The organism is Lachnospiraceae bacterium, from assembly GCA_025758065.1.
In the GTDB taxonomy this organism is placed as follows: Bacteria; Bacillota; Clostridia; order Lachnospirales; family Lachnospiraceae; genus Enterocloster.
In genome coordinates this window covers 3,341,614-3,572,299 of the sequence record CP107199.1, presented here as the reverse complement: position 1 = coordinate 3,572,299, position 230,686 = coordinate 3,341,614, and the positions used below count along the sequence as shown (strand labels likewise).

Genomic DNA, 230,686 nt, shown 5'->3' with positions numbered 1-230,686 from the left:
AAATATTTCCAATGCACATGTTTCCTTAAATACTGTAGATATCGGACTTCCTCAGTTTGCAATGCATTCTCCTTATGAGACTGCAGGTGTGAAAGATACCTGCTATCTGATCAAGGCAGCAACTGAATTCTTTAACAGTTGCATCGTGGCTGAAGGAAATGGAAATTATACTCTGGGTGAGTAAAAAAATGATCACGAGGCTGTCACTTTAACGAATGAATTTTCGTGAAGCGGCAGCTTCCTTTTTGCTGTTTTAAGGATAAAATCCATCAGATCGAAGAATGTCATTTATGATTACAGAAACAGTAAGAAAGGGTGTATTCTGGCGACACCAATAAAAGGTGGAAAGAATTACTTTCCATCTTTTTGGGGGTATCAGTATAAGCAGTTTCAACCACTTATTTCGGATACCTGTATAAAACCACTTATTTATGAGAAACATTATCATAGTAGGATAATTGACGGATATACATAGTTAGTATAAACTAACCATGTAGGAAAAAATATGATTTCTCATTGAAAGGAGTGTTGATACTATGATGTATTTAGAGATTGAAAAGGTTATTGGAAGACAGATTATTGATTCCAGAGGTAATCCAACGGTTGAGGCTGAGGTTATATTAGTAGATGGAACAGTAGGAAGAGGCGCTGCACCATCAGGAGCGTCAACAGGAGTATTTGAAGCACTTGAGCTTAGAGATGGAGATAAAGAAAAATTCGGTGGCAAAGGAGTTACAAAGGCAGTTGCGAATATAAATGAACAGATTGCACCGGCACTAATCGGAATGGATGCTTCTGATCTATATGCTGTAGATCAGATAATGATTAAATTGGACGGAACAAAAGATAAATCAAATTTGGGAGCAAATGCGATTCTTGCAGTATCCCTTGCGACAGCAAATGCGGCTGCGAAAGCCTTGGGAATTCCACTATATAGATTCCTTGGTGGTGTAAACGCCACTACATTGCCCGTGCCAATGCTTAATTTGGAAAATGCGGGAGCTCATAGCAGTGCACCTGTGGATATACAGGAATTCCTCGTGATGCCTGTAGGAGCAGAAAACTTTTCAGAAGCACTTCGTTGGGGAACAGAAGTATTTCATTCATTGCAAAAATTGATTAAAGATGAGGGTATGTCTACAGCTGTAGGCGATGAAGGTGGATTTGCACCTGAGTTTAAATCACAGGAGGATGCGCTAGACCATCTTGTAAAGGCAATTCAAAATGCAGGATTTGAGCCAGGTAAAGATTTTGTAATTGCCCTTGATGCTGCATCATCAGAATGGAAGAGTGAAAAAGGAGTAGGTTTTTATCATCAGCCAAAATCAGGAAAAGACTTTACATCAGATGAATTGATTGAATATTGGGAACAGCTTATTGCTAAGTATCCTATTTATTCCATCGAAGATGGTCTTGATGAGGAGGATTGGGAAGGTTGGAAGAAGATGACAGAGAGAATTGGTCATAAAGTACAGCTAGTGGGAGATGATTTATTCGTAACCAATACAGAACGACTGAAGAAGGGAATAGAGATGGGAGTTGCAAACTCTATCCTAATTAAGCTTAATCAGATTGGTTCAGTATCTGAAACGCTTGAGACTATTAAGATGGCACAGAAGGCAGGTTATACAGCCATCGTTTCGCATAGATCAGGAGAAACAGAAGATGTAACAATAGCAGATCTTGCGGTTGCCTTAAATGCAGGACAGATTAAAACTGGAGCACCTAGTAGGTCGGAAAGAGTCGCTAAGTATAATCAGCTTCTTAGAATTGACGAAAATTTGGGGGATAGTGCAAGTTATCTCGGAAAGAAAGCATTCAATTTTAATAGATAAACAATATCGTTATGAAAGAAACTGTGTAGTTTAATACATGGTTTCTTTTTTTGACACAATAATGTATCATTTACTGTTGAAACTATTCCGATAAAAGAATATACCGATATTGTTGACTAAGGTCCGAAAGCCACCGGCGCACATGACAGATGCGCATTGAATGAAAATCCTTTGCTCGTGGGCTTGCGCCGCCTATTGTCAGAACTGCGAACCAAACTCGCACGCGTTGCGTGCTCAAACAGTGGTTCTCCGTTCTGACGCTATGCGCGTCCACTCACGGATTTTCAACAAATGCTTATTCTGTCATGTGTACCGGCGGCTTTCTACGTTATTGGCAATAAAAAATGTAGGAGCAAACCAATAAGCAGTTTTCATGTAGGAGGGGGATTGTACTTAAGTATGGTATTTTTTATATGACATATCCAATACAGTAGAAAGGGCTCCTCCATGTATAATAAGCATTCGGCAGGCAATTTTGTCCATTTTGTGAGCATAGCTGGCAGGTTGGAGGCACTGTTTGAGCGAACGCAGTGAGCGAGTTTGCCGGAGACCTGCTTAATCGGCGGCGGAGCAAAATGGACAAAATTACCGTGAATGCGTTTATACATGGAGGAGCCCTTTCGGACCCTATTGAACTAAATCCTTACTTTGTAGTCAAGGAAGAGTACCTGGCGCAGAGAAAAAAGGAAAAACATGGTTGTTGCCAAAGGATGCACAAAAACCAGTTGATCCTCGCAAGAAGAAATAATGATGTATTGGAGGTGCCATACCTATGGGGAGACCAGAAGATTCCAGAGTTAAGATCCCAGCTCTTGTACATTTTACAAAACTTGGATATACTTGGAGTGAAGATAGGGTGATTTACTTGATTAATGACACAAGGCATACTGAGACATACTTTTGGAATAGTTTACAGAGTCTTGCTACAGAAAGTCAAATTCAGAGAGTTTTGGATGGCAAGCCGATTATCATCGGAGGAGTGAACTATCGAAATGAATTTGTGACAGAGGAGGCATAGAACCTATGAAAATAACATGGTTTGGACATTCATGCTTTAAAATTGAAAATGATGGATATGCGATAGTCGTTGATCCGTATACAAAAGGTAGTGTACCGGGACTGGCAGCTTTAGATACTGAAGCCAATAAGGTTTACTGTACACATGAGCATGGGGATCATAACGGACGAAATGAAGTGAGGATTATCAGTTCTGAAATAGATAATCCGTTTTCAGTTAGCGAAATAGATACCTATCATGATGAGGTGCAGGGCGCTAAAAGAGGAAAAAACAAAATCTATATTATAGATGATGGAACAAATAGTGTTGCTCATTTAGGGGATTTAGGCTGCGAACTGACAAAGGAACAGATTAATGAATTGGAAAATCTGGATTGCATTATGGTTCCAGTAGGTGGATATTACACGATTGATGGAAAACAAGCTGCAGATTTGATGCATCGACTAAATCCGAAAATGGTCATTCCAATGCATTATCGAGATGATCAGAAGGAATTTGGTTATTCTGAGATAGATACTGTAGGCACTTTTACTGAATACATGGATAATGTAATGACTATTCCTGCAAGTGAAATAGATACAGAGTATGAATTAGTATCACAGGTGGTTGTTATGCAGCCACTTCGCAGGGAGAGGTGATGGTATGTATGAATTAGACCGTTTCATCAAAGCACAGAACCGTGATTATGATACTGCATTGAACGAAATCAAAGAAGGTTATAAGCGGAGTCATTGGATGTGGTACATCTTCCCACAGATTATAGGCCTTGGGAGAAGTGAAATCGCAGTCTATTATTCCATCGCGGATAGGGAAGAGGCTGAGTGCTATATGCAAAATGACTTGTTAAGAGGGCATCTTCTAGAGATAAGTGAGGCACTGCTTCAAGTGGAATCGGATGATGCTACTCGTGTAATGGGATTCCCAGATGATATGAAGCTGCAATCATGCATGACATTGTTTGCGGCGGTCGCATCCGAATATGACGTATTCCAGAAGGTCCTGGACAAGTTCTTTCATGGAGAGATGGATAAGAGAACACTGGAGATATTGGGATAATGTAAAAAATTCGTTGGGTGCTTTTAATACAAAAAAATAGAAACAGAATAACCGAAACAGATACTTGTTTTAGATATACAGAGTGTGCTAGAATAAAAGCCGGACTGGTTTAAGACCAGCAATAAAAGAATAGAGGTTAGTTCTTATGAGTTTTTCCGGCTTATTTCAGACACAGGGAATGCTGTTTCTGACTATGCTTATCGGGTATATTTTTGGAAAGAAGGGGCTGGCAGATGATAATGGAAAAAGCCTGCTTACAGACCTGGTCCTGTTTGTCACCCTTCCGGCAAGCATATTGAAATCATTCCAGATTGAGTTTAATCATCAGATCCTTATTGCATGTATGACCATTGCTATAGCAGGAGTCGTGATCCAGATCGGAAGCTATGTTCTTGGCATGTTCCTTTACAATCATTATGGTGAGAGCAGAAAAAAAGTGCTGCAGTACGCAACAATCTGTTCCAATGCGGGAATCCTTGGAAATCCTATTGCAGAAGGGATTTTTGGGCAGATGGGAATGATGTATGCATCCATATATGTGATCCCGCAGCGCATTTTTATGTGGTCTGTAGGTCTTACATATTTTACAGAGGCACCAGATAAGAAGACGCTTTGCAAAAAAGTGGCTACCCATCCATGTATTTTATCTGTATTGATCGGATTTTTACTCATGGTAACGCAGATCCGGCTGCCGGAAGTATTGAACGTGACGATCAAAACAGTAGCTGGTGCAAATACATTCCTTGCAATGGCTTTAGTAGGTCTGATCCTTTCTAAAGTAAAGCTTACAGAGCTGGTAGAACGTGATACGATCTATTATGCATTTATACGTTTGGTATTTGTTCCTCTTTTGGTGTATATAGGCTGTAGGCTTGCATCAGTAGATGATCTGGTAACAGGAGTGTCTGTGGTTTTGGCGGCAATGCCGGCGGCCAGTGTTACGGCGGTTATGGCTTCCAAATATAAAAAAGATGAAGCCTTTGCAACGAAATGCGTGGTATTTACTACTTTGCTTTCATTGGTAACAGTGCCAGTATGGTGTCTGTTTTTAGTCTGATACGGGTATATTATTTCTTATACTCAGATTCCCGCACGGACGTGCTCTGCTGCCTGCTGCGCAGCCGTTTGTTTTTCCCTACGCTCATAAATAACTGGATTAGTTAAAGCAGTATGCTTTGGGTATCTTATTATAAGACCCGGACATACTCAATGTCATTAACTTTAGCAAAGAGCAGAAATCGTAAGCATTTATAAAACTATGATTCCTGCTTTTTGTTTGTATATGGGCATACTTATCCCCTTCTCTTTGTATTCGTATTTTTTAGCTCAGTACGCTCTTTTATGGGTATTCGAATATTTTCCTGCTAATTGCCCTTTCGTTCTGGTATAATGCCGATCAGGACGAATGGGAACAAGATTTTTACTGATATCTTCATATATTTGCTGAAATAACATATTTTTCTTTTGACCATCCGTTTCAAGAAGTATATAAATCAGATCATTTTTTAAGATTCCAATACTAACAGTCTGATTGATCATCATTTTATGTTTTCTGTTCGCTTCTTTCTGATCCAGTTCACGCTCTGCATCTAATATGATATCTTCAACTAAATTGCTCAGATATATAGTGCTGTATATATCTTGTAATAACAGAATAGGTTTTGTTCCTGTAAAATTCTCTAATTGCAACCGACTCTTTAGCGTTTCATACGCAGTCTCTATCCCCCACCTCATATGATATAATTCTTTTATTTCTTCTGTATGAAATTCAGTTTGTGAAAGATTTGTAGCCAAAACTTCTAAACTTCCGTTTTCTAATAGGATTTTTACCATACGCAATGAAATTTCACCTAATTCTTTCATACGTTCTCCATCTGGCGTTCCCTCGTAATGTCTGATTCTTGACTTATCAAGTTTTATTTTAACTAGCTGATCCTTTTCTGTTAAACTGTTTTGCTCTTTTTTGTAATCACTGCTTTTTAAACGTACGATAAATTTAATATCCTTATCCATCATATGTATAAACGCTGGCGTAGAAGGATAGCCTCTGTCCATGATAATAATATAGGGAATGCTGCCTATTGTTTCCGGTATTCGCTCCATCTGTTTTTCGGCCAGGCGCATTTCATTAAATTTCACCTTATTACAGTCACTTTCCAGTATCATACGATTCATTACATCATAAATACAGCCTAATCCTATTTGAGCTTGGGGCTTTGCGTTTTTCCGGCTTGCAGAACCATATAGTTTCAGTGTTTCAGCAGTGGTAGGAATATTAATATCTGAGCCGTCAGCGGCTAATATTAAATGATCTTTATAAGTTGAAAAGGTGGAATCTGCATAAAAGTTACGGTTATGATATTTATATAATTCTAAAAAAGCATCTGGATTAAGTTTCATACGCTGTTTCAGATATCCTGGTTTTGAAATAGACACACCAGGATGAGCAAGTTTCATATAATTTCTCAGTTCCAATGCCAACGTCAACCCCTTTCTGTTTATCATCGTGAAAAGAAGATCCTGAAGAGGCATTTTTCGAATTCTGGTAAAATAATTTTTATTACCTGATCGGCAAAATGCCTTAAATTCATCAGAAGTCATTTTTTCTATATCCATGAATATACGTTTCTGAGAATGCTTCATGCATAATCACATCCTTTTTTGAGCAGGTTCATGGCTTCTTTTTACAATATAAGCATATCAAAAAAAGCAGAAGATATCTAATCCATTTCGGAATAAATATCTTCTGCTTTTAAGTTAATGACATTGCGGACATACTGCTTTTTTTTGGTATTTTATTTGCCTGCTTTTTCGATCAGATCTTTAAATAAACCACGCATCCGGGGTTCGCTGTTTTGCAGTTCCTCAGGATGCCATTGTACCAGGATAAACTGTCCATTTGCTGTTTCCATGGCTTCAGGGATGCCATCTGCGGTATGGGCAGTGATCTTTAAGCCCTTTCCCGGTTCTTTTACACACTGGTGATGCAAGGTGTTGGTATATACTGGCTCCTTACCTAAAATAGAAGCTAAATGGCTGTCTGCGTCTATTGTGACCTGATGGATGAGATAATCCCGATTCTGCTTCTGGGAGTGGAGCATGTGGTCTGGATTCATATAGGAGAGATCCTGGTAAAGGCTTCCGCCAAAGGCCACATTTACAAGCTGCAGTCCCCGGCAGATTCCAAGGACAGGCATGTTATGCTCTAATGCATAGTTTGCAGCATAGATCCAGAAACGGTCCATGGCAGAGTCTAAGGAGCCCAGCAGAGGAGATGGATCTTCGCCATAGAAACGTGGGTCAACATCTACGCCTCCTGGGATAAGAAGTCCGTCACACATGGCCAGCACCGGATCCATATCTGTGGGATCTTTTAAAACCGGAAGGAGAATGGGGATGCCACCAGCATTTTCCACGCCGGAACAATAAGCATGATTAACGTAGTCAGCAGGTACCGGAGCCGGACCGCCGTTATTTGACATGTGGGCACCAAGGATGCCGATCACAGGTTTTTTCATTTGAATAAGACCTCCTGGATATTGTATGTACTCTCGGAGTCTTTCATGCACTTGCCTTTGCGGCCGATTTTCCGCCAGTCGCACCCGAATTTTATCAACGTACGCACCGCGTACGCCTCAAAAATTTGGGCACAACTGACAAAAAATCTTCTCGCAAAATCAAGTACAAAAAGATTCCGAGAGTACATTTGTATGTAGTATAAGTATAACTCATTTTACAAAAAATAAAAGCAATAATAAAAGCAATTTATAATTGACTAACCCAATGATACAGGAATACAATATTGATAAAACAAACGAAATTAACTGACAATATTAGTTGTATATAACTTAAGTTAGTCAATATTAATTGGATTTGGGGGTATTTTTATGCAGGCATTAACAGAAATGAAGCCTGGTGAAATCTGTACTGTTAAGTGGATGATGGCAGGTGCAAAAATCGGGGAATGGATGGAAAAACATAGTATTACAGAAGGCAGCAGCATTAAGGTGATCCAGAATTGCATGGGTGATCTAATCATTGGTACCAGAGAGGGAAAAGTAGCTGTAGGCAAGGAGATTGCCTGCAGGATAAAGGTATAAGATATGCTTAAAGGGGGAGTAATATGCAGGTACAAGCACACATCTTATTGAGAAATGTTCTGATTGACTAACTACAAGTTGATTTGCTAAAGTATCAAATGTAAAAATTAAGTATAAAACATGTGTGCTTTCAGAATCTTTCTGTGCTTGGTTTTGTGAAAAGACTTTGGGAGTACATTCTGGACAAGGAGGATAAAAACATGATGTTAGATATTGGAAAAGTAAAAAAGATTGGTTTATTTGCAAGCGGTGTGCTGTTTGGTACAGCTGGTGTTAAAGTTTTAGGAAGCAAGGATGCTAAAAAGTTCTACATCAATTGTCTGGCAGCCGGACTTCGCGCTAAGGATTGTGTTATGACTACTGCAACTAACATTCAGGAAAATGCAGAAGATATCCTTGCAGAAGCTAAGGAGATCAACGAGCAGAGAAACAAAGAAGAAGTTTTTGAGGATGAGAGCCAGGCAGAGGCAGAAAAGTCCTTTAATGAGGAAGAAGCAGCAAACGCTGAGGCTTAATTAAAAAATAAACGGGGCCTGGGGAGAAAAACTTCCCGGGCTTTCTTTTACAGGGAGCGATAAACCTATGAAATTTTCCATTAAACATGAGATAAACGGAAGATTCCGTATCCATGTATTCCAGAAAGGTGTTATGAGCCTGCGCCAGGCAGATCTGCTTCAGTATTACCTGGGGACTCTTCCGGGAGTACAGAACGCAAAAGTTTATGAACGGACTGCAGACGCAGTTATTATTTATAAAGGTGACAGGAATGAGATCCTGGAAGGGATCAGGACTTTTTCTTATGAAAATAAAGAATTAGAAGAAATCGTACCGGCAAACAGCGGACGTGAGTTAAACAGAGAGTATCAGGAAAAACTGTTTAAGCATGTAGCTGTACGCATGGTTACAAAGACATGCTTTCCATTTTGGTTAAGAGCTGTTTATACTACGGCAAAGGCAGTACACTATGTATTTAAGGGAATCTGTTGTCTGTTAAAGGGCAAACTGGAAGTAGAAGTTCTGGATGCAACTGCTATTACGGTTTCTATTATAAGAAGTGACTTTAATACGGCAGGTTCTGTTATGTTCTTGTTGGGCATTGGTGAACTGTTAGAGGAATGGACACACAAGAAGTCTGTTGGGGATCTGGCAAGAAGCATGTCCTTAAACATTGAAAAAGTGTGGCAGAATGTAGATGGTACAGAAATATTAGTTCCTGTATCCAACATTAAAGAGGGCGACCTGGTAACGGTCCATGTTGGAAATGTGATCCCCTTAGACGGTGAAGTTATAAACGGTGAAGCAATGGTAAACCAGGCTTCTATGACCGGTGAATCTGTTCCTGTAAAGAAAGAAGCAGGCTCCTATGTATATGCAGGAACTGCAGTGGAAGAGGGGGAGATCACCCTTAAAGTAAAACATGCAGCCGGTTCTACACGTTTTGAGCGTATTGTAAAGATGATCGAGGATTCTGAAAAATTAAAATCCTCTGTAGAAGGAAAAGCTGCAAACCTGGCAGATGCCCTGGTTCCATGGAGTCTTGGCGGTACCGCCCTTACATGGCTTTTGACACGCAATTCCACAAAGGCACTGTCGATTCTTATGGTGGATTTTTCCTGTGCATTAAAGCTGGCAATGCCGTTATCCGTTCTTTCTGCTATGCGTGAGGCAAATAGCCACCGTATTACTGTAAAGGGCGGCCGGTTCTTAGAGGCGGTATCTGAGGCACATACCATTGTATTTGATAAAACCGGTACCCTTACAAAAGCAGAGCCGGTACTGGCAGATATAGTTGTGTTTAATGATATGTCCCAAAATGAGATCCTGAAGATCGCAGCATGCCTGGAAGAGCATTTCCCACATTCTATGGCAAATGCAGTTGTAAAAGAAGCAATAAATAGAAAACTTGTCCATGAAGAAATGCACTCCAAGGTTGACTATATCGTAGCACACGGCATTGCAACCTATGTAAATGATGAGCGTGTTGTGATCGGAAGCCATCACTTTGTATTTGATGATGAAAAGTGTATTATCCCGGAAGAGCATAAGAAGGCATTTGATGAACTGCCTCCGTATTATTCTCATCTGTATATGGCTATTGGCGGAAAGCTGGCAGCTGTTCTCCTGATCGAGGATCCACTTCGCCCAGAAGCGAAGGATACAGTTGAAGCTTTAAGAAGTCTTGGTATTAAGAATATCGTTATGATGACTGGTGACAGTGAGAGGACAGCAAGAGCCATCGCTGAAAAAGTAGGTGTTGACAGGTACTTTTCCGAGGTACTTCCAGAGGACAAAGCCGGATTTGTAGAGCGTGAAAAGGCTCTGGGTCATAAGGTCATCATGATCGGAGATGGAATCAACGATTCACCTGCACTTTCTGCAGCTGATGTAGGCATTGCTATCAGTGAAGGTGCTGAAATTGCAAGAGAAATCGCAGATATTACGATTTCTGAGGAAAATCTGTATCAGCTGGTAACATTAAAAGCGATCAGCAATGGTTTAATGAAGCGTATCCATGGAAATTACCGTTTTGTTATTGGGTTCAACTTAGGACTGATCCTTTTAGGCGTTGCCGGTGTGATCGCACCTGCCACGTCTGCGCTGCTGCACAATACATCTACTTTAGGCATCAGCTTAAAGAGCATGACAAACCTGTTAAATGATCAGGAAAAGAAAAAAGAATATGAAGAAGCAGAAGCCTGATTTTTAAGTCAGATTCTGCAGTGGGAAAGTTTTAGAAAGCTAAAAAACCGTTGTAAGGAAAAATTCTTTACAGCGGTTTTTTGCGTTATGTAGAATATTTTTACTGTAAAAAAGCCATTTTAAGGGTAACTACATGAATAAAAAAGAAAGGCTGGAAAATAGTATGGAGCAGAAAAGAGGAAGAGCCAGTATTCTATTTGAACATCCCCCTGTGATCAGAAGTATTGCTTCTGTAGCAGGCACAAAAGAAGGAAAAGGACCTTTGGGTTCGCTCTTTGATGCAGTGGAGCAGGATGACAAAATGGGAAAGGAAAACTGGGAAGAAGCGGAAAGTGCCATGCAGGAAAAGGCGGCCAGGATGGCTATGGCAAAGGCTTATCTTACAGAAGGAAAAATAGATTACTGCTTTGCAGGAGATCTGTTAGGACAATTGATCGCTACCTCCTTTGGCACGGGAAGCCTGAAGATCCCGCTTTTAGGACTGTACGGTGCCTGCGCTACCATGGGAGAGGCATTAGGGCTTGGTGCAATGACGGTAAATGCAGGTTACGGGGAAAATGTACTTGTCATGGCTTCCAGTCATTTTGCTACAGCAGAAAAAGAGTTCCGTTTTCCTCTTGCCTATGGAAACCAGAGACCAAAATCCGCCACCTGGACGGTAACAGGCTGTGGGGCAGCAGTGGTTGGAAAATATGGAGAAAAAGGAATCGCCCGGATCGCAGGCATCACCACAGGCCAGGTAGTAGATGCAGGAATCAGAGATTCCATGAATATGGGTGCAGCCATGGCCCCGGCAGCCTTTCATACAGTGATGCAGAATTTAAAAGATCTTGAGATAACAAAAAAGCAGCTGGAAAGTGGCTGGTATGACAAGATCATCACCGGAGATCTGGGAAAAATTGGGAAACAGGCTTTAGCAGAGTTTATACGAAATGAAGGGCTGGAAGCAGAAGAGTTTTTAATGGATTGTGGTATGGAGATTTATGACAGCAGCGATCAGGATACCCACGCAGGAGGAAGCGGCTGCGGCTGCAGTGCCCTGGTACTTGGTGCGTTGATATTGCCAAATATCCAGGCGGGCATCTGGAGAAGGGTTCTTTTTATTCCTACAGGAGCCCTGCTTTCTACAGTCAGTTTCAATGAAGGCCAGACCATACCGGGAATCGCCCATGGGATAATTTTGGAAGGTATGGGAAAATAAGAAAGGTGTGATAAATAAATGGATTATATAAGAGCATTTCTTACAGGGGGAGTGATCTGCGCCCTGGTGCAGATTTTAATGGAAAAGACAAAAATGATGCCAGGCCGTATTATGGTCCTTTTGGTAGTATCTGGTGCTGTTTTAGGTGCAGCAGGTATTTATGAGCCCTTTAAAGAATGGGCCGGAGCTGGAGCAGGTGTCCCACTCTTGGGCTTCGGAAATACCCTGTGGCAGGGAGTGAAAAAAGCAATAGGGGATGAGGGCATTTTAGGCGCCTTTAAAGGAGGACTTTCAGCATCCGCTGGCGGGATTACCGCAGCTCTTATATTTGGATATCTGGCATCGTTGATCTTTAAACCAAAAATGAAATGATCTGTTTTCAGGCAAAAAATGTGAATGTCCGAGATAAAACAAGCCAAATGTGCGGTATAAAATGGACAAAAAGAAGCAGAGAGAAGACTGTAGGATAAAGTTCCTATGGTCTTTTTGTTTTTGAAAATCCAAAGCAAAGGAAATGAATATGAAACAGGAATTGAAAATAGGAAATTGGATAGGAATAGGGATGAGTGAGGTATGGTTTTCTGTTTTTGATAGTGAAAAATGCTGTTTCCATTCAAAAACAGAAATTGTTCACGATATTGGAGATGCTCTTTCGGACTGCAGAAAAACACCAAAGATTAAAAAAATAGAAAAGGGTGTATATCTATATACTCCTAAATCTTGCGATACAGGACATTTTGATAGGAGTTTCTTTATTATCAAAGTAACTGAGGAAAATTATGAAAAATATAAAAAGATGATTGAAGAAGAAACGGAAGAAGATATAAACGACTAGGTTAACATAGTTGGAAAGTAAGGAGGATAAAGATGAATCGAATCATCGAAATCCTAATGAAACGTGATGGGAATACAGAAAAAGAAGCAGAGGCACGTCTGGATGAAGTAAAAAACATGCTGGAAGAGTGTAATTATGATGTTGATGAAGCTGAAAACATTGTATTGGAACAGCTAGGCCTAGAAATGGATTATCTTGAAGATATTTTATTCTAAAGCCTTTGCTTTATAGATGACAGACTTAAAATAGGAGACAAAACAATGGCAAGATTTAGTGGAAACATATTTGGCGCAGAAAATATGGAGAATGAAAATGAAATAAAAAAATGTAGTGTTTATCTACAGGAATGTTTGACACCAGAAGAATTACAACAATTACGGGATGACTATAATAGCCAAAAACAACCTGAAATATGGTGGAAATATGTCTTTGAACATGTCAATGTTTCCTATAATAAATAATCTTGGAATACATAAGAACGAATAAAGGAGAAATTATGATTAGATGGAAATATAAGCTTGAAGACGAAGGACAGAAGCTAAGAAGCCTGATTAATAAGGAAAATACGATTGAAACAATTGTGTCTGTATACAACCAAATGGAAGTCTGTTTAAAATTACTGTTAAATAAAATGGTCCAACAGGATATAGATAAATGGAAATATGATATTGATGCATTAATAGAAGATATCCAGATGTCATGCCCGGATATAGAAGATCCTGGTCTGATTTACAATGATGAGGAAGCTATCTTAAATAGTCATTTAAAAGAATTCTATGATTTATGTGATGCTATCCGCGTATGGATTGGACTGGATGTAGCAACAACGTAATCTTATCATAACAACATGGTCACAGACGCACCAGAATGGCTGTATTCAGCTTGGAAGATTAAGAGGGTAGAGATTATAAAAAAGAAACTAAAACTGGCTACAGAGTCAAATGAAGAAGATTATAAGAGGAAAAAACATGGAAACATATAAAGTAAAGAATCGTAACGGAGAGTATTTTGTCAGTTGGGACGATAAAAATCCAATATTTAGTCATGAACCTATATTGGGCAAGAAATTTTCAAAAACAGGAGCAATGAACCTGATACAGCTTTTAACAGATGAAAATATATGTGAATGTAAAGCGATTGAGACACAATCATAAAGAGTTACTACTGGTAGATGAAGATAAGACAGAACAGTGAGGCGGATATAGAAATGAGGATTACAAATCGTATTCTTGGATATGAAGCTGAATACAACAATGGAAACTACATAATCAAGCGCAATACTATCTTAGCACAATTTACTGATATAGAGCCAATTCCCAAAACGGCGAAAGTTTATAAGAAGGGAAAAGAAGAAAAGCCCAAAAACGAATTCTGGGCTTCTAAACCACATGATGGAATTTGCTTATTGACAGATTGGCCGTATTAACTAAGCCTTTTCTGTTACTAAATATGGAAGAAAGACTGAATACTATTGTTCTTCATGATAAGATTCGTGTTCACAAGACCCTATTTAAATAGGATTGTTTTTGTTCGGATAAACATACCATTTTGTCTCGGACATTCACACAAAAAATTGTAATAGTAAATATAGTAAATATGGAAAGAAAAAAGCATCTGGAAAAGATCTTGTATGATCTGCATACGTCTTTTCCAGATGCTTTTAGATCAGTGCCTTGCACCAGGTCCGGTATATTCCCATTCTGGTACAGTAGAAGGCTGATATCCAGGTCCAACAGGCACTACAGTTGCCTTTGTAGGAGCAGCAGCTTCATTGCCGTCTAAAATGCCTGTGCCATCCTCTATGGTAGGAGAGATAATGGTTGAGTTGTGGCTGTGGATATTGCAATAGCCAGGAATGGAGAAAACAGAATCATCTGTAGCCTGGTTTTCTTCGCCTTCTGGAAGCACCATACATACCCGGGAGGTTTTATTAGGGCAGTATTCTGTAGAACGCTTTCCGGAATCGGCACAGATGCTTACTTCCACATGTTTGTCGCAGACTTCCGCAGGGGCTGTTCCCTTTGCGAAATATTCGGTGTAAACAGCATTTCCTCTTGGATCGTGGTCGCATATGCCGGATACAGCCCGTTTTCCGGATTTGCGGCAGATCTCAGCTGTTTCAATACTGTCTGGAACGGTAAAACCGGGATCCTCCAGACCTTCATGTACCCGGTTCATAATATTGCGCCATATATCCTTGTGGAAGGAAGTTCCGCCATTGTCCACACCACCATGCTTTAATTTCTGGTTGTTATCACAGCCACCCCATATACCGGCTGTATAATAAGGGGTAAAGCCTACGAACCATACATCATTATTGCTGGTGGTAGTACCACTTTTTCCTGCTGCAGACATACCTGTAAGAGCTGCACGGGTACTGGTGGAATTAATAGACACGCCGGAGCGGGCAAATTTCCGGTTTGCTTTCATGGATTCAGCCATAGCATCGGTTAACAGGAAAGCTGTGGAGTCTTTTAATACCTGCTTGGTTTCAGGCTCATTGTCGATCAGTACTTTTCCGTCATGATCCAGGATCTTTGTAAAGAATCTTGGAGTGGTATAAACACCGCTATTTGCAATGGCTGCATAAGCAGCGGTCAGCTCCATGTTAGAAACACCTTTTGTAATACCGCCCAGTGCAAGGGCTGCGCCCAGGTCATCCTTGGTAAGAGAGGTGATGCCCATATTTTGGGCATATTCTACACCAAGCTGAGGGGTGACGGTTTCCATAAGAACCCGTACTGCCACAATGTTCATGGAATAGATAATGCCTTCACGGATGCTGGAATAACCGGTAAAACCGCGGCTTTCTCCCCACCAGTTACGGAAGGATTTGGTGCCAATGGTGTAAGGCGCATCATAGTAAACAGTTCCTAGAGTAGCCCCGCAGGTATCAATGGCAGGAGCAAAGGAAGTGATCACCTTAAAAGAAGAACCTGGCTGGCGGTAAACATTGGTAGCACGGTTTAAGGTACGGCTGGCTGTTTTTTCCCCGCGGCCGCCGGAAAGAGCTTTTACCTCGCCGGTATGCTGGTCCATAATAAAGAAAGATGCCTGTGGCTGCAAGATCAGGTTCTGCCGTTCTGCGATCACATCATCACCGTCTTTTAAAAGCCATTCTTTGTATCGGTCAATATCTGCCTGTACTTCTTCTTTGCTGTTATAAAGTCCCTCGAAAGAAGCATCTCCCAGGGTGTTTTTCCGGTATGAACGTAAATTTTCTTCAGAATAATGCTGGGTGGTACCATCTGCATGATTGACAGAAAGGCGATATTCTACAGAATACTTAGCTACCGTATAATTGCCGGGATCATTGACTTCTTCATCTACGATCGACTGGATGGCCGGGTCCTGGGTGGTGTAGATCTTAAGACCGCCGGAATATACCAGGTTGCTTGCCTGGCTTTCAGTATAGCCTAATTTCTTCATTAAGGCTTCCGTCACCTGTTCGATCAGTTCATCGGTAAAATAACTGTAATGGGAGTTAGTCTCCTTAGCAGCTGTATTTACATTCTGGATCCGGTCATATACATCATCAGAAAGTGCGTCTTCCATATCCATTTTGGAGATATAATTCTGGTCTACCATGTTCTGAAGAACGATCTGCCGTCTGGTATTGTTGTTTTCAGGATTGGTAATGGGATTATATCGGGAAGGATTGGAAGTAATAGATGCAAGGACGGTACATTCTGCAAGAGTGAGGTCAGAAACTTCTTTATTAAAATACCGGCGTGCGGCAACCTTAACTCCCAGGGTATTACTGCCCAGGTTAATAGTATTCAGATAGTTGGTGATAATGGTCTTTTTTGTTTCTTCTTTGCTTAAACCGGAATTCTTTTCCAGTTGTACAGCCAGGTACTGTTCCTGAAGCTTTCGCTCAATGCGGGCGCCCCAGCTTGTCTCCATACCACCAGAAAAAATATTATTTTTAATAAGCTGCTGGGTAATGGTACTTCCGCCGCCGGAATAATCGTCACTGACCACACCCTTTACAGCTCTGGCAATGGAACGCAGATCAATGCCGTCATGGGTCCAGAAACGTGAATCCTCAATAGCAACGAAGGCATTTACCAGATTTTCAGGAAGCTCTTCGTAAGTTGCAGATTCACGGTTAGAACCGCTGGTAACAAGTGTCTCTGTAAGGTTTCCATCTGCATCATAGACTGTGGTGGCAAAACGGTCCGGCTGGATATTCATGATATCCACAGAAGGGGCATTATCAATAATACCCTTGATCATTCCAAAGCCGACTGCTGCGCCTGCAACTGCCAGGAAAAGAAACAGGATAAAAAATGCCTTGAAAATATTAAAAGCAAGTCTGGATGTGTACTTTCCGGTTTTAGATGAAAGGGACTTAAGCCTTCGCTCAGTCTCATATTGTCCGTAGTTCATATGATCTCCTTTATATAGTGTGTCGGCATTTTGAACAGAAAAAAGCCGGTCAGGCTTCTACGATTATACAACAGTTTTCAGAAAATGAAAAGGGGGATGCGAAATGGACGCTTGCAAGAGCAGGATAACTATATTATTATAATAATAAATGTTTTTATAAGGAGCGTATAAAGTGGCAGAAAACTATAAGATCATATATAAGGAAGGAACAGGAGAACTGGTGGAGAAAAAGTCCCGGTTTATTGCTCAGATCCGTCCGGTAAAGTCAGAGGAAGAAGCGCTGGCTTTCGTGGAAGAGACCAGAAAGAAATACTGGGATGCAAGACATAACTGCTATGCCTACATTATTAAAGGAGAAGGAGCGACTCCTACAGCAAGATGCAGTGATGATGGGGAGCCATCCCAGACAGCCGGAAAACCTATGCTGGATGTTCTGATGGGAGAAGAACTTATAGACGTGTGTGCAGTCGTTACAAGATATTTCGGTGGTACACTCCTTGGAACCGGTGGTCTGGTAAGAGCGTATTCCGGGGCAGTGAAAGAGGGACTTGCAAATGCCCAGATCCTGGAGAAAAAACAGGGTGTTCGTATGGAAGTGACCACAGATTACAACGGGGTAGGAAAGATACAGTATCTTGCAGCACAGGAAGGCATTGACACCCTGGATAGCCAGTATACAGATAAAGTGGTATTTATCTTTTTGGTACCGGAAGAACAGGAAGAAAGCTTTAGGTCAAAGCTGGTAGAAAGTACAAACGGCAGGGCAGTGATACGCACTGATGGGGAAGTATATTATGGAAAGTGCGGGGGAAAACTGATATTGTTATAAAATCACAGAGAAAAATACAATACATGACAAACGCATGAGTAAATAAATTGTGAACACGCCCCTTTTCTGATAAAATTAAAAGAAAAGGGGTGTTGATACATGCAGGAATTATTAGATTGGCTGGAATACATAGAAGATGATCGTCAGCAAAGGAAAGTTCGTCATACATTGAAGGACATTCTTGTTATTGTATTGTTTGCAACACTGGCAAATGCGGATGACTGGGTGGAAATGGCATTGTTTGCGGAAAGTTATCAGGATTATCTACGCAAATATATTGAGTTAAAAAACGGAATACCATCTCATGACACGATCAGACGTGTAATGGGGATGATATCACCGGAGATCATACAGCAGCTTTATGGAAAATGGCAGGATCGATTAAATCAGAATGAAGGGGAACTACTGAAGAAGATCATTTGTATAGATGGTAAAACCATGCGCTCCAATAAAAGAGGAGATGGGAAGGCATCCCACATTGTATCAGCATGGAGTAAAGAGTCAGGTTTCTGTCTTGGACAAAAAGCAGTTGAAGAAAAAAGCAATGAGATCGTAGCGATCCCGGAATTGCTGGACAAGATCCAGATAAAAGGCCAGCTCGTAACAATCGATGCAATGGGAACGCAGACTGCAATAGCGGAGAAAATAAAGAAAAAACGGGCAGACTATGTGCTGGCATTGAAGAGAAATCAAAACAGTCTGTATGAAGATGTACAAGAATACTTTTCAGACGAAGAGTTCCAAAAAGAGATCCGTGAAAGAGGTAATTACAAAAAAACCCAGGAAAAAGCACATGGTCAGATCGAGATAAGGGAGTATTATCAGACAGAGGATATAAAGTGGTTAAGCCAGAAAAAGAACTGGAAAGGACTGTCCAGTATAGTAATGGAGAAGAAAACGCTGAAGAAAGAAGGAAATACAAGAATAGAGAACCGTTATTTCATCAGCAGTTTAAAAGGAGACATTGAACAGGTCAGCCGTGCAGTGAGAGGACACTGGAGTATAGAAAGCATGCACTGGTATCTGGATGTAACATTCCGGGAAGATGCGAATACAACCATAGATAAGCTGGCGGCACAAAATTTGAATATCATAAGGAAATGGAGCCTAAGTATTTTGAAACCGGCACAAATAACAAGACATAAGTTGTCGATGCGAAAGAAAAGGTTTGTACTTAGCTTACGCCCAATTCAGTATCTAGAAGAACTTTTAGAAGCTTAAAAAATAACAGAAAGCAGAATTGATGCCAGATGATCGTTCGTGCGTTTGTCGTGAAATACAATAAAAAATCCCTTGCAATATGGAGTATGGAATGCTATACTACAAAATTGTGGCTGAGACATAAAGATTTGTATATATAAAAGGAAGATAATCACTATGAAGACAAAAAGAGAAGATGTAAGAAACATTGCCATTATCGCCCACGTAGACCATGGTAAAACAACTCTGGTAGACCAGCTGTTAAAACAGAGCGGTGTATTCCGTGCCAATCAGGAAGTTCAGGAACGTGTAATGGACTCCAATGATATTGAGCGTGAGAGAGGTATCACTATCCTTTCTAAGAATACTGCTGTATATTACAAGGATACAAAGATCAATATCATCGATACACCAGGACATGCAGACTTCGGCGGTGAAGTAGAGCGTGTACTTAAAATGGTAAACGGTGTTGTACTGGTAGTGGATGCTTACGAAGGTCCTATGCCTCAGACAAAGTTCGTGCTTCAGAAAGCGCTGGAATTAGATCTTTCCGTTATTGTCTGCATCAACAAAATCGACCGTCCGGAAGCAAGACCGGCAGAGGTTATTGATGAGACTCTGGAACTGATGATGGATCTGGACGCTTCTGATGAGCAGTTAGACTGTCCGTTCATTTATGCATCTGCAAGAGCAGGCTTTGCAAGATATGAACTGGAAGATACTAATAATGATATGGCTCCTCTGTTTGAGACCATTATTAAGCATATCCCGGCTCCGGAAGGTGATCCGGAGGCACCAACCCAGGTTCTGATCAGTACCATCGATTATAACGAGTTCGTAGGACGTATTGGCGTTGGTAAGATTGACAACGGCAGCTTAAGAATAAACCAGGAATGTGTTCTGGTAAACCATCATGATCCGGATAAGTTCAAAAAGATCAAGATTGGTAAGCTGTATGAGTTTGATGGCTTAAAGAGAGTAGAGGTACAGCAGGCAGAGATCGGTTCTATCGTAGCTATCTCCGGTATTGCTGATATCCACATTGGTGATACGATCTGTTCTCCGGAAAATCCAGAGGCGATTCCGTTCCAGAAGATCTCTGAGCCGACCATTGCTATGTATTTCATGGTAAATGACAGCCCGTTAGCTGGTCAGGAAGGAAAATATATCACTTCCCGTCACTTAAGAGACAGACTGTTCCGTGAGTTAAATACAGATGTAAGCCTTCGTGTAGAAGAAACTGATTCTGCAGACTGCTTCAAGGTATCCGGCCGTGGTGAGTTGCATCTGTCTGTCCTGATCGAGAATATGCGCCGTGAAGGATACGAGTTCGCAGTAAGTAAGGCAGAGGTACTTTACAAATATGACGAGCGCAACCGCAAGTTAGAGCCAATGGAATTAGCTTATATCGATGTTCCGGAAGAATACACCGGCGTTGTTATCCAGAAGCTGACTTCCAGAAAGGGTGCTCTTCAGGGTATGAGCCAGGCAGCTGGCGGTTATTCCAGACTGGAATTCTCCATTCCTTCCAGAGGTCTGATCGGATACAGAGGCGATTTTATGACCGATACAAAGGGTAATGGTATCTTAAATACAATTTTCGACGGCTATGCTGAGTACAAGGGTGATATCGCATACCGTCAGACTGGTTCCCTGATCGCATTTGAGGCTGGTGAGTCTATTACTTACGGTCTGTTCAATGCACAGGAGAGAGGTACTTTGTTCATTGGGCCTGGTGTTAAGGTATATTCCGGTATGGTCATCGGACAGAGCCCGAAGGCTGAAGATGTTGAGATTAATGTATGCAAGACCAAGAAGCTGACCAATACACGTTCTTCCAGTGCTGATGAGGCATTAAAGCTGACTCCGCCTAAGATCATGAGCTTAGAGCAGTGCCTGGACTTCATCGATACAGATGAGCTTCTGGAAGTAACCCCGGAGAGTCTGCGTATCCGCAAGAAGATCCTGGATCCAACTCTTCGTAAGAGAGCTTCTTTTAAAAACAAATGATAAAAATACACTCAAACGTGAGGGAGTAGTGGCACTGTCTGTACAGGCAGTGTGGCAAGTCAACATACTGGCGCATCCGCCTGGCTTGTCTTAAATAATGAGACTCATGTATAGTTGGATTATTCCGCTATACATGGAGTCTCTTTTTTTGTGATAATACCAGAACCATTTTGAATATTGTATGAGCGCGCAGCAGGGAGCGGTCTGGTATTTACGATGAAAGTCCCGGACGGCAGCCGCGAATGAGCCATGCTTGCATGAGCGAATTCACGGGTATCGGACGGGCAAGCAGGTATGAGCAAAGAGCGCGATAGCGCGGATTGCGAATGCTGGCGACGATTGCGGGAGCACCAAAGGTGCGGAGCAATCGGCTTTCATGAATGGTGATGCCTGCGTCAGCAGGCATGTCAGTTTAGATAAAAATCATTAAAAATGTACTCTCGAAGTCTTTCCTGCACTTGCCTTTGCGGCTGATTTTCCGCCAGTCGCACCCGAATTTCAGAGGCGGACGCAACGCCAACGCCTCAGAAATTTGGGCACAACTGACAAAAAATCTTCTCACAAAGTCAAGTACAAAAAGATTCCGAGAGTACATTAAAAATCACAGGGAGAAGAAAAAATGAAAGATGCATACACCAAGATGCCTGAACAGGTACTTTCCGAGCTACATTCAGACGGCAGCAGCGGCCTGACAAAAGAACAGGCAGAGCAGTCCCGTAAAAAGTATGGTTCCAATACCTTTATCCGTGAGAGCCATGAATCTCTGCTTAAAAAGATCTGGGATGCTTCCACAGAGCCTATGCTTCTGATGCTGATCTTTGCTGCAGTGATCACCTTAGGGGTAAATATTGCCCGCTATATGACAGGAGGAGAATATAACTTTCTGGAATGTGCCGGTATTTTCGCAGCTATTGCGCTGTCTGTAGTGATCACAATTGTTACAGAGGGGAAAAGTGCCAAAGCTTTTGAGGCATTAAACCGCATCAATGAAGATACACTGGTAAAAGCATTAAGAGATAACGCGCCTCAACTGATCCCCCAGAAGGACATTGTGGTAGGTGATATCCTTTTAGTAGAAACAGGAGATAAGCTGGTAGCAGATGCAAGATTATTAGAGAGCAATGACCTTAGCACAGATGAATCTTCTCTTACAGGAGAAAGCCTTCCGGCAGCAAAGGAGGCAGATTTTGTCTGTCCCAGGTCCACACCAGTGGCAGAACGCAGGAACATGCTGTATTCCGGCTGCTTTGTATCAAGCGGTACAGGAAAAGCAGTGGTAACTGCGGTAGGAAACAACACAGAGTTTGGACAGATCGCAAAAGAATTATCTTCTATTGAAAAAGATACTACACCTCTTCAGGAAAAACTGGACCGCCTGGGAAAAGTGATCACAGTTTTAGGTGCTGCAGCAGCCTTTGTAGTATTTGCTATTCAGATCGTTGGCTTTGCCATGTCCCATACTATGAACTGGGAGACTGTATCTGATGCTTTTATCACCAGCATTGTGCTGATCGTAGCAGCAGTTCCTGAAGGACTTCCTACGATCGTGGCGGTTTCGCTGGCATTAAATATTATTAAAATGTCTCGGGAGAACGCTCTGGTAAAGAAAATGATTGCCTGTGAGACCGTAGGCTGTATCAATATCATCTGTTCCGATAAAACAGGGACTCTTACAGAAAATAAGATGACAGTACAGCAGATCTATACCAAAGGAGAAATGTTAGAGCCGGAGAAGCTTACGGATGTCTGTCTTCTGGAAAACTTCTGTATCAACAGCAATGCAAATGTAACCACAGAAGAAGGAAAAGACAGTTTTATCGGAAATCCTACAGAATGCGCTCTTTTAGTGGCAGCCAGAAAAGCAGGCTGGGATTATACAAAGAAAAGAGAAGAGGCAGATATTGTCCATATTTTCCCATTTTCTTCCCAGAAAAAGGATATGAGCACTATCTTACGCACCCCGGAAGGCTATATGCTTTATGTAAAGGGAAATCCGGAAAAGATCCTGAAGCTTTCCAGCAGCCTGCCGGAGGAGGAAAAGAAGGTAATTGAAGAGAAGATAACTTCTTTCCAGAGCTGTGCAGGCCGTATCCTTGCGTTTGCACATAAAAAACTGGATCATTATACTGGTGAAGAGTTCCAGGAAGAATTAGAAACAGACCTGGTCTATGATGGCTTTGTGGTTATTTCTGATCCACTAAGCCCGGATGTTTACGGCGCTATCGGCCGCTGCCGCAAAGCTGGTATTGAGGTGAAAATGCTCACCGGCGATAATATTTTAACTGCAAGAGCTATTGCAGACCAGCTTCATATGCTGGATGCAGACCACATTGCAGTAGAAGCATCTGAAATCGAAGCTATGTCCGATGACGAACTGGCGCAGGCTCTTAAGAAGATCCAGGTTATTGCCAGAAGCACTCCTCTTGTAAAGATGCGTGTGGTAAAGGCTTTAAAAGCGCAGGGAAATGTAGTGGCGGTAACTGGTGATGGTATAAATGATGCCCCTGCCATCAAAAATGCAGACGTAGGCATTGCCATGGGTATTGCAGGTACGGAAGTTACGAAAGAAGCCAGTGATATTGTCCTTCTGGATGACTCTTTCTCTACGATCATGAAGGCTGTGCAATGGGGGCGTGGGATCTATGAAAACTTTAAGCGCTTTATCCAGTTCCAGCTGACTGTAAATGTATCATCTGTAGTAGTTGTCGTCTGTTCTATTTTAGCAGGTTTTGAGACGCCGTTTACAGCTCTTGAACTGTTATGGATCAACATTATCATGGATGGACCGCCAGCACTGACACTGGGACTGGAACCCATCCGTGACGATATTTTAAATCGTCCGCCTACAAGAAGAGATGAAAATATTATTTCAAAGTCTATGCTAAGTCGTATTTTTGTAAATGGTATTTTTATCTCTGCCATATTTATGCTTCAGCATTTTACCAATTTCTTAGGCGCTTCACCGGAGCAGGAGCCTACGGTATTGTTTGCCATGTTTGTGGTATTTCAGCTGTTTAATGCTTTTAACTGTCGTGAGCTGGATCATACACCTATGTATAAAAATCTGATGAACAATAAACTGATGCTTGGTGTATTCTTGTTGGTCCTGATCCTTCAGATCATCATCACACAGATCGGAGGTGCTGTATTTGAAACAGTTCCGCTGTCGATGGGGCTTTGGGGAAAGATCTTAGGCGTATCCTGCAGTGTCATTGTACTGGACGAGATCTGGAAATTATTTGAAAAGATACCAGGGTAAAAAGGTCATAAATCCGATGCAAGCTTGCCTGCAGGAGGATTTTTGAACTTGGGACCCGCCAAAAACATTATTAAATCCACCTTTGTTTTTCCTGTCGTTTTATGTCGGAAAACAGAGGTGGATTTTTGTGCATATCCGGTCTATTTCTTTTCATCTTTTCATAAATTATCTATGTAGAGCAAAGCCCTAATAAAAATGGAAAAGAAGAGGAGAAGTACTATGACAGAAAAAATGATCGAAAACAACAAGGTAAGCGTGATCGGAGAGATCGTATCAGACTTTACGTTCAGCCATGAGGTCTTTGGAGAAGGCTTCTACATGGTAGAGCTGTCTGTAAACCGTTTAAGCGAGCAGGCGGATATTATCCCCTTAATGGTTTCTGAACGGCTTGTGGATGTACATAAGGACTACAGGGGCCTTACCATGGAAGCCATTGGACAGTTCCGTTCCTATAACCGTCACGAAGGCACCAAAAACCGTCTGATGTTATCTGTATTTGTACGGGAGATCCATTTTATGGAAGAATTTACCGATTATACCAAGACAAACCAGATCTTTTTGGACGGTTATATCTGCAAGGCACCAATCTACCGGAAAACACCTCTTGGAAGAGAGATCGCAGATCTGCTGCTGGCTGTGAACCGTCCTTATGGAAAATCAGATTATATCCCATGCATCAGCTGGGGACGCAATGCCCGTTTCGCTTCCGGATTTGAGGTGGGAACAAGGGTGCGCATCTGGGGAAGAGTCCAAAGCCGTGAGTACACAAAGAAGATCACGGAAACGGAGTGCGAGAAGCGCATTGCTTATGAAGTGTCCATCAGCAAGCTGGAGTGTGATGAAATTTAAGTAAATTTTCATATTTATAAAGGAAAATCTACTGGAAATCGTAAGAAATATTTGCATTATTACATAAATTGTGCTAGAGTGGTTTTGGAAAATTGCTCACATGAGAGAACAGACATGAGGTGCAGGATGATGAAAGAAAATCTGATACAGGTGATCTGCGGACCGGGAAAAGGGAAGACGGCAAGTGCCTTGGGAAGAGGTGTTACCGCTCTTTTAAAAGGGAAAACAGTCATCATGGTACAGTTTTTAAAGGGCTCCATGGAAACAGAAGGAATGGAGATCGTAAAACGGCTGGAACCGGAGTTTAAATTATTCCGGTTTGAAAAATCACCTATCTTTTTTGACCAGCTTTCAGAGGAAGAAAAGGATGAAGCAAGGATCAATATCCGCAATGGCCTGAATTTTGCAAAAAAGGTACTGGTTACAGGAGAGTGTAATATCCTGATCCTGGATGAGATCCTGGGTATTCTGGATGAAGGTATCATTTCGCTGGAAGAGTTAAAGACCCTGATCTGTCAGGCAAGACAATCTGAGGCAGAGCTGATCATGACAGGAACTGTATATCCGCAGGAGCTGGATGAATACGTAGATGAGATCACTAAGATCCAGACCCGTTATGAGCATTTTGAATAGGGATCATAACTGAAAATCATCTTGTAAACCAGGATTTACAGTTGACATATTCAGTTGATGATGCTAGTATTAAAAACATGAAACAGAGTAGAGGTTGCGCTGATCAAGAGTAACTGGCCGGATGTGACAGGCACAGAAGAAGGTCTGGTGAAAGGGAAAAGCGCCGAAGAAAAGAGGAAACCTGAGAGAATCTTTTCTGGGCACAGGGTTAAGAGCTCTGTGACTGTCATCCAGGTGGATGGAGAGCTACCGAAAGAGCAGATTCGTGAAGATGCGAAACCGTTGGAAGAGCTGACATTTACCTCAGCCCTTCCTTTTTTTTTATGTGATCCGGAAATTTTTCAGGAATACATTGCGATAGGAACACTCTGTTGGATCCGGGGACGCGTACTACGTGTTTCCAACATTAATAGATTAGAGAATAAGAGAAGGAGAACAGAACATGGCAATTTTTGAAGGCGCTGGTGTAGCACTGATCACACCATTTAAGGCAAACGGAGAGATTAATTACGATAAGTTAGAGGAGATCGTAGAAGAGCAGATCGCTGGAGGTACGGATGCTATTATTGCCTGCGGTACTACTGGAGAAGCTTCTACGATGACCCATGAGGAACATCTGGAAGTTATTAAATTCGTATGTGATGTTACAAAGAAACGTATCCCGGTAATTGCAGGTACGGGTTCTAACTGTACAGAGACAGCAGTTTATCTGTCCCAGGAAGCAGAAAAGAACGGTGCTGACGGTCTGTTAGTAGTATCCCCATACTACAATAAGGCAACCCAGAAGGGGCTGATCGCTCATTTTAGCGCAGTTGCAGATTCTGTAAAGATCCCAATGCTTCTTTACAATATTACCGGAAGGACCGGTGTAAATATCCAGCCTGCTACCATTGCCCATCTCTGGAAAAATGTAGATAACATTGTTGGCGTAAAAGAAGCAAACGGTGATTTTTCTGCTATTACAACTTTAATGAACTTAACAGATGGCGGCATTGATCTGTATTCAGGTAATGATGACCAGATCGTTCCGTTATTATCCTTAGGCGGAAAAGGCGTTATCTCTGTATTATCTAACGTAGCTCCGGCACAGGCACACGAGATCTGCGCAGCATACTTTGCAGGTGATGTAAAGCACAGCGCAAAGCTCCAGTTAGAAGCGATCCCGCTGATCCATGCTTTGTTCAGCGAAGTAAACCCGATTCCGGTCAAGGCAGCTATGAATCTGTTAGGAAAAGAGACCGGACCTTTAAGAATGCCTCTTACAGAAATGGAACCTGAGCATCAGGAGGTTCTTAAGAAGGAATTACAGGCATACGGACTGCTGTAAGAAGATTTGGACAGAAATGCTTAAAGGGCAATAAAACTTCCAACAGGAGAAAGGAAAGAAAAATGGTCAGAGTTATTATGCATGGCTGCAACGGCGTTATGGGTCAGGTCATCACCAAAATGGCAAAGGATATGGACGGCCTTACCATTGTTGCAGGTATTGATCTTAAAAATGATAAAGAAAATGGATATCCAGTATATCCATCCTTAGAGGAGTGCAAAGAAGAAGCAGACGTAGTGGTGGATTTTGCTTCTCCAAAGGCTGCAGACCACCTTATGGATTTCTGCGCAGAAAAGAAGCTGGGCCTGGTACTTTGCACCACCGGGCTTTCTGAAGCACAGATCAAAAAAGTGAAAGAGACAGCAGAAAAAACAGCTGTACTGCGTTCTGCCAATATGTCTTTAGGCGTCAATCTTTTATTAAAGCTGGTCCAGGATGCGGCCAAGGTGCTGGCAGGCGCTGGTTTTGATATAGAGATCGTGGAAAAGCACCACAACCAGAAAAAAGATGCGCCAAGCGGAACAGCTCTTGCACTGGCTGATTCCATGAATGAAGCTTTAGGGGATCAGTATCACTATGTATATGACCGCAGCAGTGTCCATGAAAAGAGAGACCCAAAAGAGATCGGCATTGCTTCTGTCCGCGGTGGTTCTATCGTAGGAGACCATGACGTGATCTTTGCAGGAAAAGATGAGGTCATTACTTTTAATCATACAGCTTATTCCAAGGCTATTTTTGCAAAAGGCGCTTTGGAAGCAGCAAAATTTTTAGCTGGAAAAGAACCGGGGCTGTACGATATGAGTGACGTTGTGCAGCTATAGATCCTGCATGGAAAAATTTAACACTATAAAGCATTCTTTGATTTCACATACTAAGAGTACATGACAATGAAAGGAGAATGTTTTATGAAAAAGATCAGACCGTTATTATTTGCATGTATGCTGGTATTTTTATCTCTTTCCCTTACTGCCTGTGCAGGAAGGAAAAGCGGTAATATGAATGAGACTTCAAACAACAGGGCCACCTCCTCAGCGGCTGCTGAAACAGGAACCGGTGAAAATGGTATGACGGGAGATACTGCATCCGGCTGGAAAGAAGGAGAGAACGGCACATTGACTGGCGGTACCAATGGAGAAACGGAGACTACCGGTAAAGGTCTTATTGATGATCTTACAGATGATTTAAGCCGCGGTGCTTCCGATGCAGCAGGAGCTTTGGAGAACCGGTAAGTTATAGGATAATGAGATAGGCTTTAGATGTATTTCCCGTGTGTATTTCAGCAAGAACTGCCAGGAGAAGGACGCAAAATCTTTTTCCTGGCAGTTTTTTTGCCCTTTTTGCATCACCGTTTACTCTTGAAGGAAAGATAAAAATTTTTTATAATAAAACTGGAGTGCGTGGGAAAGGAACCCATGAAAAAAAGAAAAGCCTTAAGATGTTTAAAGAAGATGCGAAAGGCGGGAATAAGAGCCTGGAAGAAGAAAAAAAACTGCAAATGGCAGGTGGGCTGTGTGCTGTTTCTGGTGTCTGTGCTGTGTATGTCCTCTTATAGGGAGCAGGGCAGCTGGCAGGAGATCTGTATCAGCAAAAAAGTATTTATAAAAAAAGATCTTATTCAGGAATTGTATAAACTGGAAAAAGAAAGAAATGCAGATGATTCGAAGGACAGGGCAGATGCAGTATGGGGAAAACCAGTCCTGAAAGAAGGGGCAGTTCTTTTTCTGAAAGAAGGAAAGCTTTTATTTTACCGGATACGGGAAGAAGAAAAACAGCAAAAAATTACTGATTAGAACGGGGCGGATTCATTCATTAGCAATTTTAATGAGCACTTTGCTTGTATTCATTAAAATCGTGTATTATAATTTCTACTGAAAATGACTTCTTTTATCGGCTAGACTTATAAATGATCAAAACAAGAAAAAGCAGTCAATGCAAAATGTATTCCTGACAGTATCCGGATACATAAAAGGCGAAAGCGGAAAGGAAAGACCAATGAACCAGAATCAGATGGACTTTGATATCAGAGGAGATGAAGTGCGGGAGGAATGCGGCGTTTTCGGCATTTACGATTTTGACGGAAATGATGTTGCCTCCACAATTTATTATGGACTGTTTGCTCTCCAGCACAGGGGACAGGAAAGCTGCGGTATAGCAGTCAGTGATACAGAAGGCCCAAAAGGAAAAGTAAGCGCGTATAAGGGAATGGGTCTTTGCAACGAAGTATTTACACCGGATGTGATCGAACCTCTCCATGGAAATATTGGTGTAGGCCATGTAAGATATTCAACAGCAGGAAGCAGTACCAGAGAGAATGCACAGCCTTTGGTATTAAACTATGTAAAAGGAACTTTGGCATTAGCCCATAATGGAAACCTGGTGAATGCGCCTGAGCTGCGCCATGAATTAGAGTATACCGGTGCTATCTTCCAGACTACCATTGACTCTGAGGTTATTGCTTATCATATTGCAAGAGCCCGTATCCATACACCTACAGTAGAGCTGGCTGTAGCAGAGGCAATGAAAAAGATCAAGGGAGCTTATTCACTGGTAGTAATGAGTCCAAGAAAGCTGATCGGAGCCAGAGATCCATTTGGTTTTAAGCCTCTTTGCATCGGAAAAAGAGATAACTCCTATATTCTGGCATCTGAAACCTGTGCTTTAGAGACCATCGGTGCACAATTTATCCGTGACGTAGAGCCAGGTGAGATCGTTACCATTACAAAGGACGGTATTGCTTCTAATAAGGAACTGTGCTTTACAGATCATGGAAAAGAAGCAAGATGCGTTTTTGAATATATTTATTTCGCTAGACCGGACAGTGTATTTGACGGAGTAAGCGTATATCATTCCCGTATCCAGGCCGGCCGTTTCCTGGCAATGGATTCACCAGTGGATGCAGACCTGGTAGTGGGTGTTCCGGAATCCGGAAATGCAGCAGCGCTTGGATATGCTATGGAGTCAGGCATTCCTTACGGAACTGCCTTTGTAAAGAATTCCTACGTAGGAAGAACCTTTATCAAGCCAAAACAGAGCAGCCGTGAATCAGCAGTCCGCATTAAGCTGAATGTATTAAAAGAAGCAGTGGCAGGAAAACGTGTGATCATGATCGATGACTCCATTGTCCGCGGAACCACCAGTGCCCTGATCGTAGGTATGTTAAGAGACGCAGGTGCAAAAGAAGTCCATGTGCGTATCAGTGCCCCGCCATTCCTTCATCCATGCTATTTTGGAACAGATATCCCGTCAGAAGACCAGCTGATCGCACATAACCGTACAGTAGAAGAAATCCGTGATCTTTTAGGCGCAGACAGCTTATCCTATCTGGAAATGGATCGTCTGTATGAAATGGCAGGAGAAAAGCCAATCTGTACAGCCTGCTTCAGTGGTGACTATCCGATCGAGCCGCCAAAAGAGGATATCCGCGGCAGCTATGATAAGTAGATGGTTGTTTAGATGACGCAGCTATGCTATACTATAGCGAGTGCAGGGAAAAACAAGGGGCTGCGAAGCAGACATTTGTTTTTCACAAACCGTTAACGAATGAATCGTCTGTGGAACAGACAGCAGAGCGCGTCAGCGCGGGGTTCATGAGTAAAAAACGCCTGGTAAGCAGGCACAGGAGGAAAAAACAATGAGTAATGATAAATACGTAAGTCCTCTTTCTGAGCGTTATGCAAGCAAAGAGATGCAGTATATTTTTTCACCGGATATGAAATTCAAAACATGGAGAAAGCTTTGGATCGCACTGGCTGAGACAGAGAAAGAACTGGGATTAAATATCACACAGGAGCAGATCGATGAACTGAAGGCCCATGCAGATGACATCAACTATGATGTGGCAAAGGCAAGAGAAAAAGAAGTCCGTCACGATGTTATGAGTCATGTGTATGCATACGGCGTACAGTGCCCGAAGGCAAAAGGCATTATCCATTTAGGTGCTACTTCCTGTTATGTAGGGGATAATACCGATCTGATCATTATGACTAAGGCGCTGCAGTTAGTCAGAAAGAAAGTATTAAACGTACTGGCTGAACTGGCTAAATTTGCAGACAAATACAAGAACCAGCCAACACTGGCATTTACCCATTTCCAGCCAGCACAGCCAACTACTGTTGGCAAGAGGGCAACTTTATGGATGATGGAATTAAAGCTGGATCTGGATGATCTGGAATACCTGATCGGTTCCATGCGCCTGTTAGGTTCCAAGGGAACCACAGGAACCCAGGCAAGTTTCCTGGAGCTTTTTGATGGAGACCATGAGAGATGCCGCCGTTTAGACCAGAGGATCGCAGAGAAAATGGGATTTTTCGGCTGCTATCCGGTATCTGGACAGACCTATTCCAGAAAGATCGACAGCCGGGTGATCAGCGTTCTGGCAGGAATCGCCCAGAGTGCCCACAAGTTTTCCAATGATATCCGTCTGCTGCAGCACTTAAAAGAAGTAGAGGAGCCATTTGAAAAACACCAGATCGGTTCTTCTGCTATGGCATATAAGAGAAATCCAATGCGCAGTGAGCGTATTGCGTCCCTGTCCAATTACGTAATGAGCGACATGATGAATCCAATGTTAGTTGCTTCTACCCAGTGGTTTGAGCGTACTCTGGATGATTCTGCAAACAAGAGACTGTCCGTGCCAGAGGGATTTTTAGCTATTGATGGTATCCTGGATCTGTATTTAAATGTAGTAGACGGACTGGTCGTATATCCAAAGGTAATTGAGAAGCACATGATGGCAGAACTTCCATTTATGGCAACGGAGAACATTATGATGGATGCTGTAAAGGCAGGCGGAGACCGCCAGGAGCTTCATGAACGTATCCGCCAGCTGTCCATGGAAGCAGGCAGAAACGTAAAAGAAAAAGGTGAGGACAACAACCTGTTAGAGCTGATCGCAGCAGATTCTGCATTTAACCTGTCCTTAGAGGATTTAAAGAAGGCTATGGAGCCATCCCGCTATGTTGGTCGTGCTCCAAAACAGGTAGAAGAGTTCTTAGAGGAAGTCATCAGTCCGATCTTAAAGGAAAATGAAGAAGTACTGGGAATGACTGCCCAGATCAATGTATAAAAATTTATTTTAAAATGTATATAGAACACCAGTTTACAACTTTATAAATGATAGACTTGTTGATGAATCAGCTGTTTTAAGGCCTTTGTCATAGCATTTGATTTTATATGTGTTTCGATATTTTTCACGAAAGTGGCAAAAAATATCTGACTGCGAATGCCCTGACTTAATTCAAAATGAAACTCCTGTACGCTTTTTGTACGGTACTCAGAAAAATGTTCGTTCTGATAGGGCAGAATTTTCATGGCACAGTAACTGATGTTAATCAGATCCAGATTCGGATATTCATCAACGATGGATACCAGGTTCTGTTTTGTATACCAGCTGTCACAAAGGATGATGACATGATCTTTGCTGTGAAACTCAGGCATAACCTGCCGGATCATGGAGGCTGCCAGTTCCAGTTTAGACTCTTTTTTCTGCCACATACGATAACCAAGAGGAACGGAAAGATAAAATACTTTATCCCCATTCCAGACAGGTACGCAGAGCATGACACTCACAAAGCAGTGTCCATTCAGATAGTTGGAACCGTTGTGTGCGGCATGGTCAAACAGTTTTGAAACATTTTCAAATTTTGTGCCAAATTTAGATACTATCGTATCATCCACACACAGAAATACAGGCTGCGTCTGCAATGAATCCGGTATCAGCTTCAAAGCAATCCTGATAGTAGTATTCATAAATCTGGAATAATCAACCTTTGCATAGGAACATGCATAATAAAATACATTCAGTGATTTCTCCGTTATTCCGGATAAAAAATACTGATACAGAAACCGGATGGAATGTGCGGATTCTGAGGTCAATATGGATAATATCAGCAGAAATAAGGTATCTGCTGTCGGAACAGAAAAAGTTTCAAAATAAATCAAAAAATATTGATGAAGTCTACCAATCAGTGTTTTTCCGTTGTATAATTTTTTTGTCGTACAGGGTCACTTTCCTTTGTAATGTTTTGTGCCAAATTCATTATACATCAGAAAGTCCTGTACGATATTTTTTTATGAAAAAGTGGTAAAGTGGTGTAAAACCAATATATGGGGGTGTGGCATGGAGAAGCTGATATTTTCACTGGTACTGGTCCTTACGGCAGGTATTATCTCCCTGATCACAGGCAGAAATAAGCGGCAGTTAAACAGGATTCCGGAAGGAATGGCTATTTTGTGCCAGCCACCGGGAAAGAGATATGTGCTGTATGCCATGGGGGTACTGGTATTTCTGTTTGTCATGTTTTTTACGGTTCTTTTTATCATGAACGGAGCGCCGGAAAATGCCAGGTTTATGTGGGGACTGTGCGTGGCAATGGCAGTATTGCTGCTGTTTGTTACCATATTGGCGGGTAATATCATGGCCAGAGACTGTGTGTATTTCGATGATGAAAAGATCCAGATAGAAAAAGCGTTCAAAAAGCCAAAGGTCTACAAATGGAGCGAGATCCGAAAAGTAGACGGCGATTTTGACAATTGGATCAATCTGTATCTGGGTGACGGGACAAAGGTTCTTACAGCGGGACTGGCCCAGGTGAATTACCGGCTGTTTCGCAATGCAGTCAAGGTACAATGCTCCGGAGCTGTTGCAGGATATTATCAGGAGAAAGCCTATGAACATCCACAGAAATGTATTTTGCGGTATGGTCCGGAAAATTTTCTTCTGGCAGGTCTTGGAATTGTGATCTTTCTGCTATATGTGGCAATCCTGGCAACGGGAGATGTCGTTGCTCTGCGGGATATATTCCTGGAAAGTGATCCTTCTAAATGGTTTTCCATCTGGTTTGCGCCAGTGTGCGGAGTGGCAAGCTTCGTTGCTCTGTTTATATTGGTGAATACCAGTGTGCGGTACTCCAGGGAAAGTATGGTCTTCAAATATCCTTTGCGAAGAAAGCATGAAATCTGCTGGAGAAATATAAAAAAGGCGGAACTGACCATGTTAAGGAAAGAAGGAAAAGCACACTGGAAAGAACTGCGGGTCTATACAGAGGAGAGAATGTATAAGATTAATCTGGGTGTATTAACCTATGGAAAAGATGATTTTATGACAGAGCTTTTTAAAATGATCAAAAGGTATGATATTCCCTGTACGGCGAAGTGAAATAAAGTTCTAAATTATAAACTATTTAATATTTTCCTGACATTAAAAGCTCTATGATAGGGGTATGAAACAACTTTTGCAAATGGTGATGATATTGTACGTTTACAAAAAAATTAGGCTGATAAAAATTTGTAATGTATGTTTTTACTTAATTTAAAAGATGTATGCGTATAAAAACATTGCAATATTTACAAAGGTTTAATATTGGATACATGATGTGAACATCACAATGATCTCTCGGAATCTTGAGTGATCCTGCCAGCAAAACTCTGGCATTGAACTTTGACAAGTAAATATTATTCTTGAACGTAAAAATGAGCGCAAGAAATAAACATAACTGTCGCTATGTTTCAAAAAATGAGATATAATAATCTACAGGATTATGCTACATCCAAAATCATTTTTTTCAGGGTTGATTCAGGTGGCAAATCCCATGCATCCAGATGCTGTAACATCAGGATGTGATAGAGACGGCAGTACCACATCTTAGTTGAGCGGTGTCTGCCGTCTTCTAATTTAAAGCCTAATTTCTCGCGTTTGTTAGAACGCTCAGCAGAAGTCCTTGCATTGTATTCCAGTTTCCATTCCTTACTGCTCCATGGAGGATTGTTGAATAATCTTGGATTATCTTTCATAACCAAATGAACCGTGCGTCCGTATTTTGCATCGGAGCAGGGAGTTTCGCAGGTACAGGAGATGCAGCCATTTTTATGACTGATTTTAGGGCATTTGAATTTCATTCTGCCTTTTGCAACTTCAACACCATCACGATGCATACGACATCCAGAGGGACAAACAGGGACGCCATCTTTATCAATCGTAAAGTCATTTTTATAAACAGGAGTATATAGAAGATACCTTACTTATTTTCAGGATTGAGACCTGAAGATGGGTAAGGTTTTTCTTTTTGGTCTTTTTCAAACAAGATAGGATTTTGATATAGCCTTTAAAGTATAATTGCGTTTAAGATAAATATGGTTTAAATAAAGATAATTTAGGCGAAATAGAAGATATGCTGAAATTTTTTACAATATTGGCGGGATAATCATGGCTATAAAATTTACTTCTGTTAAATGTCCGGAATGTGGAGCTGCATTACCAATTGAGGAAGGAAGAAAACAAATGTCTTGCTCTTATTGAGGGAGCAAAATTATTATGACAAATGAAAATGAGTATATTCATCGGTTTGCTGATGAAGCTGAAGTCAAACGTGCTGAAACGGAACGAATAATACAGTTGAAAAAAATGGAAGCTGTTGAAAAAGAGCATGATGAGCTTGCGCGGATTAAGAAAACGAAAGAGAAGATGACGATAGCTTTTGGAGCATTGGCGGTAATTTTTATAGGAGTTGGAGCGACTACGCCGGGGATAATATGTTGTCTTATTATATGATGTGAGTGTCAAAAGTAAATTTTGCCACTCACTGATGTAACTGGATTGCTCCATTGCTATGCAATTCCCGCAATCCTCGAACACCTCAAACTCCCATAAACTGGAGTGTTCACACCATTTTATTTCGTTTTCGGTGTTCGGGCGTGTCAATAAGTATAAATTGCTTATTTGTGCGAGCACAAACGCAATTTATACTTTTGACACTTACATCATTATATTATTCATCTGGAAGTTTAATGGCAATAAAACGAATGAATCGAATAGTAATGATAAGATAAGGGTACCATGGGGGATATCTGGATATGAAAATAAGGATTATGCATCAATTGAGTCGATGTTTAGAGGAAGTGGTTTTACAAATGTGAAATCAGTCTCGTTGTGTGATTTGACTGTTGGATTACTAAAAAAACCAGGTACGGTTGAGGCTATTACAATAAATGGAAAATCAGTAGTATCTGGAGGAAAGAAATACTCGCCAAATGTTGAGATTGTAATATCTTATCATAGTTATAGATAGAGGGGGGAGATGTAATGAAATGTCGGAAATGTGGAGCTGAATTAGATGATGGAGTGTTGTTTTGCAGGGAATGTGGAACAAAAGTGGTGTTTAATGAAAAACCAGAGAGCGTATTAGAAAATAATTCAGTTCCTGAGGATAATAAAAAAGGATAGGGAGTAAAGCTTCTAAAAATATTGGAAAAAAGGGTGACATAAAAAAACACAATAAAAACTGGAAAACGATTATATTGGTTGTGATTGTTTTAATGGCTTTGTCAAATGGAATGAGTCATTTTTCCGGAAATAAATCTGCATATGATAAGTCAAGCGATACAGTTTCAGAAGAGACTCAAATAATATCTGTTCAAGTACCAGTGGGAGAAGATGAATGTATTGGAAAGAATTATTCAGATATTGAGGAAATATTTTTAAATAAAGGTTTTACGAATATTTCTTTTGAGCAAACGGAAGATTTAAAGGCAATGGAGGCGGAAAAAGTAGGACAGGTTGAGAATGTATCTATTGATGGAAATACAGAATTTGAGAAAGATCAAATATTTCAAGTTGATGCAAAAGTAGTAATCAGTTATCATGTATATGCAAAATGCACAGTAAATGTACATATAAATTTCATCCCCAATTTGATGTTTAGGAAGGGGTTCTCACTCATGGAAAGAGTGAAGATTATCAACTGACAGTCGATCCGGGAGAGTATTTAATAGGATTTATCAGCAAGGATTCTTCTTCTGTAGGCGGGGAAACAATGTTAAAAGTTGAAGGTGATTGTAATGTATCCTATAAGATAGAGTGTCATAAGGATGAAATATCTATTGAAGTGGAATATAAAGAGAATCTTGACGATATTGGTGAAAATGAAGTTATGATACATTCTTCAATGGCAGATTATAAGCATAATAATTATAAAGATGTTGAAGAAGAATTAAAAAAACTTGGATTTACAAACATTAAAACAAAAATTTTATATGACATTGAACTAGGATGGACAAATGAAGGAGAAACAGAAAGCGTTTCAATTAATGGTAAAGATGATTTCAAGCGAGGAGATATATTTGTTGATAGTGATGAAGTGATCATAACATATCATATGAAAGCAGAGGATGATCCTTTAAAGGAAAAAGAAGATAAAACGACTGAAAATACAGATACTAAGGCTAAAAAGAATGAGGAGGAGATACCTGAAGAAAAATTAACTGTAGATAACTGCCCTGAATTAGCAGCTATTCTTTCTAATAAAGCAGAAATGGATCCATCGTATTCCGATTTTGCTTCAAAATACAAAGGAAGAACAATTGAGTTTAATGGAAGGATTGATTATTGTTCACATTATAAAAATTATGATACGAGATTTGATTATCTTGTAAGTGCAGGTGACTATGATCCAGATCATCAGGTGGGTCCTTCTTTTAAATTTGAAAATGTAAATTATTCTGATTTGCATACAAACATGGACACGGTTAGTGTGGGATTAAATGTACGTATTATTGCTGAAGTGAGATCATATGATTCTAACAGTGGGTTATTTTATCTTAAGCCGATATCTGTAAATAAGAGATAATAAAAAATTGACACCACATATGATACCATGTATAATATAAGTAAAAGGAACAAAAGAATGTCAAAATGGGATAAATTGATAGCGCGTATATGTAACTTGTCAAAAGACCTTCGGTTTGATGAGTTACGAAAAGTAATGGAAAGAATGCACCGAGAGGTGGAAGTAGTCATTATACATTTAGAAAGCCAGGCTGTATGCCAATTACAATACCAAAGCATGAGCCAATAAAAAAAGTATATGTAGAAATGGTAAGGCAGATTGTAGAAAGTGAGGCGAAGAATGATGAAGACGCTGAATGATTATATGGAAATGTCCTATCGTATGGAAATTATAGAGGATAAAGAGGAAGGTGGTTTTGTGGTTTCGTATCCAGACTTGCCTGGTTGCATTACTTGCGGAGAAACTGTAGAAAGTGCGATAATAAATGCACTGGATGCGAAGAAAGCATGGATTGAAGCTGCGTTAGAAGAAGGGGTAGAGATTCATGAGCCAGATAGTCTGGAAGGTTATTCAGGGCAGTTTAAATTGAGAATTCCACGAAGTTTGCATAGATCATTAGCAGAGCATTCTCAAAGAGAAGGAATCAGTATGAATCAGTATTGTGTGTACCTTCTTTCAAGAAATGATGCGATATTTTCAAAATAAAGAATGCTAACCCGTTTCATGTCATTTATAATGAGCTAATAATAGTAAATAAAGTTTTTAAGTGTGAATTAAATGAAATGGATAAGGGGCTGGAGCGAAAGCATTCAGTCCCTTTCGTGCATGAGGGATCATATGAATATCAATCTGGAATACTATAAAGTATTTTATTACGTATGTCAGGAAGGAAGCCTTACGGCTGCAGCCCAGAGACTTTGCATCTCCCAGCCTGCAGTGAGCCAGGCAGTGCGTCAGCTGGAAAAAGAAGCAGGGGCAAAATTGTTTTCCCGTACTTCTAAAGGGGTACTCCTTACAAGAGAAGGGGAACTGTTATATCACTATGTAAAAGGCGGGGTAGAGCAGCTGTTAGAAGGCGGCCGGATGCTTAAAAGAATGCTGGACATGGATATGGGAGAGGTGCGTATTGGTGCCAGTGACATGACATTGCAGTTTTTCCTGCTCCCGTATCTGGAGCAGTTTCACAAAGAATATCCAAGGATAAAGGTGACAGTGACCAATGCACCAACACCGGAGACCATCCGTTGCCTGGAAGAAGGCAAAATTGATTTTGGTGTGGTGACTACACCTTTTTCGGGTCATGGAGCGATTCACAGTACAGAAGTAAAATCTATTGATAACGTGTTTATTGCAGGAAGCAGCTTTAAAGAATTGCAGGGAAGGGAGTTAGACTATTCCATTCTCTGTGACCTGCCATGTATTTTTCTGGAAAAAAATACCAGCACCCGCCTGTTCATGGATCAGTTTTTATCCCAGAAAGGCATTGAATTAAAGCCGGAATTTGAACTGGCTACCAGCGATATGATCGTGCAGTTTGCCAGGCGGAACATGGGCGTTGGCTGTGTTATGGAAGGTTTTGCAAAAGAGGCCATAGAGCGGGGAGAAGTATTTGCCCTTTCTTTTAAAGAAAAAATGCCATCACGGTCTATCTGTCTAGTAACGGGAGAGACAGGTTTAATGTCCATGGCAGGAAAAAACCTGCTAGAGCTGCTTGCAGAAAAATAAGAAGAACAGATAGCAGATACAAACGACATAAGCTGTCATTATGGCATACATAATAAATAATCACTTTACTTATAGTTCATAATATAGTAAAGTAAAAGGAGATTAATTATTTATTAATGATACCGGGCTTATGCCCCAAGGAGGAATTTACGTATGGTTAGAGCAATTGTAGGTGCTAACTGGGGAGACGAAGGAAAAGGCAAGATCACAGATATGCTTGCAAAAGAGTCTGACATTATTATCCGTTTCCAGGGCGGAAGTAATGCAGGTCATACCATTATCAATGATTATGGTAAATTTGCACTTCATCTTCTTCCGTCTGGCGTATTCTATCAGCACACTACCAGCATCATTGGAAATGGTGTTGCATTAAACATCCCATATCTGATCAAGGAGATCCAGTCTATCGTAGACAGAGGCGTTCCGAAGCCACATATCCTGGTTTCTGACAGAGCACAGATCCTGATGCCTTACCATGTACTGTTTGATACTTATGAGGAGGCTCGTCTGGCTGGTAAGTCCTTTGGCTCCACCAAGTCCGGAATTGCTCCATTCTATTCTGATAAATATGCAAAGATCGGTTTCCAGGTAAGCGAACTCTTTGATGATGAGCTGTTAAAGGAAAAGACAGAGAGAGTATGTGAGATCAAGAACGTAATGCTTGAGCATCTGTACCACAAGCCTCTGTTAGATCCAAAGGAGCTTTACGATGAGTTAGTAAGCTATCGTGAAATGATCCGTCCATATGTATGTGATGTATCTGCATATCTGCACAATGCGATCAAAGAAGGCAAGCGGATCCTGTTAGAAGGACAGCTGGGCTCTTTAAAGGATCCAGATCACGGAATCTATCCGATGGTAACTTCTTCTTCTACACTGGCTGCTTACGGTGCTATTGGCGCAGGCATCCCGCCATATGAGATCAAGGATATTACCACTGTTGTTAAGGCATATTCCAGCGCAGTTGGTGCAGGTGCATTTGTCAGCGAGATCTTCGGTGATGAAGCGGAAGAGTTAAGAAACCGTGGTGGTGATGGCGGCGAATACGGCGCTACTACCGGACGTCCAAGAAGAGTAGGCTGGTTCGATGCAGTTGCTACAAGATACGGCTGCCGTATCCAGGGCGCTACTGAAGTGGCTTTCACAGTATTAGATGTACTTGGCTACTTAGATGAGATCCCGGTTTGCATTGGCTATGAGATCGACGGCGAAGTGACCAGAGACTTCCCAACTACTGCAAAGCTTGAAAAGGCTAAACCGGTATTTACCAAGCTCCCGGGCTGGAAGACAGATATCCGCGGAATCAAGAATTACGCAGATCTCCCAGAGAACTGCCGTAAGTATATTGAGTTTGTAGAAAAAGAGATTGAAGTACCGATCACAATGGTATCTAATGGCCCAGGCCGTGATGATATTATCCTTAAATAAATGAACGGAAAAAACAGGCGTATCCGAAAGGTCAGGATACGCCTGTTTTTTAATAACATTCTATAACTCTCCCAGCTTTGCCAGGCTGCGCCACTCCTTAGGTGTGACGCCGGTATACTTTTTAAAAATAGAGATGAAATAGCTTACATCGTTGTAGCCTGCTTTGGCAGCAATATCATTGATCCGCATATCCGTAAGCCGTAAAAGCTCCATGGATTTTTTTAAACGCAGGTATAAAAGCAGTTCGCTGAAGGACTGTCCTGTATTCTTTTTGATGAGGCGGGACAGATAAGCGGCGCTGTAATTCATAGACTGGGCCAGCATATCAAGAGAAACATTCTGCTCCAGATTCTGTTCCAGATAATCAGTGATGCGTTCTGCAATCCCGCCGCCAAAAGAACTGGATCCTGTCTGGATCAGAGACTCTAACAGGGAAAGAGATTCTTTGGACAGTGTTTCCATACTTTCACAGCGGAATAAATGTTCGATAGCATCATATTCATTTTCAGAACTGTTAATATAACTTTCGGCAAAACGATATGTAAGCACAACAAGATTGATCAGCGTTTTTTTAATATAAGAAAAGTCACCGTGGGCAGACTGGAGCAGTTCATCAAAAAACTGCCGGAAGGTCTGTTGTAATTCTTGTTTCTGATTCTGAACAATACATTTCTGTATTTTCTTTTCATACATGGTCAGATTGAAAATATCATGATCCTGTTTTTTCTGTATTTCCGAATACATGATCAGGGAATTTCCACCTAAAGCGCTCCGGCAGTTAAGGGCCTGGACAGATTGCTTTTTTAACTGATGAAGCATAAAAATATCAGAACTTGGAAGGCTGATGCCAAAAGAAATATGGAATCCCAGTTCTTGCAGCGTTGTCTTCTGGAGCATTTCGCACAGGTGTAAAGAGGCAACCTCACAAAATTCAGGGGAATGCTTTACATTAAAACAAAGGATACAGCTGATAATGTCAATGCCCTGGGCAAGATAAACTTCTGGTTCCATTCCATTTAACAGCTCTTTGATCTGAGCATAGAGGGCAATATCTAAGGAACTTCCGGGAAAGTCACTTTGAGTGGAAATGACCACATAAAGAGCATCCTTAATGTTGCAGGCAGCTATTTTTTCTGAATAATCCCCAATACGTCCCTCTAACAGATCCTGGTAGATCTGCTCTGTGAGAAGAGGAGAGATGAGCTGAAGCTTTTCCTGGATGTATGTCTGCTGTCTGCGCCTGCTTTCCAGGTTATCTAAGGAATGGATACAGGAAAGGAGGGCAGATTCAATATCTTCAAGTCGGAATGGCTTTAAAAGGTACTGGCGGATTCCAAGTGATAAAGCCTGTTTGGCGTATTCAAATTCTGCATAGCCGGTTAAAAGTATGATCTCTGTTTCCGGGAATCGTTCTTTTACAGCTTTGGAAAGCTCCAGGCCGTTCATCCCCGGCATACGTATATCGCTGATCAAAATATCCACTTTTTCTGATTCCAGAGTATGCAGTGCATTTAAGCCGTTTTCTGCAAAGCAGGTCACACAACACTGGTGATCAGACCATGGAAATGTTTTTAAACTGTCAAGTACGATAGGTTCATCGTCTGCGATCATTATCTTATACATACATATTTCCTCAAAATCAAATTCTATATTGCTTTTCTTTTTCTGTCTTTTCAACATGAAGAGGCATGCGGATGATAATAGTGGTTCCTTTTCCTGGATCAGACAGGATCTTTAAGCCAAAATCTGTTCCATACAGAAGCTGGAGCCGTTTGTGGACACTGGAAAGTCCAAAGCTGCCTTTCGTGCCTGGAGGCGGATCTAAGGCCTTTTCTATCTGGGCCCGTGTCATTCCCACACCATTATCATGGATCATAAAGAGGACGGTTTCTTCCTCATCATTTAAGATCCCGCTTATTTTTATAGTACCGTTTCCATTTTTTTCTTCCAGACCATGGATAAAGGCATTTTCCACAATAGGCTGAAGAATAAGTTTGGGGATCATAACAGGCATAAGTGCCGGTTCTACAGCAATATTTGCCTGTATCTTATCCCTGAAGCGGGCTTTCTGTATCTGTATATAATCACGGATATAAGACAATTCCTGGGAAACAGTTATATAAGAATCAGTGTTTCCCATAGATGCACGCAGGAGAGAGGCCAGAGAATAGGTAGTATCAAAAATAGCATCGTTGCCTGCAAGTTTTGCCTGCCAGCAGATGGTATCTAAGGTATTATAAAGAAAATGTGGATTCGTCTGTGCCTGCAGGGAAGCATATTCTGCTTCCTTGCGCAAAAGCTCTGCCTTGTATACAGTCTGGATCAGGGAATTGATCTTCTGGATCATGTGATTAAAACCGGTATTTAAGTCGTTAAATTCATTTTTTGAAATGCCTTCTGCCAGATTAACGGAGAAATCGCCTTCTGAGGCTTTTTTCATGGCAGCTGTTACTGTATGGATTTTTTCAGCAAAAGAGCGTGAAAGCCGGTAGGAAATAAATATGGCTACAGCAGATACTAAAAGTACGCCTGTAATAACAGAAAGAGCCAGTTTTCGTACCTGGGCATGCAGGTCAGAAACTGAAATGATTCCCAGGGATTTCCAGCCGGTCTTAGGAGAAGTAGTATAAAAATACTCATAATCCACAGAGCCAATCTTACGGTTAAACCTTCCATTTGTGTCGGCAAGAAAAGGATCAAGATTTGTAAGGAAAGAAGGATCCACTTCTTTGATATTAATAGGCTGGTTTTTGGAATCTAAGATAAGGGCAAATCCTTTCTCATCAAAATGGATATTCTTTACCAGATTGTCAATATAGCTGCTGTAGAGAGAAATATATAAGGTGCCCATATGATGAAAATTCCTGGTACTTTCAATGGGCCGTATCATCTGGATGATCTGTTGCCCCGTATCACTGCGCCAGGTAATTGCGGATATATCAGTCAGGTCAGAAGCTGGGTAAAACAGATCCTCTGTATCCGGATCCAGCCTGGCAGGTACACGAAAAAGGGTATTATTGTCTTTAAATGAAGCAGCGGGGCGTATGGTAATATCCCGCATGGATGCATAGTCATATGTAAGGATCATATTTTTTTCCAGCTGATAGCTGTCCACCCGGCTGATAGACTGGCCGTTTGACAGATTTTCCAGTGCATTCTGGATATAGTTATTATAAGAAATGGAAAGAGAGGTATTTTCAATCTGTACTAATAACTGATCCAGGTTGTCAGACAACTGCTGGATGGATTCTGCTGCATAGGAACTGGATTTCTGGTTGATGATCCGGGAAGCTAACAGATAACACCAGAAGGAGATCACAGAAAGCGGGATCACAGTAAAAATAAGAAACCAGATTAAAAGCTGTTCCTGGATCTTGCGGTTTTTCATTTTATGCCCTCCTGTCATAGTCATAGAAAATTTCCAGTTTAAGAATAGCACAAACAAGAAAAAAAGTATGCAGGTTTTTCATAACGTGTCATATTACCCATATTATATCAGATTCTTTATATTGTTTTTAAATCCATGGATATGATACCATAAAGTCATCAGAAATGAAGCAAATAAAAGAAAAAATGAAGTAAAAAAGCAAAAACGAAAGGAAAACAGGAAGGAGAAGAAGTTATGAAAAAAAGGAATTGGGTGATCATGATGTCAGCAGCGGCTCTTGCTATGGCAAGCGTGACCGGATGCTCTTCACAGAATGGGGGAGAAAAAACTGCCAAGGTGGAAAATGCAGGTGGAAGTAAAGATGGGGCTTCTGCTGATGGGGTAAAGGAGATCACTATGTGGTATCAGGAAAATAAGACCATGATACCTGCTTTTGACCAGAGAGTAGAAGATTTTAACAAGAAATATGAAGGGAAATATCATCTGACAATTGAGTATATTCCAAGAGGTTCTTCTTATGCTTATGAGGATAAGGTAAACTCAGCAGCTGCAGCAGGGATACTTCCGGATCTTCTTTCTTTAGACGGTCCAAATGTTTCTAACTATGCAGCAAACGGAATTATTGTTCCGATCACCAGCTATGTATCAGAGGAAAGCAAAAACGACATGCTTCCGTCTACAGTATTACAGAATACATACAAGAATGACATGTATGCAGTCAGCTTTAATGAAGCAGTCAGTCTGTTCTATTACAACAAAGATGTATTTGAGGAACATGGCTTCCGCATTCCAGAGGGAATTGACGATGCTTACACGCTGGATGAAGTGTATGAAATGGCAAAAGAAGTCTCCACGCCTGAAATGGTAGGTATTAAGATTATCATGGATAAGGGTGAAGGAATGATTTACGGTTTATCTCCATTATTTGATTCAGCAGGTGCACCGTTAGTCAGTGAAGATGGTTCAAAGGCAGATGGCTACATCAACAGTGAAAAGAGTGTAGAGACCGCTGCAAAGCTTCAGAAATTCTTTGATGAAAAACTTGCAAATATTGATCCTACTCCTACTGAGTTCCAGGATCAGAAGGCAGCTATGTGGATCGCAGGCAATACGAACCAAATGGTTCAGTTTGAGCAGTTCCCGGATCTGCATTGGGGAGCAACTTATCTGCCAAAAACAGGCGATCATGTAGTTTCCAACTGTGGAAGCTGGACACTGGGAATTTCTAAAGACTGCAAGGATCCGGATGCAGCTTATGTGGCACTGGAATTCATGACTAATTCTGAATCTACCAGACTTTACGGTGAGGTAGGAGGATATCCGCCTGCAAGAAAGTCTGCTTATGAAAATAATACCCAGTGGGATGAATATCCATACAGTCTTGCAAAAGAGCAGCTTTTTGAGGCGGCTGTTCCAAGACCAAAGACACCAGTTTACACTGTATTGACTTCCAAGTTTGCAGAGGCAATGTTAGACATTTTTACCGGTTCTGACGCAAAGGAATCTCTGGATACAGTGGCATCTTATGTAGATGATGAATATGCAAGAGTGCAGGATTCTATGAAATAGCAAGTATGAAATAGCAGTAAATGGGATGCCTTCTAACAAAGAAGACATCCCATTCTGGTAAAGGGCATTTGTAAAGGAGGAGTATTGTGAGATATAAGATCGATTCCGAAAACAGTACCAGGATTAACATTACAGGAAGAAGAACAGGGGAGCAGCCGGGCTGTGTTCGTATCTTCTGCAAGGGACAGCTGTCAGAGGAAGCATATTACAAATTTTCCGGTTTTGAAACTTTTTTATTTATCTGGGAAAAAGAGCAGGAATATGAGGTGGAGATCTGTGAACTGGAGGTTTCTTTAGCCTATTCTTACTGCCCGGACTGTGTGCTGGAGCAGGGAGTAAGATTTATAGAATTTAAAGATAAGGCGTATTTTTATACAAAAGATAATTTAAAAGATGCGCTGACGCAGGATTACAGAAATACTTTCCATTTTTCTCCTTATAAAAACTGGATGAATGATCCAAACGGTCTTTGCTGGTTTAAGGGATATTATCACCTGTTTTATCAGTACAACCCTAATGGTCAGGAATGGGGAAATATGCACTGGGGTCATGCAGTGAGTAAAGATCTTCTTCACTGGGTACATCAGCCGGTTGCAGCTTATCCGCAGATCGAGTTAAATGGCTGTGAAGGAGAATACAGGGGCGGAGCTTTTTCTGGAAGTGCAGTGATCGAAAAAGATGTGATACATTTATTTTACACCAGGCATTTCGGAAAAACAGACCGCAGCTGGCAAAGACAGTGGCAGGTAACAAAACAAAGCAAGGACGGCGTTCATTTTACTCATGAAGAATGTGCTGTGTGGGGAACACCAGAAGGTGTTACATGGCATTTCAGGGATCCTAAGGTTGTTCAGATAGAGGATAAGTGGAATATGATCATTGCAGGTAGCTGTTATGACCGTCCAGCAGTATTCCGTTATGAATCAGATGATCTTAAAAGCTGGAAATATGCCGGGATCTTATATGGGGAAACAGATCCCCAGTACGGTATTGCAGAGTGTCCGGATTTCTTCTATTTAGATGGAACATGGGTTTTGATCGTCAGTTATATTTATGCAGACGGGCGTAAGGATGGACGAGATGTAGTATGGTATACAGGAACTTATAAAGATGGAAAATTTGATCCGGAAAACAAGGGCCTATTAGATGAAGGAAAAGATTATTATGCTCCGCAAAGCTTTGAAGTGGAAGGAGAGCGTATAAGTGCCGGATGGAACTGTCACAGGCTGGGGCAGCATATAGCACAGCCGGGAAGTGCCAACGGTAGCTTAAGTCTTCCGAGAAAATTAGCAGTAAAAAATGGAAAACTATACTCACAGGTAATCCCACAGATCCAGGAACTTTTTACAGAAAAAGCAGAAAACGGGCCGTATTTCCTTTCAATGAGAAAGACAAAAGAAATAAAGGAAAGTACAGTTCTTTCTCTGGCTGGATCACTGGCAGGAAAGGTAAATCTGTATATTGGTGAAACTGCTTTAAAACTAACTCTTGAAAAAGAAGATGCAGATGCAAAAGAGCAGGCACTTCCATTTGTATGCCAGATACAGACAGATCATCCGGTAGAAGAAATAACTGCATATGTAGATAAAGCGATCATAGAGCTGTTTATCAATGGCGGCGAACAGGCATGTACAAGAAGATTTTATCTTCCAAAAGCAGTTTTAAGACCTGTAGCAGAAAAGACAGGTGCATGGAGTATTGATATAAAGGGAATGAGATCCATCTGGTGATTCCATCCGGTAAAAGAAGGGAGATATTATAATGAGGGGCAGAAGAAAAAGCTATGCTTACTTTTTCATCCTTCCAGGCTGTCTGATCCTGCTGATGTTTACCATCCTGGCAGCGGCTCTGGCATTTGGATTCAGCTTTATGGATTTTAACCTGCTGCGGCCAAAGGATGCAGCTTTTGTAGGATTTGAAAATTACATCCGCCTGTTTCAGGATGCCAGTTTTTTAAAGGCAATGAAAAATACACTGTATTTTGCAGTTATTGTAGTTCCTTATCAGGTTACACTGGCATTTGGTCTGGCACTTTTAGTACGTGAAAATATTAAAGGCATTGGGATTTTCCGGTCTGCCTATTTTTCACCGTTAGTAACATCTATGAGTGTTATCGCTATCCTGTGGACTTTTATTTACAATCCCAATCCAACACAGGGTCTTTTAAATGCTATTTTAACAAAATTCGGGCTTCCGGCCTGCGATTTCCTGCGAAGTGCTGATACAGCCATGAACTCCATTATCTTTATGTCAGGCTGGCATGCAGCAGGACATCAGATGATGATCCTTTTGGCAGGTCTTCAGGCAATCCCGGAAGATCTTTATGAAGCAGCTTCCATTGATGGGGCCGGTGCATTTAAAAAGTTTCTTTATATCACTATTCCGGGTATTAAAAATGTGCTGATCTTCGTAGTTATGATGACGACGATCGCTGCTATGAAGCTGTTTACACAGCCTTACATTATGACCAACGGCGGTCCAAAAGAGTCTACTATGACACTGACCTATTATCTGTATCGTCAGGGCTTCCAGTACCGCAATATGGGATATGCTTCTGCAGTTTCAGTTATTTTCTTTATTGTAGTAGTAGGTATTTCAGTTGTAGTAAAGAAGCTTATGAAAGCAAGATAGGAGGATAAACAGATGAATAAGAATAAAAAATATTTTCTGATCTATGTAGTCAATATCCTTCTGGGACTTTTGTATATTTCTCCCCTGATCTGGATGGTGGTATCTGCATTTAAACCGGAAAACCGTATTTTTGCAGATATGTCCAAAGGATTGGCAGCCTTCTGGCCTGCAGGAGCGACCTTAGGTAATTTTAAAGAAGTCTTTGTACGAAGCAATATGCCCCGCTATATCCTGAACAGTGTTACTTATGTTACGATCCTTGTGTTTTTAAGCATGGCAGTAAACTCTGCCTTTGGTTATGCACTTGCAAAATTTGAATTTAAGGGTAAAAATGTGATCCTTACAGTGGTATTATCTTTGTTGGTACTGCCGTTGGAAAGTATTTTGCTATCTTTGTTTTTCATTGTAAATAAGCTGGGATGGGTGGATTCCTATCTGGCACTGATCATTCCTTTTATTGTAAAATGTTTTGACGTATACCTGTTCAGGCAGTTTTTCCTGGATGTGCCGGATGATCTGATCGAAGCAGCAGAGATTGACGGAGCCGGACCATTTAAAACCTTTTTACAGGTCATCATACCGGTATCCAAGCCTGTTTTTGCTACTGTCTTTATTCTGGATTATGTGGCTTACTGGTCCGACTTTATGTGGCCGCTGCTTGTTATCACTGATGCAGGAAAAAGAACGGTACAGCTTGGTATCCAGACATTCTTTACAGAACCTCCGGTTTATTATGGTCCTATAATGGCTGCGCTGACTATTGCATCTGTGCCTATGATCATTATGTTCCTGTTTTTACAGAAATATTATGTGCAGGGAATTTCTACCAGTGGTATTAAAGGTTGATATTATCAAAAAAGTTAAAAAATATAAAAAAGGTCTGCTGATGATGTTCTATCAAAAGCAGACCTTTTGCATTAAAAATTATAAATAATTTCAGGATCTGGTATACTGTTTCATAAATAACTGGCCCGGCATTGCAGACGAGAGGCTGGCTATTTTTTTAATGAGGTATCAGATGTATCGTTACTGTCATCTTTTTTTAGCACCCGCGTCATCAGTCCCATAGCATAAAACAGCACGGAAATAAACACGATAGAGAAAATAACTGCCATCAGCTGATTGACCGGGGCACCGGTTATTGCAAGTACAATGGCTGCAATAAAAAGGCCTGCTAATAATATTACCATAAGGGCAGCTGATATCCGTTTTAATTTCTTCATGAATTTCTATAACTCCTTTTTATTCTGCCAGTTCTTCCCATTTCTCATAGAGAACTTCCAGTTCTTTCTGAATGGATTCTTTCTCTTTGTTCAGCTCCATAAGGCGGGAAACATCGGTATATACATCTTCCTGGGAGAGGAGCTCATCGATCTCGCCATCCCTTGTTTCAAGCTCATGGATCTTATCCTCAATTTTTTTAAGTTCATTCTGGCGTTTGCGAAGACGGGCCTGTTCTTCTTTCTGGGCTTTCCAGTCTATTTTTCCGTCAGCAGGAGAGCCGGCAGAGGAGGCGGTCATAGCTGTCTGGGAAGTACGGCTTGAAGATATGCCGGAGGCAGTACTGGTTGCCTGCGGGCTGTTTGTACCGGTTGGATGGTTAGCTGCAGTCTGGGCCATCTGTCTTGCGGCAAAGGCAGCTTCTACATCTTCTTTTTTCTCCAGATAATAGTCATAATTGCCGATATAGTTGATAAATGAACCATTTGTCAGATCCAGGATTCGGGTAGCAGTACGGTTGATAAAGTAACGGTCATGGGACACATACAATACTGTTCCTGTATAGCGGTTTAAAGCACTTTCAAGGATCTCCTTGGAGGTGATGTCCAGGTGGTTGGTAGGCTCGTCCAGAAGCAGGAAATTAGCATCAGAGAGCATTAATTTCGCAAGGGAAACACGGCCTCGTTCCCCACCGCTTAAATCCCGGATCAGCTTAAATACGTCATCTCCTGTAAAAAGGAAAGCTGCCAGTGTATTGCGGATCTGGGTATTGTTCATGTTTGGATACGTGTCCTGTATTTCCTGGAACAGGGTCTTGTCCATGTGAAGTACCTGGTGTTCCTGATCGTAGTAACCAATATGCACTTTGGAACCCAAACGGATCTGACCGGAATCTGCAGGGATGATGCCATTGATGATCTTTAAAAGAGTAGTCTTGCCAGTACCGTTATTTCCAATAACAGCAACCCGTTCTCCCCGTTTGATCTCAAAATCCACATTGGTAAACAGTGTCTGTGTGTCAAAGGATTTGCTTAGCCCAGTAACTGTCAGAACATCATTTCCACTGACTACATCCGGTTCCAGGCGGATATCCATGGAATCATTTGTCTGTACAGGTTTTTCCAGACGATCGATCTTATCCAGCATCTTTTCACGGCTTTCTGCCCGCTTAATGGACTTCTCACGGTTAAAGGACTTTAATTTGGCAATAACAGCTTCCTGGTGACGAATCTCCTGCTGCTGGTTTAAATAGGCACGGATGGCAGCATCGCGGAGCATGGCCTTTTTATTGCCGTAGGCAGAATAATTTCCTGAAAATACAGTACAATGCCCCATGTCCAGTTCAATGATCTTTGTTACCACACGGTCCAGGAAATACCGGTCATGGGCAACGATGATCACAGCACCGCTGTAGTTTCTCAGATAAGTTTCTAACCATGCGATGGACTCCATATCCAGGTGGTTGGTAGGCTCGTCCAGAAGCAGGATGTCTGGTTTGGTAAGCAGCAGCTTGCCTAAGGAAACGCGGGTCTTCTGGCCGCCTGAGAGAGCAGTGATGGGTTTGGAAAATTCATCCTCTGTAAATCCGAGACCCTTTAAAACACCGGTGATCTCGCTTTGGTAGGAATAACCGTCTGCCATTTCAAATTCATGGTTTAACCGGCTGTATTCAGAAAGCTTGGCCTCTAATTCATCACCGGAAGCGGATTTCATTTCCAGTTCCAGGCTGCGGATGCGGGCCTCCATCTGGATCACTGGTTTTTTCACCTCTAAAAGGGCATCGTAAATAGTTTCAGCCCCCTCCAGATCCTGATGCTGGGCCAGGTAACCAATGGAAGCACCCTTTGCCCAGGTAACAACGCCGTCATCTGCGGCCAGTTTCCCAATAAGTACCTTTAAAAGAGTGGATTTTCCGGCGCCATTGATGCCTACGATCGCCGCTTTTTCGTGATCTTCTATATGGAAAGAAACCTGCTTTAAAATGTCATTTTCCCCAAATGACTTGCAGATATTACTGCAGGATAATATCATGATAAACTCCTTAAAACGTGATAAAAATGTAGTTTTTTACGGCATAATAAGCCGGTTTGTACCAAACAGTATAATATAGGAAAAAACTTTTTTCAAGAACATACTGAAAAACAGATTTGACATTTATTTAACGTCTGATTATAATGGATACTAGAGTTATCATACCCCTATAATGCAGGGGGAGAGAATTATATACAAGAAGGAGAGGGTTAAAATGGAACGCAAAGAGATATCAAAAGCAGTAATTTCCAGACTGCCCAGATATTATCGCTACCTTGGTGAGCTGATCGAGGAAGGAGTAGAGCGTATTTCTTCTAATGAACTGAGCAGCAGAATGAAGGTAACGGCGTCTCAGATCCGTCAGGACCTTAATAATTTTGGTGGCTTTGGCCAGCAAGGGTACGGATATAACGTAAAATATCTTTATTCAGAGATCGCAAAGATCCTTGGCATTGACCGTCAGCACAATGTGATCATCATTGGTGCAGGTAATCTGGGACAGGCTATTGCCAATTATACGAATTTTGAACGGAGAGGATTTGTTATCAGAGGAATGTTTGATATCAATCCAAAGCTGATCGGACTGGTGATCCGCGGTATCGAGATCCGTTCTGTGGATGATCTGGAAACCTTTATCAGGGAAAATAATATCCAGATCGCAGCACTTACCATTCCAAAGACAAAGGCTCCGGAGATTGCTGACCGTCTGATCAAAGCCGGTATTAAGGCTATCTGGAATTTTGCACACACAGATCTGGTAGTGCCGGATGATGTAGTAGTAGAAAACGTACATTTATCAGAGAGCCTGATGCGTCTGTCTTACCGCGTATGCAACATGCAGGAGAAGACTGATGCAGAAGAGACTAAAAAGGAATAAAGAGAGTAAACGTGATGATACTGGGAGTAGGAACGGATCTGGTAGAAATTGACCGTATGAGAAAGGCCTGCGAAAAAGAATATTTTGTGTCACGCACATTTACAGAGGCGGAAAGCCGGCAAGCAGGAGGGTCTGCCTCTAAACTTGCCGGCTCTTTTGCTGTAAAAGAGGCAGTAGCCAAAGTGTTCGGGACAGGTTTTCGTACCTTTATGCCGGGAGATATTGAAGTTTTGCGGGATGAGCTGGGAAAGCCCTATGTGCGTCTTTATGGCGGGGCTTTAGAACAGTTTGAAAAAATGGGAATGGAGCAGATCCATGTTTCTATTTCCAATACAAATGGACTGGCAATGGCTTTTGCAGTAGGAGAAGGGAAAGGATCACAGGAAAAATGAGGACTCTTTTGTCAGGAAGAAAAATGAAGGCAGCAGATGCTAGAACCATACAGGAAATAGGGATTCCCTCTATGGTATTAATGGAACGGGCTGCTATGGCAGTGGTTGCACAGGCAGAGAAAAAAGCGAAAAAAGATAAATATATCTGGTCTGTATGTGGCAGTGGAAATAATGGCGCTGACGGTGTGGCAGCGGCCAGAATGCTTTATTTAAAGGGATATCTGGTATGTATTTATATGGCAGGAGATGAAAACAAAGGCACACAGGAATTAAAGACCCAGCTTTCTATTGCCAGAAAATTGGGGATTTCTGTAAGAACATGGCAGGAAGCAGAAACAGACAAAAAAGAAAAGCGCTGCGGTGTTATCATTGATGCTGTATTTGGCGTAGGTCTTGGACGTCCGGTAGAAGGCGTTTATAAAAAATGCTTAGATGAATTAAACCAGATAAGAGAGCAGGAGCATGCTTACTGCGTGGCAGTGGATATCCCCTCTGGCATTCATGCCGATACAGGTGAGGTTATGGGAACTGCTTTAAAAGCAGATGTAACAGTGACGTTTGGCTGGGAAAAAATGGGAACAGCTCTTTATCCGGGAAGAGGCTATGGGGGAAAGGTGCTGGTTGAAGACATCGGTTTTCCTGAAATGGCATTAGAAGGGGAAGAGGAAGAGAGTGGCAGACCGGAACGGGCCTTTGCCTATGAAAAAGAAGATCTCTGCCATATTCCTGGGAGAAAAGCAGATTCCAATAAAGGAACGTTTGGAAAAGTACTGATCGCAGCGGGAAGTGCAGGCATGTGCGGTGCTGCCTATTTAAGCGCCCTTACTGCTTATAAAGCAGGTGCCGGACTTGTAAAAATACTGACAGTAGAAGAAAACCGTCCCATCCTTCAGGGACTGCTTCCAGAAGCAATCATGGTAACTTATACACCGGACCAGCTCATCCAGGGCCGGGAAGAGTTTAAAGAAATGATCGAAGAGCAGATGAAATGGGCCAGCGTAGTTGTTTTAGGCCCAGGTTTAGGAAGTGAGCCTTATGTAGAATATCTGGTAGAAGATATCCTTACCAGTGCCTATGTTCCGGTGATCCTGGATGCTGACGGTTTAAATACAGTTGCTTCCCACCCTTACCTGACTTCTTATTATACGGAAAATATCATTATCACCCCCCATCTTGGTGAAATGGCAAGACTTACAGGCCAGACTATCAGTCAGTTAAAAGAAGACCTGGTAGGAGCTGCCAGTGCCTATGCATCAAGATATGGTGTGACTTGTGTGTTAAAAGATGCAGCTACCGTAGTGGCAGGTCAGGAAGGTGGTCTTTATATTAACACCAGTGGCTGCAGTGCTATGGCAAAAGCCGGTTCAGGGGATGTGCTTACCGGTACCATTGCCGGACTTTTAGCTATTGGTATGGAAGAGGAAGAAGCGGCCCGGATGGGGGTATATGTTCATGGGCTGGCAGGAGAAAAGGCAGCGGCCGCCGGAAGCCATAGTCTGCTGGCTACAGAATTGTCCAGGGCAGTAGGGGATGTTATGGATGAGGCAGTGAGGTGTGAGGAGTAAACAGGTTACTGCATAAAGGCAGGTATTTTTGAACTTGTAAGTGTCATGCGATATACAGCAGCTGCAAAAACAGGTGAAAAACCGACGGAAAACAGGTTTTATGTGCAGGAAACCTTCTTGAAAAATGCGGCTTATGGTGTATAATTAAAGCTTAGCGCACTTTAGTGTGTTTTTGTGAGCAAGTTTTTAGAAGGCATTAATACGCCGGGAGGAAATAAGACATATATGAGACCTTACAGCAGAGTGTATGCAACAGTAAACCTGGATGCTGTTGCTTCTAATATGAAATCCATGAGGGAAAATCTGCCTGCATCAACCCTGATCATGGGTTCAGTAAAAGCAGACGGTTATGGACACGGAAGTGTTCCTATAGCGAAAACGATCGAACCCTATGTGTTTGGATATGCAGTAGCTACAATTGATGAGGGCATTATACTTCGCAGACATGGGATCAATAAAACGATCCTTATCCTGGGTGTGACCCATGAGTCACAATATGAGGAGCTTCTGCGCTATGATATCCGCACTGCTATGTTCCAGTATGAAAAAGCAAAAAAACTGTCAGACCTGGCTGTAAAGCATGGTAAAAAGGCAGTAGTACATCTGGCACTTGATACAGGTATGAGCCGTATCGGCATGAAAGCAGACAGAGAACATGCAAAAGAAGCAGCATCTATTGCAGCTTTAGAAGGTATTGAAGTAGAAGGACTGTTTACCCATTTTGCAAGAGCAGATGAGACAGATAAATCAGCCTATGAAGAGCAGTATCGCCGTTATAAAGAATTTTTAGGCTATCTTGAGGAATTGGGTGTTCAGATCCCTATCCGCCACTGCTCCAACAGTGCCGGTATTGTGGAATCTCTGGAGTCCAACCACATGGATATGGTAAGGGCAGGTATTGCCATTTATGGCATGTATCCTTCAGATGAGGTGGATCATAACAGTGTGAAGCTGACACCTGCTATGGAGATAAAGAGCTGTATCACCTATATCAAGGAGATCGGGGCAGGTACGGCGGTCAGCTATGGCGGTACTTTTGTGGCAGACCATACTATGAAAGTAGCAACCATTCCAGTAGGTTACGGAGATGGTTATGTCCGGTCTCTTTCCGGAAAAGGAGATGTGCTGATTCGTGGAAAGAGGGCAGCTATTTTAGGCCGCATCTGTATGGATCAGTTTATGGTAGATGTAACGGATATCCCGGATGTACAGGAGGATGACGAGGTTACCCTTTTAGGAAAGGACGGTTCTGAATGCATTACTATGGAAGAACTGGCTGAAAAGTCCGGCGGCTTCCATTATGAAATGGTCTGTGATATTGGAAAACGTATACCAAGAGTCTATTTAAAAGACGGAAATATAGTGGGTACTAAAGATTATTTTGATGATGTATTTAAAGAATTTGCGTGATTTTAGACCTTTAGACCCTGATATAATCATGATGTTAGTAATACATGGATAAAACAGGCTCCAGAAAGCCTTTGCCTCCATATACTGATAGTAGTGTATACATTTTAGAAATGTGTCAATACTAAAGGTAAGAATATGATGGAGAGTGAAGACTGTGATCATCAGACGCGGAGATATTTATTATGCAGATTTAAGACCTGTTGTAGGGTCTGAACAAGGCGGTGTGCGGCCAGTCCTTATCATTCAGAATGATGTGGGAAACCGGCACAGTCCAACCGTGATCTGCGCAGCGATCACATCAAGGATGAATAAGGCGAAGCTGCCTACCCATGTAGAATTAAACAGGGGAAGCTGTGACATGATACGGGATTCCGTGATCCTTTTAGAGCAGGTCAGGACCATTGACAAGCAGAGACTAAAGGAGAAGATATGTCATATTGACGGGGAACTGTTACAAAAGGTAAATGAGGCATTAAAGATAAGCCTGGAACTGCATACATAGGCTGTAAGAGGTACAGCCCTGCTTTTCCAGGCTGTTCTTGTGTAAAAATAACAACATGTACTCTCGGAGTCTTTCCTGCACTTGCCTTTGCGGCCGATTTTCCACCAGTTGCACCCGAATTTCATCGACGTATGCACCGCGTACGCCTCAGAAATTTGGGCGCAACTGACAAAAAATCTTCTCGCAAAATCAAGTACAAAAAGATTCCGAGAGTACATCAACAGATAATGGAGATAAAAATGGGAGGAATATTAAATCGTACCTGGGAAATGCTTCATGACGGGCGTTTCTTAAAAAAGGCACTTATGATCGCATGCCCGGTGGCACTGCAGGGAATGTTAAATACCATTGTAAATATGGTAGATACTCTTATGATCGGAGGATTGGGATCCACTGCTATCGCAGCAGTTGGTCTTGCCAACAAAGTGTTTTTCGTGTTTTCTCTGCTGGTTTTCGGAATTGTCAGCGGCGGTGGTATTTTAGCGGCTCAGTTCTGGGGCAGTGGCGATGTGAAAAATATCAGGAAGGTTTTAGGGCTTTGTGTGATGCTTGCTATGGTGGGAGCATTATTTTTTGTGATACCGGCTATTGCCAGCCCTAAAATGGTCATGAGGATTTTCACTACCAGTGAGGGAAGCATTGAACTGGGGGCAAAATATCTCCGGATCGCAGCTTTGTGCTATCCGTTTATTGCCCTTACAAATGTATATGTGGCAATGCTGCGTGCTTCTAATAAAGTAGTATTTCCGGTGATCTGCAGCTGCATTGCCATTGCTATTAATATTTGCTTAAACTATGTGCTTATTTTTGGAAAATTTGGTGCACCGACCATGGGTGTAGCAGGTGCAGCCTGTGCCACACTTATTGCCAGATGCATTGAGGTAACTTTAGTGCTTTGTTATGTGTATGGGAAAAAGCTGCCTCTTGCCTGTGGATTTAAGGGGATGTTTGGATGGCATAAGACCTTTATTGCGCGGTTTGTGGAGACTTCTGCGCCTGTTATTGCAAATGAGTTTATGTGGGGACTGGGAACAACCATGTATTCACTGGCATATGGACGTATGGGTGACGATGCAGTGGCTGCCATTACCATTGCAACTACCATTCAGGATATTGCGGTGGTATTATTCCAGGGCTTAAGTGCTGCTACAGCAGTTATCCTGGGAAATGAACTTGGTGCAGGTAAGTTAAAACGTGCAGAAAAATATGCTACCCAGTTTTTCATTCTTCAGTTTATTGTGACGATAACAGCGGGTGTGTGTCTCATATTGGGACGCTGGAAGATCATCGGCATTTACAGTATCACCCCAGAAGTGGCTATGGATGTAAGCCGCTGTCTGCTGGTATTTGCTGCGTATATGCCTGCAAAAATGTTTAACTATGTAAATATTGTAGGTGTACTACGAAGCGGTGGTGATACCAGGATGTGCTTATTCCTGGATACCAGTGGAGTCTGGTTCATTGGTGTTCCGTTAGCGTTTTTAGGAGCGTTGGTATGGCATCTTCCCATTTATTGGGTATATGCCCTTGTTATGTCAGAAGAAGTTTATAAGACGATCCTGGGCTACATGCGCTATCGCCAGAAAAAGTGGCTTAAAAATCTGGCCATCCAGGTCTGATCCAGCTTGATTTTAGGTGGATTTATCGTATTTTTTCTTGCAAGATAAAAAAAATCGTGTTAGTATAGATAAGATGTATTAGTAAACGAAAGAAAGAAGAAATAAAGAAAGGGTGTTATACCAATGTCAGGACATTCAAAATTTGCCAATATCAAACATAAAAAGGAGCGCAACGATGCTGCTAAGGGTAAGATCTTTACTGTTATCGGAAGAGAGTTAGCGGTAGCTGTAAAAGAGGGCGGACCTGATCCGGCAAATAACAGCAAGCTTCGTGATGTTATTGCAAAGGCAAAAGCAAACAACATGCCAAACGATACCATTGACCGTGGTATCAAAAAGGCAGCAGGTGATGCAGCTTCCGTAAACTACGAAACACTTACATACGAAGGTTACGGTCCAAGCGGTGTTGCTATTATCGTAGATACTCTGACAGACAACAAGAACCGTACAGCTGCAAATGTAAGAAGTGCATTTACAAAGGGCGGCGGCAATGTAGGAACTCCAGGAAGCGTTTCCTATATGTTCGATAAAAAAGGCCAGATCATCATCGACAAAGAGGAGTGCGAGATGGATGCAGACGAACTGATGATGGCTGCATTAGATGCAGGTGCTGAGGATTTTTCCGAGGAAGAAGACAGCTACGAAGTTATTACTGCACCTGATGATTTCAGTGCAGTGCGTGAAGCATTAGAAGCATTAAAAATCCCGATGATGGAAGCAGATGTTACCATGATCCCACAGACATGGGTAGAGCTTTCAGACGAAGATGATATTAAGAAATTAAACCGTATTCTGGATCTGTTAGATGAGGACGATGACGTTCAGGCTGTATATCACAATTGGGATGAGTAATAAAAAGCGCCCTGTCTGACGGACAGACGTATATAAGTCCACAGGACATATAAAACTCTTTCCCGCCCCAGGCTTTTGGTGGCGGGAAAGGGTTTTTTGCGCCTGTGGCTGTACTTGACAATGACTGGATTTTCCTATATAATACACTGAATGCGTGGGGTATTTTAAGAGATACTGAAGACATTTTTTCATAAAACAAAACAGTGACATGAAAGGTGCAGATAACACATAGAATGCAGTGGGCGAATTTAAACATGTCCCTGAATGCAGGCTATAAGTATACGGACATGTCATCTGGCGGTGACATCACCATAAATGAAAGTCATAAGTAAATAGTAAAAGGAAGGAAGCAGAAAAATGGCAGATAAGAAACACATTTTGACATATGCCGGACTGAAGCAGTACGAGGATGAGCTGCAGAACTTGAAAGTAGTCAAAAGAAAAGAAGTAGCTCAGAAGATCAAAGAGGCAAGAGAACAGGGAGACCTTTCTGAGAACGCTGAGTACGATGCAGCAAAAGATGAACAGAGAGATATCGAGCTTCGTATTGAAGAACTGGAGAAGCTGTTAAAGAACGCTGAAGTTGTTGTAGAAGAAGAAATTGATGTAAATAAGATCAACATCGGCTGCAAAGTGAAACTGTTAGATGTAGAATATGACGAGGAGATGGAATTTTATATTGTAGGTTCCACTGAGGCAAACAGCCTTCAGAACAAGATCTCCAATGAAGCTCCTGTAGGACGTGCTCTAATCGGCAAGTCTGTAGGAGATGTTGTAGACGTAGAAACACAGGCTGGAATCATTCAGTACAAGGTACTGGAGATCCAGAGAGTATCATAAAACTAAAAATCTTTATCACAAAGGAGCAAAAAACGTGGGAGAGCAGCAGAAGTCAAATCAGACAGAGCAGGATTTAAACCATGTACTGAAGGCACGCCGTGACAAGCTGGCAGAACTTCAGGCAGCTGGAAAGGACCCTTTCCAGATCACAAAATATGATGTAACTGCCCACAGCATGGATATTAAGGAACATTACGAAGAGTGGGAAGGAAAAGAAGTAAGCATTGCCGGACGTTTAATGTTTAAGCGTGTTATGGGTAAGGCTTCTTTCTGCAACATTCAGGATCTTAAGGGAAATATCCAGGTTTATGTGGCAAGAGACAGCATCGGTGAAGATGCATATAAAGATTTTAAGAAGATGGATATCGGTGATATCGTAGGCGTAAAGGGAAAAGCATTCACCACAAAGACAGGTGAGATTTCCGTTCATGCAGACGAAGTGACCCTTCTTTCCAAGAGCCTTCAGGTCCTTCCGGAGAAGTTCCATGGTCTGACTGATACAGATATGCGTTACCGTCAGCGTTACGTAGATCTTATCATGAATACAGATGTAAAGGATACCTTTATAAAGCGTTCCAAGATTTTAGCTGCTATCCGTAAATATTTAGGCGGAGAAGGCTTTATGGAAGTAGAGACTCCTATGCTGGTTGCAAATGCAGGTGGTGCAGCAGCAAGACCATTTGAGACTCATTTCAATGCTTTAAATGAAGACCTGAAGCTGCGTATTTCACTGGAGCTTTATTTAAAACGTCTGATCGTAGGCGGTCTGGAGAGAGTATACGAGATCGGTCGTGTATTCCGTAATGAAGGTCTTGATACAAGACACAACCCGGAATTTACTTTGATGGAGTTATATCAGGCATATACTGATTACCACGGCATGATGGATTTAACAGAAAATCTGTACCGTTTCGTTGCGCAGGAAGTTCTTGGAACTACTAAGATCGTATACAATGGTATTGAAATGGATCTTGGAAAGCCATTTGAGCGCATTACTATGGTAGATGCTGTTAAGAAGTATTCAGGTGTAGATTTCAACGAGATCCACACACTGGAAGAAGCAAGAGCTGTTGCAAAAGAAAAGAATATTGCATTTGAAGAGCGCCATAAGAAGGGTGATATCATAAACCTGTTCTTCGAGGAATTCGTAGAAGAACACCTGTTACAGCCAACCTTTGTTATGGACCATCCAGTAGAGATCTCTCCATTAACAAAGAAAAAACCAGAAAACCCAGATTATGTAGAGCGTTTCGAGTTCTTCATGAATGGCTGGGAAATGGCAAATGCTTATTCCGAGTTAAACGATCCGATCGATCAGAGAGAACGTTTCAAAGCACAGGAAGAACTGTTTGCTGCCGGTGATGAAGAAGCAAACCATACAGACGAAGATTTCTTAAATGCACTGGAGATCGGTATGCCTCCTACAGGTGGTATCGGTTTCGGTATTGACAGAATGTGTATGCTGCTTACTGATTCTGCAGCGATCAGAGACGTACTTCTGTTCCCGACAATGAAGTCCTTAGATGGTGTAAATAAGAAAAATGATGTAAATAATACAGCTTCTGAAGCACCTGAAAAAAATGTAAAAACTGAGTCTGAAAAGATTGATTTTTCTAAGGTAAAGGTAGAGCCTTTATTTGAGGAATTTGTTGATTTTGATACATTCAGTAAGTCAGATTTCCGTGCAGTAAAGGTTAAAGAGTGTGTTGCAGTACCGAAGTCAAAGAAACTGTTACAGTTTACTCTTGATGACGGAACAGGCACAGACAGAACCATTTTAAGCGGTATTCACGCTTATTATGAGCCTGAAGAACTGGTTGGAAAGACTCTTATCGCTATCACAAATCTTCCACCGAGAGCGATGATGGGCATTGACTCTTGCGGTATGCTCCTCAGTGCTATTCATGAAGAAGAAGGCGAAGAAAAGCTTCATCTTCTGATGGTAGATGACCACATTCCGGCAGGTGCAAAGCTCTATTAAGATGATGTAAAGATGTACCGTTTTACCAAATAGACGGGACGTACTTCATTTGATAAAAAACTAAAAAAACAGCGATTTACATCAAACTTACATCAATTGATGCAAAATTAAGTGCAAGCAAGAAAAAATCGCATAATTAGTGCAATGAGTGGGCAATTCCAATCGGAGTTGCCCATTTTTAAAACAAACAGAAATACAAATCAGAGTTTGTGATGGTAGATAATATGGAATGGTTTAATGTTTTTGGGCTGATTTTTATTGCAGTCATTATGATACCCAATGTTGTATTTGCGATTAAGTGTAAAGATGGATTTGATAATAAGTGGAACAATAAATATGTTGAGGTCACAGAACAAGTAGGGAGATTGGGTTGTTTCGGATTCATGATAATCAATATTCCGGGAACTTGGTTCGGGTGGTGGTCTGACGAAGCATTTGCACTATATCTGATTGTAGATACCATATTGGTAATGCTTTATTGTGCTATTTGGATTATATGTTTTAAGAAAAACAGCGTTTTCAGAGCATTAGCACTTTCTACTATTCCTTCAATGTTGTTCTTATTTAGTGGGATTATGAGTAGGTCAGTGCTATTGATTATTGCATCAGTATTATTTGCACCAAGTCATATTGTGATTTCATATAAAAATGTAAAATGATATTTACAAATTCAAGTTTGTTAAATTGGAAAATTAGAATTTATATATAAAGGAGAATATTGATGAAACTGTTTTTATGTTCGCACTTTTCAAGTGTAGGAAGTCTGATAAAGGAAGAAATTGAAAATAAAAAAGTCGCATTTATTCCAACAGCTTCGCTGCGTGAAGGCTACACCGGTTATGTCGGCTCGGCTCGAAAATTATTCAAAAAGTTGGGAGCAATCGTAACTGAAATTGATATTTCAACGGAGGCTTATTCAACGATACAGTCTGTTTTTGAAGATGCGGATGTGATATATTTTACCGGCGGAAATTCTTTTTTCCTTATAGACCAGCTCCGTAAAACGGGAACGGATGAGCTGTTGAAAAAAGAATTGGCAAAGGGAAAACTGATGATTGGTGAATCGGCAGGTGCGATTATATGCGCTCCAAGCATCCAATATATCGAGCAAATGGATGAAAAGCCGGAGGACTACTCACAAGAAGATGATGCAGGGCTTGATTTGATTGATTTCTATGTTCTTCCGCATTATCTTACAGCACCATTTAAGAAAGTTACCGAGAAAATAATGACTGAATTTTCGGATTTGAATCTATGCCCTATTAACAACCATCAGGGAATTGTAATTGATGGTGAAGGTTCAAAGGTTATTTGCAAAGACTAATTTGAAAAATCCTTTTTTTGAAACTGGAAAATCGGAAGCTGAGGAGATAGACTATTGAGAACATATGAGAATAAAGACGAGCTTAAAAACGAGATAAATAAAAGCTTTGCAAAGTATATTTCAGAATTTAATGATATTCCGGAGCATTTAAAAGATAAGAGAATTGATGAGGTCGATCGAACTCCGGCAGAAAATCTTGCTTATCAGGTTGGCTGGACAACTCTTGTTATTAAATGGGAATCAGACGAAAGAAAGGGTATTCCTGTCAAAACTCCTTCGGATAATTTTAAGTGGAATCAGCTTGGCGAATTATATCAATGGTTCACAGATACATATGCTCAGCTGTCACTGCAAGAATTGAAAGACAGATTGAATGAGAATATCAACTCTATTTATGTAATGATTGATTCTCTGAGTGAGGAAGAATTATTTAAACCACATATGAGAAAATGGGCTGACGAAGCAACTAGAACAGCTGTCTGGGAAGTATACAAATTCATACATGTTAATACAGTTGCTCCGTTCGGAACCTTTAGAACCAAGATTAGAAAATGGAAAAAGATTGCACTATAACTTCCAGTTTGCCAACTTGCCCTTTGAGAGAGGAGAAATCCCTTTCCCAAAGGGCTTTTTCTATTTATACGGATATTCGCAAACTACAAGATAAAGCCAAAACTTCATATACTCTAAGCACAAGGAGGTTGAGGTTTGGCTATGAATAACAGTTTAGCAGAAGTACACCCGGAGCTTGTTTCGGAGTGGTCGGAAAAGAATTTACCGCTTACACCTGATGATATTAGCTTCGGCTCAAATAAAAAAGTATGGTGGAAAGGTGCTTGCGGTCACGAATGGGAAACAAGCGTAAAGGCTCGTTCTAATGGAGAAAAATGCCCGATATGCTCCGGTGCGAGAGTGATTGCAGGGATTAACGATTTGGCGACATTAAAGCCGCTACTGGAAAAGCAGTGGTCGGAAAAGAATAAGATAAAACCGACAGAAGTTTCTATTGGTTCTCATAAGAAAGTGATATGGAGATGTGAAAAAGGACACGAGTGGGAAGCTGCTGTTAAGAGCAGGACAATAAATAAAACTGGTTGCCCGTATTGCTCCCATAATAAAGTGTTGGCAGGATTTAATGACTTTGCAACACTTCTGCCGGATATAGCAGCCGAGTGGTCGGACAGAAATTATCCATTACTTCCAACTCAGGTTACGGTCTTTGCCAATCGTAAGGCTTGGTGGAAATGTAAGGATTGCGGCAGAGAGTGGAACACCCTTATTTCTACCCGTTCTGGTGGCAGTAAATGCCCGTATTGCAGTGGGTACATATTTCTGAAAGGGTTTAACGATTTGCAGACAACACACCCGGAAATTGCTTCGGAGTGGTCGGAGAAGAACTTGCCATTGAAGCCTGATGAAGTAAATGCAAAGTCGAGGAAAAATGTCTGGTGGAGATGCAGTAAATGCGGTAACGAGTGGAAATCTGTTATCAATGCCCATGTGAAAGGTACGGTATGCCCCGTTTGTGCAGAGAGAGAAGTCCTTGCCGGATATAATGATTTGGCGACAACAGACAGTCAGCTTCTTAGCGAATGGGATTATGAACAGAATAAACTGAAACCTACAGAGGTATCACGAACTTCGGCAAAGAGAGCGTGGTGGAAATGCAGGCACGGTCATTCGTGGAGTATGAAGATAAATGAAAGAACGATATTGAATAAAGGCTGTCGATTTTGTGAGCAGGGGTATTTGTCATTATTTCCTGCTTTGGCGGTCAGCTATTATTCTAATAGGAAAGGTTTGAAAGCAGAACTTGGTTCTGACCGATTGCTTGGAGTTCCGCTTGAAACATACATACCTTCAGAAAAGTTGGCTATTGAGTCAGGAAGTGCCGATGAGAATTTAGAAATAATGAAAGCATATATGTGCAAGCAAAGAGGAATAAGGCTGATTAAGCTGCCGATGAAAGGCACAGAACTGGATTATGCCAATAATTTAAAGAAAGTTTTTCAGAGCGTACATATATTTATTTCTTCCGATACCGAGGAAGATGTGGAGATAATCAAAAATACATTTGAAAGATGGAGGGACAGCCAATGAGAGGGAAAACCTATCATCTATACTTAAATGAAGAAGAACGAAGCCGAGTGATACAATCGCTCATTGAACTGAAGAACAATTTAGCAGCCCAGGGACGATACACCGACGCAGTAGATGATGTCCTCTGCAAAGTGCTTGAAGCAAAGAAAAAGAAATTGAAAATTGAATACATTTAGAACGTGTTTTGCCGTCTGTTTCCTAACCGGAGCAGGCGGCTTTTTTTATTTCAAAAAATTTTTCAAAAAAATTTTCGGAAAAGCGGCGATTTTGGGTGTGCATTTCATACCCCTTTGTCCAAATGAGTGAAGGGGTTCATTCCAGATAGCAAAAACGGAAGCCTTTTCGCTTGAAAATTGAATAAGTCATTCACTAAGACTTTATTTCTGATGATAGCCACTTTAGCAGGTACGCCGTGATTTCTGTATTTCAGAATAGCGAGAACTCCGGTTATGAGTATCAGGTTGCTCCTGATATGGCGATGACAGTCAGAATGATAATGATACTTCTCTACGGAGCTGGCGGAGTACCCGGCAGAGGTTAGAATCCTATGATACAGATAAGCAGTCTGTTCCTTAGTGACTTCCCATAAGCATTTTGCTTGGCAAGGGGTGTTGAGAACAAATATTGCTATGACCGATTAGGAAATGAGTCGGTCAGGTACATAGCCATAATGCGGTGGCTATGAATTTCAGAAAGGAGGGCAAAAAGAAGTGTCAAACTGCAAAACGATTTCCGTATGTAACCAGAAAGGCGGAGTCGGAAAGACTACCACAACAGTTAATCTCGGAGTCGGGCTTGCAATGCAGGGCAAGAAAGTATTGCTCATAGACGCAGACCCGCAGGGCGATTTAACGACTTGTCTTGGTTGGCAGGATACAGACGGTTTGGGTATCACGCTTGCAACAAAACTCACAGATGTAATCAATGAAACGATGACAGACCCTATGGTTGGTATCCTGCATCACGAAGAAGGTGTTGACCTTGTTCCGGCAAACCTTGAGCTTTCAGCAATGGAATTTAACCTTGTAAACGCAATGAGCAGAGAAACTACACTCAAGAATTATTTGTGTCAAGTGAAAAACAGATATGATTATGTAATTATAGACTGTATGCCTTCACTTGGTATGGTTACTCTCAATGCTTTATCGGCGGCAGACAGTGTTATCATTCCGGTTCAGGCTCAGTATTTGCCTGCAAAGGGTATGACACAGCTTGTGCAGACCATTTCAAAAGTAAAGAAGTATATCAATCCGGATATTAAGATAGACGGTATGCTTCTTACTTTGGTGGATAGCCGAACAAACCTTGCAAAGAGTACAGTGGAAGCACTCAGGGCGAATTTTGGTAATCAGATAAGAATGTATCGAACACAAATCCCGATTGCCGTAAAAGCCGCTGAAACTTCTTCCAAAGGCAAGAGCATTTATGCTTATGAGCCAAACAGTACAGTGTCTAAGGCATACACTGAATTTACAAAGGAGGTGTTAGCCGATGGCAGGAAGAAAGAGCGACTTCACTCTCACGAAGCTCGATGATTTATTTACCACGCAGGCACAAAGAGATGAAGAACAGCTTTCAAAAATCCGAGATATTCCGTTAGAGCTGATTGATGATTTTCCCGACCACCCGTTTAAGGTCAGGGACGATGAAGATATGATGCAGCTTGTGGAGAGTGTCAAGGAAAGAGGGGTTATTACTCCGGCAACGGTAAGGCAGAAAGAGGACGGCAGATATGAACTTGTTTCAGGGCACAGACGAAAGCGAGCGTGTGAACTGGCAGGATTTGAAACACTGCGAAGTGAGATTGTAGACCTGAACAGAGATGAAGCGACCATTTTAATGGTTGAGAGTAATTTTCAGAGGTCAGAGATATTGCCGAGTGAAAAAGCCTTTGCTTATAAAATGCGTTTGGAAGCAATGAAAAGGCAAGCAGGCAGACCGAGCAAAGAAAATGGAGTCCCAGTGGGACACAATTCTATTGTGGGTAAATCAAGAGAGATTTTAGCTTCTGAGAGTCAGGATAGTAACACACAAATACAGCGTTATGTTCGTCTGACAAACCTTGTTCCCGAACTGCTTGAATTTGTTGATGAGGGGCGTATTAAAATGCGTCCTGCCGTAGAACTTTCCTATCTTGATGAAGATTGCCAGCGTGATGTGGTTGATGAAATTGACCTGAATGACGCAACCCCGTCACACGACCAGACAATCCGTATGCGAAAGTTATTCAACGAGGGCAATCTTACAACAGAAGCAATCCACGCTGTTATGTCTGAGGAAAAGCCGAACCAAAGGGAAAAAATCGTGTTGAGGGGCGACAGAGTAAGACAGCTTATCCCGAAAAACATTCCCGTCAGTCAGACGGAGGATTTTGTCTGCAAGGCATTGGAGCATTATAACAAGTTTTTGCGTAACCGTGCAGAGCGTGACAGCAGATAGCTTGTTTTACAGTTCCCCTTTCTCACACTCTAACCCCTTAGTTATACTTTTACCTACCGAAAATGATATATACTATCTCACTTGAATATAGCTATCTCAAAGTATATGTCTATCTCTAAGGAGTAGTCGCACAATAGGAACGGACTGGAGGTGTATGGTAAAATGAAAAATTAACGAAAAAACCGCATTTGTTTTTCGGCAGGTAAATTCTGCCGTAAGAGAAAATCCACAAAGGCACATCGTAGCGATACGGTGTGTTTTTCAATTTTTACAGGAGGAAACGCAATGATAAAGTCAAAATTCAAAAGAGTCACGTCGCTTTTCTTGGCGACCCTTATGTGTGTGACCACTTTTGCAGGCATTGGCTCGACCACGGCATTTGCAGCTTCGGGAGAAAAAGCCGATGTTTATATGGTCGATTTCCCTCGTGATGGCGATGCTAATTACGATGGGGTATGGGGACATAGCAATTTGACCTTGAAAAATGGTTGGCATACCGGACGTTCCAATTTTACCAATCTAAAGGCTATCGGCTCATACTCAGGCAATGTTGCTTATTGTATTGAGCCGGGAGTTTCGCTCAAGGTCGGTCAGACAATGAATAAGTATGACGAAAATTATTTTAATAACCTTGCAGCCAACGGGGTTATTTCCGGAGATGAAATCCGTCTTTTCGTTGGTCGTATTTTACAGTATGGCTATCGTGGGACAATCTCGACATCTTGGAGGTCACAGAATGAAGCGGCAGCAAACAGCATTGCACAGGCTTATGCCACACAGCTTCTTATCTGGGAAACTGTTATCGGAGAGCGTGATGTGAACTTCAATCATGTAGCAGCCAGTGGTTGCAGCAATGTGAAAGATGTCATCAATGCAAAGCATCCGCTCCGCAATAAGATTTTCAGTTATTACAACAGTATGGTGCAGAGTGTACAGAACCATGCGACCATACCGAGCTTTTGTAATAAATCATCCGGTTCGGCAAAGACAATAGAGCTTGAGTGGAACGGAAGTAAGTACACAACTACTCTGACAGACTCCAATAATGTGCTGTCTAAATATAATTTCAAGGCAAGTATCAGTGGAGTAAGTTTTTCTGTGAATGGTAACAAACTTACTGTTTCTATGGATACTGCACCGAGCAAGGAATTTACCATTACCGCAACGAAGAAAAATGCAGTCCGCAGAGGTGTGGTTGTATGGTCAGAGGGTAAACACGGTCAGAACTCCAGTGTGCAGGATGTTGTCAGCTATTCCTGAGTATGTGGAACTTATCAAGGCGGTTATGATGCAGGAAAGCGGTGGCAGAGGACTTGACCCTATGCAGGCAGCAGAGGGAAGTTTCAATACAAGGTATCCGCACGAACCTAATGGAATTAAAGACCCTGAATATTCTATCCAGTGTGGAGTTCAGGAATTGAAAGCGGCTCTTACTTCGGCAGAAGTGGAAAGTCCGATAGATATGGAGCATATCAAACTTGCCTTGCAAGGCTACAACTTCGGTAATGGGTATATTTCTTGGGCAAAAACAAAGTATGGCGGTTATTCTTATGCCAATGCAGTGGAGTTTTCCACTCAGCAGGCACAAAGGCTTGGTTGGGACAGTTATGGAGATACCCAATATCCGGCTCACGTTCTGAGATACTATCCGTATGGGCGAGCCTTTACTGCCGGAGGTAATCAGGCGATTGTTGAGGTTGCCTTGACACAGCTAGGCAATCAGGGCGGACAACCTTATTGGAGCTGGTACGGCTTTAATAGTCGAGTGGAATGGTGTGCCTGCTTCGTATCTTGGTGTGCTGACCAATGCGGGTATATTGAAAGCGGACTTGTTCCGAAATTTGCAGGTTGCGTGGATGGTGCAAACTGGTTTAAGTCAAATGGAAAATGGCAAGACCGCACTTATGAACCAAAGGTAGGAGATATTATCTTCTTTGATTGGGAAGGCGACGGTACAACAGACCACGTTGGTATCGTAGAGAAGTGTGAGAATGGCACAGTTTATACCGTGGAGGGCAACTCAGGCGACGCCTGCAAGCAAAGACAGTACGCAGTCGGAAGCAGCAATATCTATGGATACGGTATTCCGGCATATTAAAAATTCCAGACGGTGTCTGGAAAATTGAAAAGATGGCTGCTCAGTTGAGTAGCCATCGGGTACATTATGAGAAATCAGTTGTTTCTCTGTTATTCAGGAAAATATGGTGTGTGTGATAAGTGAAGCTGAAAAGCATATCGGCATTTTCTTTACTGCCGTCTAAAAAGGAAATATCATCGGCAAGGATAAAAAGAATTGCTAACAGCTTCTTGATATATCCAGTGTAGCAGGCATAATCTACATAGATGTTGGCGATATATCCCTCGGCAAATTCTATCAGGTCAGCGTCAATTTCAAAGCTATTGGATAGTTCGTAAACGGTTTTGATAAATTTATCCTTGTCAGCAATTCGCTCTTTACTTGGAACACTTCTGCGGTTCTTCTGTATAAATTTTAAACAATCATCAGCTTCCGTAAAGTCGGGAGTGACTGAGCTGTCAGTTCCCAAATCTGTTTTGTAATCCTCAAATTTCTCTTTTTCAAACCGATTACTGAATATTATCTTTTGTTCGTCCATTCCTTTTACCCCTAAGTTTATTCTATGGAGATTGTTTAACTTGGCTCTTGGGTTGTGATTTGTCTTTCGCCATTAACAATCGTGAATTACTACTTTTATAGTATAACATAAAAATAGTTGGGAATCATCACTAATAGTTGGTTTGACTTCCTTTGGGTGCGTGTGATTTGAAATCGACTTAATCTATACTATTAGTTATGGAAACACACTAAGGGAGGTGATGTGATGAAGCTCGATACAATCGGCAAGAATATAAGAAAGTTCCGACTTGCGAGGAAATTACGCCAAGAAGATTTGGCTGAGAAAACAGATTTGACAACAAATTATATTGGTATGGTTGAGCGTGGAGAGAAAATTCCGTCACTCGAAACTTTCATAAAGATAGTAAATGCTTTAGGTGTATCATCGGATATGGTTCTTACAGATGTTCTGGAAACGGGATATACAGTCAAGAACTCAATGCTGAATGAGAAGCTTGAAAAACTTGCTCCTGAAGATAGAAACAGAATTTATGAAGTCATAGATACACTTGTGAAGCAGTCAAAGCAAATACTTCCATAAAACACAGAAGTTCGTCCTAATCGACGAGCTTTCTTTTTTCAGTATAAAAAATTTCTGCTATCGACAAATTTTTCGGGACTTCGACAGAGAAAATATGCTATAACAACAACTGTCAGTGATAGACACATACTAATAGACATAGGAGGAAGTAGAAGTGAACGACATTTTCAGACAAATAGCAAAAGAAAATGGAACAACCGAAAAAGCAGTAAAAGAGGAAATGCAGTTTGCCATTCGGGAAGCAATGAAAAGTGCTGAACCGGAAGCAATCGCTTTTTGGAAAGCAGTTGCACCGGACGGAAAAGAGCCGCCGATAGAAAAGGTCATAGCAATGATTGCATTGAATGTTAATAATAGAATGTATAATTGAGGTGCTTCGGCATCTCATTTTTATTATTCTTTAGAAGAGTTGCATTAGGTGTTTGCAAAAAGTGACACCTTGTCGGATAGGAGTTGCAAATAAACCCCTATATCTTGAAAAAATAGATTATTCATAGTATAATGTCAAATGAGTAACTGTAACCAAAAGGAACGGAGAATACGAAGGAGCGTTACAGATGAGAATAAGCTACAACAAACTTCAAAAACTTATGATTGATAATCAAATGAAAAGACAAGATTTAATGCGTGCTGCGGAGATTTCATCGTCTGTTGCAACAAAATTAAATAAGAATGAAACAGTATCCCTTGATGTGCTTATGAGAATTTGCAAAGTATTTCATTGTGATATTGGCGATGTATGTGAAGTCATATTAGACGAATGATATGAGGAGGTCTGAAGATGGCGGCAAGTGGTAAGAAAAATATGTTTAACGAAGCTACCCGTGTTCAAATGCCAGCAATGGTTCATTTGACACGCCTTGGTTATACCTATTTCGGGAAAATAACTGAAGATGTGGCAAGCACAGTATATGACCCTGATACCAATATTTTAATTAACGTTTTCAAGGAGCAGTTCGCACGGCTTAATCCTACCCACGCAGGAGAAGCGGAACAGACATTGAAAACTATTAGGCAGGAATTAGATAATGATGATATAGGACGTAGTTTTTACGAGCGTTTATCGTCTGTTTCGCCTGTTAGATTGGTGGATTTTGAGAATCCAAAGAATAATACATATCATTTTACCGCCGAGTTCACCTGTAAGCGTGACCAAGATGAATTTAGACCGGATATTACACTGTTTGTGAATGGACTTCCGCTTGTATTTATTGAAGTAAAGAAGCCGAATAATCACGGTGGTATGGTTGCAGAAAGCAAGAGAATGAACCAAAAGAGATTTCCTAATAAAAAATTTAGGAGATTTTTGAATATTACACAGTTGATGATTTTCTCTAATAATATGGAATATGACACTATGGGTGGTATTGTTCCGGTTCAGGGAGCATTCTATTGTACGACAGCAAAACAGTCTGCACCGTTCAACTGTTTTAGAGAAGAAAATCCTACTAATTTGGATATTGCACCTTATAATGCAGATTTCCCATATAAGGATATTGACCCGATTGTTGAAAAGAAGATATTGACTGACTTTAATTGTCAGGTTATTCATACTTCTCCGGAATATCAAACAAATTTAGATACTTATACACCGACCAACCGTGTACTGACATCTATGTGCAGTCCTGAAAGATTGCTATTTATATTGAAATATGGAATTGCCTATGTTCGTTTTCATAAAGAAATAAATGGCAAGATAGAGTTTATTGAGCAGAAACATATAATGCGTTATCAACAGATGTTTGCTGCCTTAACAGTAAGAAGTAAGATTGATGAAGGTGTCAATTCAGGTGTTATATGGCATACTCAAGGTAGTGGAAAGACAGCCCTTTCTTATTATCTTACTTATGTTCTTTCTGACTATTTCAGCAAGCAAAATAAAGTTGCAAAGTTTTATTTCATTGTTGACCGTCTTGATTTGTTGAAACAGGCTTCAGAAGAATTTGAAGCTCGTGGATTGGTTGTAAAAACGGCAAGTTCCCGTGCTGAACTTATGGAGCAGTTCCGTAACAATCAGGCACAAGAGGGAAATACGGGAAAACCTGAAATTACAGTTGTAAATATACAGCGTTTTGCTGAAGATAGGTCAAAAGTTGACCTTCCTGCGTATGCAACGAATTTGCAGAGAGTGTTTATTATTGATGAAGCACATAGAGGGTATAAACCAGAAGGCTCATTCTTGGCTAATCTTCTTGATGCGGATAAAAATGCTATAAAGATTGCTTTGACAGGAACCCCGCTTTTGAAAGAAGAAAGAGAATCTTGGAGAGTTTTTGGTAATTATATTCATACATACTATTACGACAAATCAATTTTAGATGGATATACTTTGAAAATTATCCGTGAGGATATAGAAACTCAGTATAAAGAGCGACTTTCTGAAATTTACGAAAAACTTGAAACCTTGGTAGAAAAGAAAGATGTAAAGAAAAGTCAGATTGTTGAACACGATAATTATGTCAAAGAGTTGCTTAGGTATATTATTTCTGACCTAAAGAGATTTAGACAAATTCAGGGAGATAATACGCTTGGCGGTATGGTCATTTGTGAAACAAGTGAGCAGGCAAGGAAGCTGTTTGCATATTTTGATGAAATTCAAGCGGAACTAAATAAAGACGCTTCTATGAAAAGTCATTTGCGAGCTGGACTTATACTTCACGATAGTGATGATAAGGATACGAGAGATAAGATTATTGACGACTTCAAAAATAATATGACAGTTGATATTCTTATCGTTTTCAATATGCTTCTTACCGGATTTGATGCACCAAGATTGAAACGTCTGTATTTTGGAAGAAAATTGAAAGACCATAATCTGTTGCAGGCAATTACAAGAGTCAACAGACCATATAAAGAAAACCATTATGGATATGTCATTGATTTTGCCAATATAAAAAGGAACTTTGAGGAAACAAATGAAGCGTACCTTAAAGAGCTGAACCGTTTTAATGACCCGAATGAAGTTGGTGCGGGAAATGAAACAGATACATTCAAACAGGTTATTGAAGACCCGGCAGAACTTATTAAACAAATGCAGGAAGTGCAGCAGGTTCTTTTTAACTATACCACAGATAATGCGGAAGAATTTAGCTCGGAAATATCCACGATTGAGGATAAGCAGGAATTGCTCAAACTTAAAAAAATTCTTATTGCTGCTCGTGACTGTTGTAATTTGGTAAGAACCTTTGGCGATGATGAGTTGAAGGAAACATTTGCAAAAATGGAATTAACAAAGTTGCCTTCATTGATTTCAGAGGTGCAACATCATATTGATAATATAAATCAGAAAGAACTTTTTGCAAGTGATGATACCACGAAATTGCTTGTCAATGAAGCAATGGAGGATATTACATTTAATTTCAGCAAAATCAGTGAAGAAGAATTGAAAATCGTCGGTGGTAAAGACGCAGTAACAGAAAAGTATAAAAAGACTGTTCGTGCTTTTACACAGAATATCGACCCTGATGACCCTGAGTTTATTACTTTGCAGGAAGCATTTTTGCTTCGCTTCAAGCAACACGGTTTTGAACCTAAGAGTGTATCTGAGATTGAGGAGCAAGGAAAAGAACTGGAAGATATTCTGAAAAAGCTTGATGAATTGCAGAAGAAAAACACGGTTCTGCTGAGAAAATACAATGGCGATGCGAAATTCGCAAGGGTTCATAAAAGAATCAGGGAAGAAAATCTTGCTCGAAAAGCAGCAAATAAACAGCCGATTGTTTCAGAGTATGATATGTCTATTATGAATGTTTTGCTTTCTATTAAGTCTGATATTGACCAGAAAGTGTATGACAGAAATGATATATTGAAGAAAGACGCATATTTTGAGAGAACAGTTATGACACAAATAAAAGCAGGCATTGATAAGTTGGGAGTAGCAAGTGCTCGTGAGGATAGAGTATTTATACAGAGCAGGATTACAAAACAGTATCTTGACCAGTACAACCAGACTTATTCAGTGGCATAAAGGAGAACACAATGGAAGAAACAAAGACGATAAAAGAAAAAACCATAGAGTTGATAGATGCCTTAAAAGCAACTTGTCAGACCTACGGTATGGGAAACGATGGTAACGAATATAAAATTATCACTCAGGTTTTCCTTTATAAGTTCCTTAATGACAAATTCGGATATGAAGTAAAAAAAGTAAGTACGGCTCTTAAAAATGCCGAAAAATGGGAACTTGCTTATGCAGAAATGTCAGAAGATGACCGCTTGGATATTTTTGATAGTTTACCGTCAGATATTCCATTACTTAATCCGGAACATCTTATTGCCAACTTATGGAATCAGCAGGCAAAAGGCGATTTTGATTTAATCTTTGACAGCACGATGACAGATATAGCAGATAAGAATATTGATATATTTTCAACACAAACTGCTCAGAACACGAAAATACCGCTTTTTGAAAAGCTGACACAGTATGTAACAGACGATACAGCAAGAGCACCTTTTGCCCGTGCGTTGGTTGACAAGTTAGTAAATTTCTCTTTTGAAGAAGCATTTGAGAAGCACTATGATTTCTTCGCAGATATATTTGAATATCTGATAAAGGACTACAATACCGCAGGCGGTGGTAAGTATGCAGAGTATTATACTCCTCACGCTATTGCAACGATTATGGCAAGATTGCTTGTTGGAAATGCAACTGATTTACATAGTATTGAGTGTTATGACCCATCAGCCGGAACAGGAACACTTTTGATGGCTCTTGCCCATAAAATTGGCGAAGATAAGTGTACTATTTTTGCTCAGGATATTTCACAGCGAAGCAATAAAATGTTAAAACTTAATCTTATCCTGAACAGTTTGGTATCTTCTCTTGACCACGCAATTCAGGGAGATACACTGATTGCTCCGTATCACAAGAGTGATAATGGACAGGAATTAAGAACTTTTGATTATGTAGTTTCAAATCCGCCTTTTAAGATGGATTTCTCAGATACAAGAGAACGTATAGCAGCAATGCCTGTTCGTTTTTGGGCGGGAGTTCCGAAAGTACCAGCCAAGAAGAAAGAGAGTATGGCAATTTATACGTTGTTCATTCAGCACGTTCTTAATTCATTGAAATCAACCGGAAAAGGTGCGATTGTAGTTCCTACCGGATTTGTAACCGCAAAGTCAGGTGTAGAAAAGAAGATACTACAACATATTGTAGATGAACATATCGTTTATGGCTGTATTAGTATGCCTTCCAATGTATTTGCTAATACCGGAACTAATGTATCAGTATTATTTTTTGATAATTCAAGAAAAACAGATAAGGTTGTATTGATAGATGCTTCAAAACTGGGAGAAGAATATAAAGACGGTAATAATCAGAAACGCAGACTTCGTGATTTTGAGATTGATAAAATTGTCGATACATTTCTTAATAAAGAAGCTGTTGATGATTTTTCAGTTGCTGTTACCTATGATGAAATCAAAGAAAAGAAGTATTCGCTTGCGGCTGGACAATATTTTGATGTAAAAATCGAATATGTTGAATTGTCACAGGACGAGTTTAATGCTCGTATGAATGCCTATGCAGAGAAGTTACAGGAATATTTTGCAGAGGGCGACAAACTGAAAACGGAAATTATGGAGCAGTTAAAGAAGGTAAAGTATGAGTAAACTTACAAAGTACAAATTTAGTGATTTATATGAAATGAGTTCAGGTATATCTTCATCAAAAGAACAAGCAGGACACGGTTCCCCGTTTATATCATTTAGCACCGTGTTTAATAATTATTTTTTGCCTGAAGAATTACCAGATTTGATGGATACATCTCTTAAAGAGCAAGAAATATTTTCTGTAAAAAAAGATGATGTGTTTATTACAAGAACAAGTGAAACCGTTGATGCTTTGGCAATGAGTTGTGTTGCTGTTAAAGACTATCCGAAAGCAACTTTTAGTGGCTTTGTAAAAAGACTAAGACCGAAAACAACGGGAATAGTGTACTCAAAGTATATTGCTTTCTTTTTGAGAAGTAAGTATTTTCGTAAAGTATTAGATTGCAATACGATAATGACTTTGAGAGCAAGTTTTAATGAGGATATGTTTTCATTTTTGTATTTATATTTGCCTGATTATGAAGAACAGGTAAGAATAGGCGATTTATTATATAAAATGGAAATGAAAATCCGAACAAATAATAAGATAAACGATAATTTAGAGCAGCAAATAAAAACAATTTTTACATTTCAGTTTTTGCAAAATGCAAATACTGAATGGAAACAGCAATCATTAGCAGAACTTTCCGAAATGTATCAGCCGAAAACAATTAGTGGAAAAGATTTAATTGCAGACGGGAACTATTTTGTGTATGGAGCAAACGGAATTATTGGAAAATACAATCAATATAATCATTCCGAGTCTGAAATAGCTGTCGCTTGTAGAGGAGCAAGCTGCGGCTCTATTCAGATGACATTACCGTTTTCTTGGATTACTGGGAACGCAATGGTGGTAAAACCGCATTCTGATTTCCCGTATAGAGAATATCTTTATTATTATTTGCTTGCAAAAAATCCAAACTATTTATGTTCAGGTTCGGCACAACCACAACTTACAAGAGAAAACTTAACACTATATTCCTTAAAAGTACCTTCAACAACAGAATTGAATGCTTTTGAAAGTTATGCTGAAAAAGTAAGAAAGATAATTATCAAAAATCAGCAGGAAAATATCGAGCTTTCAACTTTACGTGATTGGTTGCTACCTATGCTGATGAACGGTCAAGCCACCATCAGCAATTGATGTGGTAAATTATCGTTTAATATATCCCATAACTCTTGTGAGTGGCAGGAGTTAAAGCAGGGGACTACCGCTCCATAGTTGTTCTCTAAATTAAATAAAAGGAGAATTGACTATGAAACAGAATTTAATTATGGATATTGTTCAGGGTATGCTACCTTATTTGAACAATGCACAAACACAGCGATTGCAGGAGGTACTGCAACATACGCTTTTTGATTATGAAGTTGCAAAAACGGAAAGTGATAAAGGATTATCGGAGCAGAACTTGGTTGAACTGTTTCTATCGGCAAAGAGAATTGAGGGCTGTTCCGAGAAAACTTTGAAATATTACAAAGCAACTATACAGGCAATGATTGATAGTATAGGTAAAGGTATTAAATATATTGTAACCGATGATATACGCTGTTACCTTACTGAATATCAGTCAAATAAAAATTCAAGTAAAGTTACGATTGATAATATAAGACGAATACTTTCCAGCTTTTTTTCTTGGCTTGAGGACGAGGACTATATTTTGAAAAGTCCGGTCAGAAGAATACATAAGGTTAAAACTGGAACGAATATTAAGGAAACTTATTCAGATGAAGCACTTGAATTGATGAGAGATAATTGCACAGAACTCAGGGACTTGGCAATGATTGATATGTTGGCATCAACAGGTATGCGAGTAGGCGAAATGGTTCTGCTAAATCGAGAAGATATAGATTTTAATGAGCGTGAATGTGTTGTTTTTGGAAAGGGCGATAAGGAGAGAGTCGTTTATTTTGACGCCAGAACAAAAATACATTTGCAGAATTATTTACAGAGCAGAAGGGATAATAATCCGGCACTGTTTGTATCATTAAAAGCTCCTTATGAACGATTGAAAATTGGTGGTATTGAAGTGCGATTACGAAATTTTGGAAAACAATTAGGTCTTAGTAAGGTGCATCCACATAAATTTAGACGTACTCTTGCGACTATGGCAATAGATAAAGGAATGCCCATTGAACAGTTACAGCAGCTTTTGGGACATAGAAAAATAGATACGACTTTGCAGTATGCAATGGTTAAACAGAGCAATGTTAAATTGGCTCATAGAAAGTATATAGGTTAGGAGAAAAATATGATTTATAATGGAAGTTCATATAATGAGAATTGGAAAATTTCCAAATTGGCTGAATTAGGAACATTTGCAAGAGGAGTATCAAAACATAGACCGAGAAACGACCCAAAACTGTTTGAAAATGGGAAATATCCATTAGTTCAAACGGGAGATGTTAAAGAAGCAACTCTTTATTTGAGTAAACATGAACAAGAATATGGCGATTTCGGGCTCAAACAAAGTAAATTGTGGAATACAGGAACATTGTGTATTACTATTGCCGCCAATATTGCGGAAACAGCAATTTTGGCTTATCCAATGTGTTTTCCAGATAGTATTGTAGGTTTTTCAGCATATCCCGAAAAATCATCAGAAGAATTTATGTACTATATTTTTGAGTATATAAAAAAGTCTATACAAAATGCTGCGACAGGTAGTATTCAAGATAACATAAATCTTGAATATTTGATGTCTTTAGATTTTAAAATACCAGAGAAAAAGTATCAGGATATGATAGTATTGATACTTTCTTCAATAGATAGAAAGATACTTATCAATAATGCAATAAACGATAATTTACCGTATCAATCACTGATGGTGGCTTGACCGTTCATCAGTATAGGTAGCAACCAGTCACGTATATTTATAAGTTCCTGATTTTCAGCAAGATTTGAAACAATAGTATTCAGATATTCATTACATAAAGTCGAAAATTTTGTTGCAACTTCAGGATTATATGCAATAATGACTTTTTCGGCTTCAATTGGGCTCAGATTTTGTTGTGATGAGCCGTTTGCTATCATTTCATATTGCTTATGAATAATATCACTTTTAAGCAAAAAGTAAACGAAAACTCGTTGATTTATATTAACTGGTTCAGCCAAAGCTACTCGTTGATTTAATAAACAATTATCGGCATACATAATTCCAACACGTCCTACATTGCCAGTTAATGACATTAAAATGTCTTGTGCTTTTAGTAAGCAATAATCCGGTACATTGTCAGGCAGTACGTTTATATAATTATCGACATTAAGATTTATGCCGTTGTTTTGAACATTTTTTATTGTTAGTAGTTTGTATTTGCCAGATACTTCATACAAATCCGAGGAAAAGGAATAACCGGATTTGAATGTGAAAATATCTGACAATGGATTTGTTGTCCAACCGTCAGGAATAGTACGCTTTAGCTGCTCATTCCAAACCATTTTACCGCCTGATGAACGATATGGTTCTCCGTTTTCATCTGGAAAATCAAACTGAGTGAACCAATAATCGTAAAGTAGCTTGGCTTGTTGCTCTAAATTATCGTTTACAGTAGAAGGAGAAACTATATGATGAGTGTTTCAGATTGGATAAGTATTATTTGTGCGGGAGTTGCTTTAATAGTCACGGTTATTATTGCAGTCTTGCAAATAAGACAAAGCAACCGTATGGAGAGGTTTGAAAAAAGGCAGGACAAGCGTGATGAGCAACGTCATCAAGAAAGTGTAAAAGCACAAGCGGTATCATTTATTTCTAAATATTATAAGGACAGAGGACTTATTCCGTTATGTGCAATAGCCACGATGTATAATGATTTGTTTTATTACAACAGAGAGATGTATAGAGAGTTTTGCTGTTGTACTAAAGAGGTTCAAAATAGAATTTTGGAATATTGTGATTTGGATTTACGAGTCAGTGAGTACAATATTTATGAAAAGTGTTTGGCTGCAATAGAAAGTGTGCTAAATAAACATTTCCCTGATGATAAAAGTGTTTTTTACGATGGAGGGAAGTATTTTGCTCGTAGCTTAGAATATTATGCTGATAAACCAATTCCACATCAAGAGTTTGAGTATCAAAATCATATTACAGATGTTTTGGCTAATGCGTTTAACAGCAATGACAAAAAGAAAACACCAATTCAGCAGTTGTCGGTGGAATATAATTTTGGAAGTTGCAAAGAAATAGAGGCGTGCCAGTTGGTTACTGTTATAGCAGAGTTTGCAGCAATCTATGGGAATAAAAATAAAAACATTGACAAATCATACGGTTCTCCGGGCGGATACGATGGGGAAGTTATAGAAAAAATGGAAGATTTATTCCTTTTAGCCTTATTTGAAATATATACAAATTGTGTTTTATAAATTGAATTATAAGGTAAGTAAAAATGATTTTACAGAGAGGATAAACAAATGGCATTCGATTTTAAGAAAGAATATAAAGAGTTCTATATGCCGAAGAATAAGCCGCAGATTGTGACAATTCCAAAGGCAAATTATATAGCGGTACGAGGTAAAGGAAATCCTAATGAAGAAGGCGGAGAATATAAAACTGCTATTGGTGTTTTGTATGCTGTTGCATATACTCTCAAGATGAGCTATAAGACGGATTACAAAATAGAAGGATTTTTTGAATATGTTGTACCACCGCTTGAGGGCTTTTGGTGGCAGGACAATGTTGAAAGTATAGATTATACTGATAAATCAGCTTTCAACTGGATTTCTGTTATTCGTCTGCCTGATTTTATTACAAAGAAAGATTTTGATTGGGCGGTGGAAACTGCTTCAAAAAAGAAAAAGATGGATTGCTCTGGTGCAGAGTTCTTGAGTATTGACGAAGGTTTGTGCGTACAGATAATGCATATAGGAGCGTTTGATGATGAACCTGCAACCGTGGCGATGATGGATAAATATCTTGAAGAAAACGGTTATGTAAATGATTTTACTGATGAGCGACGCCATCACGAAATCTATTTATCAGACCCAAGAAAAGTTGCACCGGAGAAATGCAAAACGGTAATAAGACACCCAATAAAAAGGCGTAAATTGCTTGGAAATGAGATACAATAATGAATGTAAATTTTGGATTTTCATATATAGGTTTAATATTTTTATTGATGCTGATGCTACCAAATATTGTATGGAGTAAAAATAAGCCGAAAGATTATGATAAGTATGTGAAAAATGAAAACAGGGTACTGCTGTTATTTGAAAGAGTGGGAGAAATTTCTGTAACCTGCTTGTCATTGATATTCAGAGATTTTAATATCAATGAAATATCCGGTTGGACTGTAATACTTTTGATTGCATTTGTTTTGATGGTCTTATATGAGGTGTATTGGATTAGATATTTCAGAAGTGCTAAGACAATGAAGGATATGTACAGCAGCTTACTGGGTATTCCGGTGGCAGGTGCAACATTGCCAGTATGTGCATTTTGTCTATTGAGTATATATGGCAAAAACCCGTTTTTATTTGTTGCAGCAATCATATTGGGGATTGGACATATTGGAATACACTTGAATCATAAAAAAGAAATCGAGTAAAATGAAATTAGGTCGGAGGACAACTAATGGCATCAAGTAAAGAATATTTGAAATTTATATTAGAACAGTTGGCAGAATTGGACGAGATTACTTTCCGTGCGATGATGGGCGAATATATTATTTATTATCGTGGTAAAATTGTCGGCGGAATTTATGATGACAGATTACTTGTAAAACCGATAAAATCAGCAATTTCATATATGCCGACAGCTACCTATGAATTGCCGTATGATGGGGCAAAGGAAATGCTGCTTGTGGAAGATGTTGATAGTAAGGAGTTTTTAACAGGGTTGTTTAATGCGATGTATGACGAATTGCCAGCACCTAAGCCTAAAAAGAAAAAGTAGACAGATACTATTGATGGAGCGATTGGTATATAAAAATTATGGAAACAAAGCCAAGAATTTTATATTTACAAAAGATTTTACTGGAAAGAACCGATGAAGAAAATCCTCTTTCCACAACACAGTTAATCAATATATTGAATGATGAATATGGAATATCTGCACATAGAACGACGGTCACAAAAGATATTGCTGCACTTCAGGAGTTTGGAATGGACATTGTTACTATCCATTCTACTCAAAGCAAATACTTTGTAGCTAGTCGTAAGTTTGAATTGCCGGAACTGAAACTGCTGATAGATGCGGTAGAGTCATCGAAGTTCATTACAAAGAAGAAAAGCGAAACTTTGATTGAAAAGATACATACGATGACTAGTCCAGGGCAGGCATCGAAGCTGAAGCGTAATAACTATGTGGTCAATCGTATTAAGCCGGATAATGAACAGATATATTATATCATCGACGCTATAAATGACGCCATCAATGCAGGTAAACAGATTTCTTTCCAGTATTATGATTATACCGGATTAAAGAAAAAGGTTCTGAAGAATAAGGGCGAAGTGTATAAGTTCAGTCCGTATAAACTTCTCTGGTGTGGGGACTATTATTATGTTCTCGGATATTCAGAGAAGAAAAGCAAGGTTATCAATTTCAGGGTAGACCGTATTGCTTCCAAACCTGAGATACTGGATAAGGATATTATCCCAATGCCCGATGATTTTGATATTGAGAATTTTACAAAAGAAGTGTTCTTTATGTTCTCAGGAGAGAAAGTTCTTGTGGATTTACGGTGTGATAACAGTCTGATGAAAACAATGGTAGACCGTTTCGGAGAAGATGTGACAACCCTTGCGTATGATATGACTTCTTTCAGAGTACAGACCGAAGTATCAGCCAGTCCTACCTTTTTCGGTTGGGTATTTGGCTTTAATGGAAAAGTACAGATACTTGCACCGGAAAGTGTGAAAGAACAGTACAGACAGATGATTGCAAAAGCCGATGAGGATATGCAGGAGAGTGAGTAGTGATTCGTAAATGATTTAGAATTTGTGTGAAAAATCAATTATTATGAATATGAAAATGATATGTTTTTAAATTGTGCAGACGGTCTGCACAATTAGGAAGGAGCCAATATGCTTACACCGTCAAATCAATATTTGCAGGCAGTAGAGGAAATAAATGATTATGTCAATCAGGCTAAATGCAGAGCTTCTGTCAGTGTAAATAGTGAGATAATGAAAACAAATATATTTATTGGAAATGTTATTATCCGCAATTCTGAGTGGGGAAATAAATTTGTAGAAAATCTGTCTAAGGATATGAAGATGAGATTTCCAAGTGCAAAAGGTTATTCTGTCAGAAATTTAAAGTATATGAAGAAATTTGCACAGATTTTCACGGAAGATGATGTAGACGAGTACGGATTGGGAAGAATTACTTGGAGTCATCATCAGATATTGATGAGTAAAGTGTCAAATCGAGAAGAATATATATGGTATCTGGAAAAAACTTTAGAACATAAGTGGTCGGTTGATGATTTGGCTTCCCAAGTTAAGAGTCAATTATATGAGCGACAGGCAGTTGCTAATAAAATATCAAATTTTGAAAGACGATTACCGGCTGAACAAAAGGATATGGTATTAAGCACAATGAAAGACCCATATATGTTTGATTTCATTGATTATACGGAAGAAATGTTGGAAACAGATATAGAAAATGAACTTGTAAAAAATGTTACTTCTTTGTTGATGGAATTAGGCACTGGTTTTGCCTTTATGGGACAGCAGTATCATCTTGAGGTTGGGGGAAAAGATTTTTATATAGACCTTCTTTTCTATAACACAAAGATTAGATGTTATGTGGCAATAGACCTTAAAACTGGCGAGTTTAAGCCAGAACAGGCAGGAAAGATGAATTTTTATTTATCTGCTTTAGACGATTTAGTGAAAGCTCCAGAGGATAATCCATCAGTGGGACTTATTTTGTGCAGAGATGAAAATAGAACAATTGCAGAGTATGCATTGAGAGATATGTCAAAACCGATTGGTGTCAGTGAATATCACTTATGCACGGATTTACCGTTAGATTTGAAAAATGCATTACCTGCCGTAGAAGATATTAGAAGTAGAATTGATATGAAAAAGTAATTTGTGCAGACGGTCTGCACAAATTGCATTGAACAAAAAAGCCTTTATGTGCGGAAATTTTCAATGGAATAAAAATGACAGATATGTTGTATCAGTGTTATGGAGTGAAGGATAATACATAGTAAAAGAGTTCTTAAAGATTTTAGACTCAGTGAATCCAAAATAAATGCGACTATTACCAAAGATTTATACATTGCTTAGATTGTTGCCTCAGTGTGGCAACAATCTAATTGTGCAGACGGTCTGCACAAATTGCAGGATAAAAGTTCATTGAACAAAAAAGCCTTTATAGGCTGTAATTTTCAATGAAAACAAAAACTTTACTTTTAACATTGGTTGAGTTAAAAAGAAATAAATTGAGTTAAAAGGTGCAGAGGTGTTAGCAAATTGCGACACCTCTTTTCTTTTGCGAAAAACCTACTTGAAAAAATTTTCGTATCAGGTATAATAAAACTATCGAAAGCAGAGTGCTTCCGATAGAAAAGAAAGCGAGGTGCAGGTATGAGAAGCAAGAGTCCTGAACTTATGAGTGAGATAAAAAAGTATATTGAGGATTATTACCTGCAAAACAGACAATCCCCATCGACTACAAAGATTGCTGAAGCGGTTGGCATTGCCAGAGGTACAGCATACAAATACTTGGTAGAGATGGCTGAGAAGAATATGATTGAGTACGACGGGCAGGAAATTAGTACAAATGTGACCCGTAAGTACAGTGGCGAACAGACACAGACACCGATTGTGGGTTCTATTCCTTGTGGCAGTCCTCAGTATGAGGAAGAAAATATTGAAGAATATGTATCGCTTCCTACTGCTATTTTCGGCAAAGGAGATTTCTTTATATTAAGAGCAAGCGGTCAGTCTATGATTGAAGCAGGGATTGATGACGGCGACCTTGTGGTTGTCAAAAAGCAGGTAGAAGCCAAAGAGGGCGATATAGTAGTTGCCCTTGTGGATAATCAGAATACATTGAAACGTTACTTCCGAGATGATGAGAATCAGAAAATCATTCTCCACCCGGAAAATAAGAAGATGAAAGACATCATTGTAGATGAGTGCTGCATTCAGGGTGTGGCTTGTCACATCATCAAAGAATTATAACAGAGGACAGACGAATGAGAACACTTGAAGGAATTCGCTATCTAATCAATTTGGATAGTGCGGAAATACAACAGAACTTTGCCGGAGGAGTTGCACCACCGGACAAGGTGGAGTCGGAGGTGGACACAACTTGAGTATTTATATGTCAAGAGCCGAGTTGGAAGAAATCAGCGAAGGCTTGATAACAGCTTATGCTAATAAGTTTAGCAATCGAGTGATTCAATCCATCGACATAGAACATTTCATTACAGAATTTCTTATGTTACGAATTGAATACGCTTCTTTCGCAGAAGATGATGCAGGCAGGATTGGCTTTCTGGCAGATGGAGCAACACCACTGCTGGTACATCAGGACGGAAAAATTATTCCCTTTGTTTTCCCGAAAGATACCATCGTACTTGATAAATTTCTTCTTGCTGAAAAGGAGCAGGGACGTCGCAGATTTACAATGGCACACGAAGCGTCACATCATATCTTGAGTAAGATGTATGCAATGCCGAGTGAAGGACGCTTTCATGCAGAGTATGACAGTGAGCGTAGTTATTCCAAAGAGGAACTGGCTCAGATGTTTGCGTCTGTTGAGTGGCAGGCAGATACAATGGGAGCTTCGCTTCTTATGCCGAGAAGAATTATTGAAAATGCCTTGGCGAAATATAATCAGTCAAATCCGATAAAAGTTTATGGCGATAATACCATTACTTCAAAGGATAAAGCAGTTATCCGCAGAATGGCAGCTTATATCGGAGTATCTTATACAGCCTTGGTTATCAGATTGAGAGATATGGGGCTATTTGAGTATCACAATATCCTTGAGTACATTTCCAATGAGTTAAATCTGGGAGGTGTTTCACAATGAGGTTACAGACTCAGGTAGCACCTGAAATACAAAAGAGATTGCTTCTGTCAAGAGTAGAAGCAGAAAGTCTGAAAGAGCGTGATATTCTCTGCCCGACTTGTGGGTTCAGGATACAAAGAGTATTTTCAGACGCAACCGGACATTTGAGTGTGAAGTGTCAGAAATGCAAGAATGTCCATATCTTAAATCTCGCTTACTTCCGCAGAATCCGCAGGAACGGATATAGTAGGAATTGCAGGCGATGAATATTACAAGTAAATATCGAAACGATTTCTAATCGAGTAAGCGGAGATAAGCAATTTATTTGCTAAACTACCAAGCACCGTACGAAGCCGGATAAGTGAAGAATAGAAGTATTCTTTGCTGTCCAGATTCGACGGTGCTTTTTTTGTTGCTGTTTTATTCGATTATGCTTCGTGCAGTATTAGGTCTTTTCCCTTACTTGGGAAAGGACTTTTATGTTTTATAACGCATGGCAGTGCCAGATAGCTGAGTACCCGTAATCTCCGAAGTTTGAAACTTATCAATTTTTCAAAATTCAAAGGAGATTACGAAAATGACAAACATACTTACATTAGCAGAACAAGAAGAATTATTTGCAAAGGATTGTAAACTGATAAACCTTAAATACGAATATAACGGTTATACCGGAGATGAAAGATGGGCGATTATTACGGAATTATCGGTAAAAGAGCTTTGGGAGAAGTATCCCCTTGTTATAGAAAGATATTCTCCGTTTGTTCATCTTTCCATTGCACAGGGAGAAGTGATTGACGATGCAAACCGAAATGAGGACAAGTATGCAAAGAGAAGCAGTCGCACACTTGACTGCTATGGATACGACGATGAAATGTCCTCACAGTTCCATAAAGAACTTGCCATTATGTTTGACGACCCGTTTGAAAGAGCAGAGGAAGAAAGACTTGAACTGGAAAGAGAAGAATTGCGTCAGTGTGAAATCGGGAAAGCAAGAATAGCACTTTCAATGTTGCAGCCACTTCAAAGGGAACGCCTTATGAAGAATGTGTGCTGCGGTCTGAGTTCCAGAGCAATTGCAAAGCAGGAGGGCGTATATTACAGCTCCGTGGATAAGTCCATTGCAGCGGCAAAGAAAAACTTTATCAAATTTTATGAAAATCTCTGATTTTGGGTGTGCATTTCAGCACCCTTTGTCCAAATGAGTGAAGGGGTTATTTCATTCCGGATACGAATGACACTTTAAAAATTAGATTCTTGTGAGGTTATGTATATGAAAGAAAAAATGATTTGTCGTGGGGATTTATTCTACTATGACTTTGGAGATAACAGTGGTTCAGTACAAAGCGGAGAGCGTCCGGTGCTTGTCGTTCAGGCAGACGATTATAACCAGAATGCTCCGACGATTATTGTTGCAGCGGTTACAAGTGTAATCAAGAAAAGATATTTGCCATCGCACATTATTCTCGGCGAGGAGTTTGGACTGAAGAAACCGTCAATGGTTCTTCTGGAGCAGATACGGACAGTCAATAGAGAGGATTTGCGTGAATACATAGGTACGGTAGATGATGATAAACTTTTCAGGCAGATAAACGCAACTTTGAAAAAGACTTTTGGACTTTGGGTTTACAAGCCGGAGGGGAAAGAAAATATTCGTTGTCTATGCCCGAAGTGCCTGAATGATTACATCCACAATCCGGACTATATTGTAAGGCGACTTGACCCATTTGCAAAGCGAAAAGACAGATGTGATAAGTGTGATGGGGATGGTTGGGATTATGTTGTTACCGACAGATATTCATCCAAGAAAGAAAAGAGGTGCAAGAATGTCTAATAGCAGTGTAAAGAAGCTGAGTTATAATGTACCTCTTTGGCATAAGCCTAATTTGTCGATTGAAGAAGCATCTATATATTCCAATATTGGAACAGGAAAACTTTATGAAATGACGGAAAAGCAAGATTGCCCGTTTGTACTTTGGATAGGAAGCCGCCGAATGATAAAGCGAAAAATTTTTGAGGAATATATTGCAAATCAGTATTCTATTTAATGAAAAAGTCAAATCTGCGATGAGCAAATTCGCATCGTTGGCTCAGTGTAGATTTTTAAGTATGCTGTAACCACGCAAAGGAGGTTACAGCATATGAACAACGAAAAAGATGAAACAATCTATAATGTCCCACTTTGGGAGAAAGTAATGCTTACAATTGATGAAGCCGCAGCTTATACAGGTGTTGGAAGCAGAAAAATCAGACAGCTTACCGATAATGAAAGATGTCCGTTCGTTTTATGGAATGGCTCAAAGCGACTTATCAAGAGAGAAGAATTTGTTGAATTTATAAAAAAGCAGTATTCGATATGAGGAGGTATTATTGTGAGTAATCCAGTAAAAAAAGAAAGATTAGAAGTACCGATATGGCATAAGCCGTATCTGACCATTGATGAAGCTACTGCCTATACCGGCATTGGCAGAGAAAAACTTCGTGAAATGACAAGGTTTGCTGATTGTCCATTTGTGTTATGGGTGGGAAAACGCCGAATGATAAAAAGAGAATTGTTTGATGAGTACATTGAAAAAATGTATGAGATTTAGGAGGTGGAACGATGAATGTGGATTTTGCAGATGAAGAAATGATTGCTTATCGGGAAAGTCTTATAGAAAAGAAAAAAGAGCAGCCATTTTGGAAAAAGAAATGTTTGTCGGTAAATGAAACAGCCGCTTATACAGGTATCGGAAGGGGAAAAATACGAGAGTTGATGAAAAGGAAAGACTGCAATTTTATGACGACAGACGGTTATCAGGTGTATGTCATCATCGATAAATTTGTGGAATTTTTAAATAGCAGGAATGAAATATAGGAGGAACAGCCGTGGCAAGACCAAAACGAAAAGATAAAACAAGGACAGTTCTTCGCACGGGAGAACTTCAAAGAAGTGATGGAAGTTATCAGTACAGTTGGACTGATGAAAATCATAAAAGAAGATATGTTTATTCAAAAACGCTTGAAGCACTCAGGATTAAAGAGGAAGCGATTGAGAAAGACAAAAGTGATGGCATAAAAGCGGAAGCACGATATGTTACACTCGATGATTTATATGAGTTGTGGAAAGACCTGAAGAGAGGATTGAAAAACAACACTTTTGAGAATTACAAATATATTTATGAAACCTTTGTACGTCGGCAAATCGGTTCTAAGAGAGTTTCAACATTTTTGAAATCAGATATTAAGAGATTTTATAATTATCTGGTTGATGAGCGAGGATTGAAGCCAGCAACGGTTGATGGTGTCCACAACATTCTTCATCAGATATTTGATATGGCGGTTGATGATAACTATATCAGAAACAATCCGACAAATAATGTTTTAAGGGAATTGAAAAAAGCTCATTGCTTCAAGACAGAGAAACGCAGGGGACTTACTCGACCTGAGCAGGAATTGTTTATGGATTATCTGAAGAACTCTAATACAGCAGTGTATTGGTATCCGGTGTTTGCAGTAATGCTTGGAACGGGGTTGAGAGTTGGAGAAGTTACTGGACTCAGATGGTGTGATATTGATTTGGAAGATGGGATTATAGATGTTAATCACACGTTGGTTTATTATGACCACAGAACTTCTGAAGGAAAAAAGGGCTGCTATTTCAATGTGAATACTCCAAAGACAGAAGCAGGAAATAGACAAGTTCCGATGCTCGATTTTGTTAAAGAAGCATTTGTTATGGAAAAAGAAAGACAAGAACTGCTAGGGGTTCACTGCGAAGCGACCATAGATGGATATACAGATTTTATATTTCTCAATCGCTTCGGACAGCCACAACATCAATCGACTTTGAATAAGGCAATCCGACGCATAATCCGTGATTGCAACGATGAGCAGTTTTTGAAAACAGAAAACCCAGAAGTGCTTTTACCACATTTTAGTTGTCATTCGCTCAGACATACATTTACAACAAGAATGTGTGAAGCAGGTGTAAATATAAAAGTTATTCAGGATACACTCGGACATAAGGATATAACAACAACCTTAAATATCTATACTGATGTAACAAAGGAACTAAAAAGAACCGAGTTTGATGGACTGGATAAATACTTTAATAATTCAATAGCGTAGGAAAAAGTGGCGTACTTTAAAATGAAAATTGGTACGCTGCTTTTTTTGTCTGATTGACTTATTCAATAATAAAGATTATAATTTAGTAAGTAATCCGATTGAAGAACCCATTCTCTCAATCGGGATTTACATCAAATACATCCAATAATACAACTGCTTATGCGGAAAGTAATCAATTTTAAAGGTAAACAAGGCTTTTTATCTGGTTGAAAAAAGCAAAGTAGGGAGTTGCTCAGGAATATGAGTGGCTTCGGAATTGCGTCGGAGAAAGTCCCGACAATGAAGAGCTTGGATAAATAAACCTAGTGTTTATGCGGGATTGAGGCATTTGAGTACGTCAAAGGACGCATTAAAAGACGTATTTTGGCATAGTCATTTACATCAGTATGAAAGAGTACACAATCTGAAAAGAATAAGACTCAATCGAATATGAACTACTAAGAGGACATTTTCTAAAGAAATTTAGAAGATGTCCTCTTTTTTGCGTTATGGAGAAAATACGTCATTTGTTATGAAGTCAAAGTGAAAGGAGCACAGCAATGGATGAATCAAAGAAGAAAGATAGATATGAGGATGCAAAAAAGTTTGTAAGATATTCAGATGGTGCAAAGATGTACAGTATGGGAATGACAAAATTTCAAGAAGTGGCTAAGGATGCCAAGGCTTGTTATAAGATTGGTCAGCTTGTACTTGTTAATACAGAAATATTGGATAAGTATCCTATGACCGGGAGACAAAAGAAACGAAGATACAGACGCTTGCGGCAGAACTTGATCAGTTATCCTATGATATTGACACTTTTGAATATAGAGACTTGGTACCGGACAGGGAAGCACAGGTTCAGATGATTGCAAATGATATAAGAAGCGGCAATGTGAAGCCATTACAGATTTTTTTGCAGACATCTATTGATGGGGGAATTGACGAGGACAGTGAAAGACAGGCAAAAGAGCTGATTGCTAAGCTGGCAGAATATAAGCCGCTTGCCAAGATCGAGGAGCTGGAGGAGCAGAATTATAACATGATTGATGACAGGCTTAATAATGGTGTGGAGAAATTCAATCGTGAGGAAGAAAAGAAAGAACAGCAGGAAAAACCGCAGGCACGTTCTTCCTTAAAGGAGCGGCTTGTAGCCAAGCAGAAGGAAGTAGCACAAGGAAAGAATAAAGATGCTAAAGAGCAGGATAAGACTAAAAAAACGAACAGGGAGGAGATATAGGAATATGAATAATCTATTTACGGTAGAAGAAACGAATTTGATATGTATTTTCCAGAGTGACAGCAGGGCAAAGGTTATAGAGGGCATTCATAAGGCAATGAAACATATCGACGATGATGAACTTTTAGAATTGTCGGTGCGTGTGGCAGGAAAACTGGAAAGCATAGGTGATGAAGAATATGCCAGATTAGTGTTGGAAGCGGCAGAATAAAAATATGGTAGTCATTAGGTGCCCCTTTTGACTACCGTTTTTTTGTTAAAAATTAAAGAGGAGCCGGATCACTCCGACTCCTCCAAGTATGTGTCCGCAAACACATACCCCAATTGCTATCTATAATATACTATAGGCAGGTAAAATATGCAAGCATTATATGGAATTTTTTAAGATGCGTTAAACATTAACAAGCTACAAGATGGGATTATTCTTTTTCCTGGACTGCTCTGAGGTAAAATCGGGCTGTGTCTGACCGAGGTATTGATTCAGATTTTCCAGTTTTCGGTTTAATGATTGAACCTCTTTTTCACAGTTCTTGTAGGTGGAAGTCAGTTCATTTTTCTGTTTCATTAGTTCCTGATATTCCGCTTTTAGCTTATCAACATTCAATCCTTTTAAGTTTATCCCAGTCTGCTCAAGTACACGTCGTGCACCGCCATATAGAATGAGCTGGCTTTCGTATCGGCGGAAATATGCGTCTGGATTCTTTGACTTTTTGTAGGCGATGTGATAGGAGCGGTTGGTTTTGTACTGCTCGGCATATTTGATGATTTCTGCAAGGTCTTTCATGTGGTGTTCCAGTTTCACAACGCTCTGTTTGGCAGATTTTCCGGCTTCGGTTTTCACAGTAATCTGATGCTTCAGATCGGAGAGAGAACCAAGAGGTGGAAGCGGTTATGTTGTCAAAAAAGATAGTCAGGTTCTTGAAAAGTGGTTTTCTGGTAATTAGTATAGGTTTTTCGATGGGGATTTCGGGATGTAAAGGGAATACAGAAGAACCAGTATCTTCTGAACCTATTGAAATTGTCAGTGAGAAAGGAATGGATGACAATTTTATAAATATTCCGATAGATATTTATGCGGAAGCCACAACAAAAAATAAGCTGAAGGATATGGAAACAGTACGTAAAGTTGTAGAAAGATTTGGGGAATGTGGATATGCGGCAGTTGATTGTGAAAATCGAGTTGATATGACACAAATACAAAATGTGATAGATTTTTGTGATTCGGTGGAAAAACAAGAAAAAGCAGAAGTGACAATACTCCAAGTGAGCAGTCTGGGAGGATTTTCGGTCTACCATTTACAGACAGAAAAAGGAGTGGTTCATGTGAAAAGATGCTATTACGGATACAAAGATGGGATTATGAAAAGTGAGGATGAAGGTGAATATCAAACCGATTATTGGAGATATACCGATGATGGATATCTGATGTTTTCTGGAACTTATTTTTCAGAAGAATTGTATGTATTAACATTAAGTTCTGCAGAAGAGCATGTAGCATTTCGTATACTGCCATTGGATGCAAAGTGTCGGGAATTAAATGAAAAATATCTTTTGCCAATAGGATATGAGTTAAATAATATGTTTTTAGTGGATTGGAATGAGGATGATTTTGGAGAACTGAATTTCTATGATATGTTTGATTTGTTGTATCCAAAGTTGCATAATGAAAAATTTCCATATGTAGCAGATGATAACTTAGGCATAGGTGCAGTTTATCATATTCCTAAAACAGAGTTTGAAAATGTAATTATGGAATATTTTAATATCGACAGTGATAAATTGCAGAAAAAAACTATTTACGATTATCAAACTCAAACATACGAATATAAACCAAGAGGATTTTATGAGATAGAGTATCCAGAATATCCATATTCCGAGGTGGTTGGGTATACGGAACATTCGGATGGAACGATTACGCTCAATGTTCATGTAGTATATCCGTATGCAGGAGATTCTGATGTATATATGCATGATGTTACGGTCAGACCGTTATCTGATGGTAGAGTACAGTATGTATCAAATTACATTGTTTCAGAGGAAGAAAATAACAACATTACATGGCATACGCCACGCTTAACCGAAGATGAATGGAATAAAAGAAAAAGGATATCCGGTTACAACGATGAAAGCATATGCAGCAATGGAAAATTATAAAAGAGTTGAAGCGTTTCTTAAAAACTGTCAGGACGAGAAGGCAGGTTCGGTAGTGCTTTATGAGTTACATTCGGACGGAGGCATTGGCAGAGATAAATTTATTTTTGATGGAAAAGATATGTATTTAATAAGTGCATGTGCTACATGGAACAGCAATGATACCTACGGAATGTCCTATATATCTTATGCAAGGATAAAAGAGTGGAAGTATACAGAGAAAGGATGGTTTGGGTATGAGTTATGTGTTCCAGAACCACCGGAAGTTACCGAGATTGTTGATGGAAGTTGTTTGGTAAGAATAAAACCAATGACTAAGGAACAAAGGGAAATGTCAGAAAAATGTGTACAAGGTCTGGGGTATCAGGGAAATAATCTTTTATGCTCGAATTGGGATGCTGACCATATGGAAAAACTGGATTATAATGGAATGTATGAATATCTGTTTGCCATGAAATATCACAAGGCGTTTGATGCCGAGGATTATCCAAATGGAATACCAAAAGAGGAATTTGAAAATTTAATTATGGAGTATCTTCCGGTGACGGCAGAGCAGATACGGGAATATGCGGTGTTTGATGAGAAAAACCAAACGTATTATTGGGCGCGACTTGGATGCTTTAATTATGCACCGACTTTCTTTGGAACTTCTCTGCCGGAGGTTATCGACATCAAAGAAAATGAGGATGGGACAATCACATTAACAGTTGAGGCGGTTTGCGACATGGTCATTTGTGATGATGCAGTCATAACCCATGAACTTACGGTAAGGTTTGCAGAGGATGGCAGTTTTCAGTATTTGGGGAATGAAATCCTAAATGACGGAATTATGCACATACCAGACTACCAATATCGAATTAAAGAATGATTTGATAATAGTTGTGTTTTGTGGTAATCTTACAGGCGTAAGAAAAGGAAGGAGGACACATGAAAAAATTAAAAGTAGTTGGAATATTGGCAGCAGTTGTATTAATAGGAGGAGTTGTTTCAATTCCGCTTATAAATAACCATACAGCCTATAAGGTGGAAAAGACATTATGTGAAATTCCGCTGCCAGAGGAAACGGAATTGATAGAGTCACTGTCACAAGCAGGGAAGCTGACAGGAAACGGAAATGGAATGCAGTATTTCGGAGCAATTCTAATTCGAAGTGACTTATCTTTGGAAGAATTGGATGCTTACTATTCAAGGTACAGAAGTAATGAGTGGGAATGTTTGGTGAAAATTCAGGAAGGGCAGTCCATTGAGGGGATTGATCACGGGACACTACAATTTGCGGAAGAAATAAAGGACAGGGGTTATTACATTGTATATTCTTGGGGAAGTGGAAATTCTCTATTGGATGAATTGGATATACGTGGACACTAAAAAGGAGCAAGATGAATTATGAAATATATTTCCAAAATCAGTAAAATCAGTAGCTTCATATTTTACATATTTCTATTCTATTGGAGAGATTTCCAAGGAGGATTCCATCCAATAAGAGGAGAAATCGCCACTCATGTTTTCGTTACCATATCCGATTTCTTGAACATAGCTGTAAACGTCAGAGGCTCCAAGCTGTTCATCTACTGCTTGAAAATACCAATTCACAGAGGAGTTCATTGCAGACTGTAAGGTCTGATCTGCGTTCCATGCTTCAAATGGATAGGTTTCTCCATTCCATGCAATGAACGAATTTTCCGGTGTAATGACGCCTTCTTCCAATCCGAACAAAGCATCGTATATCTTGTAGGTGGAGTTTGGAGCAACCCGTAAGGTGGCATGCTCCATGTCATGTATACTCCATGCATCGTTTTCCAAATCGTATAAAACAAAGCTGCCTTTGTATTCTCCGAAGTATGTGGAGAGGTCTACATAGGAAATATTCTCAGAAGAGGAATCCCATTGGTAGTGGCTTCCATCTGCTGCGTATGTAGAAATAAAAGGTGTAAGTCCCATTATTAGAACTGTGGTCAGTATAAAAGCAGTCATGCCTTTTAACTTCTTGTAAAACGTTGGTTTCTCATAAGAAGCGATGTTGATAATGCGACGCTTTATTTGTTTCATGTTTCCGCTAAGGCTGGCAGCAAACGGAAAAGGAGAAATGGAGACCTTTTCTATAAAGTTAATCAGCGTATTTCCATAATTCTCATAATCGTCTTCTTCCAGCATTTTCAGAACAGAAGTGTCACAAGCAACTTCTCTGTCATTACGCATTTCTCTTAGTGCAAACCAGACAAAGGGGTTAAACCAATAAAGCACTCCGGCAAAGTTCATAAGATAATTGGCAATGGCATCCTTATGTCTGTAGTGTTGCAGTTCATGCAATAGCATATATCTCATATCAGATTCATGATAATCTGAGATTAAATGAATTGGCAGATAAATACATGGTTTCAAAAATCCTACGATAATAGGTGATTTCAAAAAAGCGGTACTGTACACAGGAATATTCCTTGTTATTTTCATCTCATTCAAGCATTTGTTATACAGTCTGCGAACCTCTGGGTTCTGAAGGGGGAGCGCAGATCTCTTTATTATGCGTAAACGAAGAGAAGATTTGATTACCAATATCATCATCGCAAGCATTCCCACAATCCATATACCTAATAAAATATATCCGGTAACGGATGGCGTGTCTTTATTTACAGAAAGGGCAAAGTCATTCATCCAATTTGTAGTACCAGATAAACCGGTATCCATAACATTATTTGCACCAACATCGGCATGAGAAGCGGAAGAGTTTCTTACGCTACTGAGCCATGAGAAAATTTGCGGAAAACTAATTAGACGGAAGGGGATAAAAGGCACTGCTAAAAGTCCGAGTAACAGCAACCATAGATTATACTGCATCCGGCTGGACAAGTTGTTTCTGAATACCCATTTGGCTATCAAAAGAATTCCAACGATACCGCTGATAAATACATTGCATAATAAAAAGCGTATCATGAAATTAGCCATGTTAATCGCCTCCTTTTTTGGAACTCTTGGAAAGAAGGGAGCGAAGTGTTTCAATTTCTGTTTCAGACAGTTTATCGTTTTCTATGTATGCAGATAGCATAGAGGTAATGTCACCATTATAGTAGCGATTCAAGAAAGAATTACTTTCTTGACTAATATATTCACACTCTTTTACTAACGGTGTGTAAACAAAAACACGACTTTGTTTTTCATAAGTGAGAACACCCTTGGTCACAAGACGCTTAATGAGCGTTTGGATAGTTTTGGGACTCCAGCTTGTTGTTTGTAGTAATTTTTCTGTTATTTCATTGGTGTTAATGGGGGCATATTTCCATACAATTTTCATAACTTCAAATTCTGCTTCCGAAATTTGTGGTAAATTCTTCATGTAAATCACTCCTTAAATCTTACGCCTGTAATAAAAATAGTATATTCTGTATTTGTTGAAATGTCAATTTTGGAAAAATAGTTGACTGTAAATCTTACTTATGTAATAATTGAATTATTACATAAGTAAGATTTGAGGAGGTGGAAAGTTATGGGGAAAATGTTGCTGTTGTCATTTGAAAATAGTGAAGATGATGTTATTAGCGAGATATTAAGCATATTAGAAAATAAGCAAATGAAAATATGTGAAAATAGGAACATAAAAAAATGCTTAGAATTTCAGGGATTAACAATAAATGCTGAAAAACGGTTGGCGGTAAAAGGAAACAAAGAAATAGAATTTACTTTTACAGAATTTGAGATTCTTTTACTGTTAGCGCAAAATGCTGGAATGGTATTTAGCAAGGAGAAAATATATAATCTTGTTTGGAAAGAGCCATATTTTGGCGATTATAATATTGTCATGAGCCATATCCGCAACCTGCGTGGAAAAATAGAAGATAATCCAAGTAAACCAATTTACATACAGACTGTATGGGGAGTAGGGTATCGCTTTAATAAAAATTTAAGCAGTGGTCTGTGAGTTATAATTCAGATCACTGCTTATTTTTCTTTTTTAACACCCAAGAGATATTCACAAGATACATGAAAAAATTCAGCAAGGGCAACCACTTCATAATCCGGTACAAAGCGTGTTCCTTGTTCAATGCGTAATACAGTCAAATCACTAAATTCATATCCGGCAAGTTGGAGTTGTTCAGCTAATGCTTTTTGTGATATATGCTTTTCGGCTCGTAATTCTTTTACACGTTGTCCAATAAGGTTTTTGGAATTGTTTTCTTTATTCCAGTAAATCTTCATTCAAATACCAACTTTCTAAAGATGAAGTGCTACATGATTGATTTTACGGAATAATGTTGATAATATACTTCTAAAGATGAAGTATAAGAAAATAAATTTATTTGATGTAATATTGGGATTGATAATACTGACTGCAAAATGCAATACTTATATGGAAAGGTGGATACAAAATGAACGAAGTATTTGAAACAGTAGCAGAGGTATTGGAGGAGCTTAGAAGCGAAGCAGAAGAACGAGAGTATTCTGTTCATACAAACGAATCGGAAAATGCAGATAAAGCATTGAAAAAGGCGAATCGGGAATATGAAACGGTGTTGGCTGAGCTTTCAGCAGAGCACAGAGAATTTTTTGAAAATTATATGGATATAGTGGATCACGCTCATTTTCAAGAAGAACAAAGAGCCTACTATCAGGGGATGGTAGATGTAATGCAGATATTTGACGGATTGGGGATTTTAAAGGAAAGAAATAAAGTGAAAGAAGTGCTTATGCATATCAAAAAATAGTTCAAACAGGGTGGATGGCTTACCGGGAAGCTGACCACCCTGTTTTTCTTCAGAATAATTCAGAAATAATCCAGAAAAAATCGAAATCTTTCTGCTATTCTGTCTCATGGGTTTTATATGTACGAAGATAGGCTTCCACAAGTGCAAGAATAGTGGTGATCTGATCGTCCGTACATTCTGAAAGATAAACCAGTAGCCTTTGGTAATCCAGATTATCGGTTGGAGCTGCCGGATAAAAAAACGGATCGGCAGAGATATGTAAAGCACGAATGAGTTGTCCGAGTTTTTCAAGACTTGGAACATTGCCATGATTTTCAATCTCTTTGATATATCTTGATGAGACACCGGATTTTTCGGATAACTCATCATAAGTCAGCTTTTGGTCTAATCTGGCTTTCTTCAGGCGAAAACCCATGTCTTTATCAATTTTCTTAGATTTAGCCATATCATGCACCTCCGTATATAGTGTATAGTTCACGATTTGAAAAAGAAATGAACTAATAACGCACTAAAACAGAGGGATATAGTACACTTTAATGAAATAAGAAACTTTGGATATTGCATATAAAAAAACGCAATGTTCAAAGGTTTTTTCACATGCTTTTTTATCCTTTGAATGTGTTTGGGAGAGTTATGTATTCTGAACCGTTGAAAGGATATTTTTGTATTTGGAAAATACTGTACCGTTTCGTGCGTGAAAGGGCAGGTAAATAGGTCGCATTTTAAGTAATGCGGCAGATGCTACAGTTGAAAGTGCATTATACGCACTCGTAGAGTGTGGAGAAAATTTAATATCAGATATGAACAGCGTCCTGTGGGTGTGTGCCTGCGAGGACGTTTTTTGTATACAGAAAAATTTCTATAAAAATTTTTCAATCCACCCGAACATCTCCCCGGTTTCATTTGGGAGATACACCGGAAGGGAAAAAGGCAAGTGCCTTGTCATTCGGAACGGGAGGAGGTGAACTCGTATGGGGCAACCTTCTTCTAAGGATGAAATGACCGTCAGGCATCAGTTTGACCGTTTGTGCCAGATGGCATTAAAAGGCGAAGCTGTCAATTATTACAAGCACATGGACTATCGCAGAAAACACGAAGTCACATTCTCTGAACTGTCAGAAAAGGAGCTGAGCAAATTATTTACTATGGATGAGTACGGAACAGAAAATCATCATTTTGAAGTGCATGGCTATGATATTGAAGTAAAAAATACTTTGATTGCGGAAGCATTAAAAGAACTTACGGAAAGAAAAAGGAATGTTATTTTACTTTCCTATTTCATGGAGATGAGCGATGCAGATATTGCAAGAGAAATGAATCTGGTTCGCAGTACCATTCATGAACACAGAACACGCTCACTGGAAATTTTGAGAAAGATCATGGAAGGAATAGCAGATGAAAAAGATGTCTAAAACCAGAAATAAAGAAAATTTGTTGCCTTTCCATATTATAAAGGCAGCATCAGAGGGCGATGTGAGTGCAATCAATGCCGTGTTAAAACATTATGAAGGGTACATAATCAAATTGTCCACAAGAAAGCTGTATGACGAAAGTGGACAGGTACACTACTGCATTGATGAAACTCTGCGTCGCAGATTAGAAACAAAGCTGATCACAAAGATATTGGCTTTTGAAGTTGCATAACAGGCGGTTAGCATTGTCCCTTTCCATTCGCTGATTGCTGCGTATGCACCCTGTACCTTGACAACTGAATATTTTTTGCATACAGGACGTGAGGATATGTGGAGCCACTAGGTAGATTCGCCAAGATGTACCTGCTCTTTGCTAGGAGTGAATGTGAGGAAATGTTGAAACATTACATTGAAGTAAAGGTATGGAGCGAGATGATCTGACAAAATGTGTGGCAGTAACACAGGGCGATGAAGCATATCCGTGATAATGATACTTCCGGATTGTAAGGAAATTTGCAGTCCGGTCAATTTGAATGACGGTGCAAGACCGATGTGGGCAGAGTAATGATCTGTCACCTGTATTGCATTTTTATCTGCCTATGAGAGCCGGCAAGTGAATTGTAGGTTGTCATTGGCAGATAAAATGCGTGTTAAATTTAAGGAGGATTTGAGTAATGCAGAGGATGCCAAAGGTAATAAATAAAAAAAGACTGGTCAGATATAAGGAAGGGGCAGAAATGTACAGCATGGGTATGAATAAATTTCAGACTCTTGCCAAAGATGCGGGAGCAATTCTGAAGATAGACAGAATGGTGTTAGTAGACCTTGATGTGTTTGACCAATATCTTGAGTCATTTCGGGTGAAATAAATTTTGCAGACAAGGAAAAAGATTTTGGTTTAACCAAAATTCACTTGACTTTTGGTTAAACAGAAAGTATAATGATTATGAAATGGATGGAGGTGTATATTGTGGCTAGAACAGGTAGACCGAAGTCTGATAATCCTAAAAAAACTCTTATCGGATTAAAACTGACGGAGGAAGAAGCTGCAAGACTGAAAGGATATGCGTCCAAACATGACATGACCATAACACAGGTGCTACAAAGAGGTATTGATATGCAGTATGCAATGGATAAACCGGCTGAGTAGCTAGTACAAAATCTCTTTCCTTGAGAGAGGAGACGAGATGGCGAAATCAAGAAAGGATAACAAAGGGAGAGTATTAAGAAAAGGCGAAACTCAACGCAGTTGCGATGGTAAGTATGTATATACTTATGTTGATCCGGAAGGAAAGCGCCGGAGCATCTATTCTAAGGACATCATGGAATTGCGGGAGAGAGAAGTTAAACTGATGAAAGATCAGCTTGATGGGTTGGATGCGTATGCAGCCGGAACATCTACAATCAATTTTGTTTTTGACAGATATATATCGACAAAGGCAGAGTTGAGGGAAACAACAATGCGGAACTATAAATATATGTATGATCGCTTTATACGAGGTGGATTTGGCAAGAAGAAAATTGCCGCTGTGAAGTATTCTGATGTATTGCAGTTCTATCAGCATTTGTTGAAAGAAAAGGAAATGCAGATAAATACGCTAGAAACAATTCATACTGTTTTACACCCGACATTTCAGCTTGCTGTGCGTGATAACATCATTCGTGTTAATCCAAGCGATGGAGTAATGGCACAGATTAAAAAGCAACCGGGGAAAAATCATGGTGTGAGACACGCTTTGACAGTGGAACAACAGAGAGCCTTTATACGCTATATTGATGAAAGTCCTACATTTTACCACTGGGCATCATTTTTTAAGTTCCTACTTGGAACAGGTTGTCGAATTGGAGAAGCAATCGGTATCCGATGGGAAGACATTGATTTTGAAAAAAGGACGATCAGTATCAATCATAGCGTGGTTTATTACAGTAGAGAGTTCAAAGAACATCCGATATGTTCATTTGCTGTATCTCTTCCAAAGACAGAAGCTGGTATACGCACGATTCCGATGATGGATACGGTTTATGATGCACTCCAGATGGAATTGGATGACCAGAAGGAACATGGATTTAATGAAACAGTGATTGATGGGATGAAAGGATTTATCTTTATGAATCGTTTTGGCAATATCCATAATCCGCAAGCTGTAAACAGAGCAATCAAGCGTATATATGAAGCACACAATGCAGAAGAAGTGGTAAAAGCTGCAAAACAGCACAGAGAGCCTGTGATAATACCACATTTTTCATGTCATCATTTGCGACATACCTTTTGTTCAAGGTTTTGCGAAAATGAAACAAACTTAAAGGTAATTCAGTCTATTATGGGACACGCAAATATCGAAACAACCATGGATATTTATGCGGAAGTTACCGATACTAAAAAGCAGGAAGCAATTCAAAATTTAGCACACAATTTAGATGTATTTTAGGAAAGAGTCCGGCATGGACTGACGAGAGTACGACAAAATGTGTGCCATACGACAAGAGTACGACAAATTCAAGTGGTGTAATCAGCATAAATATGTTATTATAATAATGTTGGAACACCGAAAAAGGCTTTATTAAAGGAAAAAGCGTCAATGTAAATTAAATTGATGTGAAATCCCGACAATGAAATCCATCGGCTCAGGAAAGCCAGAAAATAAGGAATCTAAGAGCAACACAGCTGATGATTGCGACCGGATTGCGACTAAACCTGAGAAGATTGATTTTTCTAATGTTAAGATTGAGCCACTGTTCGAAGAGGACGTTGATTTTGATACCTTCTCAAAGTCCGATTTCAGAGCAGTTAAGGTAAAGGATTGCGTAGCAGTTCCAAAGAGCAAGAAGCTTCTGCAGTTCACTCTGGATGATGGAACAGGCACAGACAGAACGATTTTAAGTGGAATTCATGAGTTCTACGAGCCAGAACAGCTGATTGGAAAGACTTGTATTGCAATCGTGAATCTGCCACCAAGAAAGATGATGGGAATTGATTCCTGCGGCATGCTGATTTCTGCAGTACATGAAGAGAACGGCTCCGAGGGACTGAATCTGCTGATGGTAGACCCACACATCCCAGCTGGTGCAAAATTATACTAAAATTAAAGAGAACATGCTCAAATAGTATATAAAAGATAATATAAGGAGGATGGAAGGAAACTTCTATCCTCTTTGTTGCGTGTATGGGAGGAAAATTGTCCAATGGCTAATATTACTAAACAAAAAAGAGATGCGATGATAGCTTTTCTAGAACATCTAAAAGCTGAGCATTCAGATGATGAATCAGTTAGAGCATTTAATGAGATAGAGAATCATCTTAATGAAAAGAAATTTGGATTAGTATTTGAAGAACATACGGAATCAGTAGATGATATGCTCTGTGAAAATATACCTGTCTTGTGCGCCGATGAAACTAAACGTGTGTGTAAAAATCCAGATAAACCGTGGGATTTTATTATAGAGGGGGATAATTTACAGGCACTTTATTTACTGGAAAAAACTCATAGAGGGAGGTTGATTGTATCTATATAGACCCTCCATATAATAACAGAAATAGAAGTTGGAAATACAATAATGACTATGTGGATGATAAGGATACTTATAAGCATAGTAAATGGCTTTCTTTTATGAAAACAAGATTATTATTGGCTCGAAAGCTCTTAAATCCTGATAATTCTATTCTTATAGTAACTATTGATGAAAAAGAATATCTTCATTTAGGGTGCTTACTTGAAGAACTGTTTCCAGAAGCGACAATTCAGATGATAACAAGTGTTATTAGTGCAAAGGGAGTCGTAAGAACAGGTCAGTTTTCAAGAGTTGAAGAGTATGTGTTTTACGTCAGTCTTGGAAAAGCATCGGTTGTACAAACTAGAATAAACATGTTAGATAATGAGGTGAAAAAAGAAGAGAATAGACCAATAGAATGGCTTGGATTAAGACGGAGAGAACCATCAAGCAAAAGAGGAGCACGACCTAATCAGTTTTATCCGATTTTTGTCGATGAGAACACAGGAAAAATAAAGATGGTAGGAGACGCGTTATCAGATGAGATTGACAGGAATAACGTTAGTATTCCGGATGGATGTGTTGTTATTTGGCCGTTAGACAGTCATGGTATTGAAACTTTATGGGGATTAACACCAGAGGTTTTACGAAATAACCTAAAAAGTGGATATGTTAGAGTGAAGAATTGGAATAAAGACAAAAAGACTGGAACAGTATATTACTTACCTACAGGTACAATAAACGATATTGAGAGCGGGAAAGCAAAAGTGTCTGGATATACAGATGATGGAGCTGTAGAAGCCTATTATGAAGAGGAAGGATTAGTTCCACCAAAACGAGTTTGGAATATGAAGAGCCATAATGCAGAGACTTATGGGACAAATATTTTGTCGAAATTATTACCTGATAGAAGTTTTCCTTATCCTAAATCACTTTATGCAGTTATGGATATGGTCTGTGATTGGACACCTAGACGTCCTGAGAATTATTTGTTGAGTAATGTATTGTGCTTACATATAAAGGAAATGATTGAATTGCAGAATAGTATAGAATTGGATGGTAAGAAGAATGTTTTGATTCTTAATAAGGATGACATAAAGTCGAAGATTCTTAGCAAAGATAGTTATAAAATGATTGAAAGAATCTGGTTGAATCAAAATATTATTTTAAATTCAGAAGAAATGGAACTACTGAGGGCAAAAGGATTCAAATATATTCCAAGAGAATACTTCGGTCAAGAGTTAAGAGAGGTGGCGGAATAAAATGTTTAATGGAAGATTGTGTGACTTTCAAACAGAGCACGAAGAAAATCTTTTAAATAAGTGTGCAGACCACGAAGAAATGGTTTTATATGCTCCAACTGGTTCAGGAAAAACTGTAATGGTCTGCAAGTTTATTGATGATTACTTAGATGAGAATCCCGATACTGTGTTTCTGTGGTTGTGTCCAGGAGCGGGAGGTCTTCATAAACAGTCTCAAGACAGTTTTGATGAGTTTACAACGGGCATTCCGTATGGAGATGTTTATTCATTTATTAGTGAACCAGACCCCAAAGGGCAGGTGTTTTTCATAAATTGGGATAAAATCAACAGTGCTTCTAATGTTGTATTAAAAGAAGGCGAGCATAAAGATTTTATGTCAAAGATTTATGAATGTCACAATTCGAATATTGATATATTTATGCTTATTGATGAGGAACATAAGTATAGAGATACTGCAAATAAATATGTTGCAAACATTCATCCAGTTCATGTCTTAAGAATTTCGGCAACTCCAGTAACTGTTCTGAAATTGCTTTCGAACAATGGTGCGAAGATGATAAGCACCCTGTAAAACATGTCTACAAGAACGGAGACAAGGGAGAAGAGTATTTTGGAATTGTGTATAAAAGAGGTTTCAGAAGAAATCATTTCTATCCAGACTATATTATTGAGACAGAAAGTGGTGATATATGGATAATCGAGGCAAAAGGCGGAATCACTACAGACGGAAGTTCCAATAATATCGACGGATATGCAGGAAAAAAATTTGATGCATTGAAAAAATATTCAGAGAGATATTCAGAGGTAAAGTGGGGATTTGTAAGAGCTGTTGGTTCACAAATATATATGTCAAATACTGAATGGGACGAAAATGTTATGAATAGTAATGTTTGGAAACCTATTGAAGAAATTATTAAAGAATAGCAAAGAAGGAAATGAAATTGAAATAAATCAGTTTCATTTCCTTTTTAGTTATGTTATTAACGATATTTGCAAGAACAGATATCGCAGAGTTCATCAACATCAGGTACATTCAAACGTAATAGTTCTATTATTTCGGCTGGAAAAGAATCGTTGTTTTTTTGTGGGTGATACCGCTTTCTTAGTACTAAAGAGACATACAAGTATTTAGCTGTCTGCATTTGCTTATTGGTGAGATGACATAATGTAAATAAAAGCCACCTTGGATGCCTAAAGGACATATAAGTTCTGTTCAAGTATTCAAGATGAAATTCCGTTAAACAAATATCGATATTAAGAGAAAAATCTGAAATTGATGGTATTTCCAAAATATGTTTTATATCTGTATAATATCCAGATGTAGCGGCAGAAAGAATGTTCAAGTTATGAGGAGGAACATAATTCAAATATTCATTCAATGTATCTTCTGAAACAAATGAGAGAAAAAACAACAATTGATGAAAATATAAATCTTGGGACTTATAATATCCACTAAAATACATGTTCAGCCAGATTAGCAATTCAACACTTAAATGTGGGAGTGCATCAGTGAGCTTATGCCCTTTTGATAGGATATGATTGAATCTCTCATAGTTGGACATTGTAATATGGGGCAATTCCCGCGGCATAGGTGCATAAAGTTCTGCAATAATCGATTGAGAATAATCATCTTCCATATCATAATCATTTACCGCATCATAATCGCGATGGATATAACTGGATATATAAGGTTTATGATTCTGTATAAAAATTATACGTGATAAGTCAGAAGTAATTAGTTTCATGAGTGTGTCATTGCCGTTTTTAATATCATATGCTTGTAATTCTTCATTTCTCAGAATGGAGACTGCTATACAAATTTCAATGTAACGATAAGCAGGTGAAAATAGGGTACAGTTTGAAAACTTCTCGAGCGGTTCTATATATGAATATAGAGAATCATCAAAGTAACCTTTAACAAGAATGTCAGCAAGTGCGTTGAGCAGATAAATATTTGCTTTACGTGAACCATTAAGCATTTTATTGAAATTTGAATCATCAAAATAATGCCCACTTTTATCAAAATAAAATATATATCTTGAGCGCAGAGAGGCGCGAAGATTGGAAGAGGGATTCTTATAAAAATCTATTAATTTCTTTGTGTTTGTTTTACTAAACATGCTAGAGTTGTACTGTTTAGAATCATCTAATGATTGGAGCAGTTTTTCAAGTAGAATATATTTTTTCCAATCTGCATTTATCTCACCTTTAAAATCTAAGTACTTTTCGACAAAATTAAATTGTTCTTCCTTATTCACAAAAACCTCCACAGGTCAAAATGATAATTATAAAAAAACGATAGTATATTGCGACCGTTTTTTTTAGTGTTTCAAAATGATAGTATATGAACATAGCAAGCGCTGCTAAATTTAAATTATATCAGATATCAGATATGGTGGAAAGGAGGAAAAATGAAAACACAGGAACTGATCGATGCATTGAGAAAGCACAGTCATAATTTCGTCACAACAAAAAAGTATTGTGTACAAGTTTATTCTGGTGGCAAGCGTGGAAATATAAAACGTCTTGACGAAACGGTCGTTTGCGTGTTTGATATTGAAGAAGGTCGAATTATGATTGCACCTGCAAAGGATAATTTTCCTTATTCATTTGGATATACAAGATATGAAATTAAAGCAAATGAAGATTTAGAGACAATTGCGCGGATAGACCATAAAGATTCAAAGGAAATCTTTGACGCATTTAGTGATTTTTTGAATAATGATTAAAAAATCTGGGGGATTTTATCCCCCAGTGGAAGGAAGTGCATATGAATATAACAGATATCGTTTTGACACAGGAACAGATTACAAACGCTGTAGATGGTATTATGCAGGCAGTAGATATTACAGATGGTTATGATTATGTAGGTGGTAAGAGAGCAGAATCACCATCTTTTAAGAAGGTAACTATGGTATTGCCAAAGAGAAAGTTTGAGAGAGTAGTAGTTAAGGTCTATGACATGAAAATTCCGCTTTCATCAGAAATGATTGAACAGAAGGGAGGAAGTATTAAGGTTAGAGCAAAAGCACTGGCAGGAAGATTTTATTTTGATAGAGAAAGCCGTGAGTATAAGCTCTCTTGTAAGGCAGAAGGTTTGGAGGTGCTTCCATAATGTGGTTTGTAGAGTGGTTGTTATCTATCCTGACTTACCCGATAGAGTGGTTTTGGGATAAAGCATCTGTCTACAAGGAAGAGGGAAAAAAGGGGAGAGTTATTCTCCTCTTTGCCCTTTCTTTAAGTGGAGTGGTGTTGTTCGGGTACGCTCTTATATATGGATGTATATGGATCTGGTACAATCATATAGAGATAGTGATTATCGGAGGATTAATTATATGGCTGTATTCCTATGTATACTCTAAATGTGTAAAAAAGCAGGAAGCACAAGTGGATTTAATTAAGCTGCAACAAGAAAACGAAATAGAGATTCAGGCTAGGAGAGATTACCCTTTGCTAAAAATGCTCTTATATCGGACATTGAAGGGGTCGGCTGATTCTATAGGAAGAAGCATGAGGGACACGCCAATCCAGACAATAAAATATCTTTTCAGCTTCATAAACTCGGTTTTTATAATTGTTACCATTTCACTCACTCCTTTTCTTATAAAGATAGACCGCCAGAAGAAGTGAAACAGCCCCAATTACCCCCAAAGTTATAATTAGTTGAGGAGTAGAAGGTATCAATCCCATTTGAATGAAGTTCTGCAAATCCTCTGTGTCGTTTATAGCAGTACGAGAAGACATTTGCTGGGTTCCCCACAACATAATGCTCGGTGTAGGCAGAGTAAGTACAAGCCATTTTGGAAGTGCTGTCATAGAAAATGTTGAGAGCAGGTTGAATACACTATAAAATACACAAAGCATAATGGAAAAAATATAGGATCTGCTGAAAAATACAATCAGCAATACCAGCGGTAATGCACTAATCGCAATCAATAATCCGTAAACAGCGGAAAACAATACCTTAAACAAAATATCGGTCACTCCGAAAAAGACAAAACCGCAAAGGATAGAGGCCACAGTCGAAGATATACAAAACGCAATACTAAGCAATAATAAAACAATGCACTTTGCGATAACCATCTGTGAACTTGTTATCGGAATTGTCCGTAGGTTTTTAAAGGTGTCGTTATCTCGCTCCATAAAAAAGAGGAGTGCTGCAACAATTCCTAAAATGCAGGGAAGAAGTAGCAACATACCAAAACCGATTACGGATTGCCACAGGGCGTCAAAAGCTGCTGCTTTTGTAGCGTATTTGTTCTGCGCCGTGTTCAGATAATAGATAATGGCAGTTAGCGGGATTGGAAACAGAAAAGATGCCGCCAATACCAACTGCACGAACATTTTTCTTTTCAGTTTCCAAAACTCGCACCGAATCAAGTTAAGCAATCCCCTCACCCCCTGTTATCTTTTTGAAGTAGTCCTCTAAAGTATCCTCACAAAGATGGACTTCTTGAATCTCAATTCCTGATTCGACAAAAGAACGGTTAATCCTTTCCACTGGCAGGGTCATATCGTAGAGATACAGATTATTGGCATCTGTAAGGCGAAAATCTTTGCTGTGAAATGTTGCAGCAATAATTTTCGCAGCTTTTTGTGCATCCGATACGCAGAAGTGGATGAACTTGGCGTTTTTCGCCTCCAATTCTTTCAGACTTTCTTCTTCTAGCAACTTGCCGTGGTCAATAATTCCCACATCGTCTGCAAGCAGAGAGATTTCCGAAAGAATATGACTGGAAATTAAAATGGTTTTACCGCTGGTATCACACAATTCTCGGATAAAATCTCGCACTTCCGCAATGCCGATGGGGTCGAGGCCGTTAATCGGTTCGTCCAAAATCAAAAGTTCCGGGTTGTGCATGACGGCCAGAGCAATCGCCAACCGCTGCTTCATACCAAGAGAATATTGGGAAAACAACTTCTTGTCCCGGTAAGGTAGATTGACAAGTTCCAATGCATTTTTGATATATTTGGGGCTCCTTAATCCTCGAAGTTCAGCAAAGATTTTTAGGTTTTCCGTTCCTGTCAAATTGGGGTAAAAGCCCGGCGACTCAATCAGACAGCCTATACGGGGCAGGATATTCTTTTCGTTGCCCTGAAAGGGCTTTCCAAATATCGTTAAAAGACAAATTTCTGCATTGCCTCTGGTCCAATACCCCAGACCGTAAAACCATGAGTAGGAGCGCCGGTTCCTCTTTATCCATACAAAAGCCACAGAACGATAAGAAAAGCCCCATGCTTTAATGACCTTTAAGGCTTCCGGCAGTTGTGGGAATGTTGCCCACAGAAACAAAACGCTGTCTTTTGCAGCCAAGTCGGCTACTGGAAGGGAACAGATTTCTTCAATACTCATAGTGGGATAATGAAGCTCTGCTGATCCCTGCCTGTTTTTCTGCTCATACCGCCACGGTGGATCTGCATAGATTATCGAAAATTTTTCTTTCGGCATGATCCTCCTTTCCGCTTCGGGTCAGCATGGCCCGAAGTCTCTTAATGGCAGCCGAAGATGGATTTTGCAAGACTGCCTGTTTTGAATAAGGTAAAACACAGCAGCACCGTATATCCCACGCAGCCCCAGATCGCCCCGATGGGGTCGCCGTCGGTGGCGATACTCTGGATCAGCACCGCATAGATGGCGACACAGACCAAGATCAATAGACCTTGAAAGCCCACCGCAAAGAGGGAGCGGAAATAGTTCTGCCCCATGTGTCCGGTTTCCCTGTTGGGGACGGTGGCAAACGGGATAGGCGCTAAACTTGTGAGTAAATAAATTTCAATCATACGGCCATATACGATAACGAAGATCACGATGTTTAAGGCAATCATGGTAAGCTGGATCAGGAAGGATTGGAGCCAGAGCCCGAACAGAGGTCCTAACTCCATCGCTTCAAGCTCTGTCCGCAGACTGTCCAGCATATCCGGCGTGATCTCTGTCCCGTTCTGGATAATGCCCGCTGACTGTTGGATCACATGCTGGCTCACATCAAAGACCGCCAGCACGATATTGAAGGTGTTCGTCAGGATCATCACAGCCACAAAGGTTTTGAACACCCACTTAAAAAACATCCATGTGTCAACTTCATGGAGGTTGTTGCGTTCTATGAGCATCTGTATCAGTTCATAGGTCATAACAAAAGTGAGGATGACCCCGGCGATTGGCAGAATGGCAGTTTCGGAGATCTGTCGTATCATGGAAAAGACCCCGGCGTTCCAGTCCGCCGGGGTCGTGCCTACCTGTGTGGCGATCTCGCCAACGCTCTGATTGACGTTATCGAAAAGGCCATCCAGATTTCCCATGATACCATCGACGAGCAGACCTTTCAGCCATTCAACGATTGCGTCGATGATAAAGTCCATACATCAGCTCCTTTTCTGGAAAAAGGGACAACGGGTGACACTTAGCTGAACAGCCCGGACAGCAGAGGGATAAGCTGAAGGCCGATCAGAACGACACCGCCGCCAGCCATGAGCTGCTTAATGCCCTGGCTTTTTGCCGCGGGGTTGTCCGACCCGTAACCTTCCAGAAGGTTGATGACGCCCCATACCGCCAGACCGGCGCCAAGAGCCATGACCAGAATCTTGAGAATGTCGATTGCCTGATTGAAAAATTCCATATAAGTTCCTCCATTTTGTTTGTTTGATGGTTTTGGGTACAAAAAAAGCCGCCCACATCGGCGGCGCTTCGGGTCATCATGGCCCGAAGTTACACAAACTCGTCGCTGTCCAGATCATCGAAATTCAACAGGTCAGCTTCTTCGTCCGTGTCGGAGCCGTCCACTTCGTACACCGTGTATTCGTCCTCCGGCTTTAGTCTCAATGGCCGGTGGCGGAACAGGCTTTCCAAGCGGAAGGCGTTTTTCTTTTTGTCAAATTCGGCTGTGCACTTGTAATTCGGGTGCTTTTTCAAGTCATACTTCGGGGACAGGAAGGGTGGGAGCCCTCTAAGCTGCAAGATACATTTATCTCCGGGCATGGTGGTGATCTCGCTGGTGGTCATCAGTTCCCGGCCAAGCCGCTGCATATTCTGGCTGTAACTTTCAGACTGTCCACGGCTTCGGCCCTCGGTCTGCATAGAGATGGTGGCCTTGCCCAGCCAGTTTTCCGAAATATCCTTTAGGGTGGAAGCCTCCCGGCCTCCGAGGAACACGATACTGTCCATGTTGCCCATGATGGTTTCGGAATGGTCTTTGTACAATGCCTTGCACTGGCTCATAGCCTGATAAAAGAGCGTCAGGCTGATTTCACGGGAGCGGATGACAGCCACGATCTTTTCCAGCCCCGGCACCTGTCCGGTATTGGCAGCTTCGTCCCACAGCACCCGCACATGGTAGGGCAGACGCCCTCCATAGGTGTTGTCAGCCCGTTCACACAGAAGGTTGAACATCTGCGAGAAAGCGAGGGCAACCAAAAAGTTGTAGGTGGTGTCCGTATCGCTGATAAGAAAGAACAGCGCCGATTTTTCGTCCCCCAGCTTATCCAGCTCCAGCTCGTCATAAGACATGATCTCCCTGAGCTGGGGAATATCAAAGGGAGCCAGCCTTGCACCGCAGCTAATCAGAATACTTTTTGCTGTCTTGCCGCTGGCGAGCTTGTATTTCTTATACTGCCTCACGGCGAAGTGCTGGGGGCTGCGGCGTTCCAGCCCGTCAAACATATAGTCCACCGCGTTTTTGAAGGTTTCGTCATCCTCCCGGACTTCCATGCTGTTTATCATTTCCACCAGTGTATTCATGTTGCGTTCTTCCTCCGGCCCCTCAAAGACGATGTAGGCCACAAGGGCACAGTACAAGAGGGTTTCGGCTTTGGTCCAGAACTCGTCGCCCTCCTTACCGTCGCCTTTGGTGTTGGCGATCAAGGCGGTAACGAATTTCAAAACATCGCTTTCCGTCTTGATATAGGCCAGCGGATTGTAGTGCATGGATTTTGAAAAGTCGATACTGTTGAATACCCGCACCCTGTATTTCTCCCGTTGCAAAAACCGCCCGCACTGGTCGAGGGTGCCGCCCTTCGGGTCTACCACCACATACGAGGAATGGGCTTGAAGGAGCTGCGGGGTCAGCCAGAACCTTGTCTTTCCCGAACCGGACGAGCCGATGACACAGGCGTTTAGGTTCCGAGCATTGGCGGGTATCTTCGGACGGGTGTTCATGGTAAGGAACTCCGTCCCGGTCAGAATGACATTGTTCTGAAATTTAGGGTCTACAAACGGCTTTATATCCTCCTTTGTTCCGAAGCGGGCGGTGCCGTACTCCGCATCCCGCCGGAATTTTTTCGCCTTCCTGATCTTTGACTGTATCAGCAGATACACCCCAGCCGCACCGGCAAGGCCCACCAGCAGGTCAATACCGCCCAGCCCCGGCCAGTAGGTTTCAAAGGCTTTTGGGAAGGTATCGAGCATCCCCATGAGCTTTGTCCCGAAGTCTGTGCCGGGCGCAATACGGTAGGCCGTCCCGATTTTGGAGAAGAACCAGAACACAAAGAGGTACGGCAGGTTTGGGAGCACATATTTTCTGATCTTGTCACTCAACGTCCGTCCTTCACCGCCTCTCTGGTCCGCTGCTTTTCCTTCGCCTGTGTCCTGATCTGCTCCGTGAATTTCCGAAGCTGGCCGAGGATGGAAGGCTTGTCCTGCTCTTTGTTCAGCACCTTTGCGCTGTACTTCTGGAAGGCCGCCGTGATGGCGTCCGCCTGATTGGCTTTGAAAAACAGCAGGTAATGGCCGGGGCTCACTTTATGGAAAGCGTAGTCCACATGGAACTCCTTCGCGATCCGGTCAAAATCCTTTGGGGCTCCCACATAGGGCATGGCACTTTTGCCGCCATAGTGGTTCATCAGCTTTTTCACGCTCTGGCGTCCCTGCGGGGTCAGCGCCTTCCGGTGGTGCTTTTGCACCGCCCGCGCCACCTTTCCAAGTGCGGCAGCCAGCACCTTTCCCGTGAGCTTTGTTGTCCTGATCGAAAGGGCAACTGTTTTTTGGTTTACTTCTTCCTGCATAAAACCTCCTTTCCGTCGGGGTCCCCGCTATCCGGGAGGCCCCCGTACAGTCTCGGGGAGTCATGACCCCCGGCTAAGCCGGGGGCTTGTGTAAGCCCTAGAAGGGCATCGTACCGGCAAGCCTCTCAAGAGGCACTGAAAAATCCGTCACTTGCATCACTTGCCCCACAGCCCGTAAACGGGCGTTGTTTATCCAAGATCAACTTCTTAACAGTAGTAAAGTGTTGATCTCTTCTCGCTTCGCTCGATGCTTGAAGCTAAAGCTTTTCTACTCTCCCCAGCAGAGCTGGGGGTTCTCATTTCGCTAAAGCACACAACAGAAAGCCTCGGGCCAATGTGGCCCGAGGCTTACCGCTCGGCATCCCTGCCGGACGGAGCTTTCTTTTCCGGCTCCGTCTGGACTTTTTCGCCCTGTTCCCGCATGGTCTGCAAGATAGAGGGCTTCTTTTGAAGCTGGGAAGGCTTTTCGCCGGACAGCGGTTTGATACATTCCAAGCGGTCAGCCGCCCGGATGGCGTTGTCCGTGAGCTGCCTCTGCCATGCGCCCACGCTGGGAGCCCAGCGGAAACCATTGCTTTTCAGCTCAGCCCGGGTGTCCGCGTCAGGCTTTCCGTCAAAGAATACCTGCAAGCGGTTGTCCTCCCGGTTCATTTCCACACGGCCCCCATCGAACTCCCAGCCGGAAAATTCCTGCTGTGCCTGTTTGGAAAGCTGTTCGATACGGGTCTTTACCCGGCGGATCTCCGCATTGTTGTTGGTAAGCTGGTAGCTTTCAAAGGGCCTCGGGTCGCTCCGCCAGCTTGACGCCATGCTTGCTTTCAGCTTTTCGATCTGGTCCGGCGACAGCAACGCACAGCCATCCAGCTTGCCATGCTTGCGGTAATAGGCGTTGACCTCCTTCATAATGAGCTGGGAGCGTTCCAACCCGTCCAGCTTCTTCTGGAGCTTTTCAATCGCTGCCGGGTCATCGGCACTGATCCCGCCCATGCCGGTACTGCGTATCTTATCCAGCAGCCCTTGAATATACCGCCATTCCTCCATGTTGCTGTCCCGGGCCCGGTTTTGCTTTTCCTTTTTTCCCACCGGGAAATTGGCAGGTCCGGCGATCATCACAGAGGGAACCCTTGCGTCAATGGCAAAGCCCTGGTTCATGTTTTCGGCCAGCTTGCGGGCGTAGGTATCTAACAGATGGTCGATCTTTTCATGGTACATGGGGTCTACCCGGGATTTCTGCTGTTCCGCTATGGCGGCGGCCTTATCCACCATTGCCCGGTATTCCGCCGTTGCGCTCCCTTCCTTATAGTCGGAAAAGCTGTTCATTTCCTTTGCCCGGCGGGCGGCCCCTTCATTGATAGGGTAATAGTTGATGGTATACACCTCCTTCATGCTTCGGGCCATGCTGGCCCGAAGTCTTACCGTTCTTCATGGGAAGGCCCCGCCTTGTTCTTCTTCGGAGCGGGCGGGGTCTCTTGAAACCGTTTGAGTGCGGCGAGAATGGAGTGGACAGGCTCGGCCTTTTCGGGATAGGCAAATATCCGGTGTTCCGGCGGAATGTCCTGCGGCCCGTGGTAATACTCCTTGAAGCCCTCCGGGACTGCCGACACATACCCACCGGGAGCGAATACGCCGCCCTCGTTGATACGCACATCCCGCCCGTATGCCTCATAATCGAAGTAGTTCTGAATGTGCTCCGGTATGTCGATAGTCCCAAGCTCGTCGGCGTACAGACGGCCCAGCCCTTCATCATCGGAAATATCCGGGTAAAAGCGGTAAAGGTCAAGGTTCTGCGTCAGGTTTATCAAATCCTTCACGCTCCTTGTGTGGTTTCCTAAGACAAGAGCGGCTTCAAAGGTTTCCAGTCCGCCCTTATCCCGTACTTCCACCAGAGCGTGGCCCAGCTCGTTCAGCTCGTCGATGTCCTCACATTCGTAGAGATGATCGTAGAGCCCCAGCACATCACTGTCAAAGCTGGTAAAGAACACTTCGCTGTACCGTTTCCCGTCTATCCCGATTTTGGCAAGGGCGGCCTGCAACTCCTGTGTCGTCATGGGGAAATGTACCGTTGTCCCTACCTCGATCCCCATTAAGGGGTACAGGGCTGTATTGGTTATATAGGCTTCAAACATGGGCTTATTCCTCCTTTCCGACCCGGTCAGCCAGCACCTCATAGATCCCGGCCATAATGTAATCGGCACAAGGGAGGGCAATCGCATTTCCCAGCGCCTTGTAGCGTTGCAGAGGCCGGATCTCCATGCCGTCCGCCCCGTACTTTGTCCAGCCCTCCGGCAGCCCCATCAGCCGCTCGCTTTCCGTTTCCGTCAAGAAGCGGATACAGCCGCCCGCCGGGTCGCCCTCATACCAGAAGGCAAAGGGCGTTACATCACTGGCTAAAAGAGTGGGAAAAGGGTCAGTTGGTAATCCGAAGCTGTTTCGGAAGGCCGTTTCTTCCTGCCTTTTTGCCGCTCCCCGCATACGGAAGCACTGAAAGGGGTGGATGACTGGTATCTGCCGCCCTGTTTCAAAAGAAGCTGTTCGATCTCCTTCGGCGGCGGCCCGCCCGCCCTCTCCGCAAGGCGGAGGAAGTGGGAGCATTGGACGGGGCTTAAATAGTATGTCTGCGGCACGTCTGCCTCCAAAATCCGCCACGACGAAAATCCGCTGCCTTCGTGCCAGCCTTCGGGAGCCTGCCCAATACTGGGCGTCCATGAGCCGCCAGCACACATCAGGCGTTCCCCCTCGCACCATTCCGGCGTTTCCCCATCTTCCCGAAGGAGGCATTGGAACTTCGGTGTCCGAGAAAGCGGATAGGACGGCTCTAAAGTCCATCCGGTCATTTGTAGAAAACGCTCCCATGACGTTTTCCCAAACAGCGATAGCTGGATATAGGTTATCAGTAGCATCCCTCATTTCCTGTATGATACGAAACGCCTGATAGAACAGGCTTGATTTTGCCCCGGCAAGGCCGGAGCGGTTGCCGATCAGAGAAAGGTTCTGACAGGGAGAGCCGAAGGTAATTATATGGACAGGCGGGATTTTCCTGCCGTCCACCTTCGTAATATCTCCCAAATGCGCCATATCGGGAAAGTGCCTTTTGGTTATGGAGATGGGCGCTTTCTCAATCTCGCTGGCCCATACCGGACGGATACCGCACCGGGAGGCGGCCAGAGGGAACACGCCGATCCCGTCAAAAAGGCTCCCCAGCTTAATGTCCGGCATGGCCCGGGGTGCCGTGTCCCTTCACGGCAAGCACCCCTTCCAGCGTTGTCGCCGCAATGCCCAGCCGTCCGGCAACCGCAATATCGTTTTTTACATCCTCGTCCACAACGCTACCGCAGACGATCAGGGTATGGGAGCGCCGCAGCATATCCCGGCGCATATCGATCCCGGCCTTATGTTCCTCGGGAACGCTGTCATTCAAAAACAGCGGCAGGTACAAGAGCGGGCAGATCGGGGAAAAGCCCGCCTCATAAGCAAGACGGCAGTAGTGGGCCGCCAGCTCCATATCAACATCCGGCTCGCCGCTCCATGCGGCGGTCAGGTACGCTAAAGGTCGTTTCATTGGTTGAGCCTCCATTTCTGTTTTGGTTTAGGGAAAAGCAAGGTATCGCCCAACCCCTCCGCCCCTTCCCCCGGGAAGGGGAACGGCTCTGGAGAATTTATATCCCCGTCGCTTGACCGGGAAAAAGCATAACCGGGAGAAATCCGTCAAGGGTGCCTCCGGCACCGCCTGCGGCGGCGCTGCCCTTGACTGATTTTCCCGGCTATGCTACGGAATAACTGGCGACGGGGAATCATTTATATCTCCAGAGCTTCGGGGCGCGGGGCAGAGCCCCGCAATCCTCGGGCCATGCTGACCCGAAGTTTTAGCTTACTTTTCCTGTTCGGTTTTCTTCTCCGGCTTTTCGTGTTCCTTCTGCTGACCCTTCCAGTCGTCCAGCAGCTTGATGATCTGATCCTTCATTTCCCTCGGCGTAGTTTCCTTGCCGAAATACTTGCTCAGTTCCGCACCTGTCAAAATCACTTTGTCTACCTCCTTTTTGTCCTCCATCATAATGCCGTCGATTACATCCCCGTTGAGCAGCTTCTTTTCGTCCAGCTCCCGCATACGCTTTGCCTGCGCCTGTGAAGGCGAGGACTGCTGGCTGTCAATGGCGACGGCGATATAGTTCTGGTTCTTCTTGCCGATATAGGAAAGTTCCACCGCCGTAGTAAAGCCCAGCTTTTTTTCATCCATCAGCTTCATCAGGTCGGGAACCAGCTCATTCAGCCGGATATACCGCTGCACCTGTTTGACTGCCATCTTGTTTCGCTCGGCCACGATCTCATTGGAGCGTTTGCCAGCGTCCTTCGGGTCAATCTGGCCCGAAGTGCGGGAGCCCTGGTGCTTGATAGCTTCAAGCTGCATTTTCAAGGCTTTGGCCCGCTCACTGGGGAGGATTTCTTCACGCTGGTTCAGATTGTCCTCTACCATCTGCGTGATGGCTTCATCATCCGTCAGGTTTCGGACGATACAGGGCATATCTGCATACCCGGCAAGCTCGCTGGCTTTTTGGCGGCGGTGGCCGGATACGATTTCATAGCCGCCATCCTCACGGGGACGGACAATAGCGGGCTGGGTAACTCCCTTGTCCTTGACGCTGGATACCATAGCCCGCATTTCTTCATCGTCCCGGACTTCAAAGGGATGGTTTTTGAAGGCGTGGAGTTCGTTCAGCTTGATATAGACGATCTGCTCCTTGCCCCGGCGTGGAGCATCCTTCGGCTTATCGGGTTCCTTTGGAGCGGGAGCGGCCTGTACCGGTGGAGCTGCTTTTTTCTCCGGTTCCTTTTTGACCGCATTTCCCGGTTTCTGTGCAGGAGCTTTGGGCTTCGGAGCGGCGGCCTTGTCCTTATCTGCTTTCGGGGGACGGCCCCGGCGCTTCGGCTGTTCCGGCTCTTTGGGTTTTTCCTCCGCTTTTTTCGGAACCTCCGGCTGCTTTTCCGGTTTCTCCGCTTTTGCCGGGTCAGGCTTTTCCCCGCCGGGAGCTGCCGCCCGTTCCTCGGCTTTCTTTTCCTTCATAATCTCAGCGAAGTTATAGACAGAAACCTGTGGGTTCTTTACCTCTGGCTCCGTCTTTTTTTCCGGTTCCGGGGAAACGGAAACCTTCTCCGGCTCTTTTGGGGGAGCGGGAGGCGTTTCCTTGTCCGGCCCGGTATCCGTTACCGGCTGTCCCGGCGTTTTTGTAGTTTTATCATCTGCCATAAGCATTTACCTCCTGTTTTTAGGCATGAAAAAAGGGGCTCAACTTTTCAGTCAAGCCCCCGTGGGAAGTTCCTCCTTTCTTCGCCATGATACAAAAATACCGCCCGTAGTCTCGTTTGGGCGGTACTTTGTGTAAGATTGGCAGTCCATTATTAAGTTTTTTATTATGTTCCCTTTGTACACCGTTGCAAACATTCTTTAAGACATACTTTTACAACAAGGATGTGTGAAGCAGGAGTAAATATCAAAGCTATGCAGGAGATTCTCGGACATGCTGATGCAGAAACCACTTTGGACATCTATGCTGAAGCTACAAAGGATTTAAAAAAATCTGAACTTATTAATTTTGAGGAATATTTTAATCGTCAAAAGATGGCTCACTCAGGTAATGCATAAAGCCGCGACCTTGCGACCAATGTGCGACCGAGTTGCGACCACTTATAATGATTTGGGTGTATTTGTATAATCAGAGGCAGAAACAGGATGTACAGCAGTGCAGATATAAACAGTTACAAAGAGTTATTTACAAATTCGGGAGAATTTCCCTACCATGAAGACACAGGGCGCTGCAAAGAACGAAGCAAACAATGCAGCACAGGCAGCTGAAGCAGCAGACAGCCAGACAGCAGGAGATAACAACGGATTCTTTACACCAAATGAGAAAATCGATTTCTCCAAGGTAAAAGTAGAGCCATTATTTGAAGAGCAGGTTGATTTTGATACCTTCTCCAAGTCCGATTTCCGTGCTGTGAAGGTAAAAGCCTGCGAAGCAGTTAAGAAATCCAAGAAGCTTCTTCAGTTCACTCTGGATGATGGAACCGGCACAGACCGCACCATCTTAAGCGGCATCCATGCTTACTATGAGCCAGAAGAACTGGTTGGCAAGACACTGATCGCCATCACAAACCTGCCTCCAAGAGCTATGATGGGTATTGAATCCTGCGGTATGCTCTTAAGCGCAGTATGCGAGGAAAATGGAGAAGAGAAGCTGAACCTTCTGATGGTTGATAACCATATTCCAGCGGGTGCGAAGCTGTACTAATTCCTAAATATTTTGTGTAAAGTGTATATAAAAGGCAAATGGCGTCGTAACCGGCGTCATTTGCTTTTGGCACACGGTAAATACACAAAGCTACTTCTGTTATGGTTGGAGTAGATGAATAAAGAGTGATCGTATAGTTTCTAAAAAACAGATCATAAAATGTAAGAGAGCAGGCAAACTGAGAGATTGGTTTGCCTGCTTTTTATTTAAATGCCGTGAATTGTCAAAGTGCTCCGGCTACTGAAAAGTAATTGGATAATTTTTACTATGGCTGAAATTTGAACGCTTACATTTAACGTGGAGGCTGTTTATAAAAATATAGGCAGTCGTTTAAGCTGAAAATGAGATTTAAAAAGATTACGAACTGCATGCAATTCGCAGTCGAATGAAATACAATGAAGAAAAAAGGAGGCTATATCTATGGCAAGAACAGCAAATGTATTTGCACGTGTTGAGCCTGAAGTGAAAGAACAGGCAGAACAGGTGCTTGATCGACTTGGTATTCCAATGTCCAATGCGGTAGGAATGTTTCTGAGACAGATTGTACTCCAGAGAGGAATTCCTTTTGAAATGAAACTTCCGGCTTATGAAGAACCCGTTGCGTATGGTTCTCTTAAAAAGAAACAGTTCGATGCAGAAATAGAAAAAGGTATGGAAGATATTAAAGCTGGCAGAGTGTATTCAGCAGATGAAGTTGAAGCAGAAATGAAACGGGAATTTGGTATATGAAATATAGAGTGATGTATACAGCAGGAGCCAAAAGGAGATGCCGTGCATGGGATGTGTACGTAAAGATGTAGAAAAAGAATTAGGAATAAGTAAATTTGGATTGACAGAAAATATCGAAAGGCATATTATAATAGCACAAGGTGGGATTTCCCACACAAATACTTGCGTAGGAGGTGTTGATAATGGAAGCAATGAAAGATTATGTTGCTCATCTGGACAATAAAAAAAGGATTACCCTTAGAGGAGCTGCTTATCAGTATTATAATGTAAAAGAATATGGAAATGGCTGCATTATTCTGGAACCTCGAAAGCTGGCAGTGCCAGAGAGTATTTCAGCCAGAACCCTGGCAGATATGGATCGTGCAGTAAGTAACTTTAAAAGAGGAGAAGTTTCTCCAATTATTGACCTATCAGATTTTTAAAAGGAACAAAGAATGAACTTTAATATACGAATGGGAATTCCTGAAATGCAGGAACTTTGGTTAGATCTGCAGGAGAAATATCGTTCTGGGAATATAAAAAAGAAGGAAGAACAGTTGTATAAAAAATGGGGAAAGGCTTTAAAGCTGTTATCGGCAGATCCGGGGTATCCAAGTCTTCAAACCCATGAGATAGAGCCATTATCCAAACGTTATGGAATGAAAGAGTGGCAGTCTTACCTGGAAAATAAAACCAGTGGCGCAATGAGAATGTACTGGGTTTATGGACCAGACCAGAAAGATATTACGATTATCGGACTGGAACCACACCCGGAAGATAAGAAAAATGGCGCATATGACCGAATTTTACTGTCGGATTTATAGAATAAAACTGAATATGGAACTTAATACGAGCAGTTAGTCTATGAAAAAATAGGTTAGCTGCTTTTTATTTAAATGCCATGTAAAGTGCAATATCCTTTGACGGTGTTTTTATGCCCCACCTATTGCAATACATTGTAGCCATCGAAGAAAAAATGTGTTTTTAAAGAAGATGATATTTCTGCAACAAAGACAGAGTTGGAATTGTCTGGATTGTTTGAGGAGCCAACGACAAAGGAGAAGAACTTGATGGATGATAATGTGCAAAAGAAAGAGATGCTTTCATACTTATTTATCAATATCAAATGGAACCAGGAACCTGGAACGGAAGATCTGGAGCATAGAGAACCGTTTCAGATTGGTGTTATTGCAGCAGACAGAAATATGCAGAAAATCAAGATTTTTTCAAGGGGAATCCGGTTAAGTAATATCAAAAGTGCAAATCCAGTAAATCTGCGGCTTTGTCATACAACGGAAACAAATGTAATGATGGGAAAGTCAAAGGAAGAGGTGTATCATATTTTTGATCAGACGTTCCCTGAATATAGGTACATTATTGTTTGGAACAGAGATACGTATAATTTGTGGAAGCGTGATATGATACAGTGCAAAATCCGGATCAGGAAGCACAAGGCTATTTTTTTACAGGAAGTACTTGGAAGTACGGCTGACAATGAAGTGAGAAAAATAGGATTTAAAAGCGCGTTAGAATATTCAAAAATAGAGTATGATTCTGCTTATTTAAACAATGCAAAGCATGATGTAAACTATTTGTATCAGCTGTATTGTACATGTTATAAACAATATCGTTTTTTGACAGCAGATGATTATTGTATTGCGAATACAATAACTTATAAATTGCACGCCTGCGGATGTCGATATGCGAAAGCTTTAAAGATAGAAAATACTGTGTTGGAGTCACAAAGTGCTGTGTTTTTGGGGTATACTGCATGCAGAGTATGTAAGCATATGCTGATTTGGAATCAGCTGAAATGGGACCAGAAAATAATTAAGACAGCAAGAAGCCAAAGAGAGGAAAGGTTACGAAATCTTCTTTTGTCAGAAGATGCAATAGAAGAGATCTGTAGATATTTTGGTTTTTCTTACAATATTAGCAATGAAATGGTGTTTATTAAAACAGCAATTTCGAGCTGGATCGTTTATTTTCGTGAGGGAAAAGTATACAAACTTTATCATGAAAGTTTTACTGTAAGCAGATCGCTATATATGAAAATGCAAAAAAAGAAATGTTTGGAAGGATACCATCAGCAGAAATTAATATCCAAGAATTTTTTTGATGTGGCGTCATACATAAAATATCATGATGCAGGTGCCACAAAAAGAATGGTGAAAAAGAACAGGATGGAACAGTTATTTGCAAAGATTCATTCGTATTGATTCTTAATAAAGAGTGCTGGGATGGTATTTTTATAGAACACCTTATCCTGCATTCTATCTATATCAAAATAAAGGAGGAAACAGGAAATGGACGTAGTTGTAAGCATGATGCCATCAAAAAGAAGAAAAGTGTATCACAGGCCGAATTGTGTTTATGTAGAGAAAATGAAGCCAGGAAACAGAATGATGATTTCTGAAAAACTGGCAATTAGCAAGCGGTTTTGCCGCTGTAAGTATTGTGGTGGTTTGCGTGGCGAAGTTCGAACGAAAGAAATGATTGAGACTTGGGAAAAAGAATACAAACTTTCAATCAATTACGTGAAGAAAACAGATACCTTATATGTGCGGACCACTATAGGCTGTTGGAAGATCTTTTTGAAGAAAGAGATTGACCAATACCTTCTTTATCATAAAAATACCTATAATAATCAAATGCCATTTGATCAGGCAATGCGGGGAGATTATCATCGCCAGAGAGATGTAAAACCTACATTGTCATTACATAAGCTGATCAATTATATAGCTGCACACGATAAAGCAAAAATTGCGATTATGGAGGATTATCGAAAGCTTCCCAAGTCTACTGCAAAACAAAGAAAATATTATAGACAGGCAGAAGGAAAATTCAAACGCTTAGAAAGAAAACAGTCCCAGATCCGACTGGAAAATTTATTTAAAAGTATTGAAGCACAAGATCCATCTATTTGTAAATTGGCGCTTGGTTAATAGCAAATATAGGAATGTGAAAAAGACCTGCTTCGGGAACAAAACATAAAAATATGAAAAGCGTATCAGATTAAAAATCGGGTATGCGGCGAACAGTTTTCATACAGTGATAGGAGAATCTATGAGCGCCGGGCGATTATACGATAAAATCGGAGACATTGCTTATGCAAAAATAGTATTAGTTACACCTGCAGGAATCATATGTAAGGTTTGTAAAAAGAGTCTCATAAGTGAACTGGAAGATACGAAAGCGTACCTAAATGGTATAAGAATAAAGGGAAAAGTATAGAGAAGTTAAAAGATGCCCCACATGTTTTCTGAGTATGGTATACTTAATTTATCATGCGAAGGGGGGATGGAAAGTATGCCAAAAGGAAGTAATCAGAAATTTAAACTTTACCGGTTGGCTCAGATCATGCTGGAACGGACTGATGAGGAGCATTATATCTCTATGCCGGAAATTATGGCAGCACTGTCAGAATACGATGTGACAGCAGACCGGAAAAGCATCTATAATGATTTGCGGGATTTAAGCGTCTTTGGTATTGAAGTAGAAGGAGAACCCATCGGAAATCGGTATCATTATCATGTTACCAATCGGTCTTTTGAATTGCCAGAGCTGAAGCTTTTGGTGGATGCGATCCAGTCTTCCAAATTTATTACGGAAAAGAAATCATATGCATTGATTAAAAAACTGGAAACACTGGCCAGCAAGTATGATGCGCAGAAGCTACAGCGGCAGGTTTATGTATCAGGAAGAATTAAGACGATGAATGAAAGCATCTACTATACGGTTGATGCGATCCATAATGCAATTTCAGAAAATAAGAAGATTAAATTTCAGTATTTTCAGTGGAATGCCAAAAAAGAAATGGAACTTAGGCATAATGGAGCATGGTATCACATCAGTCCCTGGGGATTATCCTGGGATGATGAAAATTATTACCTGGTAGGATATGATACAGATGCCGGAATGATTAAACATTACCGTGTAGACAAGATGTTACATATCAAGATATCAGATGAATCAAGAGAAGGAAAAGAACACTTTAAAAAGCTGGATATGGCGGATTATGCAAAGAAGAGTTTTGGAATGTTTGGAGGAAAAGAGCAGACCGTAAAACTATCAGTGCATAATAAGCTGGCAGGAGTGATCATTGATCGGTTTGGGAAAGATGTGATGATGATCCCGGCAGATGAAGAGCATTTTAATGTCAACGTGGATGTACGTGTCAGCAGACAGTTTCTGGGTTGGGTGTTCTCACTGGGATCGGATATTCAGATTGTAGGCCCGGATGATGTAGTAGAACAAATGCGGAAGGAAATTGCCAGATCAGTTGAGCAATACAGAACATAATCTTATCGACATTAGCGGATCTTCCTATAGAAGCAAATCATCTGGAAACTCCTATCGGGAGACATCCGGCAGTTTAAGCAGTGGCAGCTACAGTAGTAAACCAAAATCAGCGAATAAACCAACATATAATTCTTATGATTCCTATGATGATGGATATGACGATGTTTATATGGATGGGGATTATGATTATGATAGATATGATCGAGACAGTGACTACGCGGATGGTGTAGATGACGCAATGGATGAACTGGGGGAAGATTGATTTAAAAGAAGCACCATTTATTGCAAAGAGATATACTTGCAAAAGGAGGAAATGTATTATTGTTCAGAAAATATGTTGAAATATATAATACCTTAAATTTAGAAAAATTCTTTGCTGCAAAAGAAATTCTTGCTAGTAATAGCATCCAGTATAAAGACACCAGTGTGAACAATCAATTAAGGCTTGCCCTTAACAATATTCGTGGAGATAATTATTTATTATCTCGTGATGGAACTGTAAAAACAAACTATCGGCTATCTGTTGAAAAAAATGATGAGCAAAAGGCTAGACTGCTTCTCAATAATGTTTAATTAAATCAAGAAACTCGTGAAATATGATAGAAGTTTTGATTGGGGAATTAGCCTCTGCAGGTGGAACTGAAATTGTATTGGCAGCAGGAGAACAATTTTTTTAAATTGAAATATCCAAAAACTGTCGAAGTCTTCTATGGTATGGATAGGCGTTACATGACCGAAGTTGAAGAGAAAATGAGCAGAGCTGAGAATGGACATTTCTAATAAGGACATGCCTAAAGCAGGCGATAGAAATAGAAGGAAAGTATGGTATCTGCACATTAAAAGAAAAGTTGGGGAATGGTACTGTGTTTGCTGTTGAGGTAGACGGAGCAAATGATGAAAATTCTTTTTGTAAGGATGGATATGTTATTAAGATATTAACTGTTAATGAAATAAAAAGTGCAGAGGAACAAGAGAAACGCAGGTAGCGATTTCAACGAGATATAAAACCTACAAACCTACAAATTACATTCATCTGGCCGCATCTATTAGTAGACTGGGTAATCTGGCAATGAATATGCATATTGACAAGGAAAAAAGTATGGAGAATGCGAAGAGTGGAAACAGCTAAGGAAATACTGAAGGTAAGAGAAGATAAAATGAGGACGATGGGGCGTATTATTACGTCCGTTTTTGACGTGTAACAATATGTAAGGTGGTATAATAAAAAGGATGGGGGAGCTCTTGTGTTGACCACACCATTAGGAGATATTGAAATATATATAGATAATGAAAAGGTGGAGTATGCAGTAAAGAATATTGGAGCATCAGAGAGATTATGTCCTGATGTCAGAGGAAGATTTTGCATTGAAATATCATATGAGCCAGATGGCAAGCAGCACACAATTTCTTGCAAGATAAAGAAATACCATGCATCGAGTAGAGATGAAATTGAACCAGGAGAATGTTTAGAATTAAAATCATTCTATAGAGAAAATACAAAATTGTCGATAGGTATGGAAGGAGAAGCAGGATATTATTCTGACGGAACACGAGCAACCAATACTTATGATTATGATAATGACTATATGGAAGATGGCGTTTTATATCAAATTATGAGAGATACTAAGACAACAAAGTTCGTATTTGGAATTGCGTGGATTGATAATGTAACAGCAGAAAATGATGTGCAGACATGGTATGGTGCAGATCCAACATTATTTTAATAAAAGAGCGAAGGGGCTTCTCATGGGAAAACTATTTAAGGATAAACTAAAAAATCATATTACTAAATTCGCGAAATTTACATTTTGTGTAATGAATACTATTCGAGGAGGAATTTGATATGACAGATTCAATGAAAAACAATGATGTTAAAGAGAGCGAAATCAAAGAAAAAAAGAATATGGGTGAGTCTGTAAAAGGAATGGCAAAATCAATAGGCTCCAAAGCAAACCTGGTTGTAAAGAAATCGTCAGAATCTCTGGAAAAATCAAAGGAAGCAGTATTTAGCGCTGTTGATGTAAATGGTGACGGGCAAATTGATATCGAAGATGTTATACTGATGGCGTTTAAGGTTCCGAGTGTAAGTATCAAACGTGACAACTTTCTTAGAAAAGAACTGAAAAATAAATATCCAGAGGAAGTTATTGAAAAAGCAGTAGACCAGACGCCTATGATCGCTTGTATCAAGCAGAAGGATATTGATAAGATTGCCGATTCCATAATACAGAATGAACGGTTAAAAGTTTCAGGTATATCAGCAGCATTAGGTGCACCTGGTGGAGCAGCAATGGCTGCAACTATTCCGACAGATATAGCCCAATATTATGGATGTTTATTAAGAGTGGCACAAAAACTGTTGTATCTGTATGGATTTCCGCAGATAGAATATAAGGAAAATGAGCAAGCATTCGACACGGAAACAATGAACCAGATTATATTGTGTATGGGCGTCATGTTTGGAGTTGCAAATGCGAAGAATGCATTGCTGGCAATGGCAAGAGCATTAGGATCTGGTGTTGAAAAGCAGCTGGTAAAAAAAGCATTAACTAAAGGAACCATATATCCGATTGTAAAGAGCATAAGCAAGTGGTTTAGTGTTAGAATGACCAAAGAAATATTTGCAGGGTTCTTCAAAAAAGCGATTCCTGTGGTCGGAGGCATGATTGGAGGAGGTTTAACATATGCAACCTTTAAGCCATGCTGTACAAAACTTAAAAATGTCCTTGAAGATACATACTTAAGTAATCCGGATTATGATAAAAAAGAAGATATCATAATAGATGTTGAAGATGCAGATGTAGAAAAATATGGCAGGCTGCCGTTACATGTTGAGCAATAAATACCGGATGTTCCTTTGAAGGATGAATTCATTTTGTGCATCAGTGGTTTATTTGGAAAGGCAAATAAAAGCAAATCATTAAGAATATTCAATTAACCTAAGAAAAGTGGCAGGTGAAACTATGAGACTTAAAAATGTTTTGATTGCTGTTAATGATATGGACAAAGCAATCAGGTTTTATAAAGAAATATTTGGTCTGCAAGTAATCTTAAATCAAGATGGAAATGTAATTCTGTCAAAGGGACTGGTGCTGCAGGATGCAAAGATATGGAAGAAATTTTTGGAAAAAGAGCTGATTCCCAAGAATAATATGTCAGAATTATATTTCGAAGAGCCTGATGTAGAAGCTTTTGTGAGACGGCTGGAAAAATCAGATTTTGAGATTGAATTTGTTAACAAATTACTGATACATAGCTGGGGACAGAAGGTGGTCAGATTTTACGATCTAGATGGGAATCTTATTGAGGTTGGAACGCCAGTGAATTAGGAGATGTATTATATGATGAACATACAAATATTTGGCACGAAGAAGTGCAATGAGACAAAGAAAGCCGAGCGCTTTTTCAAAGAACGTGGAATTAAGTATCAGTTTGTAGATATGAAAGAAAAAGGCATGAGTAAAGGCGAATTCATGTCAGTTGCGCAAGTGAATGGTGGAATAGAAAATATGATCAACTGGGATGGAAAGGATCAGGATACACTTGCACTGATCAGATATATTGCAGATGAAGACAAGTTGAAGAAAATTTTGGAAAATCCTTTTGTGATTAAGACGCCGGTTGTCAGAAATGGAAAACAGTCAACTTTGGGATATCAGCCTGAGGTGTGGAAAAAATGGCAATAGGCTAAATGGGAGGGGAGCAAATTGGCTGGGCTTAATTTCGCAAATGAATTAGAAAATCTGGAATATTCGTATTCTACAGATGTTATGACTGGTGGTAGTGACAAAAAGATGTATTTATATTATCAACTGATCAGTAGTTTGAAAAGGGCTGACAGTGTGGATATTATAGTTTCGTTTTTGATGGAGTCAGGCGTAAAAATGCTTATAGCAGAGCTTGAAAATGCGTTAAAACGTGGGGCGAAAATTCGAATACTGACTGGTAACTATCTGGGAATTACTCAGCCATCAGCACTTTATCTTATTAAAAATAAATTAAAAGATAGAGTAGATCTTCGGTTTTACAATGAAAAAGGACGATCATTTCATCCTAAATCATATATTTTTCATTATAAATCTTATAGTGAGATATACATAGGATCTTCCAACATTTCAAGGAGTGCTTTAACATCAGGGGTTGAATGGAATTATAGATTTAGCAGTCAGACCGATAAAAATAATTATGATAAATTTTATCAGACATTTGAGGAGTTATTTCAAAATCATTCGATTATCGTAGATGATGAGGAATTAAAACGATACTCTAAGAATTGGCACAGCCCAGCTGTTGCAAAAGATATAGAACGATATGATAGTTTTGATGATGAAAATACAAATAGAGTTATAAATATTTTCGAGCCGAGAGGTGCGCAGATAGAAGCGTTATGCGCTTTGGAAAATACCAGAGCAGAAGGGGCGAATAAGGCACTTATTCTGGCGGCAACAGGAGTTGGGAAAACATATTTAGCGGCATTTGACTCAAAAGATTATAAAAGAGTGTTGTTTGTAGCGCATCGTGAAGAAATTCTAAAGCAGGCAGCAGTGTCTTTTTGCAATGTGCGGAACTCAAAAGATTATGGATTTTTTAATAGTAACGAAAAATCAACAGATAAGGCAGTAGTATTTGCCTCGGTTTATACTCTGGGCAAAAAGGAATATCTAGATAAATCATATTTTGCTCCGGATTACTTTGATTATTTAATAATTGATGAATTTCATCATGCTGTCAATGAGCAATATAGAAATATAGTGGAATATTTTAAACCAAAGTTCATGCTTGGACTGACGGCAACTCCGGAACGGATGGACGGCAGAAATATATATGAAATATGTGATTATAACGTACCATATGAAATTACATTAAAAGAAGCTATAAACAAAGGAATACTTGTTCCATTTCATTATTATGGGATTTTTGATTCTACAGATTATTCAAAACTTCATGTAGTGAAAGGAAGATATAATGAAAAAGAGCTTAATGAGACTTATATTGGAAATGTTACTAGATATGATTTAATCTACAAGTATTATTGTAAATACGGCTCTAAACAAGCATTAGGTTTTTGCTGTTCTAGAGCTCATGCAGAGGCGATGGCACATGAATTTAGTAAAAGAGGCATACCATCGGCTGCGGTTTATAGCAATTCAAATGGAGAATATTCGAAGAATAGAGAAGATGCCATAAATAAATTAAAAAATGGAGAAGTGCGGGTAATTTTTTCTGTTGACATGTTCAATGAAGGCGTGGATATTACATCTGTTGATATGGTTATGTTTCTTCGTCCCACTGATTCACCAGTTGTGTTTTTGCAACAGCTTGGAAGAGGACTTCGTAAGAACTGGGGGAAAGAATATTTAAATGTGCTTGATTTCATAGGGAATTATGAAAAAGCAGGAAAAATTCGATTTTTACTTACTGGAAATTATAACAATCACGATGGGCAATATGCCCTATCGGACCATTCAGACTTTCCGGATGATTGTATAATAGATTTTGATATGAAACTCATTGATCTTTTTACAGAAATGGATAAAAAGGGGATAAGGATTAAAGACCAGATATATAATGAATTTTTAAGAGTTAGGGAATTTCTTGGAAGGGTTCCGTCAAGAATGGATTTTTTTACATATGCGGATGATCAAATTTATGAATCTATGATTAAACATTCAAAGGAGAATCCATTTAAAAATTATCTGGGGTATTTGCATGATCTTAATTTATTATCACCAGGTGAAAATGTCTTATATTCTGGAGTAGGAAGAGAGTTTATTAACTATATTGAAACTACGAATATGTCAAAGGTTTATAAAATGCCGGTGCTTATAGCATTTTATAATCATGGAAAGATTCGAAAAAGTGTTACGGAGGAAGAATTGTTAGTAAGTTGGAAAGATTTTTTTTCAACAGGAACGAATTGGAAGGATTTGCAGGATGGTATAACATATGAAAAATATCGTTGCATTTCTGATAAAGAACATTTGAAGAAAATAATACAGATGCCGGTGAAATTTTTGTTGAAATCCGGAGTAGGATTTTTTGTTCAAAAGGAATACTCGGTATTATCACTTAGCGATGATTTGTGTGCTGCTATAGACAAGATTTCTATGAACAGTGATGTGTTTAAGTGCCATATGAAAGATGCAATAGAATACAGAATTATGGATTATTATCAGCGAAGATATAGAGATAATACCAATTAGATGTATGACCGTTATCAAATAAAAACATAACTAAAAGGCAGGAATAATGAATAGAACTCTTAATTATTATAATGAGAATAGCAAGGCTTTTATAGACTCTACACGAAATGTAGATTTTTCTATAATTCAAAATAAGTTTCTTAAGTGTCTTCCACAAGGAGCAAAGATACTTGATTTTGGATGTGGTTCAGGTCGTGATACAAAGTATTTCCTAGATAGGGGATATCTAGTAGATGCGATTGATGGTTCCGTAGAATTATGCAGACTAGCATCTGAATATACGGGTATTACAGTGAGAAACATGCTTTTTCAAGAACTCAATGAGAAGGAAAAATATGATGGGATATGGGCATGCGCCTCGATTCTTCACCTAAATAAGCAAGAAATACAGGCTGTTTTGAGAAAGATGTTGGCAGCACTGAAAGCTGACGGGATTATCTATACATCTTTTAAATATGGTGATTATGAAGGAATGAGAAATGAGCGGTTTTTTACCGATTTTACGGAAGAAACTTTTTGCAGATTTATAGAAAATGTAAAAGGGCTAAAGGTAAAATGCCAGTGGATAACAGGCGATGCAAGAAGTGACCGTTCGGATGAAAAATGGCTCAATCTGATATTAATAAGGGGATGAATTTGCCATAATAGAAATCTTGTGGTATTTTAAAACTATGAAAATCAAAAGAAAAGGAACATGTGTATATGAAAATATTAGTATTAAACGGAAGCCCAAGAAAAGGAAATTCAGTAGCAGCGATTAATGCATTTGTAGGTGGTGCTTCAAAAAAACATGAAGTGGAAGTTGTAGATGCCTATCAATTAAAAGTAAGTCCTTGTATGGGCTGCGGAGCCTGTCAATGCTATAAAGGCTGTGTTGCTAAGGATGATTCAAACATGATCGTTGATAAAATGGTGGCAGCAGATATGATCCTGTTTGTTTCTCCTGTATACTGGTGGGGAATTACTGCTCAGCTTAAGCTTGTTATTGATAAAGCATACTGCAAAGGTACACTTTTGAAAAACAAGAAAGTAGGCGTGATCATTGTAGGCGGATCTCCAGTAGGAAGCCAGCAATACGATCTGATCCGCGGACAGTTTAATTGTATTTCTAATTATCTGGGTTGGGATATTTTATTCCATAAAGATTATTATGCATCTGCAAAAGATGATCTTTTAAAAGACAAAGAAGCATTGGCTGAATTGGAAGCAGAAGGAAAAAATGTGTGATGATGGCTCAGATCGAAACACAGTGGGATAAAATATTAAAAATAAAAACAACTGGTCGGGATGACTCTCACTCAGATCAATATAATTATCCATATGAGCCAACACCATATTGTGTATTGGAAAGACTTGCCGGCAGCGGCTTAATCAGAAAGAAGAATACAGTATTGGATTATGGGACAGGGAAAGGCAGAGTATGCTTTTACCTGTCCTATCAAACTAGATGCCAATCCATAGGAATTGAATTTGATGAGAGAATTTACGCAGGAGCGAAAGAAAATCAGGAACATGCAGTATCAGCGGGGCGAACTTCTTTTATAAAAGCGAATGCCGAGAATTATACAGTTCCTACAGAGATTGACCGCTGTTATTTTTTTAATCCTTTTTCTGTAGAAATCCTTAAGGGAGTGCTGGCGAGGATATATGAATCTTATTACGAAAATCCAAGGGAAATAATTCTGTTTTTCTATTATCCGTCATCTGAATATATCAGTTATCTGATGACAGAAGACCATTTGTTGTTTTCAGATGAAATTAATTGTATGGATCTGTTTGAGGGTAATAACCAGAGAGAAAAGATTTTGATTTTTGAAGTAGTGTGATTATAGTGTTTATTAATCAGACGTTTTATTTAAATCTGGTTTGTAAATAGCAATTTATATATAATGACAATAAAAACGGTAAAAGTTTTTTCTTCGATTAAGATAAGTTGAAAAATTGCAATCAATTTGTTATATGTGTTGCATTTATCATTTGAGATCCGGAACACGGAGTGATCGATTATTTTATTGAGAATCTGACAGGTATCAAGAACAGTCAGGTTAAAAAGGCTCCTAAGCTGGATGAAGCACTGATACATATGATTGACTGGCTGGGAGAACGTGACTATAAAATCTACGCCTGGAGTGAATCGGATAGAAATCAGCTGCTACATGAAATCAAAGCAAAAAATATGACGGATGAAAGAATCTATGCATTCATGAAAGCTGAAAACTGGATCGACTATCAAGATGTATTTACGAAACGATTTGAATTGTCACGACAATTAAGTCTGGAAGAAGCACTGGGACGAGCCGAGATTGAACCAGAAGGTAAATTCCATGATGGTTTGGATGATGCAGTAAATACAGCATATCTGATCGAAAAATTGGAATTAAATCCAGAGTATCAACTGGTAAGTTATGAAATGCCGGATAAACCATCGGAACGTCTATGTAGTACATTAGGTGAATTTTTTACTGGTCTGGATCTGAATTTTGCATAAAAGGAGACATATAATGTAAAAAAAATTATGCAAAAAGATGCACAATATACTTCCTACCTGTGATATACTTAAAATATTGTTGGCAGAAGGGAGAAGTGTACTATGCCGAAAGGAACGAATCAGAAATTCAAGCTGTACCGACTGGCGCAGATTATGCTGGAAAAAACAGATGAAGAGCATTATATTACAATGTCGGAAATCATGGAGAGTCTGGCGGAATACGATATTACAGCTGACCGGAAAAGTATCTATGCGGACCTTCGTGATCTAAGTGTTCTTGGCATTGAAGTGGAGGGAGAACCTGTTGGAAACCGATACCATTATCATGTGGTTAACCGCATGTTTGAACTTCCAGAACTGAAACTTCTGGTAGATGCGATCCAGTCTTCCAAATTTATCACAGAAAAGAAAACCAATGCGCTGATTAAGAAGTTGGAAAAAATGGTCAGCGAATATGATGCACAGAAATTGCAGCGACAGGTATATGTGTCCGGAAGAATAAAGACAATGAATGAGAGCATCTACTACACAGTAGATACTATTCATAATGCAATTTCAGAAAATAAGAAAATAGAGTTCCAATATTATCAGTGGAATGTAAAAAAAGAAATGGAACTCAGACATAATGGAGCCTGGTATCATATTAGTCCATGGGGACTTTCGTGGGATGATGAAAACTACTATCTGGTAGGTTATGATTCGGAGGCGGAGAAGATCAAACATTACCGGGTAGACAAGATGCTTCATATCCGATTGTCTAGTGAGAACAGGGAAGGAAAAGAATTTTTTAATAAGCTGGATATGGCTGACTATGCGAAGAAAAGCTTTGGAATGTTCGGAGGAAAAGAACAAACTGTAAAACTACTGGTAAAAAACAATCTGGCAGGAGTTATCATTGACCGTTTTGGGAAAAATTTGATTTTGTTTCCAGCAGATGATGATCACTTTACTGTGAATGTAGATGTGCATGTCAGTAGGCAGTTCCTAGGATGGGCGTTTTCATTGGGGGACGGGATCAAAATTGTTGGGCCGGATGATGTGGTGGAGCAGATGCACACGGAAATTGAAAGGTTGACGGAACAATATTCGTAGTAAATAGATTTTTACTCTATTCCGTTGATAGGAGATAGAAATTCACTACACATGGAGGTTTTGTTATGGCTGACGTATGTCAGGGATTTGTTATATTAGGATATATGGACAGTGAACAGCCGAAAAGTAAACCAAGAAAACCAGGAAAAATTAAAATTATAGAATAGTGATTTTAATGGGAAGACTGACTAAGAATACATTCTTTCACGTACCTGTCAAATAAAAAGTATATCTGGTGATATACAGATTTCTGGAAACAAGAGCAGTATACCTTATTTTGTGTTATTTCTCAAAAAATGAGAATTATAAAGATTTAATTCTTTATTACAGATGTGTATTGTAAAAAATCATTTTGCTATACTGACAATATCAATAGGAAGGGTGAATATTAGCGAGGTGATCAGATGAATGCAGAACAGAGAATACGATTAATTGGGATAATAGAAAAGATTGAAAAAAATCCAGAATTCAGTAACAAGCTGGGATTGAAAAATACATTTTATCTTATATCAGAAAAATAACGAAAAAATAAATCACTCATAATCGAATGAGGTCAGAAGGAGAAGAAAGATGTTATCAGTATTATTTACTATTTGTATGATTTGGTTTGTTGGAAAATTTTTTATATTTGGTTTAAAAGCATCCTGGGGAATCATGAAATTACTTTGCACAGTTATTTTCTTTCCCATGATATTGATCGGGATGGTAGTATGCGGGTTAATATATATAGCCTTTCCGCTGTTGATCATTGGTGGGATTATCGGACTTTTAACTTCACATACATAAAGCGAGCGGCAATGAATCAGAAATGGTCCATTGCTGCTCGTGGGTTATGGATTATTTTAACTTTTCTTTTTCGGCATTTAGAAGTTCAAGATTGAGGCCTTGTTCACTGGTTGTTTTATCTACCCAAAGATTCAAAGAGTCTATGGCTAAGGAAATTTCATCTAATTTTTTACTGATAAAAGCAAAATCTTTCATTTCATCATCATTGATCTTACCATCGCGGGCGATTTGGATCAGACGACCGGTAAGAGGGTTGATCTCGTTTAGACCAGCAATGGTTTCCAGGATGATATTTGACAAATCTGTAACTTCTACTTCTGGAACGTATCGGTGTCCTATTTCGCATTTATGTGAGCAGTAATAATTGCAGAGATCTGGTCTTTTATAAGCATCTGCCATTTGAATGATATCGTAAGGAGTAGGTTCTTGCGTTTCGTATTCGAATTTTTCGATTTTAGAATCTGAGACAGCCTCCATTTTATCACTTGCTTCTGCTCTTGTAAGCCCTGCGGCTTCCCGGCAAAGCTGGTAAATTGTTTTGTTTTCCTTGGTAGATTGTTTACCCATGAGAATTTCCTCCCCGTATATCGCCGAACATGAGAATTATCAATATTTAAATCCACATGTAGGACATGTATTTCTTGTATAGAGTTTATTATACTTGAATCGTCAGTTAACAACAAGCTCATAAATGGATATGATCCAAAACAAGATGGGGTTTTTATAGACCACCTATTGTTCTATACTATAACCATCAAAGAAAATATATTTTTTTGATTGTTGGTCTGGATAATGTAGTGGAGCAGATGAAAGCAGAGGTTAAGAGGTTGATCAATCAATATAAGTAATATAGAAACAAATAACCATGATAATACTTGATTATATGAGGAGGTAATAGCAATGAGAGATTGGATGGATTTAAATGACGATGGCGAAATAGATAGCATAGAAATGATGTTCGCAGAAGAAATGCTTTGTACAAGCAGAGAAGAGCATGAAGCATTATTTGGAGATGCCGGGGATTTTGAGGATGACTCAGAAGATGATTTTGACTAAGATATTTGCAAAGGAGGCAGATTTGTATGAAACAGAATTTATTTGGATATAAACTGGCAGCGTTCTTTGTGATAGTGGGTGCCCTGCTTGTTATTGGTTTAATAGGCGAAGCAAGTGAGCCTAGGTGCATTAAGACTGGCTGTGATAATAAACAGACAAGAGGAAGCAGTTATTGCTATCTGCATGAACCATATACAGGAAGCAGTACATCACATAGCAGTTCGTCATACAGCAATAAATCATACGGCAGTACTTCTAAGAGCAGTACAAGCAGTAATTACAGCAATAAATCAAATTCTACAAACAAATCATCATATAGCAGTGGTATTAAAAAGAACACAACCACCAGCAGGAGTACATATGACTCTTATGATGATGGTTATGATGATATCTATATGGACGGCGATTATGACTGTGACAGATACGACAGGGATAGCGATTATGCGGATGGTGTAGATGATGCAATGGATGAGCTTGGAGAAGATTGGTAAAGCAAAAAATGGGGGATGATGTTTATAGCCGCAATCCTTTAATATCTTTGATACGTGATAAAATCATATTACAGCTGCAGCTGATAATACCAGGCAGTGTATCAATGACATTGTGCAGGAAGAGTTCCATTTCATCACTTGACGAGGCAACGGCATGTACATGAAGCTTGTTTCTTCCTGTGACACGGTAAATTTGTGTGACGATATCATTTTGATATAATATATTTGTCACCGGTGTCAGATTGTCTGGTTTTGTTTCAATTTCAAAATAGCATGATACTGCACCGCTGATTTTCTGGGGATTTATTATTGTTGTATATTCTTCAATTACACCTTTTTTCTCTAAAGCCTGAATCCGGGCCTTTACTGCAACTCTGGAAATACCGGTTTTTTCACCAATATCAGAGTAAGAGATGCGAGAATTTTCTATGAGTAATTGGATGATCTTCTGATCCAGTTCATCTAAACCATTTAGGTACATAAACTTACCTCCAGTAAAATGATAGCAGTAAAAAGTAAATTTCCTTAAATAGCATATCATTTACGTTGCTGAAAGTAAACAGTAGCTTGACTTAAGTGCTATAAATACGTATAATTCATTACACAACGAAAGCTAAAACTTACACTTTGGAGATGCGTAATGAATAGGGATTTATCAAAAGGACCTGTTGTAAAGTCAATGATCTTATTTGCTATTCCAATGATATTGGGGGATCTGCTTCAACAGTGTTATAACATTGCAGACACACTTATTGTCGGACGGTTTCTTGGAGAAAAGGCACTTGCAGCAGTAGGTTCATCATTTACACTTATGACGTTTATAACGTCAATTATTCTTGGATTGTGCATGGGAAGCAGTGCACTATTTTCTATCAGATTTGGGCAACGTGATGAAAATGGGCTGAAAGAGGATATTTGTGCATCTTTTTTCTTTATTGCTGTAGTGACAGTACTTCTGAATATTATTGCTTATGTGAGTCTTGATGGACTTCGTATTTTTCTAAGAGTTCCAGATGAAGTGTGGGGAGCTATGAGAGAATATCTGTCTGTAATCTTTAAGGGTATTCTGGCTGTTTTTTTATATAATTATTTTGCTTCATATCTCAGGGCAATTGGTAATTCTGTTATTCCTCTTGTGTTTCTGGCGGCGTCATCTGTACTAAATATTATTCTTGACCTTTGGTTTGTCATCGGCTTGGAGATGGGAGTAGCAGGAGCGGCGCAGGCAACAGTGATCGCACAGTATCTATCAGGCCTTGGTATAATGATCTATACATTTGTGTATTATAAACAAGTGAATGCAATTTTGAAGATCAGCTGCCTGAAAAAGGAACGAATCAGCAAAATAATTTCTTTTTCAATGTTGACATGTATCCAGCAGTCAGTCATGAATCTTGGAATACTTATGGTACAGGGGCTGGTAAACAGTTTTGGAACGGTTGTTATGGCGGCATTTGCGGCTGCAGTAAAGATAGATGCTTTCGCATATATGCCTGTGCAGGATTTTGGAAATGCGTTCTCTACATTTATTGCACAGAATTATGGAGCAAAAGAAAAGAAGAGAATACAGCAGGGACTGAAAGCGGCAGTGTGTATATCCGCAATCTTTTGTGTAGTGATATCTGTGTTTGTGTGCATATTCGCAAAGCAGCTTATGATGATATTTGTTGATGCTAAAGAAACTGCCATTATCATGAAAGGAGTCCGTTATTTGCGTATAGAAGGTGCGTTTTATATAGGGATCGGGTGGCTGTTTTTGTTATATGGTCTGTATCGGGCATTAGGCAGACCGGGAATGAGTGTGGTACTTACAATTTTTTCATTGGGAACCCGCGTAGCTCTGGCATATGTATTGTCGGCAATACCGGCAATAGGTGTGACTGGCATCTGGTGGTCGGTTCCAATCGGATGGGCATTGGCAGATATTGTGGGATTGATGTATTACAAAATAATAAAAAAGAACGAATGTGAAGGTAAGAGCGGGCGTTACTGATCTCTGCCACTGGAGCACATGTTATATTAATGACAGGACGAAAAGCCTTGATTTACAAGGGATTCGGACCTGTCTTTTCAATTTCATAAAGATATATGGGCGAAAATATGATGAGAGGTGAGAATATAGCGGATTGACAACAGAGCATATATCGGGTACCATTAAATAACGCAATGCGTTATTTTGATGGGAGAGTTTTATCATGAGTAGAGGAAAAGAAGTAAAAGAATTAAGAGAAAAAATGGGAATGAACAGACGTGAATTTAGTGATTATTATGGTATTCCGTATCGTACCGTTCAAGATTGGGAAGCAGAGAAAAGAGAACTTCCGGATTATTTGTTACGTTTATTAAAGTATAGAGCAGAGATAGAATGTCGAATCGAAAGAACAGGTAAATAGAACAATTTTACTAATGACTGTTTATTATTAACTGTGATGTAATGTTTTATTTTTTTGCTTCTAACATAACGCAATGCGTATATTCAAGTAAAACAGAAGGAGGTAGACGTGGAAAGAAAAGTAAATGTAATCGAGGATATAGATGGAAAGAAAACGGTATTTATTCATGACATCATATTCAAAGGGAAAAGATCTGTAAAATGGGAGGATGTTGAAAAATATCTAAAACAATATGTAGGTGATATCTACACAATTGATGATAGCAATGATGCAGTTTATATTGGAACAGATTTACCGGATGAGTATACCCACTCAAATTATACCCATATTTTAAAAGGAGCAAATGCGAAGGCAAAAGCTAATGCCGCACAGGGATTACCAGAATTGATTGAAATTGCAGCTGGAAAGAAATTTACTGAAAATTATAAAGAAAAACATACTATAGATGCAATGTATGGTTGGTATCGTTATGAGTCAAGATTTGCTTTGCCAGTGTTTAACGAAGTTGGAGAAATGTTACTATACACGGGCAGACTTGTGTACAACCACTCGGTCAATTAAAATAAGGGAGTCTGATGCACAAATCAGGCTCCATATCTTCTGTTAAAGATTTCCATGACAGCGGTATAAATGTTGGGGTTGTTTTTTCGTACTTCAAGCAGCACACCCTTGCTATGACATAATTCTTCGATACTTTCAAGGCTTCGAAATGTCATTGCAAAAGTCTGTTTTCGTTTATAATCTCTCAAACAGCGTTCTGCGGTATTGTTTGTGGTTGGCACCCTCATGTCATGCAGGAAAAGAAGATGCTCTGTTTTATATTCCTGCATCCGGCGATATAAGTTGTAGCCTTCGCGGTAATACGGGCTTGGCTCATTACGTTTGTATTCTTCTTTGGCTTTGTCCAGGATTTCCTGATACTCTGTCTCAAAGCCAGCTACTGTTTGAGCGTCTAACGATGCTTCACCGGTATGTTCTTTCCGGTAATGTATCATTCGTTGGAGCAGTTCTCTCATTCGCCGGTTCCAGGTAAGGGATGACTCATTTTCCATGCTGTCTTTCAGATACCGTTCTACATGCGCAAGGCATTCCTGATGAGCGCTTCCATAACGGTAAAAAGTAATTTCATGATCGTGTACCAGAATCCCCCGGAAATCTTCTGTTACAGTTCCCTTTACGCCTTCATGCCCCTTTTTCTCACGGGCAAAGTAAAGTACCTTTTCCTCATCTGAAGATGCGCAGACAAATACATAGGCGCTTTCTCCGTTTACGCGGGCATTTGTACAGTCTGTATGCAGAACCGGGCAGGACAGCAGGTCTGCAAAGATTTTTTTCCGTTCTGTTTCTGTTTTGGAAGAAAACTCACGGCAGAGTTTATTGATCATTCCTCTGGAAATTTTCAGCTTTCCACCTGTCAAATCAGAGAGAAAGCGCTGGCTTTTATCAATGGAAACTGCACAGTCTGTATTTAACAGAAATAAAAGTGACTTGATGCTGCCATCATAGTTCACATCATCAACCACTCCTGCGGGAAAAGCTGCATGGACTTTTTCTCCCGTCTTGGAGTTACGATATACATCTGCCTGATATTCCGTTACATGAAGAATCATTTCAATGGAAACAAGCTGTTTGGTTATGATCTTCTGTGTTTTTTTGAAATCCGGATCCTCTGCCACAATTTTGGGCGCAGGCAGATGTACAGTCTGAGTTGCTTCCTGCTTTTTCCTTCCATGATGGGCGTGCCCTGGCTGCGCTCCGGGTTTTCTTCCAGTGCGTTCACGATTGTTGGATATTTTTCGACGGTTTCTTGATTGTGATGACGGAATGGAGGAATTTTCATAATCACGGTTCAACTGTGCCAGAAGTTTCTTATTCTGTCCCTCTGTTTTTTCCAGCTGATCCTTTAGCTCACTGTTTTCACGGCGCAGTCCAGCGACCTCAGACAATGCCTGATCACGGCGTTGTTCTGCGGCAAAGCGCATTCTTTTAGCCGTTTTTAATGCATGCTCCAGATCTTTCATCTGTGCATTCAGTTCCTTAAGTGCATCTTCATATGCCTCTTCGCACCATTTCCAGGCTTTTCTTACATCTTTGCGAAGATTTTCAATCGTTTGTTTCAGACGTTTTATCTGTCGGCGGTACTCATCAAGTACTTTTTGATGTTCCATTTGAATCTGTTGGAATCGTTCTCCTGACTCATGATCGGCTACTTTTTTTCTCAATATTCGGTTTTCACACTGCAACGCTCCAATATATTCAAACGGCTTTCCCATTATGATTGCTCCAATGCTTTAATGATTTTATCCTGGTTTTCAATCAACTGTTTCAGAAGACGGATCTGTTCTTCCTGGGCTTTAATTGTTTTTAAAAGTTCTTTATTTTCTTTTTCGTACTGTTCGCAGACACCCTTTTGAAGTTTCAGTAACTGCTCGATTTTTACAGACATGTCATTCATGCTCATCCCTCTTTTCATGGAATGATTATAGCAGAAGATCTGAATTTATGCGAATTTGCAGGAGATGATCATTCGTCATTTTTTCATGTGAATAACTCTAAAAAAATGGTCAGATAAGAAGCTGGCGTGGAGAAACCATCCACAAAAATCGATGAATTCAACACGCCTCAAAAGAGAATTTATAGATACTGTTGATAACTTAAGCAATAAAACATGTAGCCGGAAGCGATATCCGCAGAATTTCTTCCGGCTAAAATAGTTTTGATGAAAAAGAAAAATGATTTTCGTCACTTTCCACAATGAAAATGAACTACCCGTGTATAGTAACGGAGAAATTGAAAGATATAATGTTTTTAATGTAATAATGGTTATTCGACATGCAAAAGATGGTAAAATGTATCTGTATGATATAATGAACATAAAAAAAGAAACGAGCACCCTTTTCCAGTCCGAAGACATTACTCAGTAAAAAACCCATTTCTTAACTATGATTGTACCCCCATAATAGCAAAAAGTCAATAAAAAGAAACGAACATATTTTGTATTTGAAAATTTCAAAAAAGGAGCATATTTGGTATTCTTTTTATAAATAAGTATGCTATACTAACAGGCAGATCCTGTATTCTATGGATCAGGATAAGTGAAAAGCCAATATAAATAAAGGAAACATAATACATGAACAACCAAAGAAATATAATCGTCATTGGAGGTGGTGCCGCTGGTATGATCGCGGCGATCGCGGCAGCGAAGGAAGGCTGCGCGGTCAGTCTCTATGAGAAAAATGAAAAACTGGGCAAAAAGATCTTTATTACAGGAAAGGGCCGTTGCAATGTAACTAATGCTGGTGACATGGATGAGCTGTTTGGGGCAGTGATCACTAATAAAAAATTTATGTTCAGCAGCTTTTATGGTTTTACCAATGAAGATATGATGCAGTTTTTGGAAGATGCAGGACTGCACCTGAAGATTGAGAGAGGAAAAAGAGTATTCCCTGTATCTAATCATTCCTCCGACGTGATCGCAGCGTTAGAACGCACATTAAAGAAAGAAAATGTAAAAGTACATTTTCGTAAAGAGGTAAAGGGCTTAAACCTTGTAACCGAAGATGATAAGACTATCTGCAAGGGTATTTTTCTGGAAGAAAATGGAAAAAAGACAGCCATTGCTGCTGACTGCGTTATTGTAGCCACCGGTGGTATGTCTTATCCTTCTACAGGCTCTACAGGAGACGGATATCAGTGGGCACAGGATGCAGGACTTAAGGTAACAGCCCTTTTGCCGGCTTTAGTACCCTTTGAAGCAGCAGAATTGGAAACTGTTAAATCCCTTCAGGGCCTTTCTCTCAAAAATGTGGAAGCAGCCATATCTAACGGCAAAAAAGAACTGTATCGTGATTTTGGGGAAATGCTGTTTACCCATTTTGGTGTCAGCGGCCCTCTTATGTTAAGCGCCAGCTCTTTCTGCGCAAAAGCTATTGGGAAGACCCCGTTAAAGCTGTCTATTGACTTAAAACCGGCGCTTACAGAAGAACAGTTAGATGAACGTATTTTAAGGGATTTTGCAGAAGCGAAGAATAAACAGTTTAAAAACAGCTTAAATCATTTATATCCTGCAAAACTGGTCCCGGTTATCATAGAACGCAGCGGTATTGATCCGGATAAGCAGGTAAATGAGATCACCAAAGAAGAGCGGCGCCATCTGGTACAGTCTACCAAGGCGCTTACATTTACCCTGACAGGTTTACGTCCCTTTAAAGAGGCTATCATTACCCAGGGGGGAGTAGATGTAAAGGGGATTAATCCTTCTACCATGGAAGCAAAAAAAACAGAAAATCTGTATTTTGCAGGAGAAGTTCTGGATGTGGATGCAGTGACCGGAGGATTTAACCTGCAGATCGCATGGTCTACAGGTTGGTTGGCTGGAAAAGCAGCGTCAGAAAAAACACAGGAAAACTAAGAAAAACATGCAATATCGTCTGATAGGTGACATTGCTATATGAAAGTTAAAGGAGAATACCTAGATGAACCATTTTAATATTGCAGTAGACGGACCAGCAGGAGCTGGAAAAAGTACCATTGCAAAGCTGGTGGCAAAGGAACTTGGCTTTGTATATGTTGACACAGGGGCAATGTATCGTGCTATGGCCCTTTATTTCTTAAGAAAGGGGGTAGATCCAAAGGAAGCAGAAGAAATCGGAAGATCATGCCCGGAAGTAGACGTGACGATCCGCTATCAGGAGGGCGTACAGCAGGTACTTTTAAACGGAGAAGATGTTTCAGGTTTGATCCGTACAGAAGAAGTAGGCAATATGGCATCTGCAGTATCTGGCTATATGCCTGTAAGAGAAAAGCTGGTAGAACTTCAGAAACAGTTGGCAGCTAAGGAAAATGTGATCATGGACGGAAGGGATATTGGAACCTGTGTACTTCCTGATGCACCTGCGAAGATTTATCTTACAGCTTCTGTAGAGGTAAGAGCGGTCCGCCGTTATAAGGAATTGCTGGAAAAGGGCATGGAAGCAGATTTAAAAGAGATCGAAAAGGACATTGAAGACAGAGATTACAGGGATATGCACAGGGAACATTCTCCGTTAAAACAGGCAGAGGATGCAGTCCTTCTTGATACTTCTTCTATGACACTGGACCAGGTGGTAGAGGAAATCTTAAAGATCGTCCGTGAAAAGGGATATAAGGCAGCTGGAGGATGTGCATAATGGAGCGTCAGGTCATTGTCGCAAAAAGTGCCGGATTCTGCTTTGGGGTAGAGCGTGCAGTGGAACGGGTCTATGAGCAGATCAAGGCTGTAAATGAGGGAAAAGCCCAGGGTCCCATTTATACTTATGGCCCGATCATCCACAATGAAGAAGTGGTCCGTGATCTGGAAGAAAAGGGAGTCAGGGTATTAGATACAGAGGAAGACCTTAAAAACCTTCCAGAAGGACAGGGAACTGTGGTCATCCGCTCTCACGGGGTAAGCCGTTACATTTATGATATTTTAAATTCACGGAAGGTAAATGTTGTAGATGCCACCTGTCCCTTTGTAAAAAAGATCCACAAGATCGTAGATGAACATTCAGGCGCCGGGGAAGCGGTCGTTATTATCGGCAGTCCAATACATCCGGAGGTAGAAGGCATCCGTGGATGGGGAAATGGTGACACTGTAGTTATAGAAAATGAGGCTGATGCAAAAGAATATAACCTTCCAGAGGGGAAAAAGCTTTGTATCGTATCCCAGACGACATTTAATTACAACAAATTTCAAGAATTAGTTGAAAAAATTTTGAAAAAGGGTTATGATAGTAGTGTTTTAAATACGATTTGCAATGCAACACAGGAAAGACAAGTGGAGGCAGCACGTATCGCATCTTCGGTGGAGGCTATGATCGTCATTGGTGGCAGACATTCTTCCAACACCCAGAAGCTTTACGAAATCTGTCTCAAGGAATGTGAAAACACATTTTACATTCAGACACTCGGCGATTTAGATCCTGACAGTGTATCTTCTGTGCGCAGCGTAGGTATTACAGCTGGGGCATCCACCCCAAAAAAGATTATTGAGGAGGTTCATACCAGAATGGCAGAGCAGAGTTTTGCAGAGTTATTAAAGGAAGAGGAAGAATCCACCAAACCAATACGTACAGGAGAGATAGTTACCGGTCAGGTCATCGAAGTTAATAAAGATGAGATTATTCTGAGCATTGCGGGCAACAAGTCTGAGGGCGTTATCACCCGTGACGAGTACAGCAATGACAATAGTGTAGATTTAACTACCAAGGTACAGGTTGGTGAAGAAATGGAAGCTAAGGTTATCAAGCTGAACGATGGTGTTGGCATGGTATCCTTATCTTACAAGCGTATGGCAGCTGACAGAGGCAATAAGCGTCTGGAAGAGGCATTTGAGAATCAGGAAGTTCTGACTGCGAAAGTAGCTCAGGTATTAGATGGCGGTTTAAGCGTTGAAGTAGAAGGCTCCAGAGTATTTATCCCGGCAAGCCTTGTATCTGATACTTATGAGAAGGATCTTTCCAAGTATGCAGGACAGGAGATCCAGTTTGTAATTACTGAGTTCAATCCTAAGAGAAGAAGAATCATTGGCGATAGAAAGCAGTTATTAGTTGCTGAAAAGACTAAACTGAAAGAAGAGCTGTTCTCCAAGATCCAGGTTGGTGATAAGGTAGAAGGAACTGTTAAGAATGTAACAGACTTCGGTGCATTCATTGACTTAGGCGGAGCTGATGGTCTGCTTCATATCTCAGAGATGAGCTGGGGCCGCGTTGAGAATCCTAAGAAGGTATTCAAGTCCGGTGATAAAGTAACTGTTCTGATCAAAGATATCCAGGGCGAGAAGATCGCATTAAGCTTAAAGTTCCCAGAGGCTAATCCTTGGGCACATGCAGCTGAGAAGTATGCAGCAGGCAGCGTAGTGACTGGACGTGTTGCTCGTATGACTGACTTTGGCGCTTTCGTAGAGTTAGAGCCAGGTGTTGACGCACTGCTTCATGTATCCCAGATTTCCAGAGAGCATATCGAGAAACCAGCTGATGTATTAAAGATCGGCCAGGAGATCGAGGCTAAGGTTGTAGATTTCAATGAAGATGATCACAAGATCAGCTTAAGTGTAAAGGCTCTTCAGGCAGCTCCACAGAATGAGGATGTTGCAGATGTAGACATTAATTCTTACGCAAAGTAATAACTGAATGCAGATCAGGGAACGCGTCAGTGGCGCGTTCCCCATGTGTATGACGTGATGAAAGAGTGGTTCCCTGTGGGACTGCTCTTTTTTGTTATACATTTGGAAAAAACTGCCAGTTGCATGCTTTGTATGTTATTGAATTATTTCTTTCCTAAAAGGACATACTTCTTATAACAGACCGATGAAAAATACATCATTATATAAGGAGCATAGATTTATGGGGAAATCAAAAAAGAAAAAAGAATTTGACGTTCACAATATGACACCAGACGAACAGTTGAAATTTGAGATTGCCCAGGAACTGGGATTGGATGAGAAAGTGTTGCAAAAGGGCTGGAAAAGCCTTACTTCCAAGGAAAGTGGCCGTATTGGCGGTATGATCACAGGACGGAAGAGACAATTAAAAGAGGAAGCATTGAAAGGAAGCTGAAAATCCAGTATACTGATGACACCAGGACCAAAAGATCTGAAATCCGACGAGGGCTTGCTTGCAGGAGGATTTTGAACTTGGGATCCGCCAAAAACATGAGTAAGAAGCCATTTTTTGAAGAAAAATGAGAGGATTACGAATGTTTTTAGAATACAAAAGATCAACTGACCGATTTTAGAAAGTACAGGTAGCAGGATGAAATATGCAGTGATCTGTTTTACAGAACGGGGCGCCTGGGTATGCAGACGCCTTTTTCATAAGTTAAGAGAAGCCGGAGGAGAATGCGAGGCAGTAGTTCCGGGACGTTTTTTAAGAGAAGAATGGAAAAAAGAAGGAATGAAAGAACCGGGAGGAGAGCCACTTTCCCAGTGGACAGGCCGGATGTTTGCAGAAAAACGGGGAATGATCTTTGTCAGCGCAGCAGGCATTGCAGTACGGGCCATCGCTCCTTGGGTAAGGGATAAAATGACGGATCCGCCGGTAGTCTCAGTGGATGAAGGAGCGCAGTTTGTGATCCCTTTGCTATCAGGACATGTAGGGGGAGCAAACGGACTGGCAAGGCGCATAGCAGAGTGGCTGAGATCAACACCAGTGATCACTACGGCAACGGATGTAAATGGAAAATTTGCAGTGGATCTGTTTGCGTCAGTTTATCATATGGTGATCACAGACCGCAAAGAAGCGAAAAACATATCGGCAGCAGTGTTGGAAGGAAAACACATTGGCGTTTTCAGTGACCTGCCTTTAAAAACACTGCCGGAAGGTTTTATATTAGGAAAACACCTGGAAAAAAATATCCAGATCACGGTAAACACTGAACTTATGTCAGATAGCCTGCGTCTTGTCCCAAAGGCGGTAATTCTTGGCGTAGGATGCCGCAGAGAAACAGATCCGGAATATATGAAAGAAAAAGTCTGTGCTTTCTTAAAGGTACATAAGATCGATCCTCTGGCAGTAAAAGCCATTGCTTCTGTAGATGTAAAACAGGATGAACCTGCAGTATTAGGATTAAAACAGGTATTTTGTATGGAACCGTATTGCGAGCAGCGTTTTTATACACCAGAGCAGTTAAACCAGGTTCCAGGTGATTTTAAAGAATCTGCCTTTGTAAAGAGACAGATTGGGGTAGGAAATGTATGTGAACGGGCAGCTTGCGCACAAGGGGGAAGATTACTGGTGGGCAAGCAGGCAGGAGATGGGATCACCATAGCTGCAGCATTGGAATGGCAGGGGGAACTTGATTTTTTAAAAGGTTTTGGAACGGTGCAAGATAAGACACAGGCATTTCTGCCATTGCAGAACTGAGCCGGAGATGAATAAACAATCGGCGTGTCAATAAGTATAAATTGCTTATTTGTGCGAGCACAAACGCAATTTATACTTTTGACACTTACATCATTTTATTAATTTGATAAGATCAGTGTCCGCAGTCCACCAGTATTGGAAGGATCGTTAAACATATAAAGGGTGTAAGATTTCCCTGCTTTAAGAGAGGCAGAAGCTGCAGCAATGGCATTGCTGTTATTAAACGCATTGGTGCGGAATACGTAGATTGAATACCAGCCTGCTGCAAAGCTGGAGAATGGGGTCACTTCCTGGAAACGGACATTAGTGAAGGTGCGGTAGGAATTGCCCCGGTTTTCTAAAGCTACGTCAAAAGGTCCAAGGTCCGGGGAAAGGTTGCAGGCTCTGATGCAGGTGGTGCCGGACGGTCCATTACAGGAAAGATCAGATATTTCTAACAGATCAAGTCCTGTACTGGTATTGATGATAGCTACTGTTGATGCAGAACCGGAACGGATGGTGATCATTTTCTGGATATAAATATAGCCGTTAGTACCGGATACAGTAACAGTCTGGAAACCGGAAGAAGCCTGTACGTAGCTTGTGAGATCACCGTTATCCAGTTGTTCTCCTATGCGCCAGTTTCCTAAAGATACATTAAATGGCGGATAACCGGAGGAAGCATTTAAAATGCGTACCCGCCCCAGGCTGGAGGAAGTGGTGCAGTTATAACATGGAAAGCCGATGCCTGGAAAAATGGTAATAGAGCCGTTAGACGGGAAAACAGGACGGTATACAGGAACATGAGAATGCCCCGGCTGCCACATACTACCAGATGGACGGTTGTGATCAGGTCCATTGTATACGGGCCCGCCTTCTCCAGGATTTGGCAGCGGAATGACGGGAATGGAACTAAGGTCATCACCAAAAGAACCGTTTCCACCGGAGTTGTTATCCATGGAATCGTCATATACAGGTCCGCCTTCTCCAGGATTTGGCAGTGGGGCTACCGGAATATCTTCTTCGTTTGTCTGAGCTGCTTTTACCATGGAAATGGTTTCAGAAGCAGGATTCAACTTGGAATTCATAAAAACCTCACAGAGAAATACTTTCCCTATAAGATATTCCTGGATCGAAAAATAGGTGCAGAAAGATTCCGGAAGAACATGTATTCTGTGGGCAGTACTGTCATATAATGATGAAAAGAAAGGGCTCTGGGAGAAGTGGTATGAGAGAGGATAGAAAAAGGGCTGTAGTGGAAGCTCTTGGTCTTCCAAGGGATGTGATGATGGGAGATATCCTGCTTCATTTTACAGGCCCTTATGAGACAGTAGTGGAAAATTTCAGGAGCCTTCTTATTTACACAGATCTGTATATAAAAATAAAAGCAGCAGATTGTGTGGTGGTGTTTAAGGGACTGCATCTGGAAATAGAGACTTATACACAGGATGTCCTGAAAATAACAGGACAAATACAGTCAGTGGAATTTTTATGTTGTTAAAAAAGGCGGTGTAAGGATGCTCTGGTGGCTGTTTCGCTTGTTTAAGGGCTATGTAAGAATACATATAAAAAGCATCAGTCCGGAATATTTTCTGGAAAGGTGCAGGATAAACGGGGTATTCATATGGGAACTGGTGTGCCTGGATAAAGGGCAATACCAGTGTTGTCTTTTTCTAAAAGATGTGTTCCGTCTGAAAGACTGTGTCAGGGGAGCTGGTGTCAGACTGCGCATCTGTGAGCGAAGGGGACTGCCTTTTTTTCTTCGCAGGAATCAAAAACGGTGGTATGCAGCTGCGGGATTTTTCAGTTTTTTTCTTCTTTTGTATATCATGTCTCTTTTTTTATGGGATATCCATTTTCAGGGAAATTATCATTATTCTGCAGATACACTGGTACGTTATCTGGATATGCAGAATATTAAATATGGCATGAAAAAGAAAAATGTGGATTGTGAAGCGTTAGAAGCTGGAATGAGGGAAGCTTTTCCGCAGATCACCTGGGTATCTGCCAGAGTATCAGGAACAAGACTGGTGATCCAGATCAAGGAAAATAAGATCATACAGGATAAAACAGCTGTGGAAGAAGAGGCTTGCGACCTGGTATCAAATGTGTCAGGAACCATTACTTATATTATGGTGCGCCAGGGAGTACCTAAGGTGAAGAAAGGAGAAAAAATAGAGCCGGGACAGATCCTTGTCAGCGGCCGGGTACCTGTGATCGGTGATGATGAGAAAGAGGTATCTGTTTTTTATGTACAGTCCCAGGGGGAGATTCTGGCAGAAACAGGGAAAACATATGTAAAAGAAATGCCATTGATACGGAAAGTACGTTATCCTGCAGGAAAGAAACGGTACGGTCTGCGCCTGATCATAGGTCCTTTTTCATTTTCATTTCTTATGCCCCGGTCAGGGAAAAGTGAAAATAAAGAAAACTGGGATTATACTGTAGATATGATCCAGTGCAGACTGTTTTCCAGCTTTTATCTGCCTCTTTTTGTGGGAAAGATAACAGGGGAATATATGACGGTTTATGAGAAAGGCTATACAGAGGCAGAACTGGAACAGACAGCTTCAGAAACAAATCGCCAATTTGTTGAAAAATTAAAGGAAAAAGGGGTACAAATTCTTGAAAATAATGATAAAATAGAAAAGAATATATCTGGTTACAGGATCAGCGGGAAGCTGACGGTTATAGAGCCGGCAGCGGTCAGGGCACCTGTTTCTGAAAGCAGCATATCTGCAGCACACTAGTACATTGTTTCGTAAATAACTGTACTGGTACAGGCGCTGCAGGAAAGACCCAAGGAGATTAAACAGACGGATGAGTGTGATTGAAACCATGATCGACATCCCGGCAGAACATGAAAGAAATGTCTGCGGGCAGTTTGATGCATATTTAAAGAAAATAGAACGGACTCTTCATGTGACTATGATCGCCAGAGACGGCGAGATCAAGCTGATCGGCCCGGAAAAAACCATTGGTCAGGCAAAAAGCGTATTTAATAATCTGATACAGCTTTCTATGCGGGGCAATACCATTACGGAACAAAATGTGGACTATGCATTGTCCCTTTCCTTTACGGAAAATGATGATCAGATCTTAGAAATAGACAAGGACATTATCTGCCGTACTATTATGGGAAAACCGGTGAAGCCAAAGACCTTAGGCCAGAAACATTACGTGGACTCGATCCGCAAGAAGATGATCGTATTTGGTATTGGCCCGGCTGGTACAGGTAAGACTTATCTTGCTATGGCTATGGCCATTCAGGCATTTAAAAACGGGGAAGTAGGGCGGATCATCCTTACAAGACCGGCTATAGAAGCAGGGGAGAAGTTAGGCTTCCTCCCTGGTGATCTACAAAGCAAGATCGACCCTTATCTGCGGCCATTATATGATGCTTTATATCAGATCATGGGGGCAGAAAGCTATCAGCATAATTCAGAAAAGGGTCTTATTGAAGTAGCACCCCTTGCATATATGCGAGGACGTACTCTGGATAATGCGTATATTATTCTGGACGAGGCACAGAATACCACACCAGCCCAGATGAAGATGTTCTTAACAAGGATCGGTTTTGGCTCCAAGGTGATCATCACCGGAGACCAGACCCAGAAGGACCTTCCTTCCGGTGCCACCTCAGGTCTTGATACAGCCTTAAAGGTTCTTAAAAACATTGATGATATTGGCTTCTGCTATCTGACCAGTTCTGACGTGGTCCGTCATCCTCTGGTGCAGAAGATCGTCAAGGCATACGATGATTATGAGAAAAAAGCAGCGTCAAAGACCGTCAGAGGGGAAAGAAAAGCTCCGGCAGTGAAAAATACACGAAAGGGGAATAATCGGTAATGACAGTTTCTATTGAGTATGAAGCAGAGAAAAAACTGGATCTTCCCTATGAGAAGATCATAAAGGAGATCGTAGAGGCATCCCTTGATTTTGAAAAATGCCCTTATGAGGCAGAGGTGAATGTGATCCTGACGGACAATGATGCTATTCAGGCCATCAATAAAGAACACCGCCAGATCGATGCACCTACGGATGTCCTGTCCTTCCCAATGGTAGATTATGAGAAACCTTCTGATTTCGACCATGTGGAAGATGCAGTGGAAGATTATTTTAACCCGGAAACAGGAGAACTGATGTTGGGGGACATTGTGATCTCTGTAGATAAGGTAGAGGAACAGGCTGAAAAGTACGGTCATTCCCAGACAAGGGAATTAGCATTTTTAGTAGCTCACAGTATGCTTCATTTATGTGGATATGACCATATGGTAGATGAAGAGCGGCTGGTTATGGAAGACCGTCAGAGACAGATACTGGACACAAGGGGGTACACCAGATGAGAAAAGGGAGCAGAAGTAAAAAAATAGTATGCAGGAAGATTATGTTGGGCAGTTTGTTGTGCATAGCAGCATTGTGCGCAGGATGCGGAAAAAAGGCGTCAGAAGAAGCTGTCCAGACCCAGGTTCCAACAATACAGGAAACAACCACCCAGGCAGCTGCTTCTGCTCCCAAGATCCTGATCCAGTCGGATGAGGAAAAAAAGGAAGATGCGAAAGAATTACCTGAATATATCCTTCCAGAAGAAAGAGAAGAAAAAGATGGAATGATCCGCAGTTTTCTCACAGGACAGATGGTGCCGGCAGAACAGGCGGACCGTCGTCCCATCGCCATTATGATGAGTAATGACAAAGAGGCAAGACCCCAGTATGGTATTAACCGGGCAGGTGTAGTTTATGAGGCACCGGTGGAAGCAAACATGAACCGGTACATGGCAGTGATCGAGGATTATGATGATCTGGACCGTATTGGCTCTGTGAGAAGCTGCCGTACGTATTATACTTATTTTGCAAGAGAATTTGATGCAATCTATGCCCATTATGGCCAAAGCACCTTTGCAAAGCCCTATCTTAAGAATGTAGACAATATCAATGGCCTGGATGCCATAGGAGGAACTGCTTATTACAGGAGCAAGGATAAACGTTCCCCGCATAATGCCTATACAAGTGGAGACCGTTTGAAAAAATCCATTAATACACTGGGCTATACCACGGAGTATGATGATTCATATAAGGGACATTATCTTTTTGCCAGAGATGGCGTAGAAATTTCTTTAGAGGGAAAGCCGGGAGTTATGGATGCTGTTCATGCAAAACCAGGTTACATTATGAACAAACCGGAATTTGTATATGAAAGCAGTGATGGTTTATATCACAGATACCAGTATGGAGACGTACATCAGGGAAGTGAAGGTCCTGTTGCGGTGAAAAATGTGATCTTCCAGTATTGCCAGAGCGGTTTTTATGCCACTACCCAGTATCTGAATATCAATGTACATACCGGTGAATACGGGTATTATCTCACTGATGGGAAAGCAATCCCCATCAGCTGGGAAAAAGACGGGGAGTTTGGTGTGACCCATTATTATGACCAGGAGCACAATGAAATTGTATTAAATCAGGGAAAAACATGGGTGTGCATCATTCCGACCAAAGACTTTGGGCAGACTGAAATTAATTAAAAACGTGGAGCACAGTAGAAGATAAATGAAAGCAGTACAGGGAAAAAAGAAAAATAAGGCAGCAAATTTTGTAATACAGGGCAGTATTCTGGCAATGGCCGGCATCCTGGTGCGTATTATCGGTATGCTTTACCGTATGCCTTTAAATGACATTATCGGGAAACAGGGGAATGGATATTATACATCTGCGTATAATGTATACAACATTTTGCTGATCCTTTCCTCCTACAGTATGCCAGTGGCTATTTCAAAGATGATATCTGCAAGACTTGCAAAAGGAGAATATGAGAATTGCCGCCGTATTTTAAAGACAGGTCTTCTCTATGCAACTGTTACCGGTGGACTGGCAGCGATTGTGCTGTGGTTTGGTTCTGATTTTTTTGCAGGATTGATCAAAACACCATATTCCAGTTATGCTTTAAAAACGCTGGCGCCTACTATTTGGATCATGGCATATCTGGGAGTTTTAAGGGGATATTTTCAGGGTACAGGAACCATGATACCTACAGCAATCTCTCAGATTTTAGAGCAGGTCATAAATGCCATTGTCAGTGTGGTGGCAGCAGGTATTTTGTTTGGCGTAGGTGAAGGGATGAATGCGGCACAGGGGGCAAAGAATTATTCCTATGCCTTAGGTGCGGCAGGTGGTACCATTGGTACAGGTGCCGGTGCACTGGCTGCGTTTATCTTTTTTATCTTCCTGACAGCTAAAAGCGGACGTTCTGTTTTAAAACAGCGCATTGCAGTTGAGGATCTGTCACCGGAAGCTGCAAAAATAGCAAGAAGAAAGCGGACGCGATATGGAAAACTGATCTATGCACTGACTATTACAGTCCTTCCGATCGTGGTCAGCAGCGGTATATATAACTGCTCTAATGTAGTGGATAACTTCTTGTTTGGACAGGGAATGGACAAGCTGGGGTATAGCGGCGAAGAGATTGCTGTATTCTGGGGCGCGTTGGGACAGTATCAGCTGTTATTTAACATTCCTGTAGCTGTTTCCAATGCACTTTCATCTTCTTTGATCCCGTCTCTTACAAGAGCGGTATCAGCAGGAGACAGAAAGCAGACTTTAAAAAGGATCGCGGCAGCTGTACGTTTCTCTATGCTGATCTCTATCCCGGCAGCAGTGGGGATCGCAGTCCTGGCTGATCCGGTGTGCAATCTGCTGTTTATCAGCGAAGACAACAGCCTTTTGATCAGACTGACTATGGCAGGTTCCCTTGCAGTTGTATTTTTCTCACTGTCTACAGTGACCAATGCAGTGCTTCAGGGGCTGAACCATATGGAAGTGCCGGTCCGCCATGCGGCTGTTTCTCTGGTGATCCATGTGGCGGTATTATGGGTATTTCTTATGATATTCCATATGGGTATTTATGGAGTTGTATTTGCCAATATTGTATTCGCCTTTGTAATGTGCATTTTAAATGCCAGAACGATCGCAAGATATGCAAGATACAGTCAGGAGTATAAAAAGACCTTTGTACTTCCTGCTATCAGTGCCTGTGTTATGGGAGCCGTAGCATGGGGAGTGTACAAAATCCTTGTCTTTATCCTTCCGGCAGCTCTTTTAAGAGGGCGTTCTGGAAGAGCTATTGTGGTATTTCCGACAGTGGCAGTGGCAGCGGCTGTGTATGCAGTGCTTTTAATAGGGCTAAAGGCAATTGATGAAGAAGAACTGCGGGATATGCCTATGGGAACCAGGCTGATCCGCATTTTAAAGAAAGTAAGACTGATGTGACGATACCAGAGTTGTAAAATATTCGTAATCCGTTTATTTAAGAAATGGTTTCGTACTCATTATATTTATATATATAAACAGTGCCAGGACAGGTTTAAAATAGGACATTCTGGCAGATACTACCTTTGAAAAGGCCAAAAGGAAATATAAGGCCTGATACAGGAGGCAGTATCTATGAAACATTTTTTATTTGCTCTGGGCTTATTTGGTATTTCAGCAGTGGTGTCTGTTCTCATTATCTATGGGGCGGCCAGATACCAGATGCGGGAGGAAGCACCAGTGCCAAATACAGTAATAGAAACGGAAAGTGTAAATGAAATGGAAGGAAGGGCAGCCGCAAACCAGGAAAGCATTATCACCGCAAGGTCACAGTATTTTCTGGTTTCCGAGGCCGGCTTTCTTCTTGTATTCTGCAGTGATAAAAGTACCGTCTGTCTGTACACCCATATTCCGGTCACAGATTTTCCGGAAAGTGAGAGAGTCCGCCTGATGGAGGGAATCTGGTTTTCTGATATGATGGACGTATACCATTATCTGGAGTCGTATACAAGCTAAAACAGGAGTTTAAGTAATATGAAGAAAAGAGTAGGAATTATCGGTGGAGGTGCTTCGGGGCTGGTGGCTGCCATTGGCGCAGCCAGGAACGGAGCGGAAGTAACTGTCATAGAACATATGGACCGGGTGGGAAAAAAAATCCTTTCTACAGGCAACGGCAGATGTAATCTTACCAATTATAAAATGGAGGAAGACTGCTACCGCTGCGGCAGGAAGGATTTTCCTATGCAGGTAATAAGGAAAGTTAATGTTAATGAGACCCTGGAATTTTTTATGGAACTGGGGATCGTTCCAAAAGACAGGAATGGTTATATTTATCCTAACTCCGATCAGGCTGCTTCTGTTTTAGATGTACTCAGAGAAGAGATAGAGCGGTTGAAGATCCGCATTCTCCTTTCCTGTCATATAGAAAAAATCGAGAAGAAAAATGGAGGATTTTTTATACATACAGATCAGGGGACGGTGGAGACAGATGCCCTGATCCTGGCAGCAGGTTCAAAGGCAGCACCTTCCACTGGTTCAGATGGCAGTGGCTATGAATATGCCCGCCAGCTGGGACATTCCATAATCAAACCTCTTCCGGCCCTGGTGCAGCTGCGCTGTCAGGGAAATATGTACAAACAGATGGCAGGTATCCGCACAGAGGCAGAAGTAAGCTTACAGGCAGATGGCATTACTTTGGCAAAGGATAAAGGAGAGCTTCAGATCACCGATTATGGTCTTTCCGGCATTCCGGTCTTTCAGGTGAGCCGGTATGCAGCAAGAGCGTTAGATGAAAAGAAAAAAGTAAGAGTTTATGTGGACTTTATGCCAGGCTGGGATAACAGTGAAAGCTTCCGCCTTTTAAAGAAGAGAGCGCTTTTGCTGGCTTATAAGCCGGCAGCGGAACTATTTACCGGAATGCTGAACCGTAAACTTGCCCAGGTTCTTTTGAAACTGGCGGGAATCGATGGGAATATTTCCTGTGGTTCATTAACTGGAAAACAACTGGAAAAAATCTGTAAAGAATTAAAAGAATATGAAGCAGTTGTCATGTCTGTTAATCCCTTTGCCAATGCCCAGGTGTGCTGCGGTGGTGTGGATGCCAATGAAATAGATGAGACTACAATGGAGTCCCGGCTTTGTCCTGGATTGTATATGGCTGGTGAGATCCTGGATGTAGATGGGATCTGCGGCGGTTATAATCTTCAATTTGCCTGGTCCAGTGGTTTGATCGCAGGAAGATGTGCAGCGGGCAGTGCCGGAAAGCAGGAAATGCAAACAGAACCGGAAAAGTGGGAAAAAAAACAGCTGGGGCAAAGAAATCCGGAAAAGAGGAACACTGGGAAAAAGAGTGTAGAGAAGAAAAACATAGAGAAGAAAAGCGTAGAAAAAAAGAACATAGAAAAAAAGAATATAGAAAAAAACAGGAACGTAAACACGAAACAGATGGAAAAGAAAACTGTTAAAAAGTACCCAGAAAAGAAATATACACAGAAAACCAGGAGGACTGCAAGAACATGATACGTATCAGTCAGCTGAAAATGCCTTTAGGACATGCCGAAAATGACCTGCTTTTAAAGGCTGCGAAAGAGCTTCATATCCAGCCGGAGCTGATAAAAGAAACTAAGCTGGTAAAACAGTCTGTAGATGCAAGAAAAAAGCCGGAGATCCATTACAGCTATATCGTGGATATTGCATTAAAAAATGGCGGAAAAAAAGAAGAGGAACGTCTTGTAAAGAAGAGAAAAGACAGGAATATCACAGTTCACGAAGAAAAACCATATGTCCTTCCTGAATGTGGAAATACGCCTTTAAAATATCCACCGGTGGTCATTGGAATGGGCCCTGCGGGATTGTTCTGTGGCCTTGCTCTTGCGAGAAAAGGATACCGTCCTATACTTTTAGAACGGGGAGAAGATGTAGATACCAGAACAGAGCGGGTAGCGAAATTCTGGAAAACAGGAGAATTAAATCCTTCATCCAATGTGCAGTTTGGAGAAGGTGGCGCAGGTACGTTTTCAGACGGAAAGCTGAATACCCTTGTAAAAGATACCTTTGGCAGGAACAGGGAAGTGCTGCGCATTCTTACAGAGTTTGGTGCAGATCCGTCTATCTGCTATGCAAACAAACCCCATATTGGGACAGATGTGTTAAGCCATATTGTAAAATCTATCCGCCAAGAGATTGAAAATCTGGGCGGTCAGGTTCGCTTCTTAAGCCAGGTGACAGATTTTGAAATAACAGAAGGAAAACTGGCAGCAGTTATTGTAAATGGTACAGAACGCATTCCGGTACAGGCGGCAGTTGCAGCTATCGGTCACAGTGCCAGAGATACTTTTGAAATTCTTTATGAAAAGCAGGTTTCCATGGAAGCAAAACCTTTTGCTGTAGGTTTCCGTATCCAGCATCCACAGACTATGATCAATGAAAGCCAGTATGGGATGACGGAATGTAAAGAGTTAGGCCCTGCAAGCTATAAACTGACAGCTCAGACTTCCTGTGGAAGAGGCGTGTATTCCTTCTGCATGTGTCCTGGCGGCTATGTGGTCAATGCTTCTTCTGAAAAGAACCGTCTGGCTGTAAATGGAATGAGTTATCATGACAGAGCAGGAGAAAATGCCAACAGTGCATTGATAGTTACTGTAAACCCTGAGGATTTTTCCTGTGAAACAAAAAGAGGAGAAGGAGTCCATCCGCTGTCAGGTATTCATTTCCAGAGAGAACTTGAGGAAAAAGCCTATGAGGCAGGAAAAGGGAAAATACCAGTCCAGCTCTATGGGGATTTTAAAAACGGAAAGATCACGGAAAAGCTTGGCGAAGTACAGCCGGCATTTTGTGGGGAATATCAGTTTGCAAACTTGAGAAAAATCCTCCCAGATGAGCTTTCGGAAGCTTTTGTAGAAGGAATGGAGGCTTTTGGGAGAAAAATCAAAGGGTTTGACCGTCCAGATGCTATTTTAGCAGGTGTGGAAAGCCGCACATCTTCCCCGGTACGTATCCCCAGAGGAGAAACTTTAGAAAGCTCTGTAAAGGGCTTATATCCTTGTGGTGAAGGCGCCGGATATGCAGGAGGCATCACCTCTGCAGCCATGGATGGTTTAAAAGTGGCAGAAGAGCTTATAAGAAGATACAAATTGACGGAGTAATGAATTTGGTGTAAGATAGTGGAAAAGTCCAGTCCTGCGCCAGATCAGACAGGCAGGACGTGAACTTCACTAAGAAGGGAGCTGGCAAAAGATACTCATGGAAGCTACAAAACGTAACAGTTTAAAAGATAAAAAGAGAATTATAATAAAGATCGGTTCTTCTTCCCTGACACATCCTGAAACAGGAGAGCTGAACCTGACGAAGATCGAGAAGCTGATCCGTGTGCTCAGCGATCTCAGGGGAGAAGGGAAAGAAGTAGTCCTTGTTTCTTCCGGTGCTATCGCAGCAGGCAGACAGGCTTTCGGACATCATAAAAGACCTGACAGTTTAGCTGAAAAACAGGCGTTTGCAGCAGTAGGACAGGCAAGACTGATGATGGTCTACCAGAAGCTTTGCAGCGAGTACAACCAGACAGCAGCCCAGGTCCTTCTGACCAAGGATACCATGGTCAATGACAGTTCCCGTTACAATGCACAGAACACCTTTGATGAATTGCTGCGTTTAGGTGCGATCCCTATTGTAAATGAAAATGATACAGTATCTACTTCTGAGATCCCGTATGTAGACAGCTTCGGTGATAATGATCGCCTTTCTGCTATTGTTGCAGCTCTTATCGGGGCAGATCTTCTGATCCTGCTTTCTGATATTGACGGCCTTTATACGGATGATCCAAGGAGCAACCCAGATGCCAGATTTATCAGTCTGGTGCCTGAGATCAGCCAGAAATATCTGAATATGGGAAAAGAAACTTCTGGAAGCAGTGTGGGGACCGGTGGAATGTCAGCAAAGCTGGCAGCTGCCCGTATTGCCACAGACAGTGGTGCTGATATGGTGATCGCCAACGGTGATCAGATAGATGTGATCATGGACATTATGAGCGGAAAAGAAAAGGGGACTTTGTTTTTAGCCCATCCCAATCTGGACTTTGATCTGATGCATTATCTGAATAATGAATATTAAGATATTATACGAGGAGTGATAGTATGGATTCATCAAAAATCGACAGGATCAACGAACTTTATCATAAATCCCAGTCTGTAGGTCTTACAGATGAGGAAAAAACCGAGCAGGCAGCTTTAAGAAAAGAATACCTGGCTGCTATCCGTTCTAATTTAAGAAGCAACTTAAATAATATTTCTATTAAAGAGAAGGACGGCTCTATTACAGACCTGGGAAAGAAATACGGTGGTATTAAAGAGGTATAGATATAGCCAGAAGGAGAGATGGTTATGACACTGGAAGAAATCGGAAGCCGAGCAAAAGCTGTTTCCAGAACATTAAATAACTTAGGTTCAAGAGAAAAAAATATAGGATTGGAAGAAGCTGCAAGAGCCCTTTTAGAGGGAGAGGAAGAAATCCTGGCTGCAAATCAGGCAGATTATGAAAAAGCAGAAAACTGCGGCATGAGCAAGGGCCTGTTAGACCGCCTTGCTTTAAATCCGGGCCGGATCCAGTCCATGGCAGATGGCCTTTTAAAAGTAGCTGCCTTAGATGATCCGGTAGGAGAGGTGATCTCCATGAAGCTGCGTCCAAATGGCTTAAAGATCGGCCAGAAAAGGGTTCCTTTAGGAGTCATTGCTATGATCTATGAGGCCCGCCCTAATGTAACAGCGGATGCTTTTGGCCTCTGCTTTAAATCAGGAAATGCAGTGATCTTAAAAGGAGGCAGCGATGCCATTGAATCCAATAAAGCAATCACAAAATGGCTTCGCACAGGTCTTACAAGAGCAGGACTTCCGGAAGATGCCCTGCAGCTGATCGAAGATACCAGCAGAGAGACCACAAAAGAGCTGATGCGTTTAAACCGATATGTGGATGTGCTTATTCCAAGAGGAGGTGCCGGTCTCATCCGTTCTGTAGTGGAAAACAGTACTGTTCCGGTGATCGAGACAGGAACAGGAAACTGCCATATCTTTGTAGATGAAACTGCTGATTTTAATATGGCATTAGATATTATCTATAATGCAAAGACCCAGCGGATCGGTGTGTGCAATGCCTGCGAGTCCCTAGTCGTCCACAGAAAGATAGCAGATCAGTTCCTGCCGCTTCTTAAAAAGCGCCTGTCAGAAAAAAATGTAGAAGTGAGGGCAGACGAGGCAGCCATGGCAGTGGTGCCGGAATTCACCCCTGCTGCAGAAGAAGACTGGGGTACGGAATATCTGGATTATATCGTATCCTTGAAGGTTGTAGACTCGGTAGAAGAAGCAATAGAACATATTAACAAGTACAATACAGGTCATTCTGAGTCCATTATCACATCTGATTATTTTAATGCCCAGAAGTTCTTAGATGAAGTAGATGCTGCTGCAGTATATGTAAATGCATCTACCCGTTTTACAGACGGAGAGGAATTTGGTTTTGGAGCGGAGATCGGCATCAGTACACAGAAGCTTCATGCCAGAGGTCCTATGGGCTTAAAAGAACTGACCACTACCAAGTATATTATCTATGGTGATGGACAGATCCGTTAGATTTAGGTATAGTAAATGTTCCCTCAGGGTCTTGCTTCAGGTATAAAAAGATCCTGGGAGTACATTAAAAGAAAGAAGAGGAAACTATCAGCATGTCAGAGGAAGAAAAGAAGGGCCGCAGCCTGAAACAACCGAAAGAAGAGCCACAGGAGACCAGTCTTGGGAAAGAGATCTTAAGCTGGCTTCAGATCATTGTTGCTGCGGTGGTGATCGCTTTTGTTTTAAATAATTTTGTTATTGCAAACAGCCGCATTCCAACCGGCTCCATGGAAAATACCATTATGTCCCACAGCCGTGTGATCGGTTCCAGGTTGTCTTATATAAAGGATGATCCGGAAAGAGGAGATATTGTGATTTTCCGTTATCCGGATAATGAGAAGCTATACTATGTAAAAAGAGTCATCGGTCTGCCGGGGGAAACTGTTGAGGTAATAGACGGAAAGGTATACATCAATGGCTCAGATACACCCTTAGATGAGCCTTATCTGCCGGAGCCAATGGAAGGTTCTTATGGACCATATGAAGTGCCGGAAGGCTGTTATTTTATGATGGGAGATAACAGGAATAATTCCCTGGATGCAAGGTTCTGGGATAATAAATTTGTTGCCAAAAATAAGATCGTGGCAAAAGTGCTGTTCTGTTATTATCCATTTAACAGGATAGGAAAAGTTGATTAAATTAAAAACAGTTCAATACAACTGGCTGGGTGATATTTCTGCCCGGCCTGCTTGCGTGTTTTAGATAAAGGAGAATTACATGGAAAACAAGACCCCATTTATGTCGGAAATACCGGAAAAGGAGCCTCAGCGTCAGCAGTACTTTATGGCTCACGCAAAAGAGCAGCTACATATTTTAGAAGAAAATCTTGGCAGACCACTTACCTGCTGTATCAACACCTTTGGATGTCAGATGAACGCCAGAGATTCTGAGAAGCTGTTAGGTATATTAGAGACCATTGGCTATCAGGCAGTAGAAACAGAGGATGCGGATTTTGTCCTTTACAATACCTGTACAGTCCGTGAAAATGCAAATCTGCGTGTTTATGGAAGACTGGGGCAGTTAGGTGCCAGAAAGAAAAAGCATCCCCATATGATGATCGCTTTGTGCGGCTGTATGATGCAGGAAAAAGAAGTAGTAGAAAAGATCAAAAAGACATACCGTTTTGTTGATCTTATTTTTGGGACCCATAATATTTTCAAGCTGGCAGAATTAGTAAGCCTTTGTCTGGAAGAACGTTTAGAGGAATTAGAAGCCCAGGGACGGGAAGACAAAAAGCCAAAGCATAAAATGGTAGTAGATGTATGGAAAGATACAGACCAGATTGTAGAAGACCTGCCGGTAGAACGCAAGTATTCCTTTAAATCAGGTGTAAATATCATGTTTGGCTGCAACAATTTCTGCAGCTACTGTATCGTACCCTATGTGCGTGGCCGTGAAAGAAGCCGCAGACCAGGCGAAATCATTGGTGAGATCAAAAATCTGGTAGAAGACGGCGTAGTAGAAGTAATGCTTTTAGGACAGAATGTAAACTCCTATGGAAAAGGACTGGATGAGCCATTAAATTTTGCCCAGCTTCTGGAAGAAGTGGAAAAGATCGAAGGACTGGAGCGCATCCGTTTTATGACTTCTCATCCAAAGGATCTTTCTGATGAACTGATCGGGGTAATGGCTAAGTCAAAAAAAATCTGCCGCCACCTCCATCTGCCGTTACAGTCCGGCAGCAGCCGTATCTTAAAAGCTATGAACCGCCGGTATACAAAGGAGCAGTATCTGGCACTGGCTGAAAAGATCAAAACAGCTATTCCGGATATCTCTCTGACAACCGATATTATTGTGGGCTTCCCGGGAGAAACAGAGGAAGATTTTGAAGAGACCTTAGATGTAGTAAGAAAGGTACGTTTTGACAGCGCATTTACCTTTATTTATTCCAAGCGTACCGGAACACCGGCAGCTGCTATGGAAAACCAGGTACCGGAAGACGTGGTAAAGAACCGTTTCGACCGCCTGTTAAAGGAAGTCCAGGATATATCTGCCCAGGTCTGCGGAAGAGACGTACATACAGTCCAGACTGTTCTGGTAGAGGAAGTAAATGACCATTCACCAGAACTGGTAACAGGACGAATGTCAAATAATACCATTGTACATTTTCCTGGAGATGCCTCTCTCATTGGCAGGCTGGTAGATGTATACTTAGAGGAAAGCAAGGGCTTTTATTACATGGGACGGTTGAACTAGTACGACAGATAAAACAGACAGAAACAGCAGATACACATAGAAGAGAGGAACACCATTGGAAATCGATTATTCACAGCTGTCTCCTATGATGCAGCATTACATGGAGACAAAAAAAGAGTACCCGGACTGTATATTATTTTACCGTCTGGGGGATTTTTACGAAATGTTCTTTGATGACGCACTGAAAGCATCTAAAGAACTGGAGATCACACTGACAGGTAAAGAATGCGGCTTAAAAGAGCGTGCGCCTATGTGCGGCGTACCTTTTCATGCAGTAGATTCTTATCTTTACCGTCTGGTACAAAAGGGCTATAAAGTTGCTATTGCAGAGCAGATGGAAGATCCTAAGCTGGCAAAGGGACTGGTAAAACGAGAGGTGATCCGTGTGGTAACACCGGGAACCATTACCAGCGCCCAGGCTTTGGATGAGACCAAAAATAACTATCTTATGGGTATCGTATACCTGGACAGCCGTTATGGTATTTCCACAGCCGATATCAGTACCGGTGAGTTTCTGGTAACAGAGGTGGAGTCAGACCGGGAATTATTTGACGAGATCAACAAATTTTCTCCATCTGAGATCATCTGCAACAATGCTTTTTATGTATCTGGTGTAGACCTTGAGGAGTTAAAGAACCGCTATCAGGTAGCGATCTCTGCTTTAGACAGTCATTTCTTTTCAGACGAATCCTGTAAAAAGGTCTTAAAAGAACATTTTAAAGTAGGTTCCTTAAGCGGCCTGGGCCTGGACGATTATCCTACAGGTGTTATTGCGGCAGGAGCTGTTATGGAGTATATGTATGAGACCCAGAAGAGTACTCTGGAGCATATTACAGGAATTACTCCTTATTCTACCGGTCAGTATATGGTTATCGATACATCCACCAGAAGAAACCTGGAACTGGTAGAAACTATGCGTGAAAAACAGAAAAGGGGAACCCTTTTATGGGTACTGGATAAGACCAAGACGGCTATGGGGGCCAGACTTCTCCGCAATTATATTGAGCAGCCGTTGATCCATAAACAGGAGATCCTGGGGCGTCAGGATGCGGTGGAAGAGCTGAATATGAATTATATTTCCAGAGAAGAGATCTGTGAATACTTAAATCCGGTGTATGATCTGGAACGTCTTATCGGCCGTATCAGCTATAAAACAGCCAATCCCAGAGATCTGCTGGCATTTAAGACATCCCTGGAAATGCTTCCTTATATTAAAAAACTGTTAGGAGAGTTTCGGGCAGATCTTTTAAAGGAATTAGAAACACAATTAGATCCTCTGGAAGATATTTATGAACTTATCGGCAAAGCCATTGTTGATGATCCGCCTATTACCATTCGTGAAGGCGGCATGATCCGTGAAGGCTATAACGAAGAGGCAGACCGCCTGCGCCATGCAAAAACAGAGGGAAAGACCTGGCTTGGTGAGCTGGAAAACAGGGAAAAAGAGAAAACGGGAATTAAAAATTTAAAGGTCAAGTTCAATAAAGTGTTTGGCTATTACTTTGAGGTCACAAATTCTTTTAAAGACATGGTTCCTGATTATTTTGTGAGAAAACAGACACTGACCAATGCAGAGCGTTTTACTACAGATGAGTTAAAGCAGTTAGAAGACGTGATCATGGGAGCAGAGGAAAAACTGGTATCTTTGGAATATGATCTGTTCTGTCAGGTCCGTGATTCTATTGCAGCCCAGGTAGTGCGCATCCAGAAAACTGCTAAAGCTATTGCAGGCATTGATGTGTTCTGCTCTTTATCTTCCGTTGCAACAAGGCGGAATTATGTAAAGCCTTCTATTAATGAAAAAGGTGTGATCCAGATCAAAAACGGCCGTCATCCGGTAGTAGAGCAGATGATGCGGGATGACCTGTTTGTGGCAAATGATACTTTCTTAGACAATGGAAAGAACCGCCTTTCTATTATTACCGGTCCTAACATGGCAGGTAAGTCTACCTACATGAGACAGACTGCCCTGATTGTGCTTATGGCACAGCTTGGCAGTTTTGTACCGGCCCAGGAAGCAAATATCGGTATCTGCGACCGCATTTTTACCAGAGTAGGTGCTTCCGATGACCTAGCAAGCGGGCAGAGTACCTTTATGGTTGAAATGACTGAGGTTGCTAATATCCTGCGAAATGCTACCAGAAACAGCCTTTTGGTTTTAGACGAGATCGGACGCGGGACCAGCACCTTTGATGGTCTTTCTATTGCGTGGGCTGTGGTAGAGCATATCAGCAATACAAAGCTGTTAGGTGCTAAAACCTTATTTGCAACCCATTACCATGAGCTGACAGAATTAGAGGGGACCATTGCCGGAGTAAAGAATTACTGTATCGCTGTAAAGGAACAGGGGGACGATATTGTGTTCCTGCGTAAGATCATCCGCGGCGGCGCTGATAAAAGCTATGGTATCCAGGTAGCTAAGCTGGCAGGTGTACCGGATTCTGTTATTGCCAGAGCGAAGGAGATCGCAGGTGAACTGACGGAAAATGATATTACAGCAAAGGCAAAAGAGATTGCGGCAGTCAGCGCCAATGTGGTACAGCACAAGGCAGTTCCAAAGCCGGATGAGGTGGATATGCAGCAGATGTCCTTCTTTGACACTGTAAAAGATGATGATATCATTAAGGAACTGGATGGCCTGGAGCTGTCTACCATGACACCTATTGATGCCATGAACACTTTATATCGCCTTCAGACCAGGCTTAAGAACCGTTGGAAGGAGAATCTATGAATTTCCATATATTAACATTATTTCCTGATATGGTAGAAAATGGTTTAAAAACCAGTATCACCGGCCGTGCTATTGAAAGCGGCGCCATTTCTGTAGAGGCAGTGGATATCCGGGATTATACAACTGACAAGCACAGACACGTAGACGATGCTCCTTATGGGGGCGGTGCAGGAATGGTGATCCAGCCGGCACCTGTGTGTGATGCTTACGAGGCACTTTGTAAAAAGCTGGGAAAACGCCCAAGGGTGATATACATGACTCCCCAGGGACGTGTGTTTAACCAGTCTATTGCCCAGGAACTGGCAAAAGAAGAAAATCTGGTGTTTTTATGCGGACATTATGAAGGTATTGATGAGAGAGCCTTAGAGCTGATCCATGCAGAATATCTGTCAGCAGGTGATTTTGTCCTTACAGGAGGCGAGCTTCCTTCTATGGTCATGATCGACTGTATTTCCCGCCTGGTACCGGGGGTACTGGGAAATGGGGATTCTGCAGAGGTAGAGTCCTTCTATGATAATCTGCTGGAATATCCACAGTATACCAGACCGGAGGTTTATGAGGGAAAAACAGTTCCACAAGTCCTTCTTTCCGGACACCACAAAAATATTGAAAGCTGGCGCAGAGAACAATCTATCCGCCGGACACTGGAAAGACGGCCAGATCTGTTGGAAGATGCAGCTCTTACATTAAAAGAGCAGAAGTTTTTAGACTGCCTGTTAAAGGAACAGGGAGAGAGCCGGTTAAAGGAATTAGAGCAGCTGGTAAAAGAAGCAGTGAAAAACGAAGAGACTCCGGGCAGTGACAGGGAATACTACCAGCAGATGAAGAAAGTAAAAAAGCTTCTTAATGAAAAACGTGTCACATTACAGGAACTGAAAGGTTATTATAAGGTTCTCGGAGTGTTAAAACAGGAAATATAAGCGATATAAGATTTTAAGGAGATAGAAAAAAATGGATCCAACAGGCAATACGGTTGCCCTGCGTATAATTATTATTGTTATTTTACTGGCGTTATCTGCCTATTTTTCTTCTGCAGAAACTGCCCTGACTATGGTAAATAAGATCCGTATGCGTACTCTTGCAGATGACGGGAATAAGGCGGCAGCCTGTGTGCTGAAGCTTCATGAAAATAAGGGTAAAATGCTAAGTGCCATACTTATTGGAAATAATGTGGTAAACCTTTCCACTTCTTCAATTATGACTATACTGGCAGCTGATATTTTTGGAAATGCTGCTGTTGGGATTGCTACTGGTGTCCTGACGATCCTGATCCTGATCTTTGGGGAGATCACACCGAAGACCATGGCTTCCCTTGAAGCGGATAAGATCGCCATGAAGAGTGCAAAAAATATTTATCTTTTAATGATGATCCTCACACCTGTGATCTGGACAGTAAATAAAATGTCCGGCGGTATTCTGCGCCTGCTTCATGTAGATCCTAATAAAAAGACTGACGTTATGACAGAAGATGAACTTCGTACTATTGTGGCAGTGGGGCATGAAAAAGGTGTCATCGAGACAGATGAAAAAAATATGATCAATAATGTGTTCGATCTGGATGATTCTGTTGCAGGGGATATTATGGTTCCCCGTGTGAACATGACTTTTATTGATATAGATGCCAATTACGAAGAGCTGATGGAAAAATTCCGTAAGACCCGGTATACACGTTTTCCGGTCTACCAGGACAGCAAGGATAATGTAGTAGGTATTGTAAATATTAAAGATCTTTTGCTTGAAGATGAGGCAGAAAACTTTTCTATTAAAGATCATTTAAGAAAGCCGCTGTATACCTTTGAAGCTAAAAAAGTTTCAGAGCTGATGCTGGAAATGCGGAAAACTTCCAATAATATTGCAGTAGTTTTAGATGAATACGGAACCACAGCAGGCCTGATCACATTAGAAGACATCCTGGAAGAGATCGTAGGTGACATCCGTGATGAATATGATGCTGACGAGGAAAAGGATTTTGTAAAATTAGGCCACGGGGTTTATCTTGTAGACGGTGCTATGAGCCTGGATGATGTAAATGACAGACTGGGACTTTCCCTGTATTCAGAAGATTATGATTCCATTGGCGGTCTTATGATAGAAAAGCTGGATCATATTCCGGTTCAGGGAGAATTGGTGACTGTTGGAAACATCCGTCTGTCTGCCCACAGAGTCAATGGAAACCGTATTAAGAAGGTCTGTATCCAGATTTTAAAGACAGATGGAAAAAGTACTTGCATTTAGCGGGAAATTATGCTAATATTAATTCGTTGTGACAAGAATAGATGGTCCTCTGCTACTAAAGTATTGTGAACGTGATTTATGATACAGAGTATTAAGAACATCCAATAGATGAAGGAGGTTCACACCATGAACGAAATTATTAAGAATATCGAAGCAGCACAGTTAAAAGAGAACGTACCTAGCTTTAATGTTGGTGATACTGTAAAGGTATACAACAAGATCAAAGAGGGTAACCGCGAAAGAATCCAGATCTTCGAAGGAACTGTTATTAAGAGACAGAACGGCGGAGCTAGAGAGACTTTCACAGTAAGAAAGAACTCCAATGGTATCGGCGTTGAGAAGACCTGGCCATTACATTCCCCAAGCGTTGACAACGTAGAAGTTGTTCGTAAGGGTAAAGTAAGAAGAGCAAAACTGAACTACTTAAGAGACAGAGTAGGTAAGGCTGCTAAGGTAAAAGAGTTAGTTAAATAATTTAAGTTTAAACGATTAAAAAGGGGCAATGAAAATTGCCCCTTTTTAGCTCATAAAAGACAGGTTGCAGACAGGTTTGTTTTTTCGGGGGTAACAGTGGATTTCTATATAAATGATGATACAGCCTGGCTGCGAAAGGCTGTAAGATGGGTAGTAAATATTGTAGTAGCCATTGCCTGCGGCTGGTTTTTAGTGTATGGATTTGGTGAGCAGGTTCTTATATCCGGCAATTCCATGCAGCCACAGTTAAGCGCCCAGGATGTGGTCCTTATGAACCGTATTATCTATGTAACAGGCACTCCGGACCGCTTCGATGTGGTGGTATTTGAGCGTGAAGACGGAAAGAAAAATGTAAAACGTATCATTGGGCTTCCGGGAGAGACTGTTCAGATCCGTGATAACCGCGTATATATTAACGGAGAACCTTTAAAAGAGGATAAAATGGGGGAAGTGTCTTTAGCAGGAAGAGCAGCTGATCCGGTGCGTCTGGGGGAAAAAGAATATTTTCTGTTAGGTGACAACAGGGGAAGCAGTGAAGACAGCCGTTTCCCAAATATTGGAAATGTAAAAAGAGAACAGATACTGGGCAAGGCGTGGTTCCGCATGCTTCCGCTGCTGAACCTTGGCTTTGTATCGTAAAAGGAGTTAGAATATATGAATATACAGTGGTATCCAGGTCATATGACCAAGGCAAGAAGGGCAATGCAGGAAGATATCAAGCTGATCGACTTAGTGATCGAGCTGGTAGACGCCAGAGTTCCTTTTTCCAGCCGTAACCCGGATATTGACAAGCTTGCTGCAGGAAAGGCAAGAATGGTCCTGTTAAACAAGGCGGATCTGGCAGATGAGACAGAAACCCGCAAGTGGGCCCAGATGTTTGAGGACATGGGCATCCATGTAGTAAAGATCGATGCCCGCAACAAAGGAACCTTAAAACAGGTACAGACTGCACAGCAGGAAGCATGTAAGGAGAAAATTGAAAGAGACCGCCGTAGAGGTATTTTAAACCGCCCCATCCGTACTATGGTAGTGGGCATTCCGAACGTAGGAAAATCTACCTTCATTAATTCCTTTGCAGGTAAGGCCTGTGCAAAAACAGGAAACAAGCCTGGTGTTACAAAGGGCAACCAGTGGATCCGTTTAAATAAGACCTTAGAGCTTTTAGATACACCTGGTATTTTATGGCCTCGTTTTGAGGACCAGCAGGTAGGTCTGCATCTGGCACTCATTGGTTCCATTAATGACCAGATCTTAAACAAAGACGAGCTGGCCTGTGAACTGATCAGTCTTTTAGAAAAAGATTACCCACAGGTGATAAAAGAACGCTTTGGTATTGAAAATGTAGAAGAAGACCGTGTAAAAGTATTAGAAGAGATCGCAAGAAGCCGTGCCTGCTTAATGAAAGGCGGAGAATTAGATTTTGCAAGAGCGTCAGCACTGCTTTTAGACGATTTCCGCGCTGGTAAGTTAGGCCATATCAGTCTGGAAAAAGCACAGGATTACAAAGACAGGATCAAGGTGAAATAAATGGCCAGAGAGTTAAAAGGTGAAAAACTGGAAAAAGAACTGCTCCGTTTAGAAGAGATGAAAGCCTACGAAAAAGAGAATGCCCGGTATGAACTGATATGCGGCATTGACGAGGCTGGAAGAGGACCTTTAGCAGGCCCGGTGGCAGCAGGTGCTGTTATCCTTCCAAAAGACTGCCGGATCTTATATTTGAATGATTCCAAAAAGCTTTCTGAAAAGCGCAGGGAAGAACTGTTTTTAGAAATTAAGGAAAAAGCACTTGCCTGGAGTGTAGGTATTGCTACACCACAGCGGATCGATGAGATCAATATCCTGCAGGCTACTTACGAGGCTATGAGAGAGGCAATAAAAGGTCTTGGAGTGGAGCCTGGACTTTTATTAAATGATGCAGTGACGATTCCAGGGGTTGAGATCCCCCAGATCCCTATTGTAAAAGGCGATGCTAAAAGTGTATCTATTGCAGCAGCCAGCATTCTGGCAAAAGTCACCAGGGATCATATGATGGCGGAATATGATGAGATCTATCCCGGATATGGCTTTGGGAAGCATAAAGGGTATGGCACAAAGGCGCATATTGAAGCGTTGAAGGAGCTTGGGCCATGTCCTATCCACAGAAGAAGCTTTATTGGTCATTTTGTTGAGGTATAGGGGAATATATAGGATTTGATGAATAAAAGAGAAATTGGCAGCCGTTACGAAGAAGCAGCGGCTGCTTTTTTGCAAAAGCAGGGCTTTCGCATTTTGGAGAAAAATTTCCGCTGCAGACAGGGAGAGATCGACCTGGTGTGCAGGGAAGGAAAAGAACTGGTATTTACAGAGGTGAAATACCGGTCAGATGTATCCTGCGGTTCGCCTTTTGAGGCAGTGGATTTTCGCAAGCAGGAGAAAATACGGCGTACAGCCCTGTTTTACCTGTGCCGGTACGGTTATCCGGAAAATACGCCCTGCCGTTTTGATGTGGTGGGCATAACCGGTGACAGCATACAGCTGATACGAAATGCTTTTTAGATCCCAGGAACACATTTACATAGAAAAGAGGCAGACAGATGATCCCATGGAACTATAAAAATGAAAATAAGATATTTATGAACAGAGAAAAAAATGGAGTTCCCTATCTTTCTTTTTCTGTACTGGAAGAGACTGGACTTGTGTTAAACGGTTTCTCTACCCGTTTAGGAGGTGCAAGCAGGGAAAAATACGCTACTATGAATTTTGCCTGGAACAAGGGAGATGATCCGGCTGATGTGCTGGAAAACTACACCCGTATGGCAGCGGCATTAGGAGTTGACAGAGACCGGATGGTGGCATCCCAGCAGACTCATACTACTAATGTGCGGCTTGTAACAGAGGAAGATGCCGGAAAGGGAGTAGTAAGGGGAAGGGATTACACAGATGTGGACGGACTGATCACCAATGTAGCGGGGCTTACTCTGGCAACCTTTTATGCTGATTGTGTACCTCTATATTTTCTGGATCTGAAACATAAAGCGATTGGTCTTTCTCACTCCGGTTGGCGCGGCACTGTAAACAGAATGGGACAATGTACCATAAATGCCATGAAAAAAGCCTTTGGAACAGATCCAAAAGATCTGATCACCTGTATTGGCCCAAGTATCTGTAAGGATTGTTTTGAAGTGGGAGAAGAAGTGGCAGAGGCGTTTATGGAAAGCTTCAAACCGGAGTGGCATAATGAGATCATTGCTCTGGGAAAACGTCCGGACAAGTACCAGCTAGACCTGTGGCGTGCCAATGAGATCATTTTCATGGAAGCCGGGGTAAAGCCGGAAAATATCCATACTACCAATATCTGTACCATGTGCAACCACGAATATCTTTTTTCTCACCGAAAAGTGGGAAATGAAAGAGGCAATATGGGGGCATTTCTGGGGCTGAGATAACGTAATGTCCTCCCAGGATCTTTTCATAAAACCAGGAACAGAAAAATTCTGGGAAAACATTGTATTTTTTCAGGAAATGTTACGGAATACTTGACCCTTATCATGGAAAATGGTATAAAACAATAAGATAAAGGACCATTATAGGACAAAGGAGTATGCTTTCATGGCTAATAATTTTGTATTCAACGACTCTCTTCCGGTAGCACCTTTAAAGCTGGCTGCACTGGAAAGCTGCAAGGATTTTGCGTCTAAGGTAGATTCTCACATCGTTCAGTTCCGCCGCAACGATATGGAGGAATTAAAGCGCCGCAAGGCAGACCTGCATTATCGTGGATATGATGTAGATTCTTACCTGCTTGATCTTGAGTGCCCAAGATTTGGTACCGGCGAGGCAAAGGCAGTGATCAATGAGTCTGTCAGAGGTACGGACATTTTTGTAATGGCAGATGTAATGAATTACAGCATTCCTTACACTGTTTGCGGCTACACCAATCACATGTCACCAGATGACCATTTTCAGGATATGAAGCGTGTTATCGGTTCCTGCGTGGCAACTGCACATCGTGTAAATGTAGTTATGCCTTTCTTATATGAAAGCCGTCAGCACAAAAGAAGCAAACGTGAATCCTTAGACTGCGCTATGGCATTAGAAGAATTGATCGCAATGGGCGTTGAGAACATTATTACCTTTGATGCCCATGATCCAAGAGTGCAGAATGCCATCCCTCTGTACGGATTTGATAATTTTATGCCAACCTATCAGTTTGTTAAGGCATTATTCACTCATGATAAGACAACCCAGATCGATAAAGATCACCTGATGGTCATCAGCCCGGATGAAGGTGCTATGAATCGTGCTGTATATCTGGCAAATAACTTAGGCGTTGATATGGGTATGTTCTATAAGCGCCGTGATTATTCTAAGGTAGTAAACGGACGCAATCCGATCGTTGCCCATGAATTCCTGGGATCTTCTGTAGAAGGAAAGACAGTTCTTATTATTGATGATATGATCTCTTCCGGCGAGAGCATGTTAGACACCTGTAAGGAATTAAAGGAAAGAAAAGCAGCAAAGGCAATTGTATGCTGTACTTTTGGCCTGTTTACCAATGGCCTTGAAAAGTTTGATGAATACTATGAAAAGGGATATCTGGACTATGTGATCACTACTAACTTAAATTATCGTCCAAAAGAGCTTTTCGACCGCAAGTGGTATCTGGAAGCAGATATGAGTAAGTACACTGCAGCTATCATTAACTCCTTAAACCATGACCGTTCCATCAGTGCATCCCTGTCTCCAACAGACAAGATACAGAAGCTGGTACAGAGACGCCACAATGGAGAAATTTAATCAACGGGCGACCCGCCTGCGATAGCAGGCAGTGGAGCGCCATAGCACGTGGGTCGTGAGTATATATAACTAGTACATCGTTTCGTAAATAACTGTACTAATCACGTAGGATGCGGATTTGAGGGTGCAGGTCTAAAAACGTAGGCGTAGCGGGCTACGCTGAGGCTTTTAGACCTGTGCAATCAGATTCGCAGACAAGTGAGTGGTATAGTTATTTCGAAAACGATGTACTAGCAAAGATCATGCCGCAAAATAGCATTGAAAACTATTTTGCGGCATTTAGTTTACAAAGTTCTTTAAAATTGGTACAATGAGCGCAGGGAAAAACAAGGGGATGCGATGCAGACATTTGTTTTTCCTGGGCCATTAATGAACAACACAGAGGTTATATGAATATGAATAAAAAACTGGAAGGACATCCTATTTCGAAAGTAGATCCAGGTTCCATTGGCGAGGAACTGGAGCTGGAACCGGGAGACAGAGTCCTTACCATCAATGGAAATCCTGTTGAAGATATTTTTGACTATGAATATTATGTAAACAGCCCGTCTATGACCATGGTGGTGCGAAAAGCCAATGGGGAAGAATGGGAACTGGATATAGAAAATGATTATGAGGATCTGGGACTGACTTTTGAAAACGGTCTGATGAGTGATTACCGTTCCTGCAGCAACAAATGTATTTTCTGCTTTATTGACCAGATGCCTCCGGGAATGAGAGAGACTCTTTATTTTAAAGATGATGATACCCGGTTATCTTTCCTTCAGGGAAATTATGTTACACTGACCAACTTAAAAGAAAAGGACATAGAGCGTATCATCCGCTTTAAACTGGCACCTATTAACATTTCTGTACAGACCACCAATCCACAGCTGCGTTGTATGATGCTGCACAACCGGTTTGCAGGAAAGGCACTGAAACTTATTGACCGTTTATATGAGGCGGAAACTCCCATGAACGGACAGATTGTTCTTTGCAAGGGAGTAAATGACGGAGCAGAATTAGAGCGTTCTATTGGTGATCTTTCCAAATATGCACCTGTTATGCAAAGTGTTTCGGTAGTACCTGTAGGACTTTCTAAATATAGAGATGGTTTATACCCACTGCAGCCTTTTACAAAAGAAGATGCCTGCGCTACCATTGATATGATCGAAGGCTGGCAGAAAAAAATCTTCGCAGAACATGGAATCCATTTTATCCACGCAAGTGACGAGTTTTATATTCTGGCAGAAAGAGAACTTCCGGAAGAAGAACGTTATGATGGCTATATACAGCTGGAAAATGGCGTAGGTATGCTGCGGCTTATGGCTAGTGAGGTGGCTGATGCATTAGAGCAGGTGGAAGAAAATGACGAGCCGGGACTGGTATCCATTGCAACTGGCCGCCTTCCGTATCCTTATATGGAAAAATATGCGGACTGGATCCGGAAAAAATTTCCAAACAGGACCATTAACATTTATCCCATCCGCAATGATTTCTTTGGTGAGAGTATTACTGTTTCCGGACTGATCACAGCAAAAGATCTGATCGCCCAGCTGAAGGATAAGGAACTGGGGGAATATCTCCTTCTTCCTATTAATATGTTCCGGAGCGGGGAGACAGTATTCTTAGATGACTTAACTGCAGAAGATGTAGAAAAGGCTTTACAAGTTAAGATACGTATAGTAAAATCAGACGGGCAAGATTTTGTCCATGCTATTCTCGAACCGTCCTCAGAGCCGGAACCGGAACCAATGGAAGAAGGACTTCCGGGAGAAGAATATGGTTATGAAGGCTATGAGCTGGATGAGATATGGGAAGATGAGGACGATGAAACAGAGCAAAAAAGATAAAAAAACCGTTGGCAGCTGTGAATGCTGCGGAAACTATGTATATGATGAAGAAAATGAATACTATGTCTGCGAAGTAGATTTAGATGAGGATGATATGGTGCGCTTTTTAAAGGGAGATGTGAGAGCTTGTCCTTATTATCAGTCAGATGACGAGTACAAGATCGTGCGCAAACAGATATAGTGGTGATATCTTCCCGCAAAATCATGGGAAACAGATTTCCATAGTACATGGTGAAAGTAAGGAGGAAAACAATTGAGTAAACCAGTCGTGGCCATTGTAGGAAGGCCAAACGTTGGAAAATCTACCCTGTTTAATGTAATTGCAGGGGACACTATTTCCATTGTAAAAGATACACCTGGTGTTACCAGAGACAGGATTTATGCAGACTGTACCTGGCTGAATATGAATTTTACACTGATCGATACAGGTGGTATTGAGCCGGACAGCAGCGACATCATTCTTTCACAGATGAGAGAACAGGCTGAGATCGCTATTGCTACCGCAGATGTGATTGTATTTATTGTAGACGTACGTCAGGGGTTGGTAGATGCTGACTCTAAGGTGGCAGATATGCTGCGTAAGTCCCATAAACCGGTTATTCTGGCAGTGAATAAGGTAGACAGCCTTGCAAAATTCGGAAATGATGTTTATGAGTTCTATAATCTGGGAATCGGGGATCCGATCCCTGTATCAGGTGCTTCACGTTTAGGGATCGGTGATCTGTTAGATGCGGTAGTAGCACATTTTGACGCATCCCAGATGGAAGAAGAGGAAGATGACCGCCCAAGGATCGCAGTAGTAGGAAAGCCTAATGTAGGAAAATCTTCTCTCATTAATAAGCTGTTAGGTGAAAACCGTGTGATCGTTTCCAATATTGCAGGAACCACTAGAGACGCAGTAGATACGGAGATCGTCCACAACGGTGTTCCTTATGTATTTATTGATACAGCAGGACTCCGCCGTAAGAATAAGATTAAAGAAGATCTGGAACGCTACAGCATCATCCGTACGGTAACGGCAGTAGAACGTGCTGATGTAGTCATTATTGTGATTGATGCAAAAGAAGGCATCACAGAGCAGGACGCAAAGATCGCAGGTATCGCCCACGAACGTGGAAAGGGCATCATCGTTGCTGTAAACAAGTGGGATGCCATTGAAAAGAATGATAAGACCATTTACCAGTATACAAACAAGTTAAAAGAAACCCTTTCTTTTATGCCTTATGCAGAGTATATTTTTATCTCAGCAGAAACAGGCCAGAGACTTCCGAAACTGTTTGAGTTGGTAGATGCAGTGCGCCAGAACCAGAATATGCGTGTGGCTACCGGCGTATTAAATGAGATCGTTTCCGAGGCAGTTGCCATGCAGCAGCCGCCGTCTGATAAAGGAAAGCGCTTAAAGATCTACTATGTAACGCAGGTAGCAGTAAAACCGCCTACATTCGTAGTTTTTGTAAACGATAAGGAGCTGATGCATTTCTCTTATACCAGATATTTGGAGAATCAGATCCGGAATGCATTTGGTTTCAGGGGAACATCTTTAAAATTCCTTATACGTGAGCGGAAAGATAAGGATAAATAGTTTTAAATAAACAATGTAGATCAGCAGGGCCTGCTGCACACAGCTTAATAAACAGCTGGCGCAACAGTCCCTGAATTGCGTTATATTGTGAAAAAAGCAAATGTACGCAGAACACGGACAAACGCCCATGCTGGAAAGCGTAAATGCTGTGTAAAAAGACAAAAAAAAGAAAGTGCTATAAAATTACATAAGGGGTATGAAAATGGAACGTCTTGTATGTTTAGCAGTGGGATACCTGTTTGGTATCTTCCAGACCGGTTATATTTATGGAAGGGTACATGGAATTGATATCCGCAAATACGGAAGCGGAAATTCCGGCAGTACCAATGCGCTGCGTGTAATGGGAAAGAAGGCAGGTCTTACAGTTTTTGCAGGGGATTTCTTAAAAACAGTGATCCCTTGTATGGCAGTTCGCTGTATCTTTAAAAATCAGCCGGACTATGCATATGTATATATGCTGTATATTGGTCTGGGAGCGATCTTGGGACATAATTATCCTTTCTATCTTCATTTTAAAGGCGGAAAGGGAATTGCGGCAACAGCCGGAATTATCTTTTCTATTGACTGGAGACTGACTGTTTTATGTCTGGCGGTATTTATACTGATCGTGGCTGTGACCCGCTATGTTTCCCTGGGCTCTCTGGTAGTTTCCGTGATCCTTCTTGCATGGAATGTCTACATGGGAAAATGCGGGGCATACAATTTAAGCGCTGTATCTTCTGTAGAGTATGGTGCAATGACAGCGGTGATCGCAGCTATGGCATTCTGGCGTCACAGAGCCAATATCATTCGCCTGATCCATGGAAATGAAAACAAGGTCGGCGCAAAAAAATCATAAAAAATCGTAAAGGATGGTGGGGTAATGGCATCAGTTGGAGTAATCGGATCAGGAACATGGGGAACAGCACTGGCAATCCTTTTAAATGGAAATGGACATAAGGTGCAGCTTTGGTCAGCGATTCCTGCGGAGGTAGAAAGTTTATCAGTAAACAGGAAGCATCCAAACTTAGGGGATACGCCAATACCGGAAGAAATTGAGATCACCGGTGATTTAGAGGCGGCTATGAAGGATAAGGATCTGTTAGTCATGTCAGTGCCATCTGTCTACGTGAGACAGACAGCAGTGAAAATGAAACCATGGTTAAAACCAGGTCAGATCGTTACAAATGTAGCAAAGGGAATTGAAGAAGCAACTTTGAAAACATTATCTGAAGTGATCGAGGAAGAACTTCCCCAGGCAGAGGTAACTGTGCTTTCCGGACCAAGCCATGCAGAAGAAGTAAGCAGAGGTCTTCCAACTACCTGTGTAACAGGTGCCCACAGCAAGGCAGCAGCAGAATATGTACAAAGCCTGTTTATGAGTCCTGTATTCCGTGTATACACAAGCCCGGACATGCTAGGGATTGAGCTGGGCGGAGCCTTGAAAAATGTTATCGCCCTGGCAGCTGGTACAGCAGATGGTCTGGGCTGCGGGGATAATACAAAGGCAGCGCTGATCACCAGGGGCATTGCAGAGATCACCCGCCTGGGAACTGTTATGGGCGGAAAGCCTGAGACCTTTTCAGGACTTACCGGCATTGGTGATCTGATCGTCACCTGTGCAAGTATGCACAGCCGCAACCGAAGGGCTGGTATCCTCATTGGAAAAGGCTATACCATGGATGAGGCCATGAAAGAAGTGAAAATGGTAGTGGAAGGTGTTTATTCTGCAAAGGCAGCTTTAAAACTGGCAGAAAAATATCATGTGACCATGCCTATTGTAGAACAGGTAAACGAGGTTTTATTTGACGGTAAGTCCGCAAAGGATGCTCTGGCAGAGCTGATGCTGCGGGATAAGCGTATGGAAAATACCAGTCTTATCTGGGATAAGGAATAACTATCATAACTACTGGTTATGAAACAGTCAATCTTTCTCACATTTTTTTTATAAAAGGTATTGACAAGGCAATTATCAGTTTTTATAATGTAAAAAGTTTAAGAACAAATGTATCTGTATGAAAGACATAACAGATACAGTCATGTGAGGAGGACACTATTATGAAAAAAAGATTTTTAAGCGCTGGTTTAGCAGTAGTTATGGCAGCATCTTTAACAGCATGCGGCGGCTCAGGTTCCGCATCTACCACAACAGCAGCTGCTGGTGAGGCTAAAGCAGAAGGTGAGAGCAAGGCAGCTGAAAGCAGTGCAGCAGCAGATGGCGCTTCCTTTAAGATCGGTGGTATCGGCCCTGTAACCGGCGGCGCAGCAGTTTACGGTCTGGCTGTACAGCATGGTGCAGAGATCGCTGTTAAAGAGATCAATGAAGCTGGTGGTATCAACGGCTATCCTGTTGAGTTCCAGTTCCAGGATGATGAGCATGATGCAGAAAAATCTGTAAATGCTTATAATACCTTAAAAGACTGGGGAATGCAGGCACTGATGGGAACAGTTACATCTGCTCCATGTATCGCAGTTGCTGACAAGACTGCAGCTGATAATATGTTCCAGATCACACCATCCGGCTCTGCTGTAGAATGTGCGGCTAATCCAAATGTATACCGTGTCTGCTATTCTGACCCGGCTCAGGGTACAGCATCTGCTAAGTACATCGGTGAGCACAAGCTGGCAAGCAAGGTAGCTGTTATCTATGACAGCTCTGATGTATACTCCAGTGGTATTTATGAGAAGTTTGCCCAGGAAGCTCCAAATCAGGGCATTGAAGTTGTTGACGCTGAAGCATTTACCGCAGACAGCAACAAGGATTTCTCTACTCAGTTACAGAAAGCAAAAGAATCCGGCGCAGAGCTGGTATTCTTACCAATCTACTATACAGAAGCTTCCCTGATCTTACAGCAGGCTAATACCATGGACTTTGCTCCACAGTTCTTTGGATGCGATGGTATGGATGGTATCTTACAGGTTCAGAACTTTGATGTTAAACTGGCTGAAGGTCTGATGCTGTTAACTCCATTTGCAGCAGATGCTACAGATGATCTGACTGTAAAGTTTGTTAAGAGCTTTGAAGATGCATATGGTGAGACCCCGATCCAGTTTGCAGCAGATGCTTATGATGCTATGTACGTCATCAAAGCTGCTATGGAAGAAGCAAATGTTACTCCGGATATGGCTGTAGGTGATATCTGCGATGCTATGGAAGGTGCTATGACAAAGATCAAAGTTGACGGTCTGACCGGTACTAACATGACTTGGACAGAAGATGGTGAGCCTGAGAAGGATCCTAAGGCTGTTCAGGTTGTAGATGGCGCTTATAAGGCTATGGAATAATTAATTTCAGAAAATCAAGAAAACCTGATCAATAACCCAAAAGAGGGTTGTCGTTATGACAACCCTCTTGGTTTTATAAAACGGGGTTTCAAAGTGAAGACTTTCAATATTCAATGAAGAGGTGTATGTATGAGCTTTATCAACTATTTGATCAATGGCGTCAGCCTGGGTAGTGTATATGCGATCATCGCACTGGGATATACCATGGTTTATGGTATTGCGAAGATGCTGAATTTCGCTCATGGTGATATTATTATGATAGGAAGCTATGTTGTATTTGTCACGGTCAGCTCCATGGGACTTCCTCCTGTGTTAGGCGTCCTGCTGGCAGTAGCAGCATGCACATTGTTAGGTGTTGTCATTGAACGTGTGGCATACAAGCCCTTACGTAATGCTTCGCCTCTTGCTGTACTGATCACAGCCATCGGTGTCAGCTATCTGCTCCAGAATGTAGCACTGCTGATCTTTGGCGCTGATACAAAATCGTTTACTTCTGTTGTAAAGATCCCGGCATTAAAGCTGGCAGGCGGCCAGTTAAATATTACCGGAGAGACCATTGCAACTATCCTTTCCTGTATTGTGATCATGGTATGCCTGATGGCATTTATTAACCGTACAAGAGCAGGACAGGCCATGTTAGCTGTTTCAGAAGATAAGGGCGCAGCAACCTTAATGGGTATTAATGTAAATGGTACGATTGCACTGACATTTGCTATTGGTTCTGCATTAGCAGCCATTGCAGGCGTACTGTTGTGTTCTGCTTATCCGTCCTTAACCCCATATACAGGTTCCATGCCAGGCATCAAGGCATTTGTGGCAGCTGTATTTGGCGGTATCGGATCGATCCCGGGCGCTTTTATTGGCGGCGTTCTTTTAGGTGTGATCGAGATCCTCTCCAAGGCGTATATTTCTTCACAGCTTTCAGATGCCATTGTGTTCTCGGTACTTATTATTGTACTGTTAGTAAAACCCACCGGTATTCTTGGCAAGAAGATCAGTGAGAAAGTGTAGGTGCGGGTATGAAAAGTAAAGCAAAGCAGAAGACATTTATCAATAATATGATCACATATGCTATTGTAGTAGTGGCATATATTGTTGTACAGATCTTAATGGGTACCGGACATATGTCCAGTCTGATGAAAGGACTTTTGGTCCCTTTCTGTATCTATGTGATCATGACAGTTTCATTAAACCTGACAGTAGGTATCCTGGGAGAGTTAAGCCTTGGACATGCCGGATTTATGTGTGTAGGTGCTTTTTCCGGGGCATTGTTTTCAAAGTGCATGAAGGGTGCTATTGACCCAACGGTCTCTCTGGTGATCGCAGTGATCATCGGAGCAGCAGTGGCAGCTGTTTTCGGCGTTCTTATCGGTATTCCGGTACTGCGCTTAAAGGGCGACTATCTGGCTATTGTAACTCTGGCTTTTGGTGAGATCATTAAAAATATCATCAATGCTGTATATTTGGGAAGAGATGGATCCGGTTTCCATATTTCATTAAAGGATTCCATGTCTTTAAAAATGGATGCTGATGGCGAGGTGCTGATCAAGGGAGCACAGGGTATTACCGGTACGCCTCAGGCAGCAACCTTTACTATTGGTGTGATCCTGGTACTTATTACTTTATTTATTGTAATGAATCTGGTTAATTCCCGTACCGGCCGTGCCATCATGGCTATCCGTGACAACCGTATTGCAGCAGAATCCATTGGTATCAATATTACAAAATACAAACTGATGGCATTTAGCATTTCCGCAGGTCTTGCAGGCGTGGCAGGCGTTCTCTATGCGCATAACCTGACAACACTTACTGCTCTGCCGAAGAACTTTGGTTATAATATGTCTATTATGATCCTTGTTTATGTAGTCCTTGGGGGTATTGGAAGCATCCGTGGTTCTGTGATCGCTACAGTTATCCTGTATCTCCTTCCTGAGATGCTTCGAGGACTGAGTAATTACCGTATGCTGATGTACGCTATCGTGCTGATTTTAGCAATGCTGTTTAACTCTGCACCTCAGTTTGTAGTGCTCCGTGAGAGGCTGTTTGCTGCATTAAAGGGAAATAAGAAACCGGCAAAGGAGGCAAAATAATATGGCATTACTGGAAGTAAAGAATTTAAGTATATCCTTTGGCGGCTTAAAGGCAGTTGATAATTTCCACGTTGAGATCGAAAAAGGACAGCTGTACGGTCTTATCGGTCCAAACGGTGCTGGAAAAACTACCATTTTCAACCTTCTTACAGGTGTATATAAGCCAAATGCAGGAAGCATTGTCTTAGATGATACCAATATTACAGGTAAGAGTACCATTGAGATCAATCAGGCCGGTATTGCAAGAACTTTCCAGAATATCCGTCTTTTCAAGGATATGTCCGTTCTTGACAATGTAAAAGCTGGTCTTCACAATCATCACAAATATTCTACAGTAGAAGGTATTTTCCGTCTTCCAAGATATTACAAGATCGAAAAAGAGATGGACGAAGAGGCCATGAGCCTGTTAAAGGTATTTGACCTGGATAAAGAATGTGACTTCAAGGCTTCTAACTTACCTTATGGTAAGCAGAGAAAGTTAGAGATCGCAAGAGCGCTGGCAACAGAACCAAAGCTTCTTCTGTTAGATGAGCCGGCAGCCGGCATGAACCCTAACGAGACAGCGGAACTGATGGAAACCATCCGTTTTGTACGTGACAATTTTGATATGACGGTACTTCTTATTGAGCATGATATGAAACTGGTAAGCGGTATCTGTGAGAAACTGACGGTTTTAAACTTCGGACAGGTCTTAAGAGAAGGGGCTACCAGTGACGTACTGCATGATCCGGAAGTGATCAAGGCATATCTGGGTGAATAAGGAGGAGAGATACGATGGCAATGCTTGAAGTAAAAGACCTGGAAGTATACTATGGTGTGATCCAGGCTTTAAAAGGAATCTCCTTTGATGTAGAGCAGGGAGACATTGTGGCACTGATCGGTGCCAATGGTGCAGGAAAGACTACCACTCTGCATACCATTACAGGTCTGTTAAATGCAAAAGCGGGAAAGATCATTTACGACGGAAAAGATATTACCCATATTCCAGGTTATAAGCTGGTAAGTATGGGGATTGCCCATGTTCCGGAAGGACGCCGTGTGTTTGCCACTCTTTCTGTATTGCAAAATCTGATGATGGGCGCATATACCCGCAGGGATAAAAATGAGATCGAAGAGACATTAAAAATGATCTACAAGCGTTTCCCACGTCTGGAGGAAAGAAAGAACCAGTTGGCGGGAACCTTATCCGGCGGCGAGCAGCAGATGCTTGCCATGGGCCGTGCTCTTATGAGCCATCCGAAGGTAATGGTACTGGATGAGCCGTCCATGGGACTTTCACCTATCTATGTAAATGAGATTTTTGATATTATCCAGCAGATCAATAAAGACGGCACCACCGTTCTTTTGGTAGAGCAGAATGCAAAGAAAGCTCTTTCTATTGCAAACAAGGCGTATGTTCTGGAAACAGGAACCATTGCCCTTTCCGGTGATGCAAAAGAACTGATGAACAATGACCGTGTAAAGAAAGCTTATTTAAGCGAATAATGTTTTGACAGGGCTGTAAATTTCAGGCAGTATCCTGGTAGAAAAAAGAATAAAAAGAATAAAAAGAATACCCCCGGCATATGTTGTAGAAAATAGCATAAAAGTGCAAGGGGGTATTTTTATGGACAATTTTAATGTATACAAAGATATTCAGGCCAGAACAAAAGGCGAGATATACATAGGCGTAGTGGGTCCGGTGCGTACGGGAAAGTCTACGTTTATCAAGCGTTTTATGGAGCTTGCAGTGCTTCCGGCTATGGAAGATGAAAGCTTAAAGGCGGTTAGTACCGATGAATTGCCTCAGAGTGCAGGGGGGAAGACGGTGATGACTACAGAGCCTAAATTCATCCCAAAAGAGGCAGTTCAGATCACGTTGGGAGACGGGATCCAGGCGAAAGTGCGCCTGATCGACTGCGTTGGTTATATGGTAGATGGAGCAGCAGGCCATGTGGAAAACGGGGAAGAGCGGATGGTAAAAACGCCCTGGTCAGAAAAAGAGATCCCTTTTACCCAGGCGGCCCAGATCGGGACCAGAAAGGTGATCGGAGACCATTCTACCATTGGTATCGTAGTAACTACGGATGGATCCATTGGAGAGTTAAAACGATCTGCCTACATAGATGCGGAAAAGCAGACGGTAGATGAACTTAAAAAACTGGGAAAACCATTTATCCTTCTTTTGAATTCCACAAAGCCCCATTCAGATGAGGTTTTAAAGCTGGCAGAGCAGCTGTCAGAGGAATATGAGGTGACGGTTCTTCCTGTGAGCTGTGAACAGCTGAAAAAAGAGGATATATTTCATATTCTGGAAAGTGTCCTGAAAGAATTTCCTGTGACAGAACTGGATTTTCATATTCCTAAGTGGCTGGAGGTTTTACCGGCGTCCCACTGGCTTAAGACCCAGGTGATAGATCTGGCAAAAGAACTGTTAAAGAAGGTCAGCCATATGAAAGATGCGGCAGTCCAGGTAAAGGCTTTTGAAAAGCAGTCAGGTCCTGTGGAAAAAATCCTTATAGAAAAAATGGAAATGGCAGATGGCACGGTTTCCTTACAGGTTCAGATGGATGACAGTTATTATTATCAGATATTAAGTGATTATGTAGGATTACCCATTGAAGGGGAGTATCAGCTGATGCAGACCCTAAGTACATTGGCAGGCATGCAGAAGGAGTATGACAAAATTAAAGAGGCTCTGGCCCAGGCGAGATTAAAAGGATATGGAGTAATGATGCCCCAGAGAGATGAAATTCTTTTAGATGAGCCGGAAGTGATCCGGCATGGGAATAAATATGGCGTGAAAATGAAAGCCCAGGCTCCGTCTGTAAATCTGATCCGGGCCCAGATCGAGACAGAGATCGCGCCTATTGTAGGCAGCGAACAGCAGGCAAAAGATCTTATTGCCTATATAAATTCCAGTTCCAAAGATAACGAAGAAGGCATCTGGGACGCCAATATTTTTGGCAAGTCGATTGAGCAGATCGTAGAAGATGGCATTCAGGCGAAAATCTCACAAATGACAGACGAATGTCAGCAAAAGCTTCAGGATACTTTGCAGAAGATCATTAATGACAGTAATGGGGGCTTGATCTGCATCATCATATAATGAGTCCAAAAGAAAAACAAGCGACACCGAAGGTGGCATTTGTTTTTCTTGGACCATTAACGAACGAATCGCCTGCGAAAGCAGGCAGTAGAGCGCGAATGCGCGGGATTCGTGAGTATAAGATGTAATGAGTCCAAAAGAAAAACAAGCGTCTGCGCAGGCAGCATATGGGGAGTAAACAACATTATCAGAAAATTTGTACAATTTACGCAAAATGACTGAAAAAGATTGCAAATAAACATGCGCATGTGCTATACTATGGTTAGCAAAAACGAGCCTCTTAATGATAACAATAAAAAGGGGCAGCAGAGGGGAGAATGCTTATGAGACTGACCTTTATCGGAGCAGACCATGAAGTAACAGGCAGCTGCCATTTTCTGGAAGTGGGAGATACTAAGGTCCTTATTGACTGCGGTATGGAGCAGGGAAATAATCCCTATCAGAATGCGGAACTTCCGGTCAGCTACAGTGATATTGACTATGTATTTTTGACTCATGCCCATATTGATCATGCAGGAATGCTTCCCTGGATTTATGCCAGAGGCTTTAAGGGGCAGATCATCACTACTTATGCAACTGCAGATCTGTGTGGGATCATGCTTCGTGACAGTGCCCACATTCAGGAGATGGAGGCAGAGTGGCGAAACCGTAAAGCCCGGAGAGCAGGAAAAGCAGAGGTAGAAGCTCTTTATACCATGCAGGATGCAGAAGGTGTTTTAGGCCATTTTGAAGGTGTTGCCTACGGGCAGAAGTTTAAACTGAATGAAAATATCACTTTACGTTTTACAGATGTAGGTCATCTTCTTGGTTCTGCCTCTATTGAAATCTGGGCAACAGAGGGAGAAGAACAGCGTAAGATAGTCTTTTCCGGTGATATTGGAAACAAAAACAAACCACTGATTCGGGATCCACAGTATATTTCTGACGGCGATTATGTAGTTATGGAGTCTACCTATGGAAACCGTTATCACAAAAAGGGTGAAGACCATGTAGTTGGTCTGGCGCGTATTATCCAGGAGACCTTAGACCGTAAAGGTAATGTAGTGATTCCGGCCTTTGCTGTAGGCAGGACCCAGGAACTGCTGTACATGATCCGCCATATTAAAGAAAAAAAGCTGGTTACTGGCCATGATGGTTTCCAGGTATATGTGGATAGCCCGCTGGCAGTAGAGGCAACCCATGTATTTAAGCAGAACATGGTGGAATGTTATGATGAGGAAACAAAGGCACTGGTAGAACGTGGTATTAACCCGATTGATTTTCCGGGGCTGAAGCTTTCTGTTACCAGTGAAGAATCTAAAAATATCAACTTTGATATGACTCCGAAGGTGATCATTTCAGCGGCAGGTATGTGTGATGCAGGCCGTATCCGCCACCATTTAAAGCACAATCTGTGGCGGGAAGAGTGCAGTGTAGTATTTGCCGGATATCAGGCGGAAGGAACCTTAGGCCGCCTGCTTCAGGATGGCACGCCTGCTGTTAAGATCTTTGGTGAAGAGATCGATGTTAAGGCCCATATTGAGACTTTGGACGGTATTAGCGGCCATGCAGACAGAGATGGGCTTTTAACCTGGGCAGCTGCTTTTGAACAGAAACCCAAATATGTATTTGTGGTACATGGAAATGATGAGTCCTGTGAATCCCTGACAGATGCTTTGACAACGCAGCTTGGTCTTACAGCAAAAGCACCATATTCAGGTTCGGAATTTGACCTGATAAGGGGACTGTGGATCAGGGAGACAGAGCCTGTTTTAGTGGAGGCAGAGACTCAGGCAACCAGAAAGGCAACAGGCATTTATACCAGACTGGTGGATGCAGGACAGATGCTTATGGATGTGATCGCACGCAACCAGGGCGGTGCAAACCAGGATCTGAAACGTTTTACAGAGCAGATATTAGCTTTGTGCGAAAAATGGAACCGATAAGTATAACGGAAAATAACATATCGCTATATATGATAACAGCAGGAGTACAGGACAATGACAGAAGTAAAAATCTACACAGATGGATCAGCAAGAGGAAATCCGGATGGACCAGGAGGTTATGGTGTGGTCATGCATTATGTGGATAAAAGCGGCCAGTTACATGAAAAGACCTTATCCGCAGGTTATAAAAAGACCACAAATAACCGTATGGAGTTAATGGCAGCCATAGCAGGCTTAGAGGCTTTAAACCGCCCATGCAGGATAGAGTTATATTCAGATTCCAAGTACCTTACAGATGCCTTTAACCAGAACTGGATCAGTGGATGGATCGCTAAAGGCTGGAACCGCGGTAAAAGCGGTCCTGTAAAAAATATTGATCTGTGGAAACGTCTTTTAAAAGCAAAAGAGCAGCATCAGGTTACATTCATCTGGGTAAAAGGCCATGCCGGACATCCCCAGAATGAACGGTGTGACCAGTTGGCTACCACAGCAGCAGACGGAACTGATCTGATGGTAGATGAAGGATTATCCCTTTAATATATTTGAGCAGAGATGATCATCTCTGCTCAATTTTTACGCAAATCTTACAATATATTACTCCTTTTGGAATAGTATTCACAAGCGTCCGATTTTATGGTACTGTATGACTGGAAAATAATTACTGCCGGTAAAAGCAGTCCATAGATAACAGACAGGGATGTGAATATATGAAAGATAGAAGGATGTGGGTCATTATCGGCTGTATCCTGGTAGTAGGGATCGCCATTACCAGTTATACAAGCTCCGTTGTGAAAAGAACTTCCCAGGAACAGCAGGTACAGGTGCTTTCGACAGATACTGCAAAGAAAGCCATTGGAAAAGAGAAAGAACTTCAGGCTGTTCCTGAAGAGGTGGGAGAAAAAAGCCGGGGATCTTTGCAGGAAAAAGAAGTAACCGGTGAGGAGACTGCTCTGGCAGAAGATGAAGGGGCAGAGGTGCAGTCTGTTGAGACAAAAGAGGAAAGTTATACAGAACGCCTGAAAAAATTAGACAGCCAGATACAAAAGACAAGGGAACAGGATACAGACTCAAATGTTTATTCCGCAAAAACATCTGCAGAAACAGAATTAAAAATGTGGGATGGGGAATTAAATGCTGTATATAATGCCTTATTAGAGGCTCTTTCCCAGGAAGAAGCTTTAAAGCTTGCAAATGAAGAAAAAGACTGGCTGAAAAAAAGAGAATCTGATGCAGCTGACAGCTCCGGCAAAACGGGAAATGGCTTATCCTATGCTTCCAGCATGGTAAACCAGACCAGAGAACGTGCCTATGAGCTGGCAAAGCGGTATGATGAACTGGCAGGAAAAGATTAAAAAATAAAAAAGAAGAAGAGAAAAAATGACTCCGGCTTTGGTTCCGGAGTCATTTTTTATGCAAAGCAACTGATATATCAGTGATAAAAACATAAGAGGAATGGAAAAGAGGATGTAAAGCAAAAATGTAAAATAAAGAGTGTGAAACAGCGTTAAGAAAGTGTTAATTGTACAATATGCACAATAAAAGTGGATAAAAATAGGATAAATACCCATAGACAAAACTAATATATCAATGCTAATATATCAGTACTGATATATTAGTAAATTGCCGGTAAACCATAAAAAATCTAGGAGGTTAAGTGTATGAACATTCTTGCAGGTATTTTATTACTTATCACTTTTATCGGTCTTATCGTGTATTGCTTCAAAGGGGGCAATCTTCTGGTGGGATTTATTGTAACAGCGATCCTCTGGTGCATCATTGGTATGGTGCCGATCCAGACAGTAGTAACAGATGTATTCCAGAAGTCAGTAGAAAATTATGGAGCTACCATTGCGATCATCGTATTTGGTGCATGGTTCGGAAGGGTGCTGGTAGATACAGGCATTGCAGGTTATATTATTAAAAAGACAGTAGAGCTGGCTGGTGATAAACCTTTGATGACAGCAATCCTTTTAAATGTAGTTTGTGCCCTGATTTTCTGCAGCGCTTTTGGTGTTGGTTCTGTAATGGCTATTGGTATGATCGTTCTGCCGATCATGTTCTCTCTTGGTATTGATAAGAAAACCGCTTTAGGAGCTTATATGCTGGCTGTTGCTTCCGGCATGTACTTAAATATTGCTTATGTAAGCCAGTTCTTTGCGGTATTCCCGGATATTAAATATGATGATACATACATTCATTTTGCATTAATAGCAACAGCGATCAGTGTAGTGATCATGATCGTATTTATTGTATTTAACTTTATGAAGCAGGGAAAGTCCAGAGCATTTGCAGCTGCTTCCGCACCGGAAGCAAGAGAACTTCCATTTTACTGCATGATCGTTCCTTTTGTTCCGATCATTATGGTTTCTTTCTTTAAATGGCAGCCTGTACCTGCATTCTTACTGGGTATCTTTTTAGGTTTGTTATTTACCAGAAACATGACCAGCTATACAAAAGCAGTAGAAAAAGTACAGAAGACACTGTATGATGGTGTTGCAGATTCTGGTCTGTTGATCGGTATGTTATATGGTGTTAATATTTTTCAGGCTGCTGCGAAACAGGTAGCACCTATTCTCCAGAATTTGTTAGGAGGAATTATCCCACAGTCCCCAGTGGTATTATTAGTGGTATTCTGCGTAGTTGCTCCGCTGGCTCTCTTTAGAGGACCATTAATGATATGGGGCTCCGGTATTGCTCTTGCTTCTATTTTACAGGCTATGGGCGTATTTACAGAACCTTATCTGTTCATGCTGTTTTTAGTTCCGCCAGTTGCTATTGTTGCATCTTCCTGTCCGACCCAGTCCTGGACTATGTGGGCATTGAGCTATGCAAAACTGGAGCCAAAGACTTACATTAAGACCAATCTTCCATGGGGCTGGCTGGCAATGGTTCTTATTGAAGTTCTTGGGTATGTGGTATACAGCAGTACTTTGTAAAATAGGAGGATAAGAAGATTATGGCAAAACGTGCGATCAGGATCGGGATCGATGTAGGAGGCACTCATACAAAGGCAGTGGCTATTGATAATGCCACTAATGAGATCGTGGGAAAAGGTTCTGTCATGACCACTCATTTTGCAAAAGAGGGAGTGGCAAAGGGCGTTGTGGATTCCTTCCAGAAATGTCTTGAGTCCAGTAACATCAGTCCTGACGAGGTGATTTTTATTGCCCACAGTACTACTCAGGCTACCAATGCTCTTCTAGAAGGTGATGTGGCAGATGTAGGCGTTGTAGGTATTGGCAAAGGTGGTATTGAAGGCTGGCTGGCAAAGCGTCAGACCAAAATCCCGGATATTGATCTGGGAACTGGAAAATTTATTAAAATACATTCAGCATTTATGAAGTCCAAAGATATGAATACGGAATCTGTTAAACAGGTGATCCAGAGCCTTTATGATCAGGGAGACCGTGTGATCGTGGCTTCCAAGGCTTTTGGTGTAGATAATATGACAGAAGAAAAAATGGTGGCAGAAATAGCAGAGTCTATGGGACTTCCGGCTTCTATGGCATCTGACATCACAAAACTTTATGGCCTGACAACAAGAACACGTACAGCGGCTTTAAATGCCAGTATTCTTCCGAAGATGATGGAAACCGCCAACAGTACAGAATCCTCTGTGCGTTCTACAGGAGTAAAAGTGCCTCTTATGATCATGCGAGGTGATGGAGGCGTAATGGAAGTTGGCGAAATGAAAAAACGTCCGGTTCTGACTATGCTTTCAGGTCCTGCAGCTTCTGTGATTGGAGCATTGATGTATCTTCGGGCCTCCAATGGTATTTATTTTGAAGTAGGAGGAACTTCTACAAATATCGGCGTTATTAAAAATGGACGTCCGGCAGTAGATTATGCTATTATTGGCGGTCACCGCACCTATGTAAATTCTCTGGATGTGCGTGTGCTTGGTGTAGCAGGAGGTTCTATGGTCAGAGCCGGAAAAGGTGGCATTGTAGATGTAGGTCCGCGTTCTGCCCACATAGCAAATGTGGGATATGCCTGCTTTACAGACCCTGAGCTTTTTGAAGGGGCGAGCCTTTACTATATGCAGCCAAGAGAAAATGACCCAAGTGATTATGTGGCTATCCGCCTGAACAACGGGGAATCTGTTACTATTACCAATACATGTGCAGCTAATGTGCTGGGAATACTGGCAGAGGGAGATTATGCCAGAGGCAATGTAGAATCTGCTACGAAGGCAATAAAGCTGCTGGCAGATGAAGTGGGAATGTCCGTTCAGGATACCGCAAGGACCATTCTTCAAAAATCTACAGATAAGATCAAGCCTGTGATCGAAGATCTGATCAGCAAGTATAAGATAGAACGGGATCAGATCGTGCTGGTAGGAGCTGGCGGCGGTGCAGGAACTCTTCTTACTTTTACTGCTAATGATATGGGATTTAAGTATCAGATACCAGAGAATGCAGAGGTCATCTCATCAATCGGTGTGGCACTTGCCATGGTCCGTGAAATGGTAGAAAGAACCATTCCGAACCCTACAGCCCAGGATATTGCCCAGCTGAAAAAAGAGGCAAAAGAACTGGCAATGAATTCCGGTGCAGTGGAAGACAGTATTGAAGTATACGTAGAGATCGATGAGCAGGCCCAGAAGGTAACTGCTATTGCCATGGGCTCAACTGAAGTAAAAACTACAGATCTGATGAAAAACTGTGATGAAAAAGAGGCAGTTGCCATAGCAGCAGAGTCAGTAGGTGTTTCACCTTCAGAAGTAGAACTGGAGGCGACTAATGGACAGATCTTTGTGGTCACCTGTAAACAGGGCAATAGAAAACAGTTGCGTGTGATCGACAAAAAGGGCTTTATTAAGATACAGCGTTCCAATGGTGGCTGCGTAGTGACTACTATGGAAAATGCGGCAGAAGACTTAAAGAAGATATGGGATGCATCTTCTAACTTCTCATCTGAAGTACGTATCAATCCGGATGTATATGTAGTTGCAGGTTCCCGTGTTATTGACTATTCCGGCATTCCGGAATATGCCCAGGTCTCTGGGCTGATCCAGGCAGAGCTGGCAGATAAGGGACCGAAAGAGGAGATCATTTTAGTTCTTGCAAAGAATTCCTTAGGTTAAAGGAGCGGTTCAGTGAAAAACTATTCCGATGAGTTCTGGTATATGCATATCCTGGACAAAGATTCTGTTGGGAAACAGTTGAATTTGGAAGAAAAATCAACTATAATAAAATATAGTATGCAAGAAGCAGAAAGGCAGTTAAAACTGCTGGGAGATCAGTATGGAAAGCGGACTGTAAAGGGATATCTGGATTTTTTGGGTTTTCATATAGAAACAGAAAAACCGGAACTTATGCCTTCTTTTCTTTATATGGGAATGATGGTTCCAGAAGAAAAGAAAGTCCTGTTAAATGAAACTGTGATCACTTTAGGGGAAAGCCGGATGGAAATCCGGCTTTCTTCGGATAGTGACATTTATCGTTGCTTTAGGGATATTATTCTGTGGCATGAATTATTTCATGTGCTGGAAGAACAAAGGCCGCAGATTTATACGCGTAGTGTACAGGCCAGATGCAGCTTTTTGGGGCTTTTTAAAAGGATGAGAAAAGTAGAAGCTGCAAGTGAGATCGGTGCTATCCATTTTTCAAAGCTGGCGTCAGGAGTTTCTTTTTGTCCTTATGTTTATACCCAGTATCTTCTTGCAGCAACAAAACAGGATACGGAAGTAGAAGATGAGTTCTGAAACAGTAAAAAAACAAGAAGGTCATGATATATATACAGTTTTAAGAGACGATATTATGGGTCTTCGTTTAAAACCAGGTATTATTTTCAGCATTAAAGATATTTGTGAATTGTATGAGTCTGGCCGTACCCCGGTAAGAGATGCCCTGATCCGTTTGGAGCAGGAAGGAATGATCACATTTCTGCCACAAAGAGGTACTATGATATCCAGACTGGATCTGAGACGGATCGATAATGAACGTTTTATCCGTCGGTCTATTGAAGAAAACGTGATGCGGGATTTTGTAGCTGCATTTTCCCCTACTGTCATCTTACGATTAGAGGATCAAATCCAGAAACAACAGGAATGCATACGAGCAGGGGATGTACGCGGCTTTTTTGCATCAGATGAAAACTTTCATTCTCTATTTTACAAAGAAATAAACAGAATGTATTGTTGGGATGTGATACAGAAGGAATGTTGTAATTATAAACGTATGCGTCTGCTTACACTGATGCTTACAGATACAGATAATGCTATGGTGTCTGTACTGGAAGATCATGAGGCGATCGTATCTGCAGTGTCTGTACGGGATCTGGATAAGGTATTATATTGGTCTGGCATGCATTTGGATAGGATAAGGGCTCAGGAGCATAAGCTTTTAAAACAATTCCCGGATCTGTTTGAAGAGGGAACAGTTCAGGAGCAGGATAAAAAAGGAGGCGGGGAACTGGCAGGAGATTTCCTTGTTTCTATTCGTTCCAGGGGAGTATAAGAGATTAAAAAATCGAAAGGCTTGTGTTGCGGAAAAGCTTAAGGGCATATTTTCTCTTGCTAATTCAGCTCTAATATGGTAAAATTCCGTTTATGAGTTTATATACATGGTTTGTTTTAGGAGGGCATTCACAGGCAAAATCTGTTCTGCCTGGATTTTTGCTGTCCTGAAATATTTACTGAAAAACCCTAATTTTATATAATGGAGGAAGAAAAAAGTGAAACAACCACAGTACCGCGGAGTGAATGAGCTGCGCCGTATGTTCCTTGAATTCTTCGAGAGCAAGGGACATCTGGTGATGAAGAGCTTCTCACTTGTGCCGCATAATGATAACAGCCTTCTGCTGATCAATTCCGGTATGGCACCGTTAAAGCCTTATTTTACCGGACAGGAGATCCCACCAAGAAGAAGAGTGACCACCTGCCAGAAATGTATCCGTACAGGTGATATTGAAAATATCGGAAAAACCGCACGTCACGGTACTTTCTTTGAGATGTTAGGAAACTTCTCATTCGGTGATTACTTTAAAACAGAAGCGATCCACTGGTCCTGGGAATTCTTAACAGAGGTAGTTGGCTTAGATCCTGATCGTCTGTATCCTTCTATCTATCAGGATGATGATGAAGCATTTGATATCTGGAACAAGGAGATCGGCATCGCTCCGGAGAGGATCTTCCGTTTTGGCAAGGAAGATAACTTCTGGGAGCATGGTTCAGGTCCTTGTGGTCCATGTTCTGAGATTTACTACGACAGAGGCGAAAAGTATGGCTGCGGTAAGCCGGGATGTACCGTAGGCTGCGAATGCGACCGTTACATCGAAGTATGGAACAATGTATTCAGCCAGTTTGACAATGATGGTCATGGCCATTATTCTGAACTGAAGCAGAAAAATATTGATACAGGTATGGGTCTGGAACGTCTGGCAGTTGTTGTTCAGGATGTAGACTCCCTTTTTACTGTAGATACCAACAAGGCTCTTTTAGACAGAGTATGTGCTCTTTCTGATAAAGAATACCAGAAAGACCATGAAACCGATGTTTCTCTTCGTATTGTTACAGACCATATTAAGTCCTGTACGTTCATGATCTCTGATGGTATCATGCCTTCTAATGAAGGAAGAGGCTATGTACTGCGCCGTCTTCTGCGCCGTGCAGCACGCCATGGAAGAAAGCTTGGCATTGAAGGTAAGTTCCTTGCAGAGCTTTCCAAGACTGTTATTGAACTTTCCAAGGACGGATATCCAGAACTGGAAGAGAAGCAGTCCATGATCTTTAAGGTGCTGACTGAGGAAGAAGATAAATTTAACAAGACCATCGATCAGGGTCTGGCTATCCTTGCTGAAATGGAAGATGCTATGGCAGCTGCCGGTGAGAAGACCCTTTCCGGTGAAAATGCATTTAAGCTGTATGATACTTACGGTTTCCCGGTAGATCTGACTAAGGAGATCCTGGAAGAAAAGGGCTGCACTGTTGATGAAGAAGGCTTTGCAGCAGCTATGAAGGAGCAGAAGGACAAGGCACGTAAGGCACGTAAGACAACCAACTATATGGGTGCAGACGTAACTGTATATCAGTCTATTGATGCTTCTATCACCTCTGAATTCGTAGGTTACGATAAATTAGATGTAGACTCCAGGATCTCTGTTCTGACTACAGAAGATGAGATCGTAGAAGCTTTAACAGATGGCCAGAGAGGAACCATTATTGCAGACCAGACCACATTCTACGGAACTATGGGTGGACAGCAGGGCGATAAGGGCACCATCCACAGTGCCAACGGTGAATTTAAGGTAGAAGAGACCATTCATTTACAGGGCGGAAAGATCGGCCATGTAGGTGTTATGACTAAGGGAATGTTAAGTGCCGGCGAGACAGTTACCTTGTCTGTATGCCCGAAGAACCGTGCACTGACCAGCAAGAACCATAGTGCTACCCACCTGCTGCAGAAAGCATTGCGTACTGTATTAGGAAGCCATGTAGAACAGGCTGGTTCCTATGTAGATGCAGGACGTCTTCGTTTCGACTTTACCCATTTTTCTGCTATGACTCCAGAGGAGATCAAGAAGGTAGAAGATATTGTAAATGAAGAGATCCAGGCTGCGCTTCCGGTTGTAACCGAGGTTATGACTTTAGATGAAGCAAAGAAAACAGGTGCTATGGCGCTGTTTGGAGAAAAGTATGGTGAAAAGGTACGTGTTGTAAAGATGGGAGATTTCTCCACAGAACTTTGCGGCGGTACTCATGTAGCTAATACCAGTACCATTGGATATTTTAAGATCCTTTCCGAGGCAGGTATCGCAGCTGGTGTAAGACGTATTGAAGCACTTACATCTGATGGTCTGATGAAACATTATACAGAAGTAGAGACAGAGCTTCAGGAAGCAGCGAAGACAGCTAAAACAACTCCGGCAGGTCTTAATGCAAAGATCCAGTCCCTGTTAGATGAGATCAAGGCATTGAACTCTGAAAATGAAAAGTTAAAGAGCAAAATGGCAAATGACTCCTTAGGAGATGTATTAAGCCAGGTTAAAGAAGTAAATGGCGTTAAGGTACTTGCTTCTAAGGTGGCTGATGTAGATATGAACGGTCTTAGAAATCTGGGTGACCAGCTAAAGGATAAGATCGGTGAAGGTGTAGTTGTGATCGCTTCCGTTATGGATGGAAAAGTAAGCTTAATGGCAACTGCAACAGATGAGGCACAGAAGAAGGGTGCTCATGCAGGCAACCTGATCAAGGCTATTGCCGGTCTTGTAGGTGGCGGCGGCGGTGGCCGTCCGAATATGGCTCAGGCCGGTGGTAAGAATCCTGCAGGCATTGAAGAAGCTTTAAAGAAAGCCGTTGAAGTAGTAGAAGAACAGACCAAATAAGCCTGTTTGAATAAAAAGTGCAAAAAACGCAGAAAAATATAAAATTTTTCTTGACGTATGGGAATTTTATGCTATAATCATAGCAGTGCTAAAAATACCCAAACAGTTGTATTATGCACAATTACACAACTGGAGGGAGGTTAGGTGTGAGCGATGTCAAACGTAATTGTTAAAGATAACGAGAGCTTAGACAGTGCTTTACGCAGATTCAAGAGAAACTGCGCAAAGGCTGGCATTCAGCAGGAAATTCGTAAAAGAGAGCATTACGAGAAGCCAAGCGTAAGACGTAAGAAAAAGTCTGAAGCTGCTCGTAAGCGTAAGTATAACTAATTCTTGCACGGAATTGGTTCGCTTGAAGTAAAATAAATCGGCCGGTCGTCAGCTATGTCTGATGGACCGGCTGTTTTATATTCAGAGTGCATGCATCTGGAAAATGCTGCCTGTAACAGGTTTTTTAAGTATAATAAAAACGCCCCGAAGGGCGTTTTTTGTATATAGAGTTTTAACTTTTCCCGCTCACGGGCGGGGGATGATATTACCTATTTTACTTCCTGCAGATCGCATTTTGGAGAAGCTACCAGAGAGTAATTGGTATGATATATTACAAATCCCGGGGCAGCTCCGGCAACCTTCCTGATATTTTTCTTCTGTATATAGTCGATCTCTACTTTATCATTTTCCCGGCCTTTAGAATAATAAGCAGCCAAAGCACCGGCTTCTTCAAATACCCGGTCTGGCAGATCAGTCTGTCCACTGCTCTTTACGATCACATGGGAACCGGGAATGCCTTTAGCATGGAACCACCAGTCATTGCCGCTTGCTACTTTAAAAGTAAGCTCTTCATTCTGATAGTTATTTTTTCCTACAAAAATGTCATAGCCGTCAGAAGATACATAGTGGAAAGGTTTACTTGTGATCTTTGGCCGTTTTTCGTTGGCACGGCGTTTTTTCACATAACCAAATTCCATCAGCTCTTCTTTGATCTGGACCAGATCATTTTCATCTAAAGCAATGTCAAGGGCAGAACTTACAGATTCCAGATGATCCACCTCAGCCTTTGTTTCTTTGGTCAGCTGGCTTAAAGCTTCGTAAGTACGTTTTAATTTATTATACTTATCAAAATGCTTCTGGGCATTTTCACGGGCGGTCAGCTGTGGATCCAGCGGGATCGTGATCTCTTTATTATCATAATAATTAATGCACTTAAAAGACTTTTCCCCACCCTTTAACTCATAACCATACGTGTTTAAAAGCTCTCCATAGATCCTGTATTTTTCCCGCTTCTCTGTATCCTTTAACTGTTTTAACTGCAGGTCGTATTTCTTGCAGCTGCGTTCTAAGGCAGTCTGTACAATACGCCGCAGGTCAGAAGATTTCTGACGGATACGGGTAATAGTGTCCCTGGAGGCATAATAATTTTCCAGAAGTGCACTGATGGAATCATAAGCTTTCCTGCAATATCCCTTGCTGTCGTAGCAGCTGAGAGGAACGCTGGCATATTCAATGGGAGTGTCGCCGTCATATATAACAGAGGGAGAAAAATGCCCGTCTTTTATATCCTCCATCATCAGACGGAAGGTATGATACAGGTGGATCAGCTCCGGTTCTGTCAGTTCAGTAGCTGAGCGGTCAGAATCAATGGAAGCCAGGTGGCACAGCTCTTCGGCGATAATAGGACTGATGCCGGTAAGGTGCCCGTATAAAGCCTTCTGCACAGAAGTAGGAGAGGTGGAAATACAGTTTTTGAAAACGTCTTCTGTCACTTCCAGAGGATTTTCCTTTGCGATGGTCTGGGGAATAAAATATTCCCGGCCAGGCAGAACCTCTCTTACAGAACTCATGCTGGCAGAAACGTGTTTGATGCTGTCGATGATAGTTCCGTCTTCTTTACAGAAGATAATGTTGCTGTGTTTTCCCATGATCTCTACGATCAGGCGCTTTCTGCACAGGTCTCCTAATTCATCTAAATGCTCCAGTTCAAATTCTAAAATACGCTCCAGCCCCGGCTGCTTTACAGAGATAATGCGGGCACTGCCGATATGTTTTCTTAAAAGCATACAGAAATTTGGTGCAGTGAGAGGACTGGTCTTATTGTTTGCTGTAAGATAAATAAGAGGCAGGCTTGCACTGGCAGAAATCTGCAGGCGATAGTTTTCTTTGTTATTTTTAATGGTAATAAGCAGTTCGTCCTTTTCTGGCTGGGCAATCTTTGCGATTTTTCCGCCTTCTAAGGTGTGCTTAAATTCCCAGACGAGATTTGCTATGGTAATACCGTCGAATGCCATTTATATTCACTCCTGTCAATTAAAAAATAAAGCAGTACTGCAGGCAGACTGCTTTTATAAGGATACCACATTTTCTGCAAATAGAAAAGTGTTACAGAAATCCGGCAGGGATTTCGCTTTTAAGATAAAAAGTTCCCCGTTTTGCAAGGGATCCATCTGGCAGAACGGGGAATTCTCATATTGAATAAAAAGTTACTGTTTTTTCTGCATAAGCAATCAAAAAGGACACCTTTTATTGTATAATTATGTTACCCACAAAACAACACGAAAGAAGGTGTCCTTAATGAAAAATTAGCATTAAAGAAGCTGCTAACTTATATGAAAAGTGTATATAAAATCCCGGAGAAAATCAAGGGGTTATCGGACAAAAGAAAAAGAAGAACGATCCCATTATTTAATATCGTCATGCCGGCACTGCTCTTTCTGATGCTGCAGTATGAGAGTTTTCATACAGTTTTTTCTGCGCCTGAAAGTATGGGAAAACGATTGAAAAACTGCATACATGGAAAAATACCTAAAATTGATGCGGTCCGTGACCTTCTTACCCAGATAGATCCAGATGAGATCCGTGAGATCCACGACCAGACGATCGATATCATAAAAAGCAACCGTGTATTTCGGGAAGGGACTATAGGTGGATATGTTGTAGCCGGTATCGATGGAGTGGAATTGTTCAACAGCACAAAAAAGTCCTGTTCGGACTGCCTTAGCCGGAAAAACCGTGCAGGTGAAACAGAATATTTCCACCGGAGCGTGGTCTGTATGACAGTAGGAAAAACGCCACATGTAATCCTGGGCCAGGAAATGTTAAAACCGAGGGACGGAGCGGAAAAAGATGAAGGAGAACTGACAGGAGGAAAAAAGCTGATCAGACGTCTGAAGGAAAGACACGGACATTTCGCAGATGTGATCGTAGCAGATGCGCTGTATCTGAATGCCCCATTTATCAATACGATAAAAGAGTGCGGACTGGATGCGGTGATCCGACTAAAAGATGAACGAAGGGAACTGTTTCAGGATGCGGAAAGCCTGTTTAAGCGGGATGAGGGGAAAAAAAGGTCGTTTACCTGTGGAAAAAAGAATATAGAAGTCTGGGATCTTTCAGGATTTGAGATAGATAATAGTCCCCATAAGCTTCGTGTGATCCGATATCATGAAAGCTGGAAAGAAAACGAACGCCGGATGTGGCTGGTAACGACTCTGGATCAAGGGGAACCTCGGGTTTTATGGGAGATGATGAACCGAAGATGGGATATAGAAGAGAATGGATTCCACCAGTTGAAAACGTATTATCACGCAAAACATTGCTATTGCCATGCAGCAACAGAAGTAATATTTGATCTGATGATCATCGGCTTCAACATGAGAGAATTATACCTGTATCGCCGTATTCAAAGATTTAAAGAAAGTGGAATCAGCCGAAAAAGTGTGAACCGGAAGTTTTGTGATGAGCTATTATTGGAAAAAGTAAAAAGTATCTTGTATGAAAAGGGCGGATAGTCTGTCAGTGGGAAAATAAAAACAGGCGCTTTGAAATGAGCTAAATTTAACTAAGGGGGGACGTTGTGCGCATTCAGCTATTCAGGAAGCAAAAGAGAAAATAAGCGTGAGAGGGGCACTATTTATAAATATACAGTGCTAAAAGCGAAATCCCTGGAAATCCGGAAATCCTTAAAGGGCTGTGTCTGGTTAATGATTTTCAGTTGACTTGCTTTTCCTGATGAATTATAATAATTAAGATTATATAGGAAAACGAAAGAGAGGCATTCATATGTTAAAGAGCATGACCGGTTTCGGAAGATGCGAGAATGCTACGGATGAATACAAGATTTCTGTAGAGATGAAAGCGGTAAATCACAGATACCTGGACTTAAGTATCAAGATGCCGAAGAAGTTCAATTATTTTGAGGCTGCGATCCGTACCCTTTTAAAGAAGTACATCCAGAGAGGTAAAGTGGATCTTTTTATCAATTACGAAGACTATACAGAAGGCAACCTCTGCTTGAAGTATAACAGGATCCTGGCTGGGGAATATATGGAATACTTCAGAAAAATGGAAGAAGAGTTTGGTATCCGTAATGATATCCAGGTATCTGCTCTTTCCAGATGTCCGGAAGTTCTGACGATGGAACAGGTCCCGGATGATGAGGAGCATCTTTGGGAGATCCTTTCTGCTGCATTGGAAGAGGCAGCAAAAAAGTTTGTTGCTTCCAGAGAGACAGAGGGAAATCATTTAAAAGAAGATCTTTTAGGTAAGCTGGATTATATGACAGAACTGGTGGACTTTATCGAAGAACGTTCCCCTGCTATTTTAAAAGAATACAGACAGAAGTTAGAAGATAAGGTGAAAGAGCTGTTAAATGGTACTCCTATGGATGAAGGGCGTATTGCAGCGGAGGTTGTGATCTATGCAGATAAGATCTGTGTAGATGAGGAAACTGTCCGTCTGAGAAGCCATATTGAAAATACAAAAAGAGAGCTTTTATCCGGGGAAAGTGTAGGACGTAAACTGGATTTCATTGCCCAGGAGATGAATCGGGAGGCAAATACCATTCTTTCTAAATCCAGTGATCTTGCTATTTCAGACAAAGCTATTGCTTTAAAGACAGAGATTGAAAAAGTAAGAGAGCAGATCCAGAATATTGAATAACATTTTTGACTGAATAAAAATGGCAGGAGGCATTTTATGGACCATCAGGGAATTTTAGTCGTTGTATCCGGATTCTCCGGCGCAGGCAAAGGAACTTTGATGAAAGAACTGTTAAAGCGGTATGACAATTATGCATTGTCTATATCTGCTACTACCAGGGCACCCAGAGAAGGGGAAACAGACGGAAAAGAGTATTTTTTCGTTTCAAAGGAACAGTTTGAAAAGATGCGTGATGAGCAGAAACTGATCGAGTATGCCCAGTATGTAAATCATTATTATGGCACGCCAAAGGAATACGTAGAACAGAAAATGGCAGAGGGAAAAGATGTGATCTTAGAGATCGAGATCCAGGGTGCGTTAAAAGTGAAAAAGCGCTTCCCGGATGCCCTGTTGTTATTTGTAACCCCGCCAAGTGCTGAGGAACTGCGCAAACGTCTGGTAGGAAGGGGTACAGAGACCTTAGAAGTGATCAATGCCAGACTGGCCCGGGCAGCAGAAGAAGCTTCCGGTATGGAAGCCTACGATTATCTGCTGGTCAATGATGATCTGGACCGCTGTGTGGAAGAGATGCACAACCTGATCCAGTTACAGCACAGAAAGACCTGCTATCATCTGGACTTCTTAAGCAGGATGCGGGAAGAACTGTACCATTTAGATGATCTGAAATAAAAGCGCAATACAGAAAAATTTGGTAATTCCAAAAACCAATCATATAAAACAAAAACACTATAAAATCCACATTGAAAGGGGAATGTAATATGTTACATCCATCATACACAGATCTGATCAACGTTGTAAACAAAGATATTGAACCAGGTGAGCAGCCTGTAGTCCAGAGCCGTTATTCTATCGTTATTGCAGCTTCCAAACGTGCAAGACAGCTGATCGCAGGTGATGATGCCATGGTTGCAGGCGCTGCAGGGAAAAAACCTTTATCTATTGCTATTGATGAGCTGTATCAGCAGAAGGTAAAAATCCTTCCGGAAGAGGAGCCATCCGCAGAGGAAGAACTGGATACAACCGAAGAACAGGCATAAGACTTTAGAAAAAAGCCGTCTGCTGCATCAGAGCACCGCCGGAAGAGCCGGGGCGCCAGGTGCAAGAGATGGCTTTTTCTTGTAAGCGGATATGTTGCCGGATGGTGATATTACCACAAATGAAAGTCAGGATGAGAATACAGATTTGATTTAGGAGCAGATTTATCATATGGAAAAAATTAAGTTGTTTTGTGTGTCTTTAGGCTGCGATAAGAACCTGGTAGACACGGAGAAAATGTTAGGAGTAGCAGGTGGGCTTGGTGTTTCTTTTACAGATGATGAGACAGAGGCAGATGCCATCCTTATTAATACCTGCTGTTTTATCGGTGATGCCAAGGAAGAAAGCGTTAATACTATTTTAGATATGGCCCGCTATAAAGAAGAGGGGAAATGCCGCGCTTTGATCGTTGCAGGATGTCTGGCACAACGCTATAAGCAGGAGATCATTGATGAGATCCCGGAAGTAGATGCTATTTTGGGAACTACTTCTTATGAAGAGATTGGAAATGTACTTACCCGTCTATTTGGAGAAAATGGGGAAGAAAAGAAAGCAGAGCATATTTCCTGTTTCCATGATTTAAAAGAACTGCCGACGCAGGCAGAAAAACGTGTGATGACCACAGGTGGACATTATGCTTTTTTAAAGATCGCGGAAGGGTGCGACAAGCGCTGTACCTACTGTATCATCCCTTATTTAAGAGGGCCTTACCGCAGTGTGCCTATGGAGCAGCTGTTAGCTGAGGCAAGAGAACTGGCTGACAATGGGGTAAGAGAGCTGATCTTAGTTGCCCAGGAGACAACTCTTTACGGAAAAGACCTGTATGGTGAAAAGAGTCTTCCAAAGCTTCTTCATGAACTGGCCCAGATCCCAGGTATTTACTGGATCCGTATCCAGTACTGCTATCCGGAGGAGATCACAGATGAGCTGATCCAGACTATTAAGTCTGAGGAAAAAGTATGTCATTATCTGGACATTCCGATCCAGCATGCCAGCGACCGTATTTTACGGAGAATGGGAAGACGGACCCACAAAGCAGAACTGAAGGAGCGTATCAGTGCCCTTCGCCGTGAGATCCCGGACATTGCCCTGCGTACCACCTTCATCTGCGGTTTCCCGGGAGAAACACAGGAAGACCATGAAGAATTAATGGAATTTGTAGATGAAATGGAATTTGAGCGTGTAGGTGTATTTACTTACTCTGCAGAAGAGGATACGCCGGCTTATTCCTATCCGGACCAGATCCCGGAGGAAGTAAAAGAGGAGCGGCGCGCAGATGTAATGGAACTGCAGCAGGAGATCGCTTTTGAACACTGCGAAAACATGGTAGGAAAAGTTCTGGATGTTATGATCGAGGGAAAAGTAGCTGATGAACCTGCATATGTGGGACGTACCTATATGGATGCACCGAATGTAGATGGGCTTATTTTTGTAAATGCCGATGAAATGCTGATGTCCGGTGATTTTGTAAGGGTAAAAGTAACCGGAGCAAATGAGTATGACCTGATCGGGGAGGTATATCATGAATCTGCCGAATAAATTAACTGTTATGCGTGTGATCCTGATCCCTTTTTTCGTAGCGGCCCTTTTATACGACAATGGAAGCAGCCAGACCATGCGTATTGTTGCAAACGTGATTTTTATCGTAGCCAGTCTTACAGACCTTTTTGATGGAAAGATCGCCCGTAAGTATAATCTGGTCACTAATTTCGGTAAATTTATGGATCCACTGGCAGATAAGCTGCTGGTATGTTCGGCCCTCATCTGCCTGATCCAGTTAGGACAGCTGCCTGCATGGGTAGTGATCATTATCATCAGCCGTGAGTTCATCATCAGCGGTTTTCGCCTGGTAGCAGCAGACAACGGTATTGTGATCGCAGCAAGCTATTGGGGCAAGTTTAAAACTACCTTCCAGATGATCGCAGTGATCCTTATGATCTTTAATATTCCGGCTTTAGCAACTGTAACTATGATCATGCTGGTGATCGCAGTAGTGCTTACAGTGATCTCACTGGTGGATTATGTGGCGAAAAATATTGAGGTGCTTACAAAAGGAGGCATGTAAAACATGACAGCAGAACTGATCAGTGTGGGAACTGAGATCTTAATGGGGAATATTTTAAACAGCAATGCCAGATATCTGGCAGAGAAATGTGCCTCATTAGGACTGGATATGTATTATCAGGTAACAGTAGGCGATAATTATGAGAGGATGATGTCAGTTGTAAAAACAGCACTGGGCCGTTCTGATATCATTATCGTTACCGGTGGACTTGGACCTACAGAGGATGACCTGACAAAAGAAGTATGTGCAGAAGCTATGGGAATGGAACTGGAAGAGGATCCTCATACCAGAGCTTGTCTGGAAGCTTTTTTTAAGAATAATATCTACAAAGAAATACCGGAAAACAACTGGAAAATGATAACGATTCCCCATGGATCCGTTGTGCTGGATAATCCTAATGGCATGGCACCGGGACTTATTATGGAAAAAAATGGTAAAACCGCTATTTTACTTCCCGGACCGCCAAATGAACTGTATCCTTTATTTGAAGGACAGGTATTTCCTTATCTGGAAAAAAGACAGAATTCCCAGCTGGTATCCCATATGGTGAAGATCTGCGGATATGGTGAGAGTCAGGTGGAAGATAAAATACTGGATCTGATAGATAAACAGACCAATCCTACCATTGCCACTTATGCAAAAACAGCAGAGGTACAGGTACGTCTTACTGCGAAAGCAGCTACCAGGGAAGAAGGGGAAGCCCTGATCGCGCCTGTAATGGCAGAACTGTTTGCCCGTTTTGGGGATTGTATCTTTACCACAGAAGAAGATGTGACACTGGAAATGGCAGTAGTGGATCTTTTACAGAAGAAGCATCTGACTATGGCAACTGCCGAGTCCTGTACAGGTGGAATGATCGCTGCCCGCCTTGTAAATGTTTCCGGCGTTTCTGATGTGTTTATGCAGGGAATGGTCACTTACTCCAATGAGGCGAAAATACGGCTTCTAGGTGTAAAAGAGGAAACTCTGGCAGCCTATGGTGCAGTCAGCCGTGAAACTGCTTTGGAAATGGCGTTAGGTGGAGCTGAACGTTCCCAGACAGATGTGTGCGTGGCAGTTACCGGCCTTGCAGGTCCTGGAGGCGGAAGCCAGGAGAAACCGGTGGGGCTTGTTTATATGGCCTGCGCTGTAAAGGGAAAAGCAGAAGTTTTGGAATATCATTTTAAAGGGAACAGAGGTAAGATCCGTGAACAGTCTATGATGAAGGCCCTGGATCTGGTGCGCCGCTGTGTGTTAAAGGCAGACTGATATTTGGGCACAACTGATAAAAAATCTTCTCATAAAATCAGGCACAGAAAGATTCCGAGAGAACATTATTGAGAATATGAGGTAGAAACTGGAATGGAAATAAAAAAGCTCAAACGTCGTCTTACGGCTGCATATCATTATTCTTTCATCCGTATGACATTGAATTTTTATACCTGTTATGAAATGATGGCAGAAAAGACTGGTGAACCGAATGCCAGTGTGCTGGCGCTATATGAGAGATATTTTGGATTTCTTGGCTCTTTTCTGGAAAAAAAGAGCGTGTCTTTAGATGGATTTGAGGCACTTCGTCAGGATACGATCAAGGAGATGGAAAAACTGACTGCCTATACAGATATTTTTCAGGCCTACGAATATGTAATGAACCGGGTAGAAGGCCGTTTTATGCCTCAACTGGTAGGAAAGCAGCCGGAAGATACAGATGCTTTATTAGATGAGATCATAAGCTATCTTACCCAGTCTGATGATCCAGCGGATTTTCATGAACGTTTTCAGCAGATCATCAGCCAGCTGCCAGTGCGTTTTACTAAAAATAAATTCTTTGCTATTATTGAGGAAGGAATGAGCGTTTATAAAGGAGCTCCAAAGGCTGGGCTGGATGATATGCTGTATATGCTCCGCTCAGAGGCTCTTTTAAACAGGCCCAAAACTTCTGGGACTGAAAATGAGGAAGATTCTTATAAAAAACTGTACCAGATTCTGAAGGAATTTTTACAGGCAGATTTTAGTACCTTAGAAGCGGCAGGATATTATCACCTTTCTTCTAAGCTGGAGGAAGCAGGTGAACTGTTAAGTGAAGCGACTGGGGATATTTTAATGTTAATGGATATGGTCAATGATCTGTATGTGCTGCTTTTATGTGAAGACCATGCTATGGTGGATCTGGAAGAAACACAGGTTATGACAAGGATACTGGGAGAGGTTCTTGAACTGTTTAAGGAAGATAAATGGAAAGAGATACCTGCAGAAACAGCAGATCTTCTTCCAAAACTGGAAGGAAAACAAGAAAGCAGCTTTGAGCAGTGGATGGCCAATGAGATCCCTATGGAAGAATTGTCAAAGGATGTTTCTCCAGTGACAGAGGTGCTGTGGAAAACAGGACTGCTCTTATCCGGAAGCTCTTTTGCTTCTCTGGAGTATAAGGATTTAGAGGAAACAGCAGACGAAGAAATGATCAGAAAGGGATTAGAACAGCTGTTTGCGGATATCAGGGAGTCATGGAAGGAGCTTCCGAAGGTGTTGACAAGGGCTGCCATGGCAAAGTGTCTTTCGATACTGCCTATTACATTTAAGTCATCAGATGAGGCTGAAAAATATATTAAAAACAGTCTGGAATGCTGCAGTGACGAAGTGGAAAAAGACGGCTGTATCCGTATGATACGTTCTATTATGGAACAGGTATGATACGCAGGGAAAAATGGTTTCCTGCGAGGGACAGCAACATGTGAAAGGTTGGTTTTATGCGCTGGTGGGAGCATATGTATATAGGTGAAAATGCAGCCAGGAACAGAAGGCGTATCCTGGAAGGATTGCGCAACGGAAGTCTGCTTCCTGATACTTATGTGATTACTTTGCCGGAAAGCGGCAATCATATACTTGATATACGTCCTGTAAGTCTTTTGCGTAAAGAAGAACGGGAAAGCAGGGAGCTTCTGATCCTGGGTATTGCCAGAGGTTATGGAGAAGCAGCAGAAGTGGTACGTTCCATGATCGATGATATGTATCAGAAAACAGGTGCATTTAACTGGACAGCGTATATGGAAAGTCTGCCAAAGATCTGTGGGACAGAGGTGGACAGCCGCAAGTAGGGGGAATGGACAGTTGCATATTGTATTGCTTATATTAAAAATACTGGGTATCCTTTTGCTGGTCTTACTGGGGCTTTTGCTTCTGGTGCTGCTTGCAGTCCTTTTTGTTCCTGTGCGGTATCAGCTTCAGGGGATGTGGAAAGAAGATAAATGGGCCAGCGTGAAAGTTTCCTGGCTGCTGTCTGTGATCTCCTTTAAAGGTGCCTATGAAATGGAAAAAGGACTGACAGGTTCTCTTCGTGTTCTGTGGTTTAAGCTTTGGACTATGGGAGATGAATCTGCTGAGAAGATAGAAGAGGCAGAAGAAACAGCAGAAAAAACTGTTAAAAAAGCGGCAGAAAAAGCAGTAACTGCGGATTATGAGGATAAGGCAGAGAAAGCAGAAGCCGGGGAAAAAGCAGAAAAGGTGAGGGAAGCAGAAATCATAGAAAAGCCAGAGAAAAAAGAAAACTTAGAGAAAAGCGGGCTGGTGGAGGCAGCAGAATTGAAAAGTTCCGCGCCAGATAATGAGGAAAAAACTCATAAATCATCAGAAGACAAAATACAGAAAGCAAGCGATGAGGAAAACACTCACAAATCCAGATGCGGTGTTTTCCTTGCAGAATGCATAAAGGCAATGTGGACCCGTCTGCAAGCCTTCTTTCAAAAACTTAAGTTTTCTTTTCAGGGGTTTTGTGATAAGCTAAAAGATATAAAAGCCTTTGCAGATAAAAAAAAGGAATGGCTGGAAGATGAAGAGAACCAGGAATCTTTCAGACTTCTTTTCAAACAGTTAAAAAAGCTGCTTGCTCATGTGTGGCCAGGCAGAGGAAAAGGCACAGTTACTTTCGGTCTGGAGGATCCTTATTATACAGGTCAGATCCTGGCAGGTGCAAGTCTTCTCTACCCATTCTTTTATAAAAGACTTACATTGCAGCCAGTATTTGATGAAAAGTGCCTGGAAGCAGAGCTTGATTACAGAGGACGGGTGCGGGTTTCCTATTTATTATGGTTGTTCTGGGGAATATACCATCATAAACATACATGGAAAATGCTGCGGGGCTTGTTAGGCCGGGATAATAGTTCAGATGAATAAGGGGTATATTATGGCAGAGAATCATTTTACATCTACAATTGAATCATTATTTAAAGGAATGGATCAGTTTGTTACTACTAAAACGGTAGTAGGTGAGCCGGTCCAGACAGGAGATACCATTATTATACCGCTGATCGATGTGACCTGCGGTATGGCAGCAGGAGCTTTTGCAGAAGGTTCTAAACAGAAAGACAAGGGCTGCGGTGGAATGAGTGCGAAAATGAGTCCCAGCGCTGTTCTCATTATCCAGAATGGTGTTACTAAACTGATCAATGTGAAAAACCAGGATGCAGTGACAAAGGTCATTGATATGGCTCCGGATCTTATTAACCGCTTTTTAGGCGGCAAACCGCCAGTATCAGAAGAGACAGCAGCCATTGCAAAAGAAACAGCTGCTTCTTATGCAAAGAGTCCAAAAGAAAACGAAAAACATTCGTGATCCGCTCATTTTTCTTCAAAAAATGGTATTATCTTATAAAAAAGAATCAGACAGCTCCCTTGCAGCATATTATAAATATGGAAGGGAGCTGTTTTTTCTATGAAAAGAGTCTGGGGACTGATGCTTTTTTGCTTTGGGCTTGGAATGGCAGTGCTTTTCTTTGTTCCGGAGACTATATTTACGTTTTTCTTTGTGATCGGATGTCTTATCCTTGGATATAATCTGTTCTGCTGTTAATAAAGAAAGTGTTATAATACAAAAAATCCCGACAGTCTAAACTGCCGGGATTTTTTATGTTCTGTTTGAAATTAAGCTCTTTCTACAAGGCCAGAACGTAAGCAGGAAGTACATACGTACATTCTCTGGGTTCCGCCGTTTACTTTAACTTTAACAGATTTTACGTTTGCTTTCCACATTTTGTTGGACCTTCTATGGGAATGGCTCACTTTGATACCGAAATGAGCTGCCTTTTCACAGATTGCACACTTAGCCATACTATTGCACCTCCTTAAACGTTACTTGGATTTTATAGTAGAAAAAATCCACAACAATGGTATAATACCAGAAACCCGGAAAATTTGCAAGCGAAAAAATAAAAATTTATTTCTTTTTTTAGTGAAATAGTGTATACTGTCACTAGAAAAAGATAGGAGGCGCGTATATGAAGGGAAGAATCAGCAATAAAATGGGCGAGATTCAGATCAACCCAGATGTGATCGCTTTATATGCAGGAACCATTGCAGTGGAGTGTTTCGGTATTGTCGGAATGGCAGCTGTAAGCATGAAGGACGGACTTGTAAAGCTTTTAAAGCGGGAAAGCCTGACACACGGCATTAATGTAGAAATTAAAGAAAATAAAATATCTATTGATTTTCATGTGATCGTATCCTATGGGGTCAGCATATCAGCAGTATCTGACAATTTAATTGAAAGCGTGAAATACAGAGTAGAAGAATTCACCGGCATGGAGGTAGAAAAGATCAATATCTTCGTGGAAGGTGTCAGAGTGATTGATTAGGAGGAAGTTACCCGTGGGTGTAAGTACAATTAATGCCAAAATGGTAAAGAATGCCTTTCTGGCAGGAGCAAAAGGTCTTTCTGATAAGAAAGAATGGATCAATGAGTTAAATGTATTTCCGGTTCCAGATGGAGATACAGGAACGAATATGACCCTTACCATTATGGCTGCAGCAAAAGAAGTGGCAGCACTTAATGATCCTTCTATGGAGCAGTTAGCCAAAGCCATTTCTTCCGGCTCTTTAAGAGGCGCCAGAGGAAACTCAGGCGTTATCTTATCCCAGCTTTTAAGAGGATTTACAAAAGAGATCAAAACCGTAGATGAGATCGATACCACTACACTGGCAAATGCCATGGTCCGAGGCACAGAAACTGCATACAAGGCAGTTATGAAGCCAAAAGAGGGAACGATCCTGACTGTTGCAAAGGGAATGGCAGATAAGGCTCTGGAGATGGCAGCAGAGACAGATGATATCGAAACTTTTGCCCAGGCAGTGATAAAAGAAGGCGACAGGGTTTTAAACCTTACACCTGAGATGCTCCCGGTATTAAAGCAGGCAGGTGTAGTAGATTCCGGCGGTCAGGGCCTGATGCAGGTGATCAAAGGCGCTTTTGACGGTCTTACCGGAAATGTAACTGATTTTACATTAGACGGAGCAGAAGCTCCTGCAAATGGGGCAGCTGAAAAAACAGTACAGACAGGAAACGGGGCAGCAAGGACCGATATTGATACCGCTGATATTAAATTTGGATACTGCACCGAGTTTATTATTAAATTAGAAAAGAAATATACAGACGAAGATGAGGAAGAGCTGAAAAAATACTTAGGCTCTATCGGTGACTCTTTAGTGGTGGTTTCTGACGATGAGATCGTTAAGATCCATGTGCACACTAATCATCCGGGACTTGCCTTTGAAAAGGGACTGACTTATGGTTCTTTATCCCGTATGAAGGTCGACAATATGCGTGAAGAACATGAGGAGCGGGTGATCCAGGATTCCGAACGTCTTGCAAAAGAACAGGCCCAAGCTGATACTGTAAAGCAGGAAGAAAAAGAAGAACCTGAAGAACGCAGGGAATACGGTTTTATCGCAGTATCCTGTGGTGATGGTTTAAGCGAGATCTTTAAGGGTATTGGCGCTGATTATCTTATTGAAGGCGGTCAGACCATGAACCCAAGTACAGAGGATATGTTAAATGCTATTGCACATGTAAATGCAGATCATATCTTTATCCTTCCTAATAATAAGAACATTATCCTGGCTGCAAACCAGGCAAGGGACTTAACTGAGGACAAGGAGATCATTGTTGTCCCGTCAAAGACTGTTCCCCAGGGAATCACTGCTTTAGTAAACTTTATGCCGGATCTTACTTCCAAAGAGAATCTGGAAAATATGACAGCTGAGATGGAACGGGTAAAGACAGCCCAGATCACCTATGCAGTACGTACCACAAACATTGACGGTATGGAGATTGAAAAAGGTGACATCATGGCTATTGGCGATAAAGGCATGCTGGCAGTAGAACATTCCCCGGAAGAAGCAGCAAAGGCCGCTTTAAAGGCAATGTTAGATGAAGACAGTGAACTTGTGACGATTTATTATGGTTGTGATGTAAAAGAGGAGGATGCTGAGAAACTGAAAGAAGAAGCAGAAAAAGAATTCCCGGATAAGGAATTAGAGCTTCAGTATGGTGGACAGCCGATCTACTATTACATGATCTCTGCTGAGTAACATGATCAGTCTGTAAGATCCGCAACTTAATGAGTCTGGCAATAAAAAGGAGAACAAGATTATGAATGATGATTTCAGAATGGAACAGAGTTATGGTGAACAGGCTTATGGTGAAAGCCTTGGCAGATACACTGCAAAAACCTTTGGATGGATGTTTATAGGGCTTCTGATCACCTTTGGCGTAGCAATAGGAATGTATATGACAAATGGTCTGTACTATGTAAGTCAGGTGCCTGGATGGTATTATATCTTATTTATTGCAGAGATCGGTATTGTTATATACCTGTCTGCACGGATCGATCAGATGACAGTTGGAACAGCAAGAGCTATGTTTTTCCTGTATGCAGCTGTAAATGGTATTGTATTCAGCATGTATTTCCTGATCTTCAATGTATTATCCTTATGGATGGCATTTGCTATTACTGCAGCATTTTTCGGTATTATGGCACTGATCGGATACTTTGGAAATATCAATTTTTCTGCGCTGCGTCCGTTTATGATGGCCGGACTGATCTTCTTAGCAGGATTCTGGCTGTTAGCGATGTTCATTGATCTGTCTGCTTATGAGACAGTTGTATGCGCTATTGGTATTTTCATTTTCCTGATCGTTACTGCTTATGATGCAAAGAAGATCCAGGCATTTTACAGCTATTATGGGAATGTGCCTGAGATGGCAGCAAAATCTTCTATTTTTGCAGCATTACAGCTTTATCTTGATTTTATTAATCTGTTTGTTTATCTTCTTCGTTTTGTAGGAAGAAAGAAATAAAAATAAATTAAGTTAGGGGAGAAAAATATGTTAATAGGAGCGCTTGAAGCAGGCGGCACAAAAATGGTCTGCGCACTGGGAAAAGAAGACGGAACCATCATGGAACAGATTTCTATTCCGACCACCACACCGGAGGAGACGATACCGAAGATCACAGCATACTTCAAAGATAAGGGGATTGAAGCGCTGGGCATTGGTGCATTTGGACCTGTGGGAGTAGATCAGAAGGCAGATAATTACGGTTATATCCTGGAAACACCAAAGCTGGCATGGAGAAATAAGGATCTCCTTGGCGGCCTTAAAAAAGAATTGAATGTTCCCATGGGGATTGATACCGATGTAAATGGTTCCTGTCTGGGAGAAGTGACTTACGGCTGTGCTAAGGGACTGGACAGTGTGATCTACATTACCATTGGAACCGGCGTTGGTGTAGGTGTATGGGTAAATGGTGGTCTTCTTCATGGTATGCTCCACCCGGAAGGAGGACATATCCTGTTAAACCGCCATCCGGAAGATAAGAATGGCTGTATCTGCCCAAGTCATCCGAATTGTTTTGAAGGTTTTGCAAGCGGTCCTTCTATTGAGGCAAGATGGGGAAAGAAAGCCATTGAATTAAAAAATGATGAGAAAGTCTGGGAGATTGAAAGCTATTATATTGCACAAGCACTTACAGATTATATTATGATCCTTTCTCCGCAGAAGATCATTTTAGGCGGTGGCGTTATGCATCAGGAGCAGCTGTTCCCACTGATCCGTGAGAAAGTAAAAGATATGGTAGCTGGCTATATCAACACCAAAGAATTACAGGATATTGATAATTACATTGTTCCTGCAAGTCTTCATGACGATCAGGGCATCATGGGCGCAATTAAATTAGGTTTAAATGCTCTGGAACAGGCAAAGAAATGAGCAGCAGTGAACCTATAAGTTCCCTTAAAGGGATCGGAGAGAAAACCGGAAAATTATTTGAAAAGCTGGGGGTCATCACAATTGATGACCTTCTTTCCTATTATCCAAGAGCTTACGACACTTATGAAACAGCGGTGCCTGTAGGCCAGTTAAAAGAACAGATGGTCATGAGTGTGGCAGCCGCCCTTCCAAAGCCGCCGGACCTTCTGCGTACAGGAAAGATCCAGATGGTATCGGCTTATGTCCGGGATATGACTGGCACTTTGCAATTAGCCTGGTATAACATGCCTTATATGCGGGCCAACATTAAAAGCGGCCAGATGTATGTATTCCGGGGAAAAGTGGTACGAAAACGAGGCCGGCTGATGATGGAACAGCCGGAGGTATTTACAGAAGAGGCGTATGCCAATGTGGTCGATGCCATGCAGCCGGTGTATGGACAGACAAGAGGACTTAGCAATAAGACCATTGTAAAAGCAGAAAAACAGGCATTGGAAAACAGGCAGATGAAGAGGGAGTATATGCCTGCTTTTTTACGCAGAAAATATGAACTTGCAGAGATCAATTATGCCTTAGAACATATTCATTTTCCAAGAGACCAGAAAGAACTTTTATTTGCCAGAAAACGCCTTGTATTTGACGAGTTTTTTATGTTCCTGGTAGGAGTACGCCGGTTAAAGGAAAGCAGGGAAGGAAAGAAAACAGAGTTTGTGATCTGCCCGGGGGAAGAGACCAGACACTTAAAGGAGTCGCTGCCCTATGCACTTACCTCTGCCCAGGAGCGTACCTTACAGGAGGTATTTTCAGATCTGGAAAAAGGCTGTGTGATGAACCGGCTGGTTCAGGGTGATGTTGGTTCCGGTAAGACGGTCATTGCTATTCTGGCGCTCCTTGCAGCTGCAGAGAATGGATACCAGGGCGCTCTTATGGTGCCTACGGAAGTACTGGCAAGACAGCATTTTGAGTCCATTACGAAGATGTTTGAAAACTGCGGCATTGATAAAAAAGTGGTTCTGATCACAGGATCCATGACAGCCAGAGAAAAACGTATTGCTTATGAAAAAACAGCTTCCCATGAGGCAGATATTATTATCGGTACACATGCGCTGATCCAGGAAAAGGTGATCTACGATAAGCTGGCACTGGTGATCACTGATGAACAGCACCGGTTTGGTGTTGGGCAGAGGGAACTTTTAAGTGAAAAAGGGGAAACTCCTCATGTATTGGTTATGAGTGCAACTCCTATCCCGCGTACACTGGCTATTATTTTATATGGGGATCTGGATATTTCAGTGATCGATGAGCTTCCTACAGGCCGTCAGGTGATTAAAAACTGCGTAGTAGATACCAGTTACCGTTCCAAAGCTTATGCTTTTATAGAGAAACAGGTGGAAGCAGGCCGCCAGGCGTATGTGATCTGTCCTATGGTAGAAGCCAGTGAGATGATCGAGGGGGAAAATGTTCTGGATTATTCAAAGACACTGCGAAATGCACTGCCGGAGACCATTAACGTAGAGTATCTTCATGGAAAAATGAAGGCAAAGGAGAAAAACAAGATCATGGAACGGTTTGCGGCCGGTGAGATCCAGATCCTTGTATCAACTACGGTTATCGAGGTTGGAGTAAATGTGCCAAACGCTACGGTAATGATGATCGAAAATGCAGAACGCTTTGGTCTGGCACAGCTTCACCAGTTAAGAGGCCGTGTAGGACGAGGCAGCCACCAGTCTTATTGTATCATGGTCAATGGTTCCGGCGGAAAAGATACCATGGAACGGCTGGATATCTTAAACCGGTCCAATGACGGCTTTTATATTGCTTCTGAGGACTTAAAGCTTCGTGGCCCGGGAGATATTTTCGGTGTGCGCCAGAGCGGCGACCTGGAATTCCGTATTGGCGATGTATTTACAGATGCCAATCTGTTAAAGCAGGTTTCAGAAGAAGTCAATGAGATACTGGATGATGATCCGGAGCTGGAAAAAGAGGAACATCTGGAATTAAAGCGCCAGATAGATTTATATTTAGGTGAGCGGTATGAGAAGCTGAATCTGTAAAGATCATATATTTAGAAGAAAAATCGTTCGATTTACTGCTTGAAAAATCTGACGATTTTTTATGCTCAATGTAGAAGAATGAAAAATGAATAAAAATAAAAGAAAAAATGGAAAAGGAGAAGTGAAAGATGAAAAGAGAACCTGTTTGCGTATTAGGCGAAAGAGTGTGGAGAACTTATCTTGGGGGAAGAGAGATCGGAAAGCTCCATGGTGATGAAAAAGCAGAAGACAGCCATTTCCCGGAAGAATGGATGTATTCTGTAACAAGGGCTTTTAATGCTGGGCGGGAAGAGATTGTGGAAGGTCTTTGTAAAATTGCAGGGGGAGAATATGATGAAAAAACATTAAAAGAGTATATAGACTCTGATCCGGAAGAGATACTGGGAAAAAAGCATGTAGAGACCTGGGGTAATACACCTGGTGTTCTTATCAAAATGATCGACAGCAAAGAACGTCTTACAGTCCAGGTGCATCCGGACCGGGAAACAGCAAAACGACTTTTTGGAAGTCCTTTTGGAAAAACAGAATGCTGGCATATTTTAAATACAAGAGAAGACTGCGAGGAAAAGCCGTGTCTTTATCTGGGATTTAAAGAAGGAATCACCAGAAAAGAGTGGGAAAAATGCTTTTTTGAACAGGATTACGATCGGATGTTAGGACTGATGAACTGCCTGGAAGTAAAGCCGGGAGAAACTTATCTGGTAAAAGGAGGCGTTCCTCATGCCATTGGAGCAGGCTGCACTCTGATCGAGATCCAGGAGCCTACAGATTATACCATTCGTGTAGAAAAAGTGACACCGTCTGGTTATACCATTGACGATAGCATGTGCCACCAGGGGCTGGGATTTGAAAAAATGTTTGAGTGTTTTCATTATACAGGAGCAGGTGAAGCTGCTACGAGGGAAGATGCCTGCATTAAAGAGCAGTCTTTGGAAAATGGCGGACAGTGTCTGGTGGGATATGACAGTACGCCCTGTTTTCAAATGGAACAGCACACAGTTGAGATGGGAGAAACAAAGGAATTTGAGGAAGAGGAGGTATTTTCCTGTCTTTATGTTTTATCTGGTAAGGGAATTTTGAAAACAGAAACAAAAGAGTATCAGATTGAAAGAAATTCCCAGTTTTTTGTACCTGCAGGTAAAGAAAAATATTGCATAACAAACGTGGAAGATGAAAAGATAAAAATATTAAAAATGCATGGACCTAAGAGCGAATAGTCATATAAAAATAATAGAACTACAAAGAAAGATCACCCCGGACAGAAGTGATTCTGCCTGGGGTGATCTTTTCCTGACTTAAGGAGTTTTACTTACCTGCCATCTGGCGTTCCTGGTTCTCGATCATTTTTTTGACCATATAGCCACCAACAGAACCATTCTGTGCAGAGGTAAGGTTGCCGTTGTAGCCGTTGCTTAAAGGTACTCCCAGTTCGTTAGCTACCTCCATTTTAAAGCGGTCCATGGCTTCCTTTGCTTCAGGTACGTTTGTTTTGTTTGTGTTGTTAGACATAATAAAACGCCTCCTTAATTGAGAAAGAGCTCTTTTGTTTTTAAGAGCCTGTTGTTTGTTACGTTCTTAGTATGTGACCATCTTAAGATAATACACTAGAAGGTTCTGCGTAAATTGTTAAAAAATGCAAAATCCACAAAAAAACCTTGTATTAAGCAAATTTTCATATTATACTTGTTGGGAATGAAAACAGAGCAGAAGAATGATCTGAACTGCTCATACAGGAGCTTATAGTACATGAGAGTTATTGCAGGCAGCGCGAGAAGGCTGCTTTTAAAAACAATAGAAGGTATGGATACAAGACCTACCACAGACCGGATCAAGGAAACTTTATTTAATATGTTAAATACCCAGATCCCGGGCTGTACATTTTTGGATCTGTTTGCCGGAAGCGGAGCTATTGGTATCGAGGCTTTGAGCCGGGGTGCAAAACAGGCATTTTTTGTAGAGAGTAATCCGGAGGCAGTTTCCTGTATCCGGGAAAATTTAAGCCGCACCCATTTAGAAGAAGGTGCGCTGGTATTAAGCTGTGACGTGATTCCAGGACTGAAAAAATTAGAGGGAAGAAATCCGCGGTTTGATATTATCTTTATGGATCCGCCATATAACCACGAATTTGAAAACCGAGTTTTGGAATATCTTTCTCATTCACCTATGGTGACAGAAGATACCCTGATTATTATAGAAGCTTCCAAGGAGACTGATTTTTACTGGCTTTCTGATGCAGGCTTTCATATGATAAAAGAAAAAGTATACAAGACCAACAAACATATATTTGCTGGCAAGGGGGCATAAATGAGAGTCGCAGTCTATCCGGGCAGTTTCGATCCGGTTACATTAGGACATATTGACATTATCCAGCGTACTGCTAAGATGTTTGACAAAGTGGTCATCGGTGTTTTAAGAAACCGTTCCAAATCGCCATTATTCACAGCGGAAGAAAGAGTGGAGCTTTTAAAGCAGGTCACAGCTGATATTCCCAATGTAGAGGTACAGTCTTTTCAAGGGCTTCTGATCGACTTTGTCCGCCAGAACCATGCAAATGTGATCGTAAGAGGCTTAAGGGCGATCACTGATTTCGAGTATGAACTTCAGATGGCCCAGACCAACCGTGTGATCGCACCGGAGATCGATACTATATTTTTAACTACCAATCTGAAATATTCTTATCTTAGTTCCAGTATTGTAAAAGAAATCGCAGAATTTGACGGTGATATCGCAGAATTTTTACATCCTATGGTTGCAGAGCAGGTAAGAAAAAAACTGGATGAGATGAAAAAAGCATAATGTACTCTCGGAATCTTTTTGTACTTGATTTTGCGAGAAGATTTTTTGTCAGTTGCACCCAAATTTCTGAGGCGTACGCGGTGCGTACGTTGATGAAATTCGGGTACAACTGGCGGAAAATCGACCGCAAAGGCAAGTGCAGGAAAGACTCCGAGAGTACATCATAAACAAAAGGAGAACGATAAAATGAGCAGAATTGAACAGTTGATCGGTGAAATTGAAGAATACATAGACAGTTGCAAATTCCAGGCATTATCTAACAGCAAGATCATTGTAAATAAGGAAGAAATGGAAGAGCTGTTAGTAGAGCTTCGTATGCGTATCCCGGATGAGATCAAGAAATACCAGAAGATCATCAGCCAGCAGGAAACCATTTTAAGTGATGCACAGGCCCAGTCTGATTCTATGCTGGCAGATGCAAAGAAGCAGTCTGATTCTATGATCGCACAGGCAACAGAGCAGGCCAATACTATGGTAGAACAGGCAACAGAGCAGGCAAACACCATGGTAGCACAGGCAGATGCCCAGACTACAGAGATGGTCAACGACCATGAGATCATGCAGCGGGCATATGCACATGCGAATGAGGTAGTTGAGCAGGCAAATATCCAGGCTCAGGCAATCGTAGATGCAGCTGTTAATGATGCAAACAACATCCGTCAGGGTGCGATCCAGTATACGGATGATATGCTGCGCAGCCTTCAGAACATCATGGATCATACCATGGAAACTGCAAAGGGACGTTTTGATTCCTTTATGAGTTCCATGCAGTCCAGCTATGATATTGTGACAAACAACCGCAAGGAATTGTCTCCAGGTCTGGTAAAGCAGGAACCGGAAGCACAGGCAGCACCTCAGGAAGAGAAAAAGGAAGAAGCATAAAGCTTCCATAAAATAAGCAAGAATATGCAGGAAAGTAGACTGTGAAGGGCTTTCCAGAAGATATAATGCCGGATGGAAAGTCCGGCATTTTTTCTACCACTGTTCCTCATAAGGACACTCCGGGTCTGGAAAATACCGCTGATACCGCCAAAAGAAACACTTGCAGTGACTAAGAGAAGACCGGAAAGACCAGATGCATGTTCACAGATATTCCTGATGCCGGTCGTGATCTCTAAAAATCCCATAAGAGCCGGTTTAAAAAGGTCCGGACCAGGCAAAGGCAGCTTAAAAAGATATAACGACAGGATGGAAAACAGCATAATATAAAGTCCGATCTTTTCCATAGTTTCAAGGCAGCTCATAAGGTGGTCATCCAGTGAAAATGTTTTTGGCATTACTGTCAGGTTACTGACTGCTTTGCTGTTGTTTGTTGAAATCCAGATATTGTTTGTATTTTCTGCATTTTTCTGATAATAATGCCGGGCAAGGAAGAAAATGGGAAAAACAGGCAAATAAAGGGAGAGCAGAAAAATGGGCAGTGGAAAAGGTGCTGAAGCCGGGAACATTTTCTGGCTTTCCAGTGTTGTGTAGCCGGTAAGGAACATGGGACTTGGATGATTGCAGATTGCAAGGAGGCAGTTTGCTTCCGTTGCCGTGATCTGGCCGTTTTCTAAAAGATCCCGGTCCATTTTTGCCCCCATAGGATAACCGCATAATAACCCTGTGAGAAAAGCGAAACCTGCTGGTTCAGAAAAGTGGAAAAAAAATGACAGTAAAGGCGAAAATGGACGCATTGCAAGATGTACGGTGCCTAAAGAAGCAATGATACCGGTCCCGATCATAAAGGGCAATAAGGTGGGTAAAACTGTAAAAGCCCAGAGTAAAAGTCCGTTTCTGGCGCCTTCTAAAGAAGTGGCCGGAGAGAGCAGGAGCAGGATAAGGAAAAGTAAAGCCAGAAGGCTTAACAGGATCCGTTTCATATGTCCTCTTGAAAAAACAGGGTTTGTTTTAATATATGGCGTGGTCTTTTTGAAAATGACGGTGAACGTGTAAGGTACGTGGCAATTGATATGAGATTTTTATATAGAAGGAGCATGATATGACAGATGTAAAACAGCTGCCGGAAGAGTTTTTAAAGGAAATGGAGCAGCTTTTGGGAGATGAATATGAAGCATATATAAAAAGCTATGAAGAAGCGTGGAAACCGGGGCTGCGGGTAAACACTTTAAAGATTACGCCAGAGGAATTTAAAAATATGTCCCACCTGAATCTGATACCTGTAGATTGGACAGAAAAAGGCTTTTATTATGAGGATACAGAACGTCCAGCCAGACATCCATTTTATTATGCAGGCCTTTACTATCTTCAGGAACCAAGTGCAATGGCACCGGCGGCTGTCCTTCCTGTAGAATCGGGAGATAAGGTCCTTGATGTATGTGCGGCACCGGGAGGAAAAAGTACGGAGCTGGCAGCAAAATTACAGGGAAAAGGAATGCTGGTCTCCAATGATATCAGTTATTCCAGAGCAAGGGCCCTTCTTAAAAATCTGGAGCTGGCGGGAGCGGAAAATATCTGTGTATTAAGTGAAGAGCCGGCAAAGCTGGCAGCTGTATGGCCAGAGTTTTTTGATAAGATATTAATAGATGCCCCCTGTTCCGGGGAAGGAATGTTCCGAAGAGAAGAGGACATGGTAAAAGACTGGGTCAACAGGGGGCCGGATTACTACAGCCCCATCCAGCGGGAGATTTTAGAGCAGGCGGTGGTCATGTTAAAGCCAGGAGGAATGATGCTTTATTCTACATGTACCTTCTCAAAGAAGGAGGATGAGGAAAATGTGTCATTTATTTTAGAAAATCATCCGGACATGGAACTGGTTCCTATTGATAAAGAAAGGTTTAAGGGGCTTTCTGACGGCTTTGGCTATAAAGAGACAGGCCGCCTGTTCCCACACCGGATCCAGGGAGAAGGACATTTCCTGGCATTGTTCCATAAAAAGGGTGAGTATGAAAATAGTTCCGGCGAGGAAACCAGCCCAAAAACTGGCAGAAAGCTTTCTCACGGAGCAGATGATAAAGAGGCAAAAAAGCGGGCAAAAGAGGCCAAAAAACAGGAAGATCTGATGAAGTTTCTGAAAAACTGTAAAAAGGACTGGGACTTAGACCGCATTTATATCCGTGATGACCAGGTTTATTATCTGCCGGAAGGCTTAAGAACAGGACTTCCCCTGCGGTTTTTGCGTACGGGACTGCATTTAGGAGAGCTAAAGAAAGGCCGTTTTGAACCGGATCAGGCATTTGCAATGGCATTAAAAAAAGAGGAGTATCCGGTGCGCCTTGACCTGAAGGAAGAAGATGACCGGGTGATCCGATATTTAAAAGGAGAGACCATAAGCCTTGTAAATGAGGAAGGACCAGTTAAAGGCTGGTGTCTGGTTACAGTAGAAGGTTTTCCTTTAGGCTGGGCAAAAGGCAGTGGAATGACACTTAAGAATAAATATTATGCAGGATGGCGCTGGCAGTAAAATGCAGAATGGCGAGAGTGTAAAGCACGCAGCAATTCAGTATCAGAGGGGACAAAATACCTTTTTGTCCCAACATCATAGAATGGAAGAATGGTAAAATAAATGGCAGATAAAAAGAAAAAAGCTTCTAATTCCAGTATGCGCCTGGATAAGTTCCTGGTGGAAATGGGAAAGGGGACCCGAAGCCAGATCAAAGAGATGGCAAAAAAAGGGCGGATCCAGGTAAATGGAGCTGTATTAAAGGCAACGGATGAAAAAATAGACCCGGAAAAAGATGTAGTCGTACTGGATGGGCAGAGGGTTTCTTATGCCCAGACGGAATATTTTATGTTAAATAAACCGGCAGGTACTGTATCTGCCACAGAAGATGGAAAGTATCCTACAGTAGTAAGCCTGATCGGATCCGCTTTGCGAAAGGATCTGTTCCCGGTGGGACGGCTGGATTTGGATACAGAGGGACTTCTGCTTATTACCAATGACGGGGCAATGGCTCATGAGCTGTTGTCTCCAAAGAAACATGTGGATAAGATCTATCTGGCTTACATAGAGGGAACGCTTCCAAAGGATGCAAAAAAGCAGATGCAGGAAGGCCTTGTAATAGAAGAAGGTGTAAAGACACTTCCTGCAGAACTGGTGATATTAGACCCGCCGGAAGGCATGAAAGAGGGACTTACAGCAGTCTCTTTGCGGATCCATGAGGGAAAATTCCATCAGGTAAAACGTATGTTTGAAGTTTTAGGATGTAAAGTGGTATACTTAAAACGTGTGACTATGGGACCGCTGGTGCTGGATCCTTCCTTAAAGCCGGGAGAGTACCGGACTTTAAGAGAAGAAGAACTGAAAGAGTTGGAACGAAAGATAAATGAAAAAGACAGAACGCATATTTTGGACGGTGTTTCTGCTGTGCTTTTTGATCTTGATGGTACTCTGGTAGACTCTATGTGGATGTGGGAAGCGATCGATATTGAATATTTAGGCCGTTTTGGTTATGATTGCCCTGCAGATCTGCAAAAGGCTATTGAAGGAATGAGTTTTTCTGAGACAGCTGAGTATTTTAAAGAACGTTTCAAATTGCCGGATTCTATTGAGGAGATCAAAGAGGCGTGGATCGGGATGTCTCTGGGAAAGTACCAGAAGGAAGTGCCTGTAAAGCCTGGGGTAAGGGAATTTCTGGAAGAAATTGCCATAAGAGGTATTAAGGCGGGCATTGCCACCAGCAACGGAAGAGAAATGGTAGATGCTGTATTAAAGTCTTTAGGTCTGGAACAATATTTCCAGGTGGTAGCAACTGCCTGTGAGGTGGCAGCGGGAAAGCCTGCTCCGGACATTTATCTGGAAGTAGCAAGACGTCTGGGAGCGAAGCCTGAAAACTGCCTGGTGTTTGAAGATGTGCCTGCAGGCATCATGGCAGGAAAAAATGCAGGAATGAAGGTCATTGCAGTGGAAGATGATTTTTCAGAAACAATGAAAGAGGAAAAGGAGCAGCTGGCTGACCGGCTGATCCATGATTTTTACGAGGTTTTATAAATGATACATGATTATTTGCCTATCAATAAAGAGGATATGAAAAAAAGAGGCTGGGAACAGTGCGATTTTGTTTATGTTTCCGGAGATGCCTATGTAGATCATCCTTCTTTTGGAACAGCCATTATTTCAAGGCTGCTGGAAGCACATGGCTATAAGGTTGGCATCATTGCCCAGCCGGACTGGAAAGATAATAAAAGTATCCAGATCTTAGGGCGGCCAAGACTGGGATTTTTAGTGTCTGCGGGAAATATGGATTCCATGGTGAACCATTATTCTGTATCCAAAAAGCGCAGAAAAGAGGACTCCTATACTCCGGGGGGAGTTATGGGAAAGAGACCGGATTATGCAGTGGTAGTTTACTGCAATCTGATCCGGTCTGTCTATAAGGATGTTCCTATTATCGCAGGCGGCATTGAAGCCAGCCTTCGCCGCCTGGCTCATTATGATTACTGGTCTAATAAAATGAAGCGGTCTATTTTGCTGGATGCCCAGGCAGACATTATTTCCTATGGAATGGGAGAACATTCTATTGTGGAACTGGCAGATGCTTTAGACAGCGGATTGGATATTAAAGATATTACCTTTATTGACGGTACTGTCTATAAGACAAAGAACCTGGAATCAGTTTATGATTATAAGCTGCTGCCGGACTATACAGAGCTTCTGGAGGACAAGAAAAGGTATGCGGAAAGCTTTTTTGTGCAGTACAGCAATACGGACCCATTTTCCGGAAAACGTCTGGTAGAGCCATATGAAGGCAAGTTCTATGTAGTACAGAATCCGCCTGCAAAGCCGTTAACACAGGAAGAAATGGATGATGTGTATGATCTGCCTTATATGCGAAGCTATCATCCCTCTTATGAGGCTGCCGGGGGTGTTCCTGCGATCCGTGAGATAAAATTCAGCCTTATTAGCAACAGGGGCTGCTTTGGTGGCTGCAGCTTCTGCGCGCTGACCTTCCATCAGGGAAGGATCATCCAGGCGCGAAGCCATGAGTCTCTGATAGACGAGGCAAAGCTTCTTACCCAGGAGCCTGACTTTAAGGGATATATCCATGATGTTGGGGGGCCTACTGCTAATTTCCGTTTCCCGGCCTGTGAAAAGCAGCTGACAAAGGGGGCGTGCCCCAATAAGCAGTGCCTGTTCCCGGAACCATGTAAGAACTTGCGGGCGGACCACAGCGATTATATTTCCTTACTTAGAAAGCTGCGGGCGATCCCAAAGGTAAAGAAGGTATTTATCCGCTCCGGTATCCGTTTTGACTATTTGTTAAAGGATCCGGGAAAGAAGTTTTTGCGGGAACTGTGTGAGTACCATGTAAGCGGCCAACTGAAAGTTGCGCCAGAGCATGTGGCAGATAAAGTGCTTATGCGCATGGGCAAGCCGAAAAACAGTGTTTACAGAGAGTTTGTAAAAGAATATAAGCAGATGAATGAGAAGCTGGGAAAAGACCAGTATCTGGTGCCTTATCTTATGTCCTCCCATCCAGGTTCCTCTATGAAAGAGGCAGTGGAGCTGGCGGAGTATTTAAGGGATCTGGGCTATATGCCGGAGCAGGTGCAGGACTTTTATCCAACACCGTCTACCATCTCTACCTGCATGTATTATACAGGTTATGACTGCCGGACCATGGAAAAGGTGTATGTGCCTATTAATCCTCATGAAAAGGCTATGCAGAGAGCACTGATCCAGTACAGAAATCCGAAGAATTATGATCTGGTGGCAGAGGCTCTTAAGATCGCAGGCAGGACGGATCTCATCGGTTTTGAAAAGAAGTGCCTCATCAGGCCAAGAAATTTTGATAAGAGTGTCCGTGATGAGAAAGGATTCCATGGACATGGGGCAGGTTCTGGCAGCAGAAGCACCGGATCCAGAAATGAAAAGGGCAGAAATGCAAATGGAAAAAGTGCAGGGGGAAGAAATGCAGGTCCAGGCAGCAGAAACATGGAAAAAAGCCCAGGCAGCAAAATGAACACAGCAGGATCTGCAGGAAAGAAAAAAGGCATCCGGAACGTTCATAAAAAGAAAGGAAACTGACAATGAAAATAGCCGTTATAACAGGAGCTTCCTCTGGAATGGGTCAGGAAAGTGCCATTGGTTTGTGGGAACAGTTTTCAGGGTTGGATGAGATCTGGGCAGTAGGAAGAAGAAAAGACCGTCTTGAAAAGCTGGAAGAAAAAGTGAATATCCCGGTACGTAAGTTTGCACTGGATCTGAGTCAGGAAAAAGACAGGGAGCTCTTAAAAGAGGAACTGGTCCGTTTAAAGCCACAGGTAAAATTTCTTGTAAATGCTGCTGGTTTTGGAAAGATCGGCAATGTATGTGATCTTCCTGAAAAAGACCAGACAGGAATGGTACAGGTAAATTGTACGGCCCTGACTGCTGTTACCACCATGGTCCTTCCTTTTATGCCGCAAAACAGCCGTATCCTGCAGTTTGCCTCCAGCGCAGCCTTTTTGCCTCAGCCTGGCTTTGCAGTATATGCAGCATCAAAGGCCTATGTGTTAAGCTACAGCCGGGCGTTAAACAGGGAATTAAAAAGCAGAAAGATATTTGTGACGGCTGTCTGTCCGGGACCGGTGCGCACGGAATTTTTCGATATTGCACAGACAACGGGTGAAATTCCACTGTATAAGAAACTGGTCATGGCTGATCCGGGAAAGGTTGTGGCAAAAGCAATACGGGACAGTATTGCAGGGAGAGAGGTTTCCGTGTATGGGATATGGATGAAGGTATTCTGGGTTCTTGCGAAAGTCTTTCCTCACAGCCTGATCCTGGATATTATGGAAAAGATCGAGTATGCACCGGGAAAGGAACGTTGGTAAAATGCAGAAACTGAAAGTAACTTCCAATGAAGCAGGACAAAGACTTGACAAGCTGCTGGCAAAATATTTAAGCCAGGCGGGAAAAGGCTTTCTCTATAAAATGATGCGCAAGAAAAATATTACCTTAAATGGAAAGAAATGTGATGGTTCGGAGCGTGTACAAGAGGGAGATGAAATAAGCCTGTTTATGGCAGATGAGACCATAGAGAAGTTTTCAACGCCTCTGCCGCAGTTAGAAGCGTTAGGAAAAGAACATGCCGGGAACCTGGAAAAATCTGGAAAAGCCGGAAAAAACGGGGAAAATGGCAGCAGGAAGAAAAAGCAGGAGTTATCCATTATATATGAAGATAAGAATGTCATTATCGTGAACAAACCTTCCGGCATGCTTTCCCAGAAAGCCAAAGAAGGGGATGTTTCCTTAAATGAGCATATTTTAAATTATCTTATTGATTCCGGTCATCTGCCGGTAAGCCAGCTGCGTACTTTTAAGCCTTCTATCTGCAACCGTCTGGATCGCAATACCAGCGGTCTGGTTGTAGCAGGAACTTCCCTGCAGGGGCTTCAGATCATGAATGCAGTTTTAAAGGACCGGAGTATCCATAAATATTATCAGTGCGTTGTGAAGGGAAAGATCCATAAGCCTCAGATGATCGCCGGTTTTTTAAAGAAGGATGAAGCGAAAAATACAGTGCAGATTTATCCGCTGGAAGTGGAAGGAAGCGTTCCTATTATGACAGAATATGTGCCTGTAAAGAGCAGCGATACAGCAACACTTTTAAAGGTCACACTGATCACCGGACGCAGCCATCAGATCCGTGCACATCTGGCTTCTATCGGACATCCTATTTTAGGGGATTTTAAGTATGGAGACCCAAAGGTGAACGAGCAGATCCAGAAGAAATACAAGGTACGTTCCCAATTGCTCCATTCCTGGAAACTGGTGATGCCGGGAAAAATGGCGCAGCCTTTAGATTATCTGGCTGGAAAAGAGTTTATTGCCCCTTTGCCGGCGGCCTTTAAGAAGGTGTTGCAGGGAGAAGGCCTGGATGCGGATTCTTGACAGAAAAGTAGCTTTGGGGTATGCTTATACAATAAGTAGTAGAATTGCGGGAGTGCAAAGCACGTAGCAATTCGGTATCAGAGGGGTCAAAATACCTTTTGATCCCAACATCATAAGTATGGATAGAATTAAATAACTATATAACGAGAGGATAAGATACAATGGGAAAAATCATATTAACCGGCGACCGCCCAACAGGACGCCTTCATGTAGGACATTATGTAGGCTCTTTAAAGAGAAGAGTAGAACTTCAAAATTCCGGTGAGTTTGATGAAATTTATATTATGATCGCAGATGCGCAGGCTCTTACAGATAACGCAGATAACCCTGAAAAAGTACGTCAGAATATCATCGAGGTAGCTTTAGATTATCTGGCATGTGGTCTGGATCCTGCAAAATCTACTTTATTTATCCAGTCCCAGGTACCGGAACTTTGCGAAATGACCTTCTATTATATGGATCTGGTAACTGTATCCAGATTACAGCGTAATCCTACTGTAAAATCTGAGATCCAGATGCGTAATTTTGAAACCAGTATTCCAGTTGGTTTCTTTACCTATCCTATCAGCCAGGCAGCTGATATCACAGCTTTTAAGGCGACCACAGTTCCGGTTGGCGAGGATCAGGCTCCAATGATCGAGCAGACCCGTGAGATCGTTCACAAGTTCAATACTGTATATGGCGGCAATCTGGTAGAGCCGGATATCCTGCTTCCGGATAATAAGGCATGCCTGCGTCTGCCAGGTATCGACGGAAAGGCAAAGATGAGTAAATCCTTAGGAAACTGCATCTATCTGTCTGATTCTGAAGAAGAGGTCAAGAAGAAGATCATGTCCATGTTTACTGATCCGAACCATCTGCGTGTTCAGGATCCGGGACAGGTTGAAGGAAATCCTGTATTTATTTATCTGGATGCATTCTGCCGTGATGAGCATTTTGAAAAATATCTGCCAGATTACAAGAATTTAGATGAATTAAAGGCTCATTATACAAGAGGCGGACTTGGCGATGTTAAGGTGAAGAAGTTCTTAAACAACGTGATCCAGGATGAACTGCGCCCTATCAGGGAGCGCAGAAAAGAGATCGCAAAGGATATCCCGGCTGTATACAAGATCCTGGAAGAAGGAAGCATCAAGGCAGAAAAGAAAGCAGCACAGACTCTTGCAGAAATGAAGCGTGCTATGAAGATCAACTATTTTGAAGATAAAGAGCTGATCGCAGAGCAGGCAGCAAGATTTTCAAGTGAGGCAGATGCGTAAAAAGCAACTGTAAAAAAATCGTCCGGACAGATCAGATCCGGGCGATTTTTTGTTTTACATCATTTACATAACAACTAATTCATATTTTCTGGAACCAAGTCCGATCTTTTCTGCATGGTCTAAGCAGCTTCTCCACTCAGATTCTGGTGTGGAATTGCAGAAATGGTCGTGGTGGTCTATGAAGCCTTTCTTTGCCATGTTCTTTGCCAGCTGGCTTCCAGGCATTGGGGCAGCTTTAAGACAGGCATCTACACAGGCCTGGTCCAGTGCCAGTGGATCAAAGGAAGCGAACATTCCAATATTTGGAAGGATCGGCACGTCGTTTTCACCGTGGCAGTCACAGTTAGGAGATACATCTACTATCAGGGAAATATGGAAGTTTGGACGTCCATCTACCACGGCCTTGGTATATTCAGCCATACGGCAGTTTAACAGCTCGTTTGCAGTGTCATTGTCAAAGGCAATGGCATCGAAGTTGCAGGCACCCAGGCAGCGGCCGCAGCCTACGCAGTGTTCCTGATCCACATGCATTTTTCTGGCAGCTTCATCAAAGACCAGACCACTGTTGGCACATTCTTTCTGACATTTGCGGCAGCCTTTACATAAATCCTGTTCAATGTGTGGTTTGCCGCTGCTGTGCTGGTCTTTTTTTCCTGCCCTGGATCCACAGCCCATACCGATATTTTTTATGGTTCCGCCGAAGCCGGTCATTTCATGGCCTTTAAAATGGGTCAGGCTGATAAATACATCGGCATCCATAATAGCACGGCCGATCTTGGCTTCTTTTACATATTCCCCGCCTTCTACCGGCACATCTACATCATCTGTACCTTTCAGGCCATCGCCAATAAGGATGGGACATCCTACAGTCAGCGGTGTAAATCCATTTTCCCATGCACATTCCAGATGCTCTAAAGCGTTTTTGCGGCTTCCCGGATACATGGTGTTGCAGTCAGTAAGAAATGGCTTTCCACCCAGTTCTTTTACTACATCTGCAACTGCTTTTGCGTAGTTAGGACGAAGATAACTAATATTTCCCAGTTCTCCAAAATGCATCTTAATGGCAACAAATTTGCCGTCCATATTCAGTTTTTCAATACCAGCTTTTTTGATCAGCTTTTTTAATTTGGTTGGAAGTCCGTCACCAAAGGCAATTGTGTGAAAATCAGTGAAATAAACTTTTGATGGTTCCATATAATACCTCGCTTTTGTGTGAAATTTTTCTATAGTATAATGCAAAAAATGAAGAATGGCAAATACAGAATTAATTTGGTATACTGATGATACCAGGGTCAAAAGGTCAT

The 230,686-nt window shown here is 41.4% G+C and carries 239 protein-coding genes, 8 pseudogenes and 1 riboswitch (1 of these 248 cut by a window edge); of the genes and pseudogenes, 209 read left to right on the top strand and 38 right to left on the bottom strand.

Annotated elements, in window-relative coordinates; genetic code table 11:
* The 6 genes and pseudogenes from OGM16_16805 to OGM16_16780 form a co-directional block, all read left to right on the top strand.
* On the top strand, positions 1-184 hold the end of the coding sequence (locus OGM16_16805; protein ID UYJ46422.1) for a M18 family aminopeptidase. Its footprint begins 1,145 nt before the window's first position; only the last 184 of its 1,329 coding nucleotides appear in the window; the start codon falls outside the window, past its left edge; it ends in the stop codon at positions 182-184.
* Between the two features lie 352 nt (positions 185-536).
* Positions 537-1,835 (top strand): phosphopyruvate hydratase, encoded by a 1,299-nt coding sequence (gene eno / locus OGM16_16800; GenBank protein UYJ46421.1) that lies wholly within the window; start codon positions 537-539, stop codon positions 1,833-1,835.
* Positions 1,836-2,475: 640 nt separating this feature from the next.
* Positions 2,476-2,583 (top strand): annotated as a pseudogene (locus OGM16_16795) (DNA-binding protein).
* A gap of 275 nt (positions 2,584-2,858) precedes the next feature.
* Positions 2,859-3,491: an MBL fold metallo-hydrolase gene (locus OGM16_16790; GenBank protein UYJ46420.1), complete on the top strand. Its 633-nt coding sequence runs from the start codon at positions 2,859-2,861 to the stop codon at positions 3,489-3,491.
* A 4-nt stretch (positions 3,492-3,495) separates the two neighbouring features.
* On the top strand, positions 3,496-3,909 hold the full coding sequence (locus OGM16_16785) for a DUF1810 domain-containing protein (GenBank protein UYJ46419.1): 414 nt from the start codon (positions 3,496-3,498) through the stop codon (positions 3,907-3,909).
* Between the two features lie 145 nt (positions 3,910-4,054).
* Positions 4,055-4,966, top strand: coding sequence for an AEC family transporter (locus OGM16_16780; GenBank protein ID UYJ46418.1), 912 nt, complete (start codon positions 4,055-4,057; stop codon positions 4,964-4,966).
* Between the two features lie 269 nt (positions 4,967-5,235).
* Here OGM16_16780 and OGM16_16775 read toward each other — a convergent pair whose 3' ends face one another.
* Together OGM16_16775 and OGM16_16770 are read right to left on the bottom strand one after the other, a co-directional pair.
* On the bottom strand, positions 5,236-6,552 hold the full coding sequence (locus OGM16_16775; protein ID UYJ46417.1) for an IS4 family transposase: 1,317 nt from the start codon (positions 6,550-6,552) through the stop codon (positions 5,236-5,238).
* A 152-nt stretch (positions 6,553-6,704) separates the two neighbouring features.
* Positions 6,705-7,427, bottom strand: a complete 723-nt coding sequence (locus OGM16_16770; GenBank protein UYJ46416.1) for a gamma-glutamyl-gamma-aminobutyrate hydrolase family protein — start codon at positions 7,425-7,427, stop codon at positions 6,705-6,707.
* A 369-nt stretch (positions 7,428-7,796) separates the two neighbouring features.
* Here OGM16_16770 and OGM16_16765 point away from each other — a divergent pair, with 369 nt between their 5' ends.
* The 11 genes from OGM16_16765 to OGM16_16715 all read left to right on the top strand — a co-directional run bounded on the left by OGM16_16765 (position 7,797) and on the right by OGM16_16715 (position 14,171).
* Entirely contained in the window at positions 7,797-8,009 is a 213-nt protein-coding gene (locus OGM16_16765; GenBank protein UYJ46415.1) for a ferrous iron transport protein A, read from the top strand.
* 203 nt (positions 8,010-8,212) lie between these two features.
* Entirely contained in the window at positions 8,213-8,524 is a 312-nt protein-coding gene (locus OGM16_16760) for a DUF6110 family protein (protein UYJ48497.1), read from the top strand.
* Between the two features lie 67 nt (positions 8,525-8,591).
* A complete protein-coding gene (locus tag OGM16_16755; protein UYJ46414.1) occupies positions 8,592-10,709 on the top strand; it encodes a heavy metal translocating P-type ATPase in 2,118 nt (705 codons plus the stop codon).
* Between the two features lie 163 nt (positions 10,710-10,872).
* Positions 10,873-11,910, top strand: coding sequence for a stage V sporulation protein AD (locus tag OGM16_16750; protein ID UYJ48496.1), 1,038 nt, complete (start codon positions 10,873-10,875; stop codon positions 11,908-11,910).
* A gap of 18 nt (positions 11,911-11,928) precedes the next feature.
* Positions 11,929-12,282, top strand: a complete 354-nt coding sequence (locus OGM16_16745; protein ID UYJ46413.1) for a SpoVA/SpoVAEb family sporulation membrane protein — start codon at positions 11,929-11,931, stop codon at positions 12,280-12,282.
* 148 nt (positions 12,283-12,430) lie between these two features.
* Complete coding sequence (locus OGM16_16740) at positions 12,431-12,745, top strand: hypothetical protein (GenBank protein UYJ46412.1); 315 nt, start codon at positions 12,431-12,433, stop codon at positions 12,743-12,745.
* A 32-nt stretch (positions 12,746-12,777) separates the two neighbouring features.
* Entirely contained in the window at positions 12,778-12,960 is a 183-nt protein-coding gene (locus OGM16_16735; protein UYJ46411.1) for a hypothetical protein, read from the top strand.
* 45 nt (positions 12,961-13,005) lie between these two features.
* Positions 13,006-13,206 carry a hypothetical protein gene (locus tag OGM16_16730; GenBank protein UYJ46410.1) on the top strand — a complete coding sequence of 67 codons (201 nt, stop codon included), beginning with the start codon at positions 13,006-13,008 and terminating at the stop codon, positions 13,204-13,206.
* Positions 13,207-13,241: 35 nt separating this feature from the next.
* Positions 13,242-13,577, top strand: a complete 336-nt coding sequence (locus OGM16_16725) for a hypothetical protein (GenBank protein UYJ46409.1) — start codon at positions 13,242-13,244, stop codon at positions 13,575-13,577.
* Positions 13,578-13,713: 136 nt separating this feature from the next.
* Positions 13,714-13,899: a hypothetical protein gene (locus tag OGM16_16720; GenBank protein UYJ46408.1), complete on the top strand. Its 186-nt coding sequence runs from the start codon at positions 13,714-13,716 to the stop codon at positions 13,897-13,899.
* 53 nt (positions 13,900-13,952) lie between these two features.
* On the top strand, positions 13,953-14,171 hold the full coding sequence (locus tag OGM16_16715) for a hypothetical protein (GenBank protein UYJ46407.1): 219 nt from the start codon (positions 13,953-13,955) through the stop codon (positions 14,169-14,171).
* A 239-nt stretch (positions 14,172-14,410) separates the two neighbouring features.
* On the opposite strand, the gene OGM16_16710 is transcribed toward OGM16_16715, so the two are convergent.
* Positions 14,411-17,137 carry a penicillin-binding protein gene (locus OGM16_16710; protein ID UYJ46406.1) on the bottom strand — a complete coding sequence of 909 codons (2,727 nt, stop codon included), beginning with the start codon at positions 17,135-17,137 and terminating at the stop codon, positions 14,411-14,413.
* Positions 17,138-17,309: 172 nt separating this feature from the next.
* On the opposite strand from OGM16_16710, the gene OGM16_16705 reads away from it, so the two are divergent.
* The 12 genes from OGM16_16705 to purB all read left to right on the top strand — a co-directional run bounded on the left by OGM16_16705 (position 17,310) and on the right by purB (position 32,309).
* The gene (locus OGM16_16705; GenBank protein UYJ46405.1) at positions 17,310-17,966 is read left to right on the top strand and encodes a YigZ family protein; all 657 of its coding nucleotides are present in this window, start codon (positions 17,310-17,312) and stop codon (positions 17,964-17,966) included.
* Positions 17,967-18,065: 99 nt separating this feature from the next.
* The gene (locus OGM16_16700; GenBank protein ID UYJ46404.1) at positions 18,066-19,187 is read left to right on the top strand and encodes an ISAs1 family transposase; all 1,122 of its coding nucleotides are present in this window, start codon (positions 18,066-18,068) and stop codon (positions 19,185-19,187) included.
* A gap of 156 nt (positions 19,188-19,343) precedes the next feature.
* Positions 19,344-21,176, top strand: a complete 1,833-nt coding sequence (gene typA, locus OGM16_16695; GenBank protein ID UYJ46403.1) for a translational GTPase TypA — start codon at positions 19,344-19,346, stop codon at positions 21,174-21,176.
* 619 nt (positions 21,177-21,795) lie between these two features.
* Positions 21,796-24,435, top strand: a complete 2,640-nt coding sequence (locus OGM16_16690) for a calcium-translocating P-type ATPase, PMCA-type (GenBank protein UYJ46402.1) — start codon at positions 21,796-21,798, stop codon at positions 24,433-24,435.
* A gap of 219 nt (positions 24,436-24,654) precedes the next feature.
* Positions 24,655-25,284, top strand: a complete 630-nt coding sequence (locus OGM16_16685; GenBank protein ID UYJ46401.1) for a single-stranded DNA-binding protein — start codon at positions 24,655-24,657, stop codon at positions 25,282-25,284.
* 126 nt (positions 25,285-25,410) lie between these two features.
* Positions 25,411-25,917, top strand: coding sequence for a cob(I)yrinic acid a,c-diamide adenosyltransferase (locus OGM16_16680; protein ID UYJ46400.1), 507 nt, complete (start codon positions 25,411-25,413; stop codon positions 25,915-25,917).
* Between the two features lie 80 nt (positions 25,918-25,997).
* Positions 25,998-26,174: riboswitch (Lysine riboswitch) on the top strand.
* Positions 26,175-26,359: 185 nt separating this feature from the next.
* The gene (gene dapA, locus OGM16_16675) at positions 26,360-27,244 is read left to right on the top strand and encodes a 4-hydroxy-tetrahydrodipicolinate synthase (GenBank protein ID UYJ46399.1); all 885 of its coding nucleotides are present in this window, start codon (positions 26,360-26,362) and stop codon (positions 27,242-27,244) included.
* 62 nt (positions 27,245-27,306) lie between these two features.
* Entirely contained in the window at positions 27,307-28,065 is a 759-nt protein-coding gene (dapB, locus tag OGM16_16670) for a 4-hydroxy-tetrahydrodipicolinate reductase (GenBank protein ID UYJ46398.1), read from the top strand.
* A gap of 84 nt (positions 28,066-28,149) precedes the next feature.
* Complete coding sequence (locus OGM16_16665; GenBank protein UYJ46397.1) at positions 28,150-28,473, top strand: hypothetical protein; 324 nt, start codon at positions 28,150-28,152, stop codon at positions 28,471-28,473.
* Between the two features lie 183 nt (positions 28,474-28,656).
* Complete coding sequence (locus OGM16_16660) at positions 28,657-29,034, top strand: hypothetical protein (GenBank protein UYJ46396.1); 378 nt, start codon at positions 28,657-28,659, stop codon at positions 29,032-29,034.
* Positions 29,035-29,236: 202 nt separating this feature from the next.
* A complete protein-coding gene (gene purF / locus OGM16_16655; protein ID UYJ46395.1) occupies positions 29,237-30,685 on the top strand; it encodes an amidophosphoribosyltransferase in 1,449 nt (482 codons plus the stop codon).
* A 190-nt stretch (positions 30,686-30,875) separates the two neighbouring features.
* Positions 30,876-32,309, top strand: a complete 1,434-nt coding sequence (gene purB, locus OGM16_16650; protein ID UYJ46394.1) for an adenylosuccinate lyase — start codon at positions 30,876-30,878, stop codon at positions 32,307-32,309.
* Positions 32,310-32,350: 41 nt separating this feature from the next.
* Here the strand turns inward: purB and OGM16_16645 are convergent, their stop codons facing one another.
* Positions 32,351-32,992: a hypothetical protein gene (locus OGM16_16645; protein UYJ46393.1), complete on the bottom strand. Its 642-nt coding sequence runs from the start codon at positions 32,990-32,992 to the stop codon at positions 32,351-32,353.
* Between the two features lie 370 nt (positions 32,993-33,362).
* Between OGM16_16645 and OGM16_16640 the strand changes: the two genes are divergently transcribed.
* Positions 33,363-34,400: a hypothetical protein gene (locus OGM16_16640; GenBank protein ID UYJ46392.1), complete on the top strand. Its 1,038-nt coding sequence runs from the start codon at positions 33,363-33,365 to the stop codon at positions 34,398-34,400.
* Positions 34,401-34,780: 380 nt separating this feature from the next.
* Here OGM16_16640 and OGM16_16635 read toward each other — a convergent pair whose 3' ends face one another.
* Positions 34,781-35,176, bottom strand: coding sequence for a hypothetical protein (locus tag OGM16_16635; GenBank protein ID UYJ46391.1), 396 nt, complete (start codon positions 35,174-35,176; stop codon positions 34,781-34,783).
* A 379-nt stretch (positions 35,177-35,555) separates the two neighbouring features.
* Between OGM16_16635 and OGM16_16630 the strand changes: the two genes are divergently transcribed.
* From OGM16_16630 to OGM16_16595, 8 genes and pseudogenes are all read left to right on the top strand, one after another.
* Positions 35,556-35,792: a hypothetical protein gene (locus OGM16_16630; protein UYJ46390.1), complete on the top strand. Its 237-nt coding sequence runs from the start codon at positions 35,556-35,558 to the stop codon at positions 35,790-35,792.
* 531 nt (positions 35,793-36,323) lie between these two features.
* Positions 36,324-36,464, top strand: a complete 141-nt coding sequence (locus tag OGM16_16625; GenBank protein ID UYJ46389.1) for a zinc ribbon domain-containing protein — start codon at positions 36,324-36,326, stop codon at positions 36,462-36,464.
* 74 nt (positions 36,465-36,538) lie between these two features.
* Positions 36,539-36,985, top strand: a complete 447-nt coding sequence (locus tag OGM16_16620; GenBank protein UYJ46388.1) for a hypothetical protein — start codon at positions 36,539-36,541, stop codon at positions 36,983-36,985.
* Positions 36,986-37,053: 68 nt separating this feature from the next.
* The gene (locus OGM16_16615; protein ID UYJ46387.1) at positions 37,054-37,866 is read left to right on the top strand and encodes a DUF4839 domain-containing protein; all 813 of its coding nucleotides are present in this window, start codon (positions 37,054-37,056) and stop codon (positions 37,864-37,866) included.
* 57 nt (positions 37,867-37,923) lie between these two features.
* A pseudogene (locus OGM16_16610) lies at positions 37,924-38,165 on the top strand (toxin HicA).
* Positions 38,149-38,511 carry a type II toxin-antitoxin system HicB family antitoxin gene (locus tag OGM16_16605; protein ID UYJ48495.1) on the top strand — a complete coding sequence of 121 codons (363 nt, stop codon included), beginning with the start codon at positions 38,149-38,151 and terminating at the stop codon, positions 38,509-38,511. The pseudogene OGM16_16610 and the gene OGM16_16605 overlap by 17 nt, the downstream one beginning before the upstream one ends.
* A gap of 132 nt (positions 38,512-38,643) precedes the next feature.
* Positions 38,644-39,531, top strand: a complete 888-nt coding sequence (locus OGM16_16600) for a LysR family transcriptional regulator (GenBank protein UYJ46386.1) — start codon at positions 38,644-38,646, stop codon at positions 39,529-39,531.
* Between the two features lie 153 nt (positions 39,532-39,684).
* Positions 39,685-40,959 carry an adenylosuccinate synthase gene (locus OGM16_16595; GenBank protein ID UYJ46385.1) on the top strand — a complete coding sequence of 425 codons (1,275 nt, stop codon included), beginning with the start codon at positions 39,685-39,687 and terminating at the stop codon, positions 40,957-40,959.
* A 60-nt stretch (positions 40,960-41,019) separates the two neighbouring features.
* On the opposite strand, the gene OGM16_16590 is transcribed toward OGM16_16595, so the two are convergent.
* Both OGM16_16590 and OGM16_16585 read right to left on the bottom strand, forming a co-directional pair.
* Positions 41,020-42,582 carry a response regulator gene (locus OGM16_16590; protein ID UYJ46384.1) on the bottom strand — a complete coding sequence of 521 codons (1,563 nt, stop codon included), beginning with the start codon at positions 42,580-42,582 and terminating at the stop codon, positions 41,020-41,022.
* A gap of 16 nt (positions 42,583-42,598) precedes the next feature.
* Positions 42,599-44,347 carry a sensor histidine kinase gene (locus tag OGM16_16585; protein ID UYJ46383.1) on the bottom strand — a complete coding sequence of 583 codons (1,749 nt, stop codon included), beginning with the start codon at positions 44,345-44,347 and terminating at the stop codon, positions 42,599-42,601.
* A 234-nt stretch (positions 44,348-44,581) separates the two neighbouring features.
* On the opposite strand from OGM16_16585, the gene OGM16_16580 reads away from it, so the two are divergent.
* From OGM16_16580 to OGM16_16565, 4 genes are all read left to right on the top strand, one after another.
* Positions 44,582-45,916 carry an extracellular solute-binding protein gene (locus OGM16_16580; GenBank protein ID UYJ46382.1) on the top strand — a complete coding sequence of 445 codons (1,335 nt, stop codon included), beginning with the start codon at positions 44,582-44,584 and terminating at the stop codon, positions 45,914-45,916.
* 86 nt (positions 45,917-46,002) lie between these two features.
* Positions 46,003-47,646, top strand: coding sequence for a GH32 C-terminal domain-containing protein (locus tag OGM16_16575; GenBank protein ID UYJ46381.1), 1,644 nt, complete (start codon positions 46,003-46,005; stop codon positions 47,644-47,646).
* Between the two features lie 31 nt (positions 47,647-47,677).
* Positions 47,678-48,547: a sugar ABC transporter permease gene (locus OGM16_16570; GenBank protein ID UYJ46380.1), complete on the top strand. Its 870-nt coding sequence runs from the start codon at positions 47,678-47,680 to the stop codon at positions 48,545-48,547.
* Positions 48,548-48,559: 12 nt separating this feature from the next.
* Positions 48,560-49,393: a carbohydrate ABC transporter permease gene (locus tag OGM16_16565; protein ID UYJ46379.1), complete on the top strand. Its 834-nt coding sequence runs from the start codon at positions 48,560-48,562 to the stop codon at positions 49,391-49,393.
* 149 nt (positions 49,394-49,542) lie between these two features.
* On the opposite strand, the gene OGM16_16560 is transcribed toward OGM16_16565, so the two are convergent.
* Complete coding sequence (locus OGM16_16560; GenBank protein ID UYJ46378.1) at positions 49,543-49,770, bottom strand: hypothetical protein; 228 nt, start codon at positions 49,768-49,770, stop codon at positions 49,543-49,545.
* 19 nt (positions 49,771-49,789) lie between these two features.
* Entirely contained in the window at positions 49,790-51,799 is a 2,010-nt protein-coding gene (gene abc-f / locus OGM16_16555; protein ID UYJ46377.1) for an ABC-F type ribosomal protection protein, read from the bottom strand.
* A 214-nt stretch (positions 51,800-52,013) separates the two neighbouring features.
* Between abc-f and OGM16_16550 the strand changes: the two genes are divergently transcribed.
* From OGM16_16550 to OGM16_16465, 18 genes and pseudogenes are all read left to right on the top strand, one after another.
* Complete coding sequence (locus OGM16_16550; GenBank protein UYJ46376.1) at positions 52,014-52,676, top strand: redox-sensing transcriptional repressor Rex; 663 nt, start codon at positions 52,014-52,016, stop codon at positions 52,674-52,676.
* A 14-nt stretch (positions 52,677-52,690) separates the two neighbouring features.
* Positions 52,691-53,068 (top strand): holo-ACP synthase, encoded by a 378-nt coding sequence (gene acpS / locus OGM16_16545; protein UYJ48494.1) that lies wholly within the window; start codon positions 52,691-52,693, stop codon positions 53,066-53,068.
* On the top strand, positions 53,065-54,633 hold the full coding sequence (locus tag OGM16_16540) for an NAD(P)H-hydrate dehydratase (GenBank protein ID UYJ46375.1): 1,569 nt from the start codon (positions 53,065-53,067) through the stop codon (positions 54,631-54,633). The genes acpS and OGM16_16540 overlap by 4 nt, the downstream gene beginning before the upstream one ends.
* Before the next feature lie 225 nt (positions 54,634-54,858).
* Positions 54,859-56,043 (top strand): alanine racemase, encoded by a 1,185-nt coding sequence (gene alr / locus OGM16_16535; GenBank protein ID UYJ46374.1) that lies wholly within the window; start codon positions 54,859-54,861, stop codon positions 56,041-56,043.
* A gap of 154 nt (positions 56,044-56,197) precedes the next feature.
* Complete coding sequence (locus OGM16_16530) at positions 56,198-56,545, top strand: type II toxin-antitoxin system PemK/MazF family toxin (GenBank protein UYJ46373.1); 348 nt, start codon at positions 56,198-56,200, stop codon at positions 56,543-56,545.
* Between the two features lie 239 nt (positions 56,546-56,784).
* Positions 56,785-58,164, top strand: coding sequence for an MATE family efflux transporter (locus OGM16_16525; GenBank protein ID UYJ46372.1), 1,380 nt, complete (start codon positions 56,785-56,787; stop codon positions 58,162-58,164).
* Positions 58,165-58,287: 123 nt separating this feature from the next.
* On the top strand, positions 58,288-59,016 hold the full coding sequence (locus tag OGM16_16520; protein ID UYJ46371.1) for a YebC/PmpR family DNA-binding transcriptional regulator: 729 nt from the start codon (positions 58,288-58,290) through the stop codon (positions 59,014-59,016).
* Positions 59,017-59,373: 357 nt separating this feature from the next.
* Entirely contained in the window at positions 59,374-59,856 is a 483-nt protein-coding gene (greA, locus tag OGM16_16515) for a transcription elongation factor GreA (protein UYJ46370.1), read from the top strand.
* Between the two features lie 34 nt (positions 59,857-59,890).
* Positions 59,891-61,837 carry a lysine--tRNA ligase gene (lysS, locus tag OGM16_16510; GenBank protein ID UYJ46369.1) on the top strand — a complete coding sequence of 649 codons (1,947 nt, stop codon included), beginning with the start codon at positions 59,891-59,893 and terminating at the stop codon, positions 61,835-61,837.
* A 212-nt stretch (positions 61,838-62,049) separates the two neighbouring features.
* Entirely contained in the window at positions 62,050-62,496 is a 447-nt protein-coding gene (locus OGM16_16505) for a hypothetical protein (protein UYJ46368.1), read from the top strand.
* A 62-nt stretch (positions 62,497-62,558) separates the two neighbouring features.
* Entirely contained in the window at positions 62,559-63,161 is a 603-nt protein-coding gene (locus OGM16_16500; protein ID UYJ46367.1) for a peptidase E, read from the top strand.
* A gap of 54 nt (positions 63,162-63,215) precedes the next feature.
* A complete protein-coding gene (locus OGM16_16495) occupies positions 63,216-63,734 on the top strand; it encodes a ClbS/DfsB family four-helix bundle protein (GenBank protein ID UYJ46366.1) in 519 nt (172 codons plus the stop codon).
* A gap of 141 nt (positions 63,735-63,875) precedes the next feature.
* A complete protein-coding gene (locus OGM16_16490; protein UYJ48493.1) occupies positions 63,876-65,261 on the top strand; it encodes a zinc-ribbon domain-containing protein in 1,386 nt (461 codons plus the stop codon).
* Complete coding sequence (locus OGM16_16485; protein ID UYJ46365.1) at positions 65,258-65,437, top strand: hypothetical protein; 180 nt, start codon at positions 65,258-65,260, stop codon at positions 65,435-65,437. Before OGM16_16490 ends, OGM16_16485 begins: the two co-directional genes overlap by 4 nt.
* A gap of 534 nt (positions 65,438-65,971) precedes the next feature.
* A complete protein-coding gene (locus OGM16_16480; protein UYJ46364.1) occupies positions 65,972-66,796 on the top strand; it encodes a ParA family protein in 825 nt (274 codons plus the stop codon).
* The gene (locus OGM16_16475; GenBank protein ID UYJ46363.1) at positions 66,753-67,700 is read left to right on the top strand and encodes a ParB/RepB/Spo0J family partition protein; all 948 of its coding nucleotides are present in this window, start codon (positions 66,753-66,755) and stop codon (positions 67,698-67,700) included. The genes OGM16_16480 and OGM16_16475 overlap by 44 nt, the downstream gene beginning before the upstream one ends.
* A gap of 597 nt (positions 67,701-68,297) precedes the next feature.
* A complete protein-coding gene (locus tag OGM16_16470; protein ID UYJ48492.1) occupies positions 68,298-68,960 on the top strand; it encodes a thioester domain-containing protein in 663 nt (220 codons plus the stop codon).
* A pseudogene (locus OGM16_16465) lies at positions 68,953-69,798 on the top strand (lysozyme family protein). Before OGM16_16470 ends, OGM16_16465 begins: the two are co-directional and overlap by 8 nt.
* Positions 69,799-69,862: 64 nt before the next feature.
* Here the strand turns inward: OGM16_16465 and OGM16_16460 are convergent.
* Entirely contained in the window at positions 69,863-70,315 is a 453-nt protein-coding gene (locus OGM16_16460; protein UYJ46362.1) for a hypothetical protein, read from the bottom strand.
* A gap of 225 nt (positions 70,316-70,540) precedes the next feature.
* Here OGM16_16460 and OGM16_16455 point away from each other — a divergent pair, with 225 nt between their 5' ends.
* The 8 genes from OGM16_16455 to OGM16_16420 all read left to right on the top strand — a co-directional run bounded on the left by OGM16_16455 (position 70,541) and on the right by OGM16_16420 (position 79,302).
* Positions 70,541-70,876, top strand: a complete 336-nt coding sequence (locus OGM16_16455; GenBank protein ID UYJ46361.1) for a helix-turn-helix transcriptional regulator — start codon at positions 70,541-70,543, stop codon at positions 70,874-70,876.
* Positions 70,877-71,030: 154 nt separating this feature from the next.
* Positions 71,031-71,246: a hypothetical protein gene (locus OGM16_16450; protein ID UYJ46360.1), complete on the top strand. Its 216-nt coding sequence runs from the start codon at positions 71,031-71,033 to the stop codon at positions 71,244-71,246.
* 187 nt (positions 71,247-71,433) lie between these two features.
* Positions 71,434-71,640: a helix-turn-helix transcriptional regulator gene (locus OGM16_16445; GenBank protein ID UYJ46359.1), complete on the top strand. Its 207-nt coding sequence runs from the start codon at positions 71,434-71,436 to the stop codon at positions 71,638-71,640.
* A gap of 17 nt (positions 71,641-71,657) precedes the next feature.
* Complete coding sequence (locus OGM16_16440) at positions 71,658-74,843, top strand: HsdR family type I site-specific deoxyribonuclease (protein UYJ46358.1); 3,186 nt, start codon at positions 71,658-71,660, stop codon at positions 74,841-74,843.
* An 11-nt stretch (positions 74,844-74,854) separates the two neighbouring features.
* Positions 74,855-76,489, top strand: coding sequence for a type I restriction-modification system subunit M (locus tag OGM16_16435; protein ID UYJ46357.1), 1,635 nt, complete (start codon positions 74,855-74,857; stop codon positions 76,487-76,489).
* On the top strand, positions 76,482-77,612 hold the full coding sequence (locus OGM16_16430; GenBank protein UYJ46356.1) for a restriction endonuclease subunit S: 1,131 nt from the start codon (positions 76,482-76,484) through the stop codon (positions 77,610-77,612). The genes OGM16_16435 and OGM16_16430 overlap by 8 nt, the downstream gene beginning before the upstream one ends.
* Positions 77,613-77,724: 112 nt before the next feature.
* Positions 77,725-78,708, top strand: coding sequence for a tyrosine-type recombinase/integrase (locus tag OGM16_16425; GenBank protein ID UYJ46355.1), 984 nt, complete (start codon positions 77,725-77,727; stop codon positions 78,706-78,708).
* A gap of 9 nt (positions 78,709-78,717) precedes the next feature.
* Complete coding sequence (locus tag OGM16_16420; GenBank protein ID UYJ46354.1) at positions 78,718-79,302, top strand: restriction endonuclease subunit S; 585 nt, start codon at positions 78,718-78,720, stop codon at positions 79,300-79,302.
* On the opposite strand, the gene OGM16_16415 is transcribed toward OGM16_16420, so the two are convergent.
* Positions 79,281-79,904 carry a restriction endonuclease subunit S gene (locus OGM16_16415; GenBank protein ID UYJ46353.1) on the bottom strand — a complete coding sequence of 208 codons (624 nt, stop codon included), beginning with the start codon at positions 79,902-79,904 and terminating at the stop codon, positions 79,281-79,283. The two genes, OGM16_16420 and OGM16_16415, sit on opposite strands and share 22 nt — an antisense overlap.
* Before the next feature lie 126 nt (positions 79,905-80,030).
* Between OGM16_16415 and OGM16_16410 the strand changes: the two genes are divergently transcribed.
* The 18 genes and pseudogenes from OGM16_16410 (at position 80,031) to OGM16_16325 (ending at position 91,970) form a co-directional block, all read left to right on the top strand.
* Positions 80,031-80,825, top strand: a complete 795-nt coding sequence (locus OGM16_16410; protein UYJ46352.1) for a hypothetical protein — start codon at positions 80,031-80,033, stop codon at positions 80,823-80,825.
* Positions 80,826-80,873: 48 nt separating this feature from the next.
* Positions 80,874-81,530, top strand: coding sequence for a GyrI-like domain-containing protein (locus OGM16_16405; protein ID UYJ46351.1), 657 nt, complete (start codon positions 80,874-80,876; stop codon positions 81,528-81,530).
* Positions 81,530-82,006 (top strand): hypothetical protein, encoded by a 477-nt coding sequence (locus tag OGM16_16400; GenBank protein UYJ46350.1) that lies wholly within the window; start codon positions 81,530-81,532, stop codon positions 82,004-82,006. The genes OGM16_16405 and OGM16_16400 overlap by 1 nt, the downstream gene beginning before the upstream one ends.
* A gap of 26 nt (positions 82,007-82,032) precedes the next feature.
* Positions 82,033-82,353, top strand: a complete 321-nt coding sequence (locus OGM16_16395) for a TfoX/Sxy family protein (protein UYJ46349.1) — start codon at positions 82,033-82,035, stop codon at positions 82,351-82,353.
* A gap of 38 nt (positions 82,354-82,391) precedes the next feature.
* The gene (locus OGM16_16390; protein UYJ46348.1) at positions 82,392-83,375 is read left to right on the top strand and encodes a transcriptional regulator; all 984 of its coding nucleotides are present in this window, start codon (positions 82,392-82,394) and stop codon (positions 83,373-83,375) included.
* A gap of 108 nt (positions 83,376-83,483) precedes the next feature.
* Positions 83,484-84,497 (top strand): PDDEXK nuclease domain-containing protein, encoded by a 1,014-nt coding sequence (locus OGM16_16385; GenBank protein ID UYJ46347.1) that lies wholly within the window; start codon positions 83,484-83,486, stop codon positions 84,495-84,497.
* Between the two features lie 501 nt (positions 84,498-84,998).
* Positions 84,999-85,598, top strand: coding sequence for a transcriptional repressor LexA (gene lexA / locus OGM16_16380; GenBank protein ID UYJ46346.1), 600 nt, complete (start codon positions 84,999-85,001; stop codon positions 85,596-85,598).
* A gap of 130 nt (positions 85,599-85,728) precedes the next feature.
* Positions 85,729-86,454, top strand: a complete 726-nt coding sequence (locus OGM16_16375; GenBank protein ID UYJ46345.1) for an ImmA/IrrE family metallo-endopeptidase — start codon at positions 85,729-85,731, stop codon at positions 86,452-86,454.
* Between the two features lie 556 nt (positions 86,455-87,010).
* Positions 87,011-87,598, top strand: coding sequence for a sigma-70 family RNA polymerase sigma factor (locus tag OGM16_16370; GenBank protein ID UYJ46344.1), 588 nt, complete (start codon positions 87,011-87,013; stop codon positions 87,596-87,598).
* Between the two features lie 105 nt (positions 87,599-87,703).
* A complete protein-coding gene (locus OGM16_16365; GenBank protein ID UYJ46343.1) occupies positions 87,704-88,264 on the top strand; it encodes a type II toxin-antitoxin system PemK/MazF family toxin in 561 nt (186 codons plus the stop codon).
* Positions 88,257-88,478 (top strand): excisionase, encoded by a 222-nt coding sequence (locus OGM16_16360; protein ID UYJ46342.1) that lies wholly within the window; start codon positions 88,257-88,259, stop codon positions 88,476-88,478. The genes OGM16_16365 and OGM16_16360 overlap by 8 nt, the downstream gene beginning before the upstream one ends.
* 93 nt (positions 88,479-88,571) lie before the next feature.
* Positions 88,572-88,790, top strand: coding sequence for an excisionase (locus tag OGM16_16355; GenBank protein UYJ46341.1), 219 nt, complete (start codon positions 88,572-88,574; stop codon positions 88,788-88,790).
* Between the two features lie 12 nt (positions 88,791-88,802).
* Entirely contained in the window at positions 88,803-89,021 is a 219-nt protein-coding gene (locus OGM16_16350) for an excisionase (protein ID UYJ46340.1), read from the top strand.
* A 17-nt stretch (positions 89,022-89,038) separates the two neighbouring features.
* A complete protein-coding gene (locus OGM16_16345) occupies positions 89,039-89,287 on the top strand; it encodes an excisionase (protein ID UYJ46339.1) in 249 nt (82 codons plus the stop codon).
* 11 nt (positions 89,288-89,298) lie between these two features.
* Complete coding sequence (locus OGM16_16340) at positions 89,299-90,540, top strand: site-specific integrase (protein ID UYJ46338.1); 1,242 nt, start codon at positions 89,299-89,301, stop codon at positions 90,538-90,540.
* Positions 90,541-91,079: 539 nt separating this feature from the next.
* Positions 91,080-91,259: pseudogene (locus OGM16_16335) on the top strand (DUF6462 family protein).
* Between the two features lie 125 nt (positions 91,260-91,384).
* The gene (locus OGM16_16330) at positions 91,385-91,759 is read left to right on the top strand and encodes a DUF4316 domain-containing protein (GenBank protein ID UYJ46337.1); all 375 of its coding nucleotides are present in this window, start codon (positions 91,385-91,387) and stop codon (positions 91,757-91,759) included.
* 4 nt (positions 91,760-91,763) lie between these two features.
* A complete protein-coding gene (locus tag OGM16_16325) occupies positions 91,764-91,970 on the top strand; it encodes a transposon-transfer assisting family protein (GenBank protein ID UYJ46336.1) in 207 nt (68 codons plus the stop codon).
* Between the two features lie 195 nt (positions 91,971-92,165).
* Here OGM16_16325 and OGM16_16320 read toward each other — a convergent pair whose 3' ends face one another.
* Complete coding sequence (locus tag OGM16_16320) at positions 92,166-92,600, bottom strand: hypothetical protein (protein UYJ46335.1); 435 nt, start codon at positions 92,598-92,600, stop codon at positions 92,166-92,168.
* Between the two features lie 50 nt (positions 92,601-92,650).
* Here OGM16_16320 and OGM16_16315 point away from each other — a divergent pair, with 50 nt between their 5' ends.
* The 3 genes and pseudogenes from OGM16_16315 to OGM16_16305 all read left to right on the top strand — a co-directional run bounded on the left by OGM16_16315 (position 92,651) and on the right by OGM16_16305 (position 95,278).
* The gene (locus OGM16_16315) at positions 92,651-93,913 is read left to right on the top strand and encodes a DUF6070 family protein (protein UYJ46334.1); all 1,263 of its coding nucleotides are present in this window, start codon (positions 92,651-92,653) and stop codon (positions 93,911-93,913) included.
* Positions 93,852-94,778, top strand: a pseudogene (locus OGM16_16310) (DUF6070 family protein). The gene OGM16_16315 and the pseudogene OGM16_16310 overlap by 62 nt, the downstream one beginning before the upstream one ends.
* A 59-nt stretch (positions 94,779-94,837) precedes the next feature.
* The gene (locus tag OGM16_16305; GenBank protein ID UYJ46333.1) at positions 94,838-95,278 is read left to right on the top strand and encodes a hypothetical protein; all 441 of its coding nucleotides are present in this window, start codon (positions 94,838-94,840) and stop codon (positions 95,276-95,278) included.
* 72 nt (positions 95,279-95,350) lie between these two features.
* Here the strand turns inward: OGM16_16305 and OGM16_16300 are convergent, their stop codons facing one another.
* Together OGM16_16300 and OGM16_16295 are read right to left on the bottom strand one after the other, a co-directional pair.
* A complete protein-coding gene (locus OGM16_16300; GenBank protein ID UYJ46332.1) occupies positions 95,351-96,853 on the bottom strand; it encodes a BlaR1 family beta-lactam sensor/signal transducer in 1,503 nt (500 codons plus the stop codon).
* A 1-nt stretch (position 96,854) separates the two neighbouring features.
* The gene (locus OGM16_16295; protein UYJ46331.1) at positions 96,855-97,241 is read right to left on the bottom strand and encodes a BlaI/MecI/CopY family transcriptional regulator; all 387 of its coding nucleotides are present in this window, start codon (positions 97,239-97,241) and stop codon (positions 96,855-96,857) included.
* Between the two features lie 150 nt (positions 97,242-97,391).
* Here OGM16_16295 and OGM16_16290 point away from each other — a divergent pair, with 150 nt between their 5' ends.
* A complete protein-coding gene (locus tag OGM16_16290; protein UYJ46330.1) occupies positions 97,392-97,823 on the top strand; it encodes a winged helix-turn-helix domain-containing protein in 432 nt (143 codons plus the stop codon).
* A 20-nt stretch (positions 97,824-97,843) separates the two neighbouring features.
* On the opposite strand, the gene OGM16_16285 is transcribed toward OGM16_16290, so the two are convergent.
* Entirely contained in the window at positions 97,844-98,101 is a 258-nt protein-coding gene (locus OGM16_16285) for a helix-turn-helix domain-containing protein (GenBank protein UYJ46329.1), read from the bottom strand.
* A gap of 170 nt (positions 98,102-98,271) precedes the next feature.
* On the opposite strand from OGM16_16285, the gene OGM16_16280 reads away from it, so the two are divergent.
* Positions 98,272-98,607: a hypothetical protein gene (locus OGM16_16280; GenBank protein ID UYJ46328.1), complete on the top strand. Its 336-nt coding sequence runs from the start codon at positions 98,272-98,274 to the stop codon at positions 98,605-98,607.
* A 94-nt stretch (positions 98,608-98,701) separates the two neighbouring features.
* Here the strand turns inward: OGM16_16280 and OGM16_16275 are convergent, their stop codons facing one another.
* Positions 98,702-99,052 (bottom strand): helix-turn-helix domain-containing protein, encoded by a 351-nt coding sequence (locus OGM16_16275; protein UYJ46327.1) that lies wholly within the window; start codon positions 99,050-99,052, stop codon positions 98,702-98,704.
* A 526-nt stretch (positions 99,053-99,578) separates the two neighbouring features.
* Between OGM16_16275 and OGM16_16270 the strand changes: the two genes are divergently transcribed.
* From OGM16_16270 to OGM16_16225, 10 genes are all read left to right on the top strand, one after another.
* Entirely contained in the window at positions 99,579-100,019 is a 441-nt protein-coding gene (locus tag OGM16_16270) for a sigma-70 family RNA polymerase sigma factor (GenBank protein ID UYJ46326.1), read from the top strand.
* The gene (locus tag OGM16_16265; protein ID UYJ46325.1) at positions 100,003-100,251 is read left to right on the top strand and encodes a helix-turn-helix domain-containing protein; all 249 of its coding nucleotides are present in this window, start codon (positions 100,003-100,005) and stop codon (positions 100,249-100,251) included. Before OGM16_16270 ends, OGM16_16265 begins: the two co-directional genes overlap by 17 nt.
* 442 nt (positions 100,252-100,693) lie before the next feature.
* On the top strand, positions 100,694-100,888 hold the full coding sequence (locus tag OGM16_16260; protein ID UYJ46324.1) for a DUF6462 family protein: 195 nt from the start codon (positions 100,694-100,696) through the stop codon (positions 100,886-100,888).
* 101 nt (positions 100,889-100,989) lie between these two features.
* Positions 100,990-101,169 carry a hypothetical protein gene (locus tag OGM16_16255; GenBank protein UYJ46323.1) on the top strand — a complete coding sequence of 60 codons (180 nt, stop codon included), beginning with the start codon at positions 100,990-100,992 and terminating at the stop codon, positions 101,167-101,169.
* A 37-nt stretch (positions 101,170-101,206) separates the two neighbouring features.
* Complete coding sequence (locus tag OGM16_16250; protein UYJ46322.1) at positions 101,207-102,448, top strand: site-specific integrase; 1,242 nt, start codon at positions 101,207-101,209, stop codon at positions 102,446-102,448.
* A 181-nt stretch (positions 102,449-102,629) separates the two neighbouring features.
* Positions 102,630-103,100 (top strand): hypothetical protein, encoded by a 471-nt coding sequence (locus tag OGM16_16245; protein UYJ46321.1) that lies wholly within the window; start codon positions 102,630-102,632, stop codon positions 103,098-103,100.
* Positions 103,101-103,202: 102 nt separating this feature from the next.
* Entirely contained in the window at positions 103,203-103,532 is a 330-nt protein-coding gene (locus OGM16_16240; GenBank protein UYJ46320.1) for a hypothetical protein, read from the top strand.
* Positions 103,529-104,770 carry a site-specific DNA-methyltransferase gene (locus OGM16_16235; GenBank protein UYJ48491.1) on the top strand — a complete coding sequence of 414 codons (1,242 nt, stop codon included), beginning with the start codon at positions 103,529-103,531 and terminating at the stop codon, positions 104,768-104,770. The genes OGM16_16240 and OGM16_16235 overlap by 4 nt, the downstream gene beginning before the upstream one ends.
* A 1-nt stretch (position 104,771) precedes the next feature.
* Positions 104,772-105,341 (top strand): DEAD/DEAH box helicase family protein, encoded by a 570-nt coding sequence (locus tag OGM16_16230; protein ID UYJ46319.1) that lies wholly within the window; start codon positions 104,772-104,774, stop codon positions 105,339-105,341.
* Between the two features lie 47 nt (positions 105,342-105,388).
* Entirely contained in the window at positions 105,389-105,694 is a 306-nt protein-coding gene (locus OGM16_16225) for a hypothetical protein (GenBank protein UYJ46318.1), read from the top strand.
* A 56-nt stretch (positions 105,695-105,750) separates the two neighbouring features.
* On the opposite strand, the gene OGM16_16220 is transcribed toward OGM16_16225, so the two are convergent.
* The gene (locus tag OGM16_16220) at positions 105,751-107,028 is read right to left on the bottom strand and encodes a hypothetical protein (protein UYJ46317.1); all 1,278 of its coding nucleotides are present in this window, start codon (positions 107,026-107,028) and stop codon (positions 105,751-105,753) included.
* Between the two features lie 153 nt (positions 107,029-107,181).
* Here OGM16_16220 and OGM16_16215 point away from each other — a divergent pair, with 153 nt between their 5' ends.
* The 3 genes from OGM16_16215 to OGM16_16205 are packed head-to-tail and all read left to right on the top strand — an operon-like array spanning position 107,182 to position 108,400.
* Positions 107,182-107,499 carry a hypothetical protein gene (locus OGM16_16215; protein ID UYJ46316.1) on the top strand — a complete coding sequence of 106 codons (318 nt, stop codon included), beginning with the start codon at positions 107,182-107,184 and terminating at the stop codon, positions 107,497-107,499.
* Between the two features lie 41 nt (positions 107,500-107,540).
* Positions 107,541-107,885: a hypothetical protein gene (locus tag OGM16_16210; protein ID UYJ46315.1), complete on the top strand. Its 345-nt coding sequence runs from the start codon at positions 107,541-107,543 to the stop codon at positions 107,883-107,885.
* Positions 107,885-108,400 carry a hypothetical protein gene (locus tag OGM16_16205; protein ID UYJ46314.1) on the top strand — a complete coding sequence of 172 codons (516 nt, stop codon included), beginning with the start codon at positions 107,885-107,887 and terminating at the stop codon, positions 108,398-108,400. The genes OGM16_16210 and OGM16_16205 overlap by 1 nt, the downstream gene beginning before the upstream one ends.
* Here the strand turns inward: OGM16_16205 and OGM16_16200 are convergent.
* The 11 genes from OGM16_16200 to OGM16_16150 form a co-directional block, all read right to left on the bottom strand.
* Entirely contained in the window at positions 108,356-109,168 is an 813-nt protein-coding gene (locus tag OGM16_16200; protein UYJ46313.1) for an ABC transporter permease, read from the bottom strand. The two genes, OGM16_16205 and OGM16_16200, sit on opposite strands and share 45 nt — an antisense overlap.
* A complete protein-coding gene (locus tag OGM16_16195) occupies positions 109,152-110,219 on the bottom strand; it encodes an MT-A70 family methyltransferase (protein ID UYJ46312.1) in 1,068 nt (355 codons plus the stop codon). The genes OGM16_16200 and OGM16_16195 overlap by 17 nt, the downstream gene beginning before the upstream one ends.
* A 41-nt stretch (positions 110,220-110,260) precedes the next feature.
* Positions 110,261-111,127 (bottom strand): CD0415/CD1112 family protein, encoded by an 867-nt coding sequence (locus OGM16_16190; GenBank protein UYJ46311.1) that lies wholly within the window; start codon positions 111,125-111,127, stop codon positions 110,261-110,263.
* A gap of 41 nt (positions 111,128-111,168) precedes the next feature.
* Entirely contained in the window at positions 111,169-111,384 is a 216-nt protein-coding gene (locus tag OGM16_16185) for a Maff2 family protein (protein ID UYJ46310.1), read from the bottom strand.
* Between the two features lie 89 nt (positions 111,385-111,473).
* The gene (locus OGM16_16180) at positions 111,474-113,297 is read right to left on the bottom strand and encodes a type IV secretory system conjugative DNA transfer family protein (GenBank protein ID UYJ46309.1); all 1,824 of its coding nucleotides are present in this window, start codon (positions 113,295-113,297) and stop codon (positions 111,474-111,476) included.
* Entirely contained in the window at positions 113,294-113,764 is a 471-nt protein-coding gene (locus OGM16_16175; protein ID UYJ46308.1) for a PcfB family protein, read from the bottom strand. Before OGM16_16175 ends, OGM16_16180 begins: the two co-directional genes overlap by 4 nt.
* Before the next feature lie 348 nt (positions 113,765-114,112).
* Positions 114,113-115,162, bottom strand: a complete 1,050-nt coding sequence (locus OGM16_16170) for a hypothetical protein (GenBank protein UYJ46307.1) — start codon at positions 115,160-115,162, stop codon at positions 114,113-114,115.
* A gap of 14 nt (positions 115,163-115,176) precedes the next feature.
* Positions 115,177-115,890, bottom strand: a complete 714-nt coding sequence (locus OGM16_16165) for an antirestriction protein ArdA (GenBank protein UYJ46306.1) — start codon at positions 115,888-115,890, stop codon at positions 115,177-115,179.
* A gap of 4 nt (positions 115,891-115,894) precedes the next feature.
* Positions 115,895-116,980: a DNA cytosine methyltransferase gene (locus OGM16_16160; GenBank protein UYJ46305.1), complete on the bottom strand. Its 1,086-nt coding sequence runs from the start codon at positions 116,978-116,980 to the stop codon at positions 115,895-115,897.
* Entirely contained in the window at positions 116,967-117,323 is a 357-nt protein-coding gene (locus OGM16_16155) for a hypothetical protein (protein UYJ46304.1), read from the bottom strand. The genes OGM16_16160 and OGM16_16155 overlap by 14 nt, the downstream gene beginning before the upstream one ends.
* Before the next feature lie 309 nt (positions 117,324-117,632).
* On the bottom strand, positions 117,633-119,012 hold the full coding sequence (locus OGM16_16150; GenBank protein UYJ46303.1) for a ParB/RepB/Spo0J family partition protein: 1,380 nt from the start codon (positions 119,010-119,012) through the stop codon (positions 117,633-117,635).
* 186 nt (positions 119,013-119,198) lie between these two features.
* Between OGM16_16150 and OGM16_16145 the strand changes: the two are divergent.
* From OGM16_16145 to OGM16_16040, 22 genes and pseudogenes are all read left to right on the top strand, one after another.
* Positions 119,199-119,402, top strand: a pseudogene (locus tag OGM16_16145) (tyrosine-type recombinase/integrase).
* A 154-nt stretch (positions 119,403-119,556) separates the two neighbouring features.
* A complete protein-coding gene (locus OGM16_16140; GenBank protein ID UYJ46302.1) occupies positions 119,557-120,048 on the top strand; it encodes a hypothetical protein in 492 nt (163 codons plus the stop codon).
* 420 nt (positions 120,049-120,468) lie between these two features.
* Positions 120,469-120,777: a type II toxin-antitoxin system RelB/DinJ family antitoxin gene (locus tag OGM16_16135; GenBank protein UYJ46301.1), complete on the top strand. Its 309-nt coding sequence runs from the start codon at positions 120,469-120,471 to the stop codon at positions 120,775-120,777.
* A 46-nt stretch (positions 120,778-120,823) separates the two neighbouring features.
* The gene (locus OGM16_16130) at positions 120,824-121,000 is read left to right on the top strand and encodes a hypothetical protein (protein ID UYJ46300.1); all 177 of its coding nucleotides are present in this window, start codon (positions 120,824-120,826) and stop codon (positions 120,998-121,000) included.
* Positions 120,960-121,199, top strand: coding sequence for a hypothetical protein (locus tag OGM16_16125; GenBank protein ID UYJ46299.1), 240 nt, complete (start codon positions 120,960-120,962; stop codon positions 121,197-121,199). The genes OGM16_16130 and OGM16_16125 overlap by 41 nt, the downstream gene beginning before the upstream one ends.
* A 12-nt stretch (positions 121,200-121,211) precedes the next feature.
* Positions 121,212-121,580, top strand: coding sequence for a hypothetical protein (locus OGM16_16120; GenBank protein ID UYJ46298.1), 369 nt, complete (start codon positions 121,212-121,214; stop codon positions 121,578-121,580).
* Positions 121,581-121,961: 381 nt separating this feature from the next.
* Positions 121,962-122,975, top strand: coding sequence for a hypothetical protein (locus OGM16_16115; protein ID UYJ46297.1), 1,014 nt, complete (start codon positions 121,962-121,964; stop codon positions 122,973-122,975).
* Positions 122,976-123,062: 87 nt separating this feature from the next.
* Positions 123,063-123,701 (top strand): hypothetical protein, encoded by a 639-nt coding sequence (locus OGM16_16110; protein ID UYJ46296.1) that lies wholly within the window; start codon positions 123,063-123,065, stop codon positions 123,699-123,701.
* A 73-nt stretch (positions 123,702-123,774) separates the two neighbouring features.
* Positions 123,775-123,990 (top strand): annotated as a pseudogene (locus OGM16_16105) (hypothetical protein).
* A 75-nt stretch (positions 123,991-124,065) separates the two neighbouring features.
* Positions 124,066-125,058 carry a WYL domain-containing protein gene (locus tag OGM16_16100; protein ID UYJ46295.1) on the top strand — a complete coding sequence of 331 codons (993 nt, stop codon included), beginning with the start codon at positions 124,066-124,068 and terminating at the stop codon, positions 125,056-125,058.
* A complete protein-coding gene (locus OGM16_16095; GenBank protein UYJ46294.1) occupies positions 125,039-125,320 on the top strand; it encodes a hypothetical protein in 282 nt (93 codons plus the stop codon). The genes OGM16_16100 and OGM16_16095 overlap by 20 nt, the downstream gene beginning before the upstream one ends.
* A gap of 59 nt (positions 125,321-125,379) precedes the next feature.
* The gene (locus OGM16_16090) at positions 125,380-125,631 is read left to right on the top strand and encodes a hypothetical protein (protein UYJ46293.1); all 252 of its coding nucleotides are present in this window, start codon (positions 125,380-125,382) and stop codon (positions 125,629-125,631) included.
* A 671-nt stretch (positions 125,632-126,302) separates the two neighbouring features.
* Positions 126,303-126,782, top strand: coding sequence for a hypothetical protein (locus tag OGM16_16085; protein ID UYJ46292.1), 480 nt, complete (start codon positions 126,303-126,305; stop codon positions 126,780-126,782).
* 119 nt (positions 126,783-126,901) lie between these two features.
* The gene (locus OGM16_16080) at positions 126,902-127,900 is read left to right on the top strand and encodes a hypothetical protein (GenBank protein ID UYJ46291.1); all 999 of its coding nucleotides are present in this window, start codon (positions 126,902-126,904) and stop codon (positions 127,898-127,900) included.
* 121 nt (positions 127,901-128,021) lie between these two features.
* On the top strand, positions 128,022-128,387 hold the full coding sequence (locus OGM16_16075) for a VOC family protein (GenBank protein ID UYJ46290.1): 366 nt from the start codon (positions 128,022-128,024) through the stop codon (positions 128,385-128,387).
* A gap of 15 nt (positions 128,388-128,402) precedes the next feature.
* Positions 128,403-128,744, top strand: coding sequence for an arsenate reductase family protein (locus OGM16_16070; GenBank protein UYJ48490.1), 342 nt, complete (start codon positions 128,403-128,405; stop codon positions 128,742-128,744).
* Between the two features lie 21 nt (positions 128,745-128,765).
* Positions 128,766-131,261 carry a DEAD/DEAH box helicase family protein gene (locus OGM16_16065; protein ID UYJ46289.1) on the top strand — a complete coding sequence of 832 codons (2,496 nt, stop codon included), beginning with the start codon at positions 128,766-128,768 and terminating at the stop codon, positions 131,259-131,261.
* A 46-nt stretch (positions 131,262-131,307) separates the two neighbouring features.
* Positions 131,308-131,895, top strand: a complete 588-nt coding sequence (locus OGM16_16060; protein UYJ46288.1) for a class I SAM-dependent methyltransferase — start codon at positions 131,308-131,310, stop codon at positions 131,893-131,895.
* A gap of 68 nt (positions 131,896-131,963) precedes the next feature.
* Positions 131,964-132,488 carry a flavodoxin family protein gene (locus tag OGM16_16055; protein UYJ46287.1) on the top strand — a complete coding sequence of 175 codons (525 nt, stop codon included), beginning with the start codon at positions 131,964-131,966 and terminating at the stop codon, positions 132,486-132,488.
* Positions 132,489-132,490: 2 nt separating this feature from the next.
* Positions 132,491-133,087, top strand: a complete 597-nt coding sequence (locus tag OGM16_16050; GenBank protein UYJ48489.1) for a class I SAM-dependent methyltransferase — start codon at positions 132,491-132,493, stop codon at positions 133,085-133,087.
* A 170-nt stretch (positions 133,088-133,257) separates the two neighbouring features.
* On the top strand, positions 133,258-133,749 hold the full coding sequence (locus OGM16_16045; GenBank protein ID UYJ46286.1) for an exonuclease domain-containing protein: 492 nt from the start codon (positions 133,258-133,260) through the stop codon (positions 133,747-133,749).
* Positions 133,750-133,851: 102 nt separating this feature from the next.
* Entirely contained in the window at positions 133,852-134,841 is a 990-nt protein-coding gene (locus OGM16_16040; protein UYJ46285.1) for a WYL domain-containing protein, read from the top strand.
* An 837-nt stretch (positions 134,842-135,678) separates the two neighbouring features.
* On the opposite strand, the gene OGM16_16035 is transcribed toward OGM16_16040, so the two are convergent.
* Positions 135,679-136,194 carry a helix-turn-helix domain-containing protein gene (locus OGM16_16035; protein UYJ46284.1) on the bottom strand — a complete coding sequence of 172 codons (516 nt, stop codon included), beginning with the start codon at positions 136,192-136,194 and terminating at the stop codon, positions 135,679-135,681.
* A gap of 333 nt (positions 136,195-136,527) precedes the next feature.
* Here OGM16_16035 and OGM16_16030 point away from each other — a divergent pair, with 333 nt between their 5' ends.
* Complete coding sequence (locus tag OGM16_16030; protein UYJ46283.1) at positions 136,528-136,683, top strand: hypothetical protein; 156 nt, start codon at positions 136,528-136,530, stop codon at positions 136,681-136,683.
* Positions 136,684-136,709: 26 nt separating this feature from the next.
* Positions 136,710-137,174 carry a hypothetical protein gene (locus OGM16_16025; protein UYJ46282.1) on the top strand — a complete coding sequence of 155 codons (465 nt, stop codon included), beginning with the start codon at positions 136,710-136,712 and terminating at the stop codon, positions 137,172-137,174.
* 22 nt (positions 137,175-137,196) lie between these two features.
* Here the strand turns inward: OGM16_16025 and OGM16_16020 are convergent, their stop codons facing one another.
* The gene (locus tag OGM16_16020) at positions 137,197-137,655 is read right to left on the bottom strand and encodes an Lrp/AsnC family transcriptional regulator (protein UYJ46281.1); all 459 of its coding nucleotides are present in this window, start codon (positions 137,653-137,655) and stop codon (positions 137,197-137,199) included.
* Positions 137,656-137,814: 159 nt separating this feature from the next.
* Between OGM16_16020 and OGM16_16015 the strand changes: the two genes are divergently transcribed.
* The 3 genes from OGM16_16015 (at position 137,815) to OGM16_16005 (ending at position 140,128) form a co-directional block, all read left to right on the top strand.
* On the top strand, positions 137,815-139,167 hold the full coding sequence (locus OGM16_16015; protein ID UYJ46280.1) for an MATE family efflux transporter: 1,353 nt from the start codon (positions 137,815-137,817) through the stop codon (positions 139,165-139,167).
* Positions 139,168-139,369: 202 nt separating this feature from the next.
* Positions 139,370-139,567, top strand: a complete 198-nt coding sequence (locus tag OGM16_16010; protein UYJ46279.1) for a helix-turn-helix domain-containing protein — start codon at positions 139,370-139,372, stop codon at positions 139,565-139,567.
* A gap of 108 nt (positions 139,568-139,675) precedes the next feature.
* On the top strand, positions 139,676-140,128 hold the full coding sequence (locus OGM16_16005) for a hypothetical protein (protein UYJ46278.1): 453 nt from the start codon (positions 139,676-139,678) through the stop codon (positions 140,126-140,128).
* A gap of 23 nt (positions 140,129-140,151) precedes the next feature.
* Here OGM16_16005 and OGM16_16000 read toward each other — a convergent pair whose 3' ends face one another.
* Both OGM16_16000 and OGM16_15995 read right to left on the bottom strand, forming a co-directional pair.
* Complete coding sequence (locus tag OGM16_16000; GenBank protein ID UYJ46277.1) at positions 140,152-141,840, bottom strand: transposase; 1,689 nt, start codon at positions 141,838-141,840, stop codon at positions 140,152-140,154.
* Positions 141,840-142,022: a hypothetical protein gene (locus OGM16_15995; protein ID UYJ46276.1), complete on the bottom strand. Its 183-nt coding sequence runs from the start codon at positions 142,020-142,022 to the stop codon at positions 141,840-141,842. The genes OGM16_16000 and OGM16_15995 overlap by 1 nt, the downstream gene beginning before the upstream one ends.
* A 675-nt stretch (positions 142,023-142,697) precedes the next feature.
* On the opposite strand from OGM16_15995, the gene OGM16_15990 reads away from it, so the two are divergent.
* From OGM16_15990 to OGM16_15970, 5 genes are all read left to right on the top strand, one after another.
* Positions 142,698-143,978 (top strand): NAD(P)/FAD-dependent oxidoreductase, encoded by a 1,281-nt coding sequence (locus OGM16_15990; GenBank protein ID UYJ46275.1) that lies wholly within the window; start codon positions 142,698-142,700, stop codon positions 143,976-143,978.
* Between the two features lie 64 nt (positions 143,979-144,042).
* On the top strand, positions 144,043-144,735 hold the full coding sequence (gene cmk, locus OGM16_15985; GenBank protein UYJ46274.1) for a (d)CMP kinase: 693 nt from the start codon (positions 144,043-144,045) through the stop codon (positions 144,733-144,735).
* The gene (locus OGM16_15980) at positions 144,735-146,711 is read left to right on the top strand and encodes a bifunctional 4-hydroxy-3-methylbut-2-enyl diphosphate reductase/30S ribosomal protein S1 (protein ID UYJ46273.1); all 1,977 of its coding nucleotides are present in this window, start codon (positions 144,735-144,737) and stop codon (positions 146,709-146,711) included. The genes cmk and OGM16_15980 overlap by 1 nt, the downstream gene beginning before the upstream one ends.
* Before the next feature lie 220 nt (positions 146,712-146,931).
* The gene (locus OGM16_15975) at positions 146,932-147,144 is read left to right on the top strand and encodes an alpha/beta-type small acid-soluble spore protein (GenBank protein ID UYJ46272.1); all 213 of its coding nucleotides are present in this window, start codon (positions 146,932-146,934) and stop codon (positions 147,142-147,144) included.
* Between the two features lie 207 nt (positions 147,145-147,351).
* Positions 147,352-148,449, top strand: a complete 1,098-nt coding sequence (locus tag OGM16_15970) for a cobalt-precorrin 5A hydrolase (protein ID UYJ46271.1) — start codon at positions 147,352-147,354, stop codon at positions 148,447-148,449.
* Positions 148,450-148,547: 98 nt separating this feature from the next.
* Here the strand turns inward: OGM16_15970 and OGM16_15965 are convergent, their stop codons facing one another.
* The gene (locus OGM16_15965) at positions 148,548-149,516 is read right to left on the bottom strand and encodes a DUF4397 domain-containing protein (GenBank protein ID UYJ46270.1); all 969 of its coding nucleotides are present in this window, start codon (positions 149,514-149,516) and stop codon (positions 148,548-148,550) included.
* 140 nt (positions 149,517-149,656) lie between these two features.
* On the opposite strand from OGM16_15965, the gene OGM16_15960 reads away from it, so the two are divergent.
* From OGM16_15960 to rpsU, 44 genes are all read left to right on the top strand, one after another.
* A complete protein-coding gene (locus OGM16_15960) occupies positions 149,657-149,929 on the top strand; it encodes a YabP/YqfC family sporulation protein (protein UYJ46269.1) in 273 nt (90 codons plus the stop codon).
* 16 nt (positions 149,930-149,945) lie between these two features.
* The gene (locus OGM16_15955; GenBank protein UYJ46268.1) at positions 149,946-151,178 is read left to right on the top strand and encodes a sporulation protein YqfD; all 1,233 of its coding nucleotides are present in this window, start codon (positions 149,946-149,948) and stop codon (positions 151,176-151,178) included.
* Positions 151,179-151,248: 70 nt separating this feature from the next.
* Positions 151,249-152,277, top strand: a complete 1,029-nt coding sequence (locus tag OGM16_15950) for a PhoH family protein (protein ID UYJ46267.1) — start codon at positions 151,249-151,251, stop codon at positions 152,275-152,277.
* The gene (gene ybeY, locus OGM16_15945; GenBank protein UYJ46266.1) at positions 152,277-152,774 is read left to right on the top strand and encodes an rRNA maturation RNase YbeY; all 498 of its coding nucleotides are present in this window, start codon (positions 152,277-152,279) and stop codon (positions 152,772-152,774) included. The genes OGM16_15950 and ybeY overlap by 1 nt, the downstream gene beginning before the upstream one ends.
* A gap of 41 nt (positions 152,775-152,815) precedes the next feature.
* Positions 152,816-153,952, top strand: a complete 1,137-nt coding sequence (locus OGM16_15940) for a DUF3048 domain-containing protein (protein ID UYJ46265.1) — start codon at positions 152,816-152,818, stop codon at positions 153,950-153,952.
* Between the two features lie 25 nt (positions 153,953-153,977).
* Positions 153,978-155,693, top strand: coding sequence for a polysaccharide biosynthesis protein (locus OGM16_15935; GenBank protein ID UYJ46264.1), 1,716 nt, complete (start codon positions 153,978-153,980; stop codon positions 155,691-155,693).
* 174 nt (positions 155,694-155,867) lie between these two features.
* Complete coding sequence (locus OGM16_15930; GenBank protein ID UYJ46263.1) at positions 155,868-156,248, top strand: hypothetical protein; 381 nt, start codon at positions 155,868-155,870, stop codon at positions 156,246-156,248.
* 18 nt (positions 156,249-156,266) lie between these two features.
* Positions 156,267-157,751 (top strand): aminoacetone oxidase family FAD-binding enzyme, encoded by a 1,485-nt coding sequence (locus tag OGM16_15925; protein ID UYJ46262.1) that lies wholly within the window; start codon positions 156,267-156,269, stop codon positions 157,749-157,751.
* The gene (locus OGM16_15920) at positions 157,748-159,376 is read left to right on the top strand and encodes an FAD-dependent oxidoreductase (GenBank protein ID UYJ46261.1); all 1,629 of its coding nucleotides are present in this window, start codon (positions 157,748-157,750) and stop codon (positions 159,374-159,376) included. Before OGM16_15925 ends, OGM16_15920 begins: the two co-directional genes overlap by 4 nt.
* A gap of 97 nt (positions 159,377-159,473) precedes the next feature.
* Positions 159,474-160,337 carry a glutamate 5-kinase gene (proB, locus tag OGM16_15915; GenBank protein ID UYJ46260.1) on the top strand — a complete coding sequence of 288 codons (864 nt, stop codon included), beginning with the start codon at positions 159,474-159,476 and terminating at the stop codon, positions 160,335-160,337.
* 23 nt (positions 160,338-160,360) lie between these two features.
* Positions 160,361-160,582 (top strand): DUF896 domain-containing protein, encoded by a 222-nt coding sequence (locus OGM16_15910; protein UYJ46259.1) that lies wholly within the window; start codon positions 160,361-160,363, stop codon positions 160,580-160,582.
* A 24-nt stretch (positions 160,583-160,606) separates the two neighbouring features.
* Positions 160,607-161,848: a glutamate-5-semialdehyde dehydrogenase gene (locus OGM16_15905; GenBank protein UYJ46258.1), complete on the top strand. Its 1,242-nt coding sequence runs from the start codon at positions 160,607-160,609 to the stop codon at positions 161,846-161,848.
* A gap of 92 nt (positions 161,849-161,940) precedes the next feature.
* The gene (lepB, locus tag OGM16_15900) at positions 161,941-162,525 is read left to right on the top strand and encodes a signal peptidase I (GenBank protein ID UYJ46257.1); all 585 of its coding nucleotides are present in this window, start codon (positions 161,941-161,943) and stop codon (positions 162,523-162,525) included.
* Positions 162,526-162,604: 79 nt separating this feature from the next.
* Positions 162,605-164,083 carry a tRNA (N6-isopentenyl adenosine(37)-C2)-methylthiotransferase MiaB gene (miaB, locus tag OGM16_15895; GenBank protein UYJ46256.1) on the top strand — a complete coding sequence of 493 codons (1,479 nt, stop codon included), beginning with the start codon at positions 162,605-162,607 and terminating at the stop codon, positions 164,081-164,083.
* 85 nt (positions 164,084-164,168) lie between these two features.
* A complete protein-coding gene (gene mutS, locus OGM16_15890) occupies positions 164,169-166,814 on the top strand; it encodes a DNA mismatch repair protein MutS (GenBank protein ID UYJ48488.1) in 2,646 nt (881 codons plus the stop codon).
* Positions 166,811-167,734, top strand: a complete 924-nt coding sequence (gene trmD / locus OGM16_15885) for a tRNA (guanosine(37)-N1)-methyltransferase TrmD (GenBank protein UYJ46255.1) — start codon at positions 166,811-166,813, stop codon at positions 167,732-167,734. Before mutS ends, trmD begins: the two co-directional genes overlap by 4 nt.
* A gap of 31 nt (positions 167,735-167,765) precedes the next feature.
* Positions 167,766-169,049, top strand: a complete 1,284-nt coding sequence (locus OGM16_15880) for a hemolysin family protein (protein ID UYJ46254.1) — start codon at positions 167,766-167,768, stop codon at positions 169,047-169,049.
* Positions 169,050-169,175: 126 nt separating this feature from the next.
* The gene (gene rplS / locus OGM16_15875) at positions 169,176-169,523 is read left to right on the top strand and encodes a 50S ribosomal protein L19 (GenBank protein UYJ46253.1); all 348 of its coding nucleotides are present in this window, start codon (positions 169,176-169,178) and stop codon (positions 169,521-169,523) included.
* A gap of 96 nt (positions 169,524-169,619) precedes the next feature.
* Positions 169,620-170,162: a signal peptidase I gene (lepB, locus tag OGM16_15870; GenBank protein UYJ46252.1), complete on the top strand. Its 543-nt coding sequence runs from the start codon at positions 169,620-169,622 to the stop codon at positions 170,160-170,162.
* Between the two features lie 15 nt (positions 170,163-170,177).
* Complete coding sequence (gene ylqF / locus OGM16_15865) at positions 170,178-171,050, top strand: ribosome biogenesis GTPase YlqF (GenBank protein ID UYJ46251.1); 873 nt, start codon at positions 170,178-170,180, stop codon at positions 171,048-171,050.
* A complete protein-coding gene (locus OGM16_15860; GenBank protein ID UYJ46250.1) occupies positions 171,051-171,698 on the top strand; it encodes a ribonuclease HII in 648 nt (215 codons plus the stop codon).
* An 18-nt stretch (positions 171,699-171,716) separates the two neighbouring features.
* The gene (locus OGM16_15855) at positions 171,717-172,058 is read left to right on the top strand and encodes a YraN family protein (protein UYJ48487.1); all 342 of its coding nucleotides are present in this window, start codon (positions 171,717-171,719) and stop codon (positions 172,056-172,058) included.
* A gap of 38 nt (positions 172,059-172,096) precedes the next feature.
* Positions 172,097-172,948 (top strand): peptidoglycan editing factor PgeF, encoded by an 852-nt coding sequence (pgeF, locus tag OGM16_15850; GenBank protein UYJ46249.1) that lies wholly within the window; start codon positions 172,097-172,099, stop codon positions 172,946-172,948.
* Between the two features lie 163 nt (positions 172,949-173,111).
* Positions 173,112-174,299 (top strand): ribose-phosphate pyrophosphokinase, encoded by a 1,188-nt coding sequence (locus OGM16_15845; GenBank protein ID UYJ46248.1) that lies wholly within the window; start codon positions 173,112-173,114, stop codon positions 174,297-174,299.
* Between the two features lie 395 nt (positions 174,300-174,694).
* The gene (locus OGM16_15840) at positions 174,695-176,131 is read left to right on the top strand and encodes a DUF512 domain-containing protein (GenBank protein UYJ46247.1); all 1,437 of its coding nucleotides are present in this window, start codon (positions 174,695-174,697) and stop codon (positions 176,129-176,131) included.
* A complete protein-coding gene (locus tag OGM16_15835) occupies positions 176,109-176,312 on the top strand; it encodes a DUF6472 family protein (GenBank protein UYJ46246.1) in 204 nt (67 codons plus the stop codon). Before OGM16_15840 ends, OGM16_15835 begins: the two co-directional genes overlap by 23 nt.
* A gap of 72 nt (positions 176,313-176,384) precedes the next feature.
* Positions 176,385-177,713, top strand: a complete 1,329-nt coding sequence (gene der / locus OGM16_15830) for a ribosome biogenesis GTPase Der (protein UYJ46245.1) — start codon at positions 176,385-176,387, stop codon at positions 177,711-177,713.
* Positions 177,714-177,915: 202 nt separating this feature from the next.
* The gene (gene plsY, locus OGM16_15825; protein ID UYJ46244.1) at positions 177,916-178,551 is read left to right on the top strand and encodes a glycerol-3-phosphate 1-O-acyltransferase PlsY; all 636 of its coding nucleotides are present in this window, start codon (positions 177,916-177,918) and stop codon (positions 178,549-178,551) included.
* A gap of 24 nt (positions 178,552-178,575) precedes the next feature.
* Positions 178,576-179,589: an NAD(P)-dependent glycerol-3-phosphate dehydrogenase gene (locus OGM16_15820; protein ID UYJ46243.1), complete on the top strand. Its 1,014-nt coding sequence runs from the start codon at positions 178,576-178,578 to the stop codon at positions 179,587-179,589.
* A 161-nt stretch (positions 179,590-179,750) separates the two neighbouring features.
* A complete protein-coding gene (locus tag OGM16_15815) occupies positions 179,751-180,977 on the top strand; it encodes an ABC transporter substrate-binding protein (GenBank protein UYJ46242.1) in 1,227 nt (408 codons plus the stop codon).
* Between the two features lie 129 nt (positions 180,978-181,106).
* Positions 181,107-181,988: a branched-chain amino acid ABC transporter permease gene (locus OGM16_15810; GenBank protein UYJ46241.1), complete on the top strand. Its 882-nt coding sequence runs from the start codon at positions 181,107-181,109 to the stop codon at positions 181,986-181,988.
* Positions 181,989-181,996: 8 nt separating this feature from the next.
* Entirely contained in the window at positions 181,997-183,067 is a 1,071-nt protein-coding gene (locus OGM16_15805; protein ID UYJ46240.1) for a branched-chain amino acid ABC transporter permease, read from the top strand.
* Between the two features lies 1 nt (position 183,068).
* The gene (locus OGM16_15800; protein ID UYJ46239.1) at positions 183,069-183,827 is read left to right on the top strand and encodes an ABC transporter ATP-binding protein; all 759 of its coding nucleotides are present in this window, start codon (positions 183,069-183,071) and stop codon (positions 183,825-183,827) included.
* A 14-nt stretch (positions 183,828-183,841) separates the two neighbouring features.
* The gene (locus OGM16_15795; GenBank protein ID UYJ46238.1) at positions 183,842-184,552 is read left to right on the top strand and encodes an ABC transporter ATP-binding protein; all 711 of its coding nucleotides are present in this window, start codon (positions 183,842-183,844) and stop codon (positions 184,550-184,552) included.
* A 121-nt stretch (positions 184,553-184,673) separates the two neighbouring features.
* Positions 184,674-186,155: a stage IV sporulation protein A gene (gene spoIVA, locus OGM16_15790; GenBank protein UYJ46237.1), complete on the top strand. Its 1,482-nt coding sequence runs from the start codon at positions 184,674-184,676 to the stop codon at positions 186,153-186,155.
* 317 nt (positions 186,156-186,472) lie between these two features.
* The gene (locus tag OGM16_15785) at positions 186,473-188,080 is read left to right on the top strand and encodes an MBL fold metallo-hydrolase (GenBank protein ID UYJ46236.1); all 1,608 of its coding nucleotides are present in this window, start codon (positions 186,473-186,475) and stop codon (positions 188,078-188,080) included.
* A 54-nt stretch (positions 188,081-188,134) separates the two neighbouring features.
* Positions 188,135-188,617, top strand: coding sequence for a ribonuclease HI (gene rnhA, locus OGM16_15780; GenBank protein UYJ46235.1), 483 nt, complete (start codon positions 188,135-188,137; stop codon positions 188,615-188,617).
* A gap of 170 nt (positions 188,618-188,787) precedes the next feature.
* The gene (locus OGM16_15775) at positions 188,788-189,432 is read left to right on the top strand and encodes a DUF1311 domain-containing protein (GenBank protein UYJ46234.1); all 645 of its coding nucleotides are present in this window, start codon (positions 188,788-188,790) and stop codon (positions 189,430-189,432) included.
* A 306-nt stretch (positions 189,433-189,738) separates the two neighbouring features.
* The gene (locus OGM16_15770; protein UYJ46233.1) at positions 189,739-191,016 is read left to right on the top strand and encodes a citrate transporter; all 1,278 of its coding nucleotides are present in this window, start codon (positions 189,739-189,741) and stop codon (positions 191,014-191,016) included.
* A 20-nt stretch (positions 191,017-191,036) separates the two neighbouring features.
* Positions 191,037-193,166 carry a hydantoinase/oxoprolinase family protein gene (locus OGM16_15765; protein ID UYJ46232.1) on the top strand — a complete coding sequence of 710 codons (2,130 nt, stop codon included), beginning with the start codon at positions 191,037-191,039 and terminating at the stop codon, positions 193,164-193,166.
* A 12-nt stretch (positions 193,167-193,178) separates the two neighbouring features.
* On the top strand, positions 193,179-193,787 hold the full coding sequence (locus OGM16_15760) for a hypothetical protein (protein ID UYJ46231.1): 609 nt from the start codon (positions 193,179-193,181) through the stop codon (positions 193,785-193,787).
* On the top strand, positions 193,777-194,541 hold the full coding sequence (locus OGM16_15755; protein ID UYJ46230.1) for a GntR family transcriptional regulator: 765 nt from the start codon (positions 193,777-193,779) through the stop codon (positions 194,539-194,541). The genes OGM16_15760 and OGM16_15755 overlap by 11 nt, the downstream gene beginning before the upstream one ends.
* A gap of 217 nt (positions 194,542-194,758) precedes the next feature.
* Positions 194,759-197,407: an alanine--tRNA ligase gene (alaS, locus tag OGM16_15750; GenBank protein ID UYJ46229.1), complete on the top strand. Its 2,649-nt coding sequence runs from the start codon at positions 194,759-194,761 to the stop codon at positions 197,405-197,407.
* 153 nt (positions 197,408-197,560) lie between these two features.
* Complete coding sequence (gene rpsU, locus OGM16_15745; protein UYJ46228.1) at positions 197,561-197,737, top strand: 30S ribosomal protein S21; 177 nt, start codon at positions 197,561-197,563, stop codon at positions 197,735-197,737.
* A gap of 209 nt (positions 197,738-197,946) precedes the next feature.
* On the opposite strand, the gene OGM16_15740 is transcribed toward rpsU, so the two are convergent.
* Positions 197,947-199,692, bottom strand: coding sequence for an NFACT family protein (locus tag OGM16_15740; GenBank protein UYJ46227.1), 1,746 nt, complete (start codon positions 199,690-199,692; stop codon positions 197,947-197,949).
* A gap of 318 nt (positions 199,693-200,010) precedes the next feature.
* On the opposite strand from OGM16_15740, the gene OGM16_15735 reads away from it, so the two are divergent.
* The 12 genes from OGM16_15735 to OGM16_15680 all read left to right on the top strand — a co-directional run bounded on the left by OGM16_15735 (position 200,011) and on the right by OGM16_15680 (position 210,267).
* A complete protein-coding gene (locus OGM16_15735; GenBank protein UYJ46226.1) occupies positions 200,011-201,192 on the top strand; it encodes a transposase in 1,182 nt (393 codons plus the stop codon).
* Positions 201,193-201,463: 271 nt separating this feature from the next.
* Complete coding sequence (locus OGM16_15730; protein UYJ46225.1) at positions 201,464-202,342, top strand: YicC family protein; 879 nt, start codon at positions 201,464-201,466, stop codon at positions 202,340-202,342.
* A 36-nt stretch (positions 202,343-202,378) separates the two neighbouring features.
* Entirely contained in the window at positions 202,379-203,011 is a 633-nt protein-coding gene (gene gmk / locus OGM16_15725; GenBank protein UYJ46224.1) for a guanylate kinase, read from the top strand.
* A gap of 89 nt (positions 203,012-203,100) precedes the next feature.
* Positions 203,101-203,379, top strand: a complete 279-nt coding sequence (rpoZ, locus tag OGM16_15720; GenBank protein ID UYJ46223.1) for a DNA-directed RNA polymerase subunit omega — start codon at positions 203,101-203,103, stop codon at positions 203,377-203,379.
* Positions 203,380-203,548: 169 nt separating this feature from the next.
* Complete coding sequence (rimO, locus tag OGM16_15715) at positions 203,549-204,916, top strand: 30S ribosomal protein S12 methylthiotransferase RimO (GenBank protein ID UYJ46222.1); 1,368 nt, start codon at positions 203,549-203,551, stop codon at positions 204,914-204,916.
* Positions 204,900-205,442, top strand: coding sequence for a CDP-diacylglycerol--glycerol-3-phosphate 3-phosphatidyltransferase (gene pgsA / locus OGM16_15710; protein ID UYJ46221.1), 543 nt, complete (start codon positions 204,900-204,902; stop codon positions 205,440-205,442). The genes rimO and pgsA overlap by 17 nt, the downstream gene beginning before the upstream one ends.
* A gap of 3 nt (positions 205,443-205,445) precedes the next feature.
* Positions 205,446-206,690: a competence/damage-inducible protein A gene (locus OGM16_15705; GenBank protein UYJ46220.1), complete on the top strand. Its 1,245-nt coding sequence runs from the start codon at positions 205,446-205,448 to the stop codon at positions 206,688-206,690.
* Positions 206,691-206,783: 93 nt separating this feature from the next.
* Positions 206,784-208,112, top strand: a complete 1,329-nt coding sequence (locus tag OGM16_15700; GenBank protein ID UYJ46219.1) for a hypothetical protein — start codon at positions 206,784-206,786, stop codon at positions 208,110-208,112.
* An 80-nt stretch (positions 208,113-208,192) separates the two neighbouring features.
* On the top strand, positions 208,193-208,516 hold the full coding sequence (locus tag OGM16_15695; protein UYJ48486.1) for a hypothetical protein: 324 nt from the start codon (positions 208,193-208,195) through the stop codon (positions 208,514-208,516).
* Between the two features lie 13 nt (positions 208,517-208,529).
* The gene (locus OGM16_15690; GenBank protein UYJ46218.1) at positions 208,530-209,591 is read left to right on the top strand and encodes a DUF2953 domain-containing protein; all 1,062 of its coding nucleotides are present in this window, start codon (positions 208,530-208,532) and stop codon (positions 209,589-209,591) included.
* Between the two features lie 10 nt (positions 209,592-209,601).
* Positions 209,602-210,030, top strand: a complete 429-nt coding sequence (locus OGM16_15685; GenBank protein UYJ46217.1) for a GerW family sporulation protein — start codon at positions 209,602-209,604, stop codon at positions 210,028-210,030.
* Between the two features lie 99 nt (positions 210,031-210,129).
* Positions 210,130-210,267, top strand: a complete 138-nt coding sequence (locus tag OGM16_15680; protein UYJ46216.1) for a hypothetical protein — start codon at positions 210,130-210,132, stop codon at positions 210,265-210,267.
* A gap of 71 nt (positions 210,268-210,338) precedes the next feature.
* Here the strand turns inward: OGM16_15680 and rpmB are convergent, their stop codons facing one another.
* Entirely contained in the window at positions 210,339-210,524 is a 186-nt protein-coding gene (rpmB, locus tag OGM16_15675; protein ID UYJ46215.1) for a 50S ribosomal protein L28, read from the bottom strand.
* A gap of 167 nt (positions 210,525-210,691) precedes the next feature.
* On the opposite strand from rpmB, the gene OGM16_15670 reads away from it, so the two are divergent.
* From OGM16_15670 to OGM16_15645, 6 genes are all read left to right on the top strand, one after another.
* Positions 210,692-211,048, top strand: coding sequence for an Asp23/Gls24 family envelope stress response protein (locus tag OGM16_15670; GenBank protein ID UYJ46214.1), 357 nt, complete (start codon positions 210,692-210,694; stop codon positions 211,046-211,048).
* A gap of 13 nt (positions 211,049-211,061) precedes the next feature.
* Complete coding sequence (locus OGM16_15665) at positions 211,062-212,780, top strand: DAK2 domain-containing protein (protein UYJ46213.1); 1,719 nt, start codon at positions 211,062-211,064, stop codon at positions 212,778-212,780.
* A 61-nt stretch (positions 212,781-212,841) separates the two neighbouring features.
* Positions 212,842-213,549, top strand: coding sequence for a Bax inhibitor-1/YccA family protein (locus tag OGM16_15660; protein UYJ46212.1), 708 nt, complete (start codon positions 212,842-212,844; stop codon positions 213,547-213,549).
* Positions 213,550-213,576: 27 nt separating this feature from the next.
* A complete protein-coding gene (locus OGM16_15655; GenBank protein UYJ46211.1) occupies positions 213,577-214,458 on the top strand; it encodes an ROK family protein in 882 nt (293 codons plus the stop codon).
* Positions 214,455-216,512, top strand: a complete 2,058-nt coding sequence (recG, locus tag OGM16_15650) for an ATP-dependent DNA helicase RecG (protein ID UYJ46210.1) — start codon at positions 214,455-214,457, stop codon at positions 216,510-216,512. Before OGM16_15655 ends, recG begins: the two co-directional genes overlap by 4 nt.
* Positions 216,513-216,640: 128 nt before the next feature.
* Entirely contained in the window at positions 216,641-217,729 is a 1,089-nt protein-coding gene (locus tag OGM16_15645; protein UYJ46209.1) for a class I mannose-6-phosphate isomerase, read from the top strand.
* Positions 217,730-217,817: 88 nt separating this feature from the next.
* On the opposite strand, the gene OGM16_15640 is transcribed toward OGM16_15645, so the two are convergent.
* Entirely contained in the window at positions 217,818-218,021 is a 204-nt protein-coding gene (locus OGM16_15640; GenBank protein ID UYJ46208.1) for an alpha/beta-type small acid-soluble spore protein, read from the bottom strand.
* A gap of 237 nt (positions 218,022-218,258) precedes the next feature.
* Between OGM16_15640 and rsmD the strand changes: the two genes are divergently transcribed.
* The 3 genes from rsmD to OGM16_15625 all read left to right on the top strand — a co-directional run bounded on the left by rsmD (position 218,259) and on the right by OGM16_15625 (position 220,190).
* Positions 218,259-218,816: a 16S rRNA (guanine(966)-N(2))-methyltransferase RsmD gene (gene rsmD / locus OGM16_15635; protein UYJ46207.1), complete on the top strand. Its 558-nt coding sequence runs from the start codon at positions 218,259-218,261 to the stop codon at positions 218,814-218,816.
* Complete coding sequence (gene coaD, locus OGM16_15630) at positions 218,817-219,308, top strand: pantetheine-phosphate adenylyltransferase (GenBank protein UYJ46206.1); 492 nt, start codon at positions 218,817-218,819, stop codon at positions 219,306-219,308.
* Positions 219,309-219,494: 186 nt separating this feature from the next.
* The gene (locus OGM16_15625) at positions 219,495-220,190 is read left to right on the top strand and encodes a vacuolar family H+-ATPase subunit H (GenBank protein UYJ46205.1); all 696 of its coding nucleotides are present in this window, start codon (positions 219,495-219,497) and stop codon (positions 220,188-220,190) included.
* On the opposite strand, the gene OGM16_15620 is transcribed toward OGM16_15625, so the two are convergent.
* Positions 220,163-220,891 (bottom strand): hypothetical protein, encoded by a 729-nt coding sequence (locus OGM16_15620; GenBank protein ID UYJ46204.1) that lies wholly within the window; start codon positions 220,889-220,891, stop codon positions 220,163-220,165. The two genes, OGM16_15625 and OGM16_15620, sit on opposite strands and share 28 nt — an antisense overlap.
* A 22-nt stretch (positions 220,892-220,913) precedes the next feature.
* Between OGM16_15620 and OGM16_15615 the strand changes: the two genes are divergently transcribed.
* The 8 genes and pseudogenes from OGM16_15615 (at position 220,914) to trpS (ending at position 229,382) form a co-directional block, all read left to right on the top strand.
* Positions 220,914-221,243, top strand: a complete 330-nt coding sequence (locus tag OGM16_15615) for a hypothetical protein (GenBank protein UYJ46203.1) — start codon at positions 220,914-220,916, stop codon at positions 221,241-221,243.
* A 46-nt stretch (positions 221,244-221,289) separates the two neighbouring features.
* The gene (locus OGM16_15610; protein ID UYJ46202.1) at positions 221,290-222,711 is read left to right on the top strand and encodes an RsmB/NOP family class I SAM-dependent RNA methyltransferase; all 1,422 of its coding nucleotides are present in this window, start codon (positions 221,290-221,292) and stop codon (positions 222,709-222,711) included.
* Positions 222,712-222,813: 102 nt separating this feature from the next.
* A pseudogene (locus OGM16_15605) lies at positions 222,814-223,548 on the top strand (rRNA pseudouridine synthase).
* Between the two features lie 102 nt (positions 223,549-223,650).
* The gene (locus OGM16_15600; protein UYJ48485.1) at positions 223,651-224,238 is read left to right on the top strand and encodes an HAD family phosphatase; all 588 of its coding nucleotides are present in this window, start codon (positions 223,651-223,653) and stop codon (positions 224,236-224,238) included.
* Entirely contained in the window at positions 224,239-226,275 is a 2,037-nt protein-coding gene (locus tag OGM16_15595) for a YgiQ family radical SAM protein (GenBank protein ID UYJ46201.1), read from the top strand.
* Positions 226,276-226,277: 2 nt separating this feature from the next.
* Positions 226,278-227,063 carry an SDR family NAD(P)-dependent oxidoreductase gene (locus OGM16_15590; protein UYJ46200.1) on the top strand — a complete coding sequence of 262 codons (786 nt, stop codon included), beginning with the start codon at positions 226,278-226,280 and terminating at the stop codon, positions 227,061-227,063.
* A 1-nt stretch (position 227,064) separates the two neighbouring features.
* On the top strand, positions 227,065-228,123 hold the full coding sequence (locus OGM16_15585) for an RluA family pseudouridine synthase (GenBank protein ID UYJ46199.1): 1,059 nt from the start codon (positions 227,065-227,067) through the stop codon (positions 228,121-228,123).
* 161 nt (positions 228,124-228,284) lie between these two features.
* Positions 228,285-229,382: a tryptophan--tRNA ligase gene (trpS, locus tag OGM16_15580; protein UYJ46198.1), complete on the top strand. Its 1,098-nt coding sequence runs from the start codon at positions 228,285-228,287 to the stop codon at positions 229,380-229,382.
* Between the two features lie 63 nt (positions 229,383-229,445).
* Here trpS and OGM16_15575 read toward each other — a convergent pair whose 3' ends face one another.
* Complete coding sequence (locus tag OGM16_15575; GenBank protein ID UYJ46197.1) at positions 229,446-230,576, bottom strand: DUF362 domain-containing protein; 1,131 nt, start codon at positions 230,574-230,576, stop codon at positions 229,446-229,448.
* Between the last annotated feature and the right edge of the window lie 110 nt (positions 230,577-230,686).

Coding starts and splice junctions, on each gene's coding strand:
- eno (UYJ46421.1), top strand. CDS start 537: ATGATGTATTTAGAGATTGAAAAGGTTATTGGAAGACAGATTATTGAT.
- OGM16_16790 (UYJ46420.1), top strand. CDS start 2,859: ATGAAAATAACATGGTTTGGACATTCATGCTTTAAAATTGAAAATGAT.
- OGM16_16785 (UYJ46419.1), top strand. CDS start 3,496: ATGTATGAATTAGACCGTTTCATCAAAGCACAGAACCGTGATTATGAT.
- OGM16_16780 (UYJ46418.1), top strand. CDS start 4,055: ATGAGTTTTTCCGGCTTATTTCAGACACAGGGAATGCTGTTTCTGACT.
- OGM16_16775 (UYJ46417.1), bottom strand. CDS start 6,552: ATGAAGCATTCTCAGAAACGTATATTCATGGATATAGAAAAAATGACT.
- OGM16_16770 (UYJ46416.1), bottom strand. CDS start 7,427: ATGAAAAAACCTGTGATCGGCATCCTTGGTGCCCACATGTCAAATAAC.
- OGM16_16765 (UYJ46415.1), top strand. CDS start 7,797: ATGCAGGCATTAACAGAAATGAAGCCTGGTGAAATCTGTACTGTTAAG.
- OGM16_16760 (UYJ48497.1), top strand. CDS start 8,213: ATGTTAGATATTGGAAAAGTAAAAAAGATTGGTTTATTTGCAAGCGGT.
- OGM16_16755 (UYJ46414.1), top strand. CDS start 8,592: ATGAAATTTTCCATTAAACATGAGATAAACGGAAGATTCCGTATCCAT.
- OGM16_16750 (UYJ48496.1), top strand. CDS start 10,873: ATGGAGCAGAAAAGAGGAAGAGCCAGTATTCTATTTGAACATCCCCCT.
- OGM16_16745 (UYJ46413.1), top strand. CDS start 11,929: ATGGATTATATAAGAGCATTTCTTACAGGGGGAGTGATCTGCGCCCTG.
- OGM16_16740 (UYJ46412.1), top strand. CDS start 12,431: ATGAAACAGGAATTGAAAATAGGAAATTGGATAGGAATAGGGATGAGT.
- OGM16_16735 (UYJ46411.1), top strand. CDS start 12,778: ATGAATCGAATCATCGAAATCCTAATGAAACGTGATGGGAATACAGAA.
- OGM16_16730 (UYJ46410.1), top strand. CDS start 13,006: ATGGCAAGATTTAGTGGAAACATATTTGGCGCAGAAAATATGGAGAAT.
- OGM16_16725 (UYJ46409.1), top strand. CDS start 13,242: ATGATTAGATGGAAATATAAGCTTGAAGACGAAGGACAGAAGCTAAGA.
- OGM16_16720 (UYJ46408.1), top strand. CDS start 13,714: ATGGAAACATATAAAGTAAAGAATCGTAACGGAGAGTATTTTGTCAGT.
- OGM16_16715 (UYJ46407.1), top strand. CDS start 13,953: ATGAGGATTACAAATCGTATTCTTGGATATGAAGCTGAATACAACAAT.
- OGM16_16710 (UYJ46406.1), bottom strand. CDS start 17,137: ATGAACTACGGACAATATGAGACTGAGCGAAGGCTTAAGTCCCTTTCA.
- OGM16_16700 (UYJ46404.1), top strand. CDS start 18,066: ATGCAGGAATTATTAGATTGGCTGGAATACATAGAAGATGATCGTCAG.
- typA (UYJ46403.1), top strand. CDS start 19,344: ATGAAGACAAAAAGAGAAGATGTAAGAAACATTGCCATTATCGCCCAC.
- OGM16_16690 (UYJ46402.1), top strand. CDS start 21,796: ATGAAAGATGCATACACCAAGATGCCTGAACAGGTACTTTCCGAGCTA.
- OGM16_16685 (UYJ46401.1), top strand. CDS start 24,655: ATGACAGAAAAAATGATCGAAAACAACAAGGTAAGCGTGATCGGAGAG.
- OGM16_16680 (UYJ46400.1), top strand. CDS start 25,411: ATGATGAAAGAAAATCTGATACAGGTGATCTGCGGACCGGGAAAAGGG.
- dapA (UYJ46399.1), top strand. CDS start 26,360: ATGGCAATTTTTGAAGGCGCTGGTGTAGCACTGATCACACCATTTAAG.
- dapB (UYJ46398.1), top strand. CDS start 27,307: ATGGTCAGAGTTATTATGCATGGCTGCAACGGCGTTATGGGTCAGGTC.
- OGM16_16665 (UYJ46397.1), top strand. CDS start 28,150: ATGAAAAAGATCAGACCGTTATTATTTGCATGTATGCTGGTATTTTTA.
- OGM16_16660 (UYJ46396.1), top strand. CDS start 28,657: ATGAAAAAAAGAAAAGCCTTAAGATGTTTAAAGAAGATGCGAAAGGCG.
- purF (UYJ46395.1), top strand. CDS start 29,237: ATGAACCAGAATCAGATGGACTTTGATATCAGAGGAGATGAAGTGCGG.
- purB (UYJ46394.1), top strand. CDS start 30,876: ATGAGTAATGATAAATACGTAAGTCCTCTTTCTGAGCGTTATGCAAGC.
- OGM16_16645 (UYJ46393.1), bottom strand. CDS start 32,992: ATGAATACTACTATCAGGATTGCTTTGAAGCTGATACCGGATTCATTG.
- OGM16_16640 (UYJ46392.1), top strand. CDS start 33,363: ATGGAGAAGCTGATATTTTCACTGGTACTGGTCCTTACGGCAGGTATT.
- OGM16_16635 (UYJ46391.1), bottom strand. CDS start 35,176: ATGCATCGTGATGGTGTTGAAGTTGCAAAAGGCAGAATGAAATTCAAA.
- OGM16_16630 (UYJ46390.1), top strand. CDS start 35,556: ATGACAAATGAAAATGAGTATATTCATCGGTTTGCTGATGAAGCTGAA.
- OGM16_16625 (UYJ46389.1), top strand. CDS start 36,324: ATGAAATGTCGGAAATGTGGAGCTGAATTAGATGATGGAGTGTTGTTT.
- OGM16_16615 (UYJ46387.1), top strand. CDS start 37,054: ATGTTAAAAGTTGAAGGTGATTGTAATGTATCCTATAAGATAGAGTGT.
- OGM16_16605 (UYJ48495.1), top strand. CDS start 38,149: ATGAAGACGCTGAATGATTATATGGAAATGTCCTATCGTATGGAAATT.
- OGM16_16600 (UYJ46386.1), top strand. CDS start 38,644: ATGAATATCAATCTGGAATACTATAAAGTATTTTATTACGTATGTCAG.
- OGM16_16595 (UYJ46385.1), top strand. CDS start 39,685: ATGGTTAGAGCAATTGTAGGTGCTAACTGGGGAGACGAAGGAAAAGGC.
- OGM16_16590 (UYJ46384.1), bottom strand. CDS start 42,582: ATGTATAAGATAATGATCGCAGACGATGAACCTATCGTACTTGACAGT.
- OGM16_16585 (UYJ46383.1), bottom strand. CDS start 44,347: ATGAAAAACCGCAAGATCCAGGAACAGCTTTTAATCTGGTTTCTTATT.
- OGM16_16580 (UYJ46382.1), top strand. CDS start 44,582: ATGAAAAAAAGGAATTGGGTGATCATGATGTCAGCAGCGGCTCTTGCT.
- OGM16_16570 (UYJ46380.1), top strand. CDS start 47,678: ATGAGGGGCAGAAGAAAAAGCTATGCTTACTTTTTCATCCTTCCAGGC.
- OGM16_16565 (UYJ46379.1), top strand. CDS start 48,560: ATGAATAAGAATAAAAAATATTTTCTGATCTATGTAGTCAATATCCTT.
- OGM16_16560 (UYJ46378.1), bottom strand. CDS start 49,770: ATGAAGAAATTAAAACGGATATCAGCTGCCCTTATGGTAATATTATTA.
- abc-f (UYJ46377.1), bottom strand. CDS start 51,799: ATGATATTATCCTGCAGTAATATCTGCAAGTCATTTGGGGAAAATGAC.
- OGM16_16550 (UYJ46376.1), top strand. CDS start 52,014: ATGGAACGCAAAGAGATATCAAAAGCAGTAATTTCCAGACTGCCCAGA.
- acpS (UYJ48494.1), top strand. CDS start 52,691: ATGATACTGGGAGTAGGAACGGATCTGGTAGAAATTGACCGTATGAGA.
- OGM16_16540 (UYJ46375.1), top strand. CDS start 53,065: ATGAGGACTCTTTTGTCAGGAAGAAAAATGAAGGCAGCAGATGCTAGA.
- alr (UYJ46374.1), top strand. CDS start 54,859: ATGAGACCTTACAGCAGAGTGTATGCAACAGTAAACCTGGATGCTGTT.
- OGM16_16525 (UYJ46372.1), top strand. CDS start 56,785: ATGGGAGGAATATTAAATCGTACCTGGGAAATGCTTCATGACGGGCGT.
- OGM16_16520 (UYJ46371.1), top strand. CDS start 58,288: ATGTCAGGACATTCAAAATTTGCCAATATCAAACATAAAAAGGAGCGC.
- greA (UYJ46370.1), top strand. CDS start 59,374: ATGGCAGATAAGAAACACATTTTGACATATGCCGGACTGAAGCAGTAC.
- OGM16_16505 (UYJ46368.1), top strand. CDS start 62,050: ATGGTAGATAATATGGAATGGTTTAATGTTTTTGGGCTGATTTTTATT.
- OGM16_16500 (UYJ46367.1), top strand. CDS start 62,559: ATGAAACTGTTTTTATGTTCGCACTTTTCAAGTGTAGGAAGTCTGATA.
- OGM16_16490 (UYJ48493.1), top strand. CDS start 63,876: ATGAATAACAGTTTAGCAGAAGTACACCCGGAGCTTGTTTCGGAGTGG.
- OGM16_16485 (UYJ46365.1), top strand. CDS start 65,258: ATGAGAGGGAAAACCTATCATCTATACTTAAATGAAGAAGAACGAAGC.
- OGM16_16475 (UYJ46363.1), top strand. CDS start 66,753: ATGGCAGGAAGAAAGAGCGACTTCACTCTCACGAAGCTCGATGATTTA.
- OGM16_16470 (UYJ48492.1), top strand. CDS start 68,298: ATGAATAAGTATGACGAAAATTATTTTAATAACCTTGCAGCCAACGGG.
- OGM16_16460 (UYJ46362.1), bottom strand. CDS start 70,315: ATGGACGAACAAAAGATAATATTCAGTAATCGGTTTGAAAAAGAGAAA.
- OGM16_16455 (UYJ46361.1), top strand. CDS start 70,541: ATGAAGCTCGATACAATCGGCAAGAATATAAGAAAGTTCCGACTTGCG.
- OGM16_16445 (UYJ46359.1), top strand. CDS start 71,434: ATGAGAATAAGCTACAACAAACTTCAAAAACTTATGATTGATAATCAA.
- OGM16_16440 (UYJ46358.1), top strand. CDS start 71,658: ATGGCGGCAAGTGGTAAGAAAAATATGTTTAACGAAGCTACCCGTGTT.
- OGM16_16435 (UYJ46357.1), top strand. CDS start 74,855: ATGGAAGAAACAAAGACGATAAAAGAAAAAACCATAGAGTTGATAGAT.
- OGM16_16430 (UYJ46356.1), top strand. CDS start 76,482: ATGAGTAAACTTACAAAGTACAAATTTAGTGATTTATATGAAATGAGT.
- OGM16_16425 (UYJ46355.1), top strand. CDS start 77,725: ATGAAACAGAATTTAATTATGGATATTGTTCAGGGTATGCTACCTTAT.
- OGM16_16420 (UYJ46354.1), top strand. CDS start 78,718: ATGATTTATAATGGAAGTTCATATAATGAGAATTGGAAAATTTCCAAA.
- OGM16_16415 (UYJ46353.1), bottom strand. CDS start 79,904: ATGGTTTGGAATGAGCAGCTAAAGCGTACTATTCCTGACGGTTGGACA.
- OGM16_16410 (UYJ46352.1), top strand. CDS start 80,031: ATGATGAGTGTTTCAGATTGGATAAGTATTATTTGTGCGGGAGTTGCT.
- OGM16_16405 (UYJ46351.1), top strand. CDS start 80,874: ATGGCATTCGATTTTAAGAAAGAATATAAAGAGTTCTATATGCCGAAG.
- OGM16_16400 (UYJ46350.1), top strand. CDS start 81,530: ATGAATGTAAATTTTGGATTTTCATATATAGGTTTAATATTTTTATTG.
- OGM16_16395 (UYJ46349.1), top strand. CDS start 82,033: ATGGCATCAAGTAAAGAATATTTGAAATTTATATTAGAACAGTTGGCA.
- OGM16_16390 (UYJ46348.1), top strand. CDS start 82,392: ATGGAAACAAAGCCAAGAATTTTATATTTACAAAAGATTTTACTGGAA.
- OGM16_16385 (UYJ46347.1), top strand. CDS start 83,484: ATGCTTACACCGTCAAATCAATATTTGCAGGCAGTAGAGGAAATAAAT.
- lexA (UYJ46346.1), top strand. CDS start 84,999: ATGAGAAGCAAGAGTCCTGAACTTATGAGTGAGATAAAAAAGTATATT.
- OGM16_16370 (UYJ46344.1), top strand. CDS start 87,011: ATGACAAACATACTTACATTAGCAGAACAAGAAGAATTATTTGCAAAG.
- OGM16_16365 (UYJ46343.1), top strand. CDS start 87,704: ATGAAAGAAAAAATGATTTGTCGTGGGGATTTATTCTACTATGACTTT.
- OGM16_16360 (UYJ46342.1), top strand. CDS start 88,257: ATGTCTAATAGCAGTGTAAAGAAGCTGAGTTATAATGTACCTCTTTGG.
- OGM16_16355 (UYJ46341.1), top strand. CDS start 88,572: ATGAACAACGAAAAAGATGAAACAATCTATAATGTCCCACTTTGGGAG.
- OGM16_16330 (UYJ46337.1), top strand. CDS start 91,385: ATGATTGCAAATGATATAAGAAGCGGCAATGTGAAGCCATTACAGATT.
- OGM16_16325 (UYJ46336.1), top strand. CDS start 91,764: ATGAATAATCTATTTACGGTAGAAGAAACGAATTTGATATGTATTTTC.
- OGM16_16315 (UYJ46334.1), top strand. CDS start 92,651: ATGTTGTCAAAAAAGATAGTCAGGTTCTTGAAAAGTGGTTTTCTGGTA.
- OGM16_16305 (UYJ46333.1), top strand. CDS start 94,838: ATGAAAAAATTAAAAGTAGTTGGAATATTGGCAGCAGTTGTATTAATA.
- OGM16_16300 (UYJ46332.1), bottom strand. CDS start 96,853: ATGGCTAATTTCATGATACGCTTTTTATTATGCAATGTATTTATCAGC.
- OGM16_16295 (UYJ46331.1), bottom strand. CDS start 97,241: ATGAAGAATTTACCACAAATTTCGGAAGCAGAATTTGAAGTTATGAAA.
- OGM16_16290 (UYJ46330.1), top strand. CDS start 97,392: ATGGGGAAAATGTTGCTGTTGTCATTTGAAAATAGTGAAGATGATGTT.
- OGM16_16285 (UYJ46329.1), bottom strand. CDS start 98,101: ATGAAGATTTACTGGAATAAAGAAAACAATTCCAAAAACCTTATTGGA.
- OGM16_16280 (UYJ46328.1), top strand. CDS start 98,272: ATGAACGAAGTATTTGAAACAGTAGCAGAGGTATTGGAGGAGCTTAGA.
- OGM16_16275 (UYJ46327.1), bottom strand. CDS start 99,052: ATGGCTAAATCTAAGAAAATTGATAAAGACATGGGTTTTCGCCTGAAG.
- OGM16_16270 (UYJ46326.1), top strand. CDS start 99,579: ATGGGGCAACCTTCTTCTAAGGATGAAATGACCGTCAGGCATCAGTTT.
- OGM16_16265 (UYJ46325.1), top strand. CDS start 100,003: ATGAAAAAGATGTCTAAAACCAGAAATAAAGAAAATTTGTTGCCTTTC.
- OGM16_16260 (UYJ46324.1), top strand. CDS start 100,694: ATGCAGAGGATGCCAAAGGTAATAAATAAAAAAAGACTGGTCAGATAT.
- OGM16_16250 (UYJ46322.1), top strand. CDS start 101,207: ATGGCGAAATCAAGAAAGGATAACAAAGGGAGAGTATTAAGAAAAGGC.
- OGM16_16245 (UYJ46321.1), top strand. CDS start 102,630: ATGAAATCCATCGGCTCAGGAAAGCCAGAAAATAAGGAATCTAAGAGC.
- OGM16_16240 (UYJ46320.1), top strand. CDS start 103,203: ATGGCTAATATTACTAAACAAAAAAGAGATGCGATGATAGCTTTTCTA.
- OGM16_16230 (UYJ46319.1), top strand. CDS start 104,772: ATGTTTAATGGAAGATTGTGTGACTTTCAAACAGAGCACGAAGAAAAT.
- OGM16_16215 (UYJ46316.1), top strand. CDS start 107,182: ATGAAAACACAGGAACTGATCGATGCATTGAGAAAGCACAGTCATAAT.
- OGM16_16210 (UYJ46315.1), top strand. CDS start 107,541: ATGAATATAACAGATATCGTTTTGACACAGGAACAGATTACAAACGCT.
- OGM16_16205 (UYJ46314.1), top strand. CDS start 107,885: ATGTGGTTTGTAGAGTGGTTGTTATCTATCCTGACTTACCCGATAGAG.
- OGM16_16195 (UYJ46312.1), bottom strand. CDS start 110,219: ATGCCGAAAGAAAAATTTTCGATAATCTATGCAGATCCACCGTGGCGG.
- OGM16_16190 (UYJ46311.1), bottom strand. CDS start 111,127: ATGGACTTTATCATCGACGCAATCGTTGAATGGCTGAAAGGTCTGCTC.
- OGM16_16185 (UYJ46310.1), bottom strand. CDS start 111,384: ATGGAATTTTTCAATCAGGCAATCGACATTCTCAAGATTCTGGTCATG.
- OGM16_16175 (UYJ46308.1), bottom strand. CDS start 113,764: ATGCAGGAAGAAGTAAACCAAAAAACAGTTGCCCTTTCGATCAGGACA.
- OGM16_16170 (UYJ46307.1), bottom strand. CDS start 115,162: ATGGCCCGAAGCATGAAGGAGGTGTATACCATCAACTATTACCCTATC.
- OGM16_16165 (UYJ46306.1), bottom strand. CDS start 115,890: ATGTTTGAAGCCTATATAACCAATACAGCCCTGTACCCCTTAATGGGG.
- OGM16_16160 (UYJ46305.1), bottom strand. CDS start 116,980: ATGCCGGACATTAAGCTGGGGAGCCTTTTTGACGGGATCGGCGTGTTC.
- OGM16_16155 (UYJ46304.1), bottom strand. CDS start 117,323: ATGAAACGACCTTTAGCGTACCTGACCGCCGCATGGAGCGGCGAGCCG.
- OGM16_16150 (UYJ46303.1), bottom strand. CDS start 119,012: ATGCTTATGGCAGATGATAAAACTACAAAAACGCCGGGACAGCCGGTA.
- OGM16_16140 (UYJ46302.1), top strand. CDS start 119,557: ATGAAGACACAGGGCGCTGCAAAGAACGAAGCAAACAATGCAGCACAG.
- OGM16_16135 (UYJ46301.1), top strand. CDS start 120,469: ATGGCAAGAACAGCAAATGTATTTGCACGTGTTGAGCCTGAAGTGAAA.
- OGM16_16130 (UYJ46300.1), top strand. CDS start 120,824: ATGGGATGTGTACGTAAAGATGTAGAAAAAGAATTAGGAATAAGTAAA.
- OGM16_16125 (UYJ46299.1), top strand. CDS start 120,960: ATGGAAGCAATGAAAGATTATGTTGCTCATCTGGACAATAAAAAAAGG.
- OGM16_16120 (UYJ46298.1), top strand. CDS start 121,212: ATGAACTTTAATATACGAATGGGAATTCCTGAAATGCAGGAACTTTGG.
- OGM16_16115 (UYJ46297.1), top strand. CDS start 121,962: ATGCAGAAAATCAAGATTTTTTCAAGGGGAATCCGGTTAAGTAATATC.
- OGM16_16110 (UYJ46296.1), top strand. CDS start 123,063: ATGGACGTAGTTGTAAGCATGATGCCATCAAAAAGAAGAAAAGTGTAT.
- OGM16_16100 (UYJ46295.1), top strand. CDS start 124,066: ATGCCAAAAGGAAGTAATCAGAAATTTAAACTTTACCGGTTGGCTCAG.
- OGM16_16080 (UYJ46291.1), top strand. CDS start 126,902: ATGACAGATTCAATGAAAAACAATGATGTTAAAGAGAGCGAAATCAAA.
- OGM16_16075 (UYJ46290.1), top strand. CDS start 128,022: ATGAGACTTAAAAATGTTTTGATTGCTGTTAATGATATGGACAAAGCA.
- OGM16_16070 (UYJ48490.1), top strand. CDS start 128,403: ATGAACATACAAATATTTGGCACGAAGAAGTGCAATGAGACAAAGAAA.
- OGM16_16060 (UYJ46288.1), top strand. CDS start 131,308: ATGAATAGAACTCTTAATTATTATAATGAGAATAGCAAGGCTTTTATA.
- OGM16_16055 (UYJ46287.1), top strand. CDS start 131,964: ATGAAAATATTAGTATTAAACGGAAGCCCAAGAAAAGGAAATTCAGTA.
- OGM16_16050 (UYJ48489.1), top strand. CDS start 132,491: ATGGCTCAGATCGAAACACAGTGGGATAAAATATTAAAAATAAAAACA.
- OGM16_16040 (UYJ46285.1), top strand. CDS start 133,852: ATGCCGAAAGGAACGAATCAGAAATTCAAGCTGTACCGACTGGCGCAG.
- OGM16_16035 (UYJ46284.1), bottom strand. CDS start 136,194: ATGGGTAAACAATCTACCAAGGAAAACAAAACAATTTACCAGCTTTGC.
- OGM16_16030 (UYJ46283.1), top strand. CDS start 136,528: ATGAGAGATTGGATGGATTTAAATGACGATGGCGAAATAGATAGCATA.
- OGM16_16025 (UYJ46282.1), top strand. CDS start 136,710: ATGAAACAGAATTTATTTGGATATAAACTGGCAGCGTTCTTTGTGATA.
- OGM16_16020 (UYJ46281.1), bottom strand. CDS start 137,655: ATGTACCTAAATGGTTTAGATGAACTGGATCAGAAGATCATCCAATTA.
- OGM16_16015 (UYJ46280.1), top strand. CDS start 137,815: ATGAATAGGGATTTATCAAAAGGACCTGTTGTAAAGTCAATGATCTTA.
- OGM16_16010 (UYJ46279.1), top strand. CDS start 139,370: ATGAGTAGAGGAAAAGAAGTAAAAGAATTAAGAGAAAAAATGGGAATG.
- OGM16_16000 (UYJ46277.1), bottom strand. CDS start 141,840: ATGGGAAAGCCGTTTGAATATATTGGAGCGTTGCAGTGTGAAAACCGA.
- OGM16_15995 (UYJ46276.1), bottom strand. CDS start 142,022: ATGAATGACATGTCTGTAAAAATCGAGCAGTTACTGAAACTTCAAAAG.
- OGM16_15990 (UYJ46275.1), top strand. CDS start 142,698: ATGAACAACCAAAGAAATATAATCGTCATTGGAGGTGGTGCCGCTGGT.
- cmk (UYJ46274.1), top strand. CDS start 144,043: ATGAACCATTTTAATATTGCAGTAGACGGACCAGCAGGAGCTGGAAAA.
- OGM16_15980 (UYJ46273.1), top strand. CDS start 144,735: ATGGAGCGTCAGGTCATTGTCGCAAAAAGTGCCGGATTCTGCTTTGGG.
- OGM16_15975 (UYJ46272.1), top strand. CDS start 146,932: ATGGGGAAATCAAAAAAGAAAAAAGAATTTGACGTTCACAATATGACA.
- OGM16_15965 (UYJ46270.1), bottom strand. CDS start 149,516: ATGAATTCCAAGTTGAATCCTGCTTCTGAAACCATTTCCATGGTAAAA.
- OGM16_15960 (UYJ46269.1), top strand. CDS start 149,657: ATGAGAGAGGATAGAAAAAGGGCTGTAGTGGAAGCTCTTGGTCTTCCA.
- OGM16_15955 (UYJ46268.1), top strand. CDS start 149,946: ATGCTCTGGTGGCTGTTTCGCTTGTTTAAGGGCTATGTAAGAATACAT.
- OGM16_15950 (UYJ46267.1), top strand. CDS start 151,249: ATGAGTGTGATTGAAACCATGATCGACATCCCGGCAGAACATGAAAGA.
- ybeY (UYJ46266.1), top strand. CDS start 152,277: ATGACAGTTTCTATTGAGTATGAAGCAGAGAAAAAACTGGATCTTCCC.
- OGM16_15940 (UYJ46265.1), top strand. CDS start 152,816: ATGTTGGGCAGTTTGTTGTGCATAGCAGCATTGTGCGCAGGATGCGGA.
- OGM16_15935 (UYJ46264.1), top strand. CDS start 153,978: ATGAAAGCAGTACAGGGAAAAAAGAAAAATAAGGCAGCAAATTTTGTA.
- OGM16_15930 (UYJ46263.1), top strand. CDS start 155,868: ATGAAACATTTTTTATTTGCTCTGGGCTTATTTGGTATTTCAGCAGTG.
- OGM16_15925 (UYJ46262.1), top strand. CDS start 156,267: ATGAAGAAAAGAGTAGGAATTATCGGTGGAGGTGCTTCGGGGCTGGTG.
- OGM16_15920 (UYJ46261.1), top strand. CDS start 157,748: ATGATACGTATCAGTCAGCTGAAAATGCCTTTAGGACATGCCGAAAAT.
- proB (UYJ46260.1), top strand. CDS start 159,474: ATGGAAGCTACAAAACGTAACAGTTTAAAAGATAAAAAGAGAATTATA.
- OGM16_15910 (UYJ46259.1), top strand. CDS start 160,361: ATGGATTCATCAAAAATCGACAGGATCAACGAACTTTATCATAAATCC.
- OGM16_15905 (UYJ46258.1), top strand. CDS start 160,607: ATGACACTGGAAGAAATCGGAAGCCGAGCAAAAGCTGTTTCCAGAACA.
- lepB (UYJ46257.1), top strand. CDS start 161,941: ATGTCAGAGGAAGAAAAGAAGGGCCGCAGCCTGAAACAACCGAAAGAA.
- miaB (UYJ46256.1), top strand. CDS start 162,605: ATGGAAAACAAGACCCCATTTATGTCGGAAATACCGGAAAAGGAGCCT.
- mutS (UYJ48488.1), top strand. CDS start 164,169: ATGATGCAGCATTACATGGAGACAAAAAAAGAGTACCCGGACTGTATA.
- trmD (UYJ46255.1), top strand. CDS start 166,811: ATGAATTTCCATATATTAACATTATTTCCTGATATGGTAGAAAATGGT.
- OGM16_15880 (UYJ46254.1), top strand. CDS start 167,766: ATGGATCCAACAGGCAATACGGTTGCCCTGCGTATAATTATTATTGTT.
- rplS (UYJ46253.1), top strand. CDS start 169,176: ATGAACGAAATTATTAAGAATATCGAAGCAGCACAGTTAAAAGAGAAC.
- ylqF (UYJ46251.1), top strand. CDS start 170,178: ATGAATATACAGTGGTATCCAGGTCATATGACCAAGGCAAGAAGGGCA.
- OGM16_15860 (UYJ46250.1), top strand. CDS start 171,051: ATGGCCAGAGAGTTAAAAGGTGAAAAACTGGAAAAAGAACTGCTCCGT.
- OGM16_15855 (UYJ48487.1), top strand. CDS start 171,717: ATGAATAAAAGAGAAATTGGCAGCCGTTACGAAGAAGCAGCGGCTGCT.
- pgeF (UYJ46249.1), top strand. CDS start 172,097: ATGATCCCATGGAACTATAAAAATGAAAATAAGATATTTATGAACAGA.
- OGM16_15845 (UYJ46248.1), top strand. CDS start 173,112: ATGGCTAATAATTTTGTATTCAACGACTCTCTTCCGGTAGCACCTTTA.
- OGM16_15840 (UYJ46247.1), top strand. CDS start 174,695: ATGAATAAAAAACTGGAAGGACATCCTATTTCGAAAGTAGATCCAGGT.
- OGM16_15835 (UYJ46246.1), top strand. CDS start 176,109: ATGAAACAGAGCAAAAAAGATAAAAAAACCGTTGGCAGCTGTGAATGC.
- plsY (UYJ46244.1), top strand. CDS start 177,916: ATGGAACGTCTTGTATGTTTAGCAGTGGGATACCTGTTTGGTATCTTC.
- OGM16_15820 (UYJ46243.1), top strand. CDS start 178,576: ATGGCATCAGTTGGAGTAATCGGATCAGGAACATGGGGAACAGCACTG.
- OGM16_15815 (UYJ46242.1), top strand. CDS start 179,751: ATGAAAAAAAGATTTTTAAGCGCTGGTTTAGCAGTAGTTATGGCAGCA.
- OGM16_15810 (UYJ46241.1), top strand. CDS start 181,107: ATGAGCTTTATCAACTATTTGATCAATGGCGTCAGCCTGGGTAGTGTA.
- OGM16_15805 (UYJ46240.1), top strand. CDS start 181,997: ATGAAAAGTAAAGCAAAGCAGAAGACATTTATCAATAATATGATCACA.
- OGM16_15800 (UYJ46239.1), top strand. CDS start 183,069: ATGGCATTACTGGAAGTAAAGAATTTAAGTATATCCTTTGGCGGCTTA.
- OGM16_15795 (UYJ46238.1), top strand. CDS start 183,842: ATGGCAATGCTTGAAGTAAAAGACCTGGAAGTATACTATGGTGTGATC.
- spoIVA (UYJ46237.1), top strand. CDS start 184,674: ATGGACAATTTTAATGTATACAAAGATATTCAGGCCAGAACAAAAGGC.
- OGM16_15785 (UYJ46236.1), top strand. CDS start 186,473: ATGCTTATGAGACTGACCTTTATCGGAGCAGACCATGAAGTAACAGGC.
- rnhA (UYJ46235.1), top strand. CDS start 188,135: ATGACAGAAGTAAAAATCTACACAGATGGATCAGCAAGAGGAAATCCG.
- OGM16_15775 (UYJ46234.1), top strand. CDS start 188,788: ATGAAAGATAGAAGGATGTGGGTCATTATCGGCTGTATCCTGGTAGTA.
- OGM16_15770 (UYJ46233.1), top strand. CDS start 189,739: ATGAACATTCTTGCAGGTATTTTATTACTTATCACTTTTATCGGTCTT.
- OGM16_15765 (UYJ46232.1), top strand. CDS start 191,037: ATGGCAAAACGTGCGATCAGGATCGGGATCGATGTAGGAGGCACTCAT.
- OGM16_15755 (UYJ46230.1), top strand. CDS start 193,777: ATGAGTTCTGAAACAGTAAAAAAACAAGAAGGTCATGATATATATACA.
- rpsU (UYJ46228.1), top strand. CDS start 197,561: ATGTCAAACGTAATTGTTAAAGATAACGAGAGCTTAGACAGTGCTTTA.
- OGM16_15740 (UYJ46227.1), bottom strand. CDS start 199,692: ATGGCATTCGACGGTATTACCATAGCAAATCTCGTCTGGGAATTTAAG.
- OGM16_15735 (UYJ46226.1), top strand. CDS start 200,011: ATGAAAAGTGTATATAAAATCCCGGAGAAAATCAAGGGGTTATCGGAC.
- OGM16_15730 (UYJ46225.1), top strand. CDS start 201,464: ATGTTAAAGAGCATGACCGGTTTCGGAAGATGCGAGAATGCTACGGAT.
- gmk (UYJ46224.1), top strand. CDS start 202,379: ATGGACCATCAGGGAATTTTAGTCGTTGTATCCGGATTCTCCGGCGCA.
- rpoZ (UYJ46223.1), top strand. CDS start 203,101: ATGTTACATCCATCATACACAGATCTGATCAACGTTGTAAACAAAGAT.
- rimO (UYJ46222.1), top strand. CDS start 203,549: ATGGAAAAAATTAAGTTGTTTTGTGTGTCTTTAGGCTGCGATAAGAAC.
- pgsA (UYJ46221.1), top strand. CDS start 204,900: ATGAATCTGCCGAATAAATTAACTGTTATGCGTGTGATCCTGATCCCT.
- OGM16_15705 (UYJ46220.1), top strand. CDS start 205,446: ATGACAGCAGAACTGATCAGTGTGGGAACTGAGATCTTAATGGGGAAT.
- OGM16_15700 (UYJ46219.1), top strand. CDS start 206,784: ATGGAAATAAAAAAGCTCAAACGTCGTCTTACGGCTGCATATCATTAT.
- OGM16_15685 (UYJ46217.1), top strand. CDS start 209,602: ATGGCAGAGAATCATTTTACATCTACAATTGAATCATTATTTAAAGGA.
- OGM16_15680 (UYJ46216.1), top strand. CDS start 210,130: ATGAAAAGAGTCTGGGGACTGATGCTTTTTTGCTTTGGGCTTGGAATG.
- rpmB (UYJ46215.1), bottom strand. CDS start 210,524: ATGGCTAAGTGTGCAATCTGTGAAAAGGCAGCTCATTTCGGTATCAAA.
- OGM16_15670 (UYJ46214.1), top strand. CDS start 210,692: ATGAAGGGAAGAATCAGCAATAAAATGGGCGAGATTCAGATCAACCCA.
- OGM16_15660 (UYJ46212.1), top strand. CDS start 212,842: ATGAATGATGATTTCAGAATGGAACAGAGTTATGGTGAACAGGCTTAT.
- OGM16_15655 (UYJ46211.1), top strand. CDS start 213,577: ATGTTAATAGGAGCGCTTGAAGCAGGCGGCACAAAAATGGTCTGCGCA.
- recG (UYJ46210.1), top strand. CDS start 214,455: ATGAGCAGCAGTGAACCTATAAGTTCCCTTAAAGGGATCGGAGAGAAA.
- OGM16_15645 (UYJ46209.1), top strand. CDS start 216,641: ATGAAAAGAGAACCTGTTTGCGTATTAGGCGAAAGAGTGTGGAGAACT.
- OGM16_15640 (UYJ46208.1), bottom strand. CDS start 218,021: ATGTCTAACAACACAAACAAAACAAACGTACCTGAAGCAAAGGAAGCC.
- rsmD (UYJ46207.1), top strand. CDS start 218,259: ATGAGAGTTATTGCAGGCAGCGCGAGAAGGCTGCTTTTAAAAACAATA.
- coaD (UYJ46206.1), top strand. CDS start 218,817: ATGAGAGTCGCAGTCTATCCGGGCAGTTTCGATCCGGTTACATTAGGA.
- OGM16_15625 (UYJ46205.1), top strand. CDS start 219,495: ATGAGCAGAATTGAACAGTTGATCGGTGAAATTGAAGAATACATAGAC.
- OGM16_15620 (UYJ46204.1), bottom strand. CDS start 220,891: ATGGGGGCAAAAATGGACCGGGATCTTTTAGAAAACGGCCAGATCACG.
- OGM16_15610 (UYJ46202.1), top strand. CDS start 221,290: ATGACAGATGTAAAACAGCTGCCGGAAGAGTTTTTAAAGGAAATGGAG.
- OGM16_15600 (UYJ48485.1), top strand. CDS start 223,651: ATGTGGATGTGGGAAGCGATCGATATTGAATATTTAGGCCGTTTTGGT.
- OGM16_15595 (UYJ46201.1), top strand. CDS start 224,239: ATGATACATGATTATTTGCCTATCAATAAAGAGGATATGAAAAAAAGA.
- OGM16_15590 (UYJ46200.1), top strand. CDS start 226,278: ATGAAAATAGCCGTTATAACAGGAGCTTCCTCTGGAATGGGTCAGGAA.
- OGM16_15585 (UYJ46199.1), top strand. CDS start 227,065: ATGCAGAAACTGAAAGTAACTTCCAATGAAGCAGGACAAAGACTTGAC.
- trpS (UYJ46198.1), top strand. CDS start 228,285: ATGGGAAAAATCATATTAACCGGCGACCGCCCAACAGGACGCCTTCAT.
- OGM16_15575 (UYJ46197.1), bottom strand. CDS start 230,576: ATGGAACCATCAAAAGTTTATTTCACTGATTTTCACACAATTGCCTTT.